The organism is Methylophaga frappieri (assembly GCF_000260965.1).
GTDB lineage: Bacteria > Pseudomonadota > Gammaproteobacteria > Nitrosococcales > Methylophagaceae > Methylophaga > Methylophaga frappieri.
Genome location: NC_017856.1, coordinates 1,900,514 through 2,129,071, shown reverse-complemented (window position 1 = coordinate 2,129,071; position 228,558 = coordinate 1,900,514). Strand labels below are relative to the sequence as shown.

Here is a 228,558-nt window from a genome sequence, read left to right as displayed (position 1 = left end):
GATCCACAACATAAAAGACAGAGCCATCCGCATTGACCGTTACATCATAAGGTGCGCGTCCCGTATCAACGGTATTGAGCACCTTATAGCTTTTTGCATCAATCACACTCACGGTATTATCTTCGATAGATGTCACGTAAATTTGTGACATTGCGGCATTAAAAGCGACGGCATAGGGACGTTTTCCCGTCTCGACAATCGCATTGACGCGAGGTCTATCCGCATCCAATACGGTTAAAGTGTTATCACCTTTATTCGCTACAAAGAGTTGGCGCCCATCGATATCAATTGCAATTCCTGTTGGACTATCGCCTACTGCTAAAATATCAGTGATTTTGGCCGTATCGGTATTCACGACCAATACCGCACCTCGAGTCCAATCACTGGCAAACAGCTGTGGTTTCTCGCTATCCAACACCATTTCAAATGGTTGTCCGCCAGTCACGACGGTTGCTACCGTTTCGAGGCTGACTCGGTCAATTACGCTAATTTCGCCTGCTTCGGGATGAGAAACATATAAGTAGTCTGTTTTTGGGTCGTGAACCAGTCCAAATGGCCCTTCAGGTAAGTCGACCTGTTTCGTCTGAGCCAGTGATTCGCTATCCAAAACGGTTAGTGCTGACGCCGCCTGACTAACAACGTAGACAGATCCAGACCAACTGGCCAGCGGCAGCGCCGCCAGACCAGTTACCGCCAGCAACTTTAGTAAGTTACTTTTCAACGGCATCTTTGATTCCTTGTAAACCTGCTTGGGCGTATTCAGTCATGGCTTTAACTGCAGCCGCATCGTTCAGGTTTTCTGGTGGAAAATTACCGGTATCTGCACGGTAAAAACGCCCACTCCAGCTAACCGTTGTTTCATTTTTTGCTGAAGATTCAGCTTGAATTGAAATTGTAAAAAAGCTTACCGGGATAGCATCGAAGTTTTCTTCAAGCAAACGATAACTGATCAGATATTCATCAGCATTACGGTCATCGAGACTTTCCGTAAATTTTTCACCGCTGGCCAAGGTAATAACCCGGGTAGTTTCATCCGTATTTTCAACAGCTTCGACATGTGGATGCCACTCACCAATTTGACCAAACTCACCAATTACTTCCCATACTTCGTCTGCAGATGCTGCAATCGTGATTGATTCATCAACTTTTTGCGGCGTAGGACCATGAGCGTAAGCCTGACCAGTCATCCACAAAGCAAAAAACAAGACCATTAATTTAATTTTATTCATGCGATACGTTTCCATCTTTGATTATTATGGTTGAAGATTAGAGTTGCCAACCGTTTCCACGGCGTCATTCACTATCCCAACCTGAGTAAATTTATAAACTTTTTCTGTTCCCGCAATTTTTACAATATTCTTATAAACCCAAAACTCAACCTCCCCGCCTTGATTTTCTCTTTTCTCTTTTGAAAAAGGTTTCCCCAGTTGTTCTTCAACGTAGGATTTATTTTGACCTGAGATTGCTTTGATAAAAACAAACTCATCAACAGGCAAAATAAGATCTTCTTCGGCCATTACTGAAAATGACAAAATTGATGCAAAAAACAATGCGGCTATCTTAGAAAACATAGGCAAACCTCGCGGTTAGATAAAGTAAAAGGGATTCATTAAAGCGATTTGACACGCCGGGTGATAGAGCATTATCCGACGCAAGACCAAGGATTTAACCACAAGATTAAATGTGAAAAATTCCTGTTTTTTCATTTTCATCCAAACATGCTTTAAATAATGCTGTTGTGACTAAATATGACTACCTATAATTAGGAAAATTCATTTTCATTACGCTGGGATTTTAAGTGGATATAGTTTCGCTTACTCGAAGCAGTAAAAAACGTGCTTGGTTAGACTTAAGCTTGATCACTCTTGCTTCGGCAGTGACATGGATATTGGCTGGGAGCTTTGATCTTGCTGAGCGCTGGATAAATTGGGCAGCGCTAGGTGAGCATTTCCAACTAGATGAAATTCTCTTTGTTCTTTTGGTCAGTTGTATTGGCTTGATGTGGTTTGGCAAACGACGATTTGCTGAAATCCAAAAAGTGCTTGATCAGAAAATGCAGATTCAACACTCTCTTGAGAAAAAACATCAGGAAGCCAGCGAACTGCTTCAACAAAATCGTGCGTTGATTAAACATATTACGCTGCTTCGTGAATCAGAGCGGAATCAACTTGCCGGAGAATTACATGATGTTTTCGGGCAATACCTTGCTGCAATTGATGTAAATGCTTCTGTTGGCTTGCAAAAAACGGCAAAGGAAAGCCCGCTATTCAAAACCCTTACAACGATTCAAGAAAGTGCCGACTACCTACGTAACGTCACGCGTTCAAAATTACGAAGCATTAAACCACCAGGTCTAGATAAAGTCGGTTTAACGGCGTCGATTGAGGACCTCATCAGTCAATGGCTATCCTCATTCCCTAATTTACAGCTAAAGCACGCTTTGGATTTAGATGACGAGTCGATTGATTACGACACTTCACTGACTTTATATCGTTGCTTACAGGAAGGCCTCGTAAATATCAGTCGCCATGCTAATGCCACATACATCGACCTAACAATGAACATGGATCAACAGGGTGGCACCCCGACTGTATGTATGCGGTTATCTGATAACGGCCAAGGGTTTGAAGCGAATAATTTAATTGGTAAAGGAATGGGGTTAATCGGCATTCGGGAACGTGTTAACGCTTTGGGTGGAGAGTTTGCCCTAAAATCCGAACCAAATAACGGCACCGAAATTATGATCGTTATTCCACTAAACGCACCCCTTTAAAAGTGAGGACAAAGTTATGCATGCGCAACAATCAATTTCAGTACTGCTGATTGATGATCACACCATCTTACGAGAAGGATACTCCCAATTATTAGAAGCGGCTGGCTTTACCATTGCGGGGCAAGCAGCTAATGCCGAAGAAGGTTATCAAGCTTTTATTACAAAAAAACCAACTGTTTGTATTGTTGATTTGACTATGCCTGGTTCAGGCGGACTGGAATGTATACGACGCATATGTGCAAGAGATAGCCAAGCAAATATTCTTGTCTGTAGTATGCACGAAGAAACCTCACTCGCAATGCGGGCTTTAGAGTTAGGCGCCCGTGGTTATATTACGAAATCCAGCTCAACCGAAGTGTTAATCGAGGCAGTTAAGCAAGTCGCAGCTAAACAACACTATCTTGGCGCTGGTGTCGCTCGCTCAATCGCCATTGAAAAACTCATAAATAGTGATAACAAGATAAATTCACTCTCACATCAAGAGTTTGCTGTATTTAGAATGACAGCTGAAGGTCAAAGCATCGAAGAGATGGCTGCCAATTTAACTTTAGCCCCAAAAACCATCTCAAATTACAAAACAAACATGATGCGTAAGCTGGGCACAACAAAGCTGGCAGATATTATTTTTCTGGCGCAAAAGATTGGTGTGATTCATCCCCCACATGAAGGATAATTTTCCCGAGCCATAATCCCTGCTTTAAATGTGACATACTCCCTAACCCTTCGAGGGTTGCCGGCTCTAACGCCTCCTTTACCGAAAGGCTGATGATTACCGACGTGCACAGTTTACGTATTTTCGTTAACTGGGACACACCGCCAGCAATGACTGGCATTCGTCTGAAATTAGGAGGAAGTATGAGAGAGAACACATTGAACCGGCTCGTCAAAGTCGGGTCAGCGCTTGTCGCTGGTTCCGTCATTGGCCTCGGCGGCACAACTGCCGCTGTTGCAAACGACAAGTTGGTAGAACTTCAAAAAGATGAAGCTAACTGGGTAATGCAGGGTAAAAACTATTCTGCTAACCACTACAGTAGTTCTAAACAAATCAACAAAAAGAATGTTACGGATCTGGCTCCGGCCTGGACGTTCTCAACTGGCCTGCTGAACGGCCACGAAGGTGCGCCATTGGTAGTTGGTGATATGCTGTACATCCACACACCATTCCCTAACAACACTTTCGCTATTAACCTGAACAATCCAGGTCAAATTGTTTGGGAACACAAACCTAAACAAGATCCAGCTGCTCGTGCAGTAGCTTGTTGTGACGTTGTTAACCGTGGTCTGGCTTACTGGCCTGGTGACAGCAAAACACCTGCTATGATCGTGAAAAGCCAATTGGATGGTCACGTTGTTGCACTGAACGCAGAAACTGGTGAAGTTCACTGGAAAGTTGAAAACGGTGATATCAGCGTTGGTCAAACTCAAACACAAGCACCATTTGTAGCTAAAGACCTGGTTATCCAAGGTTCTTCAGGTGCAGAGCTGGGTGTTCGTGGTTATGTAACTGCGTTTGACATTCACACAGGTGAAATGGCTTGGCGTTGGTATGCAACTGGTCCTGACAGCGAAATTGGTCTGGCCAATAACTTCAACAGCGAAAACCCACACTACGGTCAAAAAAACCTGGGTACACAAACTTGGGAAGATGATGCGTGGAAAATCGGTGGTGGTACTAACTGGGGTTGGTACGCTTATGATCCTGACTTAGAAATGTTCTACTATGGCTCTGGTAACCCAGCACCATGGAACGAAACTATGCGTCCTGGCGACAACAAATGGACCATGACTATCTGGGGTCGTGATGTAAACACTGGTTTGGCTAAATTCGGCTACCAGAAAACACCACATGATGAATGGGACTATGCTGGCGTTAACGTCATGATGCTGTCTGAGCAAGAAGACAAAGATGGCAAAATGCGTAAATTGCTGACTCACCCTGACCGTAACGGTATCGTCTATACATTGGATCGTGAAACTGGTGATCTGGTTTCTGCAGACAAAATGGATGACACTGCTAACTGGGTGAAAAAAGTGGATCTGGAAACTGGTTTACCAATCCGTGATCCAGAGTTCAGCACCAGAATGGGTCACCGTTCACGTGACATCTGTCCTTCAGCAATGGGCTTCCACAACCAAGGTATGGATTCATACGATCCAGAACGTGAACTGTTCTACCTGGGTATTAACCACCTGTGTATGGATTGGGAACCGTTCATGTTGCCATACCGTGCAGGTCAGTTCTTCGTGGGTGCCAACGTATGGTCTTACCCTGGTCCTAAAGGCGACCGTGCAAACGGTATCGGCTCAGGTCAGGTTAAAGCCTACAATGCAATCTCTGGCGATTTCGCTTGGGAAAAAATGGAGAAATTCTCTGTTTGGGGCGGCACCATGGCAACAGCTGGTGGTTTAGTATTCTACGGTACGCTTGACGGCTTCATTAAAGCTCGTGATGCGGACAACGGCGACCTGCTGTGGAAATTTAAACTGCCTTCTGGCGCAATCGGTCACCCTATGACTTACACTCATGATGGCATTCAATATGTTGCTATCAACTATGGTGTAGGTGGTTGGCCAGCTGTTGGTCTGGTATTTGACCTGAATGACCCATCTGCCGGTCTGGGTGCAGTAGGTGCCTTTAAAGAATTGGCACGTACAACCCAAATGGGTGGTGGCTTCATGGTCTTCTCTCTGGATGGCGAAAGCCCATACACTAAAGACTTGAGCGTTGGTGAATACGAAATGTAATCATCTGCTCAACTAAACATCCTTTTGGATGGTCTTATAGTTGTATTAAACCTGGCTGGCAGCATCTTGCTGCCAGCCACATCAGAGAGAGTAATATGATTATTAAAAAATTGTTTAACACACTGCTACCGACTTTACGTAAAAGTCCAGTTATGCTGCTCGCAACAGGTGCGTTGATGAGCGCGCCAGCATCTGCAGCAGACACCGATCTGCCAAATACATTGAAAGTGTGTGCAGCAAGTAACGAATTACCGTACTCAAATGCTCAAGAAGAAGGCTTTGAGAACGATATCGCCAAAATTCTCGGTCGCACCATGGATATGCCGGTTGAGTTTGTTTGGTCTGATAAGGCGGCAATCTTTCTGGTTACAGAACATTTACTGAAAAATGACTGTGATGTCGTCATGGGTGTTGATACTGATGATCCTCGTGTCGCAACAAGTGATCCGTATTACACCTCAGGTTATGTCTTTATTTATCGTGATGATAAAAATTTGGACATTACCAGCTGGGAAAGCCCAGATCTTCAAAAAGTGAACAAATTTGTCATGCTGCCAGGCAGCCCGTCAGAAGTGATGCTTCGGGAGATTGGCAAGTATGAAGGCAACTTTAACTACAGCAAATCATTATATGGATTTAAATCGCCACGTAATAAGTATATTCGCTTAGATCCAAGAAACCTCATCGGTGAACTGGAGACTAATAAAGGCGATATTGCTCATTTGTGGGCACCGGAAGTTGCACGTTATGTTGAAAGTGCCAATGTGCCGCTAACAATGGTGATGTCTGAAGAAATTGCTGATACGGGGGACGGTGAAGGTGTCCGTCAACATTACCCACAATCAGTCGCTGTTCGTACAGATGATGAACAATTGCTTCAGGCCATAAATCGAGCACTCAACGAGGCAGCACCGCAAATTACAGCAGTGCTTGAAAAAGAAGGTGTGCCGTTGTTATAGGCTCCTTCACTAAATGATTTGATAGGTAGTATAAAAATATGAAAAATAATTCGAAATTTTCTCTTAATAAGCTGGCCGCAGCACTGAGTATTGGTGTTGTAACAGCAGTCGGTGTCATTCCAACCCAAGCTGAAGCGCAGGTGACCTTTCGTAATGCAATTTCAGGAGAGGTAATCGACTTTTCCTTTGGTAAAAAAGGCGAAGAAACGGAAGCTGTAAAGCATTTTAAATCTACAGCTGAAAACCTGTACAACGGTGATGAAGAAGCTATCAAAATGGGTGAAGACCTGTTTGCAACAGCTTGTTCAGGCTGTCATGGTCACAACCTTGAAGGTAAGCTTGGCCCAGCCTTGGGTGATGATTATTGGACATACACTCAAGGTCGTACTGATAAAGGTATTTTTGAAATTATGTACGATGGTGCCCGTTCGATGATGGGGCCTCAGCGTAACAACCTGAGCATTGATGAAATGCTTCATGTTATGGCATTTATCCGGAGTTCTTACTGGGGCAAACCTGAAAATGCACTGTGGATTCCAGAAGAGCAACGTGCTGAATTTGAACCTGCTGAAATGCCAGAAGAGTTCAAGGAAGCCATGGAAGAATTTAATAAACGGAACAAATAGTTCACCGAATATTGATCACCGGCCTAAAGTAATCTCATTTGGGCTTATGGCCGGCCGGTAGTCATTATGTTGTAAAAAAACCTAAAGGAGAGAACCATGCAAAAATTGAAAACACTTGCATTAACTGGCGCAACAGCCATGCTGTTTAGCCTGGGTGCACCTGCTATCGCTTATGACGGCACTAACTGTAAAGGTGATGGCAACTGCTGGGAAGCTAAACCTGGCTACCCAGATAAAATCAAAGGCTCTAAATACGATCCAAAACACAGCAAAACAGAGCTTGAAAAACAAACGACTTCTATGGAAGCAATGGAAGAACGTAACGCAAAACGCGTTGAAAACTTCAAAAAAACGGGTAAGTGGTCTTACTAAGCCCAAAAATGAGGCCAGCAAAGCTGCTGGCCTCTCTTTCAACCCTCGGATACCACTTTTATGAACCGCACCACCCCTTCGCACGAAACACAACTTTCTGATTGGCAAAAACACGCTCAAGCTTTCAAAGAAACCATTCAAAGCACGGTCATAGGTCAGGATGATGTAATTCACTTACTGACTGTTGCCGTTTTTTGTCGTGGTCATGTGTTACTTGAGGGTGATGTTGGTGTCGGTAAAACCACGCTTCTCCGCAGCGCAGCAGAATGCATCGGTGGTGACTTTGAACGCATTGAAGGTACCATCGACTTAATGCCACACGATTTGGTCTATTACACTCACATCGACCAGAATGGCAAGCCTGCAGTTAGCCCAGGACCACTTTTAAAGCATGGTGATAAATTATCCATTTTCTTTTTCAATGAAATAAATCGTGCACGTCCCCAAATGCATTCTTTGCTACTTCGGGTGATGGCAGAGCGCAGTGTGAGCGCCTTTAATAAGCCTTACTACTTCCCGCATTTGCAGGTCTTTGCTGACCGTAATCGTATTGAAAAAGATGAAACTTTCGAATTACCCGCTGCAGCCCGGGACCGGTTCATGATGGAACTGTTGGTTCGCCGTCCCGAGTCAGAGCAACAACTTAAATCGCTGATGTTTGATACCCGCTATTATGATGCGGATAAACTGGTAGCGAACACGACACGCGCCGTTCTGCCCTATGAAGAGTTGAATGATTTTGCCGCTGTCATCCAATCATCCGTACAAACCAGTGATGCGCTTCAACATTATGGTTACCAGCTTTGTGAAGCGCTTCGTTCGCCCGCTAACTTTGGTATCAGTATTGCTGACACAGATACAAAAAATTTAATACAAGGCGGTATGGGTCCCCGGGGCATGATTTATCTGGCACAGGCTTCAAGAGCGCAAGCCTGGTTATCGGGACGTGACTATGTGATCCCTGAAGATTTTCATGTTGTGCTCACAGCGATTGCGAAGCATCGTATTTTCCTGAATCCGGTATACAAGCATCAGCAAGACACGCTGATTAATGAATTAATTACTGCCGTACTGAATGCCGTCGCCTGTCCATGAATGCTGTAACTATCGAGCAAACGCCGGTATTTACCTATAAGACCGACTTTCTGCTTAATGCGCTCATGGATGGCGCACATAAAAGTCGGCGCCAAGGCCCAGGTAGTGAGTTTTACCGAAAAGCCTCTTTTCTGTCTGAGCCGAATCCTTCTCGTGTTGATTTGGCGCGCAGTCTGGTCGACCCGTTTGAAACGCTTTACGTAAAAACATTTCGACAACGCAGTGAATTGGACGTCATCACGCTCGCTGATGGTTCAAACTCAATGCTTAATGGCAATAAGCCCACATTTACAGCCAATACTTTAGACTGCATCAGTAAGTCGATTGTCGCCGAAAGTGATAAACCACATCACTTCTTACTAACAGAAAAAGTGCATCAGTTAACCGATTATGAACCAGACTGGTCAGAACTGATAACTGAGCTATCTGAACAACCAACTGTCCAGTCGGCAACCGCATTTAATGAAGTTCAGGGCAGTCTACCCTGGCAGCGCAGTTTGATTTTTTTAGTCTCTGACTTTCATTGGCCGGCCGCCCAGCTTAAATCCGTATTAACTGCATTGTCTGCACACTATGTCGTTCCGGTTATCGTGTGGGCGAACGCTGAAACTGCGGACTACCCATTGTGGCGGTTTGTTGAGGTGCAAGATGCTGAATCAGCGGAGTTACATCTTCTCTTTAATACGCCGCGCCAGCAACGTTTAATACGGCAAACCTTTATTCAAAGAAAACAGTTCCTAAACACGTTGTTCAGTGCTTATGGGTTTCGGCCACTTTGGCTGGCTGAGCCCTTTTCCGTGCAGCAGTTTAATCGATATTTTCTCGGAGAATAAAATGCAGTGGCGTTGGATTAAGGCATTATTATGCGTGGCAATGTTATCGTTAACCCTGCCAGCACTGGGAGAAGTTCCTACCGGTATTGTGAAGCAATCATTAGGTCGTGACTTTGGGGTTTTGGCTGGTGATTTAATTCGTCATGAATATATTTTACAAGTCCCGGCAGATTACGATATTGCCGAGGCATCTCTGCCTGCGACAGGTGATTTGAGCTATTGGCTGACACTACAGGATGTGCAGGTTGAGTTACTTGATAGCAATTCGGCACGAGCACTATTTCAGGTTGTTCTAATTTATCAGACTTTTTATGCACCATTGGATGTGCGTGAGCTAACTATTCCTGCCCAGACTATTCGCGCGCATCACAGTAACGGCGAAGAAATTATTCTTAGCCTGCCAGACTGGAATTTCATGATGTCACCACTGAAAGAAATTGTGCCGCGCGGCGTGGGCGCAACAGACAGTGGCTCCGCCTTTATGAAACCCTCTCTGCCACCCGTTTTACAACCACTTGCTGACAAGCAGAATCGTGTCATTGCACTCGCCATTATTGCAACACTACTTGGTTTGGCCTGGGTCGTTCTCAATGGCTGGTTATGGCAGCGTAAACAGTCGCCGTTTCAACAGGCTGCAAAAAAAATCAACAAACTCGATAAAAATCAGCAAGATGAAAAGCGGCATCTCAAAGCCTTTGAAGCAATACATCATGCATTTAACGCCGTTGCCGGACAGGTTGTGTTTACCTACCATTTGCCCTTTTTCTTTGAGAATCATCCTGAGTTTATTACTTATCAGAATGAAATCACCACCTTTTTTGAGCAATCAGATGCGTTGATGTTTGGTCAAGCTAATGACCAACAACCTACGTTAAAGGAATTGCAACAACTTGCACGGCGTCTTAGCCGGGCAGAACCATTGGTTGTACACGCATGAATCTAAGTCTGGCATATCCTTGGGTTGCTGGGCTGTTGTTGTTAGCTGCACTGCCATTAATGCGCAGCTTTTTCCGTAAAGAAACGGTCAGCTGGGCCCCCCTGCTGCCCGCACATCAAAGTTCAATTCGAATGCGCCGGTTGCTTCAAACTCTGGGCGTCATTGCTATTATCAGTAGTGTTTTAGGGCTTGCCGGATTACATCAAACGGAACAAACCCTATTACGTACTGGAAATGGCGCACATATTGTCTTTGTACTTGACCGAAGCGGCAGTATGAACGAAACCTTTGGTGGCAATGTCCCCGACGAAACGACTCCAGCCAAACGTGAGATTGCGCACAACCTGTTATCCAAGTTTGTGGATAAACGGCCCCATGATCTGTTTGGCGTAGTTGGCTTCACAACGCAGCCTTTTTTTATCAGTCCATTGACAGAGCATAAGTCCTTTACCCAGGCTGCTATTGATAGTTTACAAAGCCCTGGGCTCGCTTTTACAAATGCGGCTAAGGGGCTGGGTATGGGACTACGTTTTTTTGAAGATCAACCTCATACCGGGTCACGGGTTATTGTGCTGGTTTCAGATGGAGCGGCAACGTTGGATCATCGTGCCCAACGTGTATTACGCGAATGGTTCGAGCGTTATCAGGCCAGCTTGTACTGGTTTTTCCTGCGTACTGAAAATGGCTTGGGTATTAATTCAACACCGGACTCTTCTCGAGATGATAATCCCCGCGTTATGCCAGAACGCTATCTGGACAAGTTTTTTAGCAGTCTGCCTGTGAAATATCGGGCCTATGAAATTGATACGGAAGCATCCTTACAGGCTGCTGTTGATGAATTGGACGAATTAGAAAACATGCCGTTAACTTATGAGGAACAAATTCCACGGCGTCCTCTCCATACCCCATTATTCATCCTGGCATTCCTATGTCTCGCCGGCCTGACTGTAGCCAAGTTTCTGGAGCATAAACCATGATACTGCGTCGAAGTACTCTTACCACTGTCTGCGGTTTCCTGCTATTACTCGCGCTTGGTGCCTTGCTGTGGCAATCCTTTGAGCTCTATCAAGCGCAACGTACCAATAAACAGATAAGGATGATCAATCAGGAAACGCTACCTGATCCGGCCAGGCTCAATATGCAGTCGGCCATGGTGCGCATTGCCTATGCCTACAAACAAGCTGAATTACTTTTGGTTGACGAAGCGGTAGAAACGTACAGTGGTACAGAACGTTTTGCTGATGAGAATGAAAAACGGCAAATTTACTACAATTTAGGCAATCTTTATCTGATTCAGGCTATCGAAATGGCCGAAAATCTCTCTGTTGATCGGGCGACTGCCATGGCCGACGTGGCTAAAGATTTCTTCCGTTCAGCCTTAGTCATCGATCCGGATTTTTGGCTGGCAAAATACAATTACGAAGCGGCACAACGTTTATCACGCGATTTACCGCTCGGTGAAGCCAGGGTACTGGAAGAAAGCCAAGAGAAAAGTGATGAGCTCTGGTCAGCAATGCCCGGATTTCCGATAGGTCTGCCATGAACGCTATGCTACGTTCTCGCTGGCTAATGTTAGCGGCTCTGATTTTGATGGGCCTGGCGATTGTGATGCCTGATTTGCCGTTTCCCGGCAAAAAATTTGATTATTTCATGTTGGTTGATATTACTCGCAGCATGAATGTGCGTGATTATCAGGGCGCTTCGGGGAACCCAATCAGTCGATTAGATAAAGTTAAAGCAGATATGCTGGAGACAATTCGCGGACTGCCATGTGGTTCTCGTGTTGGTATTGGCATTTTTACCGAGCGCACTCCAACCATGCTTTATACACCGGTGGAGATATGTAAAGACTTTACTGAGTTAAGAGAGACCATCAACCGAATTGACTGGCGGATGGCTTGGGTGGCAGACAGCAATATCATGCTGGCTTTGGAAAACAGTATTCAATTAGTTCGAACCCTGTCGCTTGAAGACAATACCTTATTGTTTTTTACCGATGGTCATGAAGCGCCACCGATTAATCCACGCTATCAGCCTGACTTGCGCGAACTACAGTTTGGCAATGAAGAACAACCCCGCACCCCGGTGAAAGGACTCATCATCGGAACAGGTGACACAGCACTGAGCCGGATTCCTAAGTATGATGAGGACGGTAATCAAATCGGTTTTTATACCGCACAAGATGTGCCACATAACACGACATTTGGCTTGCCGGAAGATCCTGAAAAAATTGAAGGTTATGTTCCTCGGAATGCGCCTTGGGGTAAAAATAAACAAACAGGCAGTGAACATCTCTCCAGTGTGCGTATTGAGTATCTTGAGGAATTGGCTGAAAAAGCCGGTATGCATTTTCACCACCTGCAAGATTCAGCCATGTTATTAGAAGCGATGACGCATTCAGATTTTGCCAGACCACAAGTGAGAAAAACGGATTTGAGCGCGATTCCTGCCGCATTGAGTCTGCTACTTCTTATCATGGCCTATATTCCAGCATTGCGAATGCCATCGTGGTTGCGGAAAATTCGCATGAAAAACCTCGCTTAGATTTAAGATCCTGATCTGATTTTTTATTTTGATCGGGTGAAACTCTTTCGTGGCATAACGGGTCAATTCTCCATAAGCATAACACCGAGGGTTATATGAACTATCGTTACCTTTTAGCAACGTTTTTTTCTACCAGTTTATTGCTTTCAGCTGGCGGCGCAGCTTGGTCTGCTGAAAAATCGATCGCAGACTTTGTGAATTTCGCCGAAATTCCTGATGAAGACTGTGAGAAAAAAGGGGGGTTGCGTATTGTTGTGCAAAACCTGCATGACAAGGAGGTTATCGACATGCACTTGGATCGTTTCTTTTCTGACGTAAGACAAGGGGGTCGATCCATGTTTGCTTTAGCACCACGCACTCAGCAACCATTGGGCTGCAGCAAAGTATTTGAAGCCAGACAGCATTGGGAATTAGTGAGCGCTGAAGCTGTCACTCGGGACCATGCCAATGCCCGATATGGAGAAATTTATGGCGTGGCAATTTCTGAATAAAGCACGTTATTTAATCGGTGTAGTAGTTTGCTCCACATCGGTCACGATGCTCAGCGCCTGCAGTGATGAGCCTGAAATCAGCGCTATTGAGGGCGAGGATTACGCGGCAGTTAAGCCTATCCCGCAATATCTGCAACAAGGTATGCCTGATTATGTCCCACCGGAAATGTTATCCGTTGGGGATCTGACCGCACCAGAAGACTGGTTATTATCGCTTTACCTTGAACAAAACCCGGATGCCAATCGACAAGCTAGCTTTTATACCAGTCGCTTTGAAAAAATTACACCTTACGTACACGATACTCCGCGAGTAATTGCTAACCGTACCGTACAAATCAGTAATCAGTTGAATGAACAAGGTATTGAAGCAGATGTTGATGAGCTACTCACTGATTTTGCCAATCACATTGATAGTACCTCTCACCAGTATGTTTATGGCGATTTGTGTGCACAGTATGTCACGTTGAGAAGGCAAAATTTGTCACATGCCGACGCCATTGTTCATTTGTTCGATAACAAGCCTGCGACCACACCATGAAAACCCTAGTTGAACAGTTATTTATCTGGGCGGTCACTTTAAGTGGCTATCCCGACCCGGATATGCGACCAAACATCACTGCTCTGCCAACTAAAACGATTATGGATGAGGTGTGTGGCGGTGTTCTTTGTAATGCGGTTGCTTACTACGATGCCGATACAGAAACCATTTTTTATAATGAGAATATGGATTTCAGTACCGATCATTATGATCGAAGTTTTCTGGTGCATGAAATGGTACATTTTCTTCAGCACAAGCAAGGTAAGTTGTCAGCAACAGGCATGTCTTGCCAAGAGAGAATTGCATTAGAACAAAAAGCCTACCAGATTCAATTGTTCTTTTTAAAAGAGCATAAACAGCAAACCTATGATACTGAAATGGCGCTGGCCATGTTGCCCAGCGCCTGCCAACAACCTGATTCGTAACTTAGTTATTTTTTCAATAAGTCACGAATCTCTGTTAATAACAGCTCTTCTTTAGATGGCTCAGGCGGTGCCTTAGGCGCCGCTTCTTCTTTGCGTTTCATTGAATTCATCACTTTCACCGCCACAAAAATGGCCAACGCAATAATCAGGAAATCAATGATGGTTTGAATAAACTGACCATAAGAAATTAATACGGCAGGCGTATCGCCAACCGCGTCTTTGAGTACTATCGCGAGATCTTTAAAATCAACCCCGCCCAGCATTAAGCCGATTGGCGGCATGATAATATCCGACACCAGTGATGAGACGATTTTGCCAAAAGCCGCACCAATGATAATACCGACCGCCATATCGACAACATTGCCACGTAAGGCGAATTTCTTGAATTCCTGCATCATACTCATTTGACTCTCCTGAAAAATGGGATACCGCGTTATTTTTATAACAAAAAAAGAGGCAAAAAGGTAAAAGACTTTTCAAGGTTCCACAGGACTGAGAATGCCCGTCAATGCCTCATTCAAGATCGCTTGTTCAACCTGGACACGTTGAAACGCCCGGGCTGGAATACGAATGACCAGATGAATTTCATCAGCTTCCGGTACTTGCAGGGTGACACGCGGCTCGACAGAGGGTACTTCGACACCACGATGACGACTAATCTGGTTCATGTAGTTGCGCACTTCTTCCAAGTAAGGCTGACAATGTCGCTGAGCCGCCTTTAAAAAGGCCTTTTGGGCTGCCTGCCAATCATCTTCGCGTTTGAACGGCACCGTAAATACATGTAGCGTGTAATCGTTGGTATAGCTTTCATTAATCACTGGCTCAGCAACAAAGATGGCATTTGGTAATACCACCAGTCGCCCAGTTCGCTGATGAATAAGCTGACCCGGCCCAACTTCGAGAATCGTCGTTGCCAGCAGGTTCTGATCGATAACATCACCGCGAAATTCCTTGACCTGAATTCTATCGCCGATAGTGAAGGATCCTGCCCCGGTTTTCAAAAGCGACCCCATGACACACAGGATCAACTCTTTCGTCGCCACCACAAACGCAACGGCAATCGCCACCACGGACAACGCCAAGGTGCGTAATTCCTGACCCCAAATAAATATCAAACCCAGCGCCATAAACAGAATCAGACCATTGCGTGACTGCACCAACCACCGGCGACGCAATTCATAAGATTCGATTTTTTGCCTTATAAACCGGGCAGCCAGTGCACGCAATATCAGTACAGCGGTGATCAAGATGACACTGCTGATAATCAGGCCAATCAACGAATCAGACACAACAATCTCACTTGGTAAATTTAACGACAAAGCATCGAGTGACTCAAACATCACCTATTCCATTTGCTCTATCTGCAGCTCAGGCATAGCGTGGTGCAAACATAATAACAGCCATTCCGAGCAAAGCCAGAAAGCCACCAAGGAGGTCCCACTGGTTTGGCTTAATCCCGTCAACTGCCCACAACCAGCATAATGCCGTGAATATATAAACACCGCCATAGGCAGCATAAGCACGACCACTCGCAACAGGATGCAGGGTGAGTAACCAGACAAAAACACTCAAGCTTATCGCTGCAGGAATTAACAGCCAGATTGATTTATCCTGCTTTAGCCAGAGATAAGGCAAATAGCAACCGAGGATTTCAGCTAATGCCGTGGCAAAAAATAAGCCAAACGTTTTTAACTCGAACATCAATATGGATCCGTTTTACTAAATGGCCAGCGTAACCTATCGCACAATATCATTGTACGATAAGCATGCCGTTATGATGGCGTTGTTATCTTATTTGGCAGAAAGTAGGAAATCCAGGCAACAATTGCAATAAATATCGCGGAGATCGCAAGACACATTTCTAGTCCATATGACTGAAATAACCAACCTGATAAGACAGTGCCAATGAGCCGGCCCATGGCATTTGCCATGTAATAAAAACCGACATCTAAAGAAACCCCCTGCGCATCAGCAAAACTGACAATCAGATAGCTGTGTAATGCGGAGTTAATGGCAAATAAGACACCAAAAATCATCAACCCGATAAGCAGAGATCCTACCGGATACCAATCCGCATACAACGCTATCGCGATAGCTGCAGGGATGAGAGAAAGAATCAACGCCCAAAAAAGCGCATGACTTGATGTAGAGTCGTTTGACGAAGTCTTACCCGTTATTTTTGGTGCCACACTTTGTACAAAACCATAACCAATCACCCATATCGCCAAGAATCCACCAACATACCAATGATTCCAGCCAAGTTGCGTCGATAAATATACGGGCAAGGCGACAACAAACCAAATATCACGAGCACTAAACAAAAAAAGTCGAGCCGCTGACAGAATATTCACAGAACGACTTTTAGAAAATATTTGTGAAAATTTAGGTTTATATTTGGCACGCCCCATTTCTTTATTTAATGCAACAAGACTAAAGAGCCAAACGGCAAATAAGCCCAAAGCCATAAACAATATCGCTGCTTTAAAACCGATGAGAGTCAATAAGGCGCCGCCCAAAAAAAAGCCAACGCCCTTGAGCGCATTTTTAGATCCCGTCAGTATTGCAACCCAGCGATACAACTTGTCCTGAGCATCATCTGGCACCAAAAGTTTGATCGCACTTTTGGCACTCATTTTATTTAAATCTTTGGCAATGCCCGATAAGGCCTGTGCAGCCATCACCCACATTACCGTCAGGTTTTCATTGGGGACTAACAACATTGATAGGGCTAAAATCTGTATAAAAAGCCCAATATTCATGGTTTTGTTAAGGCCATATTTTGCGCCAAGCCAGCCACCAACTAAATTCGTTACCACACCAAAAAACTCATAAAACAAAAACAGCATGGCAATTTCGAGCGGACTGTAACCCAGGGCATAAAAATGCAATACGACCAACATCCGTAATGCACCATCTGTCAGCGTAAATGCCCAATAATTTCCAGTAACAATCAAGTACTGGCGAATTTCAACCGATAACCGAGACAAGGCCGTCATCGCTGCTAAGCCTCTAAATCTGATAAGCCGACTAATTTCATCAACTCTACCGTCCGATTAGCGTAACCCCATTCATTGTCATACCAGGTATAAATTTTGACTTGGGTTTCATTGATTACCATTGTCGATAAGGCGTCAACGATACTGGAGCGCGAATCGCCTTTATAATCAATCGAAACCAGTGGCCGCGTCTCATAACCTAGAATGCCGTTGAGATTGGTTTCTGCTGCCTGTTTTAAATAACCATTTACCGCTGACACCGTGGTCTTTTTTTCGACTTCAAAAACACAATCCGTCAATGACGCATTGGTCAGTGGCACACGCACAGCATGGCCATTTAATCGTCCCGTCAGTTCAGGAAAAATCGCAGTAATAGCCTTGGCCGATCCCGTTGTGGTTGGTATCAAACTGCTTCCGCAAGCGCGGGCTCGTCTTAAGTCTTTATGTGGTGCGTCGATAATTGTCTGTGTATTCGTCACATCATGAATGGTCGTAATAGCACCATGCTTAATGCCTAAATTTTCATGAATTACCTTTACAACCGGTGCCAAAGAGTTGGTCGTGCAGGACGCTGCAGTCACAATACGGTGATGGGATTTCTCATATTTGTCATCATTTACGCCCATCACCACATTCAAGACACCGTCTTCTTTGACTGGCGCTGTGACAACGACACGTTTTACGCCTTGCTGTAAATAGGCCTGCAGCGTGGCTTTATTTTTCATTTTACCGCTGGCTTCTATCACCACATCACAAGCTGACCAGTCGGTCTCATTAATCGTGGTATTTCTTGTACAACGAAGACGCGTTTCATTAATAACGATGTACTCCCCTTCAGCTTTTGCCTCAAACTGCCAGCGCCCTTGAACAGAGTCAAAGTTCAACAAATGAGCCAAGGTTTCTGTATCTCCTGCCGGATCATTAATCTGCACAAACTCGACTTCTGGCCAAGTAAATGCTGCCCGTAACGCTAATCTTCCAATTCGGCCAAAGCCATTTATTCCAACTTTAATACGCATATTTACCTACTTGATATTGTTCATTTAAAAAATTTAGATGTTGAGGTAAGGTCAATGCCTTAGGGCGAGCAGATTGCACTAATGCTTTTACTTGATCCCAGTGATAACCACACTCAAGTAATAAAACGGCTGCAATTAACCCAGTTCGTCCAGAGCCGCCGCGGCAGTGGATGACGATAGTTTCACGTTGTTGGATATGTGAAATTAACGTTGACTTGACGCCCGACAATAACGCCAAAAACGCCTGATCTGGCTTTGCGTTATCTTTGACTGGTAACTGAAACCATTGCAGCCCATTTGTAACAACTTGTTGACCAAGTTCAGGGACCTGTAAACTGGCCATTTCTTCATCAGGTAACACCGTCACAACCACCGAGGCCCCTGCCTTTACGAACGTTTGCAGTGCATCACCCATTGACGCCTCTTGTGTGCCCGGACACGATGTAAACAAAAATCGGCCACCATTTGGTAAAGAAACAACGGTAAAGGGGTGTAGTTGTGCCATTCGAACCGTACTCATGTTACTCACAGCATTGCTGCTCAGGCCGATTCGCCTTTTCTGTAAGTCGTTGATTATGCTTATTGATAAAATCGCGGTTTTGCTCAGCCGTCATCGCCAGTATCGACTTTGTCCAATCCGGTAACGCTGGATTTATCCGATAAAAAACCCACTGTCCCTGCCGTCTATCAAGCAACAGGCCGCATTTTCTAAGTTGTGCCAAATGTCGAGAAACTTTCGGTTGCGTCTCATCCAAAGCGTTCATTAATTCGCAGACACATAATTCACCATGGAGTTGAACCAATATCAGACACCGCAAACGGGTGCCGTCTGCAAGGCATTTATAAAAAGTTAACGGGTTCATCATTCCTCTTGTTTTTACACTTTCTAAGCGATTGTTTTTTTATGCAATTATTTAATAATGAAGTGTTTATTTATCAATAAGCACCGGCTTTTAATATATGGTAAAACAGATATGTTTCATTTGCGTGACGGGCGAACTGTGAGTGACCATCTAACGCTATTTTCTAACCGAAAATAAAGATCACCGACAAGATATATGTTTTCCCATATATCTTAAACCGAGCAAAGCTTCTAGACAAACCTCAGCTCTTGTTTTGAGACCATGACCCAAGCTTTAGCGTAAGCTGCACAAGTTGCTTGCTTGCGCAGCAAACCGGTATATTCTTTTTGATTAGATAGTATTAAAGAGGAGAAGATCGCCTCTACGAAAGGCAGTTATGATCGGTGCCCAAAATGGCAACAAACAGGTGGGGGGGGGGAACTAACTTTAAACTAGATCACGCTTTATACAGTGATAAATAACACGAAAAACTATTTTTTTGATTTGAACAAAGCGAGGAAAGAGTGGTGGCTATGCCTAGATTCGAACTAGGGACCCCATCATTATGAGTGATGTGCTCTAACCAACTGAGCTACATAGCCACGAAGCCGAGTATTTTACGATGCTAAACAGCAAATATCAATCATTCTCTACTTGGTCATAGCCAATCACTGACCTTGATGCCAAAACCGATACTGTTAGTGTGCGCATTATAATCGATCAAACTCTCACCATAACCATTAAACCACTGCACATAACCCTGGAGTCTATCGGTTAATGGGAAGGTCCAGCCTAACTGTATAGCGCCATAATTTTCACCAAAATCGAGGTTATTACGCAGAATCATTTCAAAACTGTGGTCTTCAAGCTTGTAATAAGCGCCCAACTCGAAGTTACCCATATACTCATCAATATCCGGGTTATCATCATTGTCAGCACTTTCCGCAATCCGTAGCCAAGGCTTGAAGGATAAATACCAGTCACCGCGCTCAAAAATAAAGTCTGCGTAAGCGCGATTCCAGCTCCGGGACAATGCACCAGACTGACCATTGGACTGATGACTGATGCCGGTGCGAATCACGGAATTTTTCCAACCAAATAACTCAAAATCATTGCCGAATGAAAGCCAGGCTTCCGGCTCATGATTGGAGTCTCGAAACGGCGCTGAACCATCTTTATTGAATTGTTGCCAGAATGAACGATTGGTGTAGGCAACAAACAAATCCGCACGCTGATTAAATAAACCTCTGACTAACGGCATTTTCAAGCTGATTTGGAATTTGGTTTCCCAAGGCTGAAAGTTATAGTCTCTGTTGGGATCATCCTGTTCAAATGGTGTCTCATGTGTTGAGGATAGATTGTTGGCAAAAATAATGTAGTTTGGTTTGTGCGGCATTAATGCAAAAGGATTACGAGCCTGCGTTTTCTCCAATAACACGCGACGTGATACGGCAGAGCCATCTTCGGTAGCAATGGTATTTTCTTCCAGCGTTACTTCAATGTTTTGCGGTTCAGCAGCAACGTTGGCAACTTCATCTGCTGCTTTTTCATTAATCGGTTCAGCCAAATCTAGCTGGCGCTCAGCAGCACATAACTGCCTCACCTCACCGATGGTCATGGTGTCATCGACAATACCGATTTGCGTCAATATGCACTTATCCATTGCATTATCAGCGAACGCCGATAATGGCAGAGCCAACAAAGCTCCGAAAACACAACCTCTGGCAAACATAACCGCTTCCCTAAAAGACGATGTCAGTGTGCAGGCAAAAAACCTGCCACGCAAATGGCTTACACGTTAAATCTGAAATGCATCACATCACCATCTTTGATGACATAATCTTTGCCCTCAAGACGCCATTTACCGGCATCTTTAGCGCCTTGTTCTCCATTGAACTGCACAAAATCGTCGTAACCAATCACTTCGGCGCGAATAAAGCCCTTTTGAAAATCAGTGTGTATCACACCCGCACCCTCTGGCGCGGTGGCACCGATTTCGACTGTCCAGGCCCGAACCTCTTTGACACCGGCTGTAAAATAAGTGTGTAACCCCAGCAAGCTGTATCCACTCCGAATGACCCGATTCAAACCTGGTTCTTCCAGCCCCAACTCAGCCAAAAACTCGGCTTTGTCTGCGTCTGCCAAATCGGCAATCTCTGCTTCAATACTGGCACAAATAATTACGACAACCGCATTTTCCTGCTCAGCCAATGTCTTCACGGCATCTAACGCCGGATTATTTTCAAAGCCATCCTCTGCGACATTGGCAATATACATCGTTGGTTTGATGGTTAGCAGATGCAGTCCTGACATCAGACCCAGTTGGTCTGCATCAAGTTGCATTGCCCGCACAGGTTGGCCGCCATCAAGATGATCTCTAACCTGTTCCAGTAAGGTTAAACGCAGCTTTGCTGTTTTATCGCCACTTTTGGCTTCTTTCGCGGTTTTTAAAATCGCTTTTTCGACTGACTCAAGATCCGCCAACGCCAACTCTGTATTAATGACTTCAATATCATCTAAGGGAGAGACCTTACCCGCCACATGGACGACATTGTCATCATCAAAGCAACGTACGACATGAGCAATCGCATCGGTTTCACGGATGTTTGCCAAAAACTTGTTACCCAAGCCTTCGCCCTTAGAGGCACCTGCAACCAGACCGGCAATATCCACAAACTCCATCGTTGTTGGCAGGAGTTTCTGTGGATTCACAATCTCAGCCAACTTGGTTAGCCGTGGATCGGGTACCGGTACAATGCCGACATTAGGCTCAATCGTACAAAACGGATAATTTTGTGCTTCAATGCCTGCCTGTGTCAGCGCATTAAATAAGGTCGACTTGCCGACATTTGGCAGTCCAACAATGCCGCATTTGAATCCCATAATAATGTCCTACAGAGAGTGTAGCCAGTTCATGGCTTTATCAAGTTGATTATTGAACACATCCGGTAATGCCTGAATCGCGGCATCAATACCGTGCATAATCTGCTGACGATCGTCGGGAGAGGGTCTGCTCAACACATAGTCTGAGACTTGTCTGCTATTTCCTGGATGACCGATTCCAATCCGGCAACGTAAAAAATCTTTTTGCCCGCCAAGTTGAGCAATAATATCGCGCAAGCCATTGTGGCCACCATGTCCCCCCGATTTTTTTAGCCGAACTGTGCCTGTGGGCAGATCCAGTTCATCATGTAAAACAACGATACGTTCGGGCGGGATTTTATAAAAATTGGCCAGTGCGGCGACAGACTGTCCACTTCGATTCATGAAAGTCAGGGGTTTCAAAAGCCAGAATTTGGCTTGAGGCATGATCTGCTGAACCAGTTCACCCTGAAACCGGTTATCCGTTTTAAACGAAAGTCCGGCTTGCTCAGCAAACTGATCCAGCATCCAAAACCCGACATTATGTCGAGTGTGTTCATATTGGGAGCCGGGATTACCCAGACCGACAATGATCCAGTTGTCCATTTACGGCTCCCTAAAGACGTTGATTAATCTTCTGATTCGTCTTCGTCTTTCGCTTCATCCGCCGCAGTGTCGTCCGCATCTTCATCTTCTACGGCGACAACACGTGGCTCGTGAATACTGACAACAGCTTGGTCATATGATGAACGCTCACCGTCTTCCAGATGCTCATCCTGGCCGTGACTTAACGCCGTTAATGACACACCTGAAGGCAAGTCCAGTTCCGATAAATGGATATATTCGTCCATTTCCAGCTTAGCCACATCGACTTCGATGTATTCCGGTAAGTCTTTAGGCAAACAAGCGATTTCAACCTCAGTAATCAAGTGAGATACTTGACCACCAGCTTTCACGCCTGGCGCTTTATCTTCATTCACGAAGTGCAACTGAACCGTCATCGTCATTTCATGCTTCGCATCGACGCGCAGAAAATCAGCGTGAATAATTTTATTGTCATTTGCTGGATGACGTTGCAGATCTTTCAAAACGACCTGATTTTTCTTGCCATCAATAACCAAATTCAGGATATGAGCATAAAAAGCTTCTTCGGCCAAATGTCGAATAAACTGGTTATGATCCAAAGAAATAGACACCGGCTTTTTTTCGGTACCGTATACAACTGCCGGCACTTTACCCGCACGACGCAGGCGGCGGCTCGCACCTTTCCCCTCGTCAGTACGTGCTTCGGCATGGACTTCAAATAAATTTTCCATCACTTTACTCCAAGACTAAAAAACGGACCAAAGTCCGTTGATAAGCCACGTTAATGTGGCATTCGCCTCCCCCGCGACCAGGTTTGGCACGCTAACCCTTACGGGTTAATCCATATACAAAGAGCTCACAGACTCTTCGTTACTAATTCTATACATCGCCTCCGCCAGCATTTCAGCAATGCTTAACAAACGGATTTTGCTACAGTTCTGCGCATCGACATGAAGTGGAATCGTATCTGTCACCACTAACTCATCCAATAGCGACCGACTGATATTATTCACCGCCGGTCCCGATAATACCGGATGCGTGCAATAGGCAACGACACGGTTAGCACCATGTTCTTTTAATGCCGCCGCTGCCGCGCAGAGTGTCCCGGCGGTATCCACCATGTCATCCACCATGACACAGGTGCGATTTTCAACATCACCGATAATATTCATCACTTTGGCAACATTGGCGCGTGGACGGCGCTTATCGATAATCGCCAACTCAACATCCATATGTTTGGCTAGCGCCCGGGCACGCACCACCCCGCCGACATCTGGTGAAACCACAACCAGGTCATCGTATTTGTGTTTCCAAATATCGCCGAGCAAAACTGGAGACGCATACACATTATCCACCGGACAATCAAAAAAGCCCTGGATTTGATCGGCATGCAGATCTACCGTCAACACCCGATCAGCGCCGACGCCGGTCAGCATATTTGCAACTACTTTTGCAGTGATAGCGACACGTGCCGATCTCGGTCTTCGATCTTGGCGTGAATACCCGAAATAGGGAACAACCAATGTAATCCGTTTCGCCGATGCACGTCTGATGGCGTCTGTCATCACCATCAGCTCCATCAGATTATCATTTGTGGGCATACAGGTGGGCTGCACAATAAACACGTCTTTACCGCGCACATTGTCCAGAATCTCAACCATGATTTCACCGTCGCTGAACTTCTCAACGGTGGCTTTACCAAGGGTAATATTCAGAAAACTGGTGATGCTCTCAGCAAGCCTGCGATTCGCATTGCCCGTGAAGACCATCATATTGTCATCAGCGTTACGCTGCTGTAATTGGAGGATTCGGTTTTGCGTCACAAGTAGAGCTGCCGAGTTAAGTCAAAAACCAAAAGAGTATGGCTGGGGTACCAGGATTCGAACCTGGGAATGGCGGGATCAAAACCCGCTGCCTTACCACTTGGCTATACCCCAACAGTTAAACTCATCTCATACAATCTCGGTTACCTGAGATTGCCTGTCGCAGTGGTGACTGATTGCACCCTTTGGCAACAAAACCTTGCCATTTTTCTGGCAATTGCCGCCATGCCTGCCGCGCTTGTGCTTCGGTTTCAAACTCAGCAAAAACGCAGGCACCTGTACCGGTCATTTTCGCTGTGGCATATTGCGCCAACCAATCAAGTGCCTCGGCAACTTCCGGATAACGCCGGCGGACTACCGATTCGCAGACATTCCTGCCTTCCCCCTTAAGGAAGCGCGATATTTTGATAGGTTCGCAGTCGCGTGTCAATTCCGAATCGGAAAATATTTCCGCAGTAGATACCTGACAATTCGGTATAACAACGAAATACCATGCTTCTGGCGGGGTTATTGGCGTCAGAATTTCGCCAACCCCTTCTGCCCATGCCGCCTGACCATAAACAAAAACCGGTACATCTGCGCCTAACTTCAGCGCCAATTCCGCCAACGCCGAATCAGATAACTGACACTGCCATTGCCGATTCAGCGCGACCAAGGTGGTGGCAGCATTGCTACTGCCCCCTCCCAAACCACCGCCCATCGGCAACTGCTTGTTAAGCGCTATCTGCGCACCTAAACTTGTTTTAGTCGCGGCTTGTAACAGCTTGGCTGCCCGATATATAAGGTTATCTTCGTTAGCAACCCCTGATAGTTGTGGAGTAACGCTTATCTCTGGCGAGCTGGTCACAGTGACAGTGAGCTGATCCCCATAGTCCAGAAACTGAAATGCCGTTTGCAACAAATGATACCCATCTGCCCGCCGCCCGGTGATGTGCAAAAACAGATTAAGCTTGGCGGGAGCCGGCCAATGACAACACGTCATTCACTTTGCCAAGCAGACACGACCAGACGCACGCTTAATTGATCACGTTTGATAAAAATTTTATCGGGAACATCGGTGCCCTGAAACGGAACATAGCGCATAAAACTGACTTGCCAGCCTGCTTGTTCCAAAGCAACTAGACGACCATCACGATCCAGCTCTCGATAGGTAACTGCCGCTTCTGAGAAAGGCAAGCCTTTAACCCAATCGCGTAACGCGCTTATCGGCAACTGCCAGCCCAGCACTTCTTCTAGTAACTGCTCTGGCGTAGCCGCAACATAGCGTTCGCCCGATGAGTTGGTTAATAAAACCGCATTCTGGTCACCAGATAAATTAACCGCCCCCTGAGAAAACGGACCCGTCAAGCGTATTTCAAATTGGTCTGGGCTTTGATGCCAACTGACCCCGGCATTCCAGCCTTCTTTGCCCTGCTGAATGGCGGTACGACCACGCAGTGTCCAGTTGTCTAGTTGTTTCAATTGTGATTGACGTTCCAGCCAGAGTGTTTCAGCCGGCGCCTGAGGCTTGCTCTGCCAGAGTGTGCTACATCCTGATACCAACACCCATAATGTCAACAAAAGCAGCTTTTTTATCATTCAAAGCGTTCCATCGTTTCCGTGAGTATGTCATTGTCAGGATATTTTTCTAATGCCTGCTGCCAGATTTTTCTGGCCTCGCGGCGATTTCCCTGCACCCACACTACTTCTCCCAGGTGCGCACTAAACTCGGCATCATCCTGCACAGCCAAGGCCTGCCGCAAATAGGTTTCCGCCTTTTCCAGATCACCCAGCCGGTAATATACCCAACCAAGACTATCCAGATAGTAGGGGTCGCCAGGTTTAATCTGCAACGCTTTTTGAATCATCTCCAGTGCTTCCTGATGACGATCCGTTCTATCTGTCAGGGTATAGCCTAGGGCATTTAATGTTTGCGCATTATCCGGATCAATGGCCAAAATCCGGCGCAGATCCGTTTCCAGCAGTGTCAAATCATCCAGACTCTCAGCCAGCATGGCGCGACTGTACAGTAATTCAAAATCATCAGGAAACGCTGTCAAGGCTTCCGAATAAACGCGCATCGCCTCTTCGGAAAGGCCCTCATCGTGTAAAAAAGATGCCTCAAATATATAAAGCTCACGGGCCTGTTCAGGTCGCTCCTGACGCAACAAGCGCAGATGCTGACGGGCTTTTGCCATATCACCTTGATCGGCAAGTAAACCAATATAGCGGGCCTGCGCACTATCAAACCGCTGACTTTCTGCTGGGACCGAAGCAAACCAGACCAGTGCCGCATCATAATTGCCGCTCATTTCTTCAGCCAAGCCCATGAAATAACCAACCTGTTGCGCAGGATCGCCCTTACGTAAAACTTCCGTAAAATAGGTTCGGGCAGTATCGCCATCCTGTTCTTCCAGCGCTAGCAGACCCAAGGCAAACAACACATCTTGATTATCAGGATTTTCGAGATTTAATGCCTCAAAAACGGCTTTGGCCTCATCCGCATGTCCGTTTTCACCCAATAATTTTCCGTAAGCAAATCGCAGCTCAGCACTGGCGTCGGGTTTCTTGGCAACGTTGGCAATCAAATCAAGCGCCTGCTCAGGCTTGCCAGTACGTTGAAGAATTTCAGACTGTAATGTCAAAAATGGCTCGTGTTTCGGTTGCTCCTCGAGCAAGGCATCAAGCTCAGCATGCGCCAACGCCCATTCCCGGTAATGCGCAGCAAGCCGCGCATAAGCAAAACGGGTATCTGCTGATTGTTCCTGATAACTCTGAAGAGACCGCATCATTGGCAGCGCTGTCTCAGCATCTTCCATTTCACTTAGCTGTTTAGCAAAAGTTGCCAGATATGGGATGGTCTTTTCCGGCGCCAAGGCAATCGCCTTATCCATAGTCTCAATCGCTTCGCTATACTGCTGATTATCAATTAAAAACGGAATTTGCATGATCTGCACATCCGCATCGTTAGGATCGACTTCTTTCCAGCGTGACAACGCTCGATTAATACGCGCACGATCTCGGGTAAATGTAGCAACCCGGGCTGCCCGATCAGCCAACAAAGGTGAGTCAACAGAATTGGCGGCCTGTTCATACATATCGCTGGCAATGCCAATCGCCCCACGCTGACCTGCAATTTCTGCCGTCAGAATGTAATACACCAGCTCTGGTGTCAGAGGTTTATAGGTAACCGCTTCTTGATCGGGTGTTTCAGGCGCAGATTTCTCCGCAACCGGTTGTTTATTGGTTTCACTCTGGGTCGGTTTGGCAGCACAGGCAAACAACGCAAAAGGCAGGACCAGCCACACCATTTGACGCGATGCTCCGCGAAAACCGAACCAAAACTGTTCTAATAAATCCATATAAAAACGACCTGCGTGATTGAGTTTGATAGAATGGCTAATTTTGGTTTATCACACATAATGCACCCAATATTCCGGGCTGAGGCTGTAGAGTTTACCAGCATTTAATTGCGATACTTGCTTATGCATCTTATCTGTTTCGGCATCAACCATACCACAGCCCCCATCGCACTTCGCGAACAGTTCAGTTTTGACGATAAGGCGCTGCCTGCTGCATTAACATCGTTGCATCAGCAAGCCGATATTAATGAAGTTGTCATCATCTCTACCTGCAATCGAACTGAACTGTATTGTCATGTCGACGAGGACTATGACAATGGCATCAGCACATGGTTGCAACAATATCGCAGTGGCCTTTACGAAGCGGTTAAAGATAGTCACTATCAATATCATGATACCGATGCGGTTCAGCATTTATATCGAGTGGCTTCCGGCCTGGACTCGATGGTACTGGGTGAACCGCAAATTCTCGGTCAATTAAAAACCGCTTATACGCAGTCTTTAAATGCGCAAACCTTAGGCAAATCGCTGGGTAGACTGTTTCAACATGCTTTTACTGTCGCCAAACAAGTCCGAACAGATACCGCGATTGGCAGCAGTCCGGTTTCGGTAGCTTTTGCTGCAGTTAGTCTCTCCAAACAAATATTCAGCAACCTCAAGCAAGCCACAGCGCTATTAATCGGCGCCGGAGAAACTATTGAACTGGTGGCCCGCCACCTCCAAGACAATGGCATCAAACGCATGATTATTGCCAACCGATCAGTAGAACGGGCACACAACTTAGCCGCCGACGTAAATGGCTATGCGATAAGTTTAGGTGAAATGCCGGCACATCTTGCTGAAGCGGATATTGTCATTAGTTCTACCGCCAGCCAGTTACCGATTTTGGGCAAAGGCATGGTAGAGAGCGCATTGAAACAACGCAAACGCCGACCGATTTTCATGGTCGATATTGCTGTGCCACGCGATATTGAGCCTGAAGTCGGGCAGCTTGAAGATATTTACCTGTATTGCGTCGATGATTTGCACGATATTATCGAAGAAAATCTGCAGTCACGCCGTGATGCTGCGAGACAAGCAGAAGAAATTATTGATAGCCAAGTCAGTCACTTTGCTGGCTGGATGCGCAGTCAGGACGCTGTCCCTGTCATTCGAGCCATTCGCGATGAAGCACAGCAACATAGTGCCAGCGTTCTTGATAAAGCACTTAAACAAGTGCAGCAAGGTGTTCCTGCTGAACAAGCGATGGCGGAATTAGCACGAACGCTGACGAACAAATTACTTCATGAACCCAGCCGACAATTACGTTTATCCGCCTTTCAGAATGATGATGAAAATCTGCTGATCATGGCCGCACGCCAACTCTTTAATATCAAGGATTAAGCATTGAAAGAATCGATCCGCCACAAGCTTGAAGCCTTAACTGAACGACATGAAGAAATCAGTGGTCTGCTCGCCGATCCTGAGGTCATGGCTGACCAAAACAAATTTCGCTCCCTGTCCCAAGAGTATGCGCAACTGGAACCGGTGGTCACTAATTTTGCTACCTATCGTCAGGTTATTCAGGATATTGAAGAAGCTGGTGCCATGTTGTCGGAGGCAGACGCGGATCTGCGAGAAATGGCGCGTGAAGAAATTGCTGCCGCTGAAGAGCGCCAGGAAAAGCTGGAACTGGATCTACAAAAGCTACTGCTTCCGAAAGATCCCAACGATAATCGCAATATTTATCTTGAAATCCGCGCTGGCACCGGCGGCGATGAGGCGGCTATTTTCTCTGGCGACCTGTTCAGAATGTACAGTCGATACGCCGAGCGTCGCCGCTGGCAAGTCGAAATTCTCAATAAAGCCGAAGGCGAACACGGCGGATTCAAAGAAATTATCGTCCGCATTGCCGGTGAGGGCGCTTATTCCCGCCTGAAATTCGAATCCGGCGCCCACCGTGTGCAACGGGTGCCGGAGACCGAGTCACAAGGCCGTATTCATACTTCTGCCTGTACCGTGGCAATCTTGCCTGAAGTCGATGAAATCGATGAAATCGCGATTAACCCTGCTGATTTAAAAGTGGATACTTTTCGCTCCTCGGGAGCCGGTGGACAGCACGTTAATACCACTGATTCCGCCATTCGTATCACTCATCTGCCGACGGGTATTGTGGTCGAATGTCAGGAAGAACGCTCGCAACACAAGAACCGCGCCAAAGCCATGTCTGTTTTACAATCCCGGATCATGGCGGCTCAAGTTGAAAAACAACAATCAGAACAAGCCGAAACCCGTCGGCTTTTAGTTGGCAGCGGCGACCGAAGTGAACGTATTCGGACCTATAACTACCCTCAAGGCCGAATAACTGATCATCGCATCAACCTGACCCTGTACAAACTTAATGAGATTATGGCGGGTAGTCTGGAAGAGGTCATTGAGCCATTGATTAATGAATACCAAGCTGATCAACTGGCCCTGCTTGCTAAAGACGAGTAAAGATCACGTTGCCAACCAGTCTCGAACGGGCAAGAACGTTTCATAAAGTTGAGCTTCAGGGGTACCCGGCTCGGGTGCCCAATGATAACGCCACTTAACCAGTGGCGGCATCGACATTAATATGGATTCGGTGCGGCCGCCAGACTGAAGTCCAAATAAGGTGCCCCGATCATAGACAAGGTTAAACTCAACATAACGACCGCGTCGGTAACATTGAAAATCTCGCTCACGCTCGCCATAAGGTAGTGTCATTCGACGTTTTACGATCGGTTGGTAAGCTTTAATATAACTATCGCCAACGGCTTTGATGAAATCAAAACTTCGCACAAAGCCCCACTGATTCAAATCATCAAAAAAGATCCCGCCGATGCCGCGCGCCTCATCACGATGTTTCAGATAAAAATAGCTGTCACACCATTTTTTAAACTCTGAATACACCTCTTCTCCAAATGGCTGACAGGCCTGAGAGGCGGTCTGATGCCAGTGCCGCGCATCTTCTTCAAACCCATAATAAGGCGTTAAATCGTAACCACCGCCGAACCACCAAATGGGTGGCTCATTGTCTTTCTCTGCCAGAAAAAAACGCACATTGGCATGTGAAGTGGGCACATAGGGGTTTAATGGATGCATGACTAATGACACCCCCATTGCCGTAAAACGTCGTCCTGCGAGTTCCGGACGCGAGGCTGAGGCCGAAGCAGGCAAGGCATCGCCAAAAATTTCTGAAAAATTTACACCACCTTGCTCAAACACTTCCCCGCCCTGCATCACACGAGTTCGACCACCGCCACCAGCTGGGCGTTGCCAAGCGTCTTCTACAAACCGGCCTTGACCATCTGTTTTTTCTAACTCATTACAAATATTATCTTGTAATGACAGTAAGTATTCACGTACTAATTTTAAGTTCGGTTCTGTCATCGTAAAACGGCTCCCGTTTTCGCATCCCGAATCGTGCTAGGACGCAGCTGACCGCCACAGGGGCCAGCCAGAATATAGTCAAGTTTGGGCAGTTGCCAACGCACCTGATAACCGGTTTTTACTGGCTCACGTCCCGTTAAATTGGCACTGGTAGAGACCAGTGGTTTACCAAATGCCCGGCACAAACTCGCCGCCAAAGGATGATCCGTTACCCGCACGGCTAATGTGTCTCGCCCCCCGCTAAGTAGCGGATTGATGTCTGGTCTGGCAGGAACTAACCACGTATTTGGACCCGGCCAACTGGACATAACCTGCTGCAACATTGCTGCAGGCAGTGGCAAGATATAGTCCTGCAATTGATTAAAATCAGCACTGATCAGGATCAAACCTTTATCAAAAGGGCGTTGTTTAATTTGCAACAACTCGAGCAAGGCTATTTCATCGTCTGGATCACAGCCCAAGCCATAAACCGCCTCAGTGGGATAGGCAATAACGCCGCCGGCTTGCAGGGCCTTGACTGCTTGTCGAACTCGAAAACCGGTAAAAGACTTTTTTTGCATAATCGCGCCCTTTTATCTTTTTTTAAGACATTTCACGCCTATTTTTAATCATTTTCTCAATTATCGGCATGATAATAACCCGCATCGCTTCCGCCATCAGTGGCCCCGGCACCACCAGCGAGTTGGCAGAAGTTTGTCGTGCAGACGGTATCGCTGACAAGTACAAGCCCATCTCTAGCGGAGGGGTTTGAAAGCCAATCACACACAAACTTTCTTCTGCAGCCGGAATAGCCGGCACCGCAAAAGGATTGGCCGTATCAACCAAAGGTAACCTTTGAAAATTAATATGGGTTCGAGAAAATTGCGGCGTGATATAGCGAATATAATCCGGCATGCGTTTTTCAATAATGTCAGCAACATCCTGTTGTGAGTAGCCACGATTTAAACAATCACGCTGGATTTTTTGTACCCACTCCAAATTAATTACTGGCGCCACACCAATAAGTAAATCAGCAAACTGCGCGATATTCACTAAATCGGTTACCGCCGCACCATGAAGCCCTTCATAAAACAGTAAATCAGTTGCTGGTGGGACAGACTGCCATGAGGTGAATTGGCCTACCGGTGAGCCGAGTTGAGCTGCTTCTGCCGCATCATGGACATAATGTCGATACTGGCCTTGACCCGATGCGGCATAATTGGCAAACAAGCTTTCGAGTGACACCAAATCATTGGCCTGTGGACCAAAATGGGTCAATGTCCAACCGGCTTGTGCAGCATGTTCGACCGCCGCTTGCATCGATTGCCTGTCGTAGCGATGAAAACTGTCGCCTTGAATCATCACAGCATCGAGATGTAACTGAGCAAAAATATCGGCAAAGGTTTGCTTAACGGTTGACGTGCCCGCCCCCGAAGACCCGGTTACCGCAATGATCGGGTGGGCAACAGACATACGCGTACCTCCCAAGCAGACGAATTAATTATCCGGCTGCTCCCTTGCCACCGCGCGATAACCAATATCACGACGAAAATACGCATCCTGCCAATGAATCATGTCTAATGCGTCATAGGCATTATGCTGTGCTTCGGAAACAGACTTGCCCAGTGCTGTGACACACAAAACACGCCCTCCTGCCGTGACAACCGCCCCCCCCTGTTGCTGTGTACCAGCATGAAACACTTTGGCCGAGGTTGCAGCAGCTAAATCCAGACCGGTTATCACATCGCCTTTACGATAAGTATCCGGGTATCCACCAGCAGCCATCACCACTCCAATGGCAGCCCGCTCATCCCATTCAGCGGAAACCGTGTCCAGTTTCTTATCAAGCGCGGCTAAACACAACATAGCCAGATCAGATTTTAGGCGCATCATAATTGGCTGCGTCTCTGGATCACCAAACCGGCAATTGAACTCTACGACTTTCGGCGCACCCAGACTATCAATCATCAATCCAGCATATAAAAACCCGGTGTAAGGTCGGCCATCAGCAGCCATACCACGCACTGTTGGATATATGACTTCGTCCATAATGCGTTGAAAAACCGCATCAGTGACGACTGGAGCGGGAGAATAAGCCCCCATCCCGCCGGTATTTGGCCCTTTATCACCATCATCCCGGGGTTTGTGATCCTGTGAGGTGGCAAGAGGTAAAACATTGTTGCCATCCACCATAACAATAAAACTGGCCTCTTCCCCAGTCATGAAATCTTCAATCACAACACGGCTGCCGGCCTCACCAAATTTGTTCCCTGACAACATATCTTCAACAGCCGCGATTGCCTCTGCTTCCGTTTGCGCAACAATCACCCCTTTGCCAGCCGCTAAGCCATCCGCTTTCACAACAATTGGGGCGCCTTGCGTTTCAATATATTTTGTCGCGGAATGCACCTCTGTAAACACCTGATAGGATGCCGTTGGAATATGATGACGGGCCAAAAAATCTTTGGTAAAACTCTTTGAGGCTTCAAGCTGTGCTGCCGCTTGTGTTGGCCCAAAACAGCGCAAATTCGCATTTTGAAATGCATCAACAACACCGGCAACCAAGGGGAGCTCAGGCCCAACGACCGTCAGATCAATCGCTTCTTGTTGAGCAAAAGCCACTAAGTCTGAAATGCCATCAACGGCAATCGGCACATTTTGAATACCCGGCTCTGCGGCAGTGCCCGGATTACCCGGCGCCACAAATACAGTTTCGCATTGCGCCGACTGACTCAGCTTCCAGGCCAGCGCATGCTCACGACCACCATTACCAATTACCAATATTTTCATTGCCTGAACCACTTTCCGGAAAGCCGCTTATGATACCGCAGCGCTAGTCATAACCAAAGCCTGAATACAATTGCAATGAATGCAAAAAACACCGTTTTCAGCATAAATAAATCGGCGTGATCAGCATAGCCTCACAATCAAAAAACAATAAAATTACACTCGGCAAATTCCCATCGCGTCAGTGTTAGTGTATGATCCGCCCCTTGCTGCCCGGGTGGTGAAATTGGTAGACACAAGGGACTTAAAATCCCTCGCCTTTAAAAGCGTGCCGGTTCGAGTCCGGCCCCGGGCACCATCAAATGCAAAAAAGCCTCAACGCGGAAACGTGTTGGGGCTTTTTTTGTGTCTGGCTTTTCGTCACTCTGGTGTGTTCTTCAAGCAGGACTCGGCTAAAACTTCCCGACCACAGAAGTGCTATAGTTCTGATTACTATGAATTTCTCAACATCTGAAAAAGTCATACTCGCCTTTACCGCATTTTATACCACTGCTTTTGCGGTGTTTTTTATTGGTGAAGTCAATATTGAGTTCATTGCTTACGTCGTTGTCATCATCTTCATATTTGTGCTGCTATATGGCACGCTCGATAAAACGAAAATCCCCGCCCCGATTTTGGCTGGCATCTCGCTATGGGGGCTGCTGCATATGCTAGGCGGCAGTGTTCAAACAGCAGATGGTGTGCTTTACGCGTGGAAAATCTTCCCTTTCTTTGATGGTGGTGGCGAATTTTACATTCTTAAATTTGACCAAGTTGTCCACGCCTATCTGTATGCCATCATCGCCCTTTTATTCCTTCACTTACTGCGTAATTACTTCGGCAATAAACATAGTCAGCTGCTTATTGGCTTCATTGCGATCATGGCTGCGTTAGGTGTCAGTGCTGTCAATGAAATGCTCGAGTTTATTGCCGTTTTAACAGTGCCTGATAATGGCGTCGGCGGTTATCACAATACCTTGCTGGATATTGTTTTTAACTTTGCCGGGGCCTTGTTTGCTGTACTGGGATTTTACCTGTGGCATCACATTTTAGAGCGAGATGCTTAGCTTTTAGCCTCCTTATCAAACACCTGTCGCACATAAAAATACACATAGTCCAAAACCGAGCACGGCCAATCTCAGCGTAATGCCCACCTGAATAACAACACGCTTATCCAACCAAGCATTTGCCGTCACATAACAGGCGAAAGTTAAGCAATACAGACCGTATTTCGTCCTTGATTTTTGGCTTTATACAGTGCTTTATCCGCTTCTCCTAACAAAGCCTCAGGCGGGATATCGGCCTGCACATTATCGAACTTGAATGAAGCGACGCCGCAACTGATGGTAACGACGTCACTATTTTTATTTTCTTCATGCATGATCTTGGCATCAGCAACCTGCACTCTTAATTGCTCTGCAATACGAAACGCACTATGTTCATCTGTCGCCGGCAAAATAACGACAAACTCTTCGCCGCCATACCGGGCCAAAACATCGCCAGAACGTTTGATATTTTTACGCAAAATATCCACCACTCGTCTGATACAGTCATCGCCGGCAAGGTGTCCGTAATGATCGTTATAAATTTTAAAATAATCGATATCGATCATGAGAATAGATAAGTCATCCTGTTCACGCTTCGACCGAAAAAATTCTTCTTTATAACGTTCGTCAAATGCCCGCCGATTGTAGACCCCCGTCAATCCATCCCGCAGTGCAATCTCTTGCTGGACTTTGAGCCTGGATTCAATTCGAATCGCCCAATACAACAGGCTCTCGACAACTAAAAAACCCAAGATGGCTAACAAAATATTGAACTGATTACTCCGATGAAATTCGGCAAGCTCATCATCTGCAGGTGTCCAAACCAGAATCGTACCAATGGGGTTTCGTTCAGGATCAACAGACCCTAGATAATCAATTAACGGAAAACTGGTCATGGCATAAGCCTTGTTATTAACCAGAATCAGTTTGGTTGCCATATCACCCAATAACTGGGATGCATTGGTTTGATTAAGCATGTTATTAATTTGTTGCTCATTTGTTGACGCCTCCAACAAATGGTTTTTTATCACCAACTTGGTTTTGACATAGTCTTTTAAAAAGTCTGGCCACATGGTTTCTTCGGCGTGAGCCATGGTCATTAAGACTGCAAATTCGGCGTTCAAAACCGATTTCAAATCATCCAGCATCAGATTAAAGGAGGTGCCGGCCTCTAGCGCCCCGACATGATGTCTGTCAGCAAAGACATTTTCTCGATAAAAAACCGGAACCACACCGCGAATACCAGCATAAACACGGCCAGACTCGAAACCGCTTGAGGGGATTTGTTCAGTATTGGTTGCCACAACGCTATGACGAATTTCAGACAGATCATCACCAAACTTTTCCGGCTTGTGTACCCGCAGAAAAGAAATATCGATCGGTAGATGAAAATGCAGTTGACGTACCTTAAAGTCTTTTCTTAGCGCTTGCCAGCCCCGCTCAACAACCGCATACAGCTGGGAACGAATTTCAGCTGCAGTCTCACCGCCAGGTCCTCCGCCTTCTGCTTCAACAGCAACTTTACCTTGGTGGAATAGTGTTGTGACTTCTTGATCATTAGCAATGTAGGTTGCTGTCTGCAACATAAAGCTGCTGAGCTGATCCAGGGTAATCTGATAGGCATGCCGAAGTTGTTCACCTCGCTGCGAAAGCGTTTCATGCAGAGCATCTTTGGAGGCGGTGTAATTAGTCCAAACAAACAAACCATCAAAAATGAGGATCACTAACGTTACAAAAAGAAAGATATTTTTCTTGTCTTTTCTCATCTCTGCATCACAGATTAAAGGAGAAAATGAGCGTTACTCAGCACTCACTTTTAGAACTACCTTACCCTAATTTGCACGATTATAGCCATTGATAGCTTAGCGAAATCATCATCAGGAAAAGTTTGCTACCGGCAAGAGTTTTGCATCATCTTGTTTTTAGATATGATGATGCAAAAATTCACAGGAATGACCTGCTTGTAATCATGCGGCGCCCGTTTTTTTCATCACTTCTGTATGGCTTGTTAATACTGTCTTTGTTGCTTTCCGGCGCACAGGCACAGATTCAGTTCATGCCTGTAAGCACTGCCCATGAAACAATGTCAGATTGTGATGAAGATCATGCCATGCCGATGAACCCCCAACATGACCATGATTGCGGTGATCAGTGCGATTGTTACTTTGCACACACGAGTGTTGCGCTCTCACCGTTGCCTGTCACACCATTTAAACAGCCGACTTCTCAGTACCTGAGCGGGCAGCGCGATACGCTGCATCCTTCCCCTCCGAATAGCATAGACCGCCCCCCACGCAGCTAGATCTTCAATTCAACCTTTGCATTGCTCGAGTGGCAATGCCGATTTGTTTTATTGAGGATAGATTATGTTTTTATCTTTACGCATGCTGACAGGTCTACTGATCTGTTTGATGGCGACCACTGCCATCGCCAAAACCACGGAATATCATCTGGTCGTGGCTTATCAAACTGTGAACGTGACCGGTAAATCGGTACAAAAAATTGCCGTCAACGGTCAGATCCCGGGCCCGGTACTGAATTTTACCGAAGGGGATACGGCTATTATTCACGTTGAAAACAAGCTGGACCAACCCACATCTGTGCACTGGCATGGCTTATTATTGCCACCAGAGATGGATGGCGTACCGGGGCTGGGCGGTTTCAAAGCCATTCCGGCTGGCGAAACCTTTACCTACCAGTTTGATCTGCGCCAGAACGGGACATACTGGTATCACGCGCACAGCGGTACGCAAGAACAGGAAGGGCATTATGGTGCTTTGATAGTCCATCCCGCCCCGGATCCAAAAATTCAGGCTGACCGCGACTATGTGATTGTCCTGTCGGACTTTAGTGAGGAAACCGGACAACAGATTCTGGCTAATCTTAAAAAAAGTCCGCATTACTACAATTATACCCAGCGTACCGTTGGTGATTTTATGCGGGATGTCGACCAACATGGCTGGTCATCCGCATGGCAAACCATTAAAAACTGGGGCTCGATGCGGATGTCGCCAACCGATTTGGCAGATGTTGGCTATGATGCTTTTTTATTAAACGGCCATACCCATGAGCAAAATTGGACCGGCCTCTTCTCCCCTGGTGAACGCATTCGGTTACGATTTATTAATGCTTCGGCCATGTCATTCTACGATGTCCGAATCCCGGGATTAAAAATGACCGTCGTTCAGGCGGATGGCCGTTATGTCGAGCCAGTCACCGTCGATGAGTTTCGGTTTGGTGTTGCCGAGACTTACGATGTCATCGTCACGCCAACATCGGAAACGGCTTACACCATTGCTGCCGAATCGATTGATCGAACCGGTTTTGCCACGGGCACACTCGCGCCCCACCTAGGAATGCGTGGTGAAATGCCAGCACATCGGCCCCGCAGTCTGCTGACCATGGCCGATATGGGACACCATCATGGTAGTCACGGTCATCATGTGGTGTCTCATAATCAAGATGATCTCCCACCGAGTGGCTGGGCTGAAGCCGGCACCCCTATCGGCCATAAAGCACTGCAGTATGCGGATTTACGAGCGCTTGAACCGCAGGAGGATATTCGGCCGCCGAGTCGAGAAATTGAAATCGTGCTGGGCGGCAATATGCAACGTTACATCTGGACCCTGAACGATAAAAAGTTTACCGATGCCGATTTTGAACCCATTCAATTGCAATACGGTGAACGGGTGCGGCTGGTGTTTATTAATGAAACCATGATGGCACACCCCATGCACCTGCATGGCATGTTTGTGCAACTGGATAATGGTCAGCCAGCGGCCACAATGCCGGACAAACATACCGTCAATGTGCCACCCGGAGAGCGTTATGCCGTTTTGCTCACCGCAGATGAGCCAGGCGAATGGGCATTTCATTGTCATCTTTTGTATCACATGTCATCCGGCATGATGTCTCAAGTTATCGTTGCCGAATATGGTACTGACCTCATTTCACCGGCGAGCAATCATGGAGCGCACCATGATCATCATTAAACCTCTATCAATGTGTATTTTGGCGACGGTATTTAGCTTGTTTGGTCTAGCCGTCAACGCCGATGCACTGCATGACGATCATGGCGGCGCGCTTTATCATGCCTTGTGGTTGGAGCTTCAACGGGGTAATGACCAAAGTCACGTTGAATGGCAAGGCTGGTCAGGAGGCGATACGCATAAGCTCTGGCTACAAGGGGAGACAGAAAGTCATGATGGCAAACTGGAATCCAGTGAAATCTGGTTCATGTATAGTCGCCACGTCGCCGCCTTCTGGGATTTTCAAATCGGCTTACGCCATGATACGCAGCCAACTTCAACCAGCTACGCCACGCTGGGCTTCAACGGATTGGCACCATACTTGTTTGTCACCCAGAGCCATGTTTTTGTCAGTGAACAGGGGGATGTCAGCGCGCGTCTGGAACAAAAAAACCACCTGTTATTTACGCAGCGTTTTGGTATTGAACCCTATTACCAGCTTGATTTTAGCGCGCAGGATGTGCCTGAAAACGACTTGGGTAGCGGGTTAAATCAGGGTGAACTTGGTATTAAGTTGTTTTATGAAATTCACCGCAAACTCGTGCCTTATCTCGACCTGAACTACACACGTAAATTTGGCCAAACGGCTGATTACGCCAAACAACATGATGCTGAAACAGCCGATTGGACCGTCTCATTAGGTATTAGCCTGCTATTCTGAACGAGACCAGCACCAAGGCTTGCCGATGATGCAGCCTTGGTGCATTTCTACCCCGTATTTAATAACCGGCAAACTCCGTGTGGTAGTCATCAATCAAATCTGCCTGCATATCCTGAAAATCGATGTCGCTCATTCGCATTTGCGTTAGTACGAATTCGCGGGCAGTCGGCCACTCTGTATCCGTTTTGCCATACTTATACTGAGTGGCCACCGCCGAAGCCATTTTCATCAGCGCAAACACATTTTTTGCATCAATAGTGGGGCTTGCTTCTGTTAAATACTCTGGATCATGATGCCGCAAGATCAACTCGCAAAGCGTGGCCGGTAAATGCCAGGATTTGGCAATGAAATAGCCGACTACGGCATGATTGGTTCGATAATGCCCCTCTTCCACCTCGGTAAACTTATGCTGGCTGGCATGATTGGCTTCGAACAAGACCTGACGATAGTCCTGAAATTTAATTGACATAACGGGGATGCCGCAGTCGCGAAACAGGCATAAGGCATATAACAAATCAACATCAACTTGACGATTAAGTCGAAGATAATCCACCACCAATCGCGACATGGTGGCAACCTCCATGGTGTTATCCCAGAATTTTTCCAGTGATATGGAGGCTTTGCCTTTCACCGCATGCCTCAACGCAAAATAGTTCACCAATACCTGAATCCGTTTGGTGCCCAGCATCACCACCGCTTGCCGAATATCCGATAATTTTCGGGGTAGACCGAACATAACCGAATTGACCGTTTTTAAAACCAATGCCGACAAAGCGACATCACGGCTAATGACTTCCGCAATATCTGCTGAGTCTGCATCCGGTTTATCCAAGGCCTGATTGATTGCCAACAAAATATCCGGTTTCGGGGGAATATCGAACTGTAGCTTTGGATCCTCAGGTGGCAGGTTATTCTCAGACATAAGCTTCCGTGGGTCAGGTTAAATTATGGTAAACATAAACGGCTAAAGACCGTTCAGCAATAAATTGTCGTCTTGCCTCGCCTATACAATACCGTTTTTCGTTGAATCTCCCTATCAATCTTTAACAATTCAAGTCGATGAACTTATGGCCAAACCGCAGACTCCTAGAAGGTCAAGCCTAATCAAAAAGGAGAATTATCATGTTTTCCCGCCGTCAATTTGTTCGTGCCAGTGCCGCTGCCGCTGGCAGCTTGTTGGTATCGCCTTTTCTGTCATCCAATTATGCGGTGGCAGCGGATGCCAAGCTACCGCCATTACCGGGACCATTACTGCAAAGACCGATCCCTTCAACTGGTGAAATGATCCCCATCATTGGGTCAGGTACATCAGGTAGTTTTAATGTCCCTGTTGGTTCCGATGAATACGAAAATTTACGTCACGTTACCAAGGCATTTTTTGCAGCTGGCGCAACCATCTTTGACACCTCCCCCAATTATGGCAATGCCGATACAGTACTGGGAGAGATTCTTCATCAAGATGGCTGGCGCGAGCAGACCTTTCTGGCCACAAAAATTGCTGCAGATAATCGGCAAATGGCCGAACAACAATGGCGGGAATCACAACGTCGGTTGCACACCGATTCGGTCGAACTATTGCAAGTACATAACCTGCGTGACTGGAAAACACAGCTCAAATTCGCAAATGAATTAAAAGCGTCGGGAAAAACCAAATATGTTGGCGTCACGCATTATCTGGAAAGCGGTTTGTCAGAAATGACACACATCCTGAACACCGAGCCGCTCGATTTCATTCAAATTCATTATTCTGTCAATGCCCCTGAAGCGGCAGAAACCGTTCTACCGCTGGCTCAGGAAAAAGGGGTTGCCGTATTAATCAATCGGGCTTTTGATGATGGCCGGTTATTTGGCGTCGTTAAAAACCAACCATTACCAGATTGGGCTGCAGAGGTTGAGGTACAAACCTGGGCGCAATTATTTCTTAAGTTTGCACTCAGCCATCCTGCCGTCACAGCGGTGATTCCAGCGACCAGTAAATTAAAGCATCAAGTTGATAATCTGGGAGCGGGCACAGGTCCCATGCTAAATGCCGCACAACAGCAACAACTAATCACGCTGTTTCGTTAATGGGTGACGCATTTTGCAAACTAAACTGAGTCAGTTTTTTAACGTTGACGCGCAGGAGCTACCCGCCGTTCTAGTCGGTATTCTGATGTTTTTCCTGCTATTTACCGGCTATTTTTTATTACGTCCGGTACGTGAAACAATGGGTATTGCCGGTGGCGTTGATAACTTGCAATGGTTATTCACGGGGACGTTTTTAGCGACACTTGCTGCCTTACCCTGTTTTGGCTGGTTGGCTTCGCGAGTTCCCAGAAGACAAATTCTGCCTTGGTTGTATGGCTTTTTTGCGTTGAATCTGGTCGCTTTTGCAGTGCTGTTTCAAGGGCAGGAGAGCCCCGTCTGGGCAGCGCGAAGTTTTTATATCTGGCTATCCGTATTTAATTTAATGGCCATTTCGCTGGCCTGGAGCATTCTGGCCGATATATTTAACCCCGATGAAGCCAAACGACTGTTTGCGATGATTGCAGGTGGGGCCAGTCTTGGCGGTTTAACCGGGCCTGTTCTTGGCATTTTGCTGGTCACGCCACTTGGCCATAGCGGTCTCGTGTTAATCAGCGCCGGATTGTTGCTCGCCAGCGCTGCCTCAGCAATCTGGTTGCGACGCTGGCGAGATCGTCACCCGCTAGCCGAGATCTATCAAATCAATGCCGATCAGCAAGGCAAAAACCCGCTTGGCGGCAATCCGTTTTCAGGCGCTGGCCATGCGTTCAAATCGCCTTTTTTGCTGGGTATTATTGTGTTTGTCCTGCTACTGGCGAGTGTCAGTACCTTCCTGTATTTCGAGCAAGCCAGACTGGTTGCTGAGAGGTTTCCTGATCCCGTTCAGCAAACACAGGTGTTCGGTGTTATCGATACCGTTGTACAGACATTGGCCATTATCACTCAGCTGCTGATAACGGGGCATCTGGCACGCCGCTTTGGTGTGACGGTGCTGCTGGTTGCTGTGCCCATCATAGTCGCATTTGGTTTTTTGTGGCTGGCTTTCGCACCGGTATTTGCCATTTTGGCGGTGGTCATGGTGGCGCGCCGTTTTGGTGAATATGCGCTGGTCAGACCCGGCCGCGAAATGCTGTATACCGCTGTTCCTGATGCGGACAAGTATAAAGCCAAAAACTTCATTGATACGGTTGTCTACCGAGGTGGCGACGCGATCAGTGGCTGGGTAAAGCGGGGCATCGATTTGCTGGCGGAAAATCCCAGTGTTGCGATGTTGCTGGGCAGTGTGCTGGCGGCTGTCTGGGCATTCACCGGCTGGCTGCTTGGCCGGGCCTACCGAGTTCGATTACTGCAAAAGCCATCCGAAGAGAGTTAAGCGGTTTCGGCCAGTTTACCGATATCGAAGTGATCAAACTGCTGGCTTATGTCTGCCAGATTTTGCTGTACATAATCATAAAATGCTTGCGCCACCGGGCTGAGATGCTTTCCTTTTGGGTGCACCAAACACCAACTACGCCGTAAATTAAAATCCTTGATCGGAATTGGTCTGAGCAAACCGCTTTGCAGCTCCGCCACCACGCTTAGTTGGGGGACTACCGCAACGCCAAGACCGGCCATCACGCCCTGCTTTAAGGTTTCGATGGATCCCATTTCCATCATTGGTCGCGCCGTTAAATGCCGCTGTTGGCAATATTGTTCTAATGCCAACCGGCTACCTGACCCTGCTTCGCGCATTAATAGTGGCTGCTGGACAAACTGTCGCAAACTAATGGGCTTGCGGCTATCCAACGGGTAATCCGCCCCCATGACCGGGATTAAGGCATTATCCAAAAACGGTAAAATACTCAAGGGCTTATCTGTCGGCACCAGCCCCATGATGACCAGATCATCACGATTTCTCGTCAATCCCTCAATGGCACCGGCACGATTAACCACCCGTAGTGAGGCACGAACGCCCGGGTACAATTGTAAAAATCCTTTTAGGATGTGCGGGACAACATATTGTGCCGTATTAACCAAACACAAATTTAATTCGCCCGCTAGTTGACCGCGCAGCGCTTGTAATTCGCTTTGCAAATTACCGAGCTGCTCAAACAGACCTCGCACTGTTTCTGCCAGCTTTTCGCCAGCGGGGGTCGAATAGAGTTTACGCCCCACATATTCGAAAAGCGGGGCTTCAACCGCTTCTTCAAGCTTGCGGATTTGTGAACTAACCGCGGGCTGGGTCAGGCCAAGCGCCTCTGAGGCACGTCGATAGCCACGGTGATGATAAACCGCATGGAAAACCTGTAATTGCCGGAATGTCAGCCGGTTAAGTAATTGTTGTAAATTAAGTGACATCGACACTTCTCTCTTATTGATAATTTATAACTTATCATTAAACAAAATTTTATCAATTTTTAATTATATCGAGACTGATTTACGCTTTTGTCATTCGTTCAGGAGCTCGTCATGCTGAAAAAAGTCTTGATTGCCAATCGCGGTGAAATTGCAGTCCGTATCATTCGTGCCTGTGCCGAGATGGGCATTCGTTCGGTTGCGGTTTATACCGATGCAGATAAATACAGTCTGCATGTTAAACGTGCCGATGAAGCCCACTCGTTAGGGGATGATCCCGTCGCTGGTTACTTGGATCCGTTACGGATTGTTAATCTCGCACTGCAAACTGGCTGTGATGCGATTCACCCTGGCTATGGTTTTTTGTCTGAAAATGCCCGTTTCGCTGAATTGTGCGAACAATATGGCGTGACATTTATCGGACCAAAATCATCCGTTATTCAACAAATGGGCGATAAAACTGCAGCGCGCGATAGTATGCGTGCTGCCGGGGTTCCCATTACGCCTGGCTCTGATGGCAATCTTGCCAATCTGGATGAGGCCATCGCCTTGGCAACCGAAATCGGTTACCCCGTGATGATTAAAGCGACGTCTGGTGGTGGTGGCCGTGGTATTCGGCGATGTGATTCGGAAGCAGAATTGCGACAACAATTTCCCCGGGTCATTTCCGAAGCAACCAAAGCATTCGGCAGCGCCGATGTCTTTCTTGAAAAATGTATCGTGAACCCGCGTCACATCGAGGTCCAAATCTTGGCGGACTCACAGGGCAATGTGATTCACCTTTATGAGCGGGACTGTTCGATTCAGCGACGCAACCAAAAACTGATTGAAATTGCGCCCAGTCCACAATTAACGCCTGAACAACGCGACTACGTTGGCGAGTTAGCGGTCAAAGCAGCAAAGGCCGTCGGTTACGAAAATGCCGGCACGGTCGAGTTTTTACTGACCGGTAATCAGGTGTATTTCATGGAAATGAATACCCGCATTCAAGTCGAACATACCATTACCGAACAAATTACCGGCGTCGATATTGTTCGTGAACAGCTTCGTATTGCCAGTGGTCTATCCTTGAGTTATCGCCAGCAAGATATTCAATATCGTGGCTTTGCATTGCAGTTTCGTATCAATGCCGAAGATCCTAAGAATGACTTTTTACCGAGTTTCGGGCGTATTACTCACTACTATGCGCCTGGCGGGCCCGGTGTTCGGATTGATACGGCGATCTACACGGGGTATCAGATTCCCCCGCATTTTGATTCCATGTGCTTAAAACTCGTCGTCTGGGCACTCAATTGGGAAGATGCAGTTGATCGTGGCCAGCGCGCACTCGACGATATGCGTCTGCATGGGATTAAAACCACGGCCACCTATTACCAACAAATTCTAAATCACCCGGATTTTCGTCAGGGCCACTTTGATACCAGCTTCGTCGCCGGTCATCCGGAACTGTTGAATTATTCTGAAAAACGTCATCCCAGTGCGGTGGCACTTGCCATTGCCACCGCACTGGCTGCCCATGCTGGCTGGTGATTGCCCCCATAATCCAGAGAGAACTTGTCATGAAAAAAATTGAAGTCACCGATGTTATTTTGCGGGATGCGCATCAGTCTCTTATTGCCACCCGTATGCGAACTGAAGACATGCTGCCTATCTGCGACAAATTGGATAAGGTCGGCTACTGGTCCTTAGAAGTCTGGGGTGGTGCCACCTTTGATGCCTGTGTTCGCTTTTTAAAAGAAGATCCGTGGCAACGGTTACGTGATCTTCGTCAAGCGTTGCCTAATACCCGCCTGCAAATGCTATTGCGAGGTCAGAACCTGCTCGGTTATCGACATTATGCAGATGATGTTGTGCGCGCTTTTGTTGGCAAAGCCGCTGAAAATGGCATTGATGTATTCCGGGTATTTGATGCGCTCAATGATCTTCGAAACCTTGAAACCGCCATGTCAGCCGTCAAGGACAGCGGCAAACATGCACAAGGCACGCTGAGCTATACCACCAGCCCGGTTCATACACCAGAGCGGTTTGTTAGCCTGGCCAAATCTCTGCGCGAGATGGGCGCCGATTCGATTGCGATTAAAGATATGGCGGGTTTGCTGGCCCCATACCCAACCTATGATTTGGTCAAAGCGATTAAGGCAGAGGTCGACTTGCCACTGGTGATTCATAGCCATGCAACGTCAGGCCTGGCAGCACAGTGTCAGATAAAAGCCATTGAAGCGGGGGTCGACCGTATTGATACGGCTATATCTTCTTTTGCCAATGGCACCAGCCACCCGGCCACTGAAGCCCAAGTTGCGATGTTGCGTGGGACGCCGTGGGATACCGGTCTCGATTTGCACCTGTTAACTGAAATTGCCGACTATTTTCGCGACGTTCGCAAAAAATACCATCAATTTGAAAGCGAATTTACCCGTGAAGACGTTATGGTTCAGGTCAGTCAAGTGCCAGGCGGCATGATGTCCAATCTGGCCAATCAACTCAAAGAACAGAATGCCTTGGACCGTATCCGTGATGTTTTCGACGAAATTCCCCGGGTGCGTGAAGATCTGGGTTACCCGCCACTAGTGACACCGACATCGCAAATTGTGGGTACGCAGGCGGTTTACAACGTCTTGGCTGGCGAGCGATATAAGACCATTACCAATGAAGTGAAGCGTTATCTGTCTGGTGGTTACGGGCAACCGCCCGCCAAGGTCAATGCCGACTTACAAAAACGTGCTATTGGCAACGGTGAGGTGATGGATTGTCGTCCGGCAGATTTACTGGTGCCAGAATTAACCAAGTTACGAGCGGAAATTGGGGATCTGGCCAGTTGTGAAGAAGATGTACTGACCTATGCCATGTTTCCCGACTTAGGCCGTGAGTTTTTACAGCAACGCAAAGAGGGCACTTTGAAACCGGAGCCACTGCTGCCGGCAAGCGAAAACACGGTTCGTCAGAATGAGGCGGTGGCCACCGAGTTCAAAGTTGATGTGCATGGTGAAACCTACGAGATTGCCATTACCGGGGTTGGTGATGTCGGTGGCGGCAAGCGCAAAGTCTATTTGTCATTGGACGGCATGCCTGAGGAAGTGACGTTTGAAGCCTTGAATGAATATGTCAATCAAGGTGGGGGTGGTAGACAAAAAGCCACTGAGCCTGGGCATGTCAGCCCACCATTACCGGGCAATGTTGTCGATGTATTGGTTAACACTGGTGATAAGGTCACAAGTGGTCAGGCATTGATGGTGATTGAAGCCATGAAAATGGAAACCGAATTACTGGCCAAAATTGATGGCACTATCAGTGAAATCAATGTTGCCAAAGGCGATCGTGTCACCCCGGGTGAAGTGTTAATGACTATCACCAGCTAGCGCCGCCGGCCTTTTTGGATAAAGGCATAAGACTTGCAGACTTAATGCCTGTCAATCAGGCATATCAGAGAGCGCAGGTATGGTTAATTTATGGCAACACTACGATCCGGGTCATTTTCATGATGAATTAATGGTCGATGGACACCAGCCTAGAACTTTTAGTTATCGTTTGTTGGATCATTTGCGATCCATGAAAAATGAGGCGTTCAGACAGCGTGTGGCCGAGTCTGAAATCGAAATATTGGAACGTGGCATCACCTTTACCATTTACTCTGATGCCGGCAATATTGATCGCGCCTGGCCGTTCGATATTATTCCGCGGGTGTTGTCCAAACAGGAATGGGACTGCACCGAAAAGGGGCTCGTGCAACGTATTCGTGCTTTAAACCGGTTCATCGATGATATCTATAACGAGCAACACATCATTCGTGATGGCGTCATACCCGCGGAGACCGTTTTCAAATCCAAAGGTTACCGGCCAGAATGCCAAGGGATGAAGCCAGCTTATGGCGTGTGGGCTCATATTTGCGGATCCGATCTGGTTCGTGATGATACCGGAACACTTTATGTTCTTGAGGATAACCTGCGCGTCCCTTCCGGTGTGGCTTACATGTTGGAAAACCGTAAAACGACCAAACGGGTACTGCCGGAACTGTTTAAACGCCTGAATATCAGCCCGGTCAATGATTATCCCGCCCAACTCGCCAGTATGCTGCGCTCGCTGCGACCCGATTTAGCGAATCCGACCATGGCGTTATTAACGCCCGGCATTTTCAATTCAGCTTATTTCGAACATGCTGCGCTCGCCCAACAAGCGGGGCTGATTCTGCTTGAGGGCGCCGATCTGATCGTGGGTCAGGATGGCTTTGTTTATATGAAAACCATCCACGGCCTGGAGCGGGTTGATGTCATTTATCGACGAATTGATGACGACTTTATTGATCCACAGGTTTTTCGTGCGGATTCCACCTTGGGCATCCCCGGCATTATGCAGGCCTGGCGCGATGGCAAGGTGGCTATTGCCAACGCACCGGGCTGTGGCGTTGCTGATGATAAAGTGATTTATGCGTACGTGCCGGACATGATCCGCTACTACCTCAACGAGCCCCCGATCTTGCCAAATGTGCCTACCTGGCTGTGTAGTAACGCCAGCGATCTGGAACATGTATTAGCTAATCTGCCGGAACTGGTTGTCAAACCCGCCAACGAGTCTGGGGGGTATGGCATGCTGGTTGGCCCACACAGCAGTGCTGATAAAATTGCTGAGTTTCGGCAATTAATTGTCGATAATCCAACCAATTACATTGCCCAACCCACCTTGAAACTGTCTGTTTCACCGACTTTTTGTGGTGATAAAGTTGCGCCCCGCCACGTCGATTTAAGGCCTTTTATTCTTTCCGGTAAAAACCACTACGTCACCCCCGGTGGTCTGACCCGGGTGGCTCTAGTCGAAGGCTCACTGGTGGTCAATTCTTCTCAAGGTGGCGGCAGTAAAGATACCTGGATAATTGATGATAGCCCGATTTCAGGAGGGCATGACTGATGCTATCGCGAGCAGCAGAACGCGTTTACTGGTTAGCCCGATACTTGGAACGGGTAGAAAACACGACCCGACTTATTAACGTGCACACTGGGCTGATGATGGATTTACCGCGTGAAGCGGAAATAGGTTGGTTTACGCTGGTCAGTCTGTTTGATGGCGATGCTTTTTATCACGCCCGCCATCCCAAAATTAATGAAAATAACGTCATGCATTTTTTGCTGGCCGATACCGATAATCCCATGGCCTTAATCAATGCCTTGTCTGCACTTCGTGAAAATGCCCGTACCTCATTAGACTTATTACCTGAAGAAACCTGGGAACAGGTAAATGAACTGTATTTGCAGGTTAAAACTGAACTGCCGGCTTTATATAACCGGCGACGCCGTCAACACTTGCTGGTCGCCATCATGGAACGGTGTCAGACTATCTGGGGCATTATTGCCAATCATATGAGTCGGAATCATGCTTATTATTTTTTGCAAACAGCCAAACATCTGGAGCGTACTGATATGACCAGTCGCATACTGGAAATGGCCTCTTTGCTGCTAAAAGATAATCGTGGCGATGATGTCCGGGCATTTGATGGTCTGCTGTGGACCCATTTACTGCGCTCACTGAGTGCATTGCAAATGTTTACTCAACAATATGGTTCCAACCTTGTCGCTGCGCAGGTCTTGGACTTTTTAACGCATGATGCCCACTTCCCGCGTTCACTGGCGTTTTCCCTGTCCAGTGTTGGTCACTCCCTGTCGGCGTTACCCGAACCAGACACCTTACTGGCCAGACAGCAAGCTCTGTTGGCAATTGTCGATGAGCTGGATTGTCGTGATATTCCTGCCGAAACCATTCACCAACAAATGGATACCCTGCAGGTGCAATTAGCCGATCTGAACCGGCTTATTAATCAGCAGTGGTTTTATCCGGATGCCTTTTAGTGAAACGGTTTTTTTGTCAATGTGGGCAGGAAATATTCTTTGAAAACAGCCACTGTAATCGCTGTGGCAGTTTGCTGGGATTCGATCCTGAACAGCGACAACTGTTGTCATTGACACCGAAGTCAAACGACGTATTTTCGACACAACAAGGTGACTTTAAGCGATGCCAGCTTCACACGGCACCTGTTCATTGTAACTGGCTGATACCGCTCAATTCACGCAACCAGCAGTGTGCCAGTTGCCGATTAACTCAGCTGATTCCGAATCAAAATACGCTGATCAATCAACGTCGATGGCAGGTGTTGGAATCAGCCAAACGGCGCCTTTTATACGGTTTATTGTCACTAAAACTGCCTGTTTTTGACACCGAACCTCGACTGATATTTGAATTTCTCGAAGATCAGCAAACTAATCCAAATGTTGGACTTGAGCACGTGTTAAGTGGCCATGTGAATGGCCGGATTACCTTGAATGCTGCCGAGGCCGACGGCAGCTATCGGGAAGCAGCACGGGAAGCGATGAATGAACCATATCGGACCTTATTAGGCCATTTTCGGCACGAAGTTGGTCATTTTTACTGGTTACTGTTGATTCGCGACTCAGCAAAGAGCAGCGAATTTGAGACCTTGTTTGGCAACCCGCATCAGGAGTATTCCGCGGCATTAAATCATTACTATCAACATGGACCTGCCCAACACTGGCAGACCACGTTCATTTCCGCCTATGCCAGCGCGCATCCACTTGAAGACTGGGCCGAGACTTGGGCACATTACTTACTAATGCAGGAAACACTGGAAACGGCGCTAGCCTTTGACCTGATTAGTCAACCAGAGAAAAAAGCCGGAGACACCTTGTGGATGACAGAGTGGTATCAATTGGTCACCATTTTGAATGCCTTAAATCGTAGCACCGGCAACGCAGACGCGTATCCGTTTGTCATCTCACCTGTGGTGAAACAAAAATTACAGTTTATTGATAATTTGATTCACCCTACTGTTCGTTAAACCGAGGCATCTCACAAAACGCCTGCCGCAGTCGCTCCCCCCAAGCCTTCCTTAATTCGATAAGGTAAGGATGCTCTGCATGAAAACGATAGCGTTTACTTACATCAAAAGTGTCTTTTCGGTAAATCAACACCTCAATAGGCGGTCCGACACTGACATTACTCTGCATAGTAGAGTCCATGGAAATCAGCGCGCAGGTAGCAGCGTCAGCCAGTGATGTATGTGGTCTGATAAACCGATCTAGCACCGGCTTGCCATACTTACTTTCGCCAATCTGCAAATAGGGTGTTTCCTGAGATGTCGTGATGTGATTGCCTTGGGGATAAATCAGAAAAGCCTGATGTGGATTACCATGGATCTGCCCAGCCAAAATCAAAGTTGCCTCAGGAGCAAAGCCACTTGCTTCATTATCCGCATGACGACGAATACGACTGCTGAGAATTTCACCGACATAATCTGCCGCATCAGATAAATAACTCAAGGTGTTCAGATTTCTTGGCTGCGTCTCGCGAATATCACGTTTCAACTGTTCAGCAACATATTGTGTCGTGGCCAGATTACCAGCACTTAGCAACACCAGGGACCGGTTTGGATCGGTTTCAAAGGTAAACATCTTGCTGTAAGTGCTCACCTGATCAATTCCGGCATTGGTTCGCGAGTCAGAGGTGAGCACCAAGCCGTCGTCGAGCGAAATTGCCACACAATAAGTCATGTCATGTCCCGTGCATTAATTGCACAAAGATAGTCGTAATTCTGAATCAGGGCAATGGTCTTGCTTGGGCTTTGTCAGATCCCGCTCAGGTCTCGATGATTACTTCCCCAACCAGAGGCAAATGATCGGAAGCCTGACGGCTGATCTTTGAACGATGCGCACGCACAGAAAGCAAGCTTTGCTGTGGCATGACCCATAGCCGATCTAACGATAATAAGGGGAAAAATGAAGGAAATGTTGCGATATGATGCGAATATCTAAAAAAATGCTTTAACCAGTTTAACGGCCTTCCCCAAATCAGCCATTCATTTAAGTCCCCCATGAGCCAAATATAGTCACTGTGGCTCTGCTGTAACAAATTGACAATCTGTCGCACTTGCGAGCGCCGTTCCGATGGCCACAAACCAAGGTGAGTCGCCATCACCGTAATTATTTTGCTCGCGACCGCCAACTCCACCTCCAAAACAGCACGGGGCTCGTGTCCAGCGAAGGAAATATCGCGACGTTGACTGGCAATGACCGGCAGCCGGGTTAACACCGCATTGCCATAATGCCGGGTTTCCCGCATTAAGGTCGGCCCTGACACTGCTTGATATCCGGTTCTGGCAGCAAGGTAATCTAAAAAATCACCTTCCTCAATCAAGTGATGTTCCACCTCTTGTAACGCAATGACATCGGCATTCAGTTCATCAATGACTGTGGCAATTCGTGCCGGGTCAAATTGACCATCAGAGCCAATACCGGCATGAATGTTATAGCTGGCAATACGCAGCCGCATCAGCTTTGCGGCCGCTTTGCATCACGTCGTAAAAACAATTTTTGTAAACCCGCACTCAACACTATGACGGCCACGATAACCCCTAGCAATACACCGATTTGGCTGGCATCAGGCTGTTTCAGTGCGGCAATCAATGAATCGGTAAATACGGTGAACGCTAAAATCGCTGGCAGCATGCCGAGCACCGTTCCCCAACAAAAATCACGTAACCGAATATGAGATGCGCCGGCAACCAGATTGATAACGGTAAAAGGCGCCACCGGGACAATCCGAACCGTAATAATCGTCAATAAGCCGCGTTTGGCCAAACGTTTGCTGATTCGGTTAACCTGACTACCGGCCAGTCTTGCCAGTGCGCCTTTACCTAGCCGTTGACCGCACAGAAAACCCAGCACAGCCCCCATCACCGCGCCGATAAGTGCATAAATGCCGCCCTGAATAGCGCCAAAAGTCATCACTGTTGCAATGATCAATAACGTCACCGGTACGCCGAATAAGCTACTGATCGCAAACACTAACAACAGCAAAATCGGCGCAAATGGCAGAGATTTAATCGTCTGACCAGCACTTTCCAGATTTTCCTCACTGAACCATTCCGCCAGCGGAGTGAATTGCCATAACAGCGTGATCAAGCAAATAAACAGAATAATGCCAACCCCCGTTAACCACTGTTTTCGGAAAGCGGAACGCTGCTGGATTGGCAATAACAACTTGGCCATATCATCGGCTTGTAACGGCTTTTCGGGGTCAATGACGCTACTATCCGGTAACAATTCATCACTTAGCTCAGTGACCTGGCAATCCAAAGCACGTAAGGTATGAGCTGCATCTTGGTGCGCATCGATAAAGTGTCGTACTGAACCGTGTTGCTTGATGCCTTCAATGACATCCGCAATCGACATGCCCATATGTTCAGCAAGTAAATCATGTCGAATGTTAGCTATTTTTTGCGTTTGGCGCTGGTTAGTTGCCTGCAATCCAATATCACACTCACTGTCCAGCCCCATAGAGCGATTACTCAAATTACTGGAGCCCACTCGCAGCCAGTGGTCATCAATGATCATGGTTTTACTGTGCACGCTGATATAACGGTCACCAAGCGCATCACGATGCGGATAGCAGACCCGCAAACGCTGATGCTTATCGGCCTCACATAATCGACGCATGAGACGTGCTCTGAGCACATCCATGGTATTTTGCTCTAACCAGCCCCCCGTCATTTTAGGCAAGACAATAATAATCTCTGGCCCCGCTGGTTCGGCCAAACGTTTTGCCAATGCATCAGTTATAACTGATGAAGTAAAGTATTGATTTTCAATGTAAATCAATGATTCCGCACTCGCAATACTATCTAAATACAAGCGCTCAACTTCTCGAACTTCAGGATAACCACCATAAGCCGGCTGAGTTCGGGCAATCGCTAAATCGACCTGCTCAAAGTCAGGCGATACGCTGTTAGGCCATACATCTTCGCCACCTGGGATTGGTGTTAAGGTCTGCTCGGTAGCACGAAACCACCGCTCTCGTGCCAAATCTGATAACGCACAGGCTGCTTCACCATCCACTAACCACTGCACATCATGAAAAGGAGGATAGGCTTGCTTATCGGGATCTTGACGGCGACTATCTTCGGCCGCATGGTCGCGGCTATCCCAGCGATGTTTACCGAGATCAAAACCGCCACAAAAAGCTAATTGATCATCAATAACCACTATTTTTTGGTGTTGTGACGCGGTTTGCGGACACTCACCATCAAGCTCAAAATGTAGCCGATCTTGATGACGCCACAGCGGCCGGTAAGTGGGTAACCACTCACGCTCAAATGTATACATCATGGCCCAATCCCAATTTAGAATGTATACATCAAGGGATGGGGTTTGCTGCAGCGCATAGCACAAAATATGACCTAACTCATTGGGCAAATCATCTGGGAGATCTTGCCCGCGGCGTAACAGCATGCGGCTATCTATATCCCAACCAACGATAATAATTCGCCGCTTGGCATTGGTTATTGCCTGATGCAGAGCTGGAAAATAATTTTCCCCATCAATGAGTAAGCTGGCACGGTTAGCTGAGACATACTGCCAGCAATTTTTACCGGGAACCGGTATGCGCATTGGATTCGTCATCAAATATCCATAAATGACAATTAAATGATTAAGCGTAGCATACGCCTTGCATTTGTCTCTTAACCCAGATTTATTTCACCACCAGTCAGCGTCTCTCAGGTTATCTTAAAACCCGCTCTGGCCTAGGTTTGGGCACAAAAAAACCCGACTTTTGCCGGGTTTTTTTGAATTCTTGCCGTTAATATTAACGGTTGTTGATGTACATGGTTACTTCAAAGCCAAAACGCATATCTGAATATTCTGGTTTAGTCCACATAACACTTCTCCTTGAGTTGACTTATCAGCTAATCGCTGACTTGGTTCCTATGATAGTGAATTGCAAATTTATGTGAATCAGGGGTTTACCTGTTAACACTCAGGATTTTTCTGAGTCTACCTCTGTCAAGCTGGTGAATTCTTCTGCACTGGTTGGATGAATGGCGATAGTACGGTCAAAATCAGCTTTAGTTGCACCGGCCTGAATTGCGATCGCTAACCCCTGCATAATTTCACTGGCATCCGGTCCGGTCATTTGCGCCCCCAAAACCTGATCCGAGGCACTATCAACAACCAGCTTGATAAAGTTTTTGGCAGTCCGTTGGCTCAATCGTGAACGTAAACCGGTAAAAGTCTTTTTATACACCTTCACCGTCATACCCCGTGATTTGGCAATGGCTTCTGTTAACCCCGCCTGGGCAATGGGCGGATCTGAAAAGACGGCTGTGGGCACCTTGTCCGGATCAACTGGCTCAGCAGGCGGCGTAAATAAATGTCTGATCAAGGCTTCTGCCTGTGCAATCGCCATTGGTGTTAATTGCATGCCCCCGGTCACATCCCCCAACGCAAAAATATCAGCTTGATTGGTCCGACCCAAAGAATCTGTTTTGATAAACCCCTGATCATCCAGATCAAGTTGGCAGACATCTAACCCAAGCGCTTCCGTGTTCGCGTGGCGCCCAGCCGCAACCAATACTTGATCGGCGACAATCTGCTGGCCAGTTTCAGTAGTGACTTGCAAACTGCCATCGGCCAGTCGGGTAATGGCAGTGGCATCCTGACTGAGGCGTAAGTCGATCCCGTTAGCGCGCATTTGTCTGGCACAGACTTCCGTGCATTCAGCATCAAAGCCCATTAATAATCGCGGGCTTCGGGCAATGATGGTGATCTGTACACCGAATCGCTGCATCAAGCCGGCAAATTCTGTCGCGATATAACCACCGCCAATGATTGCCAAGCGCTGGGGTAATTGTTCCAGGCAAAACATATCATCCGAGGTCAGGGCATCATTAATTCCAGGAATGGGTGGCCTGAAAGCACTGGCGCCAGTCGCGATCAACAATTGTTTGGCGTGAATCTCTTGCCCATTGAGTTGTACCGTGTGAGATGCCGTCAATTTCGCTTTACCGAATAACACGGTTACGCCGGCCTTAGCCAAGGTGTTCTGATAGGCTTGCTGGATTTCCTCGACTGCAGCCGTGACGCTTTCACGCAAGGTTTGCCAATGAAATGTCGATGATGCCGTCTTCCAACCAAATTGTCCCGAATCGGCTAGCAGAGTTTGATATGCCGCACTGTAAAAAAGCAGTTTTTTGGGCACACAGCCATAATTGACACAGGTCCCGCCCAAAGCCTGCTGCTCTATAATCGCGACCTTGGCACCGGCCTGAGCAGCGAGCCGCGCAGCCCGCACTCCAGCCGAACCGGCTCCAATCACCAACAAATCATAATTAAGCTGCGTCACTCACCGGCACCAAAAAGTACATTTACAGATCCGAGATCTCGGGACGATGCTTGTTGGCGTACATCATCTGATCTGCTTTGTCGTAGAGGGTAGGCAAGTGGTAGTCGGTGGTTACCACCGTTTGCGCAATCCCATAACTGAAATGGAGTTGCAAGCTGCTATCAACAGTATTGTTGTGGCCTTGCACCGCATTTTTGAGTCGCTCGATGGCTTCTTTATGGCTCGTTGAACCTTGCGGATTGACCATCATCACAATAAATTCATCGCCGCCGATTCGAGCCATTAAATCCGAATCGCGAAAAGTTTGTTGCAATAACATCGCAAAGTCTTTTAATGCGTCGTCCCCGGCCTGATGTCCGCCCTGATCATTAATCCGCTTAAAGTTATTGATATCAATGTAAATCAGGGAGGCTGTCATGTTTTGTTTCAAACACAGGTCGAGCATATGTTGCGCACGATTTTCAAAACCACGCCGATTGAGAATACCAGTCAAATGATCCTCAGCCAGTTTCATATTAGCGGCAATTTCTTCCTCAACCATCGTTCCCAGTTCTTTCAGCAAGGCCACTTCCTGCTCATTGAAAAACCGCGGTTTATCATCAATGATGCAAAAACTGCCCAGCCTTTCTCCGGTTGGCGCTGTGATCGGTTGACCCGCATAGAAACGGATATAGGGCATCCCTGTGACTAAAGGATTTTCTCGATATATCGGATCTTTACTGGCATCAAGCACAACAAAAGCATCATCATGCTGAATGGTGGTATGGCAAAAAGCATATTCGCGAGGTGTTTCATTCACATCCAGGCCGACTTTGGATTTAAACCACTGCCGGTCACTGTCTACGAGCGAAACCAGACTGATTGGAACATTAAACAAGCGCTTGGCTAAACGGGTTAAGCGATCAAAACGCTGTTCCGATGGCGTATCCAGCAATTTAAGCGCATGTAGCCGTTCTAAACGCAGCTTTTCAACCAAATTCATGCGCTCGACTAACCAACTGTCGACTTCCGACGTCGCTAACGGACGACCAATATAATATCCCTGTGCTTTGTCACATCCCAGCTGCTGGAGAAACGCCAATGTTGGCTCATCCTCAATACCTTCCGCTATCACCAACATGTCCAGACTATGGGCCAGATCAATGATTGCTTTGGTGACCAACCGCGACTCCCGTGAATGATTGACGGTCATAATAAATGACTTATCAATTTTCACTTCAGAAAAGGGCATTCTTACCAGTTGCAGCATCGATGAGAAGCCTGTGCCAAAGTCATCAATTGATAACTGAAAACCACGCATCCGTAACCGGGTAAGCAAGTCTAATGAGGCGACCGCATCATCCATCGCGCCAGTTTCCGTCAATTCCAGCATAATTTGTTCTGGTGCCACACCATATTGCTGACATAACGCGTCCAAGGTGTTGAACAAGTCCAGATTTCTCAGTGACAACACGGAAATGTTGATTGAGCACAGTAAGGGACGCGCCGTGCTGGCAATGTTGGAGAAAGCTTTTTGCTGACAAAAACCACTGAACCAGATCAAAGCTTTTTTGAATACAAGCCGCGTCAGCAAGTCGATAAGATTATTTTTTTCAGCAACAGCAATAAACTGATCCGGTGACACAAAGCCCAATTCAGGGTGCTGCCAGCGGGCCAATGCCTCAAAACCTGTCAGCAACCCGCTTTGACATTCGACTTTGGGCTGGAATACGACGTACAACTGTTCGTTTTCTATCGCTTCCTGTAAAGCAGCGACCGTAATTTCTTTACTACCACGAGCATTATCAGACATGAGTTCATCCGACAGCTGTGGGGCGGCATTCACCACCTCGCGAAAATGTTGTGGACTGAATGGCTTGGGTAGTACGCCAATGATGTTAAGGCCATGTGCTGAGGCTGAGCGAGCCGCCGCCTGTAATACTTGCTGCCCCACGCCGCTGGTGATCATGATGTACGCACTCACCTGCCTTTTACTGAGCTCGGTCAGCACTTCAACCCCGTCCATTTCCGGCATCACCAGATCCAGCGCAATATGCGTCGGAGCCCAGTTATCAATTTCAGTAAAAAAATCGTGGGGCGAGCTGGTGACATGTACGCACATACCGGCAAACTCAGCGACATTCTTCAAGGTCTCGCCAGTGAGCGCATCATCATCAAGTACAAGAAGTCGTTTTTCTGTCATGCCCATCATGTTCCTTCACTGTCTGCCAGCAGTTGTGCAATCCTTTGCAACAGCGTCGCACGATCATAGGGCTTGCGCAATAAATGCTGTTGCAGGAGCGGGGCTGAAACCTCATCCAGCGCATTTTCAGTGAAACCAGAGGTGAATAATACCGGCAGATTCGGCCGACATTGCTGCACTTTTTGCGCCAAGAGCGTACCCGAAAAACTGTCCGGCATCAGCACATCAGTAAACAGGAGATCTATGGCTTGCGTCGATTGTAACCAGGTCAGGGCCTTTTCCGCGCTATTTGTTGACAACACCCGATAACCCGCCGCATGTAATTGCGACACGGCATATTGCCGGACCAGATCATCATCATCGACGACCAGAATCGTTTTGTCAGCGGTCGAAATCTTGTCGAGTAAAGCTTCATCAGTTATAGCCTGCTGATCCTCGTCATCTGATGCCTCATCGGAGGGTGGCAGATACAGCCGAAAGCACGTTCCCGTCGTTGCCTCTGACTGAACCCGGATATGCCCACCACTCTGCTTGATAAAGCCAAAAATCATGCTTAACCCAAGACCACTTCCCTTGCCTTTGGCCTTGGTGGTGAAAAAAGGTTCAAAAATTTTATCGATGATTTCTGCTGAAATGCCACCACCACTATCAAGCACGCTGATCACGACCCACTCCTGACCCCGTAATTCGGTATCGTCAGCCTGCTCATCTGCATTGCAATTTTGACTTTGGATAGTAATATGTCCGCCTTCAGGCATCGCATCACGACTATTGATAATCAGGTTCAACAAACAACTTTCCATCTGTACCGGATCCAGGCTGACTGGCCAGAGATCTGCTGTCAGATCCAGTTTCAGGCTAATATGCTGTCCGAGCGAACTCAGTAGCAGCTCGTGCATTTTTTCAATCAGCTCATTAATATCAACCTGGGTTGGCAATAGCGGCTGACGCCGGGCAAATGCCAGTAGATTTCCTGTCAACCGCGCTCCACGCTCCGCGGCATCACCTATCAGCTTGGTTAAAGCCAACAGGTTCGGTTGTTGTATTGATTCGGCTAATAATGCGTTGTTACCACTGATGACCGTCAGCAAGTTATTAAAATCATGTGCGATCCCACCGGTTAATTGCCCCACCGCTTCCATTCGCTGTGCCAGCTGCAATTGTTTCTGAAGATTTAATTCACCACTAATTTCCCGCTGTACAGAAACAATGTGAGATATGCGCCCAGCATCAATGGTGATAGGCACAATACTGAGCTCCATCTCAATCTCGTGACCCGACTTATGATAGTTGGTCAATTTTGTCCTGACTGGCTGCTTGGTTAATAACGCACGGCGAATCTTATCAAGCTCACCACGCTGTGTTTTTGGTCCTTGTAGAAACCGCGGCGACTTGCCGATAACCTCGTCACGGCGATATCCAGTTAATCGCTCAAAGGCATCGTTAACAAATACGATACGAGGTCCCGGCTCATCAATTGGCGCGGCGTCGGTAATAATGACAATATCATTTAACTGAGAGACAGCACTCCGCAACAGTTTCAGTTCTTCCTGAGCACTTCTTTGACGCGTAATGTCACGAAGATAAACGGTAAGGCCAGCTTCAGCAGGATAGACCCGGACATCCAACCAGCTATGCCGCTCGGCGTACCAGAATTCAAATGTCATCATCTTACGCGATAACAATCCACGCTCTAATTGAATCGAAAAAGCGCCATCGTCATCAAGACTGGTTTGATTGATATGGCATCGATTTAACAATGTAGACTGCGTTTTACCCAGCAAAGAACAGGCTTGTTGATTGGCGTAACTAAAACACATTGCTTTATCGAGGGTAAAAAAAGCATCGGTAATACTTGATAATGTTGACTGTAACTGCCGAGACAGCGTTTCACTGTGTTGCTGTAACTGCTTGCTTTCGCCAATATCAATGCCTGAACCATACCATTTAAAAATTTCACCCATTTCATCACGAGCTGGCATTGCCTTGGTTAAAAACCAATTATATTCACCATCATGACGACGAATACGAAACTCCATGGTATACGGCTCGCCAGTCTGAATGGACTGTTGCCAACGAAGTCGGGTTGGTTCTTGATCATCCGGGTGCAAAAAACTCAGCCAGTTAGGCAAAATTTCTGACTCATCTTCGCCAGTGTAATCAACGGTATAGCGGGAGACATAATCTAGACGGCCATCGGGCCAGGCACTCCAGATAAACATTTGCATACTGTCGGCGATAAACCGCAGTCGACGTTCTTCCTCTTGCGACCGTGCTTCTTGGAGTTGTGAGGCATGGATATCCTGAATCACACCAGTCACATGGCGATGTGCCTCCGCAGAAGCAACGATACGCAGCCATTTGATCCCCCCATTGGACCGATGCTGACGAACGGACTGTGCCATAGGCAGCGACTGCTGCTGGATGTGCTGACAAAGTTGTTTTGCATCGCTTTCCAGAAATAAACCAGCAAATGCAGACAGGCTGAGTTGTGATGTGGAGACCGACAAAATTTCTTTGGCAGCCGGGCTTAACGTCACCGTCTGATCTCGTAACTGCCAGCCGCCAACCCGGACTAAATCGGCAGTCAGCTGCAGCTGCTGTTGTGCTGCGCTATGTTGCTGCTGACGGTACAAATTCCGTAGACATAATATATAAAGAATGATGAGGACAAGGCAGGCTAATAGCCGGTTTAGTATCAGTATTGCGCTAAACGCATCGGCATTGAAATGAATGGTTAAAAATAAACCCAGCCAAATCAGCGCAAAGCTGCCCCAAAAGACGCCCATTAAAAATCGCTTTGATTGGCTCAACGCGGCAAGCAAAAGCACCGGACAATAAAGTAAACCATGGCCAAAGTCTGCCTGGGTCAGGCTGTCCGTCAATAATATCCCTACCAGCAAGGTCAGGCTCAACACCTGACTTGGCCAACGCTGTTGCAAATATCGGTTCATGCTTTGCATACAGAGTGCTCTTCCCTTACTAGCAGTCATCCATTAAGCAAAGAGCGTAACGCGTTGTCAGGTGAAATTCCAGAAACAATCATGCCGAGGCTAGCAACTAAACGGGATTCGGCACACATTGATCCGATTATTTTTTATCCCACAGCAGGATGCGCTTGGGAAACAAGCCAAATCACTGGGTTTTACGCTACGTTGAGCAGTTGTTTGAGTTGTTGCTGGTGCGCCCCGATTAAATCCGACAGCGTGTAGTCGTCCAATACTTTAAGAAATGCCTGCTGTGCCCGTGCCAGAACGCCTTTTAGGGTACAGGCTGAATCAATTGCACAGGCCGTTTTATTGCCGAAACACGGCAAAAGCTGAAGATTTTCAGTCTGTCTGACTAATTTGCCAATATTAATCGATTCCGTCGGTAAGCCCAGACGCAAGCCACCACCACGTCCTCGATGACTCACAACATAATTCAGTTGGACCAGCGTTTGGACTACTTTGGCCAAATGATTGGCAGAGATATCAAATCGCGCCGCCGCGTCTTGTATCGTTGCTTTTTCATCCTGTTTAACAGCGAGATAAATCAACAGTCTCAGGGAATAATCAGTATGGGTAGTCAACTGCATAATGCGACTCCAATGCAAGCTTTTTGTTGTTGGCAGCGTCAAGTGTCGCCGCCGACCAGCAGTGTTTAGCATGCCCCGTTGCATTTTGTGTCAGGATAAACATAACGACCCACTAGCCGCCGCTTTGTCACCCTCTTAAACAAGCTGATTAATTACCTTTTAAAAGACAGTGTGCCTTGAGCATCCTCGTTTAGGCAAATTTTTTCATTTGGCAGCGATGGCTGATTCTATCAACAATCAGCTTCCTGACAATTACGCATGTATTGCCCTTGAAACTGATGACTTCTAATTAAAGCGTTCTTAAAGCACACATTTTTTTCAGGTTTGATTCAGCTTGGTTTCGTAAGCTGAGCCTACCTTAATCAAAAGGCAAGGAGATAAAACATGAAAACCGTAAATAAAATCACTCTCGCAGGCTTGATTTCTCTCGGTCTGTTTTCCGTCGCACATGCCGATGATGACCATCGGGAAATGCAGCAAAAAATCGATCAGTTTGATCTGATTTCTACAGAGGAAGCCGTCAAGATTGCCCAAGATAATAAAGCGGGCGTGGTTGATGACATTGATTTGGAAGGCAATGGTCAGGGCTATCAATACGAAATTGAAATCGCTGATAGTCAAGGCGCCGAATGGGACATTTACATTGATGCCAAATCAGGTGAAATCATAAAAGTGAAACAAGATTACTAATCGTGGTTACCTTCATTGAACTTAAAAACGGTCTGCTACTGCAGGCCGTTTTTTTATATCTCAAAAAAAATAAACGCTAAGGCCTGCCAGGCATGACTACACGGATTTTCAACCCACCTAAAGAGGGGGAGTCGGAAAAATGTAGCTGGCCTTTATAGCTATCCACAATATCATGCACGATCGCCAATCCCAGCCCACTGCCAGGCATAGATTCATCGGCGCGAAAGCCGCGCTCAGTCAACCGTGGCTGATCTGACTCAGCACAGCCCGGTCCATCATCTTCAATGATAAATTCGCATTGATTTTTTTGGCGGGTCTCGACTGTAATCTGAATTTTTTTCTGGCACCACTTACTGGCGTTATCCAGTAAATTTCCTAGTAATTCCATCAAATCTTCACGATCGCCAGCAAAATTCACCTGTGGATCCACCCGCCAATCTATCTCTAACACTTTCTCCGCATGCATCCGTTGCATGGTACGGCATAAATCCGCCACGGTTTTCGGTAAATCAACTTGCTTTCCAGGCAAGGGGGCGCCCAGCAAGCGAGCACGTTTTAGTTCACGCTCAATAATTTGATACAAGTCTTGTGTCGTTTCCTGGAGGCGTTGCTGGAGCTGCGGATGCTCGCCAAGAGCTGGCTGCTCGGCAATCTGATTCAACAACGTAAGTCGACTTTTCAGCGCATGGGCAAGATTACCCAAGGCAACCCGAGAACGTTGCGTTTTTCGACTTAATGTTGTCAGCAGTTGATTTAAGGCGGCAATAACCGGCTCAATTTCTTCTGGTACCTCTCGGGTCAAAGTCTCTGCCTCGCCACGATTTAACTTGAGCAACTGCCGGCGCACCGATTTTAACGGTGACAATGCCTTGCCCACTAACCACCACTGCATTGCCAATAACAACAGTAACCCGGTTGCCGAGACCAGCGTAAATAACCATTGAAAACGCCGTAGTTCGGCTCGCATCGGACCAATATCTTCGGCAATGGCAATGGTTAGCGACTGATCACGCTTGATATAGCCACTTGTCATCACATAAAGCTGCTGTGACTGAGGTCCGGCTTGGCGAATTTGCGTTTGTCGACCACTTGCCATCAATGGCATCGCAAGTGACTCATCCCACAACGATCGGGATTGAATGCAATTTTCTGCTGTTCGGCAAATACGATAATAACGGCCGGAAAAGGCCCGGCGATACAAGCTACTTATCGCTTGTTCATCAAGCATCATGCTGCCATCGGGCAGAATGGTCAGATTGCCCAACAGGCTTTCTGACTCCATTTGCAACCGTTCGATTAATTGTTTTTCCGTTAATCGCTGAATGCCATAACTGACCAGCGCCCATTGCAACACCAGCAAGATGATTAAAGTCAGCGTCAGGCCGAGAGAGAGCCGATGTTTAAGTGAGGTCATTGATCACCAAACACATACCCCTGTCCACGACGTGTGGTGATGCAATGAGAACCGATTTTTTGCCGGAGTCGATTCACGTAAACTTCCATGACGTTGCTATCCTTATCGCTATCATAATCATAGACATGCTCTGTCAGACGGCTTTTGGAAATAACCTGGCCCGGATGCAGCATAAAATAACGCAGCAAACGAAATTCCGTGCCTGTCAGGCTAAGTGATTGTCCGTCAGCTAAGGTGACTTTTTGCGCGGCTTCATCCAAAACGAGCCCTGCCGCCGTTAACGCCCCAGTTGGTGAGCCCATACTTCGCTTTAAAACCGCATTTATACGAGCAAGTAATTCTTCAGTCTGAAACGGCTTGGCAACATAATCATCTGCGCCAGCGTTAAAGCCTTCGACTTTTTCTTCCCAGCTGCCCCGTGCCGTTAAAATAATGACGGGGACACGATGGTTTCGACTTCGCCAGTTTCGCAGCACGTCCAGTCCGGGTCGTTTGGGCAGGCCTAAATCCAGCACAATAATATCGTATGGTTCAATCTCTCCCAATGCTTCACCATCTACACCATCCACCGCCAAATCCACGGCAAAACCAGCACGCATCAATGCCTCCCGTAGTGACGGCCCAGCCAATGGATCATCCTCTATGATGAGTAGTCTCATGCTTAATCGTCCAACTCAAGGTCCATTAGCGCCCCGTCTGTAGCATTAAATTCCATCTCCCAGACTCGACCATTTGCATCGAGAAGCTCAATTTCATATTCGTACTGGCCATCATCCTCATCGAGTTGGATTTCGATGACTTTACCAGGCTTGACTACCTGCGCCTGCGCTATCACGGTTGAAAGCGGTAATATCTTGCCCGCTTTACGTAATGCACGCGCTTCGTCGTAGCTGATCTCTGCAGCCAAAACAGGGAGCGACACACTCAGAGTTACGACACTGAGCAGATAGTAGTACGTCAACTTTGTCATCAGCACATGCCTCCGGGCAGACCTTTTATTTAGCCTACCTTGTCCAGCTGAATTTGAGCTGAAAATTTAAAAAACCAGCGTACTCAACAATCAGTACGCCCTGCATCGTTAAGACAAAGCAAACGGGCAAGCAGCGAGGTTGCGAGTAACAAACGCGCTGCCAAGCCGGATAGCATTGCCCGAAATGTAAGCCGTTATTTTTTGCTAAATAGTTGTTGATGTTGACAATTTCCCAGTTCAAAAACCATTAAATATACGCTATGGTTATTCAAGTAAAGATGAAAAGGAGATGCAGACAATGGCTCATCATCACTTTGAATCACCTCAAACTGGCTTGCTAAAGTCAGCCCGAAAAAACAACTCACCTTCTATTCTCGCAGAAATCGCCGCGCACGCTGAAGTGCAATTTAATGGCGACAAGCCATGGGATATCCAGGTAAACGATGACCGTTTTTACCGCCGCGTTTTAACTCAAGGCTCTTTAGGCTTTGGTGAAAGCTACATGGATAAAATGTGGGATTGCCGAGCGCTGGACGTGCTATTCACCCGACTACTTTCAGCTGATGTCGAAAAAAAGCTGGGAGGCTGGGTAAAAGTCCGCTTAGTCAGCGAAATCATTCGCCAGAACCTGTTTAATCTACAAAGCCGCGCCAGAGCCTATCAGGTCGGTGAAAAACATTACGATGCCGGCAATGATATTTTTGAGGCCATGCTGGATCCCACCATGAGTTACTCCTGCGGTTATTGGGCAAACGCCGATAACCTTGCTGATGCGCAGCTGGCCAAATTGGATCTCGTTTGTCGAAAATTGGCGCTGCAACCTGGTGAAACGGTCTTTGAAATCGGTTGTGGCTGGGGCGGGTTTGCACGTTACGCAGCAGAAAACTATGGCGTGGAAGTGTATGGCGTCACCATCTCCAAAGAACAACAAAAATTGGCGCAACAACGCTGCATCGGTTTGCCTGTTACCATTGACTTAAAAGATTACCGAGAAGTAAATGGGCACTTCGATAAAATTGTTTCTATCGGCATGTTTGAACATGTTGGCCCCAAAAATTACTCAGACTATTTTGATACTGCCAGTCGATTGCTCAGCAAGGATGGCCTGTTTCTGCTGCATACAATCGGTTCATACGAGACTGTCTTTAAAGTGGATGCGTGGATTGATCGTTATATTTTTCCCAATGGCAAATTGCCTTCCGTGAAAGAACTGGGCAAAGTGCTCGATCATCGCTTTGTGCTTGAAGATTGGCATAATTTTGGCCCCGACTACGATGTCACCCTGCTGCATTGGTGGCAACAGTTTGATCAGGCTTGGCCAACACTAGCACCTCACTATGACGAGCGTTTCTACCGGATGTGGAAATACTACTTGCATGCATGTGCGGGGTTTTTTCGCAGTAAAAAGGGTCAGTTATGGCAGTTAGTGTTAAGTAAGCGCGGCCGCCCTGGAGTGTATCGTTCAGTCAGGTAATATCAAACAAGTCACGCCACCTTGTTATCTTTTACCCGCGCCCTTATATAAAAAATAAGTTGCATTGCCGTCAGCATAAGTAAAACTGAGGTTTTATGTATGTTAATGACAATCCGTTGTCTGGCAATGTACTTTTTACATGCATTTGACATGCACAACTGTATAGTGACGATAAATCGTGGACGACTAACCCCGATCGCATTTGGATCGGCATAATTAGCATAATAAGGAGAGCTCATGAGCAAAATTGATATTGGTATCGATAAACAGGACCGCACCAAGGTGGCAGAGGCACTGAAACATCTTCTTGCTGACTCTTACACGCTTTATTTGCAAACGCATAATTTCCACTGGAACGTCAGCGGACCCCAGTTTCGTGACTTGCATCTGATGTTTGAAGAACACTACACAGAACTGGCAACCGCAGTGGACGAAATTGCTGAACGCATCCGGACTTTAGACGTTGCCGCACCGGGAACATACAAGGCTTTTGCTGAACTCAGTTCAATCAAAGAAGTCGAGGGCGTCCCTGACGCGAAAGAAATGGTTAAAATTTTGAATGACAGCCATGAGCGCGTGGTAAAAACTTGTCGCCAAGCATTAAAGCTGGCCGAAGAGGCTGAAGACGAATCCACCGCAGCATTGGTTGGTGATCGCATGACGATTCACGAAAAAACAGCCTGGATGTTACGTATGATGCAAGAGTAAAGACCGTCGCATCTCAAAAAAAAGACCGCCACAGAGCGGTCTTTTTTTGTCTAGCAATTAAGGAATCGATCTGGAAGACAACACCATCATCTTATCCACTTGCATTTCCGCCATAGAATATTGAATCCCGCCAACGCCATGGCCGGAATGCTTCAGTCCGGCAAAGGGCATCCAGTCCACTCGAAACGCCGTGTGCTCATTAATCATCACCGCCGAAGCATCCAATCGACACGCGGCATACATCGCCTGATCAATGTCCTGACTATATACCGCTGCTTGAAAAGCAAAATCCGTATCATTCGCAGCCGCCACGGCATGGGCAATATCATCAACCGGAAACAGGCAAATCACCGGGCCGAAAATTTCTTGGTTCGTGACCACCGACGTCGCAGGGGGATCAAATAAAACGGTCGGTTCATAACAATGATTTGCTAATCGTTGTCCGCCACAAAGCAACGATGCTCCTTGCTCTACCGCATCATGGACCCAGCGATCCACCCGGTCTACCTCCTCAGCCCGAATGAGCGGACCGACCGTGGTATCAGCTGACAGCGGGTCGCCCACACGCTGCGCTTTAGCAGCATCAATCAGCTTATCGGCTAACGCTTTGGCTATCGATTTATGCACATAAACACGTTGCACCGAAACGCAAACCTGGCCCGCATGATAAAAGCCACCTTTCGCCAAACCGGGCACGATCTCATCAATATTGGCGGATTTATCAATAATGACTGGTGCAATTCCGCCATGTTCTAGAGCGCAGCGTGTGCCCGCTGCAAGTTTACTTCTTAAATACCAGCCGACTTTAGCACTGCCAATGAAGCTAAGAAAACCTACCCGTTTATCTGTTGCCAATTTTTCTGCGGTGGCGTGACTGTCTGTCAATAATGCCTGACACCATTCTGCCGGCAAGCCGGCTTGATAGAAAATCTCCACCAACCTGAAACACGACAACGGAGTAGCTTCGGCCGGTTTGACAATCACCGGGCAACCTGCCGCAATCGCCGGGCCCACCTGATGGGCAATCAGATTTAGTGGGTGGTTAAAAGCACTAATTGCCACTACCACGCCAATGGGTTCCTTTTGAAACAAGGTAAGACGATGCTGTGAAGCCGCATTAACGCCCATAGGAACAGGATGTGCGCCTTGGTGACGTAAGGTATCAATACACTGGCGGATACTGTCAATGCAGCGTGCGATTTCCACTTGAGAGTCCACCAGTGGCTTGCCCCCTTCTGCTGCCGCTCCTTCGGCCAGTGTGCTTGCCTGTTGCTGCATCAATTGCATGGCCTTTTCAAGAATAGTCAGCCTTTCCGGAACGGGCAGCCAAGCATCACGTTTTCGAAAGCACTGCCACGCGGTGGATAAGGCCTGTTCAACAACTTGCTGATCCGCTGTTTCAACAGTGGCTAAGACAGCATCAGAAAACGGATTGGTCACTTCAATAGATTGACCTGAGCCAACCTGAACGCCGGGAATGTTAAGGGCAAAATGAGGAAGCGTGCTCATGACAACTCCTTATAAAATACACAGTTTTTGTTTCAGGCCTTCATTGAGGATAGCGTGATTTAATGAGTAATCAACCGCCACATCAATCAGATGCACGCCTCCGGCAGTCAAGGCAGCCTTTAGCACTTCTTCAAACTCGTTGTAACTTGACGGTCGATGGCCATGAGCACCATAACTTTCAGCGTATTTTACAAAGTCCGGATTACTGAAATTCAGTCCGAAATCGGTAAATCCCATTCCCTGCTGCTTCCACTTAATCATACCGTAGGCATTGTCATTGAGAATGACCACAACCAAATCCAGATTTAACCGAACGGCTGTCTCCATTTCCTGAGAATTCATCATAAAGCCACCGTCGCCACAGACTGCCATCACATTGCGATCAGGGTATATAAGTTTGGCCATCATGGCACTGGGCAAACCGGCCCCCATGGTCGCCAAAGCATTGTCCAGCAACAAGGTATTGCAATCATAACTCGGGTAATTCCGGGCAAACCAGATTTTGAACAGGCCATTATCCAGAGCCAGAATGTCCTGTTCTCCCATGACATCCCGAATGGTCGTCACCGCTGATTGCGGCAAAATAGGGAAACGTTCATCGTCACTATAATTACCGAGCCGTTTTTTGACCTCTTGCTTGACTCTGTAAAAGTAGGAAAAGTCCCAGTGAGATTGGGGAGACAAAGCATCTGTTAGCCGATTGATTGACGTGGCAATATCGCCCACGACATCGAGTTGCGGAAAGTACACCGGATCCACTTCCGCAGCATGAAAATTAATATGTATAACCTGAGTGCCGTTTTCTTTCATAAAAAACGGCGGCTTTTCAACTTCATCGTGGCCCACATTAATAATCAAGTCAGCACGGTCTATGGCGCAGTGCAAATAGTCGGACTCAGAGAGTGCGGCAGTACCCAGATAACTGTCATGCCGTTCGTCGATGACCCCCTTACCAAGCTGCGTATTAAAAAATGGAATACCCGTTTTTTCGACAAATCGGGTCAATGCTTTGCTGGCGCGTTTGCGGTTGGCTCCCGCCCCAATCAATAGCAATGGCATGCTGGCATTTTCAATCTTTTCCAGTGCTTCCCGAATCGTCGTGTTATCGGCATCGGCACGACGGATATTTTCCACGACATAGACACGATCACTCGCTTCTTCTGCCGCGATGTCCTCTGGCAATTCGATATGAACCGCTCCTGGCCGTTCCTGGACTGCAACACGAAAAGCTTCCCGCACAATGGCGCCAATCGTACTGCCATGAACGACTTGCTTGGTATATTTGGTGATAGGCCGCAACATGTTGACGACATCAACAATCTGAAACAAGGCCTGTTTGCTGGCTTTAATCGGCTTTTGGCCCGTGATAATCAACATTGGCATGCCACCGAGTTGCGCATACGCTGCTGGCGTCACCAGATTTGTCGCGCCCGGCCCCAATGTCGACAGACAAACACCGGGTTTACCAGTAAGACGACCATAAGTTGCTGCCATAAAGCCAGCACCTTGTTCGTGGCGAGTTACAATAAGTTTGATTGAGGAGTGTTGCAGCGAGTCCAGCAGATCCAGGTTTTCTTCACCAGGGATGCCAAAGATATACTCCACCCCTTCATTTTCCAGCGCTTTAACCAGCAGATCCGATGTTTTCATATAAGGCAATCCTCCGGCGCAGGGCCATGGTGTCGGAAAAATTCAACGGCTTACTTATTTTTTAACACAGTTATCAGACCGAAAAAACTGTCTTGGCTTATCTAGAGAGAAAAAGTGTGGCATGTCAGCATGAATGACCGCCAAGCAAGTCCGTTTGCGCACAACTTAAATTTGTGGCGCTCAGAAAAAATTACCGTTCGGCGGGATTCACATGAGGTTGCCGACAAATGGCGGCATTAATGCTATTTTTAACTCTGTTTGGCCAAAAACCATCAAAAGACGATAGAAAAATTATGGTAAATCCGGCATGGACGACCTAGATATGGCATTGCTTACAAGCCTGCGCCGACTTTGCATGGTCTGTATTCATTTCGACGCTAATGATAGCCGGACGCTTCCGTCTGGCAGGCAAAGTTTGTCGTTTTTCCGAGAAGCCGCGCAAAACAATAGCGGACTGGTTAATCCGCTCGCTGATAACAGCGAAAAACGGGTGCTAAAGACCGGATGAGCCATTCTGTCTGGTTTAAGCGACTGGTTAAATTGCGACGGCTTAGTCACAGTAAAAAGTGGTTTACCGCCATGCTGACGGTGATTGCCCTAATCACCATGGCAGCAGCCAGTTATGTCAATCATATTGTCCAAGAACAGCAGCGCAGCCAAATTTACAATGAAACCCAGCAATGGCTAAGCCGTTATCACAGTCGGCTGGTCACCAGCCTGCAAAACCATATCCAGATCATTCGTGGCCTGCCTGGCCTGTTTATTGTTAACCCCGATCTGACTCAGGATGAATTTTCATTGGCGATGCAGCATCTGTTCCATGGTCAGAATCAATTACGCAATATTGCGGCTGCACCCGACATGGTGATTCGATATACCTATCCCTTGGCAGGTAACCGCGCCACATTAGGTCTAGATTATCGAAAAGTACCCGATCAGTTTGCGGCAGCGGAACTTGCCCGGACGACGGGGCGATTGGTCTTGGCAGGGCCGCTCGAGCTTAAGCAAGGTGGCGTGGGATTAATTACACGTATTCCAGTATTCAGGACCCAGAATGAAAAACGCGAATTCTGGGGATTGATTTCGGCGGTTATTGATAGCAACGCTTTTTTTGCTGCGGCTGGCCTTGACAACAATATGCCTATTGAACTGGCCATTCGAGGTAAAGATGGCCTGGGCGCTAACGGTGAGATGGTCTGGGGTGAACCGGCATTATTTGATGATCCCAGAATGCTCATGCGCATGGAATTGCCAGAGGGCTATTGGCAATTGGTCGCACAACCCCTCGGCGGCTGGCAAGCGGCACAGCAGAATGTCTGGCAAACTCGCATCCTGATTTTTGGTATTGCCATCGCTATTTTTATTTTGTTGGAAGCGTTTTTTCGACTGATTTTTTCTGCCTCACTCGCCAACCTCAAATTTCGTCATTTGATTGAAAACTCACCTATTCCTTACCTGCTGGTCAGCAGTAAAAAACAGGTTAGTTTCATCAACCCCGCCTTTACCGAAAGTTACGGATATCGGCTGGATAATTTCCCGCAATTGATGGCTTGGTGGCAACAAACCAGTCTGGATCCGGGTTACCAAAAACAACTGAATCTCTGGCTGGAAGGCAAGCTGGCCGTTTCTGAGCTATCCAAAACAACGACCGAAGTGACCATAACCTGCCCAGATGGTAGCGAGCGAGTTGCCCTGCTGAGTTTTTCAGCCTTACAAGATGCCTTCGAAAATGAATTATTGCTGGTTTTTTACGATATCACCGTGCGTAAAACTGCTGAACAACAATTGCGATTTGCCGCTCAAATGTTTACGCAAGCGCATGAAGGGATTGTGATCACAGAAACAGACGGCACCATCATTGATGTTAATCCCGCATTTACTTCAATAACCGGCTATCCGCGCGAAGAAGTCATTGGTCAGAATCCATCCCTGCTCAAATCAGGTCGACATGATGACGGTTTTTATGCCGCCATGTGGCAAGCCTTGGATAAAGACGGTTATTGGCGCGGCGAAGTCTGGAATAAGCGTCGTGATGGCGAGCTTTATGCTCAATTAATGACCATCTCAGCATTGGCAGGCAAAGATGCTCAAGAACGACATTATGTCGGCTTATTCTCAGATATCACGCAGACAAAACAACAACAGGAAACACTTGAACTGATGGCACATTATGATGTGCTAACCAAACTGCCTAATCGCGTATTATTCGCTGAACGCTTTCAGCAAGCCACTGAGCATAGCCGCAAAACCCAGACATGGTTAGGTGTTTGTTTCCTGGATTTGGATAATTTTAAACCGGTTAATGACACATACGGCCATAGTGTTGGTGACAAATTGCTCGTTGAAGTTGCCAAGCGTCTGACAGACTGTGTACGCGAAGGTGATACCTTGTCGCGTTTTGGTGGTGATGAGTTTGCCATCCTGTTTCAAGATGTTGAATCCTACGAACAATGTGAACTGTTCTTGCAGCGCATCCACGAGACCTTGGCACAACCTTTTAAAATTGGCGATCTGGAGCTTTCTCTCAGTGCATCAAGTGGTATCGCCATGTACCCGCAGGATGATGACAATCTGGATACGCTGCTGCGTTATTCAGATCAAGCGATGTATCAAGCAAAATTAACCGGGCGCAATACTTACCAACTCTTTAATCCACACGAAAATCAGCAAACCATTGAAAAACATGCTTTGCTGCAAGCGCTTCGGGTTGCACTGCAGGAAGATCAGCTTTGTTTGTATTTTCAGCCTGAGATAAATATGCGCAACGGCAAGGTCATGGGCGTTGAAGCATTAATTCGCTGGCAGCATCCTGAACAAGGGTTGCTACTGCCAGGGCAGTTTCTGCCGGTACTCGCCGATACGGAATTAGAAATTCAGGTCGGTAATTGGGTTATACAGCAGGCTATTCGGCAAATCGATGCTTTTCAAAACGTACTTAAACAACCGTTGTTTATTAGTGTCAATATTGCCGCCAGCCACCTTCAGTCTCGAGATTTTGTCAGCAATTTGCAAGCGGCGTTAGCTGCGTATCCACAAGTATTATCGCCATCCTTGCAGCTTGAGATTCTGGAAACAGGCGCTTTGGGGGATGTGCGTACGATCAGTCGCGTCATTCGAGACTGTCGCGAACAACTCGGTGTGCAAGTGGCCCTTGATGACTTTGGCACCGGTTACTCCTCACTCACCCATCTGCGCCATCTTTCGGCCAATACCATCAAAATCGATCAAAGCTTTGTTCGGGATTTACTGGATGATCCAAATGACTTCAATATCGTCGAAGGCGTGATAGGTCTGGCGCGCGCATTTGACCGTCAGGTTGTTGCCGAAGGGGTCGAGTCGGAAGCTATTGGTCAAATGTTGCTGTTGTTAAACTGCGATCTGGCGCAGGGTTATGCTATTGCCAAACCCATGCCGGCAGCCGATTTCATAGATTGGATTGCGCATTATCAACCGCTGCCTGGCTGGCAACAGTTAGCAGAGAAAAACTTATCACCTTGGCAAAAAAGCCTCTATTTACTGCGCTTAAGCGTCACCCGCTGGCTAGGACAGTTCTCAGCTGAGCACAAAGACAGTCCAATACCCTCGACAGCATTAAATCCACAAACATCGCATTGCGGCAGTTTGCTTCGACGTTGTAGTCAACAACAGGCAGCTAACATGACATGCTTGCAACAACTCGCCACCAGCCAGGATTATATGCACGAGATTGCCCGAGCACTGAACGCCTGCGAAGCCACGTCACCTGACCGATTGGAGTTACAACAACAGCTCGCACAACAGGCTGACATCTTTTATGCTTTGATTGACAGAGCGTTGGCAGATTAATATTGCGGCGTCAGGATAAGTCTCAGGAAAATCCTGACCGTTATCAGGTAAAGCGCTGATTTTCCTTTTTTTGCAATTCATTAACATAGCAATTAATCAGCATTTGGCTGATTGGCTAATTAAGGAGAATTGTTATGTGGACTAAACCAGAATATTCAGATATGCGTTTTGGCTTTGAAGTAACCATGTACATTAACAACCGTTAATTCACTGCCAAATTGAATTGAAAAAACCCGGCTTAGGTCGGGTTTTTTTATGGTAGAGCCCGTTCCCAGCGTCTTATTTAAATTGTTCAACCAGCGTCTTTAGCTTTAGGGAGATTGACGAACGCTGAACTCGTTTTGCAAGTGTTCACATACTTTAATCGCATCTTGCAGATTTCTTTTCGCAATACTGACCCGTTTGTCTTCTATCATGGCAATCGCTGCAATAATGCCGACGAAACTCGCTACCATTCCGGCCATCCCACCCGACAACCAAGCAATACTGATGGCCAGAATAATAAGCATCAGAATCTGAATTACCATCCATTGTGATGCCAGCTTTTCCTTCAAACAAGTCACTCTTTTTTGATGCCAGAGCGCGATTAATTCACTTAGCTCATCATCGCTTAGCACACTCAGTCTGGCGTAATAATGAATGCCAATAATTTCATCATTATAATTCCGCGAAGCCAGATCAATAGCTTCTGCCACCGCTTTCAACATGACATAAGTATCCGCATCTTTTTCAATCATTGGCTGGCACCCCGTTAACCCTATATCTGTTAATTAAGCTCGGATTGCGTAGCCACTTTGCCATGCACCAGTGTTAATTCAGCTTATCATTGCCCGCATCAAAAATCTGGCGATTATTTGGTTTTTTAGATTACCGAAAAATCGTTCACGCCGGCTCGCTTATGGCAGATTCTCTACACCAACGACGTTGGTATCAAGTAACGATAATTGCCAGAACCGATGCTGATTTAAGAGACTTTCTCGCCAAGCCAAGCCGGCATAATTTGGTCTTCTGCAACAGCGATTATCGACAGCTTGCGACCAGGCAGCCCTTAACAAGCCATGCAAAGCGCATCATGCCATCCATTATGAGCTCAACATCAAAGCGCGCTTAAGACTTGGCAGTTACCTGGCTTTTTACTTAGCCACGGATCAACCTTGCCTCCTTAGGTATTTTGTCCAGAAAATCAGCACAATCGCGAGCAGGTGGCTGTTCTGATACGGGGCGGTTGTTGTACCAGAGGCGACATTGGCCTGGCTGCGGCATCGCGTCAGCGGGAATATCTGCCTGCTGATAATAACGATCACTTTTCATTAGGGTATAGGTTGCACAGCTGGTACAACATATCGCCCCCAGCATGACCATGAATTGTTTGATTGCCATGCTGTCCAATTCCTCAGTTTGGTTTTAAAATTAACCTGTCTTGGTTCCACAGGAATCAAGTCGGGTCATGTATAGTGAGAATACCATGAGATCTGTACAACTTATCTTTAGTCTGTTTTTTTTATCGGGCTGTAGCTACCACCCGGACGGCATTGATCCGGTTTCAAATTTCTCTGTCGATGCGTATCTCGGCAAATGGTATGAGGTTGCCAGACTGGATCATGATTTTGAAGCAGGCCTGACTCAGGTTACCGCTGACTATTCCTATCGTGAGGATGGGGGCATTCGCGTCATTAACCGAGGCTTTAATCAGGCAGAAGAGCGTTGGGAGCAGGCAGAGGGTAAAGCCTATTTTGTTGATTCTCCAGATATTGGCCATTTAAAAGTCTCATTTTTTGGGCCATTTTACGGAGCCTATGTCATTTTTGATCTGGATTCAGATTATCAATACAGTTATGTTGCCGGCCCTAATCGTAACTATTTATGGTTACTGGCGCGCACGCCCGATGTCAGCGATGCCGTGAAACAAAACTTCTTAGAACAGGCAAATACCTTGGGGTTTACCACTTCGGAACTCATTTGGCTGGGCACACCACCGGATCAACCATAATCTAAGCTCAGTTTCAATTCTACCGGCGGTCTATTGAAATAAAGGTCAGCCAGTTCGCAAGCGTACCAAGCACCAGACCATCGACATTCAATGGTCCACCCAGCAAAGTATTCCAGATAATGGCGACGCTAATCCCCGCCATCGCGCCCGCTATAAATCGCCGTTGACTGACGTGATAGCCCAGTACCCCCATGCACAGTGGTACCAACACCGTCGGTGCCCAGAAATTGTAAGCATAAATCAAGATATCGATGACACTATCAATGGATAACGCAAACACCACCGATAGCAGCCCCACCAATAGGGTGACTGCTCTCGCGAGACGTAACTCTGCCTGATTAGATAATGGCTGTCTACGAAGAGGCCGAACAATATCATTACTAAATGCAATGGAAGCTGAGTTCAGAAAAGAATCTGCCGATGACATGATAATTGAAACGATCGCTGCTGCAACCACGCCTTGCAAAATCGGTGGCACTGTCTGCTGAATAACATAAGGCATCGCCAGATTCGCATTCAAATCTGCCTGCATTGCCAGTGCAACTAACCCGATCAAGCCGGTAATCGCAAAAAAAGGCACGGAAAACAGCCCACTTAACAACGAACCTCGCGAGACAGCTTGACTTGAACATCCAATGAGTAGCCTCTGTAGATAAGGCGGTACCAGCGTTTCGCCAAGCATAAAGGTCAGGAACAACGATAATAGTGCCAATAACGCTAATGGCTCACTCGGTAACTGTAAATGTGTCGTGGGCAATTGCGTCGTTAATGCCTGCCAGCCACCAACCGCTTGCAACCCAAAATATAAGGTTAATGGAATGCCGACCGCGAGCACCACAAATTGCATCACATCCGTCCAGATCACAGCACGCATTCCACCAATGGTCGAATAGGCAATCACAATACCGCAGCCAATAAGGATGCCCCAGACTTTATCGACACCCAGAAATAAATTAAAAATATAGCCCATCGAGCCAACTTGCGCGCCCAGAATTCCGGCGCACAACACAATGGAAAAAAACCCGGTGAACAGCCTTGCTCCTTGGCCGTAATGTGTCGCCATAATATCGCCGACAGAAATAGCTCCTGGATAATGCGTCATTTTTGGTGCGATATATCGAGCAACCAGTATTTCTTTCAGACTAAAGCCCCACAATGCCACGATATTACTGACGCCAACCAGAAATACTTTCTCGGCATTGCCCATTGAAAAGCCACCACCGATAAAGGATGCCGACAAGGTAGCGAAAATAACCAGCATGCCATAAGACCTGCCCGCCAAGGCAAAATCCTGCAACCCTTGCATCCGCTTACCAGCGGCCAGCCCGACCAACAGAACGGCCAGTAAATAAACCGCAATGACCAGTTTTTCCATGCGTGATATTCCCGAATGACGTGATTCGGTCAGCTTACGTGTTTCAATGAAGACTGAAAAGCCAAACGTATTAGACTACGTCCGGCGGAGGTTTCCAGTGTGGGAAGTGACTAAACTTTAATATTGATGAGTTGGCCTGCTTTTGTCGTCGCCACCGGCATCTGCTCAAGTAAGGCAATGATTGCAGCGCCATTGGCTTTGCTCTGTTCGTTGGCTAGTTTTAATATCGCTATCTGCTGTTCAGACACTTGCTGTACTGCCGAGAGCTGCGAAGCCAAACCAATTATTGCAGCACTTTCCATGTGTTTTCTCCTACATTAGTACTTTGTTGGCAACTTGTTCTACCACAAAGCCCAATTGTTGTCTGACGGCGTTACGGGTTAATGCTTGCTGTTCTGCAATTTCCGCCGCTGAAAATCCAGAAGACCAATGTAATTCAGCAATATTCCGGGCATCCCTGGTCAGTGCGTTAACAACTTCTGAGGTCATTTGATCCTCAATAAATGCAGGATCGGATTCCCCCTCATGCAGCATTGGCATGATAGGTTGACGCGATTTCTGCCCCCAACGTTCTAACAGGATACCGGCACGATTCAGGCGCTCACGACGCGCTTCTTGCTGCGCCGTCATTTTTAACTTGGTCGCCGTGCGATTCAGTTTTTTGCCCATTGCTGCTCCCCTCAGGAATCAGGTTAGTCGAAAAAATAGCGCCTCGGCTTACAAATGAATGGTATGACTACTTACTATTTAAAAAATCATCGACAACGTTTTTAATAAGCCGCCTAGCCTCTTCATTGCTGCCAATCAGCGTACCAGCCAAGACACATAATGTCATGCTCCGCCCTGGATGGCGCTTTACCCAGTCACTGACTCGGGGATCAACATGTTGTTGAAGACCCTGTTCCATCGCTGCCAGTTTTGTCTGCCAGTCGCTGGATGACGGGGTGCTGACAGTATCCCCCCGGTTAACCAGCTTCGCAATGAGTAACGTCATCAATGCCAGCAAAACAAAAATCAATGCCGTGAGTAACGCCGCAACGTCAGGCAGAAAATGAACGTTTAACCAATAATAGAGCGCCAAGCCGGCAAAGCCAACTGCCATCAGACTAAAGACAACGGCAATGGCAATGGCAATGCCATTTACTTTTAGCTTGGCTATCAAATCGGATCCCATACGCATTAAAAAATGTACCGCCTAGCGATCCAAAATCTTACCAATGACAAGACCAATTCCAAAGGCAATGGCGACACTTGACATGGGATTCGCCTCAACCTCGCCTTGTACCCGACTATACGACTGTTTAACTTGTTCCTGCGCTTTTTCAGCCGTTTCTTTCACTTTTGTCTGGCCTTGTTCTGCATAAGCCGAACTCATTTGTTTCAGAGTATTAGTCAGTCCAGCAAAATCTTCACGCAGCGCATTTAATTGTTTCTGAAGTTCTTCATTACTAGTTTGTGTTGCCATCGTGGTTCTCCTCTTATTCGAGAGTTAACTGTGTCATTTCCTGATATCAGCGTGACAAAGATGCGTGACAGTTCAATTACTCTGTTGATTCTTCCAGTTCATCGGCGGCATCTTCAATTGCATCACCAGACTCTTCCAACATTTCATCAACTTGTTCGCCAGCCTCTTCTGCTGGTCCTTGTTGCTCACAGGCACTGACCATTCCCATCGCCCCGACAATAAATGCCATCAGCATAAAACGGCTCAACATACGCATTAACGTGTTTGATTGGTGCATATTTGCTCCTTGATTATCTCAATGTTAAGAACGTGCTGGAACGCGTTGGTTCCAACCTGAATCACCGTTCACAAATCTACCAGTGTCCTTATCAACTGCCTTAACGCAGGTTAAAGACAGTTTTTTTTCAACAGCATACATTGGAACTCCTTTTTACAGCAAAGGAATGAATGTTATGTTTAGTTGGGCTATCACCTTTCTAATTATTGGTTTAATTGCCGGTGTATTAGGTCTTAGTGGTATTGCTGGTACGGCAACTAATATTGCTTGGATTTTATTTGTTGTTGGCTTGGTTCTGGCAATTATTTTCTTTGTTACCGGACGTAAGCCGCCCATTTAGTCACTCTGTCTGTAAAACCTCAAAGCACGATACAACGCGTATCGTGCTTTTTTTTGCTTAAAATAAATTGACTTAATTTGGTAACCATACGTAACCTTCACAAATCTTAAACCACAAACACCAACGGACCGAAAATGAATCCTGCCGAACCAGGCTGTATTGCCCACCAGTTTCAACGGTTTGTTGATCTTAGTGACGACGAAGTCGAATTATTAACCAGTCTCGAATTCGCTCCAAAAGAATACCCCGAAGATGCAGAGCTCATCGCGGCTGGCAGCACCGCTGAGAAACTGTATACCCTGAAGAGTGGCTGGGCGTGCGCAATACGTCCATTACCAGATGGTCAACAACAAATTCTGGATATTTTCCTGCCTGGACAAATCATCGGCTTACGCGAATTAAGCTTTGTTAAACATCAATCCGAAGTGCGCACTTTGACCGATGTCGTTGCCTGCCCTTTTCCAAGGCGCAAACTCACCGAAATATTTGACGCCGCACCACGATTGACGGATGTCTTCTTTCTGGTAATGGCCAGAGAACAATCGATGCTTATAGAACGCATCATCAATATTGGCCGGCGAAGTGCGGCTGAGAGCCTTGCGCACTTTTTAGTCGAGATTCATAGTCGGCTTGCCATTCGGCATCTTGGCTTTACCTTACCGATGACCCAATCGACAATCGCAGACACATTGAGCTTATCGTCGGTACACATCAGTCGCACTTTTAAGCAGTTACGTGAAATGAAATTGATTGACGGTCATAACGGTGATATTGAAATCATTGATCTGGAAGGGCTTATCGCTTTTTCCGGATTTGATCGGAGCTATCTTGAGTACCACAGCGAATGGGCTCGCTAGTCATAGCGCGACGCGATCATGCCATTAATGATGTTACTTGCATTCTCGCCTTTCGCTCCTCGATATGCAGCGACCAATAGGCTGGCCTCACTCAGTGTTGATTGAATTTCATCGGCAAACAAGCCTTTGAACTTTTCAACCCCCATGATGTACATTCCGGAGGCATGCTCAACCTGATGACTGATTTGTTTTTCGGTTTCTGACTGCCCCGCCACAATTCGCTGTCCCACCAGGCGGCTAAACACCGGAATCGCCATGACAAAAGCGACTAGCTTCGCCACCTCACGCGGATTCTTGCTCCGCCAATGCTGTGCATAAATGGCAATCTGTCGAAGTGCCGGCCAATCCATGTTGGCTAGTTTTGTTACCGGCCCATTGGGCTGACTACCGCTGAAAATCGCCTCAATATCACGACAAAAAGCGAAATAATCCGGCAATGCCACTTCAGCGAGCTGTGTAGCGATACTGGCAATATCTGCTTCCAGCAACTGCTTATCCGTCAATTTTTGATCTGAAAATACAATGTCTGACTGTAATTGACCGGTGTGATTATTACGCCAAAATCGCACAGCTTGAGCACCAGGGTGAAATTCAGCCAACACCGCAACCGAAGCAAACATCTGGCTTAGCGCTGACATGGCAGGTTCTGGACTTTGAAAATTAACGATCCCGCCTCTTGAGTGAGGCGGGACGGTTCAAGCTTACTCAACTCAGCGCATTAAGTGCTGCGTCATAATCAGGCTCGTCAGCAGTTTCCGCAACCTGCTGGGTATAAATTACCTTACCTTGCTCATCAATGACGACCACAGCGCGTGACAGTAACCCGGTCAACGGACCGGATGTAAAAGTTACACCGTAATCATCGCCAAAACTGCTACGAAATGCAGAACCAACGACAACGTCATTCAGTCCCTCTGCCCCACAGAAACGACTGAGTGCAAATGGTAAGTCTTTGGAGACACAGACAACAGTGGTATTATCCAGTGCTGCCGCCTTGCTGTTGAACTGGCGCACCGACATAGCACAGGTGCCGGTATCAACGGATGGAAAAATATTCAGAACAACTTTACCTGAAATATCTTGCCCGGTTAGCTCAGACAAATCATCTTTTACCAAATTAAAGCCTGGTGCCTGACTGCCTACTTCAGGTAACTCACCTACGGTTTCAATCGGGTTACCTTTTAATGTTACCGTGGCCATGTTTTCCTCCTTTGCTTAAAAACGAATACCACAGGCAGGTATTGCCTGGAATGTTGTACACAGAGAAACTTGGGGATGCGCCTTGGCATTTTAAAGTGGCCGAGACAAAAAAACCCTGATATCTGTTCGATACCAGGGTTTTAGTGAAAAATGCGTTAGGGTTAATCGATAACCGTGTCGGCCGCCGTAGTTTCTTCTTGCTCAGCAGTTGAGCCGGCAACGGTAATGGCTTCTTCTCGATGTTGCAGCTCCAAGGCGTCAAGCAACTGCCCCATTGATTCCGCCAGCCAGTAACAAGCAAACAATTGATTATAATAAGCCTCCGTATAATCCGCTCCGGCAATCAAAAGTTCATTTTCGCTATCCAGCAAATCCAGCAATGTCCGCTGACCAATACCGAACTGATCCTCATACGCCGTCCGCGTTTTTTCGGCGGCTTCCAAGCGTTGTTTTAACTTCGGCACGCGTTCCTGCGCGGTTTGCAGCGCATTCCAGGCTAAGCGAACATCCTGCTCGATCTGACGTTGCGCCCGAATCACTTGCTGTTTTTGTTGCTCGCTCAACGATTCAAACTGCGCAACCCGAGCTGAGTCCGCACCGCCGTTGTAGAGGTTTTGTTGCAAGCGGGTCATCGCTTGGAGCTCTTTCTGATGTCCCTCATTACGCAGCAAGTTATCACCATCTGCATTCAGGTTATTATCGGAACGATAACTCAAATCAAAATCAACTTTGGGATGAAAAGCAGATTTCGCGCCTTGAACTTGCGCTAAAGACGCCTCATGCGTGGCTAGTGCCGAACGCAAATAAGGGTGCTGGTTGATTGCAACCGAAATGGCTTCGTCGACAGTTGCAGGCGCACGGTCACAACAACCATCACCTGGGTCAGTAATATTTTCAGGCAGATTGCCTACAACACGTAAATATTGACTGCGAGCATCTTCAATATTGCCCTCTTCTGAGACAACGTTAGCCCGAGAAAGCGCAAGGCGAGCTTGAATTTGATCGACATCGGCACGTCGCCCCACGCCACTTTCAGCGCGTTTTTCAATCATGTCACCAATACGCTCATGGGCATCAAGGTTAGTCTGGGTGATCGCCATAAGCTCTTGACGACGTAAAATATTCAGGTAAGCATCCACTGCTTGCAAGCTTGTTGATTCTGAAATATCAGAAACCGCATAACCTGCTGATTCAGCTGATGATGTTGTTCGGTCAACTTCACTTTTCGTGTAGAAGCCATCATAAATCATTTGTTTGGCCGCAATACCCGCTTCACCCCGATTGAGCGAACGACCGCCTGGGGGGCGTGTCGCAGGGTTATTGGTATATTCGTGACCATAGCCCAGGTCCAAATCCACTTGCGGCAAATAACCTGCTTTGGCTTGGTCGATCGTCTTATCAACACTTAGTCGACGGTTAGCTTCAGCAAGAATTTCCGGATTAGTCTGCAAGGTTTGGGCAACTGCCTCAGGCAGTGTCTGGGCCATCGCAACCGATTGCCCAATGAACAAACCACTGCCAATTAAGGCAGTAGTCAGTGTCAGGGTTTTAAATATTTTGCTCATGACTCAACTCCATCAGCGCACGTCAATTTTGACGCGACGATTGCGGGGCTCTCTCACCCCATCAGCAGTTTCTATCAGCAGGTCGGTTTCACCGACACCTGAAGTTCGGATAATATTTGCTGGCACACCAATATCGATCAAATCCTGACGCACCTTGTTTGCCCGCTCCAGTGATAACGTCTGGTTATAGGCGTGGGATGCTGATGTATCCGTGTGTCCAACAACAATCGCTTCGGCAATTTGCCGTGAAATAATCTCGTTGTAAATGTTACGCGCTTCAATTTTGGATTCCGGTGTTAATTCATCCGTATCCAGAATGAAATACAAGGTTGCCTCGTAAGGTGCCGGTGGAATCGCCGCCACCGCAGGGGCCAATGAAGGCTCTGAAACCACCGGAACCGCACAGAAAGGTGATTCTGCACCACTTAACGTGACCGGCGCCTCGACCGCGTCTCGCAATTCCGATTCGGCTCTGTCCGGACCGATTGCATTGTGAATAGCGCCACAGCCTGTCAAGGCAAGCAAGGACACCACCAGTAGTAAAGAATAATTACGCATCATGATTTTTATCTTCTTAGCTCATCAACATTCACTGACAACTGCTCACATGGCACCGTCAAAATGTCGGTAGGGGTTTTTATTCTGACAGCTTGTGGATCCTGCATCGCCAGCTTGCCGCCAACCAGAGCCATGGTGCCTTTCTGTATACCCAGATCCGCCTTGCCGGCGTGAGAATCCGAGTCATACTGATAAGCATCAATGGAAAATCGTGAATCAGGACCAGCCCCGATGCGGGTATCGTCATGGAATAGTAAACCAACGGTACTATTTGCTGACGTGGAAAGCTGATCATAAAGAAAAAGCTCATCACCCAGACTTGCTTTAACAATATCGCCATTACGTAATACCGTGACATCACCACTCATGGTTTTAATGACGGCAACACTCTGCGCGGATGCCGGCGTGACAATAGCGAACAGCCCAACCAGCAAACTTTTTTTCAAAAAATCATGCATCGATGACTTTCCCTGATAACTCGATGAAAATTCCAAACCTTAATACTATACCGATCTTTTACGCTTGTTATTGTTATCAGGCAAGCAAACACCGCTTGCCAAGTAAAAATATCGCTTTTATTTTGCTACGATACTTCATTAGTGTGAACTGTGTCACGTTTCATCTGAAATGTCGATATTTAGATCTTGGCAGATGCCCCCACTTGCACTAATTAAAGAGACGGGCCAAAACAAACTTTTTCAATTTTATGATTTGAACAACCACTCTGTAATCACTTTGTGTTAAGTTTTGAACTACACCCTAGGAGGCAACATGAAGAACAAACTAACCGCAGCTTTTCTGGCCACGTTAATGATGATTGGTTTATCAGCCTGCAACACCGTGCAAGGCGTTGGTGAAGATATGGAAGCAGCAGGCAGTGCCATTAATAAAAAAGCAGAGGAAACCAAAGGTTATTAATCTGACCCCCATCAAAAGCAAACCAGCCGTCGGCATGGCGGCTGGTGCAGTCGGAAAAGGTAATCATGGTTAAACAACACAACGCTAGCGCTGAAACCAGTTTGGTTTTTGATATTGTCCGTCAGGGTGATTTCGGTCAACTTCAAATCTTGATCGACTCTGGTGTCGATCCTGACTCCCAGGATGCGGATGGCGCGAGTTTACTGATGCTCGCCAGTCAACTTGGACACACTGACATTGCGACATTACTGCTTGAAAAAGGCGCAGACCTCCATGCCACTGGTGAAGATGGCAAAACCCCACTCATGTATGCGGCCATGTTTAATCAAGTTGCGACCATCAACATTTTGTTACTCAGTGGCGCCGATGCCTACGCTAAATCTGCTGATGGATTGACCGCACTCGGTCTCGCACGGGCAATGGGTGCTGAAGCGGCCGCGAGTCGTCTCGCCCAACACGTCGAGTTATTTTAGTATATCCCTCCGCCACCCTCATGGCCCGATGCACTGCCGGGCTTATTGTCATGCGACGACATCAAATACAATAATCAAAATTTTTAATTTACGGACGACTTAATGCCTCAGTTTTTTGACGCCGACAAGCTCAAAGCAGAGTTCCATCACGACAATTCTGTTCTTGGTGCCTTGCGCACCGTAATTGCTGAGCTGCGCAAAGGAGGCGAGCAAGATGCAGCCACACGCATGGATGCACTGTTGGATCTGCTTGATAACGATACCGAATTAAGGCAATTGGTTGGCGAACGCTTTCACGAGTGGTTCGTTGAACAGAATCTTTATTCCGCTATTGTCAGTCTTGGTATTTTTTCTCGTCGAGGCTTTTTGAACGAGTTTATGACGCGGCTTTATGACAAAATGAATCCGCCTCCGCTGGACCTCACCAATGCGAAAGATGCATTAACGCTCCTGTTCTCTCAGCGTAGTGATAATGATTGGCTGGAAACGATTTCGTCCGTGCAATGGTTAAAACTCCATCTGCTGCTCTGCCAAGATTTGGATGTCGAAATAAAGCAGCGCTCAATAAATCATTTCAAGGAGCAATGCCTTTATGCCATTGAAATGTTGGCTATTTGGGTTGCAGCGGAAGAATTAGAACCTGAATTAATGCGTATTGATAAGCGGCTCGTTGATAACGACTCAGCCTTTATCGTGTTGCAACGGGAATTACAGCCTTTTGTACAAAATATGTATCAGCGATTTAATGATCCAGAAGTTGAACCTTATAATCCAGATCACATCTGGGTCATGTTGGACCAATGTCGCGAACTGGTCCAACGCTTGCGTCGTCGTGGTGCGGGTGCAGCAGGCTCTTCTATTTCCGTTGCACACCTACTGGAACGGTTAGAACAAACACTGGAACGTATAGAAGAGCTGCTCACCATTCTGACGGATCCAGATCCGCTGAGTGAACAAACACGTTGCCTGAGTCTGTGGCAAAAACTGGTGCTCGCCACCACCGAAAAAAACAGTCTCAAATCATTGGTCAGAAACAGTATTGGCATGTTGTCCCGAAGCATCACCCAAAATAAAAGTGATCACGGTGAACATTATGTCGCCCGGGATAAATCGGCTTTTTGGGCGTTATTTGGCTCGGCAGCCGGTGCCGGCGTACTTATCGCTTTGATGGCATTGAACAAAATTTATATCGAAGACCTGGGTTTTGATAAAGGCTTTTACACCTTGTTAGTAAGCCTTAACTACGGCGTTGGATTCATGATAGTGCATATGTTGCACTTTACAATCGCCTCCAAACAGCCCGCCATGACCGCTGCTAATTTTGCCGCAGAGGTAGAGCGTGGGGAAAATGGACGTGCCGTTCATAAAAAACTGGCCAGCCTGTTAATCGAGGTAAATCGCTCACAGTGGGCTGCCGTTTGGGGGAATGTGATTACCGCGATTATCATTGCCAGCCTGATTGCCAGCTTCAGCCTTTGGTATTGGCAAACACAGTTAATTCAACCAAGCACGGTTAACCACCTTCTTAATGACATCACGCCCATTGGCGGCATGGCCATTTTCTATGCCTCAATAGCCGGTGTCTGGTTATTTTGCTCTGGCATCATTGCCGGTTATTTTGATAACCGAGCCGATTATCTGGAACTTCGTACTCGGATTCGTTACCACCCATTATTACGTGACTGGATGAAAGAAAGTTGGCGCGAAAATTTGGGCGATTATGTGCATACGCACTATGGCTCATTAGCCGGTAATTTCTTTTTCGGTGTCTTACTCGGCATTACACCTTATATTGGCTATTTGCTGGATTTACCTTTAGATATTCGCCATGTGGCATTTTCTGCGGCCAACCTCGGCTACGCTACTTTTAGCAGCACGATGGGCATTTTTGAGTTTTTCGTCTATTTATTGTTTGTCCTGATCATTGGTTTTTTTAATCTTTGGGTCAGTTTTGCCTTAGCCTTAATCGTCGCACTGCGTGCCCGCGGGACACGTATCAGCCGCTTTTCGGCGCTTATGCGCAGCATCTGGGATCAAACCAAAGAAAATCCACTGCGGGTATTTTTTCCAGTTGGCGTCGCACAACAAGTCATCAAATCTGAACAAGACAATAGCGAACAAACGCCTTCAGGGAGCTAGACGTAGCCGCTGCCATTGACCATCCGGTTGCAAACGGTAACAAATCCGATCATGCAGCCGTGATGGACGACCTTGCCAGAACTCCCAATAATCAGGGACTAATCGGTATCCGCCCCAATGTGGTGGCCGTGGCGGATGCAGGCCAAACTCAGCGCCGTATTTAGCAGCTTGACTGACAATAACAGTTCGGCTTTCAATAACGGTACTTTGCGGCGAGGCCCATGCACCAATCCGGCTGCTTAATGGTCTTGAATGAAAATAAGCATCCGATTCGGTTTCCGAAATTTTTTCGACTTTACCTTCAATACGCACGACACGCTCAAGCTCGGGCCAAAAGAATTGCAGGGCCGCAAACGGATTGTTGGCCAGAGAAAGTCCTTTTCTGCTTTGATAATTGGTAAACCAGACGATACCGCGCGCATCACAGTCTTTAATCAACACGGGGCGACAAGCGGGACGTCCATCAGCATCAACGGTTGCCAAAGTCATCGCATTGGGTTCATTCACTTTTTGCGTAATCGCCTCGTTGAGCCATTGCTCAAACTGCTGCAAAGGCACCTCTGACGTTGCTTGCTCAGCCAGTTCACCACGTTGATAGTTATTACGTAAATCAGCCAATGGCTGCTTTTTTTTCATTTGGTTTTCTCAGCTCGGCAGGTTAGGTTACTTCGTCTAAGATCATGCCATAAACCAGATAACTTGATGTGAAAGAAGTGGCTCAGAGACGTTTACGGGCCAGCTACCCTAGATGATCCTTTATTTTCGTACAAAGACGGATCACGTCATTGGCTTCAGTTAATGTCAGCCCGGTTGCACACAATGCTTGCTCCGCAATTCGTTCACCCTGTTCTGCTAAAGTCTTACCCGCCGTGGTCAGAAACACGGATTTAATCCGATCATTGCCTGGCGGACTATTGCGAGTGATATAGCCGTTCATTTCCAGATTTTTCAGGATTGGGCTGAGCGTCCCTTTGGTTATGCCAATGGATTCTGCGATGGCTTTCTGTGTCGCCCCATCATGATGCCAAAGTGACATCATCACAACAAACTGAGGATAAGTCAGACGATGAGGCGCCAATAAACGCTGATAAGCGCGCGTTATCGTGCCACTTGTAGAGTAGAGTGCAAAGCATACCTGCTCGTTTAGTCTAGGCCCCATTTAACACACCTTTGGTTGTGCGCTTGACATCTGATACCTGCCGCCTTACTGTTTGGGTGCAAACAGTTCGTTTGCAAACTGTTAGAGAGAGATAGATTATCATGATTACTAAAAAAATATTATTGCTTACCGCGTTGACTGCTGTCATTCCCGTCAATCTTGCCGCACAGGAAATGATGGCTAATGATAACTACCTGCCATCACTGATTACCGAGACACCCTATGAAGGCAGGCAACTAGCCATGACCATCGTCAGGAAAACCATTGGTACAATCCAAACTGATGTTGCAGCCAAACATCGTGTCAGAGCCAAATATGCCGAGGATCCACAGTTATTAATGAATGCTGCCGAACTGGTAGCCATCGAGTTCAAAACCATCGCAATCGCCAATGATTATTGGCGTAAATAAAGGGATTGGCCGAGGCGTAACGCTTCGGCCAATTTTATCACCGCTGTATTTAAACTGAATCAATATGGCATGAATAGTTGAGCCTGATATTTATCAGCCTCGATTTGACAGGCAAAGGCTGAACCAAGAACGGATAGCAAAGCGAATCACGTTCCCTTATTTATAAGGACAGCTGCAGCAACATCCTTAAGCCCGTGATGAGCAAGACTACCGCAAAGACTTTTTTCAGTTTTGTTGCATCTAGTTTGTTAGCGAGTGTGGCGCCTACCGGTGCGAATAGCACGGTGAGTGGCACAATGCAGACAAAGCCGATTAGATTCACCAGTCCATAAGTGCCAACTGGAGCATCAGCGGGTGTGGTACCTAATATCAACATGGTTAACGCACCCGGTAAGGAAATAATTAAGCCAATCGCCGCTGCCGTACCCACCGCTTTATGCGCTGGATAGTTACATAATGTCAGCGTAGGTACTGTGAGCGTACCGCCACCAATACCGACCATCGAGCTAAAAAAACCAATACCAGAACCAATTGCCGCCTGCCCTGCTTTGCCGGGCAACTGATCGAACAACGCTGATTTACCGGTTCTAAACAACATATTTAATGCCGATAATGTCGCAATAACCCCAAACATCACGGTCAACGATGTGCCATCAACCCTTGTTACTAGCCAACTACCCACTAGAACACCGATAAGAATAAAGCCCGCCCACCGTCTTAATAGATCAAAATCGACGTTGCCTTTGCGGTTATGAGAACGAATTGAGCTAATGGAAGTCGGTACGATGGTTGCCAATGACGTCGCAGTCGCGATGACCATCGCTGATTCCGGCGAAACGCCAAAGCCTTGAAACAGGAAAAACAAGACTGGCACGATAACAATACCGCCGCCGACCCCTAATAAACCGGCTAATACACCGGCAAAGGCGCCTGTCGCAATCAATGCCAATAAGGTCGAGAGATGCGTGCTAATAAATTCAATGACATTCATTTTGTATGACTTTCGTGGTTAAACAACAAACAAAAACAGGCTATGAACACCGAAGCACCCATAGCCTGTTGAGAATCAAAAAGCACTAAGCCAGTTCTTTTCTAATGATTTCTGCCCCGGCAGTCAATGCATTGAGCTTCGCTCTGGCAATGTGACGCGGTAACGGTGCCATGCCGCAGTTGGTGCATGGGCATAACAAATCCACTTCAACAAACTGCAATGCTCTACGCAGCGTGTCTGCCACTTCTTCTGGCGTTTCGATAGTATTGCTCGCCACATCAATCGCGCCGACCATAACTTTTTTGCCACGGATCAGTTCAATCAAATCCATCGGCACATGCGAGTTATGGCATTCCAACGAGATCATATCGATGTTGGATTGTTGCAGTTTAGGGAAAATATTTTCATATTGACGCCATTCTGCACCCAAGGTTTTTTTCCAATCGGTATTGGCTTGAATACCGTAACCGTAGCAAATGTGCACAGCGGTTTCGCATTTCAGGCCTTCGATGGCTCTTTCCAGTGTGGCAATACCCCAGTCATTGACTTCATCGAAGAACACGTTAAATGCCGGCTCATCAAACTGGATAATATCTACGCCTGCCGCTTCTAACTCTTTTGCTTCCTGGTTCAGGATTTTGGCAAATTCCCAAGCCAGTTTTTCACGACTTTTGTAATGTGCATCATACAGCGTATCAATCATGGTCATCGGACCTGGCAACGCCCATTTGATGGGTTGATCCGTTTGAGTACGTAAAAACTTCGCGTCTTCAACAAACACCGGTTTTTGACGGCTCACGGCACTGACCACAGTTGGCACGCTCGCGTCATAACGATCACGGATTTTTACCGTTTCACGTTTGGCGAAATCAACCCCATCAAGATGTTCGATAAAGGTCGTGACAAAGTGCTGACGAGATTGCTCGCCGTCACCGACGATATCCAGTCCAGCCTGTTGCTGTTCTTGTAATGACAGGCGTAAGGCATCTTGCTTGCCACTCACCAGTTCGTCGCCGTCTAATTTCCACGGTGACCAAAGTTTTTCCGGCTCAGCAAGCCAAGAAGGTTTCGGCAAACTGCCGGCAGTGGAAGTGGGTAATAATTTTTTCATCATTTCTATTTCTATTTTGATCCATTAAGAAGCGTATTGTTCAGACCATTGGTCAAGAATCGCCTTGTAGGGTTTGATGAAGTTTTCTTCAGCAAATTTACCCTGCTTAATCGCTAACTGGCTGCGTTCTTCACGGTCATAAACGATCTGCGTTAATGAATGATCGGCATGCTTCAAATTCGGTTGATAGGCACTTCCAGCAACGGCATTGGCATTATAAATCTCGGGACGATAGATTTTTTGGAATGTCTCCATCGTACTGATGGTGCCAATCAGTTCCAGGTTGGTGTAATCGTTGAGTAAGTCACCAAAAAAGTAGAATGCCAAAGGCGCAACACTGTCTTCCGGCATAAAGTAACGGACCCTTAAGCCCATCTTTTTAAAATACTGCTCTGTCAATGACGATTCATTCGGCTCGTATTCAACGCCCAGAATCGGATGATGATTATCGGTGCGATGATAGGTTTTGTTATCGGATACACTCAGACAAATCACGGGTGGTTTTTTGAAGTTTTCTTTGTAAACGTCTGAGTTGATGAAATCTTTGAACAGTTTGCCGTGCAACTCACCGTAGTTATCTGGAATGCTGAAGCCTGCTTTACCTTTATTGTGTTCCAACAGCAATACGCTGAAGTCATAGTCACGTACGTAAGAAGAAAAGTTATTGCCGACAATGCCATCAATACGCTGGTTGGTTTGGTTATCCACAATAGTAGTTTTCAATATTTCAATCGACGGAAAATGTTGACCATTGCCCTCAATATCGACATCTACTGAAATAATTTCCAGCTCAACCGCATAGCGATCGGCCTTGGGATTATCCCACTGAGCCAATGCATTAAAGCGGCTATCCACCATGCGCAAAGCTTTGCGTAAATTTTCTTGACGGTGTTCACCCCTTGCCAGATTGGCGAAGTTTGTCGTGATCCGCGTGCTATCAGCGGGATGATAGTTTTCGTCGAAACTTATCCGCTTAATCGTGTATTGAAAACCGGTACTCATGGTCATTCCTGTATCTTGAGGTAAATCTAAAGTGCACTTTATACAGGGGTTTCCACATGAAAAAAATTGATTTTATCTCATATAATGATGATATTTATTCATGCATATAACCAAGCCGACCATTGAATAACAACATAAGCCCAGTTATGCATAAATACGATAAGCCATATCAAATCAATATGGCAGCGCATCGTGGGATTTATACTTTAGCTGGATCCAAGGGATATTTATAACTGCGTGCCAGGTCAATGAATGCCTTGAGGTATTCAATATTCTGGTCACTTTCACGCGTACCTAAATAGATTTGCTTGGCGATACCGGCTTCGCCTAAACGCACGACCGATAACGGTAATTTTGTGCAGTATTCTTCCGCCAGCCAGCGTGGCAGCGCAGCCACGCCACGACCCGACGCGACCATTTGCAGAATGATTTCGGTGGTTTCACTGGTTTTGTGCTGTTTGGGCAGGACTTCAGCCGGATTCAGAAAATGGGTGTAGATATCCAAGCGTTCTGTTGCAACCGGATACGTCAGTAACACTTCATCAGCTAACGCTTGTGCTTCAATATAGTCAAAGCGCGCTAATGCATGCTGGCGCGGCACGACCAATACCTGCTCATAATCAAACACCGGGGTAAAACTCAGCCCCGTTTTATAGATGGGATCGGGCGTGACCAATAAATCGATTTCATAATCTTCCAGCGCGCCAACCCCGCCAAACTGAAATTTCTGTTTTACATCGACATCGACATCCGGCCACGAATCTAAAAACGGCGCGACCACTTTCAAAAGCCACTGATAGCACGGGTGACATTCCATGCCAATTCGCAATGTTCCCCGCTCGCCTAGAGCGATCTGCTTGAGCTTATCCTCAGCATAATCCAGCAACGGCAAAACCCGATTGGCGATGTTCAGCAGATACCGGCCAGCCTGCGTCAATCTTAAACTGCGTCCCTCACGCAGCCACACTTCGGTACCGAGATTATCTTCCAGTTTTCGCATGGTGTGACTTAAAGCCGATTGCGTCACGCATAATTCTTTGGCCGCCGCTGTCAAAGAACCATGTACCTCAACTGCATGTACTACTTTAAGATGAATACGCTCAATCATAACAGTCATGAATAAAATTAATTGATTTGTGAAAATATACCATTTTTATTCATTTTAAAAGTACTTTAAACTGGTCTCATCCTTGAAATACCCTAAGAATGGATTTTTATATGTCTACTGCCACACCAAACCCAGCGCGCCCAGTCGTTGAACATGCCTGCCAGGTTTTAGCTGTCTCACCGTTAAGCAAAGACACCTATCAAATTGAATTGGAGACCCCAGCTGGCTCGACACTCGCCTATGATGCAGGCCAACATTTGCAGCTCGAACTTGATGTCAATGGTGATGGGCAATATCAGTCACTCTCTTATTCCATTGCCAACAGTGTTAACCCTGATCAACCACGTCGTTTACAGCTCATTATCCAAAATGGCAGCGACTTTGCCGGCAAGATTTTAAACCGCCTGTCTGATTTAAATGATAATAAAGCCAATCTCAAAGTCGCCTTGCCAATGGGCCGCGCCTATCTGCAAACAGACCTTGGCTTGCCGCATCTTTTAGTGGCTGCAGGCTCAGGCATCGCGAAAATTAAAGCCATCACAGAAGAAATTGTCCGGCAAAAACCCGATGCCGAAGTGCATATTTACTGGTCAAACCGGCAGGCCGATGAGTTTTACCTGCTCGATGCGTTTCAAGACTGGGCTGCCCAACATGACAACCTTCACTTTACGCCCATTCTGGAATCCGCCAATGCAGACTGGACTGGCCGCTCCGGCTTTATCTATCAAGTGATTCAAGAAGACTTTGACGCATTGGAAGATGTTCAGGCTTATCTGTGCGGCTCTCCACAAATGGTCTACGGCACCATCGATCAGCTTGAACTCAAAGGTTTAAAAGAGAAAAACTGCTATTCCGATGTGTTTGAGTATGCGCCGAGAGAACAGAAAGCCAGGGTTTGATCATTTCTGAGGGTGAATTTTGGCAATCTTGGCTCAAAAAGCGGAGTTTGCACCAAACAGGCTGATTTGTAACGCTCTGGCAATTAATCGCTATCATCGGCTTGTTTCATCAATGCCAGAATTGATAAAGACTAAAATGAAATTAAACAAGCATTCCTCGGTGATATAAAAAAGCCTCAGCGCTAAAATAACGCTAAGGCTTTGATTTATATGGTGGGCCCACCAGGACTCGAACCTGGGACCAAGGGATTATGAGTCCCCTGCTCTAACCAACTGAGCTATAGGCCCTAAAGGGATTAACTATCTGAGTCGAGGAAGCTTCTCAGTTGATCCGAACGGGACGGATGACGCAGTTTACGCAGCGCCTTGGCTTCGATCTGACGAATCCGCTCGCGGGTAACGTCGAATTGTTTGCCGACTTCTTCCAGCGTGTGGTCGGTATTCATATCAATGCCAAATCGCATACGCAGCACTTTGGCTTCGCGCTCGGTCAAGCCATTCAACACGCCTTGGGTTGCTTCACGCAGGCCTTCGATAATGGCTGAGTCGGCGGGCGACATCACATTGACGTCTTCCACAAAATCGCCCAGATGAGAGTCTTCATCGTCGCCGATTGGCGTTTCCATCGAAATAGGTTCTTTGGAAATCTTCAATACTTTGCGGACTTTGTCTTCCGGCATTTCTACACGTTCAGCAAGCTCATCAGGCGTTGGCTCGCGGCCCATTTCCTGTAGCATCTGACGTGCCACACGATTCAGTTTATTGATCGTTTCGATCATGTGCACCGGAATCCGGATCGTTCGGGCCTGATCGGCAATCGAACGAGTAATCGCCTGACGAATCCACCATGTTGCATAGGTCGAGAATTTGTAACCGCGTTGGTATTCAAATTTGTCGACGGCTTTCATCAGGCCGATATTGCCTTCCTGAATCAAGTCCAAAAATTGCAGGCCACGATTGGTGTATTTTTTGGCAATCGAAATTACCAAACGCAGGTTAGCTTCGACCATTTCTTTTTTGGCACGCCGCGCTTTAGCCTCAGCAATCGACATTTGTCGAGCGATTTCCTTGATTTCGGAAATGCTCAGACCACGCTCACCGGCGATGTCAGCAAGTTGCTTTTGTGCATCGAGAATGTCGTCGTGGTGTTTTTTTATCGTCGATGAATAATGTTTTTTGGCGCGAATAAATTTATCTGCCCACTCCAGATTACTTTCGTTACCTTGGAATGAGTCGATAAAGTCACGACGATTCATGCGCGCATCTTCAACAACGATATCCATAATGATTTTTTCTTGTTTACGGATAGCGTCGATAGTGTCAGTCATCAAACTGTTTAGCGTGACCAACGTTTTTGGCGTCAGGCGAAACTCCATAAACAGGTTACTGGCCTGTTCACGAGCGGCGATCAGTTCGTCATCTTCAGCACTGAGTACATCCAGATAAGCTTCTTTCAGCGCGGTAAAACGTTCACGCGCTTCATCGGGATCGATAACGCCAGAATCATCATCGTCATCGCTGACGTTGCTGACATCATCATCGTCATCATCGTCGCCATCACTGTCGTCGTTATCGTTGCTGTCTGCTTCGTCTTCGTCATCATCTTGGCTGGCAAGCTCTTCTTCCGGTTGCACAAAACCACGAATCAGGTCGTTGAGTCGCAACTCGCCGGCTTCAACCGCATCAAACAAGGTCAGAAACGCTGCAATGCATGGCGGATAGGTAGACAGCATAACCAGACTTTCACGCAGGCCAGCTTCAATACGCTTGGCAATAACAATTTCGCCTTCACGGGTCAGTAGTTCAACACTGCCCATTTCCCGCATATACATCCGCACCGGATCGGTGGTTCGGCCAAACTCGCCATCAGAACTCGCTAGAACTGCGGCGGCTTCGTCATCAGAAACTTCATCATTACTGGCGACCGCCTCTGCGAGTCGCTCCATTTCGTCGGTATCCATACCATCTTCATGCACCATGATGCCAAGATCACTGAACATGCTGACAATATCTTCGACCTGATCCGCATCCACCAAATCTTCAGGAAGGTGATCGTTAATCTCACCATAAGTAAGATAACCGCGCTCTTTCCCTAAAGTAATAAGCTCTTTAACGCGTGATTGTTGATCTTTCATTCGGCCCCTTTGACAACGGATGCGACACTGACGGTAACACTATATTATATCGAATAGACACTTGATTTGCATCAAGTTTGATGACTGAACACTCACATGAGTGATCTCAGCTCTTCTTTTTCGCTACTGGTCAACCCCGCCGGCGACTTATATTTTTCGGTCAGATATTTTTGCCTTTCGTATCTGGCTTGTTGTTGCAGCTTTTGGATGCACCCCACCAGCTCTGGCCTTAACTTATCTGTTTCATCAAAATCCAACGGCATTTTTGCCAACTTTTCCAAGTGAGGAAAGAGTTCATGTCCCCGCCAGCGTTCCAGCAGCATGCCGCTATTCGTTAATTGGGGATTGTTGCGAAGCATTTCAAGCAGTTGCCTCAATACGACCACCCCTTTATTGGATAAATTAGCCAAACTCTCGGTTTCGGTCAGGGCAAGGTGTAAAGTCGGGTATTGCAATAAAATACTGATCGCCAGCCGTTCCGGTGTTTTTTGCGATACCGTTGGTGTTTTCTTTTTTGCAGGTCGGTTCGATTCCGCACTTTTCCCTAAATGTTTGTTTAAAACGTGGCGGCTGGTTTGTGCCTGCTCGGCGAGTTGTTGCGCCAGCATATCGCGATAAACACCCGCCGTGATTCGCCCAAGATAAGGTTTAGCTAATTCAATTAGACGCGCCCGCGCATCCATCGAATCGCCCCCAACACGTTGCTTTAAGTGATCCAGAAAAAACGCTGAAAAACTCTGAGCATCGTTTAGCATCGTCTCAAATTGCGCTTTACCCTCACGCCGAATCAAGCTATCCGGATCATCGCCTGCTGGCAGAAACATAAACTTCAATTCAAAATTACCGCCAAGCACAGGCAAGGCATTTTCTGCTGCACGCCAGGCTGCATCCAGACCCGCCTGATCACCATCAAAGCAAAAAACCACTTCGGGGGCACTACGAATCAATTGCCGTAAATGATCCGGTGTCGTTGCCGTGCCAAGGGTCGCCACGGCATTGGTCACCCCATACTGCGCCAAGGCAATGACATCCATATAGCCTTCAACGATCAGAATACGATCCAGACGTCGGTTAGCTTTTCGCGCCTGATATAAGCCATAAAGCTCATGACCTTTACGAAAGATTGGCGTTTCTGGCGAGTTAAGATATTTGGGCAGTGCGTCAGCTTCAATTACCCGTCCACCAAAGCCAATCACCCGGCCCCGTCGATCCCGGATCGGAAACATTAATCGGTTGCGAAACCGATCATACAAACGCCCTTTATCATTTTTAACGAGCATGCCGGCTTGCTCTAGCAATCGGCTGGTTTCATTGTTGCTGGCTAAGGTACGAAAGAGATTATCCCAGCCGTCAGGCGCCATACCGATATCAAATTGATGCACAATCTCGGTGCTCAGGCCGCGCTGTTCAAGGTAATCAAGAAAAACCTGTCGTTGCGGGTGATGCTGTAGCTGATGAAGGTAATATTGATTGGCCTTTTCCAGCAAATCATAAAGATTTTGCTGGACTGGGCGCAGAGCGTTTTGCTGTGCCGCAGGTACTTGCATGCCAACACTTTCGGCGAGCTCTTGAATGGCTTCAGGAAAGCTTAGCTGGTCATACTCCATTAAAAAACTGATTGCGGTACCGTGTGCCCCACAGCCAAAACAATGATAAAACTGCTTCTCGGGACTCACCGTAAAAGAAGGTGTTTTTTCATTATGGAATGGGCAGCAGGCTTGCAGGTTTTTGCCGGCTTTTTTCAATGGCACCCGCGCATCGATGACATCGACAATGTCAACGCGTGCTAAGAGCGCATCAATAAATTGGGGAGGGATTTTTCCGGCCATATCGGCATTATGACCGAAGCAAATTATGACGCAACCATGCCCAGCCTGACAGGCTCAGGTTGCGGCAAATCAAGCGCTCAAAGCAGCCTTGACTTGACTACTGACCGCGCCCATATCGGCACGGCCCTGAATCTTGGGACGCAACACATTCATGACGGCGCCCATGTCTTTGACGCTGCTGGCACCACTTTCTGCAATCGCTGAGGCAATGGCTGCCTCCAGCTCTGCTTCGGTCATCGCTGCTGGCAGAAATTCTTCAATAATTGCCAATTCATCGCGCTCAATTGCTGCCAAATCTTCGCGTCCTGCCTGCTCATATTGGCTCAAGGCATCTTTGCGCTGTTTGGTCATTTTGGTGAGGATCACCAAAATATCGTCATCAGACAAATCCTGACGATTATCCACTTCAGACTGTTTAATCGCCGCCGTTATCTGGCGTAATGCACCAAGACGATGTTTGTCTTTCGCGCGCATTGCATCTTTAACATTGTCCTGAATTCGGACTTTAAGCGGACTGGCTTCAGCAGGCATGATTGATAGCGACTTTCTTAGTAGAGACGAACTCGGCTGGCATTTTCACGAGCCAGTTTTTTCTGATGACGCTTAACTGCTGCGGCTGCCGCACGTTTGCGCACGGTAGTTGGTTTTTCGTAAGCTTCACGCGCACGCGCTTCAGCCACTGTGCCCGCTTTTTCACATGCGCGCTTAAAGCGGCGCAGCGCGACATCAAAAGGTTCGTTCTCTTTTACACGTACTGACGGCATTCAAATTTCCCTAACGGTTATTGATGAAAAGCTGCTAATTGTACGAAATATCCTACAGAAAGCAAATAGTTAAATCCGTTTGATTATAAACTCAGGCATAATGTGGCGGTTATTCCGTGTTATGAAGTCATTTTATGCGTGTTTTGGGAATCGAATCTTCCTGCGATGAAACCGGCATTGCCCTTTACGATACCGAGAAAGGGTTGTTGTCACACCGATTATTCAGCCAAATTGAGATGCATGCTGAATATGGTGGTGTTGTACCTGAACTGGCATCACGGGACCATATTCGAAAAGCATTACCATTGATGCAGCAAGTGCTGGATGATGCCGGATTAACGCAAAATGATATTGACGCCGTTGCCTATACCGCCGGCCCGGGTTTAGTTGGCGCCTTGCTGGTCGGCGCGGCCATTGGTCGTAGTTTGGCATGGGCATTATCGATTCCGGCGTTACCAATTAACCATATGGAAGGGCATTTGTTGTCACCCTTGCTAGAAGATTCGCCACCTGACTTTCCTTTTGTTTCATTATTAGTCTCCGGTGGCCACACCTTATTGGTTGATGTTCGGGCGGTAGGCAACTATCACTTGCTGGGCGAGTCGATCGATGACGCCGTCGGAGAGGCATTTGATAAAACCGCCAAAATGCTGGGGTTGGGGTATCCGGGTGGCCCGGCATTGGCCAAGCTGGCAGAGCAAGGCGTCAGTGGCAGCTATGACTTTCCGCGGCCTATGGTGAATCGACCAGGGCTGGATTTTAGTTTTAGCGGCTTAAAAACCGCGGCGCTGAATGCCTGGCATAACAGCGATCAATCTGTGCAAAGTAAAGCCAATATTGCGCTTGCATTTGAAACAGCTGCCGTAGAAACCTTGGTCATCAAATGTCGACGCGCATTAAAACAGACTGGTTATCGCCGCTTGGTCGTTGCCGGCGGCGTTAGTGCCAACCAATCATTACGACAAGCGTTAAATGCATTACCTGGCAAGCAGGTTTTCTATCCTGCTATGCGCTTTTGCAGTGATAACGGTGCCATGATTGCCTTTGCTGGTGCGATGCGCCAACAGGCAATGAAACCAGATATGCCGGCGATTTTCACTGTTCGGGCGCGCTGGCCGCTAGATGAATTAACACCACCATCAGCCTGATTTTTTTTCTTCGCCATGCAATAAACGTCGAATATTGCCATGGTGGCGTACCAACAATAACAGCGCCATCAGTAAAATAATGCCGCGAGAGGCGGGATCAGCAATCAGCCAAAGACTGTATATCGGGGTCATCATCGCTGCGCTAATGGCCGACAAGGATGAAATCCGGCTCAGCATAAACACCGCTAACCAAGTTGCAACGGCCGCTAAAGCTAACCATGGCGAGAGCGCCAGAAAAGCGCCCAAAGCTGTTGCGACCCCTTTGCCACCACGAAACTGAAAAAAACCGGATATAAGTGCCCCAGAAAAGCCGCCAACGCCGTTAAGCTGACATAAAACATATCCAGTCCCAGCCAACGGGCAATTAAGACCGGAATCACGCCCTTCAGTATATCGATTAGCAAGACAACCGCAGCCAGCTTTTTTGCTGCCCATACGTAATACATTTGTTGCGCCAGGGTTTCCCGAACCTTGTGTGCGCGGATCAGGCAACCCCGTCAATCGACACAGCATCACCGCACTCGACAAAGAACCAATCAGGTAGGCGCCAATGAATACCAGCAATATCAGGAAGGAAATTTCGGGCATGATAAGATGCAACTTTAGGTCTAAATCCGTCATTATAGGCGCAAGCAATCTTCTGGCTCCAGTAGCGCATCATCATGGATAAAATTTATTTAAATGATTTAAAAATTGACACCATCATCGGCGTGTACGATTGGGAACGGCATACTCGTCAAACACTGCGGTTTGATTTTATTTTTGATTGGGACATTCGCCCAGCGGCTCAACAAGATGATCTACAGCACACACTGGATTATGGTCTGGTTGCCGAAAAAGTTGTCGCGTTTGTTGAAAATAGTGAGTTTCAACTTATCGAAACCTTGGCAGAGCAAGTGGCACAGTTGTTACTGAATCATTTTCCGATAACACGTTTACAGCTTACCTTGACCAAGCCAGTCCGGCTTCATGGGCAAAACCAGGCCAAAATCGAGATTGTGCGAAGCCGCTAATGCACCATAACAAATACCTCATTGGTCTGGGATGTAACCTCGACCCCGAGCAGAATATGGCACGCATGGTTCATGCTTTATTGCCGTATGTGAATACGCTGGTATTGAGTCGGGTTTTGGCGACACCACCGGTTGGCATGAATAGTTATCGACAGTTTTTAAATTGCGTTGCCTACATTGAAACAACATTATCTGCCGACGAATTTAAAACGCTGAGCAATGAAATTGAAGCGACCATGGGCAGAGATCGCGCCGATCCCGATAGCAAACGTAAAGACCGGCCTGCCGATATAGACATTCTTTGTCAGGCTGATCGGCAGGAGATTATTCAAAAACCGGTTAGCGCCATTACCGAGGAATACTTTCTTTACCCAGTTATCAGTGAGCTACAGGCATTTCTGGATAATAAACCGTTACCCGTGATGCCGGCAGGGGTGAGCATTCAGGACCAACACTTATTTTTTGGACAAACGCCGACCACCATCGACCGGGATACTGACACCAGTCAAAAACGGGTTTTGCAATAAACTGCGCACCGCCAGATAAACAGGTTCGGCGCCACCTTCGCAGGCAAGCGGGGTCTCGGATAACATTTCCTGTCTGGCTGCTGGCGTATGAGACACATTAAACAAGACGGGGCCGGGCGCAACGGCATTGACTTTGATTTTGGGCGCTAATTTTTTTGCCATTGCCAGCATCATGTTATGCAAACCCGCTTTGGTCGTGCCGTAACTATCAAACCGCGGGGTTGGGTTTTCGGCATTAATATCAGTGATATGCACAATATCCGCCGGGCTATCCTGTTCGCCGCGTAATTGCTCGGCAAGCGCCTGATTGATGAGAAAGGGCGCCAGCATATGAACATGAAAAAAAGCTGCATATTGACTTGCCGCAGCGGTCAGATCTGACTCTGTTGGCGTGAAAGTGGACGCATTGTGAATGATGCCACGATAGTTTGGATACCGGGTTTTAAGCAGCTGAACAAAACTCAAAATCGCCGATTGACTATCAAAATCCGCCTGAATCAAATCAACACCCGCATCGCGTAATGATTGCACCCCATCCGTTTCTGTGCGGTAATGCGCTAACACCTTGTAACCATCAGCATGGAGACGCTGGGCAATATGTAATCCTACACGCCGACTCGCGCCCGTAACTAAAATCGGATCCATCGATACACCTCATTAATGACTCAAACGCACAAATTACCCTTACCAGACATTGCTGCGCAACAGCTCAGCATGACACTACAACAGCACATCCAGTCGGCGATTCATCAGCACAATGGCTGGTTACGTTTTGATCTGTTCATGCAGCATTGTTTGTATTATCCCGGACTTGGCTATTACCAAAACACCCTGCCTAAACTCGGCGCGGCGGGGGACTTTGTCACCGCGGCGGAAATCAGTCCGTTATATGCAGCCACTTTCGCTAACCATATTGCTGAAGTGCTCATTCAAACAACCGGCGACTGTCTGGAGTTTGGCGCCGGAAGTGGTCAGTTTGCTGTTGATCTCTTAAAACAACTGCAACAACGCCAACACCTGCCAAAACGGTATTTTATTCTGGAAACCAGTGCAACGCTGCAACAGCGACAACGACAGCTGATCCACCAGCAGATACCGGCGCTTATCGATCGCGTTCATTGGCTGGCGCAATTGCCTGATAATTTCACTGGTGCAATTATCGCGAATGAAGTTTGTGATGCCATGCCTGTGCGCAGCTTTCAAATCGGGGCAGGGCAGATCGTCGAACGCGGTATCGGCCTGATTGGTCAAGGTGAGCTAGCGTGGCAAACTCAGCCAGTGCAAGACGCGGCAATATTGGCGAGCCTGCAAGCGGTAAGCAATGAAATCCCCAATTTTGGTTTTATCACCGAAGTCAATCAAACGGCGCTGGCCTGGGTAAATACCCTAGCTGAGCGATTAGCGCATGGCGCCATTTTTATTGCTGATTATGGCTACCCATTCCAGGATTACTTTCATGTCAGTCGCGCTGAAGGGGGCATTCACTGTCATTATCGTCATCAGGTTCATGACGATGTCTTTTTCTGGCCTGGCTTACAGGACATCACAGCACACCTTAATTTTTCTGAGCTAGCCGAGGCGGCATATGTGGCCGGCTTGACCGTCTCCGCATTTCAAACGCAACGCGATTTTTTAATATCCGGCGAGATTTTGACTCTGATTCAATCCGAGCAACCGACCTTGGCTCAGGTAGCCGCGCTCAAGCAACTATTATTGCCAAACATGATGGGGGAGCGTTTCAAAGTGCTGACACTGACCCGCGAGATTGCCTTACCGCGCCTCCAACAAGGCGATCAACGGCAGCGCTTAGCCTCATCTTACGAGCAATAAAAAAGGCGCCGAAGCGCCTTTTTTATCTACGCGAAAACGTTATTCGCCGGCTTTCAAATCTTCACGTAATGCTTCGATTTCTGCTGACATCTCAAACAAAATTTCTTTAATGTTCGTCATATCTTCGCGCAGAATTTGATTATCACGGGTGTTGCGATCAATTTGCTCTTTCAGCGCCGGCGTCACCGTACCTGTTTGAGAGTCACCACGACGTTGCTGCATGGTCGCCAGCACGGTCGGGATATCAATAACCACCCAGTCGTTACGCTCTTCCCCTGTTTCTGGATCAGTGTAATAAGCCTGGCCATTATCTAAGGCAAGACGGGTAGCAGGATTAGCGTCAACGCGGCGACTACCTGGACGCAGTGGATTCACCCGACGATCAATTTCCTGACCGGTAAATTGATCTTTATCACGATATTCCGCCTGCAACAGGCCAAAAATGATGTTCAACCGACCACGCGAATCAATAAAAACCCGACCTGAGTTGGTGTTTCGTTCGCGCGCCAACGCCCCCTGATGGACCCCCAAAGTAACGAAGGTGACATCTTCACCGGTAGTCGCCATCCCCAACCCCCGTGCGATAGTCGAAGACAAGGTTTGGACTTCTCCCGGAGAAAACAGCGGAATTTGCGTTTCTTTCAACAAAACACGTTGCGTGACATACATCGAATTCAACACATCACGCATTTCTTCCTGCGAAATGGCATAAGGATGTTGATTGGCTTCGCCCGGTGCATCTCGCTCCACCACTTTGACGTATTGCAGGCCGGTTTCCCAAAGGATTTTGCCTTCATCGGTAACAACCACTTCCAGATCGTCAGCCTGGTTAGATGAGCCACCGCAAGCAGAAAGCCCGACCAGCATTGTCATACCCAGCGCAATGACGCCGCTGTATTTTACAAAACCACGCATAAACATTTCCTCTTTTATATTCAGTAGGTTATCGCTAAATCAGACCGTATTCTGGCTATCTTCCGCCTTTAACTCCCGACGCAACAGCGCTTGCACTGATTGCCGCGGATCGTACCCTGCAAACAACACTTTGCATACCTGATCAACGATTGGCATCTCAATATTTAACTGCTGGGCCAACATTTGCACCTCTCGTGCCGCATCCATACCTTCCACCGTACGGCCCACCTTATGCACGGCTTCTGCGACTGATGCGCCTTGGCCAATGTGTAAACCAAGCTGACGATTACGACTCTGATCATCGGTACACGTCAGGATCAAATCGCCCATACCAGCCAGCCCAAACATGGTTTGTACATCGGCACCTAACGCGGTCGCCAAACGAAGCGTTTCTGCCATACCGCGGGTCAATAACGCAGCACGCGCATTCGCGCCATATTGCAAGCCGTCACTGATACCAGCAGCAATAGCCAGAACATTTTTGACCGCACCGCCAATCTGCACCCCAATCACATCCGGTGAATAGTAGGCGCGTAATTGAGGCCCATGCAGCAAAGTTGCCAAATCACTGGCAAATGCCACATTCGATGACGCCACGGTCAGCGCTGTCGGCAATCCTGCTGCCACCTCCGCCGCAAATGACGGTCCAGAAATAATGGCCAAAGGCCGCGTACTTCCCAGCTTTGATTGAACAGCCTGCTGCAAAAACGCACCCGACTCCGGCAACAAGCCTTTGGTTGCCCAGCTTACCGGCTTTTCGTTATCCGAAAGCCAGGGTTGCAGACTATCCAGCACACCGGCAAAAGCTTTACTTGGCACGGCAATCAAAATATGTGCGGCCTGCTGAACCGCCGCTTGCAAATCTGTTTTGATCTCCAGCGCAGATGGCAACGTCACACCAGGTAAATAGCGTGTATTACAACGCTGTTTTTGCATCACCTCGGCCATTTCGGCATCACGTGTCCACAGCCAAGTCTGGTGTTCGTTACGCGCCAAGGCAATGGCCAGCGCCGTTCCCCAGGCGCCACCACCTATTACCAACGTCGGTAAAAGCCGTTGTGCAGACATTGGGTTTTCGCTCTTTCGTGCTTAGTGGGTTTGTTCCGGATTGCCTGCGGACTGTTCACGCATTTGTGCCATTGAGTCGAGCTTACGTTTATAAACCGCATCAAAGTTCACCGGTGCCAGAACCAACTGTGGGAAACCGCCTTTAGTGACCATATCCGCAACGACTTCACGGGCAAAGGGGAAAACAGTATTCGGGCAATAGCTGCCGATCAGTGGCCCCATTTCATCATCCGAGTAACCAGCCAGCGTAAAAATACCGGCTTGTTTAACTTCGGCAATAAAAGCAACTTTGTCATTGACGCGCGCCGTGACCGTCACCACCAGAACGATTTCATGGTTTTCTTCATCAATTTTTTCGTGTTCGGTGCCCAATTGCAGATCTAGCGTAGGCTTCCACTCTTCACGGAAAATTGCCGGTGAATTCGGTGTTTCGAAGGAAATATCTTTGGTATAGATTTTTTGAATAATAAATCGTGCTTGTTGTTCTTGTGCTGCTGCGTTGTCTTCCGCCATGCGTCTGTCCTTTCTCGATAAGTTTTTTTAGTAAAATCAGGCCAGCATTTTATCGAGCTCATTTGCTCGATCCAGTGCAACTAAGTCGGTGTAACCACCGATTGCCTGATCGTTTATGAAAATTTGTGGCACCGTGCGTTGCTGACTTTTTTGCATCATTTCCTGACGCTTTTCCGGTGATTCGTCAATGCGAATTTCGTTGTAAGCAATCCCTTTACGATCTAATAGCTGCTTGGCCATCACGCAATAAGGGCACTGTGCGGTTGAGTAGATAGTGACTTGTGACATATTGAATTTACCTCTAGTCAAACAAGGGCAACTTGGCTTCACGCCAAGCATACAAACCACCGGTCATTACCGAAACATCAGTATAACCTTGCTTTTTAAGCTGCCGGGCTGCCTGTCTGGCACGCTGGCCGCTATCACAGACCACCACTAACGGTTGTTGTGGTTTCTTCAGTTTCTTTTCGGCTTCAGCCAATGCATCAGGTGGCAGGTTAACCGCATCCGCGATATGCGATTTTTCAAACGCCTCTTTACTTCGAATATCAACAAAGCACCCTTTTTGCTGATTAACAAGGGTGACCGCTTCGTTGACGCTCAGCGACTTCGCCCCGCTTAACTGGCGTGTCAGCGTGTCGGAAAAAATCAAAAACAACAACACGACAAAAAGACTGGATAAAATCCAGTGATTAACGATAAATTCGCCTAAATTTTCCATTATCCTGCGTCCATCATTTGGAATGTAGCACTCATCACATCAGGGCAAAATGGCGATTCTACAAGGCCATGAAAACAACCGCTGGTTTCACCGGCGTGCTGAGCTCAACCAGGTTAACCTCTTAGCATTGACCACGTTTACCTAAGCTTTCACCTCGACCTGAGAAAGTCTGAATACGACTGATTTCTCCATGCCCTGACTGTAAATCATTGCAAAACGCCATATAATACACGGCATCGACTTGAAAATGCAGGCTTTAACCTGCCAGCTTGGGCGCATCGCCCTAGCCATCTGATATAGCAAGGATAAAATCATGACTCAGACACCTCGTCCCCTGGCATTGATCATTTTGGATGGCTGGGGGCATAGTGAAGATCCCGCACACAATGCGATTCTGGCGGCAAAGACACCGGTTTGGGACAAATTATGGCAAACCTGTCCCCGCACCCTGATCCATGCTTCCGGTACTGGCGTTGGCTTACCTGGCGAGCAGATGGGTAATTCCGAAGTCGGTCACATGAATATCGGTGCCGGCCGCATTATCTATCAGGATTTCACCCGTATCGGCAAAGCGATTCTCGATGGCGATTTTTTCACCAACCCCATCCTTTCTGCTGCGGTGGATAAAGCCGTCCAAGCGGATAAAGCTGTTCATATCATGGGTTTGCTATCTGATGGTGGCGTGCATAGCCACGTTGAGCATATTCAAGCGATGGTCAAACTCGCTGCACAGCGGGGTGCGAGACAAATTTACGTGCATGCTTTTCTGGATGGTCGTGATACGCCACCACGCAGTGCCCATGCTGCGCTAGCCGCAATGGCTGGCACCTTTACCGAGTGTGGTGCCGGTCGAATCGCCACGATGATTGGCCGATTCTATGCCATGGATCGCGATCAACGCTGGAACCGAGTTGAGCAAGCCTACAACTTGATTACCGAAGGCGAGGGCAGTTTTCATGCTGAGACGCCCGAGGCCGGTTTGGATAATGCCTATGCGCGCGATGAAAATGATGAGTTTGTAAAAGCTACGGTGATTGGTGAACCGGTCAAAGTCGAAGATGGCGACAGTGTTTTATTCATGAATTTCCGTTCTGATCGGGCAAGAGAACTGACTGAATGCTTTATTGATGAAACGTTTTCCGCCTTCGCTAAACCGCGACAAATTGCGTTGGCTGAATATGTGACCCTGACGCAGTACAAAAAAGACTTTGCTGCACCTATCGCCTTTCCGCCGGAAAGCTTTGCTAATTTACTCGGTGATTACCTGGCCAATCATGGCAAACAGCAATTACGTATTGCCGAAACAGAAAAATACGCGCATGTGACTTTCTTTTTTAATGGTGGTCGCGATCAACCGTACGAAGGTGAGACCCGGATTCTTGTGCCATCGCCAAAAGTCGAGACCTATGATCAGCAACCCGAGATGAGCGCGCCGGAAGTTGCCGAAAAACTGGTTGATGCAATTCACAGCAACACCTTTGACGTCATTATTTGTAATTTTGCGAATGCCGATATGGTCGGTCATACCGGTAACTTCGATGCGGCGGTGGCGGCTATTGAAGCCGTGGATACCTGCCTTGGCAAGGTTTGGGATGCCTTGCAAGCCGTTGGCGGCGAAATGATGATCACCGCCGATCACGGTAACGCCGAAAAAATGCATGATATTGGTAAAGATCAAGCACACACGGCTCATACCAGTAATTTAGTACCATTTGTTTTTGCCGGCCGCCCAGCCAAATGCAGTGAAACCGGCAATCTCTCTGACATTGCGCCAACCATGCTGAGCTTGATTGATCTGCCCATTCCAGCGGAAATGAGCAAACATATCTTAGTTGAACCGACCGAATAAGCACCCGATGCGATGCATACTGCTCAGCCTTATCAGCTTGCTTATCGCGTCGACGGTGCAGGCCGAAAGCCCCAAAAAGGAACTGGAATCGGTTCGCAGCGAAATGGATTCGCTGAATGCCGATCTGCAGGCGGATAAGCAATCGCGGGCCAGTCTGGCAACGCAACTGGCGGAACAAAACAAAAAAATCGATCAACTTGATCGAGATATCCACCAAACCCAAGATGCTATCGCAAAGCAAAATCAGCATATCGCTGGTCTTGAGCAAAAGATGGGCAAACAAACCGAAGCCCAGCAAGCGCAACTCGATGCACTTTATCAGCAATTACGTGCTGCCTATCGTCATGCGCAGCCCAGCTATCTGAAAATCCTGCTTAATCAACATGATCCGGCGCTGATTAGTCGGCATCACCAGTATTATCGGTATTTTCATCAAGCCAGACAGACACAGCTCAGCCAAATCGAGCATCAATTAGCGTCGTTAAGTCAGGAACAAAAAACCGTATTTGCGGCACAAAAAGACCTGTTCGCTCTGCAAGAAAATCAAGCACAACAACAGGCGCTGTTAGAAGCGCAGCGCGAACAGCGCCAGCAAACGCTCGCAAAACTGGATAACCAAATCAGTGATAAATCTTCACGGTTAAACGCGCTACAGCAACAAGAAAAAGCCTTACAAAGCTTATTGGAAAAACTGCGTAAACAGCCACCACCGGCCCCGAAAAAAGCGCCCGAGAAACCAATTCCGTCTTTTTCTGGTCAGAGTGGCAGTCTACTTTGGCCGGCAGATGGCAAATTACTGGCGCGCTATGGTGCGTCCAGAAATATTGGTAAACTCCGGTGGAAGGGCATTATGATTTCGGCAGAGAGCGGTTCTCAGGTTCAGGCCAGTGCTGCCGGGCGCATTGTCTTTGCAGATTGGATGCAAGGTTATGGTCTGCTGATTATTGTCGACCACGGCCAGCAATTTATGACTTTGTATGGTCATAATGACAGCTTACTTAAATCTACCGGCGAAACGGTGAACGCAGGTGAGCCCATTGCATTGAGTGGACAACAACGTGAACGGCAAATGACCGGCGTTTATTTTGAAGTTCGACAAAAAGGTCAGCCAACTGACCCTTTAAAATGGCTGCAAAAACAGCGCTAAGCGATTTTTTAAGGAATAAATATGAAATTGATGAAACGTGATCTGACGCTGCTAACGGCAGGTGCGGTGTTCGGGGTAAGTTTGTTATTTGGCCAGATGGTGTTTGCTGAACGTCCACCGACACAACCCGATCTACCGATTGAAGATTTGCGCGCGTTTTCTGAAATTTTTGGCCGAATTAAAAGTAGCTATGTCGAGCCGGTAGAGGACAAAGTATTAATCGAAAATGCGATTCGCGGCATGTTATCCGGCCTCGACCCACATTCCAGTTATCTGGATTTAGAGGGCTTCAAAGAGCTGCGAGAAGGCACCACTGGTGAGTTTGGCGGCCTCGGTATCGAAGTGTCGATGGAAGATGGTTTTGTCAAAGTTGTCGCACCAATTGATGACACCCCGGCAGCCAAAGCTGGCGTTCAAGCCGGTGACCTGATTATTCGTCTCGATGACACGCCCGTCAAAGGTATGACCTTGAATGATGCGGTGGATATTATGCGTGGCGAGCCGGGTAGCAATATTGTCTTGACCATCATGCGTGAAGGCGAAGATAAACCGCTCATTATTGAAATCGAACGCGCCATTATCAAAGTGAAAAGTGTTCGCTATGAAACGCTTGAACCAGGCTTTGGTTATCTGCGTATTTCAACCTTCCAGTCACCGACCGGGCAAAGTGTCCGTGAAGCCATCAGCGCCCTAAAATCCGAAAACGATGACGAGTTGGCGGGACTGGTTCTGGACTTGCGAAATAATCCAGGCGGGGTGCTTGATGCTGCCGTTGATGTCTCAGACGCCTTTATCGATAAAGGGCTGATTGTTTACACCGAAGGCCGTATCGGTGATTCAGATCAGAAATTCCATGCCAAACCAGGCGACATGCTTAATGGCGCACCCGTTATTGTCTTAGTCAATGGTGGCTCTGCTTCTGCATCAGAAATCGTTGCTGGCGCCTTGCAGGATCATAAACGTGGCGTGGTCATGGGCAATAAAACCTTTGGTAAAGGCTCGGTGCAAACTGTGATGCCATTAACCAACGATACGGCGGTCAAAATGACCACAGCGCGTTACTACACACCCGATGGCCGTTCGATTCAGGCGGATGGTATTGAGCCAGACATCAAAATTGAAGGCATTCAAGTCTCCGCAGCGGAAGAAAGTCCTTTCGTCCCCTTACGTGAGGCCGACCTGAGCCACCATTTGGAAAATGGCCAGAAGTCGGAAGAAGAGCAAATCGCGCCTGATGCATTAAATGAGGAAACCATCGACGACGATGCGGAAAACATTGAGAAACAACCGCTAGCGGTACGTGATTATCAACTTTCTCAAGCGCTGAATTTGCTGAAAGGGATGACGATCCTGCAACAGCGTCGTTAATACCGACATGAAATCTGCTTTAGTGCCACTTGCACAAGGCTGCGAAGAACTGGAAGCCGTGACCATTATCGATATTCTGCGTCGTGCAGACATATCGGTGGTCACGGCTAGTCTGGATGATAATCTTCATATCACTGCCAGCCGTGGTGTACGACTGGTTGCTGACCAATCTCTCGCTGACACACCGGTGAATGACTTCGATATGATTGTTTTACCCGGTGGTCAGCCCGGCACGCGTCATCTTTTAGCCGACACCCGACTTAAACAATCACTCCTCGATTATGGCAGGCAAGATCGCTGGCTGGCCGCCATTTGTGCTGCGCCCAGTGTATTAGCAACACATGGTTTGCTGGATAACTACCAGGCAACCGCGTTTCCCGGTACGCTGACAGCAGACGCCTTCCCATTGGTCCAAATCAGTTCAGATGCCGTTGTCATTGATCGAAAACGGATTACCTCCAGAGGCCCCGGAACGGCTATCGCATTTGCTTTAACATTGGTTGAAGTATTAACTGACTCAAACCGCAGACAACAGGTTGCTGCCGGTTTAAGCGCCTGACCACAGGAATCGCCATGCAGCAGCTTGATGAATCACAACTCTCGATCCTGCTGATCGAACCCTCAACAACACAGCTAAAAATCATCATGCGTGAGCTGCAAGCGGCTGGTGTGAAAAAAATTGATGGCGTCAGTGATGCTGAAGCAGCCTTGGATCAAATCCGTCGTTATCCACCGGATCTCGTCATTAGTGCCATGTATTTACCCGACAGCACTGCGGTTGAATTACTCCAGCAAATTCGTGCCGAAAACGCCGCTTGTCTGTTTATGCTGATCTCCAGCGAGACCGATCCCGAAGCACTCGAACCCTTGCGTCAGGCTGGTGTCGTCGCGATTTTGCCAAAACCATTTCAATCCGAAGATCTACGCCGCGCTTTACATACCACGGTGGATCACGTTGATCCGCAAGAATTACAGCTTGAAAACTATGATCCGGCCAACCTGCGCGTCTTGTTAGTGGACGACAGCACCACCTCACGAAATCACATTGGCCGAATTCTCGATAGTCTCGGTATTGGCCATATCGTCAAGGTTGAAAATGGACTAGAAGCGATTACTCACTTACAGAAACAACCCTTTGATTTAGTAGTCAGCGATTTAAACATGCCGGAAATGGATGGTCAGGCGCTGACGCAATTTGTTCGTAAGCAACTGGGTGATACTTTTCTGCCGATTTTGATTGTCACCAGTGAGCAAGATGAGACGCGCCTGAGTCAGGTTCAGCAATCTGGCATCTCTGCTTTGATGGATAAGCCTTTTGAGCCAGAGATTATTCGCCAGACACTGTGTCGGTTATTAGACGGCACGGATTAGTTTAGTCGGTATTTCCATAAGCCTTTACAGCATTAACGATTAACCATCCTGTTTCAGATAATCAAATGGTTTTCCTGCGTTGGGCAGGTAGATATTCTCCATGACAATTCATGAGATAGTTTCATAGATCATGGAATAAATATCATTATTTTTTATCGACAGTGACCATTACAATGCCTTCAAGATTGGTTTGGAGGCATACTAATGATCACAACACACACCCTCGGCTTTCCCCGTATTGGTAAAAAACGTGAACTGAAATTCGCTCAAGAGGCGTATTGGCGCGGCGAAAGTATGGTTGCGGATCTGGAGAGTATCGCCGCCACGATTCGCCAACAAAACTGGCAGTCACAGAAAAAACTCGATTTTCAAACTGTTGGCGATTTCTCGTTTTATGATCATGTGCTCGATACCAGCCTGTTGGTCGGTAACTTACCGAAACGGACGCAGAGTGACCTGCCTGAACTGGATCAATATTTTCAAGCCGCACGCGGCCAAACCAGCAAAGCCGTTGAACAAACGCCGGTAGCGGCAGCAGAAATGACCAAATGGTTTGATACCAACTATCACTACCTCGTGCCAGAATTTGCTGCTGATACGGACTTTGAGTTACATGCTAATCGCTATCTGTCTTATGTGCGAGAAGCCAAACAACAGGGCGTCAACGCCAAACCGGTATTACTTGGCCCGGTCAGCTATATTTGGTTGGGTAAAAGTAAAGACGACAGCAACAAGGTCGATCTGCTGCCCAAACTCTTACCCGTCTATTCAGCGCTGCTAGCACAACTTGCCGAAGAAGGCATCGAATGGGTGCAAATCGACGAACCCATTCTAGTCACCGAACTCGAAGACGACTGGCAACAGGCATTGAACCAAGCCTATCTCGCCTTAAACAAAGCCCCCGTTAAATTACTACTCACCACCTATTTCGGCAGCCTGAAAACAAACCTGCGACTGGCCTGTGAATTACCCACCGCCGGTTTGCATATCGATACCCTCAATGCCGCTGAAGAGGTTGTTGATGTGATTAGTCACTTACCTGAAAACAAAGTCTTATCAATGGGTGTGATTAATGGCCGCAATGTCTGGAAAACGGATTTGAACGATCTGGTTGCCGGGTTGGCGCCAATACATAATCGTCTTGGCGATCGTTTATGGCTGGCACCGTCGTGTTCGTTACTGCATGTGCCGGTCGATTTGAATAGCGAAACCGACCTGGATGCCGAAGTGAAAGACTGGCTGTCATTTGCTGAACAAAAGCTGGAAGAACTGACGATTGTGGCAACCGCACTGAATGAAGGACGTGATGCCGTTGCAGCAGAACTGGCTGCCAACGCCAAGTCGATTGCGGCACGTCAAACCTCCAGCCGCGTTCACCGCAACGATGTGCAACAACGCCTACAGTCTGTCACCGATGACATAGCAAATCGTCAGCAGCCTTATGCGGAGCGGACCAAGTTACAACAAGCCAAATTCAATCTGCCGATGTATCCAACGACGACGATTGGCTCCTTTCCACAAACCACCGAGATCCGCCAGGCGCGTCAAATGTTTCGCAAAGGCGAGCTGGATTTTCCCGCGTATCAGGGAAAAATGCAGGCGCAAATCCAACGGGCGATTGCAGAGCAGGAACAAGTCGGTCTGGATGTATTGGTGCACGGCGAAGCCGAGCGCAACGACATGGTGGAATATTTTGGTGAACAGCTGGAAGGCTACATTTTTAGCCGCTTTGGCTGGGTGCAATCCTACGGCTCACGCTGTGTGAAACCGCCGATTATTTTTGGTGACATCGCCCGCCCGAAAGCGATGACCGTGGATTGGATTAAATACGCCCAATCACTGACTGATAAACCGGTAAAAGGCATGCTAACCGGCCCTGTCACCATGCTGAACTGGTCGTTTGTGCGTGATGATCAACCGCGCTCAGCAACCTGTTTACAACTGGCGCTGGCGATTCGTGATGAAGTGCAGGATCTGGAAAAAGCCGGCGTCAATATTATTCAAATCGATGAAGCCGCTTTACGTGAAGGTCTGCCACTGCGTCGCGCCGAATGGCAAGATTACCTGAACTGGGCCGTGCGTTGTTTCCGCATTACCGCCAATGGCGTGGAAAATGAAACCCAAATCCACACCCACATGTGCTACTCGGAATTCAATGACATCATTGAATCCATTGCCGCAATGGATGCCGACGTTATCACCATTGAAACCTCGCGCTCTGATATGGAACTGCTGGATGTATTCAATGCCTTCTCATACCCGAACGAAATTGGCCCCGGCGTGTATGACATTCACTCGCCAAATATTCCCAAGGTGGAATACATAAAAAGCCTGATGGAAAAAGCCGCGCAGCGTATTCCGGCTGAGCGTTTATGGGTGAACCCGGACTGTGGTCTGAAAACCCGGCAATGGGCCGAAGTGAAACCGGCACTACAAACAATGGTAGAAGCCGCAAAACAACTGCGTCAACAACACGTAGCGTAAGGTTTTCGAAAGATAAGCCGCAAAGCAAGGAGGCTTAGTGGTTGTTTTACCTAATTAATTAATCAAGCGAGTGGGGGCAACACTTTTTATCGGTTGAATCAAAGGGGGCAGACTCTGACTCCTTTGATTCTTTCATTGCGTAACGCCTGAGCTCAGGGGCGTTTGAGGCAACGACCCTTTTTGCGGAAGCAAAAATGGGCGGCGGGTCAAACGTCCCCTGCAGCGATTTGTTGGGCGGCAACTTCACTTGCCTATCATGTGTTCAATGGCCTGCATTGCGGGGCCGGCAAGTTCCTTCGCGCCTCGGCTCAGCGTGACCGCTTTATTGATGCGTTCTATAACAACAAAGAATCGCTCCCAAAATTTTCTTGGAGCGGATTTATCTCCAGCTGGGGGAATATGCTCCTGATTGAGCAGCAACGAACCAATAGCCCTTTCCAGCTCGTGCTCCAAGCCATCAATGCCGCGAATTCTAAAAACCAAAAGTGCGTGGCGCACAGCTTCAAGATTTCTCAGGAACAGTGCTTTTAGCCCAGACGGAAGATCGGATTTGAGCACGCTTGAAACAAATTCCTCGAGTTCAACCTGTAGCTCCTCGATGTCCTTCTCAGAAATTGAGGTGCTACCGCTGTTGCGCGAAAGTCGATCCGCAGCAAACTGCAACCCGTAAAGGGTCGGCTCATCAAGTTGCTTCTGCCAATGTTCCCATCCTGCATCCAAGTTCACCTGCGACAGGAAAACCTCGAGTTTCTTGAATGGTTTTAGGTACAGCGCGTGATCCACGTCGTCGAGGCGTTCAATGGCCGTTTTTGTATCTGACACGAGACCAATCAGGTTCGCCAGCATTTCGAGCAGCAAACCGGTGTCACCTGGCTCTACCTTAAAGACTTTTCCCCAAGCATTCCGCGCCCTCTCTTTCGCGGGTTGTTTTTGTGCAGTACGCAAAAGGTCATGAAGGCGACCCGCTGGATTGTTCTTAACTTCCAAAGCTACTCCTATGCCTCAATTGCCGCCCAACTTGTTATTAACGGGAATAAAATTCCCTGTAATCCTTAAATAATCACCAAACACGGCATTTTCATCGGCGCAGTTTAATCATGCGAAACAGGCCTCACTTTGTGAAATCTATCACATTTTCATCTTTGAACAAGTTAAGCGCTCAATGAAACCGGTTTGTATGAAAAATAAAATTGGTAAGTCATTACTCACTTTTTAGTTATAGTCAGCATACAAGCTAATCAGGATCTGGTTCGCGAATACGTATAAATCTGGCAAAGCGTGGTAAACCCGTTTTGGTATAGCCTTGATAACGATAGGTGATGATGGTGCCAATGGGTGGGGGAGAGGCGCGATCTTGATCCGATAAGCCGCTGCCAATAGCAAAGATTTGGCCTTGCTCATTCTTGACGCGTAAGGCACCGAGTTGGTTGATGTATTTGCCTTTGCCGGGCAGGTGGCCAATTACCACGGCTTCGGCATCTTCATAGGGTTTTAATTTGAGCACAGCTCTTGTCCGTCCACCCCGATGCTTCGCCGTGGCGAGGTGCAACATGAGCCCTTCTGCGCCCGTTGCCAGTTTGTCTTTTAACAAACTTTGCAGGGCCGCCTGACTCTGAACCCGAACTTGTTGAACGGGTTTAATATGTGCCGAATTCAGCTGCGTGATGAGTTGTGTGTAGTGTTGATAGCGTAGTTCAAACGGCAATGTGCTGTCCGGCATATCGAATACCCGATAACTCACCTGCTGCCATTCGGCATCATCCGGTATTTGGGTTCTGACAATGCCGCTTAACCGGGCAAAGTCTTGATGGGTTGTCCATAACTCGCCATCCAGCCAAACATCGGGCAGGGGATCGGTAAACCAGTCTGGGGCGTTAATGACGTTGCCGTTTCGGGTTAAGAGTTGGGTTCCCGTCCAAATCGCTCTGACACCATCATACTTTTCACTAATCAGATAGGCAGAAACTGGCGCTGCCGTCTCTGGCTGATAGACGCTGGCCAGCTGCACGGGCGGCGTTGCCTGAGCATGGACTGCGACCGTGCAAAGACAGAGCAGGGTGAGCATGTAAACGAGCGAAATAGACCGTTGTCTGGTCTGCATGGTCGCCTCCTTGCGATTGTGTTGAATTGGCTTCCTGCCAAAATATCGTGGTTGAGTCGTTACTGTAATGCAGCGGCGATCGATTTGGCGAGCGCGGCTGATAATGACCCATTTCGATTGCGTTCTGGGCATAAAGCGCTGCGAAAACCAAGGTAGTCGGGTTGCAGAGCACGTAGCGTGGCAATATCACCGAGGCGCAACGCACCGGCTAAGCCACATAACCGATCGGCGCTTTTAATTTTTTGGACAAATTCTGTCAGTGCCTCGGTTGACCACAAATCCAACAAGGACTGACCGTTTTTATCTGCGGTATCTATCATCACTCCCCGAAAACCGGTATTAACAATCTGGGTGATGACATCATTGTCATACTGACGATCCGCAAACATGACGGCAATAACGGGGGTATTTTGTTGGCTGATAAACGGCGTTAATGCCTGCAAACAGTCCGCTTGTTCGTCGCCACCAAATAAGCCGACTTTAACGAAATCCACACCGGTTTTTGCCATCTGATGAATGGCGGATTCAATCATTGGCGCCTGCATTGGCAGATCACCGATTGTGGCGCTGGTCAGACAACGGTTGGCGTTCCAACGCACAATGTCGCTCACCACATCCAGCGGAAGGGCGCCAAGCGCGCCCTTAGCCGGCTGCTTCATATCCAGCATATCGGGCAGGCAAGCGTTTAGGGATTGCGCCTCTGCTAATGATTGCACGCTGGCCAGCCATTGGGTATTAGTCGACATGGATACCTGCTTGTTTGACTTTGTCCATCAGCCAGCCCCAGGCTTGCCACTCGCGTTCACCAGCGGTTTTTTCCATGCCAATCGTTAGATAGGCTAATTCATCACGAATTTTTTGTTCGGGTAACATCGACAACCGGCTGACCAGAATCGCGGCTTCAATAACGGCACTTTGCGCACGGTTATAGCCGCGAAAAAAGCCATGTTGCTGCTCAAAAATCACTTCGCCATGAAAGCAGGCTCGTGGGTCATCATCGTCAATTGTTTTGATGCGGATCTCGCTGTGACTCAAAGCATCTGTTAAATACAGGCCATCGACTTTTTCACAGCGTGAGGCTGGCCACTCTCGATGGCCGGTTAAGGCGCCAGCGAACACGCGGACATCGTCCGTGTAGTTGATGCTACAGGTACGTTGACGTTGTAAATTGTCATAGGTCGTCGATGGTTTAAAGGGCTTTATTTGAAAGTGACCATTTACTTCACTAATACCCATCGGGGCATGATGTGCTGAGCCATCTGCATTTTGGGTGGTGACGATTACCTCATGAATCTTTGCGGTCAGCCGTGCCACAGGGACGCTCCTTTTTTCTTTTTTGGGGGTTCTGCGGTGCCGCAGGCGGTACGCGGCTTTTTGACTTTAGGGGCTTGCTCATCACGTACCACTTTTTTCATTTTTTCCCGGGGCGTGTCCTCAGCCTCTTCTGCGGGAGTGGCGCGCGATTTTTTGGGTTGTTTCATCGTCGTACCCGCTTCTTTTTGCTCGGTCAGATCTTCTTCGGCCTGATCGACGGCACAGCCCCACTGCAAATCCTCATCCTGGGTATAGCGTTTACCCAATTGCCAGGCGACTTCTGCTCGGGCTAATTCAACGCCGAGATAAAAGGCGTGCCCGGGATCATTGTCTACTTTCAGGTGAGGATAGAACTCAAAAGGGTCGATATCTTGCACGATCCCGTCGCGATTGAACATGAAAATGCCATCTCTAGCGACCATAATACGATAATTGGAATCACGAATCGTTTCCGCTAATTGGTGGATTTCTTCAGCGGTATCGGTGAAAGGGTGTCGTTCATGTGACACCATCAGATCACCAGTGAAATCTCTGGGCAGACTGTTATCCTGCTTGGCGGCATACATCATTCTGCGGGCCACATCGGCTTCCCGAATCGCCCGGCGAGCATGTGAACTCACCTCGGTGGCGAGTACGCAGTTGACGTTTAGCTCGGAGATCATGCCAAACAACATAGCATTGATGCCGCTAGTATCCGCATCGGTTAATTCTGTCAGGTTGCCGACCCCCATCATCATGGGCGCATCGGGGTATTTACGGCGTAATTCATGATAACGAACAATAGATTCAGTAAAACCAAAATGAATGGGGTCGAGAATCGGATCCGCAATCCAGGGTTTACCAATTTTATCCATGGCTTCCATGGCTCGTTCCAGCGAAGCCAAAGAACCTGGTTCTGCCGGTACCAAGATCGGTATCGCATCGGTTTCCTTAGCTAAGTCGATCGTTTTCTCGGTCAGGCTTAGCAAATAATCGGCACCGGCTTTTGCCGCACGCTGCAAGTCATCAAGCGAAAGTGAGTCCACACTTACTTTAAACCCTTCTGCATGCAGTGCTGCAATCGCTTCTTCCATCAATGGAAATTTTTCTTGAGGCAAGCAACCAATATCAATGACATCCGCACCGTTGCTGGCATAGTAACGGGCACGATCCAGCAGGGTTTCGATGGTGCGCTCCGGTGCATCAACGATCTCTGCGAAGATCTTCACTTCGTAGCGACTTAAATCTGGCTTTTTGCGTGCTTTACCAAACTGCATAGGCAGATCCTTAATTTCTTCTGGGCCGCGGGTCACTTTGATGCCTAAGTCCTGACTCAATGCGTCCAAATCACCGCGACAACGTCCCGGCACGATGATTTCATCAAAGCCTTCATAATCTTCAGGTTTCAGTCGCCGGCCAATCATTTTATCGGTCATCAACGCGGCAACGGATAACCCCATTTGATGAACGCGATATTCAAATGGCAATGGCGTCATATCTTGCAACACTTTATGCACACTGGGCTCAGCCAGTTTGCCGGTGAGAAAGAGGATTTTTTTAGGCATGATCGTCTTGCCAGGTGGCCAGACGTTGTTCCAAAACGTGCTTTAAAGCCGATGCAGATTCGACCACGGTAGTCGCCTCAAACGATCGTAAATTTTCGGTATGTTGTAAATCAATTTTTCTTGGCCATAATCGGACTTCACGGTCAGGGGCCGGCGTATCAACCTGCTGCTCGGTATCACATGCCAGCACAATCGCCGGGATTCGACATTTGCCCGCTTGCGCAAAGACATTGGTCACCAAGGTGTCAGATAAACCCAGTACCATTTTCGCGACAGTATTTGATGTCGCTGGTGCGACCACTAAGGTATGGTAATCGCCGCGATAGAATAGACCAACTGGCGGCGCACTGGCGGCACGGTCATGATAATAGCGGCTGTTTGGGTTGATGGATTTTGGGTTATGGCCATACATGCGTATTACCTCTTCCCCCGCGCGACTGTAGAAGATATCCACCTCTTCCAGATCGCGGATTATCTCCAGACATTCTTCAAGGTAGTGACCGGAGCCGGTAATGGCCCAGGCCAGCCGGGGCCGCTCAGGGCGTGCTTGCATTCTGGCATCTCACTTTCATTTAAATTAAGAATTTTGCCAGACTGCTGCCATAGAGTAAAAAATATCGTGGGTTGCAGCATATGAATACGTTAAGATGCACTTAATAACTAAAAAACAAATGGACTAATGGGGATCATAAAAAATGTCAGATACCGTACCCAAAATTGTTGTTGTCGGAGGTGGAGCAGGTGGTCTTGAGTTAGCGACCAAACTTGGCAAGAAACTCGGCAAAAAAAAGAAAGCTCAAGTCACGCTGGTTGATAGTTCGCACACGCACATCTGGAAACCTTTACTGCATGAGGTTGCGGCGGGAACGCTTGATTCACATGAAGACGAAATCGAATATCTGAGCCAGGCTAACTGTAGCGGCTTTCGCTTTCGCTTAGGGCGAATGGACGGCTTAGATCGCCAAAATAAAAAGATTTCTCTTGCACCAACCTTTAATGAAGATGGCGTCGAAATCATCCCGCGGCGCGAATTTGATTACGATTATCTGGTCATTTCTGTTGGCAGTATCAGCCATGATTTTGGTATCAAAGGTGTTCGGGATCATTGCCAGTTCCTGGATACCACCAAGCAGGCGGAGTCTTTCCAAAAACAATTACTGCAATCCTACCTGCGCGCCCACACGCAAGGCCGTCCACTGGATGCTGGCCAATTGAATATCGCTATTGTTGGGGCCGGCGCAACAGGTGTAGAACTGTGCGCGCAGTTGCATGAGGTGTCACATTTGCTTACAGCCTACGGACTGGATGAGGTTAATCCCCAAGACGTCAAAATTTCGTTAATTGAAGCCGCCGACCGTATTTTGCCAGGACTGCCTGAAAATATTTCTTCAGCAGCACTGAGTGAGCTCAAAGCGTTGGGGGTCAGTGTCTTGACGGGTGAGCGCGTCATTGAAGTTACCGATACGGCAATCAAAACTCAAAGTGGAAAAGATATTCCCTCCGCGATTAAAGTCTGGGCTGCGGGCATTAAAGCACCGGAATTTTTAAAAGATATCGATGGGCTTGAAACAAACTGGATGAATCAATTGGTCGTTCGGCAAACCTTGCAAACCTCGTTTGATGATGACGTTTATGCCATCGGTGACTGCGCAGCTTGTAAATGGGTAGGGCAGGATCAAAATGTGCCACCTCGTGCACAGGCAGCACACCAAATGGCCTCGCTGGTTTATAAATCGATTCGTAATCGATTATCAGGCAAAACCATACCGGAATATCACTATCACGATTATGGTTCATTGGTTTCACTTGGCCGCTATGGCACCGTTGGTAACCTGATGGGTAATCTCAGCCGTGGCAGTATGATGATTGAAGGACTCATGGCGCGAATGATGTATTTGTCGTTATACAAAATGCACCAGACTGCACTGTTTGGGCCTTTCCGAGTGGTGATGTTGTCGCTATCACATTTATTCCGGCGCAGCGTTCACCCTAAAATCAAACTGCATTAAGTTTCACAAAGCGTTATGCATCAAAAAAGGCCCATTTTGGGCCTTTTTTGATGGAAGGGCGGTAAGACCCTAAAAAGAGATTTAACCGCCGTTAAAATGCCATTAAATGTCCAAATTGGACGCTTGTAGTGCATTCATTTCGATAAATTCACGACGCGGCTCAACATGATCGCCCATCAGGGTATTGAATGTCTCATCCGCGGCAATCGCATCAATGATTTTAACTTGCAGTAAACGACGCTTGCTTTTATCCATCGTCGTTTCCCACAACTGATCCGGGTTCATTTCACCCAGCCCTTTGTATCGCTGGACATGCTGGCCACGACGCGCTTCTGATAGCAACCACCGAACGACTTGGGCAAAATCACGGACTTGCTCCTCACGCTCGCCTCGAACAATACGTGCACCAGAACCAATTAAGCCATTGATTTTATTAGAAAATGACAGGATTTTCTGATACTCGGTACTGGCAAAAAACTCGCCTGGGATATGGTAATCCGTGCTGATGCCATGTCGACTGAAGCTAACATTGAGATGTGCCTCTGGCTCATTATCATGTTTGGCAACCGACATGGCATAACCTGTTCCTGCTGGCATGCCATGATTCAGATAGCCACTCATGGTAGTCATCCAGTCATCCAGCGCTGCCTGCTGGTCAAAGCCAGGTATCTCTGGTTGATATAGCAACTGATCCAAAAAGGGAGGGTAATAATGATTAGACAGGCGTCGAATAATCGACATGATCGTTTGATATTCTTCGACTAAAGCCCCGAGTGCGGCGCCTTCAATGGCCGTTGTTGTCTCCTCAGTCGGATATAACGCCGCATTCTGCAGTGCCACTTCAGTTAAGTACCGCTCCATTTCAGCATCATCTTTTACGTATCGCTCTTGCTTGCCTTTTTTAATCTTATAGAGCGGTGGCTGCGCAATGTAGACATGACCACGCTCGATCAACTCCGGCATTTGCCGATAGAAGAAGGTGAGTAATAACGTTCTGATATGGGAGCCGTCAACGTCCGCATCGGTCATGATAATAATGTGATGATAACGCAGCTTTTCAGGATCATATTCATCACGACCAATCCCGCAACCTAATGCCGTAATTAAGGTACCGACTTCAGCTGAGCTAATCATTTTGTCGAAACGGGCACGTTCAACGTTGAGGATTTTCCCTTTTAACGGCAGGATGGCTTGGGTGCGACGATCGCGACCTTGCTTAGCACTGCCACCCGCAGAGTCACCCTCCACCAGGAATAGTTCTGATTGGGCTGGATCGCGCTCCTGACAATCTGCCAGCTTACCGGGTAGGCCAGCAATATCTAATACGCCCTTACGACGGGTTAATTCACGCGCTTTCCGAGCCGCATCCCGCGCTCGGGCAGCTTCTACCATTTTGTTGGCAATCAACTTGGCATCGGTTGGATTTTCCAGCAAGAAATCATTGAAGTATTCATTCACCAAAGATTCAACAATGGCGCGCACTTCTGAAGAGACCAATTTATCTTTGGTTTGTGATGAAAACTTGGGATCAGGCACTTTAACCGATAAAACCGCGGTAAGTCCTTCACGCGCATCATCACCACTGGTTTCAACCTTGGATTTTTTCGCTAAACCCTCGGCCTCAATATATTGATTAAGCGTCCGTGTCAGTGCCGCACGAAAACCGGCGAGATGTGTACCACCATCACGTTGAGGAATGTTGTTCGTGAAACAATAAATATTTTCTTGGTACGAATCGTTCCACTGCATAGAAAGCTCGACCGTCACATCATCACGATCACCGCTAATATCTATGACGCTTTCGTGAATAGGATTTTTATTTTTATTTAAATGCTGAACAAAAGCATTGATACCGCCTTCGTAATGGAACACCTCACTGCGCTCATCGCGCTCATCGGTTAAAACGATCCGAACACCAGAATTCAGAAAGGCGAGTTCACGAATGCGTTTGGCAAGGACCTTATAATCGAACTGAACATTAGCAAAGGTTTCTTCACTCGGCCAAAATTGAATTTTAGTCCCCGTATGACTGGTTGCTTCAAAAGCCTGAAGTGGGGCATCCGGCACACCGTGCGTATATTTTTGACGATGTACTTTTTCATGACGATGAATTTCCATGGTCAATTTTTTTGATAAGGCATTGACGACGGAAACACCGACACCGTGCAATCCCCCGGAAACCTTATAGGAATTATCATCAAACTTACCGCCGGCATGCAGCACCGTCATAATTACTTCTGCTGCAGAAATGCCTTCTTCTTCGTGAATATCAACTGGGATACCACGACCATTATCTTCGACCGAAACAGAGTCATCGGCATGAATACGCACATTAATTTCAGAGCAATGTCCTGCCAACGACTCGTCGATTGCGTTATCGAGGACCTCAAAAACCATATGATGTAAACCGGTACCATCGTCGGTATCACCGATATACATACCGGGACGTTTGCGTACAGCATCAAGGCCTTTTAAGACTTTAATATTACTGGAGTCGTAATTGTTGTTATTGTCCGTGGTCATGGGGATCCGGCTGCTCCTGTCCTAAATAGGGTTATCCCTTTATTTTACACCGGATTAGCAGTCAAGGACAGTCTGTTACTTGGCTAAACAAATTGACCGTGTTTCACGTGAAACACTTGGTGCTGTCCCTCTTTGGGCAAGTATTCAGGAAGTGCTAGATTAGTGCTTGAGATGTAGCTTTGTACAGACAAGCTTGATAGATAATTAAGTACTTTTTCTTGATGCCAATGATCTAGCTCGGAACACAAATCATCAATAAGCAGTACGCTTTGATGATTGCCTTTGGAGATCAACCAGTGAATTTGAGCCAGACTAATGGCTAAAAAATACAGTTTTTGTTGACCACGCGATAGTTGTTCGCTTGGTTCTGATTGATTGATTTTGAACGACCAATCTGCTGCGTGCACACCAGCACGGGTGTAATTTAATATTCGATCACGCTCAATGGTTTCATTCAAAACCTGCGCAAATTCTTTTTCTTTAGGCCAACCAGGTTGATAACGCAGACTGACTACCGCATCATCAAATCCATCACTAATTGTCTTGAAAACCTGTTCAAATATCACTAAAAGTTGTTCAAGATAGCGCAATCGTAAATCATGAATTTTCATGCCGTGATTGACTAAGGCCACATGCCAAAGGCTAATTTCGCTATCTGTTTTATTCTGGCGAATAGCCGCATTACGATGTTGTAATGCTTTTTTATAAGACTGCCAATGAAACAAAAAGCTCGGTTCCACGTGAAACAATCCCCAGTCAACTTGCTTACGACGGAACTTTGGTCCCTGCTCGAAAAAGGCATGACAATTAGCGGGAATAAACTGTAAGGGCAGGTGACTGGCCAGCTCAGATAACTTTTTTAATGGCGCGTTATTCAATCGAATTTGCAGTCCGTGACGGCTATCAAGCTGCAACCCAGCCGGAATATCATCGTTAAGCTTTGCAATAACGCGGCAGTAATCTTGATCCGTTTCAATGAGTTGTTTTAGGTTAGCCGTTCGAAATGAGCGACCCATACCGAGTAAATAAACCGCCTCAAGCAAGCTGGTTTTGCCGGCGCCATTATCACCGACAAAAAGGTTTACTTGCGCTGCGGGCGTGAGCGTTGCTGTGTGAATGTTTCGGAATTGATCCAGCCTTATTTGCTTAATCACATTTCATGCTTTTTCTGAATCGTTCCAAAGTTAATCGCTGTAAATGCATCCGCACCTGATTAAGGCTCAATGGGTAAGACTGACTAACTGACTAGAAGTTTAAGTCTTGCTCACGCTTTAAAGCTCAATCATCTCAAAATCTTCTTTGCCCACACCGCATTCCGGACATTCCCAGTCATCTGGAATATCTTCCCAAGCAGTCCCCGGCGCGATACCTTCTTCAGGCAAGCCTTCAGCTTCATCATAGATAAAGCCACAAACGATACATTGCCACTGTCGCATGGTTCACCTCTCTTAACACGTTATCTTATTTTTATGCTTCAATTTTAAAAGCTGTGATAACGTATGTCTAACAAATGATTTTCGTGTTAATAACAGGAATTTTCGATTATGCGTTTACCAACTTTACGCCAATTGCAATATCTCTCTGCTGTTGTCGAAGAAAAACATTTTGGTAAGGCCGCGGAAAAATGCTTTGTCACACAATCGACGCTCAGCGCCGGCATTCAGGATCTGGAAGATCTTCTGGAAACAGCCCTCTTAGAGCGAACTAATCGAAAAGTATTAACCACTCCCATGGGGGAGGAGATTGCCCGACGAGCCAGACAAATTTTATCGCAGACTGATGATTTGGTTGATCTGGCCCATTCTGCGAATAATCCGTTGGCAGGCCGCATTCGCATTGGTGTGATCCCCACCATTAGCCCGTTTTTATTGCCCAGAGTATTACCTACCGTACGCAAACAACTCCCGCAACTTGAGGTATTGCTGGTTGAAGATCAATCTGAACGATTACTGGAGCAAATCGAGGCCGGCACGATTGATGTCGCCGTATTGGCATTTCCCTTCAACACCCGCAATCTCAGCACCCAAATCTTCACGGCGGAACGTTTCTGGGTTGCGCTGCCTAAAAATCATGCCTTGAGCCAGCAGAAGCAAATCGCGCCCGATATGCTACCCGTCGGGGAATTACTACTGCTCGCCGATGGCCATTGTATGCGTGAGCATGCGTTAAGTGCCTGTCAGCTTCCCGTGACCAGTCAACGAAAAAGCTTTCAGGCGACCAGCCTGTATACATTGATAGAAATGGTCGCCAGTGGCTTAGGTATTACGCTAATTCCAGAAATGGCGGTGCACTCAGATATGGTCAAACACGCCGACATTGATTTGCGTCCGCTATCAGGTGATGACATGGCCAAACGGGACATTGGGCTTGTTTGGCGACCAAGCTTTCGTCGTACCTTGGCACTGACACAATTGGCACAAAGTTTTGTGAGTGCCTTGAATGATTCAGTCAAGTGAGTTGTGACGAGCAAATTCGTCACGTAACGCAATATAGGCTTGCTGTAATGCCGCCGAGGTAAATGGCGCTTGAAAACCGGCATGCCATAGCCCATCAGGGCCTATGAGAAAGAAACTGGTTGTACCAAGGTATTGATGACGCTCTACAAAAAACGAGGTTAGTGGGGATTCTCCTGTCGTGTCGAATAGCCAATATCGATTGCTTCCAGCACCAATTGGTAAAGGTAACGCTGGTTTTTGGGTAGTCGTTCTGTCGATAACAGCAAATTGCAACTGGGTACCATGATGCCGATCTGCAAGATTTTGTAATACCTGCCAAATCGCCTGGCAATTGGGCTGGCAAGACCCATCATAGAGATATATAAAGGTCCAGCGCGTTAAAAACCGGGTGTTTGTGAATAGTGCCTGATGTTGGTCTCTCAGCAAAACCTGCGGTAAAGGAAGTGGGGGTGTTAATCGAAATGACTTCATTGACCGATCAGTTGATTCGGCAAGTCGGGTGGGTTGCTGACGTTGCTGACCATCAAAAAAAATTAGCAGTAATACCGCCACAAGCCCAAGATAAATCAGCAAAAAACGCTTAGAATGCATATTTTTAATCAAACCCTGCAAAGCATCCGGCTCCTCTAAATAACTAACTCGGCGGCTGGCCCGTGAGATACTAAGACATGAAAGAAAAATTGTTTCAGTCAACGCTCATCGTTAGCGCCATGACTTTTTTATCACGAATTCTGGGCTTTGTCCGTGACATTGTTATCGCCCGATTTTTTGGTGCCGGTGTCGGTGCGGATGTATTTTTTGTCGCCTTCAAGATCCCCAATTTCCTGAGACGCTTGTTTGCTGAAGGTGCGTTTTCTCAGGCGTTTATCCCGGTGATGGCCGAATTCAAAGAACGGGGAGAACAAGACCTGCGCAGTTTGATAGCAGCAACCAGCGGCACCTTGTTTGGTATTTTATTTTTTATCACATTGATTGGCGTTTTCGCTGCGCCCGTCATCATCACTATTTTTGCGCCTGGCTTTGTTGATGAACCAGATAAAATGGCGCTGGCAGCAAAGCTTTTGGCAATTACCTTTCCTTATTTGCTATTTGTCTCACTCACTGCGTTATGCGGTGCCATTTTAAACAGTTTCGGCAAATTTGCGGTGCCTGCGTTTACGCCTGTATTTCTGAACCTATCATTGATAGGTGCGGCGATTTGGCTGGCGCCACTGATGGAAACTCCGGTCACAGCACTTGCCTGGGGCGTCTTTATTGGTGGGATCGTGCAGCTCTTGTTTCAGCTGCCATTTCTGCAACGCATTGGCAGTTTACCCAAGCCGCGTTGGGGTTGGCGAGATGAGGGCGTACAAAAAATTCTGAAACTGATGCTGCCGGCAATGTTTGGTGTCTCCGTCGCGCAAATCAATTTATTACTGGACACATTACTGGCCTCGTTTTTAGTCACTGGCAGTATTTCCTGGCTCTATTATTCGGACCGGTTGGTTGAATTTCCGTTGGGCGTGTTTGGTATTGCACTGGCAACGGTGATATTGCCAAATTTATCGAAAAAACATGCCAGCGCCTCTGGTATCGCTTTTTCAAATACTCTGGATTGGGGCTTACGCTGGGTTTTTTTAATCGGCACACCTGCTATGCTTGGGCTGTTCCTACTCGCTGAACCGTTGCTGCTGGCCTTATTTCAATATGGTGCTTTTAGTACCGAAGATGCCCATCAGGCAGCCCGCAGCCTGATGGCATACAGCATTGGCTTACTGCCTTTTATTTTTATTAAAGTCTTAGCGCCTGGCTACTTCGCCAGACAAGACACCAAAACCCCAGTTCGTATTGGCATTATCGCCATGGTGGCGAACATGGGGCTAAATATCGTGTTGATGCTCTATCTCGCTCATGTCGGACTGGCTTTAGCGACTGCACTGTCCGCGATGTTGAATGCATTTCTGCTCTATCACGGCCTGAGAAAAGCCGCGATTTATCAACCCAACCCAGGCTGGCTGGGTTTTTACCTACGCCTGATTGCCGCAAACGGGCTATTGGTGCTGTTTTTAATCACACTGAATCCCGACATCAGTAGCTGGCAACAAGCCACTGCCTGGCAACGAAGTCAGTGGCTTGCGATGCTCATTGGCGGTGGGGCATTCAGTTATTTTCTGATCCTGTTTGCACTGGGAATTCGTCTTTCCAGCCTGCTAAAACCCAAGACCTGATGCCAAATCGCCTTAAAAACGCCGACCAATGCCCACCCCCCAAACCAGGGGATCAATTTCCGCATTAATTTTAGCGCGACCAACGCTGGTGTTTTTAAAGTACGCGGTGGTATCAATATCCAGATATTTCACATCCAGATTCACAAACCAATCCGCTCCTAACGCCACATCCATACCGGCCTGAACGGCTAAACCCCATGAGCTATCGAGCGATACCTCATCACCAGACTGCGCCAGTGGTGAGGCATTCGGCACTTTACTATCAAAAAAGTAAGTGTAGTTAATTCCAGCACCGACATAAGGGCGTATGGCAGCGTCAGGTCGAAAGTGATATTGAAACGTCAATGTGGGTGGTAACACTTTGCTGTCAATAACGTCTCCAAGCGCCTGCCAGTTTTTTTCACCGGTAACCGTATGCTCTGAAAAGCCCAGGATTAACTCTAGCCCCCAATGCCGAGTCAACATATAGGTAATATCGAGTTCGGGTACCGTATCGTTATCCACTTTGACCCCAGCGAGATGCGTATCCGCATCATTAATGTGCAGGGTACCGCTGTGATCTTGGGGTTGAACCGTTATTACACGCCCGCGAATCAGCCAATCACCGGCCTCATAGGCAAATGCAGGCAAACTAGCTGAGGCGAAGGATAATCCTATTAACAATGACGAAAAATGACGAAAAAACATGAAACCGCTCCGTATGATGTTGTGGTGTTTTCATCATACAAAGGGTGAATAAAGTCGCTTTGATCCAGATCAACGATGATGCGTTTTAGCCTGCTTTAGTTTGCAACGCCTCTGGTTGTAACAAAGTCAAAGATTTTCCCTGCACCGCGATCAGATCTGCTTGTTGTAAACGGGTAAAAATACGGCTAACCGTTTCTAATGCCAGACCTAAATGGTTGGCAATGTCACCCCGCGACATCGGCAACTGAAAGTTATACGCAGAAAAACCACGCTCACTGAAACGCGTTGACAGCGCTATTAAAAACGTCACCAACTTTTCCTCAGCTGATTTTTGGCCTAGCGACAACAACAAGTCTTTGTCGTCAGATAAGGCTCTGCTCAACCGCGTCAGTAATTGATGTTGTAACGCGGGAATCGATTTGCTGACCATTTGGAGCTTATCAAAAGGTAACGCGCAAACACTGCTCAGTTCCAAAGCTCGAGCTGTGGAAGGGTAGGTATTTAGATGGAGTGCATCCAGCCCAATAAATTCTCCAGGGAAATAAAACCCCGTCACTTGCTCTCTGCCATCTTTAGCTGACACCGTTGTTTTGAATGCGCCGCTGCGCACTACGTAAAGTGATGTCAGATCACAGCCACTTTCAAACAGGCGTTGTCCTCGGCGAAAACTGTCGCGCCGGCGAATGATTTGATCCAGTGCAACCAAATCCTCGCGATGCAGCCCCAATGGCAAGCAAAGCCGATACAACGCGCAAGACTGACAAGCCAAGGTTTGTGCCTGTTCGGCCTTGGCAACATCCTTTATCAGCGGTAGTAAACTGTCTGCTTGACCCATGTTATTTCCTAGCGTGGCCGTTTACGACATGATAACGCTTTAAACACTAGCCTCAAACGGTTATTATTTGCTTTGATTCGGAAATTTTCAGGAAAAATCATGACCGCTCGCAGCGCAATAATTGCGCGTAACACGCTCGAAACCCAAATTGAGGTTTCTCTCAACTTGGATGGGTCAGGCCAATTCAAAGCCGTGACCGGTGTCCCCTTCCTAGAACACATGATGGAGCAAATTGCTCGACATGGGCTGTTTGATTTGGATATCAAAGCTAATGGTGACCTGCATATTGATGCGCACCATACGGTTGAAGATACGGGCATTACTATCGGGCAGGCCCTTAAAAAAGCATTAGGCGATAAAAAAGGCATTATTCGCTACGGTCATGCCTATGTGCCGCTTGATGAAGCCTTATCCCGCGTTGTGCTTGATTTATCAGGACGACCAGGACTGGAATTTGATGTCACTTTTACCCGTGACAAAATTGGCGAATTCGATGTCGAATTGTTCTACGAGTTCTTTCAGGGGCTCGTCAACCATGCGGGCATTACGCTGCACATTGATAATCTGAAAGGACGCAATGCCCACCACATTGCTGAGACCATTTTCAAAGCATTTGGTCGTGCTTTAAGGATGGCTGTTAGCATTGATGAGCGTGCTGCCGGTCAGTTACCTTCAACCAAAGGCGCATTGTAAGCTGACGCCCTGAGGCTGGCTGGCGTATAACATTATGTCCCGGATTGCAGTTATTGATTATGGCATGGGCAATCTCCGCTCTGTCTCTAAAGCACTGGAAAACGTGGCCCCTGACGCACAGGTTGTGGTGTCAGCAGAAGCAGCGGAAATTCAAGCTGCCAGCCATATTGTGTTTCCTGGTGTTGGTGCCATTCGTGATTGCATGAGTGAATTGCAGTCTCGTGATTTATTGGGCCTGCTTAAACAAGCTGCCAGCGAAAAACCGTTTTTAGGGATTTGCCTCGGTATGCAAGCCATGCTCAGTTTTAGTGAGGAAAATAATGGCGTGACCGGGCTGGGGTTATTTTCTGGTCAGGTTCGCTATTTTAAGCAGGCCGCCGCCGCGGGCTTGAAAGTGCCACATATGGGCTGGAATCAGGTTTATCAGCGACAAGCGCATCCACTCTGGCAAGGTATTGCCGACACCAGTCGTTTCTATTTTGTCCACAGCTACTATGCCGATCCCGACAAAACCGTCGAAATTGCCGGTGAAAGTAGCTATGCGCATTCTTTTACCGCCGCCCTAGCTCGAGATAATATTTTTGCCGTACAGTTTCACCCGGAAAAGAGTCAACATGCTGGTTTACAGCTATTGAAAAATTTTGTGCAATGGGACGGTCAAGTTTAACCGTCATGTTATGGAGAGAGCGTTATGTTGTTAATCCCTGCCATTGATCTGAAAGAAGGTCACTGCGTTCGTTTGCGTCAGGGACGCATGGAAGATAACACGGTATTTTCTGATGACCCGTTAGCCGTTGCTCGACAGTGGGTCGAGGCCGGTGCTAAACGATTGCATATTGTCGATTTAGATGGGGCATTTGCAGGAAAACCGGTTAACGCTGAAGTCATTCATAAAATTTGCCAGTCGTTTCCGGATTTGGATGTGCAGGTTGGTGGCGGCATCCGTGATGAGGAAACCATTGAAACCTATCTGCATGCCGGCGTTCGGTTTGTCATTGTTGGCACAAAAGCAATCAATGCGCCGCATTTTGTTGGTGATATCTGTGCTGAGTTTCCCGGCCACATCATTGTCGGTCTCGATGCTAAAGACGGAAAGGTTGCCATCGATGGCTGGTCGAAATTATCAAACCATGACGTGATTGATATTGCTCAACAGTTTGAACAAGATGGTGTTGAAGCCATCGTTTATACCGATATTAGCCGCGATGGCATGATGCAAGGCTTTAATCTGGAGTCAACGCGGCAATTGGCCAGCGCAATCAGTATTCCGGTAATTGCTTCAGGTGGCGTCAGCAGTTATGACGACATTCGATCGCTCTGTCAGTGTGAAGCGGATGGCGTAATGGGGGCAATTGTTGGTCGGGCTATTTACGAAGGCAGTATTGATTTGGCTAAAGGTCAACAGTTGGCTGATGAACTGAATCCACCGCTGCAATTCTGATGGCGCTAGCAAAACGCATTATTCCTTGTTTAGATGTCGACGCTGGCCGGGTTGTTAAAGGGGTACAGTTTGTTGATATTCGTGATGCGGGCGACCCAGTTGAGGTTGCCAAACGCTATGATCAACAAGGTGCTGACGAACTCACTTTTCTGGATATAACGGCTACTCACGATAATCGCGACACAATGCATCATGTTGTCGAAGCTGTCGCCAGCCAGGTGTTTATTCCGCTCACCGTCGGTGGCGGCATCCGGACGGTTGCCGATATCCGAAAAATGCTCAATGCCGGCGCTGACAAAGTCGGCATCAATTCCGCGGCAGTAAAACGGCCAGAATTTGTGCGCGAAGCCGCCGAAAAATTTGGTTCACAATGTATTGTGGTCGCCATTGATGCAAAACGCGTGTCTGCCGAAAACGAACCGCCTCGCTGGGAAATCTTTACTCACGGCGGGCGTCAAGCCACTGGTCTGGATGCGGTTGAATGGGCGAAAAAAATGGTTGCATTCGGTGCCGGAGAAATTCTACTGACCAGCATGGACAAAGATGGCACTCGCTCTGGCTTTGATCTTGAATTGACCCGTGCGGTCAGTGAAGCCGTTATTGTGCCAGTGATCGCTTCTGGTGGCGTTGGCGGTCTTCAGGATCTGGCTGATGGTATTCTCGAAGGCCATGCCGATGCCGTCTTAGCCGCCAGTATTTTTCATTTTGGCCAGCATACTGTTGGCGAAGCGAAAAAGAAAATGGCTGAGCAGGGGATTGAGGTACGCTTATGAGTGACTGGATAGACCAAGTAAAATGGAACAGCGATGGGCTGGTTCCTGTGGTTACGCAAGAGTTTGAAAGTAAGCAAGTGCTCACTCTCGCCTGGATGAACCGTCAGGCATTGAAGCTGACCGCCGAGACCGGTCATGCCGTCTACTGGTCCCGCTCCAGACAACAAATTTGGCACAAAGGCGAGCAGTCGGGACATCAACAGCGGATTAAATCGATTCGGATCGACTGTGATCATGACGCGGTATTACTGGAAGTTGAACAACTTGGCGGTATCGCTTGTCATACCGGTCGAGAACATTGTTTCTTTCTGCGTCTTGAAGATGAGCAATGGCAGCCCACCGAACCGGTGCTTAAAGATCCCGGGGAGATTTACGCATGAGTGCTATTTTGGACGAGCTTTATCACGTTTTGCAGCAGCGCAAACAGGCCGATGCAAGCCAGTCGTACGTTGCCAGCCTTTATAAAGATGGTACCGATAAAATTCTCAAAAAACTGGGCGAAGAAGCGACGGAAACCGTGATTGCCGGTAAAGGCGGCGATCGACAGCAAATTATCTACGAAACCGCCGATCTCTGGTTTCATTCCATGGTTTTACTGGCGCATAATGATATTGAACTGGACTGCGTGCTGGACGAACTTGCAAGACGATTTGGTTTGTCTGGTCTGGAAGAAAAAGCGAACCGGGATCCATCATGACTGATTGCCTTTTTTGTAAAATTATTGCCGGCGAGATCCCGTCAAGTAAAGTCTATGAAGATGATCTGATTTTCGTATTCAAGGATATTAATCCCAAAGCAGAGATTCATTTGCTGATCATCCCTAAAGAACACATTGATCGTCTGGATAATGTCAGTGAATCACAGGCACCTGTTTTGACAGCGATGCTGCAAAAATTGCCTGAACTAGCTGAATCTCAAGGTTTAACGGATGGCTTTCGGACCATCATCAATACCGGACCTGCCGGCGGCCAGGAAGTCTACCATCTGCACATGCATCTGCTTGGCGGAAAACAACTGCCCGGCTTTCATTAGGAGCACATTATGGGTTTGGGTGGCATTAGTATCTGGCAATTATTGATCGTTTTGGTGATCGTGATTCTGTTATTCGGTACCAAGAAGCTGCGATCGATGGGCGGTGATTTGGGCAGCGCTATCCGCAGCTTTAAGAATGCGGTTAAAGACGGCGAACATGACGAAAATGATTCGAAAAGCCAGCTCTCTCAAACCACTGATCCCAGCGCTGAAAACGCCTCATCAGAAAAATCAAAACAACACGACAAAAGTTAAAACCTTATGTTTGATATCGGTTTTTGGGAGCTAATTCTAATCGCCGTCGTCGCTTTGCTTGTTGTTGGTCCGGAACGACTGCCTAAACTGGCACGCGTAACCGGACTTTGGCTGGGACGAGCCAGCGCCCAGTTTCACGCTATCAAAGCTGAAATTGCTGCTGAACTGCGCGCCGAAGAGTTAAGTCAGACCATGAAAAAGGATGCCGACACCACTGCCAAGCCAGCTCCATCCTCCTATGACACGCGTGCAACCACTAAAACAGACCAAACTAGTGAGCCGCCGCATGGATAATGATCTACAGCAGCCGCTTATCACCCACTTGACTGAATTGCGGGATAGATTATTAAAAGCCGTACTGGCCATTTTGCTACTGGCGGTGGCTTTATTTCCCTTTGCAAACGACTTATACCTGCTGGTATCGGAACCCTTATTGAAGCACCTGCCGGCAGCCAGCAGTATGATCGCAACCGAAGTTGCCTCTCCTTTTTTGACTCCGTTTAAGTTGACCTTGACCACCGCTATTTTATTGGCCATGCCGGTTTTGCTTTTTCAGATTTGGGCTTTTGTCGCACCAGGCTTGTACCAACACGAAAAACGGCTGCTTTTTCCATTAATGTTTACCAGTACCGCCTTGTTTTTTCTTGGTATTTTATTCGCCTACTTTGCTGTTTTTCCCTTGATGTTTGGCTTTTTAACTCAGGCAGCGCCGGCGGGTGTCGCTGTGATGACAGACATTAGCCACTATCTGGATTTTGTTTTAAAACTGTTTTTTGCTTTTGGTCTGGCTTTTCAGGTGCCCGTATTAACGATTTTGCTGATCAAGTCCGGCATTAGCAGCCGACAAAGTCTCAGACAAAAGCGTCCTTACGTCATTGTCGGTGCCTTTGTGATTGGTATGCTACTGACACCGCCTGATGTCATTTCCCAAACATTACTGGCCGTGCCGGTCTGGCTTTTATTTGAACTGGGCATCATGGCAAGCCGGTTTCTGCCGCAAAAGCCGAATCAGACACCAGTTTCGTCGTAACGCATCCGCGTACCATGCGTTAATGACAATTCAATTTCTTCTGCAGACAAGGCTTTCGGAAAATAAGCACCGGAAATTTTTGCCCCATGGATGCTGGCGCCTTCGAGACTTCGGCATCGCCTGAAGTCGATTCCGCGCAAATCTGCTTGACGAAAATAGGCATCAGATAAATCCAGCTTATCGACAACCAGTCCTTGCAGATTCATATGGCGGAAGTCACAACCTGTCAGGTCTGCAACCTCACCTGCCGCAACACGCTGATTAAAGGTGTCGACTTGCCCATCTCGCAATAATCGATACAACGGATCATGAGAAATTACCGGACTTGCCATTGTTCAAACCGTCAAGTCGATGGTGCCGCCGGGATTATTCAGATCAAAGCCTGTCGGTGCGGGCTGCTCCGTTGCGTTTACCACTGTCGTTAAATCTGTGGTCGTCGCCGGCTGAGCTTGCGCGGTGACCGTTTGCGTCGTCTCCACCGACTGTAATGGCGCTGAGACGCGACCAACTTGCCGGGTTTCCGCGTCTGGAGGACTGGTCAGAGTAGGCTGACCGGTAAATGCAGCGATGCCTGGTACTTCCATAGCCAAATCCTTGATTTATCTGTTTTAAGTCACTGTTAAAACTATGACAAGCCCTTTATTCAACGTCAAGTTGTTCGTTTTATAGCGCGCCAGATAATTGCCAATTATCCATCATTATTTTTGTGTTATTGTTAAATCGCTCACAAACCCTGAGGAATACAGCCTATGCGGTTTTTATTTCCTGCTTTCCAGCGGTTAATATCGCGGCTTTGTTTGCTTGCTTTTTTATTGATTCTGTCTGGCTGTCACGATGAACCGTCATCACCACTTCGGGTTGGCAGTATTCCGTGGGCAGGATACGAACCCCTGTTTCTGGCCAAATCGCTAGGATTTTACCCTGCCGATCAAGTCGTGCTAAAAGAACTGAATGCATCCACAGAAACCTTACGCGCCATCAAACAAGGACAATTGGATGTTGCGGCCTTGACACTCGATGAAGCGTTACGACTTGCCGAGCAACTTCCCGACCTCCGTATTTTGCTGGTTATGGATATTTCTCATGGTGCTGACAAAGTCATCAGTCATCCCGACATTGCAACCTTAAGCCAATTAAAAGGAAAACGCATCGCTGTTGAAGAGAGTACCGTCGGTGCCTACATGTTATTTCAAACCTTGGCGCAAGCCGGCTTGGAACTCAACGATATCATCCCAGTTGCAGCGACCATCAACCAACATCTCAGCCTTATGCGTTCCGGTCAGGCTGACGCGGTCATCACCTTTGATCCGGTCGCTTTTAAATTGCAAAAAGCCGGTTATCAAGTATTACTCGACAGTCGTCAAATTAAAAACCGCATTCTGGATGTATTAGTGACCACGCAACAGCAACTGGAACAAAAACCAGACCAAATTGCCAGTCTGCTAGAGGGATATTGGCAGGCTCATGCGAAACTCAAGGCGGCACCTGAAGAAGCGTACATCTTAATTGCCCCTAGACTGAAAATTGAACCTAATGAGCTTGGCCGACTCTACGCAGATTTAATTTTGCCTGATCAAGTCGAAAATCAGCGTCTGATGAATCAGCAACTCAGCAAGATTATCAATAATATGGGTCAATTTATGATGGATGAGGGATTGCTGAAAGCGCTGCCTGATACCGACGCATTACTGGCACAACAGCCCTGATATGGATCAACAACAAACCTATCGACTCACTGTCTGGATACCGCTTATCGTGGTCAGTCTGTTTTTGCTGTTATCTGGCATACAGGCTTATACCCATTATCACGATCGGCAACGCCTATTATTGACCGCTGCCGAGATCAACCTCTATGAAACGGCATTGCAAATGGCGCACAACCTGGAATACGCGCTGGCAAACAATGACGCCGAACAGGCGCAAAGCAGTATTTCCCGGTTTATTCTTCGACGAGACGCGGAGTTGGCGATCTTCGTTGATGCAAACGGCATGATTCGATATGCCACCCAACTTGCCTGGCAAAACACACCCGTTAGCGATCAGCTTCATCCCAGCCAGATTAAGTTAATCCAAGACGCCGCGAATCATCAGAAAATCCAGCAAAGCTCCGTCGATGGCATTCTTCAAGTCGTCATACCCATCAGCTTGAGTGAACAAATCTCGTTCGATCCGAAAACCCGTTTTCCCGTGATTTTGCTACAAAAGAATATTCACACCCGATTGACACAAACGGGCGTTCAGGCATTGCAGCAGAACCTGTGGCTGGTCGCGTTATTTTTACTCAGCATGCTGCTGTTAATCGCGATTATCAAAGGCATCGTGTTAAAACCGCTGTTTGCCTTGAAACAACTGGCTGAAAAACTGCGACAACAACAGTTTAATCTTCACAACCCGTTACAAGGCAATACCGAGCAAGCACAAATTGCCCAAACGCTGGTTGATGCCGGTCAGCAGTTAAAAATTGCGCTGGATACCGCTCAGGAACGAGAAAACCGGTTAAACCTGACCCTGCAATCTATTGGCGATGGCGTCATTGTGACCGATGCTGACGGCATGATAACGCGTATTAACCCCATTGCCTGCCAATTAACGGGCTGGTCAGAAACGGAGGCAATAGGCCAGCCTTTATTATCGGTCTTTGACATTTATAACGCATCAACATTAGAGCCCGTGGTTAACCCGGTTTCTAGGGTATTAGCCACCGGCAAGATTGTGGAATTGGCAAACCATACTGTGCTGCACGCCCGTGATGGTCAGCGTTACCATATCTCAGACAGCGCGGCACCAATCCGTGCAGATAACACACCCGAATCTGCCATTTTGGGGGTCATTCTGGTATTCCAGAATGTCAGCCAACAATATCAATTGCGTCAGGACTTACGCCATTCGGTTGATTTTTTAAGCACTATTCTGCGCGTTTCTCCCAGTGTGACGTATGTTTTGGATGTCCGTCCTGGGCCGGTTTTTACACTGTCTTATGTAACCGAGTCGGTTACCGCGATGACGGGCAAACCTGCTGAGTTCTGGCTGTCGCATCCACAAGCCTGGATAAGCCGTATTCATCCGGAAGATGTACCCAAAGTGCAGCTCACTTTACATAAAGTACTGCAATCAGATACGCCCTTGACCAACCAGTTTCGATTTCAACATGTCGATGGTCACTATATTCACGTTCAGGATCATTTGTTCGCCACGCCGGAAACCAGTGATGATGGTCATCAGCAAATTGTCGGTGTGGTTTTAGATGTCAGCCATCAGCAAAAGGCAGAACAAAAAATCAGTTTTTTGGCGCATCATGATGTTCTTACTAAACTGCCTAACCGCGCTTTGCTCAGTGATCGAATTATGCAGGCAATGTCGGTTTGCGAGCGCTACCATCAGTGCCTGGCCTTATTATATCTCGACTTGGATCGCTTTAAATTCATTAATGACAGTCTGGGCCATGCGGTAGGTGACCAACTGCTTATTGCTGTTGCTGATCGCCTGAAAAAGTTAATGCGCGATCAGGATACTGTCTGTCGAACTGGCGGAGACGAGTTTATTATTTTGTTACCCGATACCGATGCTGATGGCGCTGCTCACGTTGCAGATAAATTGATTGATAAACTGACAGCGCATTTTGATATTGAAAACAACCAGTTATTTATTACTGTTTCTGTTGGTATCAGTATATACCCGGAAAATGGTCGTGATGCTGACACGCTGAATAAACATGCCGATACAGCCATGTATCGCGCCAAGCAGGCGGGTCGCAATCAATATCAGTTTTTCACACAGGAAATGCATGCCCAGATTGCGCACAAAATGGAACTCGAACATGCCTTACGGTTTGCATTAAGCCAAAACCAGCTTAATTTGGTGTTCCAACCGCAAATTGAGGTTAAAACAGGCCGTATCATGGGCGCTGAAGCACTGCTTCGCTGGCAGCACCCGCAATTAGGTCAAATTTCGCCACAAACCTTTATTCCTATTGCTGAAGAAACCGGACTCATCAACACGATTGGTAACTGGACACTGCATCAGGCCATCAGCCAATGTCGTCAATGGCTGGATAGTGGCCATCAAGAGGTGCAAGTTGCTGTTAACTTATCGGCAGTCCAATTTAACAATCCAACCCTGGTTAGCACCATAGAGACCATATTGGCTGAATATCACTTACCAGCCCAGTATCTCGAATTAGAAATAACCGAGTCGGTAGCCATGATCAATATCGAGTTAACCATCAAACAACTGGAATCTCTGGCAGCCCTGGGGATACGATTATCATTAGATGACTTTGGAACGGGTTATTCGTCGCTTAACTACCTGAAGAAATTTCCTATTGATACCTTGAAAATCGATCAAGGTTTTGTGTTTGATATGTTGGAGGATGAGGATGATGCGGCGATTGTTGATGCGGTTATCACTCTGGCCAGATCACTTGGCTTAAACACCTTGGCAGAGGGCGTTGAAACCCAAGCTCATGCCGATGCCCTGCAAATAAAAGGCTGCGACTTTATGCAAGGTTATTATTTTAGTAAGCCAATTGAAGCAGCGGCCTTTACCGTATTATTAGACCAATCTGAAATTAACTGACTATCGCAAAGGAGCGAACCATGTCTCATCCTGATATTGATCAACTTGAAGTATTACTGTTATTTGGCAACGACTCACTGCGCCAAGGCATAAAAATTCATCACGATGCACGGCCCGGCCTTATCACCGCCGCGCGTAAACTACACCAAGCCGGTTTAATCACGGCAGAAGATGGCGGTTACCTGACTGATCTCGGTTTTGAAGCAGCAGAGCATTTGAGCCATATTCAGGGGATTATTGCTGCGCCGAATTAACCCGTTGATACACTTCAAAACAATACGGATAGGCATTCCGTTCATCTGCCGGGTGGCACTGTTGTGACTGGCGTTGCCAGTTTTCCCAGTTAATCGCTGGAAACCAGGTATCTCCCTCTAATGTCGCTTTTACTCGCGTCAAATAAAGCTTGTCGGCTAGCGATAAACATTGCGCATACAATGACGCACCACCCATCAGCATGATTTCTTCCCCCCCCTCACACATCGCTAAAGCGGCATCAACGGATGTTGCTAATTCACAGCCCGTTGCCGGCTGATAATCTGATTGATGACTTATCACGATATTGCGCCGACCCGGCAGGGCACGACCAATAGATTCATGAGTATGACGGCCCATTATCAATGGCTTACCCATCGTGGTTTTTCTAAAAAACTGTAAATCCGCTGACAAGTGCCAGGGTAAATCATTATCCCGGCCAATCAGACCGGACTCATCCATCGCCACAATAATTGACAACATTATCAACCTCTCAACTTTGTTGCCAAGCATACGTGATCACATCGGAAACCGGAACGTCATTACCTGCCAGTCCAACGAAATCAAACCGTTTTAGCGGTGTCTCGACAAGCGAATAACTCTGGGTAAAACCCCAAGGACAGCTCAACGCATATCCTGTGGATAACTTAACCTGTGGATAACCAGTAGACTTATCCACAACCTATTTCAGGCGCAACTTAGCAGTTATTCACAAAGTTATTCTTGATTAACATTTTAATTCTGCTACTAATTTTTAAATAATCCAGATAATCACAGCCATAAAACACTAACATCACAAAAAAGATCTTTTTTCTAAAATTTATTATTGTATGAGCTGCATTCTGGAAGTTGCCGTAAATTCACCATTGAGACAATGTTTCGATTATGAAGCCCCGGGAAATGTGCAAACTTGGCAACCCGGGTGTCGGGTGGTTGTGCCATTTGGCAAAAAACAACGTATTGGTATTGTCGTTCATGTCAAATCAGACCAGGAAAAGACGCGGCCACTGAAAAAAATACTGGATCGTTGTGACAAACAGCCCATTTTTGATAGCCAGCTGTTTCAACTGATTCTCTGGATCAGTCAGTACTATCATCATCCTATTGGCGAATGTTTTTTTGCCGCCTTACCGAAAAAAGTGCGTCTTGGCGACACTATTTTGGCAACGCAGGAAACGATTTGGAAATTGACCAAATCTATAGATGAAATTAGTGATATAAAAGGTATTAAACAAAAGCAAGCACTTACTCTATTACAGCGTAACCCAGGCGGGTTAAGTGAGAGAGAACTAAGACACCAATTGGGAAGTATCCAGCCGAGCCTGAAGCGAATGGCTGAGAAAAAGTGGATCACTTCGACCACTTCAGCTCTGATGCCTTTCAGCTCAGCACCCAGCACCGAACTCAATACACTGAATCAGCAACAACAGGCCGTGTATTCCGCCATTACAGAAAAAGAACCATCATTTCAGCCGTGGTTAATTGATGGCATTACGGGTAGTGGCAAAACAGAAATTTATCTTCACCTCGCCGCATCACAATTAGCAAAAGGGCATCAGGTATTAATTCTGATTCCAGAAATCGGGCTGAGTAGTCAACTGGTCGACCGGTTTACAACCTGTTTGGCTGGACATATTGTTGTCAGTCATTCCGGGATGACTGATCGGCAGCGTCATCAAAGCTGGTGTCTGGCAAAATCAGGTCAGGCAGATGTCATTATCGGCACGCGATCTGCGGCTTTTATGCCGCTACATAAGCCGGGATTAATTATTATTGATGAAGAACATGATGGCGCTTACAAACAACAAGATGGTTTGCGTTATCACGCTAGAAATATTCTGTTAGTCAGGGCAAGAGATCTGGATATCCCTATCGTGATGGGCAGTGCCACGCCTTCTCTGGAAAGCCTTTATCAAGTTAAACAAAACAAATATCGCCATCTGAAACTGAATAAACGGGCTGGTCAAGCGATCCTACCGGAGGTGATTCTGGCTGATAGCAACATGCCAACTGCTTCACCATTGACTCCAACTTTAGTCAATGCGCTGAAAGAAACCTTATCCCAAAAACAACAGGCGCTTATTTTCATTAATCGTCGTGGTTATGCTCCCGTTTTAATGTGTCATAACTGTCAGTGGCAAGCATACTGTCCTGACTGTGATGCCAAAATGGTCGTACATCAGCAGCGACAACAGCTCTATTGCCACCATTGTGGCCGAATTCAGCGTTTACCCAAAACATGCCCTGCTTGTGAATCCGATGAATTAAAAACCTACGGCACTGGAACAGAAAAAATCGAATCCACGATTCAAGAACTCTTTCCCCAAACGACGGTGATAAGGGTTGATCGGGATACCACACGTGGTAGCCAAGCTTTTCAGCAAAAACTGGAACCGATTCGTACCGGACAGTCCGCAGTGTTAGTCGGGACACAGATGCTGGCCAAAGGTCATGATTTTCATCAAATCACGCTGGTTGGCATCGTTGATGCTGATCAGGGATTATTTAGTGCTGATTTTCGGGCGATGGAATATTTATGTCAGTCGGTTGTTCAGGTCATGGGCCGAGCTGGGCGTGGCCAAAAGGCAGGGAAAGTCATCATCCAAACCAGTCAACCAGGACACCCGGTTTGGTCTGATCTGCTGCGCTTACCTTATGCAGAACTTGCTCAATCCTTGTTGCAAGAACGGATTGAAATGGCGCTTCCACCAAGTTGTTTTTGGAGTATTTTCAGAGCAGAATCGGTGCAATCAGAATTGGCTTTGCAATTACTGGGTTGGGCCGCTGAGGCGAAGTATGCGGAGGATGTTCAAGTGATGGGGCCGGTACCGGCAATCATGGAAAAACGCGCGGGCCGCTATCGTGCGCAGTTAATTTTCAGTAGTCATTCCAGAAAAGTTTTACATCAGGCCATTGAGCACGCCATTTTGCGTATTAGTGAACACACGTTATCGCGAAAGGTACGGTGGTCTGTTGATGTCGATCCAATCGATTTGTTGTAAGCCAAAGACTCAGGGTTTGAGAGATGTGAAGCCGGTCTGGATCAGTTAGAATGCCGGTTTTAAAACCAGATAAATGTGGAATTCAAGCCGTTGAAAGCCCAACTCATCGAATTAATCCAGCAAGCCGTCGCGTCATTACAAGCAGAAATGTTACTGCCTGAAGAGAGCACAAAGAAAGTTCAGGTAGAACGCAGTAAAGATAGCGCGCACGGCGACTTTGCCAGTAATGTTGCTATGGTTTTGGCTAAACAGGCCAAAATGAACCCCAGGCAATTAGCCGAAAAAATCATGGCCGCCTTACCGTCCTCAGCCATTTTGGCGAAAACGGAAATAGCCGGTCCCGGTTTTATCAATTTGTTTTTGACCGACACCGCCCGCTACCAGATCGTCAAAGATATTCTCAAAGAAACGGAAAATTTTGGACAAAGTCAGATTGGTGCTGGAAAGCGGGTACAGGTCGAGTTTGTTTCAGCTAATCCAACCGGGCCATTGCATGTTGGTCATGGCCGTGGCGCCGCTTACGGTAGTGTTGTCGCCAGTTTGTTAGCAGCCGCTGGATTTGAGGTGCACCGCGAATATTATGTCAATGATGCCGGTCGACAGATGGATATTCTGGCTACCAGTGTTTGGTTACGTTATCTCGCTTTGCTTGGCGAAGCGTTTGTGTTCCCGAGTAATGGTTATCGCGGCGATTATATCGTAGATATTGCAAAAACCTTGCAACAGCAGCAGGGTGAGTCATTGAAACAGGCTGCACAGGTGGTTTTTGCTGATGTGCCGGATGATGAACCGGTGGGGGGAGATAAAGAAGCCCATATAGACGGACTTGTTAATCAAGCAAAACGGTTGCTGGGCGAGCAATATCGCATCGTATTTGACTGTGGCTTAGAGGCGATTCTTGCTGACATTCGTGATGACTTGGCGGCGTTTGGCGCGACTTACGATACGTGGTTTTCAGAGCGATCACTGGTGGAGGATGGATTGGTCGAAGAGACCATCAATACCTTGAAAGCAAAAGGCTTACTTTATCAACAAGAGGGCGCCTGGTGGTTCAAATCAACGGATTTCGGTGATGAAAAAGATCGAGTCGTCATCCGGGATAATGGTCAGGCGACCTATTTTGCTTCGGATATGGCCTATCATCTCCATAAGTATCAACGTGGTTTTGATCGCATTATTGATATCTGGGGTGCCGATCATCATGGCTATATTGCTCGGGTGAAAGCAGCTGTTGAAGCGCTGGGTCAAGACGTGTCAGCTTTAAACGTCTTGTTGGTTCAGTTCGCCGTGCTTTACCGCGGCGAAGAGAAAGTCGGCATGTCGACACGAAGTGGTGAGTTTGTCACGTTGCGAGAATTACGCGAAGAGGTGGGTAATGATGCTGCTCGTTTCTTTTACGTGATGCGCAGTGCTGATCAACATATGGATTTTGATCTGGAACTGGCAAAGTCACAAAGTAATGATAATCCGGTTTATTACCTACAATACGCACATGCCCGGGTGTGCAGTGTTTTCCGTCAACTCGCGGAAAAACAATTGGCTTGGGATCAAACGGCAGGGTGTGATGCTCTCGATTTATTAACCACGGAAAATGAACAGACACTGTTGACCATGTTGTCTCGTTATCCGGAAATGCTGGAACTGGCAGCTATCAATCACACACCACATGTTCTGGCGCATTATCTCTTAGATCTTGCCAGAGATTTTCATACTTATTACAACGCGCATCAATTCATTAATGATGATTATGCGTTGACGCAAGCCAGATTATCTTTGGTGGCTGCAGTGCGACAGGTTATTGCGAATGGGTTAGGATTGTTTGGGGTATCTGCCCCACAAAGTATGTGAGGTTTGAGTTGGCAGCTAAAAGAAATTCTCGACACCAACAACGCGGTAGTGTGCCCTGGGGACCAATGCTTCTCAGTTTTACGGTGGGTGCCTTTGTCATGTTTTTACTGCATATCAAAGATAATGCGCCGACAGAGACAGTTGCTTCGGAAAATCAGGCTGAAACAAATTCGTCGGGTGGGATCGAGCCGACATTTGATTTTTATACCTTGTTACCAGAATCCGAAGAGGTTGTGACCCGACCTCAGCAACCTCAGCAGGCTATTGTGACCATGCCACCACAGTCTGAAGCATCGGTAACGGAAACGGCTGTCGAGGCAGAATCATCTTCCCAACCTGTGCCGGCCTCTGAAAGTTATATGATTCAAGTTGGCTCTTTTAAAAAACTGTCTGATGCAGATGGCTTTAAAGCGAAACTGGCTTTTTTAGGGATTGAGTCCAGAGTGCAGACCGTGACGATTGATGATAAGGATACTTGGCATCGTGTTCAGGTCGGCCCAATCAACGGCCGCGATCGGGCTGATGAAGTCCAAAAACAGTTACGAAATAATAATATCGATTCTTTGTTGTTGCGGGCGCGTCACGGTTAATTCATGGCATCGCAACACCAGTCTGTCAAAGTTAATTTAGAGAATACCGGGGACATTAATTATGACTGATACGGACGCAGGAAAACACTGGCAGGAGATTGCCAGTCCTTTTTGCGGGATCGCCTCAGATGATCTGACGGTTCGGGTACAGGATCTGTCGGTCACGGTAGAAGAAAATGCCGATGCCGTCACCAGGCCTGGTTTTGAGACGCCGTTGGCGGAGATGAAACCAATGCTTCATGGTCAGGAAACGACGCTGGAAAAAGCGGTTTCCTACATTGCCAAACAGTTGCGAGCAGCAAATCAACCCGTTATCGGCGGTTTGGGGACGGATTTGAATGGTGCTCGCGCGGCTTTATCTCTTGCAGACAGAAGTGGTGCGGTGGTTGATAGTCAGTTCTCTACCGCGGCATTTCGAAATATTCTGGTATTGCAAGATACAGGTTACATGACCACGACGCTGACAGAAGTTCGAAATCGGGCAGATGTGATTGTGGTGGTGGGTGGCGATATTGAAACAGCCTTTCCGCGATTTTATGAGCGTATTGTTTGGCCAGAAGAGTCGATGTTTGATGTGGATATCAATCAACGTCGGATTATCTATCTCGGTAAAGCGCCTTCTGGTGAGGCATCAACTTCGCCGTCAGGACAAAAAGCGCAGGTCATGACCTGTGATGATCATGATTTGCCAGAGGTGTTGTCGGTTTTACGGGCATTAATTAATAACCGACCAGTACAGGCAACGTCGGTTGGGGGAATTTCTGTCAGTGACTTGCAGCAGCTAACCGATGAGCTCAAACAAGCCAGTTACTCTGTCTTTACGTGGTCTGGCAGTTTGTTGAACTTTGATCATGCTGAAACCAGTATTCAGACGCTATGTGAGGCAATCAAAGAGTTAAATAAAGAGACGCGAAGTAGTGGCCTGCCATTAGGTGGCAAGGAAGGCGATACCACGGTTAATGCGGTTGCGTCATGGCAAACCGGTTATCCAATGCGGACGTCATTTCAGCGTGGTTATCCTGAGTATGATCCATTTTTGTTTGATACCCAGCGGATGGTGATTAATAACGAAGTCGATTTTTTTATGTGGATCAACGCTTTTAATACTGAAGGCTTGCCACCGTCGACCGTATTACCAGATGTCGTTATCGGTCGCAGCGGTATGCAATTTAACAAGATGCCTGAGGTCTTTATTCCGGTGGGCGTGCCCGGTATCGATCATGAAGGACGTATTTTTCGTTGTGATAGTGTGGTGTCGATGCCACTGAGAAAATTACGCCAGAGTGATCTACCTAGTGTTTCTGAGGTTCTCAAAGCTGTCGAACAGGCAATGCAGGAGTAAGCATGTTAATCAAACTTACTGGAGGTCGGGTTTACGACCCGGCACATAATGAGGAAAACGTCGTTCGAGATATTTACATTCGGGACGGACGAATCGTTGAAAAACCGGCAGATGGGCGTGTCGATCAGGAAATTGATGTTCGCGATAAAGTCATTATGTCCGGTGCCATTGATATGCATACCCATATCGGTGGCGGTAAGGTCAATATTGCCCGGACCATGTTGCCGGAAGATCATGCAGAAGAGGTATTTGCCAGAACAGAACTTTTACGCAGTGGCTGTGGACATGCGGCGCCAAGCACGTTAACCACCGGATATCGTTACGCAGAGATGGGCTATACCGCCGGGTTTGAGCCCGCGGTGCTGCCAATCAATGCCCGTCAGGCGCATATGGAAATGCACGATACGCCGATTCTGGATAAAGGCGGTTATGTGATGCTGGGCAGTGATGACTTTCTGTTGCGAATGATGGCGGCCAAAGCGGATCAAGAGGCTATCAATAATTATGTCGCCTGGACCATTACTCATGCACAGGCGGTGGGTTTAAAAGTTGTTAATCCTGGCGGGATTAATGCATTTAAATTTAATCAACGTAAACTCGATTTAGATGAGAAAAATGTCTTTTATGGCGTCACTCCACGCGATATTTTGCATCGTTTATCGACGGCTGTTAAAGAGCTAGGTGTACCGCACCCATTGCATGTGCACGGCTGTAACCTGGGTGTACCAGGAAATATGGAAACAACACTCGATACGATTCAAGGTGCTGAAGGCTTGCCTATGCACCTTACGCATATTCAGTTTCATAGTTACGGCACAGAAGGGGATTTTAAGTTTTCCTCTGGGGCGGCAGAAATCGCGGAAGCCATCAATAAGCATAAAAACATCACGGTTGATGTCGGCCAGATTCTTTTTGGTCAAACAGTGACCGCATCTGGTGACAATATGCGCCAGTTTGATGCACATGCTCATGCCCATCCTAACAAGTGGGTGGCGATGGATATTGAGTGTGATGCGGGCTGTGGCGTCGTCCCGTTTAAATATAAAGACCAGAGCTACGTGAATGCTTTGCAGTGGATGATTGGTCTGGAAACCTTTTTGTTAATCGATGACCCTTGGCGCGTATTTCTGACAACCGATCACCCTAATGGTGCGCCATTTACCAGTTATCCACACTTGATTAGGTTGTTGATGGATAAGACTTTTCGTAATGATATTTTGTCAACACTGCACCCCGAAGCACAAAAAGCAACGAATCTGGCTACCATAGAACGTGAGTATTCATTATATGAAATCGCGATTATGACCCGGGCAGGTGCTGCGAAGTTAGTGGGCTTAGCTGATCGCGGTCATTTGGGAGTGGGGGCGGCAGCAGATATTACGATTTATCAAGATCAGCCGGATCGGGAAAAAATGTTTTCCAAACCAGACTATGTTTTCAAAGATGGTCAAATGGTCGTTCGCCAGGGCGAAATTCAGAAAATTGTCTGGGGTACAACCCATGTGGTTAAGCCTGAATATGACGCAAGTGTCGAAAAATCATTGAAAAAATACTTTGATCGATACCACACCATGAAGCTCGATAATTTCAAAATCAGTAATGATGAAATGGTCGATGATGGCCGTGGCTCGCTCACCATTCAGCCGTTGCATGAAGGAGGCCGGTTGTGATTATTAACGGTGTTGCGATTGATAAAACGTTTGCCGAAGCTTTTCCGATGAAAGGCACCCGAATCATCATTACGGCCCAAAATACCGAATGGGCCATGAATTCTGCTGTGGCCTTTACGGGGTTTGCAACGTCAGTCATTGCCTGTGGTTGTGAGGCGGCGATTGAACGGACGTTGACGCCGTCAGAAACGCCAGATGGACGTCCCGGCGTTGCCTGCCTGATTTTTGCGATGGGCGGCAAGGGCTTAGCAAAACAAGTTGAAACCCGAGCCGGTCAATGCGTTTTGACCGCACCAACCACTGCTTTATTTGCGGGTATTGCAGGTGAGGAGGGTAAAGAAATTGCCCTCGGTAAAAACCTGCGTTTTTTTGGCGATGGTTTTCAGATTTCCAAAATGATTGACGGCCAGCGCTATTGGCGGATTCCAGTGATGGATGGGGAGTTTTTGACCCAAGAGAATACCGGCGTTGTCTCTGCTGTAGGTGGGGGAAATTTTTTGATATTAGCCGAATCTCAACCTCAAGCTTTGGCGGCATGTGAAGCGGCTATTAAAGCGATGAAGCAGATTCCGAACGTGATTATGCCGTTTCCCGGTGGTGTTGTTCGCAGCGGATCCAAGGTTGGATCTAAATACAAAGCGCTAAATGCTTCAACCAATGATGCTTTTTGTCCGACCTTAAAAGGCCAAACGAAAACCGAATGCTCACCTGAAGTTGAGTCGGTGATGGAAATCGTCATAGACGGTTTGACCAAGGAAGATATAGATAAAGCCATTCGGGTTGGCGTGCAAGCGGCCTGTGATTTGGGGGCTGAAAATGGTATCCGGCGTATCAGTGCGGGTAACTATGGCGGTAAATTAGGGCCATTTCACTTTCATTTGCAGGAGATCATGGCATGAGCGCATTGAAATTGACCTTGAAGGTTAGTCTTGCACAGCGCGTTGACTGTTCGCCATTGACGCCGGATAAGCTCGCTGGAAAAACGCGACAAGAGATTGCCGAACTGCCTTTATTTTCAGGCCGCCGTCAGCTTCGTGTTGCCGACCTGTTTGATGTGGATGGCGATGAAACCGACACCATTCAAATTGAAAACAGCAGTGACAAGCTGGATCATGTTGGTCATGCGATGGCATCAGGAGAAATTCAGGTTAGTGGCAATGTCGGGGCTTATTTAGGGCAGTTTATGTCTGGTGGACATATTATGGTCAAAGGTAATAGTGACCTCTATACCGGCTGTGAGATGAAAGGTGGCCAAATCAAAATTGAGGGTAATACCGGTGATTTTGTTGGTGCAGCGCGTTCTGGTTATAAAAATGGTATGACTGGCGGCACGATTATTATTACCGGCAATAGCGGCGATCGCACCGGTGATCACATGCGCCGAGGCTATATTTTGATTGAGGGCAATGCGGGGGATTATTGTGGGTCCAGAATGGTGTCCGGTACCATTGCCGTCATAGGTCAGACAGGCGCACATCTTGGTTATGGCATGAAGCGCGGTACACTCTTGCTAAATCAGGCCCCGAAACAAGGAATAGGGGCTAACTTTAATGACTGTGGTGCCCATACGTTAGCGTTTCTGCCACTGATGTTTGCCAGCTTTAAGAAATTGGATAGTGCCTTTGCCAATCTTTCTCCTTTTTCGAGAGTGCATCGGTATGCAGGCGATATTGGTGGTATCGGGATGGGTGAGATTCTAGTTAAAATCAGTTGAATTGGATCTCGGGTATGGTAAGGCTTGAACATGTCTACTATCGGTAAAACTTTAAACCAGTTTATTATCGAGTCACAACGAGCTTTTCCGGATGCCAGTGGTGATTTATCTGGCTTACTGAATGATATTGGTGTTGCTTGCAAGCAGATCGCTCACCTTGTCACGAGAAGTGGTATTAGCGGTCTTGGTGGCTATGCCGAAACCCATAATGTGCAGGGTGAACCTCAAAAACAGCTCGATATTCTCAGTCACGATATTTTTGTTCAGCAGTTAGGCTGGACAGGCCATTTGGCTGCCATGATCTCGGAAGAGATCGAAGATGTTATTTCCATTCCTACACGCTATCCAAGAGGCCAGTATCTCTTGGCTTTTGATCCTCTCGATGGATCATCCAATCTTGATGTCAACGTTTCCGTTGGCAGTATCTTTTCGATACTACGGTGTCCGGATAGCACTACTCAACCCGGTATGAAAGCCTTCTTGCAACCCGGAACGGCGCAAGTTTGTGCTGGATTTACCGTCTATGGGCCGGCAACGGTACTGGTATTGACTTTGGGTAATGGAGTTCATGGTTTTACTCTAGATAGAGATGTCGGGGAATTTATTTTAACGCATCCCAACTTACGCATTCCGCAACAAACAGCAGAGTTCGCTATCAATATGTCTAACCAACGCCACTGGGATTCACCGGTTGAAAAATATATTGGCGAGTGTCTGGCTGGTGCGGATGGTGTTCGAGAGAAAAACTTTAATCTCCGCTGGGTGGCGTCAATGGTCGCGGAGGTTTATCGCATATTGATGCGGGGCGGTGTCTTTCTTTATCCGATAGATGAACGTATCCGTCAGCAAGGGGGGCGGTTGCGCCTGCTCTATGAAGCGAACCCGATGAGTTTTATTGTCGAACAGGCGGGTGGCTTAAGTAGTACAGGAGAGCAGCGTATCCTCGAGTTAATGCCAACCGAGTTGCATCAACGCGTTCCGGTTATTTTAGGATCCTCGGCAGAGGTAGCACGACTGATCCGCTATCATCAGAAACCGGAATGACAGATAGATGTGATTTGGTGCTGAAAGGATAAGGGAGGTCAATGATGGAGTTTTTAGGCGGACTGAGTGTTATCTGGGTCCTGTTTTTACTGATTTTGGGACTATTGTGGTTCCTGTTGCCATTTGCCGTATTTGGTACCAAAGATCGGCTTCGAGACTTAATAGAAGAAAACCGACGTACGAACCAGGAGTTGGCTGCTATCCGAAAACAACTGGCGGAGTTACAGCAACAGATGTCGAACAATGCTGAATGACGGATGTTAGCCTAGGGTCAGTTTATATAAACGCGATGATGTGTGAAACATTCACCTAAAGGAGCTCAGATATGCCGAGTATTTTTGTTGTGCTATTTATTGTTTCCCTATTGCCAATGACCTTGGCCATCATTGGTGGTTATTTGCGTTTTCGGCAGTTTGACCAATTTGATAATCATCATCCACGTCAACAGCAGACCAAACTGTCAGGCTTGGCAGCCCGAATTTATGCGGCACAACAGAATGCCTGGGAGTCCCTTATTTTTTATGCGGTGGCGTGTTTGCTGGCCTTCATTTCCAGTATTGATTTAGATACGTTGAGTTATGCGGCACTATTGTTTCTTGCTTGCCGGATTTTGCATCCGGTTTTTTATGCTTTAAATCAGGCATCATTTCGATCACTGGTTTTTATGGTTGGCTGGCTGGCCAATGTGTATATCGCTGTCAGATCACTGCTGGTGGTCAGTTTATAACTGCCAGTCGGGCTTAAAGCCGAACTAGTCGGTTGCTTTGCGTCGACCACGTTCGGTTAGTGATAACACATACACTAATAAGCAGGGCAAAAAGGTCAGCGTCACAATCATTGAGACAAAAATACCCACTAACACGACGATACCAATCCCCCGATAAAGCTCAGCACCTGCACCCGGAATGAAGACCAATGGGGCTAAACCAAATACCGTAGTCATGGTTGACATCAGAATTGGCCGTAATCGCGTGGCGACCGCTTTCACCACAGCCTGTTGAACGGTGTCACTGGCATTTTCCAGGTAACGGCGCGCCTGCTCAACGATCAGAATCGGGTTATTCACTACCGTTCCCAGCAAAATGACAAATCCCAGCATGGTAATCATGTCGAAAGGCTGTATTAATGGCGGCAAACCAATCATGGCAAGTAAAGGCCCGGACTGATTGACGGCAACCAGACCAACAATACCGGCAGCAATCCCTAATGGTACGGTTGCCAGAATGATAAGCGGATAGCCCCAATGAGAGAAAATGGCCACCAGTAATAAATAAATCAGCGCGACGGCAACCACCAGATTTTCTGATAACGATTCCCGGGTCGCATCCAGCTGATCTGACGCACCTGAAATACTGAGAGAGACGCCTTTGGCGACTTCTCCTTGAGACTGCATGGCAGGGATCATTTCATTGCGAACCCGTTGTACGGCGGTTTCCAATGCCACGTCACGTGGTGGGATAATCAACAGCGTGACGGTGCGGCGGCCATCAACTCGGCGCAGGGTATCACTGTCCACGGTTTCGTTGAGATCTGCCAGCGCATTTAACGGCAGAATGCTGGCATTGGGTGTTAATACCGGTAATTCTGCCAGGTTTGGCAATGATTGCGATTGTCCGGCATGGCTATAAAGAAAAATATCGATCTTGTCATCATCAAGAAAAAACTCATCGACAAACGCCCCGTCACTCAAGGCGGAGACTGCAAAGCCAAATTCGTCAGCGGTAAAGCCAACTTCAGATAACCGGTGCCACCGAGGCACAATTTCGATCAAAGGTTGATCCAAAGACAATGAGCTGGGGGAGGAGTTAATTTGTGGGTTATCGAACAGGTTCTCAGCACGTTGATAGGCATATTCGGCCGTACGGTAGAGATCACCCATATCAGGGCCGGCAATATCCAGGTTCACTGCCCGCGTGCCTCCCTGATTACTGGAGATGATGGAGCCACGACCTGAGAACGCGCGCATACCCGGGTAGCTTTTGAATAGCTCGGTCAGAGTTTCCATCATGGCATTGATATCATCACCACGCTTGGGTTCGCTCAGTAGCCAAAGGCCATTAGGTGACGTTCTAAGGTAGTAATAAGCCAGTGCTGGCAGGCGGATTTCACCCCGATCAAAATCGACCGGATCGGCTTGCCGGGCTTGTTCAAGAATGACATTGACTTCGCTGGCAATACGCTGCATTTCAGACAAATTGGTGCCCGGCGGTGCCATCATTGAAGAAAACGCTTTTGGCTCTTCACCTTCTGGCAAATACTCTGCTGGTGGCATCAAAATCCACGCCGCAACAATGGTAATCGTGAACATAATGGTCATGGTCAAAATACGCCGAATATTGCCGGCGGTCAGCCAGTTAATGGTTTTTAATATCAAACCATGACGATGCAGGTCATCAAGACTTTTGCTGGCTCCTGTGCCCAGACCAAATCGGGCACAGGCAGAAGGCACAACCCCAACAGCAAATAACATGGATGCCATAATGGCAATCGAGATAGCAATGGCAATATCCGAGTAAAGCTGGCCGGCCTCTTCCTGAACCAGCAATACCGGTAAAAAGACGATAACGGTCGTCATGCTTGATGCGAGAACGGCGGTCCACACCTCGCGGACACCGGTAATTGCCGCTTCAATTCTGTCCAGACCGCGGCGACGAGCCTGCTCAATACTTTCCAAAACGACAATCGTGTTATCGACAGTCATGCCTATCGCAAACGCAATCCCGGCCAGTGAGATAACATTAATCGTGCGGTCAAACAGTAACAGTCCTAAAAACGCGGCGATAACGCACACTGGCATCCCCATCAGACCAATAACCGTACCGCGAAAAGAACGCAAAAAGGCAAACAGAATCAAGCAAGCCAACAAGCCCCCCAACAGCAGGTTTTGGGAGACATTTTGAATGGCCGCTTCGACATAACGCACATCATCGCCAAGCAGGAAAATATCCAGTCCATTTGGTTTGAGCACGGTTTCTCGAAGTTCATCAACCACACTGAGCATGCCGTACTTGATATCAATGACGTTGGATCCCGGTTCACGTTTAACGGCCATGTGAAGCGCTGCTTCATTATTGATAATGGCTTCTTCCCGGATTTCAAAGTGATCCAGCTGAACTTCGGCAACATCTTTCAATAAGATGTCGGTATTGTTGCGCCGCGCCAAAATCAGATTTTCTAATTCCTGCTGGCTGTTAAACCGACCCACCGTTCGTAACAGGTATCGCCGCTGACCTTCATCAATGTCGCCGGCCGAGGCATCACTATTGCGTGCACGGATAGCATTACGGACATCGGATAAGGTAATACCACGTTGAGCCAGTTTGGCAGCATCAACAAACACCTGCATTTGGCGTTCGGCACCCCCCCGGATTTGCACTTGTGATACGCCGTTGACCCGTTCCATGGCAGTGCGAATATTGTCATCAACAAAATCCGTGATCATATGTAAATCGAGATTTAGCGGATTTCCGGGCAAAGGGGTAACGGTAAAATGCATAAACGCATTTTCAGAGAATGAACTGTTGCTGACTCGGGGCTGATCAACATTTTCCGGATAACCAGAAACCTGACTCAGAGCGTTGGTCACCTCGATCAGGGTTTCATTGATATTGACGCCAAAAGGAAAATGCATTTCGATTTCGGCTTGGCTGGTTTCAGCAAAAGACTCCATCCGAGTGAGATTCGGAATATTGCCAAGATAACGTTCCTGCTCAATCAGAATTTCTTTTTCGATATCTTGAGGGGTTGCACCTGCCCAGTTAGTTTGGACGCTGATAATACGGGTATCCAGATCCGGTATCATCTGCACGGGAATCAGCCGAACAGCCGCGAGACCCAGCACGCACACAATCAGAACAATGACGGTCAGTAATTTCCCATTGCGAATTGGTGCCTCAAGCATGATAGAGATCCTTAATTGCCTTCAACGATGCTGACCGTGTTGCCTTGCTTAAGGACTTCATTACCACGCAATACCACGCGATCATCCTGTGCCAGACCCTCGCTGACAATGACACTTTGAGGGGTTTCTTGCTGAATAACGACCGATTGACGACTAACGGTATTATCTGCATTGACAACAAACACGCTGCGACCGCCATCGGGATGTCTTAACACCGCATCACGAGGCAGCGATAATCCTGGCTGCTGGTTGCTTTTCAGCGTAATGGCAGCCGTAGCCGACGTGCCTGGCAGCAAGGTAACCTGCGGATCGTCCACTACTGCTCGGACCAGAAATGAGCGCGCCTGCGGGTTACTGACTGGAACAATGGCGATCACTTTGCCAGTGAGGGACTGATTTGGTAGCGCGTCCGGGTAGATGGTGATCTGACTGTCTTTATTCAAATAGGTGAAGCGTTCCTGCGGCACATTGATATCCAGACGAACCTGTTCCAGCGAGACCAGCTCAAGCACTTGATCACCACGATTAATCCACTCACCCGCTTCGGTCATTTTGGCGCTGATAACACCATCAAAAGGGGCGGTTAATTGATGTCGTCGACGCTCTTCGTCAACCCGGCTGGCATTGGCTTTGGCGGCAGCCAAGGCCGCTTCGGTCACAGCTAGATTGGCCTTGCGATTTGCCAGTTCCGTGGCGGAAATATAATTATCGCCTCGCAGACGTTCAGCTTCTTCAACCAGGCGTTTTGCCTCGGTGACAGCGGCTTGGGCTTCTTGGCTTGTGGCTCGTGCCTGAGTTAATTGAAGCTGTGTCAGGACACTATCCAGTTCTATCAGTAAATCACCTTGTTTGACCGCATCACCTGCATCGACGCGAACAGATTTAACCAAACCATCCATTCGTGGCGATAACATGGCTTGTCGCTCAGCGCTGAACGAGCCGGAAAGTTGTATACGTTCGCCAGTATCTGTCAGGACCGGTTTAACAATGGTAACCGGCAAATCTTCAGCGTATGCAACGGACAAACCGAGCACAAACAGCAGCCCGAAATGGCAAAACCAGGTGGAAAACCGGCGGAAACGTTTAAATATATCCATGAGCGTCCAGTATTTAAGCAAGTCCCTTTTACTGAGCAGGGGGGACAAAAGAAGTTCCTGCACTGACTTATCTGAATCCTTATAGTTTACCGTTTAACCGACTGGATTTATGTCAAAATGTGTAAAAACTAGATTTTAGGAGTTGTTATGACCGTACGGTCTATGCTCAAAAATTGGGCGGCGCATTACTTCTCAGATGAAGAAGCGGTCATTTTGTTACTGGTGTTGTTGCTTGGTTTTGCAATTGTTATCTGGCTTGGTGGCATGCTGGCTCCCTTTTTTACCGCGCTGATATTAGCGTTTATGCTGCAGGGGCTGATCAATATGCTGGTGCGCCGACATGTACCGGAATGGTTGGCCATGGTCTTGGTTTATCTGGGGTTTGTTGGTGCCTTGTTGGCGATGGCTTTTTTGCTGTTGCCACTGCTGTGGGAGCAGTTAGTCAATCTGGTGCAGGAAGCGCCGAGGATGCTATCAAGTGGTCAAGCCTGGCTGGACGGACTCCAGACGCAATATCCTAATCTTATCAGTCCGGATCAACTACAAGTCTGGATTAGTGCGGCAGGTCGTGAGTTATCTCAGTTTGGTCAGCGCGTATTGACGATATCACTGTCTTCCTTGGGTAATATTATCGGCATTATTGTCTATCTGGTGCTGGTGCCGATTCTGGTGTTTTTTTTATTGAAAGATCGTCGTCAGTTGACGCAGTTTGCCGTGAATTTGTTACCGGAAAAGCGGGGGTTGATGAGTCGGGTCTGGCAAGAAATGGATGATCAGATCGCGAACTATATTCGTGGTAAAGCCATTGAGATCATTATTGTCGGTGGCGCTGCCTATGTCATGTTTTCCGCGTTTGCATTGCCCTATGCAGCATTGTTGGCGGTGATTGTCGGCTTTTCGGTGTTGATCCCGTTTATCGGTGCTGCCGTGGCAACCCTGCCGGTTGCTGCGGTAGCGGGATTTCATTTTGGTATGACGGAGCAGTTTTTATACGTATTGTTGGCTTACGGGGTGTTGCAAGCATTGGATGGAAACGTGCTGGTGCCCGTACTGTTTTCTGAAGCCGTCAATCTACATCCGGTCTCCATTATTTTGGCGGTTCTGTTTTTTGGTGGTATTTGGGGCGTTTGGGGCGTATTTTTTGCCATTCCATTGGCGACCCTGATTAAAGCCATGGTTTTTGCTTGGCCCCGGGGCTTGAAACATCAGCAGGTTGTGGCGGATAAAAATGTTATCGACTCAAAGTAACGGCTTACTGACCAGATAAATGAACAGCGCCTGTTCGGCACAATGCGCGGCCTGAGTCACCAATAACGGTAACTGTGCCGGGATAGAATTGAACCTAATTCACCTTGTTAAGGTTAACAAGGCCAATAAATTGTCATGTGGTCCGAAAGAGCGATACGCATCGTCACACAGTATTGCTGTGATTAACTGGTTGGGGAACCAATTAGTCTGAATGATGTCGAAGGTGCTGATGTTAGTGATGGCCCAATAACGTATCAAGGGCGCAAGTCCATTTTGCCGTATTCTGACATCGTTTTGAATGTTCTCTCCTCCGACACGAGCCGCCGATTTAGCGGCTCATGTTGTTTTCTTGGAAATTATCCCCATTTCATTTTTAATCGCCATCCTGTGCGATTCGATAAAAGAAGTGCTTTTGTCGCGGACAATGGAGGAGCAATATCATGAATGTATTTAACTATCTGGCGGCCGCCGCATTAAGTTTTGGTGTGGCAGATATATCTCGGGCGCAACAATCCACACAGCAGCTAAAATCACCAGTAGAAACGTTTGAACAGGTTGTCAGTCAATTTAATGCTGACAATGACCGACTGAAAGCTATTTTAGCGAATGATCCATTAACGGCATCAGATGTTGCCGAAATTTCCGTGTTGACCCAGGCATTAGAGATTGCATTGAACAAAATAAATCAACAGTTTGTTGATCCTAAGAATATTGCCCTTCCGGTGATTAGCACGCTGCCTGAAGAGAGGGTGACGAACAAAAAAGGCTAACAGGCTTGTCCTGCTTGCTTTATTTCAGTTTTAAGTAGTGAGAAAAAACGACCATTATGAATACTCAGCCGACCTATTTTTAACGGCTTTCAAGCTTTGTTTAAAAATAATAGGTGGTATGATTCAGAGTCAGGTTAAGTTGATTCAGGAGCAACTATGCGTACATCGAAAGCCATAATTTCCGCGATTATTATTGCTGCTATTGCAATCTTTGTGGTTGCTGCGGTTTCTACCTTTATTTCTGGTTCCAGCGATCACTATGATCGGCCGGGAGTAACATCAGAAACTGATCCACAAAATGCGCCTGAGCCAATCGGATCTGAGCAGACCGAGGCGTTGGCAATGACGGACGACACCAGCGCTATTAAGGAGCAAGAGCAGGCGGCACTCGAAGAAACCATGGTTGAAGAGGTTGTGGATGAGACTTCTGACATTGTCGACTTAGCGACGGAAGAGGCATCAGAGGCATCAGCGGCTATTGCAGAGAAAACCAGTGAGGTTATTGCTCAGGCCGAAGATGCTGCTGCTACAGGTCGTGAAGAAGCCGAGACTTTGTTAGAACAAGCTTCTCAAGCTGCTGAACAGGTGGTTAACGTAAAGCCATCTGATGCCGAACCTAAAACACATACCATCGCTGCCCAAGGCTTGATTTATGCGCCACTGGTAGTTCAAATTGCGCCTGGAGATAAAGTTACGTGGACAAATATGAGTACGCATGACACCCAATCAATAGAAGGGTTAATCCCGGAAGGCGCTGAAATGTGGCATTCACCAATGAGTGAAAATTTTCAGCGTACATTCACGGAAGAAGGAATTTACATTTATAAATGTACACCTCATTTTGGTGCGGGGATGGGTGGTGCCATTATTGTTGGCCAGCCAGTGAATCTTGAACAAATTCAAAATGCAGAAGTGAATGGCGCTGCTAAACGATTAGTCAAGAAAGCCTTACAAGTTGCCGAGTCAATGTAAAGCAACCCACGCCCAAGCCCGCTAACTAGGTGGGCTTGGGCGAAAAATTTAAAAAAATACAGATTCTGCTAACACTCGAACAAAAATTACTGTATCCTTTCACGCGTCCTGACGGTACCTAAAGGTTTTATCAGGTCGCGGAGCGGTAGTTCAGTTGGTTAGAATGCTGGCCTGTCACGCCGGAGGTCGCGGGTTCGAGTCCCGTCCGCTCCGCCATTTTTCTCTTTTAAGTTTAAGCATTAAGGCCGTATTGCCGAGGCCAATCAGAAAATGCTTCCAGCCCCAGTAGTTCAATGCGTGGTGATGCCAACGCCGTTTGTTGATCCAGTTCGGTGTTATAACCCCACGTTGCCAGCCATAACTGTATCTGCTCCAGCTCTGGTGTGGTGATGATATTACACAACGTCGGCAGCCGATCTTCGACGAATAGAATCTGGCCGGTGTAGTGGTTTTGCAGCATTCTTAAGACACTGGCTTTGCTGAGCTGGCGATCCATGCCATAAATTTGATCTTCCGGCACGGTGATTTCATTTGCCGACAAAATCGCGGAAACAAACCGCTCCTGTTTGGTGGTGATGATGACCAATTGCGAAGTCGGAATTTGCTGCATGATCTGTTTGATAGTTGGGTATAGCGGATTTTTCTCTACCCAGCCGCTAAAATCACATGCAATCCAGTCATCGCGAACCTCAGCAAATTGATTTTTTAACAGACTGGGTGAGAGCTGATATTGCTGCATCACACGGTCCATGTTGTTGCTGAATGAATTAATCAGCGTTTGCACGGCAACGCCATCCACCAGCGCGCGCAAAATAAGGATACTCTCAAAGCCGGTTTCCATGACTGGCCGCACTTGGCGAAACGCGGCTAATAAGGGTTTGCTCAGTGTCGCTGGCAGTTCCGGCCACAATTGATGCGCGACCTGCCAACCACTTAACGCCGTTTCCACCGCACTGTCACAAATGACGCCATCAAAATCGAGGGCTATCAGGGGTAAGGAATCTGAATTCATCATGGTTATCAACCTAGCGTTGATACACGAGCTTACCCTGAAACAGGGTATAGCACGGTTGATAATGAAACAACCAGCCAGCGAAAGGACTGTTTTTGCCCGCGCTGACAAACTGATTCGGCTGACATTCGTAGTGCGCATCGGTATCGATGACACAGATATCAGCGGTGGCGCCGACTTTAAGTTGTCCTGCCTCAATGCCTAAAATTGCCGCTGGTTGACAAGTCAGTGACGCCAAAGCCGTACGCAAGTCTAATTCGTCATCTTCGACCAGTTTTAAGGTTAGTGGCAGTAGTGTTTCGAGCCCGGAAATACCGGGTTGCGTTTCAGCAAAGGGGCCAAGTTTGGCATCGGCATCAAGCGGCTGATGATGAGAGCAGATGGCCTGAATAACGCCACTTCTCACGCCTTGCTGAAGTTGTTCGCGATCGCGAATGCTTCTTAATGGTGGCATCACGTGACTGAAGCTATCGTAATTGCCTAAATCATGTTCACACAAGTGCAGATGATGTGCGCTGACATCTGCGGTGATATTGAGCCCTTTTTCCTGCGCATCACGAATCATTGAGAGTGCTCTACCACTGGATATGTTATGAAAGTGAGCGCGCACTCCGGTTTGTTCGATAAGCAATAAGTCACGCATAACAGCAATCGTTTCTGCGCTTTCGGGAATTCCGTTTAAACCAAGCCGAGCACTGACGGTGCCTTCGTGAATACAGCCTTGTCGTTGCAACCAGCCGTCAGCAGCAGTGATAAATACCGTTAAATCCAGGGTCGCGGCATATTCCAGTGCCCGACGCCAAACAACCGTATTTTTTACGGCATTCAAACCATTACTAACGCCAACACAACCAGCTTGTTTGAGTGCGGCCATTTCTGCCAAAAGCTCGCCATCAAGCTGTTGTGTCAGCGCGCCCATCGTGAGCACCATAACGCGTCCGGCTTTTTTAGCACGGTCTTCTATGAGTTCGACCACAGCGGGGGTATCAATAACTGGATCGGTATCTGGCGGCACAACCAAGGTTGTAATTCCGCCGGCTGAAGCAGCACGAGATTCACTGTCGATGGTTGCTGTGTGTTCCTGGCCCGGCTCACGAAGTCTGGCGCTGAGATCTACCAATCCAGGACAGACAATTCGGCCACGCGCATCCAGAGTTACATCTGCTGTAAAACCATCTAACGTATCGGTAATGGCAACAATCTTGCCATCGGCAATATAGATGGCATGATCTGCTTCAAGCTGGCTTGCCGGATCAATTACCCGGCCGCCTTGAATCACGCACTTCATGATTGTGCCTCTTGTAAATCTGACTGACTGCCCAGTGCCATTGACATCACCGCCATACGGATGGCGATACCATGCGTCACCTGTTCTAAAATAACGGATTGCGGTCCATCGGCAACAGCAGAGGCGATCTCAACCCCGCGATTAATAGGGCCGGGGTGCATGACGATGGCATCAGGTTTGGCATGACGGAGTTTTTCTGCTGTCAGGCCAAAGCAGCGATAGTATTCACGGGCGCTGGGCAACAAGGCGCCTTGCATCCGCTCTAATTGCAGTCGGAGCATAATGACGACATCTACTCCTTCCAGTCCGGATGCCAAATCATGAAAGACATGAACCCCCATGGTCTGACAGTCTCGTGGTAGCAGCGTTTGTGGACCAATAACACGAATTTCGCCAACGCCAAGTGTGGCCAAAGCCTGGATTTGTGATCGGGCCACCCGGGAATGCAAAATATCGCCAACGATGGCAACGCGCAGATCGGCAAACTGGCCTTTGTGACGGCGAATGGTAAACATATCCAGCATGGCTTGTGTGGGATGAGCATGACAACCATCACCGGCATTAATGACACTGACATGCGGCGCAACATGCTGAGCAATAAATTCAGCCGCGCCACTTTGATTATGTCTAACCACAAACATATCCGTATGCATGGCTTCCAGATTATGCAGGGTATCCAGCAGACTTTCGCCTTTTGCGGTTGCGGAAGTAGAAATATTGAAATTCATCACATCAGCCGATAACCGTTTCGCCGCTAATTCAAAGGTAGAGCGAGTTCGAGTGCTGTTTTCGAAAAACAGATTGATGATGGTTTTGCCACGTAACAGCGGGACTTTCTTGACCTGACGATTGCCCAAACCAGAAAATTGCTCAGCACGGTCCATGATTTCCGTGAGCAAGGGACGTTTTAGCCCTTCAATCGTCAAGAAGTGGCGCAGCCGACCGTGCTCCGTCAGCTGATTATTTGCCATGTTTGACCTCGGTTTCGCGCACGATCAGTGATAGCGAATTATTTTCATGGCGAAGTTTTAGGTGCTGGCCTTTTGCAACCGTGACCTCAGCGCCGACAATATCAGGATGAATCGGCAATTCCCGGCCGTTACGGGCGATGAGCACCGCGAGTGTGACAGAAGCCGGCCGACCATAATCAAATAATTCATTGAGAGCTGCCCGTGTGGTTCGTCCGCTATAAAAAACATCATCAACCAGCACTAAATGCCGGTTATCAACCTCAAAGGGCAGTTCGGAAGGGGAGACCTGCGGATGCATGCCTATGCGGGTGAAATCATCCCGATAATAAGCAATGTTTAGTGTTCCTAGCGGCGCATCGAAAAAGTCGTCACCGAGCCGCTTTAATAGAGCTTTGGCGATCCATACACCGCCAGTGTGAATACCGACCAGCAAGGGTCTTTTGTCGGAAAATTGTTCGCGGATAGCATTTGCCATGGTATCCAGCAACGCATTGATATCAGCAGGTGAAGTTGGCATTGTCATTGTTGGTCCAGCCATGATTGAAGAATAATTTGTGCTGACAGTTTATCCACATCACTGCGTTGCCTTGAAGCAAACTTGGTGTGTAGCCCCATTTGATCCAGCGCCTCAAATGTACTGAGGCGTTCATCCTGCCATACCACAGGGATTTTAAAACGATTATGCAGACGGTTGCCAAATTTCCGTGCCGCGTGGGTCATCTGTTGTTCAGTCCCATCCATATTCAGCGGCAGCCCGACGACGATTTGTCCGGGGCGCCACTGATTGATCAGTGTTTCTATTTGTTCCCAGTTCGGTATCCCGTCTCTTGCCTTTAATGCGGTCAAGCCATTAGCTGTGCCGGTGATCTGCTGACCAATCGCGACCCCAATGTGTTTCATGCCGAAGTCAAAACCCATAATCGTCTGAGGCGCGGTCATGCATGCCCCGATTGATGACTCAAAAGGTGGATGTCAATGCCGAGCAGCCGGGCACTTTGCGCCCAGCGATCGCTGGGCGCCGTGTTGAACAAAATTTCGGGGGTGGCAGGGACGGTCAGCCAGCTGTTTTCAGCCAGTTCTGATTCCAGCTGTCCGGTATCCCAACCGGCATAACCAAGGGAAACCAAGGCATTTTCAGGACCTTTTGATGTGCCAATATCGGCTAGGATATCGCTCGATGAAGTCAGATAGAGTTGCTCAGCAACATTGAGCGTATTTTTCCAGTATTGCCCTCCGTTATGGAGCACCAGGCCTTGCTCTTTTTTTAATGGTCCACCATAGAGTACGGGACCATGATGAATCTGCTCACTTTGATTATCGATTTTCAGGTGTTGCAGTAACTCTGCCAGTTTGATTTTGGAGGGGCGATTGATGATCAGGCCCATGGCGCCATAGGCATCGTGTTCGCATAAATAGACTACCGCTTGATGGAAAGTCTGATCATGCAAACCAGGCATGGCGATCAGCAAGTGATTTTTCAGATAGGTCGGCTGCATCAGAAAAAGCTGAAACCGACCTGGAATAAACGTTCAACTTCTTTGATGTAACGTTTGTTGGTTAAAAATAAAATAATATGGTCCTCCGCCTCAATCTTGGTGTCATGATGCGTAATGATGACTTGTTCTTGCCGAACAATGGCGCCAATCGTCGTTCCCGGCGGCAAGTCAATTTCGTCGATGCGTCTGCCAACCACCATTGAGGAACTGCGATCGCCATGGGCAATGGCTTCCAGCGCTTCAGCCGCGCCACGCCGCAAAGAGTGCACGGCAACAATGTCGCCACGTCGAATATGAGCAAGCAAGCTGCCGATAGTCGCTTGCTGCGGAGAGAGCGCAATATCAATAGAGACACTTTCAACCAGATCAACATAGGCGGCACGGTTGATTAAGGATAAGACTTTACGCGCGCCCAGTCGTTTAGCCAGCATCGCAGATAAAATATTGGCTTCATCATCATTGGTCAGTGCACAAAATAAATCGACTTTATCGATCTCTTCTTCCAAAAGCAGTTCTTCGTTAGCAACATCGCCGAGTAAAACAATACTTTGTGATAATTCTTCTGATAAATAATCAGCTCGTTTTGGGTTGGCCTCAATGACTTTGACTTGATAATGATGTTGCAGCGCCCGGCCCAAGCGAATGCCTATGTTACCGCCGCCAGCCAGCATAATGCGCTTGTAGGGTTTGTCGAGTTTGCGCAATTCTGCCATCACCGCCCGAATATCTTTGGCCGCGGCGATAAAAAAGACCTCGTCATTGGCTTCAATAACGGTTTCGGCTTTAGGGTGAATTGCTTTGCCCTCGCGAAAAATAGCCGCCACCCGGGTTTCGACTTTGGGAATATGCTGACGTAACTCACGAAGCGGATGGCCAACCAGCGGACCGCCATATAAGGCTTTCACCGCGACTAGTTGCACCAGCCCATTGGCAAAGTCGAGCACCTGTAAGGCATTAGGATGATTGATGAGTCGCTGAATATAATCGGTGACCAGTTGCTCAGGACTGATAACCACATTGATGGCGATGGCGTCCTCTGCATTATCGAACAGCTCTGAGCGGGCCAGATATTCGGGCGCCCGAATACGGGCGATTTTTGTCGGTATGTTAAACAGGTTATGACAGATTTGGCAGGCAACCATATTGGTTTCATCGCTATTAGTGACTGCAAGTACCAAATCCGCATCTGCAGCGCCAGCTTCTTCCAGTATAGCGGGATGGGAAGCTGAGCCTTCCAGGGTCTTTATGCCGTACTTTTCCTGTAGTTTGGCCAGACTACTGACATCCATGTCTACCATGGTGATCTCGTCATCTTCTTTGGCCAGCGTTGCTGCGACTGAAGCACCAACCTGACCGGCACCCAAAATCAGGATTTTCATGCCATTACCCTAAAGTTGTTTGGTATCAATACCAAGTGACCGCAGTTTCCGATAAAGATGCGTGCGTTCCATCCCCGCCAGTTTTGCCGCTTTACCAACATTGCCATTGGTTTCTTGCAACTTTTGCAACAGATAAATACGTTCAAATTGCTCTCTGGCTTCGCGCAACGGCAGGTCCAGGTTAATTCCTTCAATGTCATCCGCAGCCGGTTCTGGATCAGCCTGGAGCGCGGCTTCAATATCTTCGACGTCAATATCGTCTTCATCGCCAAGCAGCAACATACGCTGAATAACGTTTTTCAATTCGGTGACATTGCCGGGCCAATTGTAATTACGTAATCGGTTTTGTGCCGCAACAGTAAAGCGACGATAGGGCATACCCGACTGTGCGGTTTGCTGATCAACGAAAAAATGGACCAGTTCTGGAATGTCCTCCACATGTTCTCGCAACGGTGGCAGCATCAAGGTAATGGTATTCAGCTGATAATAGAGCCCTTCTAGAAAATCACCCCGTTGAATCGCCTTTTCCAGAGACTGCTGCGTCGCGCAAATCAGCTGAGTTTGCTGAAGGCGACCGCTTTCCAGCATATGCCGTAACAAGGTTTGCGCTTCGTCGCTGAGCAGCGCGATATCATTAATATACACACAGTTTTGCTGTGCCAGACTGACCAGCTTTTCACTGTCCAGAGGAAAGCTTTCCGGGCTAAACTCAATGAACTTACCGTTCGCGTAATTCCCCATTTGATGCAGGTAATGGGCAAAGCAATGTTTGCCGGTACCGCCCTCGCCAAATAAGAGGATCGGCATATCGTGACCAGCTATTTTTTCTACTTGTTCACGAAGCTGTACCATTTTGGCGCTTTTGCCCACTGGATCAACCGCTTGTTCCATCTGTTGGGCGACTTGCTTGGCGCGATTTTCCAAAGCCATTTCAACGCCGCGCAGCAGTTTGGCCATGGAAAGCGGCTTTTCAATAAAGTCACAGGCGCCGAAACGGGTTGCCTCTACGGCGGTTTCGATAGTGCCATGACCGGACATCATGATCACACTGATCTGACTATTTTGCTGCTTGAATTCTTTAAGCAGGCTGATGCCATCAATATCCGGCATCCAGATATCCAATAAAATTAATTGCGGCTGATGATTGATAAAGGCTTCGCGTGCTTCTTCGCCATTACTGGCGACAGTCACCCGATAGGCTTCATCTTCCAGAATGTCACGGATAAGATGACGAATATCCGGCTCATCATCGACCACCAGAATCAAGGGTTTTTCAGTACTCACGATTACGCATCCTCCAATGGCAAGCGGATAATGATACCGGCACCTTCATCGCCAAGGTTTTCTGCCCAGACATCGCCGCCATGTTCTTCAATGATTTTTTTGACAATAGCAAGTCCCAGCCCCGTGCCTCTGGTTTTGGTGGTTGCATAGGGTTCAAACAGTTTGTTGATCATCTCTTCTGGAAATCCGGGACCTTGATCGTTGACAGTAATTTCCAGCCAGCGACGGTGTTGGTAACGTACCGCATGATAACTGATGACAATATCGACAGCCATGCCCGCTTCTTCGCTGGCCTCAATGGCATTTTTAAGCAAATTATGTAGGACTTGGCGAAAGCGATTGCGATCAACCTGTACTTGCAAGTTTTCCGGGCTATTAAGCAGGGTAAACTGATGTGCAGGATTGCTTTGGTATAAGGTGAGAACATCTCTCAGTAAATCGCCGACAGCAAGCCATTCAAGTTGAAGCGTTGGGCTGCGAGCATAATCGGAAAACTCATTGACCATTTCCTTCATCGCTTCAACCTGCTGCACAATGGTTTCGGTCAATTTGTTGAGTGTATCGGCCTGATCGGCTGGCACCAATGAGACATACTTGTGTTGCAAACGCTCGGCGGAGAGCTGAATTGGAGTCAGCGGATTTTTTATTTCATGTGCCAGACGGCGGGCGACTTCGCCCCAGGCGGCATGCCGCTGCGCCTGAATCAAGGCCGTAATATCATCAAATATCACTACCCAGCCACTTTCTCCGGGTAAGGGAGTGCCATGCAACATTAAAGTTTGCCGACCTTTACTCTGATTGAATTCCAGTTGCTGCTCCCAGCCCCTCGCTTCCAGAGTATGATTTTTGATAAGTAGAATAAACGTCTGCAAATTATCATTTAGCCGGCCCAAGGTATCGAGAGAGCTTTCCAGTCGTTGTTGTAAATTCACACCAAGAATGCTGCTGCTGGCCATGTTTGCTGTGCGCAAGTAAAGATCTTTGTCGATAGTGATAACGCCGCTGGATAAGCTGCCCAATACCGTTGTCAGGTAACTGGTCTGCTGTTCAAGCAGGCGATGGCTGCGTTGAGAGGCATTGCGAGCTTGCGTCAGGCGTTGGGTCATCTGGTTAAAGGATCGAACCAAAAAGCCGATTTCATCATGGCCAGAAGCGGTCAACTGTGTATTGTAATTACCGGAGGCAACAGCGCGAGTCCCTTCAGCCAGCGCCTGCAGCGGTGCCACAATACGTTGGGATATCCACACCGCAAACCAGATCGACGCTAGCACGGTCAGGAAAACAATCAGGCTCAAGGTGAGGGTAAAAATGGTGACCAGTGGCTGACGTAAATAGCTTAGTTCTTTGTAATCGGTGTAGGCATCTTGAACATTTTTTCCTAACACGCTGAGCTGATCATTGACGGGAAATAACACATGCAGTAACCGCTCTTCATCCAATGGTGACTGTGCCGGAATGCGAACCGCGGCGCGGAGTTGCAGATCATCATCCTTGGGATCTAGGCCAATATAGTCTTCGCCTTGTTTGATTTGACGAATGATCGCGTCATCAGGGCGGTCAGGAACAATGATTGCCGGGTTATCGATACTGGAAACGACAATTCGGCCATCCGTTCGCCAAATACTCAATTCCAGCGCACCACTGAGTCGATTAAGCTCACGCAGATTATTGCCAAGGCTGCTGTCGGGCAGTTCTGATAAGACACCGGCCATCATACGAGTTTGTCTGAGTAGAGTGCGCATTCGGATACCAAATGCATTGCGGCTTAACTCCAGCGAGTCGTTGAGTGCCTGCTCGACCTGCACATCAAACCAGCTGTTAATGCCACGCTGTAAAAAGTGCACAGAAAAACCATAGACGATGCTGGTTGAGCCGATAATCAGTAACACAAACAGACTGACCAGCCGCAGTGTTAGTCTTGAGCCGGCAGCTTTACGCCGAAAATCGCGGTAAAGTCGATACAGGCCGCGCGTCAAAAGAACAGCAAGCAGAATCAGGCAGATCACGCCAATCCCGAAAATGAGCAAAAATAGATCATTAAGTCGAGACTTGTCCTGCGTGGCTGCGCTTAATAAATAAGCCAGCACCAACAACAACACGGCGAGAGAAAAATACGGCGCCGTGCCGGTACTTAAGCGGCGTATCAGTCGGATGGCCATATGGCTTCGTACCAAGGGCTGGTGAGATCCCATTTGCTGGAAATCATCGCACCGGGCCGCATCGGTGATGGCAGTGCCATCAAATCAATCCCTGTCCGTAACCTCAGCACCAGATTATGATCACGTTGCAATCTTGTGATATCGGGCGGCAAGGTCAGGTTGGTGATGCCGCCCATGGTGTCAAGTGCACTGCCAAGCGTTGGATGGTTACGGTGGGTTGGCGAGTCCGGTGTGTACAACAGATATTGCTCGGACAAGTCATGGTAGCGGAGTTCATAACGTAGCTTGGTTGACCAGAGAACGGTATTCCAGATCCACCAGTCAGGAATCAGCGCGGTGCGATCAATTAACTGGATTTCCTGAAAAAACGTAATCGGGACACCATTATTGAGTGCCTCTTCAACTCGTGGTGTTAATGGGTAGGCGAGTTGGGCATTGACGATGTAGCCGTTACCGATACGATAAATTTGCGCCTGTTCAACCTGAAATCGCGTGTCGGCTTGGCCGTAAAGCGGCAAAATCAGCCACAGGCCAAGCATGGCAACGCGTTTAACTACGCTGTAAGCAGGCATAAAAGAATCCATCAAAGGCGTCATCTCCGGGCAAGCGTTGATAGCCAAACGGGGTTTCACGGCCGGGGGGCTGATCCGCTTTGATCAGTGATGCATCAGGATGTCGTGCTAAAAACGCCTCGATCTGATGGGCATTTTCCGCCGTGAAGATTGAGCAAGTAGTGTAAACCATCCGGCCGCCACGTTTGAGCAAAGGCCATAGCTTATCCAGCAGGTACGCCTGTTGTGCAGCCAATGATGGGATATCAGCAGGTTTTCTCAAAAATTTTATATCAGGATGGCGTCGGATAACCCCGCTACCGGTGCAGGGCGCATCAATGAGAATACGATCAAATGCATTGCCATGCCACCAAGCTTCCGGGCTTGCGGCATCGGCAGTAAGGGTTTTGGCCGTTAATCCTAATCGTTTTAGCGAGTCATCAACCCGTTGTAATCGGGTTGATTCAATGTCCAGCGCTAATAAGTCAATTTCCGGCTGGTGTTCCAGCATGTGCGCGGTTTTACCGCCCGGTGCGGCACAGGCATCGAGTACAACATGACCGACGTGCAGATCCAGCAATTCGATCACCTGTTGAGCCGCACCATCTTGCACGGATACCCAGCCAGCATCAAAGTTGGGCAGCAACCTCACATCACAGGGTTGCGATAGCCTGATTCCTGCCGCGCAATTAGCTAGAGGCTCCGCTTGCCGATTATCCTGATGCAATAAGTCCAAATACTGCTGACGTGAGCAGCGCTGCAGGTTGACCCTGAGAAACATGGGAGCGTGTTGATTGTTAGCCTCAAGAATAGACTGCCAGTCTTCTGGCCAATCATGACGGACTTGCGTGACCAGCCAGTCAGGATGCTCATGTAGGCCGGTCGGTGTTTGTGTTAAGGCCTGATCAAAGGTATCGCGGTGACGCTGGTATTCCCGCAAACAGGCATTAATCAGTCCTTTAGCCCAGGGTTTGGTCAAGGCCTTTGTGGCATTGACGGTCTCGGAGATACTGGCATGGACGGGTTTACGCATTTCTCTGAGCTGATAAAGTCCAATCAGTAACAGTTGATGAAGGTCTTGGTCTTTGGCTTTGAGTGGCTTTTGCAGTAGCTTTTCAGCCAAGCCACTCAGTGAATAGTAATGACGCAAAGTGCCGTAAATGAGCTGCTGGCAAAGTGCCTGTTGTGTTGCTGCTAGGCTGGATGCCGTTTCTGGTAAAACGGCATTGAGAGATCGGTGGTGCTTGATCACAGCGGTTAGAGCCAATGCAGCGGCAGCACGAGGGTCAGAATGTTTTTTAACCAAACTGATCGCCTTCGTTAAGAGTTTGTGCATTCAGCAGATCGCTGATGCGCATACGGCGTTTGCCGGCGCGCTGAATTTCCGTGATTTGCAAGCAGCCTTCGCCGGTCGCCACGATCAAAGCATCACGCTCAATGCGAATAAGGGTGCCAGGCAAGGCAGAACTGGTTTCAGCAAGTGGCGTCGCCCGCCAGATGCGTAATAATGATTCACGCCACAGGGTTTGCGCGACGGGCCAAGGATTGAAGGCTCTAATTTGTCGGTCAATCTGTTCAGCGGATTGATGCCAATCAATGATGGCCTCAGATTTGTGTAACTTTTCTGCATAGCAGCTGAATTCATCAGCTTGCTCAGTTGCTGCCTGTTGGCAGTCATCGAGGGTTGCCAAGGTTTGCATGAGTAATGTGGCCCCTGCTTCAGCAAGTCGGTCATGCAACGTTTGTGCGGTCTCTTCATTGTCGATGGCTAGCGTGACTTGACTTAATACCGGCCCTGTATCCAGGCCGGCGGCCATTTGCATAATACACACACCAGTCTGAGTATCACCAGCGAGAATGGCACGTTGAATCGGGGCTGCACCTCGCCAGCGTGGCAATAGCGAAGCATGAATATTCAAACATCCGGCAGTCGGTGTATCCAATACGGTTTGGGGCAAAATCAGACCATAAGCGACAACGATCATTACCTCGGCCTGATAATCGGCGAGTTTTTGCTGTGCTTCAGTATTGCGCAGCGTTACCGGTTGTTCGACGGTAAGGTTATGTTGTTGCGCCAAGGTTTTTACCGGACTGGCAGTTAACTTTCTGCCTCTGCCTGCAGGCCGATCTGGCTGGGTATAAACGGCAACGATTTCGTGTTCGGATGTGATCAGGGCAGATAGGGTTGTGGCGGCAAATTCTGGGGTGCCGGCAAATAGGATGCGCATAACGAGTTCTTATAGTTTCTGTTTGGTGTGTTTTTCAATTTTCTTGCGAATACGCTCTCGTTTGAGATTACTGAGGTAATCAACGAACAGTTTGCCATCCAAATGATCAATTTCATGTTGAATACAGGTTGCCAGCAGTCCTTCAGCATCCTGTTCATACGGGTTACCGTCAAGATCCAGTGCCTGAAACCGAATCGTATCGGCGCGAGTGACGGTTTCATAAGCTTCAGGTACGGACAGGCAGCCTTCCTGAAAGTCGCGTTGACCGTTTTTTTCGAGAATTTCCGGATTGATGAGAATCATGGGCGCAGATTTATCTTCAGAAATATCGATTACGATGACACGTAGCGGAATATCAACTTGAATCGCTGCCAGACCAATGCCTGGCGCATCATACATGGTTTCGAGCATATCCTCGGCCAGTTGCCGGACGTCATTGTTTACGCTCTCAACGGGCTGCGCCTTGTTTCGCAGGCGCGGGTCGGGATAATGCAAGATGTTTAAAATGGTCATAAATTTCAATTACCTTTAATGCATTAACGCTTTGTATCTGTTTTTGCTATCCAGTGTATTGTAAAACGGACTGGAATCCTTGAAAAATCTTTATATTATAAGGTCATGCTGGTGGCTGTGAATTTGGAAACATCCTACTGGCTGGTGTATAAGCTTTATTGTACTGGGCTGCACTTGTTTCATCGGGTGGTTTATTCCACACTATTATTTCAGGTTGCTAGTTGAATTTCAGGGATTGGGACAACCATCCTGTACTCATGAGGATATATCGATGATACGTCGTTTTTGCCTGACGATTCTGGTTGCTTTTTTAAGTCTCCCATTATGGGCTAATCAAGTCGCTTTGAATCCAGACCACCCAGATAGATATGTCGTGAAAAAAGGCGATACGCTCTGGGATATTTCGGGCATGTTTCTTCAATATCCATGGCATTGGCCGGAGATATGGCAGGTCAATCCCCAAGTTGAAAACCCACATTTGATTTATCCCGGTGACGAATTAACCCTGGTTTACCGAGATGGTCGGCCAGTACTTCAGCTTAATCGTGGCAAACAGACATTCAAGCTATCCCCGGAAGCCAGAGAGTTAATACTGGAAAAGCCGATACCGACCATTTCCATGTCGGATATTGGCCCTTTTTTGAGTAAACCCAAAGTGGTCGGGGCCGAGGTGTTAGATCAGGCACCTTATATTGTGGCCAGTGCCGATGAGCGACTGATATCCGGTACGGGCGATCAGGTCTATGCACGGGGTGTTACCAGTGATGTGGGAGATAATTACAGTGTTTTTCGGGGCGGTAAAAAGTATCTGGATCCGGATTCGGGAGAATTGCTTGGCTATGAGGCTATTTATACCGGTGATGCGACAATTAGACAAACCGGTGATCCGGCAACCGTCGACCTGACTTATACCAACCGGGAAGTCCAAGTGGGCGATCGGTTACTGGAAAGTGAGATCGATGACTTTGAAATGAATTTCTTTCCACGATCCCCTGAGATGAGGGTAAATGGTCGGATTATTTCGGTTTTTGATGGTGTTTCTCAGGTTGGACAATATCAAATTGTGGTGCTTAATCTGGGACTAAGAGATGGCCTGGAGCCGGGCCACGTTGTGTCGCTTTTCAAAGCGGGAGAAACCGTACGGGATCAAGTCACGTCTGATCGGTTTGATAAAGTTACCTTGCCCGACGAGCATGCGGGTGAAGCGTTGATTTTTCGACTGTTTGACAAGGTCAGTTACGCAATTGTGATGAAAGCCACCACAGCAATTAATTTGTATGACAAGGTGAAATCGGCGGAGTAATATTCTGACTCTTGATGATTTTCCCGTCACGCAGCAGCGGCTAGCTGCGTTATTGGCTTTGATACGTACTAAAGGCGTTGGCCCTGCTACCTTCGCCAAACTGCTTGATCAAATGCCAGACCCTATGGCGATTTTTGGTCAGCCAACGCAATTGGTTGGTATTAATACAGAGCTTCGTGATGCATTGCTTCACCCCGATTGGCAACAAGTGGTCGAGGATTTGCAATGGCTTGATAAACCAGATCGGCATATTGTTACCCTTGATGATGACCGCTATCCGACGTTGCTGCGAGAAATAGCGGATCCGCCGCCTTTGTTGTTTGTTCAGGGTGAGGTTTCCTGTTTGCAGGATTGGCAGTTGGCCATTGTTGGCAGTCGTCACCCCAGCGCAGGTGGTCGCGACAATGCGTTTGAGTTTGCGCGTTATTTGGCTGGTGGCGGCCTACATATATGCAGTGGCTTGGCTGATGGCATTGATGCTGCAGCGCACCAAGGCGCGTTAGCCGCAGCAGGCAAAACCATTGCGGTAGTTGGTACGGGGCTGGATCGCGTTTATCCAGCAAAAAACCGGGATCTTGCGCATCAAATCGCAGCCCAGGGCGCCATTATTTCTGAGTTTCCTCCCGGAACACCGCCGCGCGCAGAAAACTTTCCGCGTCGTAATCGTCTCATCAGTGGTCTGTCATTAGGCACATTGATAGTTGAGGCAGCTGTCAGAAGTGGATCGCTTATTACAGCCAGAATGGCGATGGAACAAGGTCGAGAGGTTTTTGCGATACCGGGGTCCATTCACAATCCCCTTGCAAGAGGCTGTCACCAGTTGATTCGGGAGGGGGCAAAGTTGGTTGAGACCGCAACCGATATTTTGGATGAACTTGGTGCGATCGCAGAATTTGCGCAACAGTCCCCCGTTGAGACGCGATCGGCGGACATGGCGAATGCGGTCGAAACTGACGATGAATATCAGATGCTATTTGAACATTTGGGCTTTGACCCCATCTCCATTGATATGCTGGTGGCACGCAGTGGATTGACGGCTGAGGCGGTTTCATCCATGCTGTTACTACTGGAGCTCCAAGGTCGTGTCAGTTCGTTGCCGGGAGGCAAATATCAACGTACTGGCGCTTGAATGGCCCTACATAGAGAAGCCAATGAAAGAAAATGTCATTGATGTGTTGTTGTATCTTTTTGAGAATTACATTGACACAGAAAACAGTCACCAACCTGACAAAGACACCCTGGAATTAGAGCTAGAGCGTGTCGGATTTCATGAACTGGAAATTAATAAAGCCCTTAACTGGCTTGACACCATGACGGTCGTCGCGCCTCAGGTTGATACGTCTGCCGTTTCTATTCGTGTTTTTAATGACAACGAGATTGAAAAGCTTGACGTACAATGCCGAGGTTATCTGTTATTTTTGGAACAGGTCGGTGTTTTGGATGTCGAAACGCGTGAAGTCGTCATTGAACGGGTGCTGGCGCTGGAGAGTGAAGAGGTAGATCTGGAACAACTAAAGTGGGTTGTTCTAATGGTGCTTTTTTATCAACCGGGTCGAGAAGTCGCGTACGCTTGGATGGAAGATCTGGTATTTGAGGATATGGAAGCGGTCGTGCATTGAGATCGCCGGTAAAACTTCCGCATAAAGGCCCGTTTTTACGGGCCTTGTCATTTTAAGTGGAAAGGAACTGATACGGGAATCTATGGGAAATAAACTGGTTATTGTCGAGTCGCCTGCCAAGGCCAAGACCATCAAAAAATACCTGGGCAACAATGTCGAGGTCCTGGCTTCCTATGGCCATGTTCGTGACTTGCTTCCAAAAGAAGGGGCGGTCGATCCAGAAAATGATTTCGCCATGAAATACCAGGTGATTGACCGGAATAGCAAGCATGTTGATGCCATTGCCAAAGCGTTGAAAAAAGCCGATTCTCTCTACTTGGCGACGGATCCTGATCGTGAAGGAGAGGCCATTTCCTGGCACTTGTATGAGCTGCTCAAGAAGAAAGGGGCACTCAAAGACAAAACCACACACCGAGTTGTTTTTCATGAAATAACCAAGCAAGCGGTCAACGATGCCGTTGCCAATCCGCGCGAGCTATCGATGGATTTGGTTAATGCGCAGCAGGCCAGAAGGGCGTTAGATTATTTAGTTGGATTTACCTTGTCCCCCCTGTTGTGGAAGAAAGTCCGACGCGGCTTATCAGCAGGTCGGGTGCAAAGTCCGGCACTGCGCATGATTGTTGAGCGAGAGCTGGAAATTGAAGCTTTCAAGGCACAAGAATATTGGACGATTGAAGCCGATGCTCAGACGAGTGGTTCCGCATTTCAAGCCAAGCTGACGCATTATCAAGGTGAGAAATTATCGCAATTCAGCATTGATAATACCGAGCAGGCAGAGTCCGTTGTCAGTAAGTTAAATCAAGCAGCTGATGGCAAGCTACTGGTTACTAATGTTGAGAAAAAACAGCGTAAACGTAACCCGGCAGCGCCCTTTACCACCTCCACATTACAACAGGAAGCGTCCCGTAAACTCGGCTTTGGCGCACAGCGAACGATGAGTGTTGCACAGCAGCTATATGAGGGTGTCGACACTGGTGAGGGCGCGGTAGGTCTAATAACCTACATGCGTACAGACTCAGTCACATTGGCGGCCGAAGCGGTCTCAGAAGTGCGTGAACTGATAAGTGAACGCTATGGTGCCAAAGCCGTCCCGGCAAAGCCTCAAGAATACAAAACCAAATCAAAAAATGCGCAAGAGGCGCACGAAGCCATTCGGCCGACTTCCGCTTTACGAACACCTGAAGAAATGAAAGCGTATTTGTCGGTGGATCAGTTGAAGCTCTATACCTTGGTTTGGCAACGTACGGTCGCCAGTCAAATGATTCATGCGACGCTTAATACTGTTGCGGTGGACTTGGGGTGTGGGCAGGGTAATACTTTCCGTGCCAACGGCTCGACGGTTGTTAATCCTGGCTTTATGCAAGTTTACCTGGAAGGTCAGGACGACAAAAAAGCGGATAAAGACGAGAATCTGCTGCCAGCAATGGAGAAAGGTGAGGTAGTCAGCCTAGACAAAATTCGCCCAGAACAGCATTTCACTGAGCCACCACCCCGCTACAGTGAAGCGAGTCTTGTTCGGAGTTTAGAAGAGCATGATATTGGTCGCCCCTCAACCTATGCCAGTATTATCTCGACCTTATTACAGCGTGAGTATGTCGAACTCATCAACAAGCGGTTTCACCCGACTGATGTCGGACGGGTTGTGGGTAAGTTTCTGGTCGATCACTTTACCCGCTACGTGGATTACAGTTTTACCGCCAAACTTGAAGATGAACTTGACGCCGTCTCTCGCGGCGAAGAAGAGTGGATCCCGCTGCTGCGTAGCTTTTGGGGGCCGTTCAAAAGTCAGGTTGAAACCAAGGATAAATCAGTCCAACGCAGTGACGTCACGCAGGAGCTGCTGGACGAAAACTGTCCAAAGTGTGGTAAGCAGCTATCCAGTCGTCTGGGTCGGAGTGGCCGCTTTATCGGCTGTACCGGTTATCCGGATTGTGATTACACCCGAAACATGGATGGAGAAGAAACGACAGCCAGCGAGCCCGAGAAGGTCGAAGGTCGTCAATGTCCGAAATGTGATTCGGATTTAATCTTCCGAACCGGCCGCTATGGCAAATTTATTGGTTGCAGCAGTTATCCAAAATGTAAGCATATTGAGTCTCTGGAGCAGCCGACTAACACCGGGGTTGATTGCCCGCAATGTAAGAAAGGCGAAATCCTGACGCGTAAATCCCGGCGCGGCAAAGTGTTTTACTCTTGTTCGGAATACCCAAAATGTGACTATGCGCTATGGAACGAGCCGCTGAATGAGGCGTGTCCAAACTGTGAATGGCCCATCCTGACCTTAAAGACAACAAAGAGCAAAGGGACTGAAAAGGTCTGCCCACAAAAAGACTGTGGTTTTAGTGAAAAGGTAGAGTCTGTCTAGGGCCTGTTCATCTCTGAGATCCACCACTGCTGGCGATTATTTTTATGGCCGGCAAGGCGGCATCGCGTGGCGTAGTTATTCTATACAAGCGAAGGAGCTAATCCGTTTTCCGATCGGCGTGGCCTAAATCCTGTGCGGGAGCGATAATATCGCGCACGCGTTGTTTCAGCTCGGTAATATCAGGAAAACGACCTTCCGTTTTGCGGTCCCAAGCGATTTGCTCTGTTGCCGTTACCGTAAATACGCCACCAGTGGCCGGGATCAGGGTTAATGATTCAATTTCGCCATCAAAGGTGGTCAATAATTCCTGCGCCATCCAGGCTGCACGAAGTAACCAGCGGCATTGCATGCAGTATGTGATTTGGATGGTTGCCATTAATCAGCCTGTAAAGCTGAAAAAACAGTCTCGGCCTGCTGCATGGCAGTGTCAGTATCATTGGCCAGAACGGTAAAGTGGCCCATTTTTCGACCTGGACGTGCTGCCTTTTTGCCATATAAATGAAGTTTGCTGTTGGGTTGTTCCAATACAGCTGACCAGTGGGGCTGGCTATCACCCCAGACATCACCGAGAAGATTAATCATCACCACAGGCGACTGTAGACTGACGTCACCAGCCGGCAAACCACACAGCATACGAACTTGTTGCTCAAACTGTGATGTTGGACAGGCATCTAATGTGTAATGGCCAGAATTATGTGGTCTGGGTGCAATTTCATTGGCAATGACGTCGCCTTGTTGAGAGATAAAAAACTCGACAGCCAGGGTGCCAACATAACCGAGTCCTTCGGCTATCTGACTGGCTTTCTCGATGGCCGATTGCTGTAAAGCGTCCGGAGCATGACTTGGTACCATTGTGCTATGCAAAATACCATTCACATGGACATTTTCTGCAACCGGAAAAGGCGTGATGGTACCAACGTCACTTCGCGCCAGCACGACGGAAATTTCACAGGCGAGATCAATCCGCTGTTCGAGAACACATTCTTTTTGACCCAGTTGTTCAAATGCTTCATAGGCAGCAGGAAGATCTGAACACACAATCTGGCCTTTTCCATCGTAGCCAAACGTTGCCACTTTTAAGATGGCCGGAAACTGAATATGTTCTGATGCTTTTTCGAGGTCGCTTTTTTGATAAATACTCACAAAAGGAACCGTGGCAATATTCTGGCTGCGAATAAAATTCTTCTCGGTGTTTCGGTTTTGGGTTTTTGCTAATGCTTGTGAGGCAGGATGCACCACCGTACGCTGTTCCAGAAACGCGAGTGTCGTTGCCGGAATATTCTCAAATTCGGTTGAAATCGCATCACATTGCGATGCCAGATCACTCAATGCAGACTCGTCGTCATAGGCCGCACAAATATGGCTATTGGCAATGATGCCGGCCGGACTGTCCTGATCGGGATCGAGCACAATGACATGGTAGCCCATGGTTTGAGCTGCCATCGTAAACATGCGGCCAAGCTGACCACCACCAAGCATACCGAGTGTTGCACCGGGGAATATCATCTTTCAGCGTTACCTTGTTGGTCTGGGAGCGTCATGGCAAGCACAGCACGTTGCTGTTGCTCACGAAATTCGTTTAACTTTTCAGTCAGATCAGGCCGAGTTGTTGCCAAAATTGAAATAGCAAATAAGGCGGCATTGGCCGCACCGGCCTCGCCGATAGCAAAAGTAGCAACCGGAATACCTTTAGGCATTTGCACAATAGATAATAATGAATCCTGGCCTTTTAAATAGCGTGAAGGGACGGGTACGCCCAAGACCGGCAAAATGGTGTTTGCAGCCAACATGCCTGGCAAGTGTGCCGCACCGCCCGCCCCGGCAATAATGCATTGCAAACCGCGTTGCTGTGCCGTTTTGGCATATTCGGTTAACAAATCTGGTGTGCGGTGAGCGGAAACGACTTGGGTTTCATAGGGGATGCCAAATGTGTCCAGTTGTTCGACTGCTTTCTGCATAACAGGCCAGTCGCTATTACTGCCCATTACTACCCCGACAATTGCTTTACTCATATCGCCTATTTTCTGACTGAGGAAAAGCAGTGCATTTTAGCTAGTTTATTGAAAATAGGAAAATTTAAGCATCCTAATCGATGTCAATGTGATGATTTCTGAGTTGGCTATTCAGAGCGTCAATGCCAAAAAAATTAATGGAATTGCTTTCTTCGCTAACTGTGCCGGCTCTTGAGTCGCTTAATTACATGGACGGTTCTGGCATTATCCGCTGTTTGGTGGTTTCTAATTCAGCTTTAGGTATGCGCGAATTGCCGGACGTGTAAAATAGCTGTCGCTTTGCAGTCATCAGCGTTATTGGTTTGTCTGACTTTTTTCAGATTGGCCTCACGTTTATGACCGACAGAACAGATAATTAAGGGGACACCGTGTCACAACTTGAAAATGATCGTTACTTGCGCGCACTTCGCCGTCAGCCAGTAGATAGAACACCAATTTGGATTATGCGCCAAGCCGGACGTTATTTGCCTGAATACCGTGAAGTTCGTAAGCAAGCAGGGGATTTTATGACCTTGTGCCGCACCCCTGAACTGGCTTGTGAGGTGACTTTACAACCCTTGCGTCGGTTTGACTTGGATGCGTCGATCATTTTTTCCGATATTTTGACCATTCCCGATGCCATGGGATTGGGACTGTATTTTGTTACCGGGGAAGGCCCCAAGTTTGAACGAACTATTGGTAGTGCTGCAGATGTCGCGCAACTGCCCATTCCTGATATGCATGACACGCTCGGTTACGTTATGGATGCTATTCGGCTTACGCGTCGGGAAATCAACAATAAGGTGCCATTGATAGGTTTTAGTGGCAGTCCATGGACCTTAGCCTGTTACATGGTAGAAGGCGGTGCCAGTAAGGATTTTGCCAAAGTCAAAGCCATGGCGTTTGATGCACCAGAATTAATGTATGCCTTGCTGGCTAAGTTGGCGACGGCCGTCACTGATTATTTGAACGCGCAAATCGACGCAGGTGCGCAAGCATTAATGTTATTTGATACGTGGGGAGGAGCGCTGAGTGGTGAGGCTTATCGAGCCTTTTCCTTGCGCTATATGCAACAGATTATTGACGGCGTGAAGCAAAGACCAGCAAATGCTGATGTGCCAATTACCTTGTTTACTAAGGGCGGAGGCCAATGGTTATCGCACATGGCCGATACAGGCGCCGATGCACTGGGGTTGGATTGGACAACCGATATAGCGTTGGCGCGGCAGTTGGTTGGCGATCGCGTTGCATTACAAGGCAATATGGATCCGTGTTTACTTTATGCCTCACCAAAGCGGATTGAACAGGAAGTCCAACAGATCTTATCTGGCTTTGGTCATGGCAATGGCCATGTATTTAATCTGGGGCATGGTATTCATCCCACTATCGACCCCGAACATGTATCGGCACTGGTTGAAGCAGTGCATCAATATTCGGCGCTTTATCACCAAAATTAACAACGGCAAGCCATCCTTTGCCAGGGTACAGATGGAGGGTGACTATTAACAAAAGGCGTAGATCGTGAAAAATAAAAAAGGCCGGTAAAAATACCGGCCTTTTTTGTGTTGTCTTGCGTTTGAGGCTTATTTGCCAGAGTTAGTGAACTCTGGATAAGCTTCCATACCGCATTCAACAAGGTCGACACCTTCGTACTCTTCTTCTTCAGAGACGCGGATGCCCATTACCATTTTCAATACGCCCCAGACGATGAGGCTGGTAACAAAGACCCAGACGAAAATGGTCACTGCACCGATGATTTGCGCGGAGAAGCTGGCATCACTGTTTGTCAGAGGCACAGCAAGCAGACCCCACAAGCCAACAACACCGTGTACTGAAATCGCACCAACCGGATCATCGATTTTAACTTTATCCATGAACACGATTGAGAAAACGACAATCAGGCCACCAATGGCGCCAATGATGGTTGCCATCAATGGGGTTGGTGTATCAGGCCCCGCTGTAATAGCGACCAAACCAGCCAATGCACCATTCAGGATCATGGTCAAATCCGCTTTGCCAAACATCAGCTTAGCAACAATCAGCGCAGCCAGTACACCACCTGCAGCAGCAGCGTTAGTGTTCATGAACACAACCGCAACGGCATTAGCACTTTCGACTGAAGCCGTCGCCAGCACTGAACCACCGTTAAAGCCGAACCAACCCAACCACAGGATGAATGTGCCGAGTGTTGCCAGTGGCAAATTACCACCTGGAATCGGACGAACTTCACCATTCGGTCCATATTTGCCTTTACGTGCGCCCAGCAGCATGACACCAGCTAATGCAGCCGCTGCACCCGCCATGTGAACAATGCCAGAACCGGCAAAGTCAAGGAAGCCCAAGTCACCCAGGTTGTACATGCCAAAGACATCAGCACCACCCCAAGTCCACGAACCTTCCATTGGGTAAATGAACGCGGTCATGACAATAGCGAAAGCCGCAAAGGCCCACAGTTTCATACGCTCTGCTACCGCACCAGAAACAATAGACATGGCAGTAGCCACGAATACAACCTGGAAGAAGAAGTCAGCAGAAGGGGCATAAGTCGCTGGCTCATCAGCACCGGCAACGCCGTCACCAACAATACCGGCCAAGAACATACCGCCATCGTACATGATGTCATAACCAACAACGAGATAAGCGGTGCATGCAATCGCAAACAGCATCACGTTTTTGGTTAAGATTTCAGTCGTATTTTTTGCACGTACCAGGCCCGCTTCCAGCATCGCGAAGCCGGCGGCCATCCACATAACAAAGGCACCACTAATCAGGAAATAAAAGGTGTCCAGTGCATATTGGAGTTGGAAGATTTCATTTTCCATATTATCTACTCCTCAGTCTTACAGCGCATCAGGGCCGGTTTCGCCAGTGCGAATCCGAACCACTTGCTCAAGTGGGTAAACGAAGATTTTGCCATCACCGATTTTGCCGGTATTGGCGCCTTTGATAACCGCCTCGATGACTTGTTCAACAATGCCATCATCGACCGCGATTTCCAGTTTCAATTTTGGCAGGAAATCAACAACATACTCCGCACCCCGATAGAGTTCGGTGTGACCTTTTTGACGTCCAAAGCCTTTCACCTCTGAAACGGTCAAGCCTTGCACGCCGATTTCAGAAAGTGATTCGCGGACATCATCAAGCTTGAACGGCTTGATAATTGCTACTACTTGTTTCATAAGTGGATTCCTTCTTTAGAAAGAGGGCCTGTGCTGATGCAATCAGGCCCGCATTAGAAACGTTAGAAAGATCTAGAAACGGAAAACAGGAAGGTTTCTTCAGCCAGATCACCAAAAATATCTTCGGCATCGCTGTCTGCATCTTGGTAAGACAGGTCAAAAGTAAAGCCGGCCAGATCTTTTGAGACACCAACCCAGTAATGAGTGTATGAATCTTCAGGACCGAATGTGTTTTCATCAGCATCGTAAACACCGACACCGCCGTACAAATTCAGACCGAATGGCAGCTCATAACCTGCATCGGCGTAGTAGTAGTAACCATCTTCATCAGAACCCAAGGTGTCACCTGAGTAAGCAATACCGACAGAGAAGATGCTATAGCTTAATGAACCATAGACTTCGTTGAAGTTATAATCTTCGCCTGGGAACATGTAACGTAATGCACCGATGTCATAACCAACGCCTGAATCGCCAAATTCACCGGCAAAACCAAGATAAGCATCAAATTCTGCACTGGCATCATCACCATAATCGACATTCGAACCCCAAACACCAGCATAAAAACCGCTGCTGTGTGCATAGTCAAAGCTGCCTGAAATTGCAGGGTCGCCATCAGTTTGTGAAATACCACGCCAGATGTATTCGCTTGACAGGGCAACAGAGGCACTGGTTGAGTGGTTGCCATCTTCGCTTTCCCAAGCATTAGCAGTCGTCGCAATAGTCATCGTTGAGGCTGCGAGGCATAAAGCTGAAAGGGTTTTCAATTTCATTTTTTAACTCCTGAACAAAGAACATTATGTTTTGTTTAGTCTTAGAATGTGTCTGCGTTGGTGATTTACAACACGCTGTATTCAGACTGCAACACCTAACGCAGATAGTGTGCCAACTCTTTAAATATGTTTTATTTCAATAACTTATCTGGGTTGCTTGGCTTTTGTTTAACTTGTTTTGTTTTGTTTTGGTGCGTGGCAAGTGCTCTGTTGGATCATTTTGGTGCGTGCAGCTTGTGACGTACGTCAAAGAAAATTGATATGATGCGTTTAACCCCAAATCAGAGCATGTTTATGAATCCACTACAGATAAATCCCGTTGCGATTGACCTTGGTTTTATACAGGTTCACTGGTACGGATTAATGTATCTTTTTGGCTTTGCCGCTGCTTGGATATTGGCACGTCAGCGTGCTGATAGACTCGGTCTGAGTAAGAACCAGGTTGAAGACTTGTTATTTTATGGTGCCCTTGGGGTGATCGTTGGTGGACGTTTAGGCTATGCCTTGTTTTATGACTTGGCCGCCAACCTTGATAACCCTTTAAACATTTTTAAAATCTGGCAAGGTGGTATGTCGTTTCATGGCGGCCTGCTTGGGGTGTTAGTGACGGTTTGGCTGTATGGACGTAAACATAACCGAACTTTTTTCCAGCTGACCGACTTTATTGCACCATTGGTGCCTTTAGGTCTGTTTTTTGGCCGCATCGGTAATTTCATCAATGGCGAATTGTGGGGGCGTGTTTCGGATATGCCTTGGGCCATGGTTTTTGCAAGTGGCGGGCCGTTACCTCGGCACCCATCGCAATTGTACGAAGCAATTTTAGAAGGGCTTGTGCTGTTTGCGCTGCTTTGGTGGTTTTCTGCTCAAGCGAGACCTCGGGCGGCTGTTTCCGGTCTGTTTTTGTTAGGTTATGGCAGTTTCCGGTTTTTCGTGGAGTTTTTCAGGGTGCCAGACCCTCAATATGGCTATCTGGCGTTTGACTGGCTAACTATGGGGCAGATTCTGTGTATTCCCATGATTTTGGGCGGTATCGTGATGATGATATGGGCTTATCGGTTTAGTCCAACAAAATCAACAGCCAAGTCCCGGCCGCAATAATTAATGTCAGCAGGACCGCTAGGGAGCCATAGTCTTTGGCTCTACCAGAAAGTTTGTGGACGTCAGTGCTGACCCGATCAACGACGCATTCAATAGCAGAATTGAGCGCTTCGACAATCAATACCGCCAGCAGCACGCTGATCATGGCAAATCGTTCGATTGGGCTGACATTCAGAAAAAAACTAACACCGACTAAAAGAATCAGGCCGATAAACTCCTGACGAAAAGCCGACTCATGTCGAATTCCAGCGTAAAGCCCCTGCATGGAATAGATAAAGGCGAAAAATAAACGTTTTACTCCGGTATTTTTTTCCATACGAGCAAAAGACTCCAACTGTGGCGAGAAATGATAGGTGAGATGACAAGGCATCGTTAAAGTATTGAATTCTAGGCAAAGATTGTGACTTGCATGTTAAAATGCCCATCCATTTTTAAAACCTCGACAGTTTGGTGAACTATGGTATTTCAGGATCAATATGATGTGATTGTGGTCGGTGGCGGTCATGCTGGCACTGAGGCGGCATTAGCGGCTGCGCGGCAAGGCGTCAAAACCTTATTGCTGACCCAAAATATCGAGACACTGGGCCAGATGAGTTGCAACCCGGCGATTGGTGGGATCGGCAAAGGGCATCTGGTTAAAGAGATTGATGCCTTAGGTGGTGCAATGGCACTTGCCGCGGATAAAGGGGGGATTCAATTTCGAACATTGAATGCCAGTAAAGGCCCGGCTGTCAGAGCAACACGCGCTCAGGCAGATCGCATTCGTTACAAAGCCGCGATTCGCCATGTCCTTGAAAATCAACCTAATCTGTATTTATTCCAGCAGGCAGTGGATGATTTGATTGTGGAAAATCATCGTGTTGCCGGTGTGGTAACACAGTCGGGGTTACAGTTTGCTGCCAAGACAGTGGTATTGACGGTCGGGACTTTTTTAGGCGGCGTTATTCATATTGGTTTACAACGCCATCAGGGAGGCCGTGCTGGGGATCCTGCGTCAATCAAGTTGGCGGAACGCTTGCGGGCTTTGCCATTTCGCGTTGATCGCCTTAAAACCGGCACGCCCCCTCGAATTGCAACACAGAGTATCGATTTTAGTGGTCTGACGGAGCAGCCCGGCGATACGCCGACCCCTGTTTTTTCTTTTCTAGGTCGCCGGCAGGATCATCCCGAGCAAATATCTTGCTATATCACGCACACCAATGAAAAAACGCATGATGTCATCCGCAATAACCTGGATCGATCGCCGATGTATAGCGGTGAGATTGAAGGCATTGGTCCGCGATATTGTCCTTCTATCGAGGATAAAGTCGTGCGGTTTGCAGATCGATCAGCACACCAGATTTTTCTTGAGCCGGAAGGTCTGGACTGTAATGAGGTCTATCCAAACGGTATCTCTACCAGCCTGCCATTTGATGTGCAGTACGACATCGTGCGATCAATGAAGGGCTTGGAAAATGCGCATATTACCCGACCCGGTTATGCCATTGAGTATGATTTTTTTGACCCGCGAGATTTGAATCCATGGCTGGAAACCAAACATATGCCGGGGTTATTCTTTGCCGGCCAGATTAATGGCACTACCGGCTACGAAGAAGCGGGTGCCCAAGGGTTAATTGCCGGGCTTAATGCCGGATTGCAAGCCCGAGGCAAAGACCATTGGTATCCACGTCGTGATGAAGCTTATATCGGCGTGTTGATCGACGATTTGATTACCTCTGGTACCAAAGAGCCTTACCGGATGTTTACGAGTCGTGCAGAATATCGCCTGATGTTACGTGAAGATAATGCGGATAAACGGTTGACCCCAATTGGGCGAGAACTGGGCATCGTCGATGAGGTGCGCTGGGCGGCTTATTCAGAAAAACAGCAAGCGGTGGATGCCGAGTTTACCCGTTTGAAAATGTCACGACTGGCGCCTGAAAAAGTAGATCAGCAACACGTTGCCCGGGTTTTAGGTGAACCGTTAAGTAAAAACACGACGGCGTTGGAATTGCTGCGGCGACCGAAAGTGGATTACGCAACGATTCTGGATTTGCTTGGTGAAACCAAGTCGGTGTCTGATGATGTCGCTGAACAAGTCGTTATCAACACCAAATACGCGGGCTATATCGATCGGCAAAAAGACGAAATAGAGCGGTTACAACGTCACGAAAATACACTACTACCCGCAGATATTGATTACAGCAACGTCCGGGGTCTCTCCAATGAAGTGCGTGAAAAGCTGCAACACGCAAAACCGCAAAGTCTGGGGCAAGCGGCCCGACTATCTGGCGTGACGCCAGCCGCCATTTCTCTGTTATTGGTGCATCTCAAGCGCACTGGCTTGAGCCGGGCCAGTTGATGGCGGATAGACTTAAGGCGCGGCTGGAACAAGGCTGCGCCATGCTGGACCTGAACTTATCTGACGCCCAGCTCCAACAACTATTAGCGTATTTAAGTTTGCTCGCCAAGTGGAACAAGGTTTACAACCTGACCGCGGTGCGCGACATCGACAATATGCTGGATCGCCACCTGATAGATAGTCTGGCTGTGATTCCTGCCTTGGATGGCAGCAGTTTACTGGATGTGGGTACGGGCGGTGGCTTGCCAGGTATACCGGCCGCAATCTGTTGGCCTGAGATGGCCGTAACCCTGCTGGATAGTAATGCCAAAAAAACCCGTTTCCTGCAACAGGTTAAAGCCGAATTACCCTTAAATAACGTTACCGTTATCCATGGTCGCGTCGAGCAGGTCGACTTACCGCAATTTGAGATTGTGACCGCACGCGCCTTTGCCAGTATTACCGATATTATTGATTTAGCAGGCCGACATTGCGATGATGCCGGCAGACTGATATTAATGAAAGGTGTCTATCCGGCAGCTGAGCTGGCGGTACCAACTCCCGGTTTTTCAGTCAAGGCGGTGACCGCCATCAACGTGCCCTTTACCGATGGACAAAGGCATTTGGTAACTCTGACTAAGGATTAAGCTGACAGCATGGGCAATATCTATGCAGTGACCAATCAAAAAGGTGGCGTGGGTAAAACTACCTCAACGGTTAACCTGGCGGCAGCATTGGCCGATTATCGCAAAAAGGTCTTATTGATCGATCTTGACCCGCAAGGTAATGCCACGACGGGTTGTGGAATAGACAAAGAAAATCTCAGCAATAGCAGCTACGAAGTGGTGATGACCGAGAGTAAGGCGGTGGATGCGATTGTACGTCCCGATGAGCTGAGTTTTGATGTCATGCCGGCAAATACCGATTTGACCGCCGCTGAAGTGCAATTGCTGGACGTCAAATTACGTGAACACCGTTTGCGGCTCGCCCTCGAGTCCACGCGAGAAAAATATGATTTTATCCTGATAGATTGTCCGCCGTCGCTAAGCATGTTGACAGTGAATGCCTTAGTGGCATCGCGCGGTGTGTTGATACCGATTCAATGTGAGTATTACGCGCTCGAGGGGCTGTCATCATTACTGAAAACCATTGAACGTATAAAACAACGCGCCAATCCCAACCTTGAAGTGACGGGCCTGATACGCACCATGTTTGATGCCCGCAATAATCTGGCTAATCAAGTCTCAAGACAACTCATTAATCATTTTCAGGGTAAGGTCTTCCATTCGATTATTCCTCGAAACGTTCGTTTGGCAGAAGCCCCCAGTCATGGCTTGCCTGTGTTAAATTATGATCGGGCCTCACGCGGCGCCATCGCTTATATGGCGTTGGCCAGTGAGCTGATGCGGCGCGATAAAAAAGCAACAGAAGCAGCAGGCGGATAATTCACATGGCAGCAAAAAAAAGAGGATTGGGGCGCGGCTTGGATGCGCTGCTGGCGGATGTAGAGCAAGCGGAATCTGACATCAGTAATGATAGCTTGCAACATTTCACGCTGGAGCAGATTCAGCCGGGCAAGTATCAACCGCGCATGGATATGTCACAGGAGTCCTTGGAAGAACTAGCAGATTCAATTCGCGCGCAAGGCTTGGTTCAGCCAATTGTTGTGCGCCCTGTTGGAGATAATCGTTATGAAATTATTGCGGGTGAGCGTCGCTGGCGGGCTTCTAAACTAGCTGGACTAACCAGTGTTCCCGTATTGGTGAAAGATGTTTCGGATCGGAGCGCAATTGCGATGGCGCTGATTGAAAACATCCAGCGTGAGAATCTGAATCCGATGGAAGAGGCCAATGCGCTATTTCGACTCCGGGAGGAGTTTGAAATGACGCACCAGCAAGCCGCAGAAGCGGTTGGTAAGTCTCGAGCAACCGTGACAAATCTTTTGCGCCTCCGAAATTTACACGATTCGGTTAAACGACTGGTGGAAAACTGTGATCTGGAAATGGGCCATGCGAGAGCGCTGCTAGCACTGGAAGGCGAAGTGCAATCAGATGTCGCACAACAGGTGGTTGAAAAAGGCTTGTCTGTCCGCGAAACAGAGCAACTGGTTCGCCGCATTTTGAAGCCTGCCAAAATACCGGAAAAAACCAATCATGGTGCGCAGGCCGATGTGGAAGCACTGAATAATCAGTTAGTTGAAAAGCTGGGTGAGCAAGCCAGTCTCAAGCATCTCAGCAGTGGTAAAGGCCGGGTTGTTATTCAATACAAAACCGTCACAGAATTGAAAAAATTACTGTCCAGAATTAAGTGAATGACAGAATGCGTTGACCCCATCGCCGGCATCTATCTATAATGTCGCGATTTGCTTCAGGCAAAAGTGTAATCCGCGAGCAATGCAAGAAACACTTGTCAGAGTCAGGCCACTTAATACGGTATTGAAATGGCAGTGCTTAGTGCTCGGGCTTTTTACGGTTATTTTGTTTTTCTGGCAGGGGTTGCCGGCTGCGCTAAGTGGTTTATATGGGGCCACCATCGCAGTTTTCAATACTCTGTTAATGAAATGGCATTTGTATCGGGCAGCTTCGGTTGCCAGAGCGGATGCCGGTAAGAATTTAAGTAAAGCATATAGGTGTGTCATGGAGCGATGGTTTTTCACCATCGTGCTATTTGCCTTTGGCTTCTCGGTTTTGGCGCTGTCGCCATTGCCGTTGCTGGTGGGCTTTGTTGTGACACAGCTGATGCTGTTTTTGGGATATACCAAACAGGCTTGAAACCAGACATGGCAAGTGAACAAATCACCACATCAGAATATATCAAGCACCACCTTCAGAATTTGACCTTTGGTCAAAAACAAGTTGAAACCGAGCCGGGCGTCTGGCAGCCAAGTGGCGAATGGGGTTTCGCGATGTCCTCCGGCGAAGCAGCCAATATGGGGTTTTGGTCAATTAACGTTGACACCATGTTGATGTCGATTTTGCTGGGCGTGGCAATGATGTGGTTCTTCCGACGTGTTGCGGTCAATATCTCTGCCGGTATTCCCGGCGCGGTTCAAAATTTTGCAGAAATGATCATCGAATTCATCGATGATACCGTGAGAGGTTCTTTCTCCGGTGGTAAAAATAATCTTGTTGCGCCCCTGGCCTTAACGATATTCGTCTGGGTCTTTTTGATGAACCTAATGGACCTTATTCCGGTTGATTTAATCCCGATGGCCGTTATGTATGGTTCTGCGATGGCATTTGGTGTCGACCCACATGACGTTTTCTTCAAAATCGTGCCAACCACGGATCCCAATGCCACATTGGGTATGGCGCTGTTTGTATTCCTGTTGATGTTGTACTACAGCTTTAAAATTAAAGGTGTAGGCGGCTTTATCGGCGAGCTGACATTGCAGCCATTTGGCAAGTTTGCGTTGCCGATTAACTTTGTACTTGAAACCGTTACGCTTATTGCTAAGCCATTCTCTTTGGCGTTGCGGTTGTTCGGTAACATGTATGCCGGTGAAATGGTCTTTATTCTGATCGCGACCATGTATGGTGCCGGTATGATCATGGGTTCTTTCGCTGGTTTATTACAGCTTGGCTGGGCGATATTCCACATTTTGATTATTACCTTGCAGGCATTCATTTTCATGGTGCTCACTATCGTTTATCTAGATATGGCGCATCAGGAACATCATTGATTTGTTTGAGTTTTACTTTCTTTTTTTAGTTAATACTTACGTTGTAGGAGAGAAAAAATGGACATGGGTTTAGTTTACATTGCAGGTGCACTGATGATTGGTCTGGGCGCGCTGGGTGCGGCTATCGGTGTCGGCCTGTTGGGTGGTCGTTTCCTGGAAGCTGCTGCTCGCCAACCTGAGTTAGTACCAATGTTGCGTACACAATTCTTCCTGGTTGCAGGTCTGGTTGACGCGGTACCAATGATCGCGGTCGGTCTGGCGATGTATGTTCTATTCGCAGTGGCTGGTTAAGACGAATTTCAACCCCATTAGCGATAAACAAGAGGTACAGGCATGAATCTCAATGCAACCTTGATAGGTCAGCTCATTGCATTTGCGATCTTTGTCGCGTTTTGCATGAAATACGTTTGGCCGCCAATCATGCAAGCGTTGGAAGAGCGCAAAAAGAAAATTGCTGACGGTCTGGCTGCGGCTGAACGTGGTCGTCATGATGAAGAGCTGGCGATAAGACGTGCCCAGCAAGTCATTCATGAAGCGAAAGATCAGGCCAGTGAAATCGTTTCACAAGCGCAACGCCGTGGTAATGAAATCGTCGATGAAGCTAAAAACAACGCCCGTACAGAAGGTGAGCGTCTGTTGAACTCTGCGCGTGCAGAGATTGATCAGGAAGCAAACCGCGTTCGGGATGAGTTGCGTTCACAAGTCGCCGGTGTCGCCTTGGCGGGTGCGGGCAAAATCCTCAGTCGTGAGATTGATGATAAAGCGCACACCGACCTGATCGATGAGCTGGTCAGCCAAATCTAGAGGAATCACAGAGCATGGCAGAAGCAATAACCATCGCGCGCCCCTATGCTGTCGCGGCTTTTTCGCTGGCACAGGAAAAAAATGACTTGCAGGCTTGGACAGACTTGCTGGCAATCGTTTCGCAGTGTGCAGAAACAGCAGAAGTTCAGGCTGTCCTGACAAGCCCTGCCGTAAGCGATGTTCAAGCGGTCGATTTGCTGGCTGATGTGGCTGGTGGTGTTTCAGGCGATGCCAAGCATTTTTTATTGTTGCTGGCAGAGAATAACCGGCTGTTGTTATTGCCGGAAATTGCCGAACTATTTGGACAACTGCGCGCCGAAGCTGAGCAAATGATGCAGGCAGATGTCGTCACGGCGAAGCCACTGACAGACGCACAAAAAACCAGTATTGCAGCCGCGCTGAAAAAACGTCTTGGCAAAGAGGTCACGATAACCGAATCGGTGGATGACACATTGCTGGGTGGTGCGATTATTCGGGCAGGCGATCTGGTCATTGATGGATCTGCCTTAGGTAAATTGAACAGACTGGCCAACGCGATTCGCTAACCGGCCCGTTAAAGAGGAAACAAAGATGCAACTGAATTCAGCAGAAATCAGTGACCTGATCAAAAAGCGTATCGAAAGCTTTGATGGGGCTACTGAAGCGCGAACCGAAGGCACCGTTGTTGGTGTAACGGATGGTATCGTGCGTGTTCACGGTCTTGCCGATGTCATGTCCGGGGAAATGCTTGAGTTTCCGGGTAACACATTTGGTATGGCGCTTAACCTGGAGCGTGACTCCGTCGGTGCGGTAGTCCTGGGTAATTACCAGCACATCACCGAAGGCGATAAAGTTAAATGTACAGGTCGTATTCTTGAAGTCCCGACCGGTGAAGCCATGCTGGGGCGTGTTGTCGATTCATTGGGTAAACCAATCGATGGCAAAGGCGACATTAAAGCAGAGTCATCCTCGCCAATTGAGAAAGTCGCGCCGGGCGTTATTGCTCGCCAATCGGTTGATCAACCGATTCAAACCGGTCTGAAATCAATCGATGCGATGATTCCGGTGGGTCGTGGTCAGCGTGAGCTGATTATCGGTGACCGTCAAACCGGTAAAACCGCGATCGCTGTAGATACCATCATCAACCAAAAAGGGACCGGTGTTAAATGTATCTATGTGGCGATTGGCCAAAAAGCCTCTTCTATCGCCAACGTAGTGCGTAAACTGGAAGAACATGGCGCGCTGGAGCACACCATTATCGTTGCCGCTTCGGCATCAGATTCTGCGGCCCTCCAATTTATCGCGCCTTATGCGGGTTGCTCAATGGGTGAGTATTTCCGTGATAAAGGTGAAGACGCGCTGATTATTTATGATGATTTGACCAAGCAAGCTTGGGCATATCGTCAGGTTTCTTTGTTGCTGCGTCGTCCACCGGGCCGTGAAGCTTACCCAGGTGACGTTTTCTACTTGCACTCACGTTTGTTGGAGCGTGCGGCACGCGTCAATGCTGATTATGTTGAGCAAGTGACTAACGGCGCAGTAAAAGGTAAAACCGGTTCATTGACGGCGCTACCAATTATCGAAACCCAAGCGGGTGACGTATCGGCATTCGTACCAACCAACGTTATCTCGATTACAGACGGTCAGATTTTCTTGGAGACGGACCTGTTCAACTCCGGTATCCGTCCTGCGATTAACGCGGGTCTGTCGGTATCACGTGTCGGTGGTGCAGCACAAACCAAGATCATTAAAAAGCTGGGTGGCGGTATCCGTCTTGACTTGGCGCAATACCGTGAATTGGCTGCGTTTGCGCAATTCGCCTCAGATCTGGATGAAGCGACACGTGCCCAAATCAGCCGTGGTCAGCGTGTGACCGAGCTGATGAAACAGAAACAGTATCAACCACTGTCTGTTGCTGAAATGGCTATCTCATTGTTCTCAGCAAACGAAGGCTTCCTGGATGATGTTGATGTCGATAAAGTCGGCTCATTTGAAGCAGCGTTACTGGCGAATATGCGTTCAGAGCAAGCTGAGTTGATGGATACCATCAATAACACCGGTAACTTTGATGACGATGTCGCTGGCAAAATGCGCAGTGCTATTGAGAAGTTTAAAGCTAACGGCAGCTGGTAATCGGAGCATTATAAATGGCTAGCGGTAAAGAGATACGCACACAGATAGCAAGCATCAAAAGCACGCAGAAAATCACCTCTGCGATGGAGATGGTGGCTGCCAGTAAAATGCGTAAAGCTCAGGAACGCATGGCAGCGACGCGTCCTTATGCGGATAAAATTTACAATGTGATTCAGCATTTGGCTTTTGCCCATCCCGAATACAAACATCCGTATCTGCAAGATCGGGAAGAGAGTAAACGGGTGGGTTACATCGTCGTGTCTTCGGACCGGGGCTTGTGTGGTGGTCTGAACAATAATTTGTTCAAAGAAGTGTTGACTGAAATCCGCCAAAAAGCGGACCAAGGCATCGAAATTGATGTTTGTACCATCGGTCAAAAGGCATCTTCATTCTTTACTCGTCTGCCAGTCAATCTGGTTGGTCAGGCGGTGCAGTTGGGTGATGCGCCACGAGCACATGAGCTTATTGGTACAGTCAAGGTGATGCTGGACAAATACGAGTCTGGCGAAATTGATGCGCTGTATCTGGTTTACAACCAGTTCATCAACACGATGACCCAGGAAGACAAGATTGTCCGCCTGCTGCCTGCGAAACCTGAAAAGCCAGACGAAAATCTGGCGCACCACTGGGATTACATTTACGAACCAGATGCCAAAGAAGTATTGGATGATCTGCTGGTTCGTTACATTGAGTCGCTGGTTTATCAAGGTGTCGTTGAAAACATCGCTTGTGAACAAGCATCGCGCATGATCGCGATGAAAAATGCGACCGACAATGCCGGCAATCTTATTGATGATTTGCAACTGGTCTATAACAAGGCCCGCCAAGCTGCGATTACGCAGGAAATCTCTGAGATTGTCGCGGGTGCTGCTGCGGTATAACTGGAATAACAGGGGCTGAGAGCAGCCCGAACCTATTTGAAAGAGGAAGCGAGATGAGCTCTGGAAAGATTGTACAAATTATCGGTGCGGTCGTTGACGTGGAATTTCCCCGCGACAGTCTGCCAAAAGTTTATGACGCGCTACTGGTTGATGAAGTTGGTCTGACACTTGAAGTTCAACAACAACTTGGTGACGGCGTGGTCCGTGCGATTGCCATGGGTACCACCGATGGTTTGAAACGTGGTCTCGCGGTCAACAACACCGGCAAAGCGATCAGCGTGCCAGTGGGTAAACAGACATTGGGCCGTATCATGGACGTTCTAGGTAACCCTATCGACGAAAAAGGCGATATTGGTGAAGAAGAACGTTGGGGCATCCACCGTAAAGCACCGACCTTTGATGAACTGGCAGCCAGTAACGAACTGCTGGAAACCGGTATTAAAGTTATCGACCTGGTTTGCCCGTTTGCGAAGGGGGGTAAAGTTGGTCTGTTCGGTGGTGCCGGTGTTGGTAAAACCGTTAACATGATGGAGCTGATCCGTAACATCGCGATCGAGCACAGTGGTTACTCTGTATTCGCCGGTGTTGGTGAGCGTACCCGTGAAGGTAACGACTTCTATCATGAAATGACAGATTCAAACGTTATCGACAAAGTATCTCTGGTCTACGGTCAGATGAATGAGCCACCAGGTAACCGTCTGCGTGTTGCGTTGACCGGTCTGACCATGGCGGAATTCTTCCGTGATGAAGGCCGTGACGTTCTGTTCTTCGTTGATAACATCTACCGTTACACACTGGCCGGTACCGAAGTATCTGCCCTGTTGGGTCGTATGCCTTCTGCGGTAGGTTATCAGCCAACTCTGGCTGAAGAAATGGGTGTACTGCAAGAACGTATTACCTCAACTAAAGTCGGTTCTATCACTTCTATCCAAGCGGTATACGTACCTGCGGATGACTTGACTGACCCATCTCCAGCCACCACCTTTGCTCACTTGGACGCGACCGTTGTACTGTCACGTTCTATTGCTGAGCTGGGTATCTATCCTGCGATTGACCCGCTGGATTCGACTTCACGTCAGCTGGATCCACTGGTTGTTGGTAACGATCACTATGAGGTTGCTCGCGGCGTTCAGGGTACCTTGCAACGTTATAAAGAATTGAAAGACATCATCGCGATTCTGGGTATGGACGAACTGTCTGAAGAAGATAAACAGACCGTATCCCGTGCTCGTAAGATCCAGCGTTTTCTGTCTCAGCCGTTCTTCGTTGCCGAAGTCTTTACCGGTGCACCTGGTAAGTATGTTTCTTTGAAAGATACGCTGGCCGGCTTCCGTGGCATTCTGGATGGCGAGTATGATGCGCTGCCTGAACAAGCGTTCTATATGGTTGGTACCATCGAAGAAGCCGTTGAGAAAGCCAAGAAATATTAATTTTCGGAGGTAACGGATGGCTATGACTATCCATGTTGACATCGTAAGTGCCGAACAAGCCATTTATTCTGGCTCTGTCGAAGCCGTGATTGCCTCTGCTCAAGAAGGTGAGATTGGTATTTATCCACGCCATACGCCGTTAATGACACGTTTAAAGCCGGGCGAAGTCCGACTCTTAAAAGACGGTAGTGAAGAGCATTTTTATGTTTCTGGTGGCATGTTGGAAGTGCAACCGCATACCGTAACAATTTTGGCGGATACCGCTTTACGCGCCAATGATGTTGATGAAGCAGCAGCATTGGAAGCCAAGGCGGCAGCAGAAAAAGCGCTGCACGATAAAACCGATAAAGTTGATTATGCCGAAGCCGCTGCACAGCTAGCAGAAGCGATGGCACAGTTACGAAGCATTGAACGGATGCGTAAAGGTAAAGGTCGTTAAGAAACCTTGCCATTGTAATCCGGGGCCGTCTGATGACGGCCTTTTTTTTGCCTGAAAATTCGTGGTGATGCTAGCCGTGTCCGCAAACAGCACATCAGGTATCATGGCGTTAATTATCTCCAACAAATCAGAGTGTTTATGTCCCTGTCTATCGTTATTCTTGCCGCTGGCAAAGGCACGCGCATGAAATCCAGCCAACCTAAAGTCATGCATCAATTAGGTGGCAAAGCCTTATTGCAACATGTCATTGATACAGCAAAGCAATTGAATCCCCAACCACTTGTCGTTGTCTGTGGCAATGGCGCTGAAACGGTTGTCCCCTATGTTGAAGCTCAAGGTATAACGACCGTGATGCAACAGGAACAAAAAGGGACGGGACATGCGGTTGATCAGGCCAAAGCGTTATTTGCTGAATCACAGCAAACCTTGGTGTTGTATGGGGATGTGCCACTGATAGAGCTCAATACGCTGGATGAACTGATTAACACCGGTGGCGATAATACCCTGAAAATTCTCACCGCTTTATTAGAAAACCCAACGGGTTATGGTCGGATTGTCCGTGATGATGCGGACAATATTGTGCAGATTGTCGAAGAAAAAGATGCCGATGAAGCAACGCGCCAGATTAATGAAGTCAATACCGGCATCCTATGTATTCCTTCGGCATGGTTGGCTGAAGCGTTAAGCCAGTTAGATAACAACAATGCCCAAGGCGAATATTATCTGACCGATTTGATTGCCAAAGCGGCTGCACAAGGCATGCACATCGAATCCGTGATCTGTGAAGACGAGATGGAAGTCGCCGGTGTCAATAATCGCGTCCAGCTCGCCGAACTGGAAAGTTATTATCAACAAAATCGTGCTACGGATTTGATGATGGCTGGGGTGACGTTTCGTGACCCGGCACGAGTTGATATCCGTGGCGAGATTACTGCCGGACAGGACATAACCGTTGATATCAACGTCATCTTTGAAGGTACGAATACAATCGCCGATAACGTCAGCATTGGTGCCAATAGCATCATTATCAACAGCATTATCCATGAAGGTGCGGAGATTCTGCCGAACAGCATTATTGAAAATGCTGAGGTCGGTGCAAACTGTTCAGTCGGTCCTTATGCCCGTCTGCGTCCGGGTTCTGTACTCGCTGCCAAAGCCAAGATCGGTAACTTCGTTGAAGTGAAAAATGCCAATATCGGTCTGGGTTCCAAGGTGAATCATCTGAGCTATATCGGTGATACCGATATGGGTGCGGATGTGAATATTGGTGCCGGTACCATTACTTGTAACTATGATGGGGCGAATAAGCACCGCACTGTGATTGGGGATCGGGTGTTTGTGGGGTCGGATACGCAGTTGGTTGCGCCTGTTACTGTTGAGGATGGGGCGACGATTGGGGCGGGTTCGACGATTCGTAAAACGGCGCCTTCTGATGCTTTGACTTTGACTGTTTCTAAGCAGAAGACGGTTGAGGGGTGGAAGAGGCCGGTTAAGAAGAAGTGATGGATTGAAAGATCAAATTAACGGCGGAGTTTATCATGGAGCAATAAGCTATTTAACGATAGCCCTTGTTTGTTATTTTGTCTTCTTTGATATAAATATGATGAGTCAATTTTTTGGACAATTTTTAATAGCTTTTACTTCTGCTCTTGCAGGTGCCTTTACTGGTACAAGAGCTGCCATGCTTTGGCAAGCAAAGCGTGAAGACACTGCCAGAAATGAAGAAAATATTAGAGTAATCTTCACGTCATTGATGTTGTGTCAGCAGTACCATGATATGTGTGAAAAGCTATTGAAGCATTTTGGAGATCATCCAAGTGCAGAGAGGTGGATAAAAATAAACCTCATAGGCTTGAAGATGACACAAGAGAGCACTCATGATATTGGTTCTTTATATTCTGCTTTAGGGGCTAAAAATGGCTATCTGATCGAAGCTATACTTCATGCTGAGTGGGTTGCCAGATCAGCATTTAATGTCTCTCAAGAGCGTGATACAGAGTATCAAGCTGTGCAACAATCATTGATAGAGCATGGTGTTGGGAGATATGTTTCTGAAGTGCAGATGACTCAGCACATTGGGGACGGCTGGGTTACAAAACTTAAATCACTAACCAGTGAGCTTTATACAGCAACTAATGAAGGAATCAGACAAAATAAGATTGCCATAGAAAAACTTCGAAAGGCAAAAAACCTCCTCTACCCAGAAGACTAGATTGATAGCTTGCTCGGAGTTTAAAGAGCTATGGGGTCATGACTAGCTTAATAATAAGCTAATCAAATCAGAAAAGATGCTATTGAGCTAAACAGTTCTACCTAAATATTTGGGGTCAGTATAAAAATACAAAACTCTGTTGTTGACCTACACTCACACGCTGCCGCGGGGCGTTCATTTATTTTGCATGCCCAAAATAAACGAACCAAACAAAAGGGCACCCGATATTGCCTTCTCCCAAAAATTAAGCTTGTTTGATGGCGTGGTCGACAACTCGCTAGCGCTCAAACACTCGACCACTTCTTCCATCAAACAAACTCAATTTTTGGCGGCAATAAAACGGGACAAAAAGCCCACTCTCCCCGTTTGTGCTGGCGAGGAATGACAGCATTCAGATCTGATGGTGGCTAGGCTTGATTCGTGCATCTATGCCAATCACCCTTTAGGCGTTTCTGGCCTCCAAACACTCGATCACTCCACTCATAAAACAAGGCGGATTTTGGCGACAATAGACGGGATTGATGGACTTTTTCGTAGCCTGTACTGACCTTTTCCGGAGGGATGAGTATTTTCAGCAAATTCCTGACTAACAGGCTGAGATTTGCACACGCCTTTGTGGCGTCACAGTCGTATGATTTTGATCAGGACAGCAACAATGCTGTTTTATAAATTTTTTTGCATAAGGACACAATGATGAAGCTGATTTTTATTGCCAGTATGTTGCTGGCATTGAATGGTACGGCATTGGCGCAAGATCAAATTGAACGGATGACAGCAGATAAGATGCAGTCATTTCGCGCTGATGAGGTGAATTGGCAGCCAGAGGCAATTTTACCGGCTGGTGCAGAGAGTGTTGTGCTGGTTGGCGACCCGACCAAAGCCGGGGTATTTATTGCCTGGTTGAAATTTCCGGCGGATTACCCGATCCCGGCCCATACTCATCCGTTTACCGAAGTAATTACCGTCCTGAAAGGCAAGCTAGGCAATGGTATGGGCGAAACGTTTGATAAAACAAACGGTGAGGTGTTGAACGTTGGTGACAGCTTTGTGTTGCCTGCCGGTCATTCGCATTATGTCTGGACAAGCGATGAAGAAACCATTGTTGAACTGATTGCCACCGGCCCGTGGGATATTACGTATATCGATCCCGAGGATGATCCTAGAAATAATCCATAGAACCATAAGAGTCAGAAATAATTGATCCTATAACGTCACCGGTTCAGCAACTTAATTGAGCGTTTTACAGGCATTGTTGCGAGTATATCTTCTTTTTTTAACTTCAGATGTTGTCGCGGGGCGGGGCGTTCATTTAATTTGGCTTATGCATCCATGCCACTCACCTTTAGGGCGTCTCCGACGTCCAAATTTGTAAGCGTAGCGAGGGTTGGCCAATCCCCGGATAAACTGAGTAACGCAAGCGGTCAGGGAAATGGGCACACATTTCCCTGACTCGCCATTAAGGCGAAATAAGCTTTTAATTAATCACTTAAATAAATATCAGGTATGAGCGTAGATTTGCCAGAGTTTATAACAAACTGGTGCCAATAAAGCCTACTGTCAAAGCGGTCACCACAAAAGACAGCAATGCTAAAACACCATCTCGAGCTATTAACGCCAAACCAAATGCCAGCAGAGCAATGCCGGCGGCATTGGCACTGAACGGAATCACTTCCATAAACGGTAACAATAAAGCAATCATGATGGCGGCGCTGGCAATCGCATATTTGGCTTTGCCGCTCACTAATATAAGTAGTCTTGGTTGAATCAATTTATCGATGAAGCGGGCCGGTTTTCTCAACCAATCTATGGCTTTACTGAGTTTGTCGCTGTCTATCGCACGTTCCTGTAACCAGTTGGGTAACCAGAAATGTTGTTGTCCAAGCAGCAATTGAATCGCCATCAATAAAACAAAAAACGCCATGATGGTTGGTACGCCAGGGATGTCACCGATAACGGGTGCCAATATGACCAGTCCAGCCAGCAACAATAATGGCCCAAATGAACGATGGCCAATCATCTCCATGATGGTGGCAATAGAGACTTTTCCATTACGGTTTTTCTCTGCTGCTTCAGCGAGACAATCAAGCAATTGTTCGAGATTGGTCACTGCCTCATGTTGCCCCATAAAAGTTACCTGCTATCGTTAAGCCGTTATTTTGTTATAAATCTGATGACCCTTGCGGGTGATGAATTTGAAGGGGTCTACTTTACCTGCTCGCCGTGACAGTTTAAATAAACGTTTAATCTAAAAACCATTAACATTCGGGAGTTTACGGAGGTTCCATCTGAGCCGGTATGATGGCTATTGTTCAGATCTCAGTTAAGACATAACGCCAAATAATTTAGTAAAGAGCTAGACAGGGCCATTAATAATCCGATATTCTATCGTTCATTAGATTAATGGATTGATAAGTGCAAAACCAATACGTTCTTTCTCAATACACTGAAGCCGCGGCGTTATTTCATGCGTTATCGGATGCTGGCCGTTTGCGGACACTGGCGATTTTGGCAGAGCAGTCTTCCTCAGTCAGTCATCTGGCAGAGGTGACAGGAGAACGGATCGGAACGGTCTCGGCGCGTTTAAAAGTGTTACTGCAAGCCAATTTGGTGACACGTCGTCGGGAAGGGCAGTCTGCAATTTATTCGATTGCCGATCAGCATGTTTTGGAACTGATTCACAACGCTTTAGAGCATGTGAACGAGTAGGGATAAACCTCATTAGGAGAATAGATTATGGCAACGTGTAACGAACATCATGGCTCACACACGCATCAACATGGTCCAGATTGTGGCCATACGGCAATTAAACACGGTGATCATGTCGATTATTTACATGATGGGCATTTGCATCACCCGCATCAGGATCATGTCGATGAACACCGGCTTGAAGTCACGGCTGAAAATCCGGATGGTTGTGACCATGGTCATGATTGCAGCGGTCATGCCGAGGGCCATGTTCATGGACCTGATTGCGGTCATGAGGCAGTGCCGCATGGTGATCACGTAGATTATCTCGTGGCTGGTCACTTGCATCACCCGCATGGCGATCATTGTGATGACCACGGTGCGGTTAAGGTGGTGTCAGGCTAATTTGTCAGGACAAAAGACACCGGGCGTTATCAAATACTTCGCGATAACGCCCGGTTTTTTGGTTTTTTATGTTGGGTTTGCTAAAAATCAGGCTTCGGCTAAGGTCATGGCCTGTAGGTAATTGGCAAGGCCGGTTTTCTCAATCAGACCAAGCTGTTGCTCCAACCAGTGCGTATGGTCAAGTTCGGTGTCTTGCAGCTGTTGCAGCAGCATTTGCCGGGTTTCGTAGTCCCCTTCCGCTTCACACAGGGCGATTCCTTGGCGCAGGTTGTTGACGACGGCGTATTCCAAATCCAGATCGTTTTGCAGCATTTCCGGTACCGTTTTACCTACACGTAACGGTTCACGATGTGTTAAATCCGGGGTGCCTTCCAGAAATAGCAGACGTTTGATCATTTGATCGGCGTGATCGGTTTCATCCTGCATTTCGTGTGCGATGCGGTTGTAAAGACGGGTCAGCCCCCAATCTTCGTACATGCGCGAATGAATAAAGTACTGATCCATGGCGGTCAGCTCACCCGCCAACAGTTTGTTGAGTAAATCAATCACTTTTTGGCTGCCTTTCATGGCGGCTCCTGTAATGTTAAGTCGATAAGAATATTGTGGCGGCTTGGCTGTAAGTTGTCGAGGTCGGTTAAATGACACCAAAAGCCAGCATGGCATCGGCCACGCGTCTGAAACCGGCAATATTAGCACCGACAACGTAGTTGCCGGGCACGCCAAATTCTTCGGCAGTTTGGCAGCACTGGCGGTGAATATTGTTCATGATCTCATATAGCCGTTCTTCACTGTATTCAAATCCGGAGTGGCGCGTGGCATTGTGTTGCATTTCAAGTGCAGAAGAAGCCACACCGCCTGCATTGGCTGCTTTACCGGGCCCATAGGCAATCTGATTATCCAGAAAGACGGCAACGGCTTCCGGCGTGCAGGGCATATTGGCGCCTTCGCAAACGGCAATACAGCCTTGCTGAATAAGCTTGTTGGCATCCTTTTCGTGGAGTTCATTTTGCGTTGCACAAGGAAAAGCAACGTCACAGGGAATATCCCAAATATTACCGTTTTTAATGTATTCCGCATGGGGGTGATGATCACGGTAAGCGGTTAGCCTGTCACGATCCTGCTCTTTAATCTGAATCAGGGTTTTGATATCCAGGCCGTTTTCATCAATGATGACACCATCAGAGTCCGAGCAGGCAATGACGCGGGCGCCAATCGAATGCAGTTTTTCGATGGCATACAGGGCGACATTACCTGAGCCGGAAACCACACAGGTTTTATTACATAACTCGGTCTCTTTCATGGCGAGCATGGCTTCGGCGAAGTAAACGACGCCATAACCGGTGGCTTTTTTGCGAATAACGGTGCCACCCCAGCCGGGGCTTTTGCCAGTTATTACGCCGGACTCATATCGGTTGGTAATGCGTTTGTACTGGCCAAACAGATAACCAATTTCACGGGTACCAACGCCAATATCGCCAGCAGGGACGTCGGTTGAATCCCCAATATGCCGGTACAGCTCGGTCATAAAGCTTTGGCAAAAGCGCATGACTTCCGCATCAGATTTACCCTTAGGATCAAAGTCCGCTCCCCCTTTACCGCTGCCAATCGGTAAGCCCGTCAACGCATTTTTAAAGGTTTGTTCAAACGCCAGAAATTTCATGGTGCCAATGGTAACGGCAGGGTGAAAGCGCAGGCCACCTTTGTACGGCCCAATCGCGCTATTAAAGTTAATACGAAAGCCGCGATTGATTTGTATTTGTCCGGCATCATCCTGCCACGGCACACGGAAAATGATTTGACGTTCAGGCTCGCACAGATGCTCGATAATATTGTGACGTTGGTATTCTGGGTGCCGCGCTAATACGGGGGTGAGTGTTTCCAGAACTTCATGTAATGCCTGATGAAATTCGGGTTCGCCGGGGTTACGCGCAACAATGCGGTCGTAAAGTGTAGTGATTGCAGAAGCGTCTTTGCTCATGGTGGGCCTTCTAATGGTCATAAAATATGATTTTCGATCGCCAATGACAGACATGGCGTGGAATACAAAGAACCGGCCGAAGCCGGTTCACAGGCAAGGCATTGTAAAGTTAGCGTAACAGCAAGCGCAGTGTGCGGTCACCCCGAACCAGCCGGATGATGAGATCAGACTGATTTTGCACCAAAGGTTTCAGTGCTTCGAGATTTTTGATTGGCCGTTGATTAACGGCGATAATAATATCGTTGGCGCGCAACCCCGCTTGCCAGGCAGGGCTATCCGGTTCGACCCGATAAATCAGTACGCCCTCAATCCGTCCATAGTATGGGGATGTTTGGTCAATATCTTCAAACGTCACGCCACCCAGCTTGGGATGGACATTTTGACTGGCGGTGCTTTGTACCTGCGTTTCCGTGATTTTGGTTTTCAAGGTTTTTGCTTTGCCATCACGGACAATATCGAGCACAACAGTTTGACCGACCATCAACAAGCCGATGGTGTTTCGCATGTTGGCGGCATTTTTCAGTGACACATTATTCACAGCCGTCACGACATCACCGACTTTGAGGCCGGCTTTTTCTGCGGCTGAATCAGGAAGCACACGGGTGACAACCGCGCCGGTCTGCGTGTCAGTATTAAATGCATCGGCCAAATCAGGCGTAATATCCTGCATTTGCACACCCAGATAGGCGCGTCTGACTTCACCATATTTCAACAAGTGGTCAGTCACTTGTTTGACGAGGTTACTGGGAATGGCGAAACCGATACCAATATTGCCCGCATTTTGCGGTGAGAAAATGGCGGTATTAATGCCAACCAATTCACCACGCAAGTTGACCAGTGCGCCGCCCGAGTTACCGGGGTTAATGGAGGCATCCGTTTGAATAAAGTTTTCATAGCCTTCCAGACCGAGTCCGCTACGGCCAAGGGCGCTGACAATACCGGAAGTAACGGTTTGTCCTAGACCAAACGGGTTGCCAATCGCGACGACAAAATCACCCACCGCTAACTTGTCTGAGTCTGCCAAGGACAGGGCTCGCAGATTTTCAGCAGGAATTTTTATCAGTGCCACATCCGTTGCTGGATCGGTACCAACAACTTCCGCCTGCATCGTGCGACCATCAAATAACGAAACCGTAATTTCATCAGCGCGTTGGATGACATGATTGTTGGTCAACACGAGACCGGCTTTGGCATCAAAAATCACGCCGGAGCCCAGACTTTGTGCCTGTCTGGTGCGGGGCCGATCTGGCAGGTTAAAAAAACGTCTAAAGAACGGATCGTTCATCAACGGGTTATCGCGAACGGCCACTTCAGCACGCGTGGCAATGTTGACAACAGCGGGTTTGCTGCTGTCGAGCATGGGTGCCAGCGTCGGCATTTTTTGGTCTGAACCCAACCACGGAAAAGGCAGGGCTGCAAAGGCTAATTGGCCGATGAGGCTGAGACCTGCCAGCCACAATATCGCAGATTTAACGTGTGTCATGATGTGCTCCGTCAGAATGCGTTATCCATCGCCTCACGGGGATTAAACTCAAAGGTATCTGCCATTTTTCGATACAACACTTTCTGCGTATCGGTTGCCGCCGGCGGGGTTTGAATTTGTAAAACCACAAACTGATCGCCCGCCGTTTTACCTGGTAAACCACGTCCTTTCAGGCGCATTTTCTGGCCACTGCGTGCGCCAGCAGGAATCGTCAGACTGATTTTTCCGGCCAGCGTTGGCACGGTGACTTTGGTACCGAGTGCTGCTTCCCATGGACTTAAAGGTAAATCCAGATAGAGATCTTTACCGTCGATTCGGAAAAATGCGTGGCTGGCAATCTGTACTTCTAAATATAAATCACCGGCTTTGCCGCCCATGCCAGCCTTACCTTGGCCGCTAAGACGAATTTTTTGACCCGGACTGACGCCGGCCGGAATTTTGACATTAACCGTTCCATTCTGGGTCGCCCCTGTGGGGCGACGGATGGTTTTGCTGGCGCCTTTAAATGCCTCTTCGAGACTAATGGTAATCTTGGCGTTAACGTCTTCACCCTGTGCAAAAAAACGGTCACCACGGCCCCGGCCGCCGCCCCCCATTCCGGAAAACATATTTTCAAAGAAGCTGCTGAAGTTACCCTGACCAAAGCCACCTGCACTCTCATCCCAGCCAGGTGGTGGATTGAAGGATTGACCATGGCGGTATTGGCCGCCAAATTGATCGTACTGGGCACGCTTTTCGGCATCCCGAAGCACCTCATAGGCTTCACCCACTTCTTTAAAACGATCCTCCGCATCAGCTTCTTTACTGACATCAGGATGATATTTACGCGCAAGGCGGCGGTACGCCTTCTTTATTTCGTCGGCGCTGGCCTGACGATCTACGCCAAGAATTTTGTAATAGTCTTTATATTCCATGCCCGTCGTACTTATTAATTTAAATCAGGTAAATGGGGAGTGAGCCAACGGTTTTCAAGCAATTTCAGGATTTTTCTGATGTCTCAGCGGGAGCATTGTGAAATCATATTTCCACTATTTCACGTTTTTGTCAGGAAGGTTGTCAATGATGACATCATTTAAAAAAATACCATTATATGTGGCATTGGCTTGTGCCGGTTTGCCACTCAGTGTCGCTGCAGAGGATGCCGATGAGACCGCCACACTCGATGAGTTGGTGGTTACGGGTACCCGCAGTGCTTCACCGTTGCTGGAGTTGTCTGGTAATACCGGTCGTGTTTCTGAAGCAGAAATCGATTTGGTCCGACCTGATCATGTCACCCAGATCATTAACCGTGTCAGTGGGGTCAATGTGCAACGCGGTAATGGTCAAGAGCATTTAACCTCAATTCGTTCGCCAGTGTTGTCGGGTGGCGCGGGTGCCGGTTCCTTCTTGTTTTTGGAGGATGGCATTCCTTTGCGGGCAGCGGGTTTTGCCAACGTAAATGGGTTGTTTGAAGCTAATTATGAATTGGCTGGCGGGCTGGAAGTGGTGCGTGGCCCAGGTAGTGCTTTTTATGGTTCAAACGCCGTACATGGCTTGGTGAATGTATTAACGCGGGCGCCATCTTTGGATTTGGAGCGCGAAATCGATATTTCTGTCGGGCCACACGATTTATACAAATTGAAAGGGACGATTAGTGATACGGTGGGGCGTCACGGCTACCGGCTTAGTGCCATTGGTACCACTGATGGTGGCTATGTTAGCGAGTCTGGTTATGATCAACAAAAAATCAGCTTTCGCCACGATTATTATGGAGAAAGAGATTCTTTCAAAACCATTTTTAGTCATACAAATCTGAATCAGGAAACAGCCGGTTATATCGTTGGTTTTAAAGCCTATGAGGATGAGTCCCTGTCTCGGACAAACCCTAACCCGGAAGCTTATCGTGATGCGAAATCGACACGGCTTTCGACAGAGTGGGAACGTCAACTGACCGATAGTTCAACGTTTCGATTGACACCCTATGTTCGTCATACCGAAATGGAATTTTTGATGCACTTCCTGCCGGGGCAGCCGGTTGAGAAAAACAAACATAGCAGCATTGGCTTGTTAAGTGCCTACACCAAAGATTTAGAGGGTGGCCACAAAGTTATTTTTGGTACCGACCTTGAATATACAGAGGGCAGTTTGTCTGAAGTTCAGTTTAACCCGCGTCCATTTCCAGGACCGTTTATTCCGGGCGTGCATTATGACTATGATGTCGATGCGACGGTCATCGCACCCTATGTGCACTCAGAGTGGCAGATACTTGATAAAACCCGTCTGACAGCGGGGCTGCGCTATGAATATACTCGTTATGACTACACCAACAATACCGGTTCTCGTACATTGGCTGGCAGCAGTCGTTACCTGCGCCCAGACAGTGATGTTGATACCTTCAGCAACTTGAGCCCAAAACTGGGGCTGGTTCAAGAGTTAAGTGAAGACACCAGTGCCTTCATTAACTACGCACGCGGTAACCGGGCGCCACAAACGACTGACTTATATCGGGCGCAAATTCGACCAACTGAAAATGGCGGTACCGCTGATTCAGAAGAAATCGATAGCATTGAAATAGGAGTACGCAAATTGGGTGAAGGGCTGCAATATGAAATCGCCGCTTATCACATGAAAAAGCGTGATTACTTCTTTACAGATAGCGCGGATACCAATGTCCCTGATGGTAAAACCGAGCATACCGGTTTGGAACTGGGCATGTTCTACCCGTTTAACGATCAGTTTGATATCGCGGCTAACGTAACTTTTGCCAAACATGAATACGACTTTGATAAAGCTGATGCCAACATTGAAGATGGCAGCTATCTGGTAACAGCGCCGAAACGGATGGCAAACATTCGGTTAGGCTGGAATCCCACCCAGCAGACTCGGGCAGAGCTGGAGTGGCTGCACATGAGCGAATACTATCTCAATGATGCCAACACTTTTAAATATGAAGGCCATGATGTGTTCAACCTGTATTTGTCACATGAGGTGAATAGCAGTCTGACCTTATATGGTCGTGTGCAAAATCTCTTTAATACAGAGTATGCAGAGCGGGCTGATTACAACGCTAACATTCCGGATTACCGCTATTTTGTTGGTGAAAAGCGTTACCTGCATGTTGGTGCCAGCTATCGCTTTTAATTGATAAGCAACACAATAAGACGGCCGCTTCTCAGCGGCCGTTTTTGTTTGTACAGCTATAATTACACTTACAATGGATATGATATATCATAATGTATTGTTTTACTTAATTTTAGGAATTTTCCAAACATGTTAAATAGCTTAAAAAAGCAGAATTTTTTGCTTTTCATTGTTATGGCATCTTTTAGTGGGGCTGTTTCAGCAGAAGAAGCGCCAGTAATTCAAGAAAGTGATTACACATTAGACATGCTAACGATAACCGGCACGCGTGAACGGGCTTATCGCTCAACCGTCGCACCCTCCACTAATAAAAGTGATACCTCAATTAAGGAAACGCCGTTTTCCATTCAAACGGTTACCCGAGAATTAATGGAAGATCGTGGCGTAATTACCCTGGGTGAAGCGTTGCGTTCAGTGCCAGGTGTGACGCCGCAAGTTGGCTGGGGCGGTAGCAATGATCGTTTTCGACTACGTGGCTTTCCGACAAATGCGAACTTGAAAAATGGTTTTCGACGCAGTGCATTTGTACCGGTTGATGAGTTAATCAATATTGAACAAATCGAAGTGCTTAAAGGACCAGCATCAGCATTATATGGCCGTTTCGAGCCGGGCGGTGTGGTAAATCTGGTGACCAAAAAGCCGTTAGATATTGCGCAAACAGAAATCGATTTTACCGCTGGCAGTGAAGATTTTTACCGTGCCACGTTTGATACTACCGGGCCGTTATCCGATAACGTCAGCTATCGGGTGACCGGGGCGTTCCAAGACAGTGGCAGCTTCCGTGACAATCTGGATACGGAATCGCAATTTATTTCGCCGGTGCTAGAATGGCGAATCTCCCCTAAAACCACCTTAAATGCCGAAATGGAACTCGGTCACCGGCAAGGCGGATTTGATCGCGGATTTGGTAGTGATCCGATTTTTCTGACGGTGCCGATTGAAAACAGCTATGCCGAACCTGACGCGAATATTGAAACCAAAAGCGTGCTCGGTTCCGTAGTGGTCGATCATGAATTTGATAATGGCTGGAAACTGCATACCGGCATTCAAGGTTCATGGGCTAGATCCGATGGGCTTTGGTATGCCTATGGATTTGGTGCGCCAGTCGATTACACCGATCCGAGTAATCCAATGGTCAATCGTAGTAAACGACGTAATGTCGATAAACAGGTCGATGCTACCGTGATGGCCGAACTGAGCAATACGTTTAACACCGGTCAGGTCGAGCATCGGGTGCTGATTGGTTCAGATTACAATCACGATTACTGGGATTTTGATGGGTACGCGGATGTCAGTCCGTTTGGTTTCCCAGTGAATATTCCAATTAGCTTATATAACCCACAATATGGTGCCGTATCAGGGCCGTTGACGCATTTTGATTCATCCAAATATTCCAGTCACACGATCGGCGTTTACCTGCAGAATGAAATTAAATTTTCTGAGCAATGGCGTTTGTTATTAGGCTTGCGCTATGACCGCAGCAAGAACAAAGGCTACGCTGAATATTTACCGATTGATGACGCTTTACGCCGTTACGATGATGCGTTTTCACCGCGTGTAGGGGTAACTTGGACGCCTGTAGAAGAAATCTCAGTTTATGCCAGTTGGGCAGAGTCATTCTTAACCGAACCGTTTAGTGGCATGTTACGCAGTGGCACCTTGCCTGCACCATCAAAGGGTGAGCAACTGGAAACCGGCGTGAAATTGAGCTTATTGGATGGCCGTTTAGAACCAACCGTATCGTGGTTTGATATTCGTCGTGAGAATGGGGTTGTTTCGGATCCGCTTGATTGGAATTATTCGATTCAGGTGGGTGAAAAGCGGAGTCGCGGCTGGGAAATTGACATACCTTACGCCATCACCCCGCAATGGCGTTTACTGGCGAACTATACCCAGTTAAAAGCCTATGTCAGTGAAGACAGTGATAGCGGTCTAGAAGGCAACTTGCTGGAAAATGCGCCGCGCCGCAGCGCCAGTATCTGGTCAACCTATGACTTTCTGGGGCAACTGGATGGCTTGAGTGTCGGATTGGGCGCGAACTATGTGGGCGCGCGTCAGGCCAACTCTGCCAATGACTTTAAGCTACCTTCCTATACCCGTTGGGATGCCAATGTGGCTTATCGGTTCGGTGTGGCAGATAAATATAAAGTGCAGTTAACCCTGCATAACCTGACGGATCGTCGTTACTACGATTCAGGTGGTTCATTCGTGCCGACTTTCCCGGGCGCACCAAGAACCCTATTTGCGACATTTGGCATGCGTTTCTAATGAGTTTAACCACGCATCAACTGGAAGTAGGCTATCAACGGACTCGACTTATCGGGCCCGTTGATTTAGCCGTTCAACCCGGTGAATTTGTCTGCTTAATTGGAGCAAACGGCTCAGGAAAGTCGACATTAATTCGAACGTTGGCAGGCATGCAAGTCAGTGTCAGCGGCAGTGTGAATTTGGGTGATGTGGCCATCAGTCAACTCAGTAGTCAGGAACGCGCAAAACGATTAGCCGTAGTGTTAACAGAACGGGTGACGCCGCCATTATTACGCGGTGAAGAGCTGGTAAGTTTCGGTCGTTATCCCTACATCGGCTGGTCGGGCAAACTGGGTGAGGCCGATCATCAAATTATTGCTGACGCCATGGACAAAGCGGATGCAAGCTATCTGGCCCAGCGTTTAGTGTCGGAACTCTCTGACGGAGAACGTCAAAAACTGATGATTGCCAGAGCACTGGCGCAACAACCTGACGTGTTAATTCTGGATGAAGCGACGGCGTTTCTCGATTTACCAAGACGAATCGAAATCATACAGCTGTTACAGGATTTGGCGCATCAACACCAGTTAGCAGTGTTGCTGTCCACCCATGATCTGGACTTGGCACTGCGTTATGCCGATACGTTTTGGCTGATTGATGGCCAGCGACAATTACATATTGGCGGGCCGGAAGATTTAGCCATGAGCGGGACGTTGTCTCTGACCTTCGAAAGTGATGGCTTACAGTTTGATTTGGAAAATGCGGAACTTCGTGTCGGCAGTGAAGGCCACTTTCCCGTCAAACTCACGGGCAGCGGCATTCATTTTGTCTGGGCTAAAAAAGCCTTGTTACGGGCTGGTTGTCGACTAAGTGACAGCGCGCAAGTACGAATCCATAGCGATGCCGGTCAATATCAGCTATCTATTGCTGATGCCCAGCATCAAGCGTTCGACAGCATGGCACAAATGGTCAAAGTCATTAAACGCTTACAAACAGAACCATTGGCCACGCAAGAGACACCAGCCTAATGCGTGCGTTAGTAGGCTTACTTTGGCTGGTTACGTTAACAGCATGTTCACAAATTGATCCGCCAGAACGCGAGTCCTGGCCTGAGCAGACGATCGGGCCTCAATCTCCCACTGCCAATCTCGATAATGCCTGTGTGGCGGATTTTGATCCCAATGTAGATTATTTTCCGAATAAAACGGAATTTGCTTACTCCACCCAACTTTCTGTGGAATACCATCAACATTACAAACGGGTCAGGTTCAAACCCAATGCCAATACCGGTGAGCAAATAGAATTTTTGCTGGTGCAATGTGGCACGCCGCTACCAAAACAAGCCAAGCATGTACCGGTGATTCAAGTGCCGATTCAGCGTTTGATTGCTGGCAACGCCTCGGTATTAGGCGCTTTAGCTGAATTAGACATCGTTGATCGACTTTACGGCACGCATAACACCCGTGGCGTCACGGTGCCTGCGGTGCAACAACGCATTAAACAAGGTTTGGTGCATGACATGTGGGGTTATGGGCATGCCTCGATTGAGCAAGCGATGTCGGTTGAAGCCGATGTCTATTTGAGTTTTTATTCCGCTTATCCGGCCGGCAATATGCATCCTCGATTGTGGGAGCTGGGCGTTACCGCTGTACCGCAAGCCGATCATCATGAAACTCATCCACTCGGTAGAGCAGAATGGATAAAGCTGCTGGCGTTGATGACCAATCGCGAAAACAACGCTGAAGCCATTTTTAATCAACGCGTTGAACGTTATCATGCCTTGCAGGCGTTAGTCGCTGATGTCAGCAACCGACCTAAGGTGATGGCCGGCTATTTATCAAGCCGTGCCAGTTTTGAGACGTTTGCCCAGCAAAATCAAAAAGCCCAATTAATTCGTGATGCAGGGGGCGAGTTTATTTTTGCGCATCAAGGAGCAGGGAGCCTCATTTTTCTGCCATTTGAATCCGTGTATGCCGGTGCCCATCAAGCCGATGTGTGGTTAGGCACGATGACCGGACAAAAAGATAAAAACGCGTTAATTAGCGCGAATCCCTTACATGGCTGGTTTCAGTCAGTGGAAAACGATCAGGTTTATGCGTGGGATCGGGATTACACCGGTGCCTGGGCGTCACCTTTTCAAGACCAAAGCATGACACATCCAGAGCGTCAGTTAGCCGAAGTGATTGCGGTATTACATCCCGAGCGTTTAACGCTGGCTGAACCAGAATGGCAATTCCTACGACAGTTACCCTAGATATGACGATAAAGACGATTTCAACAAGCTCCGTTTTTTCGCCGGCGTTGAGCCGAAAAGCTTTACTGGCTGCGATCAGTTTGTTAACGCTGGCCTTATTTTTTGCTGAACTCACCGTAGGCAGTGTGGCGATTCCGCTTGCTGCCGTCTGGGAAGCGGTATTAACGGGAACCACTGAGGTTAATGCGGCCTGGGCCAATATTATTCTCGAATTTCGATTACCAAGAGCATTAAATGCCTTATTTTCAGGTGCGGCGTTGGGGGTGGCTGGCTTGATGCTACAAACCTTGTTTCGTAATCCACTGGCCGATCCGTATGTGTTAGGCATTGTTCATGGCGCGCGATTGGCTTGTGCTTTGTTAGTGACGTTGACCGGTGTGGTCGGCAACGCGTTTTTATTACGTTACGGTTTGATTGGTGATATTGGCTTAGCCGTCGCGTCGATTTTGGGTTCTTGTGCCATTCTGGGGTTATTGGCATTACTGTCGCGTCGCGTCGGGGTGGTAACACTGCTGATTATGGGCTTGATGATTGGTTATTTTTCGGTCGGATTAATCAGCATGCTGATGCACTTTATTGATGAAAATCAGGCCCAGGCTTTCAAAATTTGGAATGATGCCAGTTTCGCTGGGGCGACCGATCAACAATTACAGATCCTGATTCCCTGTGTGATCGTTGGGCTGATCGCCAGTATCGCGCTGATTAAACCGTTAAACAGTTTATTGTTGGGGGAAAATTATGCGGCATCAATGGGCGTGGCGGTGGGGCGTGTCAAAGCCATAACCTTGATGGTGATTGGTTTGTTATGTGGTGTGGTGACGGCTTTTTGTGGTCCGGTCGCTTTTCTGGGCCTGGTGGCGGCGCAACTGGCGCGGGCATTTATGCGTAGTGCCGATCATCGGATTTTATTACCCGCAGCCGGACTGATTGGCGCCACGTTGGGATTAGCGGCTGATTGGGTGGTGCACATGCCCTGGAGTCGACATGTATTCCATTTAAATGCGGTTATCGGTTTAGTGGGTGCGCCTATCGCGTTATATATGCTGTATCGAACGAAAGCGTTACATCATTCCAGTTAGTAGCGGTTCTATCTAATCTCATCACTCCAGCATAGGCTGGAATCTAACGGGTATAAAAAGCGAAAGATGCCAGAACCAATCTGGCATCTTTGCTGATCATTGAATCAATGCAAACTTAGCCACGTGCCGCTTTAGTGGCTTCCAGTCGGCGTAAAAACTCCCGCATAATATCGTCGTACAATGCCATGCCGAGATAATCGTCTTCGACACCGGCGTCGATGCTCGGATTATCATTGACCTCGATGATAACAATGCGGTTGCCGCTCTGCTTAATATCAATACCATAAAGTCCGTCGCCAACTAATTTGGCCGCCTTGGTGGCGATTTTAAGGACTTTTTCCGGTACTTCTGACACCGGTATGGCCGTGGATTTGCCTGAGGCGGTGCCTTTTTTACTATTATGATTATAGATCTGCCAGTGACCTTTACTCATAAAGTACTGACAGGCGTAGATGGGCTGGTTATTAAACACGCCAATACGCCAGTCATAGTCAGTAAACATAAATTCCTGCAACAGGATAATGGCCGATTGCTGGAAAAAGGCAGCGGCATTGGTTTGCAATTCATCGGCATTGTTGACCTTGATGACCCCTTTGGAAAACGCGCCATCCGGAATTTTCATAACTAACGGAAACGAAGCTGTCTCACACAGTTTTTGTAGCCCGGTCGTATCATTGCGGTAAAGCAGATGCGACTCAGGCATGGGCAACTGATGTTTTTCCAGCAATTCTTTAAGGTAAATCTTGTTGGTGCAGCGAATAATGGAGGTTGGGTCATCGACAACCACCAAGCCTTCACTCTCGGCCCGACGGGCGAATTTATAGGTATGGTTGTCGATAGCCGTCGTTTCACGAATGAACAAGGCATCATATTCAGCCAAACGAATGTAATCTCGCGGCGTAATCAGCTCGACATCAATGCCAATACGTTTACCACTGCTGATAAACCGCTTTAGTGCAGTAGCGTCGCTTGGCGGCATCGTCTCATGCGGGTTATGCAAAATGGCCATGTCATAGCGGTATTGCCGGCGGCGTGAGGGCTTTCGCCACAGTTTATGACTGAATGCATCCAGCGCATTGGCGAATAAATCTTGATCGTGTTCATTAAGCTGGGTCAACGCGCCAGCCCGAATCTGACTGATTAACCAATGGCCTTTATGGGTAAACGCGATTTCCAGAATTGGGCAGGGATATTGCTCGTAAATTTGTCTCGCCAGCTTTTGCAGTGCCTTGAATTCACATTGACCAAAAAAGACGGTGAGTTTGAACTGTGTTTCTGACTGCTTGCCACAGGCCGCAATCACTTTATCCAGCTGGTTGCTGAGCTCACCCAGATCAAAGGCGTAGAGACTTTTACGCGATAAATCATTGATAGTACGCAGACTTGGCATCACACGATGATCACGGGCTTCAGCGACCATTGAGCAGTAATAGCCTGGACTGAGGTAATCGAGGCTGCCGCACAAATTGATGATTTGCGCGCGACCACCAGAAATCACACTCGGGTTTTGCAAGTAATCATCAACGGCGACGACTTGAGCGCTTGGAAAGTAAGGTGCCCAGTCACCAAGATTTTCTACAATTATCAAATGGTTACTCATAAAGTCAGCAGCACGCTCCAGAAAGTGATTAATGCCAATTTGTGCATGATAAAACCAATCGTCCGTTACGCAACAAAAAAATTTTGCAAAGCAGCAGATTGTCTGGTCAAAATCCGACAAAACGCCTATTCTTCGCCAACTTTTTCAGGAGCGTTGATGTCATGTATGCAGATGCTGTTTTGAGCGTGTTTTCCCAACGTTATGCTGAGGCACGTAATACGTTTTTTCGGCTGTCGAGACCAGTTCAGTTGTGGAACGGTTTAACAGTATTGCGCATCCTTTGCGTGGTCCAAAAAATGAAAAACTGTATTGCGATATTGCTTGGGCGGGTAACCCCAAAGCTAAGCATGTACTCGTTTTGGTTTCTGGTCTGCATGGCGTGGAAGGCGGGGTGGGCTCAGCGATTCAGTCTGACTTTATGGGTCGTCACCGACGCTTGCCTGCAGAGGTGTGTGTGATATTGGTCCACGCGATTAATCCCTGGGGATTTGCTTGGGCATCCCGAAGTGACAATGATGGCATCGATATTAATCGAAATTTTGTCGATTTCGCGGCGCCGCTGCCGGATTCAGTTGAAGCGCTTCAGGTTTGGGCAAAACTGAGTCAGCAGGATACCGCAGATATTGGTGGTCAGAGAGCGCTTTTCGACACTTTAAGCCAAGGTCAATATCAGCAGCGTGATGCACTATACTTCGGAGGCGATAAGCCGAGTTGGTCACGAGAAGTCATCGAGCAGCTGGCATTGCAAATTAAGCCAGAAAAACGCGACAGCGTCGTTGTCATCGATATTCATAGTGGCCTCGGCCCCTATGGATATGGTGAATTAATTTGTGATCATCCCCCCGGTAGTAAAGCCACACAAACGGCTCGAAATTTGTTTGGCGCAACGGTGACCGAGCCAGCACTTGGCACATCCAGTTCTGGAATGAAATATGGATTGCATGATTATTTTTGGCATGGTCAGGGAGAGCAGGTCTGTTTCCTGACGCTGGAATACGGCACTTTTGGTAATAGTGAGATGTTACAGGTGTTGTATGCTGACCATCAGTTACAACAAAAAGGGAAGGTGGATTGGTCTGATCAAGCAACCCTGGATATTAAACATGCCTTGCAGGATTATTTTTGCCCGAATGAGACGCAATGGCAGGAATTGGTTTTATTTCGTGGCCGTCAGGTCATTGAAATGGCGCTTGAGGGATTAACGGGCCAGTAGCATGTGCGTAACTGAAAAATCGCTACATATCCGGACCGCAACCTTAGAGGATGTGCCTGCGCTGGTGAATCTGGAGCGGGTGTGTTTTACCTCAGATCGGCTGTCGCCACGCAGTTTTCGCTGGATGATAAATAAAGCCAACGCATTATTATTGCTGGCGGAAAGAAACGATCAGTTAGCTGGTTATGCGTTGATTTTATATGTCAGAGGCACCTCTTTAGGACGTATTTATTCTCTCGCCGTATCGCCTGATTTTCGACAACAAGGGGTTGCTAACCAGCTGATGGTGGCAATAGAAAAAGCGGCGTTGGCAGCAGGCAGAAGTTTTATCCGTCTTGAAGTCAGACCGGACAATGCGGGTGCAATCCGCTTGTATCAAAAATTAGGTTATAAGCACTTTGATGTGGTCAGTGATTTTTATGAAGACCACACTGATGCCATGCGAATGATGAAAGTCTTGCAACCAGAGCCTGATGCCTTGCAAAACCAGGTGGTGCATTACTCTCAAAGTACCGACTTCACCTGTGGCCCTGCCAGTTTGATGATGGCAATGAAAACTTTAGCTGCTGATTGGCCGACCTTGGATCAAACGCTTGAACTGCAAATTTGGCGAGAGGCGACCACCATCTTTATGACATCAGGCCATGGTGGCTGTAGTGCTCAAGGCTTGGCATTGGCCGCGAACCGCAGAGGGTTTGCGACCACACTCATTACCAATAGTGATGACGTGCCGTTTATCAATGGAGTGCGCAGTGATGAGAAAAAACAGGTTATGGCGTGTGTCCATAAAGACTTTATGCAGCAAATTGCGGCATCCAGCATCACCCTCACTTACCAAGGTCTGGATGTCAACGAGCTACGTAATTACCTGAACGACGGTGCGTTAGTGGTGGCCTTGATAAGCTCTTATCGTTTAAATCAAAGCAAATCCCCCCACTGGGTGTTACTGGCCTCCATATCGGACACGTTTGTGTACTTTCATGACCCTGATATTGATTGGGATGATGATAAAACCCTGACGGATAGCTTATATGTGCCTGTGACACACAAAGAATTTAACCGTTTATTGGGTTACGGTCGGCCGCGCTACCAGGCAGCCGTCATATTGAAAGCGCCAAACGCTTGACCTAGTTTTGTTGTAATAGCACGGCCCAGCCTTTGTCCTGCATACAGGCCAGCAAGCCTCGGGTGACGATGCTCAGGTTGGCCTCAGGGGCATGCCCCTCTCCCAATGACGCATTGCAGTCGGCGCTATCGGCAAGCAGTTTTTCTGGACCAGCGCCAACACGCCACCATGAATTAACCGTCAATTTCTCCAACGGATCAACCGGTTTTCCAGCTTCGGGAGCAAGTGCCTTATCAGCAACAGCAATCGTTTTACTTTCACCTCGACTCAAAGGAATCAAGGGCTTATCTGGGCCGACCACTAACCAGCCTTTGTCTTGCAGGCATTTATCTTGTTCAGTCGCTGAGTCAGCGACTTTTTCACAACGCTGCTTTTCTTGCTGAAAGTCGGTTGCCGATGCACCGCGCTTATAGCTGAATTCGCCCCCGCAACCTGACGTCATGGCCATCGCGCCAAGTAAAAATATCCCAATAAGTGATTGTTTTGTATTGATTTCCATGAGTTTGCCTCTGCCAGATATATAGAGTCGGTTAGCAATAGCCTAACGGAAACTGACCAAAACACGACTACGCAATTTGACGTATTTCAGCACGGCACACACCTGACTAGTATGAATCCCGAACCTCATGGTTGATGCGCACCGGAGCGAATTCAACAGCAACTGTTATCAGTAAGTTTTCGGGAGAAAAAGAATGAAAAAAATGAACAAAGTCGCCTATCTGGTCGCGCTGGCTTCGACAACCACGCTTGCTCCGATGGCAACATCACAGGCCGCGGGCACGATTACCTTTGGTGAAGATCAATACATCAGCGTTGGCTTTGGTCTGCGTGGCAGCTATAGCAATATTGAAGACGCGGCAAGTGATGGTGGCAACACCAACGATTTTGAACTGGATAGTGCGCGTTTGTATGTTTCGGGCTCGTTAAATAAATACATCAAAGGGATGTTCAATTCGGAAAAATCCGGTGGCAATGACTCTTTTCAAATTATTGATGCGGCCGGGATATTTCAGTTCACACCAGACATGGCGCTATGGGCGGGTCGATTCTTGTCACCAAGCAGTCGCGCCAACATGGCCGGACCTTACTACACCTCCGGTGACGGCTACTGGGCAAATATTACCGCACGCTATGGCTGGAATGGCGGCACTATCGGTCGCGATGATGGTGTCGCGCTGGTAGCAACGGCATTCGATCAGCGGCTGGCTTACTCATTTGGACTGTTCGAAGCGGACAAAATTTTTGAATTCAGTGGACTCGGTAATGAAGCTGGCCGGGGCGGTAATGCGACCAATCCAAACCAGGATGATGACCTGATGTATGCCGGCCGTCTGCAATATAGCTTTTGGGATAAAGAGCCGGGTTATTACGGCACCGGTAATTATCTTGGCACCAAAGACATATTCACTATTGGTGTGGCAGGTCGTCATAAAGGGGATGGTGCGGCTTCTACAACGGCCGTTGGTGATTATTCCCAGTGGACGGTGGATTTACTGGTAGAGAAAAAACTAGCCGCAGGTGCGGTATCTCTTGAGGCCGCCTACTTCGATTACGACACCGATGATGTGTTTTTGTCTGAGCAGGGCGAAGCTTACTACGTCAGTACGGGCTATATCTTCAACCAAAAAGTGGGTTGGGGCCAGTTCATGCCATTTGTTCGCTACCAGAGCTTTGACTCTGATGCGGGCGAAACAGAGCGTACAGATTTTGGGGTGAACTACTTCATTGATGGTTACAACGCCTCCGTCACTGCGGTTTATCGCGACCTGGAAAGAGAAGGATTGGCAGATCAGGATCAATTCGTCGTTTCAATGCAACTGCAGTTCTAGCTGCCGCTTGAAGATAAGTTGATTTCCCTAGCAGGAGGTAAAGATGAAAACGTTGGTAAAGCTTGATTTAGATAAAAAACCCTGGGAACAAGATGGCCAGATTCATAACCGCTGGCATCCTGACTTACCCATGATTGCCATGGTCAAACCAGGCGATGAATTCAGAGTGGAGTGTATGGACTGGACCGGTGGGCAGATCGGTAATAATGACAGTGCCAATGACATCCGCGATGTTGATTTACAGCAAGTCCATTATTTAAGTGGCCCGATTGGCGTAGAAGGGGCCGAGCCGGGTGACTTAATGGTGGTTGATATTCTGGATGTTGGCACATTTGAAGATTCTCAGTGGGGCTTTAATGCCTTGTTTTCCAGAGAAAATGGCGGTGGTTTTTTAACCGATCATTTTCCAGAAGCCAGAAAGTCAATCTGGGATTTCAGCGGTATCTATGCCAGCTCAAGACATGTGCCAAATGTGAAATTTGCCGGGATTATGCACCCTGGTCTGATTGGCTGCTTGCCATCACGGGAGATGTTGGATGAGTGGAACAAACGCGAAGCGGATTTGATCGCAACTGATCCTGAACGCGTCCCCGCCTTGGCCTTACCGCCAAATGCGCAATCTGCCGTCATGGGTCGACTGAAAGGGGATGAAGCCTCAAAAGCCGCTCAGGAAGGCGCGCGGACGGTCCCACCCAGAGAGCATGGTGGTAACTGTGATATCAAAGATCTGACCAAAGGCTCAAAAATCTATTTTCCGGTTTATGTCAAAGATGGCGGTTTATCGATGGGGGATCTGCATTTCTCCCAAGGTGATGGCGAAATCACTTTTTGTGGTGCCATTGAAATGGCCGGTTATCTGGATATCAAAGTCAGCTTGATCAAAGGCGGGGTGAAGAAGTACGGCATTAAAAATCCGTTATTCAAAAACAGCCCGCTGACACCAACCTATAACGACTTTTTGATGTTTGAAGGGATTTCAGTCGATGAGCAAGGCAAACAGCACTACCTGGATGTGCATGTGGCTTACCGGCAAGCTTGCCTGAATGCCATCGAGTACCTGAAGAAATTTGGTTACACCGGTGAGCAAGCCCTATCGATTCTTGGGACCGCACCCGTGCAGGGACACATTAGCGGGGTAGTCGATATTCCTAATGCCTGCGCTACGTTGTGGATTCCGACAGATATTTTTGATTTTGACATTAATCCGTCAGTGGATGGGCCGCTGCAACTGGTCACGCCAGGCAGTGATTTAAGTAAAGCGTCTTAGCTAAACGGGGAGGGGTGACATGCCTATTTATGATTATCGTTGTGCTACCTGTGGGGAGTTTTCGGCGCTACGCAAGTTGGCACAAGCCAATGAAGACATGATTTGTCCGGAATGTCATGGCAAAGCCAGCCGGATTATTACGGCGCCTTATCTGGCTTTGATGGATAGACCAACACGGGTCGCCAAAGAGCGAAATGAAAAATCAGCGCATGAACCGAAAACCCTGCGACGTTCCAGTTGTGGCTGTTCGGGTACCCACACCTGTTCTGCCAATTCAGCCAAATCTGCTGGTGCAAAAAATGGATTGCAGATGCAAACCAAGAAGACCGCCAGGCCCTGGATGCTTGGACACTAATTTTTAACAAACCAACCTGTAGGGAACAACGTAGTTCACCTTCAATTTCTGATAGGAGATACACGATGAGTTACTTTAGCCGACGAAAATTTTTAGGCAAAACTGGTGCCCTGTTCAGTGCAATGGTGGCTGCCGGATTGATTACCAGTAGCGCGATGGCAGCAGATTACCCTACTGCCGAAGTGAATACCACGGGATTGGCCGTCACTGACGATACCGTCAAAGTCGGTATTTTGCATTCTTTAACTGGCACGATGGCAATCAGTGAAACCGGTGCACAGGAAGCAGAAAAACTGGCGATTAAACAAATCAACGAAAGTGGTGGCATTCTTGGCCGGCAAATTGAAATCATTCAAGAGGATGGCGCGAGTGACTGGCCAACTTTTGCTGAAAAATCGAGAAAGCTGTTAGTGAATGATGATGTTGCTGCTGTGTTCGGATGCTGGACATCGGCATCACGAAAAGCGGCGCTGCCAGTGTTTGAAAAGGAAAATGGTCTGCTCTATTACCCGACTTTTTATGAAGGTCTTGAGCAATCCAAAAATGTTATCTACACCGGCCAGGAAGCGACACAACAAATTCTGGCAGGTTTGGACTGGGTGGCTGAAGAAAAGGATGCCAAAACGTTTTATTTAATTGGCTCTGATTATATCTGGCCACGAACCTCAATGAAGATTGCCCGTACTCATATTGAAAAAGTGTTGGGCGGCAAAGTAGTGGGTGAAGAGTACAAACCATTGGGTGACACCCAGTTTGGTTCGGTAATCAATAAGATTCGTCTGAAAAAACCCGATGTTATTTTTGCGGCAGTAGTCGGTGGCAGTAATGTTGCCTGGTTTAAACAGCTGAATGCCGCTGGTATTACGTCAGACAAACAAACCTTGCTGACGTTATCGGTAACCGAAGACGAAGTATTGGGTATCGGTGGTGAAAACCTGGAAGGCTTTTACTCAGTTATGAAGTATTTCCAGAGTCTGGATAACCCAAACAATGCTGAATTCGTTGCTGCCTTCAAGGAAATGCATGGCGATGACAGTGTCATTGGTGACGTGACTCAAGCGGCTTATCTTGGTCCATGGTTGTGGAAAGCCGCTGTCGAAAAGGCCGGTAGCTTTGATGTCGATAAGGTAGTGGCCGTCTCTGAAGCCGGTGACATCGAACTCGATACGGCGCCAGAAGGCTACGTCAAGTTACATCCTAACCACCATTTGTGGAGTAAAACCCGCATTGGTAAATGGAACAAAGACGGTCAGGCAACCGTGGTCTATGAGTCTGACCTGATTGAACCAAATCCTTTCCCTGAAGGCTACCAATAAGCCTTAACGACTGACTTGGAACAGAGCAGGCTGGCCTCTCGCCAGCCTGCTACCTGAGCCAGATTCACAATCACTAATAACCATTCGGTTCAATGGAAAATGTTTCGGAGTATCCATTATGGGTGAGTATTCAATACAAGAATTGACGTCAATTTTTGCGATGCAGGGCTTTGCCGGGATTAGTCTGTTCAGCGTGTTACTTCTGATGGCACTTGGCTTGGCAATCATCTTTGGGCAAATGGGCGTCATTAATATGGCCCATGGTGAATTTATGGCAATGGGGGCATATACAACCTATTTGCTTTCGGTGATGACCCAAAGCTATTTTCCTGATCTGATGGGATATTACTTTTTCATCGCGATTATCGCGTCCTTTTTTGTCGCCGGACTATTTGGTTATCTCACCGAATTTGTCTTGATAAGGCATCTTTATAAACGGCCACTGGATACCTTGCTTGCGACCTGGGGCTTGAGCCTCATCATGCAACAGTCTTTCCGGTCGATTTTTGGTGCGCGTGAAGTTAGCCCCACATTACCCGACTGGCTAATGGGATCGTGGATGCCAACAGATTCTATTTTCATCCCAATTAATGGCATGTTTGTTCTTGGCCTGACAACTATCGTCACCATTGGGGTGTTTCTCTTGATGTATCGCTCAACCTGGGGGTTGAACGTGCGTGCGACAACGCAAAACCGTGTCATGAGTGGCGCCGTGGGTATCAATACCAAACAGGTTGACAGGCTGACCTTTGCCCTTGGCTGCGGTATTGCGGGGGTTGCTGGCGCCGCATTTACCACTATTGCATCGACTGGCCCGACATCCGGTTCTTTGTACATCGTTGATACCTTTATGGTGGTTGTTTTTGGTGGCGCAGCCAGCTTGTTTGGCACCATTGCCTCAGCCTTTACTATCGCCCAGGCACAATCAATTCTGGAATTCTTCATCAGTGGTTCCATGGCCAAAGTCTTTACCTTGCTGGCCCTCGTCATCATTTTGATGATGCGCCCTGAAGGCTTGTTCTCAATCAAAGTTCGTAAATAATCAGCAGGAGATAAAAGATGAATTTTGTCTATGAACGACTGTTAGGTGGTAAGCGTGGTGCCCTGGCAATAGGTATTCTCGCTGTACTGATTCTGGTGATTTTGCCACTGGCGCTGGATCTGTTTCGGTTAAATCTGGTTGGTAAGTATCTGACCTATGCTTTTGCCGCAATCAGCTTGGTCTTGCTCTGGGGGTATGGTGGTATTTTGAGCTTGGGTCAAGGTATTTTCTTTGGTCTTGGTGGTTATGCCATGGCCATGTTTTTAAAACTGGAAGCATCAGACCCGGAAAGCACCAAGATCCAGACAACGCCAGGTATTCCGGACTTTATGGATTGGAATCAGCTCTATGAATTACCTTGGTTCTGGGTTCCGTTTGAAAGCTTTACTTTTACCTTGATTGCGATTCTCGTGGTACCGGCAGTATTTGCTTTTATCATTGGTTATTCGATGTTCAAGCGCCGGGTGGGGGGGGTCTATTTTGCCATCATTACCCAGGTCATTGCCGTTATCCTGACAGTACTGATTGTCGGTCAACAGGGCTATACCGGCGGTATTAACGGTATCACCGACCTGCGAACCTTGAATGGCTGGGATATTCGAACGGATTCAGCGAAATATCTGCTGTACTTCTTGAACGCCATTTTGCTGTTGGGCGCTATTATGCTCGGCAAGTTCATCCTGACCAGCAAGTTCGGTCAGCTGTTGCTTGCCATGAAAGATAAAGAAGATCGCGTTCGGTTCTCCGGATATGACGTGTCTAACTTTAAGATCTTTATCTTTTGTATCTCTGCGGTGATTGCCGCGATTGGTGGCGCCATGTTTACCTTGCAGGTCGGTTTCATGTCACCCTCGTTTGTCGGTATCGTCCCGTCAATAGAAATGGTTATCTTTGCCGCAGTAGGTGGCCGCATGTCATTGATCGGCGTGGTTTACGGCACGCTGCTGGTGAATGCGGGTAAAACAACCTTTTCCGAAACTTTCCCCGAATTATGGTTATTCCTGATGGGCGGCCTGTTTATTGCGGTAGTCATGTTCTTCCCGAACGGTCTGGCAGGGATTTGGAATAAATATGCCCCGAAAGTCCCTTTTTTACGGGCATTTTTTACTAACTCAGAGCAAGTCGAAACGGAAAAAACTCAACCAAAACAGGTTGCGTCTGAACCCACTACAGAGGGAGCCAAATAATGACGACCACAACAGATTTCCTGTTAGCGATTGAAGATCTGACGGTGTCCTTTGATGGCTTTAGAGCTGTCGACAGCTTGACGATGTATATTGATAAAAACGAGCTTCGTGTTGTCATTGGTCCCAATGGCGCGGGTAAAACGACGTTGCTGGATTTGATCTGCGGTAAAACCAAGTGCAGCTCTGGCTCCATTAGTTTTAAAAACAAAGAAATGACTAAAATGGCCGAGCATGAAATCGTGCGTTCGGGCATTGGACGTAAGTTTCAGACACCGTCCATTTACGAAAATCTGACGGTTTACCAAAACCTGGAAGTTTCCTACCCGGAAGGGCGAGGGGTGTTTGGTAGTTTGTTTTTCAAGACGACCGATGCCGTCACGCAACGCGTTCATGATGTGGCAAGAGAAATTCAATTGGAGCGTTTTCTTGATACGGAAGCCGCCATTCTCAGTCATGGACAAAAACAATGGCTCGAAATCGGCATGTTGCTCATGCAAGACCCGGAGCTATTGATGCTCGATGAGCCAGTTGCCGGCATGAGCGCCAAGGAACGGGACGAAACTGCTGAGTTACTAAATCGAATTTGCGAAAACCGCTCGGTTATTGTCATCGAACATGACATGGAATTTGTTAAGAAAATCGCCCGTAAAGTCACTGTGCTTCACCAAGGAAAAATTTTGGCGGAAGGGTCAATGGACAAAGTTCAGGCGGATGAAAAAGTTATTGAAGTCTATCTTGGACATTAATTTGAAGCGGAGAGTCTCGCCATGTTTGAAGTAGAAAATTTGCAGGTCAGTTACGGTCAAAGTCAGGTGATACATGACATCAGCTTCAAAGCCGACAAAAACGAAACGTTGGCGATTATGGGCCGAAATGGTATGGGTAAAACCACCTTGTTTAAATCGTTGATGGGCATTTTACCCAGTCAGGCCAGTAAAGTGCGTGTTGCTGATACCGAGGTTGCGGCACTTGAAAGTCATAAACGTGTTGCCAGTGGTATTGCTTACGTCCCGCAAGGTCGCATGATTTTTCCAACGCTGACGGTGCAGGAAAATATTGAAACCGGGTTGCAGGTATCAAAAATGAAGTCGATTCCCGATGAAATTTTTGCTTTGTTTCCCGTGTTGCATGATATGCGCCATCGCAAAGGTGGCAATCTGTCTGGTGGTCAGCAGCAGCAATTAGCTATTGCCCGCGCCTTGGTAACCAATCCGAAGGTGTTGTTGTTGGATGAGCCCACAGAGGGTATCCAGCCATCTATCATTAAAGATATCGCTAAGGTATTGAATGAAATACGTAAAATGCGGGAAATTACCATCATTGTCTCCGAGCAGGTGCTCAGTTTTACCATGGAGATTGCTGATCGGATCATTGTGATTGAAAAAGGCAAGTTTATTCATGAAGATCGACGTGAGAATGTCGATGCTGCCATGATTAAAAAATTCCTGACCGTTTAGGTGAAAGAGTCTTGGTGGTTTGCTATGTTGCGGTCTATACGAGATCAAGGAGTTGCTCAATTTAATCATGCGCACCGAGCCTGCTTTATTACCAACGAAAGCTAATCATACTGTTACCAACCAGGCGATGGCTGGCTGGGATGCCAGCCTAAGCCTAAATTTTGCAAAGCGTGCAGATCAGACGATATTGGCACGCCGTCAACATCGTGGTCCTCTGGTGGTGCAAAAAATGCTCTATCCTGAAGGCTCAGATCTCGCGCACGGGGTTATTGTTCATCCGCCTGGTGGGGTTGCGGGTGGCGATAAACTGCAATTATCAACCCAAATGCAACCACATACGGCAGCTTTGCTTACCACGCCGGGTGCGACGAAATGGTATAAATCTGCCGGTCGTCAGGCAAGTCAACACATTAATTTTTCATTGAAGACCGCCAGTTTGTTGGAATGGTTACCGCAAGAAAATATTGTCTTTGATGCAGCTGAGGTGAGATTAGAAACACAAGTTCAGTTATGTGAATCTGCTGTTTTTGCCGGCTGGGAAGTGGTTTGTTTAGGACGCCAGGCCAGTGGTGAATATTGGCATCAGGGGCGTTTTCAGCAACGATTACAAATTAAACGCGACAAACGGCTAATCTGGAATGAGTCAGCAGTTATTCGGCCAAGTAGCCGTGTTCGTATGGCATTAGCCGGGTTGGACAGTCGGCCAGTCTTTGGCAGCTTTGTGGTTGCCGCAGGTGAAGTCCCATCTGACGTCTTACAGGCTTGTCGTGATATTGTGCCCAAGCGTTCAGCCGATTATGGCGTCTCGGCATTGCCAGAAGTGTTTACAGCGAGATATATGGGCGTTTGTGCTCAGGATGCAAAACACTATTTTGATGGTTTGTGGCAGGTATTACGTCCTTGGTATGCTGCTCGACCAGCGATTCGCCCTCGTATCTGGGCTACTTGAAAATGAAGGCTGATTCACAATGGAACTGACGCCAAGAGAAAAAGATAAATTATTAATTTTTACTGCGGCACTAGTGGCTGAGCGGCGCAAAAATCGCGGCCTGAAATTAAATTATCCAGAAGCCGTTGCTTATATATCAGCGGCGATTATGGAAGGGGCGCGGGATGGGCAGACGGTTGCCGAGCTGATGGATTATGGCGCAACCTTGTTGTCGCGGGAGGATGTCATGGCAGGGATTGCTGACATGTTGCCTGAAATTCAGGTTGAGGCCACTTTCCCTGATGGCACCAAGCTGGTCACGGTTCACAACCCGATAGTATGAGGTAGCAACATGATACCCGGAGAAATGCGCGTAAAAACAGGCAAACTACCGATGAATGTGGGGCGACAGTGCGTCACTATCGATGTTGCCAATAGTGGCGATCGACCGGTTCAAGTTGGCTCACATTATCATTTTTATGAGGTGAATACGGCCTTACAGTTTGATCGTCAGCAAGCCTATGGATTTCGATTAAATATTGCCCCGGGAACGGCAGTGCGTTTTGAGCCCGGCCAGACGCGGACGGTGGAGTTAGTTGCTTTAGCTGGATTACGACATGTCTATGGTTTTGCTGGCAAGGTAATGGGGGCTTTGTCATGAGTCTGGAAATTGATCGGCAGGCCTATGCCGAAATGTTTGGTCCAACGGTTGGTGACAAAATTCGATTGGCCGATACCGATCTTTGGATAGAAGTTGAGCAGGATATGACCACGCATGGTGAGGAGGTCAAGTTCGGTGGGGGTAAAGTCATTCGCGATGGCATGGGACAGTCACAATTGCCTGCTGCAGAAGTCGCCGATACCGTTATAACCAATGCGTTAATCATCGATGCGATAACTGGCATCATCAAGGCCGATGTCGCTATTAAAGATGGCCATATCTGGGCGATTGGTAAAGCAGGTAATCCGGATATTCAGCCGGATGTCACGATTCCAATCGGGGCTGGGACCGAAATTATTGCCGGTGAAGGCATGATTTTGACCGCAGGCGGCATCGATAGTCATATTCACTGGATTTGCCCACAACAAATTGAAGAAGCGCTGATGTCTGGTGTCACCACCATGCTGGGTGGCGGAACCGGGCCGGCTACCGGCACTTATGCAACGACTTGTACGCCAGGTCCTTGGCATATTCATCGCATGCTCGAAGCCGCTGAAGCCTTTCCGATGAATTTGGGGTTTTTTGGTAAGGGTAATGTATCTC

General features: G+C 47.7%; 236 protein-coding genes and 5 tRNA genes (2 of these 241 only partly in view). 125 read left to right on the top strand and 116 right to left on the bottom strand.

Annotation, left to right across the window (positions count from 1 at the left end; translation table 11 throughout):
- The 3 genes in view from Q7C_RS10230 to Q7C_RS10220 are tightly spaced (at most 24 nt apart) and all read right to left on the bottom strand, a layout consistent with a single transcriptional unit that may run on beyond the window.
- On the bottom strand, positions 1–727 hold the 5' portion of the coding sequence (locus tag Q7C_RS10230) for a YncE family protein (protein ID WP_014704686.1). Its footprint begins 227 nt before the window's first position; 727 of the gene's 954 nt are visible here — the first part of the coding sequence; the start codon lies at positions 725–727; its stop codon lies beyond the left edge, outside the window.
- On the bottom strand, positions 711–1,229 hold the full coding sequence (locus Q7C_RS10225; RefSeq protein ID WP_014704685.1) for an SRPBCC family protein: 519 nt from the start codon (positions 1,227–1,229) through the stop codon (positions 711–713). The genes Q7C_RS10230 and Q7C_RS10225 overlap by 17 nt, the downstream gene beginning before the upstream one ends.
- 24 nt (positions 1,230–1,253) lie before the next feature.
- Entirely contained in the window at positions 1,254–1,571 is a 318-nt protein-coding gene (locus Q7C_RS10220; RefSeq protein ID WP_014704684.1) for a hypothetical protein, read from the bottom strand.
- Between the two features lie 227 nt (positions 1,572–1,798).
- Between Q7C_RS10220 and Q7C_RS10215 the strand changes: the two genes are divergently transcribed.
- From Q7C_RS10215 to Q7C_RS10145, 15 genes are all read left to right on the top strand, one after another.
- A complete protein-coding gene (locus Q7C_RS10215) occupies positions 1,799–2,773 on the top strand; it encodes a sensor histidine kinase (protein ID WP_151194757.1) in 975 nt (324 codons plus the stop codon).
- 16 nt (positions 2,774–2,789) lie between these two features.
- On the top strand, positions 2,790–3,446 hold the full coding sequence (locus tag Q7C_RS10210) for a response regulator transcription factor (RefSeq protein WP_014704681.1): 657 nt from the start codon (positions 2,790–2,792) through the stop codon (positions 3,444–3,446).
- A 182-nt stretch (positions 3,447–3,628) separates the two neighbouring features.
- Positions 3,629–5,518, top strand: a complete 1,890-nt coding sequence (locus Q7C_RS10205; RefSeq protein WP_014704680.1) for a methanol/ethanol family PQQ-dependent dehydrogenase — start codon at positions 3,629–3,631, stop codon at positions 5,516–5,518.
- Positions 5,519–5,613: 95 nt separating this feature from the next.
- Positions 5,614–6,477, top strand: coding sequence for a methanol oxidation system protein MoxJ (moxJ, locus tag Q7C_RS10200; RefSeq protein ID WP_014704679.1), 864 nt, complete (start codon positions 5,614–5,616; stop codon positions 6,475–6,477).
- 38 nt (positions 6,478–6,515) lie between these two features.
- Positions 6,516–7,103 carry a cytochrome c(L), periplasmic gene (gene moxG, locus Q7C_RS10195; protein WP_014704678.1) on the top strand — a complete coding sequence of 196 codons (588 nt, stop codon included), beginning with the start codon at positions 6,516–6,518 and terminating at the stop codon, positions 7,101–7,103.
- 96 nt (positions 7,104–7,199) lie between these two features.
- Positions 7,200–7,475: a methanol dehydrogenase [cytochrome c] subunit gene (locus Q7C_RS10190; RefSeq protein ID WP_014704677.1), complete on the top strand. Its 276-nt coding sequence runs from the start codon at positions 7,200–7,202 to the stop codon at positions 7,473–7,475.
- 60 nt (positions 7,476–7,535) lie between these two features.
- Entirely contained in the window at positions 7,536–8,570 is a 1,035-nt protein-coding gene (locus Q7C_RS10185) for an AAA family ATPase (protein WP_014704676.1), read from the top strand.
- Entirely contained in the window at positions 8,567–9,403 is an 837-nt protein-coding gene (locus Q7C_RS10180) for a DUF58 domain-containing protein (protein ID WP_014704675.1), read from the top strand. The genes Q7C_RS10185 and Q7C_RS10180 overlap by 4 nt, the downstream gene beginning before the upstream one ends.
- A gap of 1 nt (position 9,404) precedes the next feature.
- Positions 9,405–10,340, top strand: a complete 936-nt coding sequence (locus Q7C_RS10175; RefSeq protein ID WP_014704674.1) for a hypothetical protein — start codon at positions 9,405–9,407, stop codon at positions 10,338–10,340.
- Positions 10,337–11,317, top strand: coding sequence for a vWA domain-containing protein (locus tag Q7C_RS10170; protein WP_014704673.1), 981 nt, complete (start codon positions 10,337–10,339; stop codon positions 11,315–11,317). Before Q7C_RS10175 ends, Q7C_RS10170 begins: the two co-directional genes overlap by 4 nt.
- On the top strand, positions 11,314–11,883 hold the full coding sequence (locus tag Q7C_RS10165; RefSeq protein ID WP_014704672.1) for a hypothetical protein: 570 nt from the start codon (positions 11,314–11,316) through the stop codon (positions 11,881–11,883). The genes Q7C_RS10170 and Q7C_RS10165 overlap by 4 nt, the downstream gene beginning before the upstream one ends.
- Entirely contained in the window at positions 11,880–12,884 is a 1,005-nt protein-coding gene (locus tag Q7C_RS10160; protein WP_238532310.1) for a vWA domain-containing protein, read from the top strand. The genes Q7C_RS10165 and Q7C_RS10160 overlap by 4 nt, the downstream gene beginning before the upstream one ends.
- Positions 12,885–12,979: 95 nt before the next feature.
- Positions 12,980–13,375, top strand: a complete 396-nt coding sequence (locus Q7C_RS10155; protein WP_014704670.1) for a hypothetical protein — start codon at positions 12,980–12,982, stop codon at positions 13,373–13,375.
- Entirely contained in the window at positions 13,353–13,913 is a 561-nt protein-coding gene (locus Q7C_RS10150) for a hypothetical protein (RefSeq protein WP_014704669.1), read from the top strand. The genes Q7C_RS10155 and Q7C_RS10150 overlap by 23 nt, the downstream gene beginning before the upstream one ends.
- Entirely contained in the window at positions 13,910–14,338 is a 429-nt protein-coding gene (locus Q7C_RS10145) for a hypothetical protein (RefSeq protein WP_014704668.1), read from the top strand. The genes Q7C_RS10150 and Q7C_RS10145 overlap by 4 nt, the downstream gene beginning before the upstream one ends.
- Positions 14,339–14,343: 5 nt before the next feature.
- Here the strand turns inward: Q7C_RS10145 and mscL are convergent, their stop codons facing one another.
- From mscL to Q7C_RS10060, 17 genes are all read right to left on the bottom strand, one after another.
- Positions 14,344–14,742, bottom strand: a complete 399-nt coding sequence (gene mscL, locus Q7C_RS10140; RefSeq protein WP_014704667.1) for a large-conductance mechanosensitive channel protein MscL — start codon at positions 14,740–14,742, stop codon at positions 14,344–14,346.
- A gap of 72 nt (positions 14,743–14,814) precedes the next feature.
- A complete protein-coding gene (locus Q7C_RS10135) occupies positions 14,815–15,678 on the bottom strand; it encodes a mechanosensitive ion channel domain-containing protein (RefSeq protein ID WP_014704666.1) in 864 nt (287 codons plus the stop codon).
- 28 nt (positions 15,679–15,706) lie between these two features.
- Positions 15,707–16,039, bottom strand: coding sequence for a YnfA family protein (locus Q7C_RS10130; protein ID WP_014704665.1), 333 nt, complete (start codon positions 16,037–16,039; stop codon positions 15,707–15,709).
- Positions 16,040–16,110: 71 nt separating this feature from the next.
- Positions 16,111–17,334 (bottom strand): organoarsenical effux MFS transporter ArsJ, encoded by a 1,224-nt coding sequence (arsJ, locus tag Q7C_RS10125; RefSeq protein ID WP_014704664.1) that lies wholly within the window; start codon positions 17,332–17,334, stop codon positions 16,111–16,113.
- Positions 17,335–17,339: 5 nt separating this feature from the next.
- The gene (locus tag Q7C_RS10120; protein WP_014704663.1) at positions 17,340–18,353 is read right to left on the bottom strand and encodes an ArsJ-associated glyceraldehyde-3-phosphate dehydrogenase; all 1,014 of its coding nucleotides are present in this window, start codon (positions 18,351–18,353) and stop codon (positions 17,340–17,342) included.
- Positions 18,343–18,873: a phosphatase domain-containing protein gene (locus Q7C_RS10115; RefSeq protein ID WP_238532309.1), complete on the bottom strand. Its 531-nt coding sequence runs from the start codon at positions 18,871–18,873 to the stop codon at positions 18,343–18,345. The genes Q7C_RS10120 and Q7C_RS10115 overlap by 11 nt, the downstream gene beginning before the upstream one ends.
- A 1-nt stretch (position 18,874) precedes the next feature.
- Complete coding sequence (locus Q7C_RS10110; protein WP_014704661.1) at positions 18,875–19,216, bottom strand: metalloregulator ArsR/SmtB family transcription factor; 342 nt, start codon at positions 19,214–19,216, stop codon at positions 18,875–18,877.
- Between the two features lie 504 nt (positions 19,217–19,720).
- Positions 19,721–19,797, bottom strand: a tRNA-Met gene (locus Q7C_RS10105).
- Between the two features lie 56 nt (positions 19,798–19,853).
- Positions 19,854–20,858: a phospholipase A gene (locus tag Q7C_RS10100; RefSeq protein ID WP_238532308.1), complete on the bottom strand. Its 1,005-nt coding sequence runs from the start codon at positions 20,856–20,858 to the stop codon at positions 19,854–19,856.
- Positions 20,859–20,986: 128 nt separating this feature from the next.
- Complete coding sequence (gene ychF, locus Q7C_RS10095) at positions 20,987–22,078, bottom strand: redox-regulated ATPase YchF (RefSeq protein WP_014704659.1); 1,092 nt, start codon at positions 22,076–22,078, stop codon at positions 20,987–20,989.
- A 9-nt stretch (positions 22,079–22,087) separates the two neighbouring features.
- On the bottom strand, positions 22,088–22,663 hold the full coding sequence (pth, locus tag Q7C_RS10090; RefSeq protein ID WP_014704658.1) for an aminoacyl-tRNA hydrolase: 576 nt from the start codon (positions 22,661–22,663) through the stop codon (positions 22,088–22,090).
- 23 nt (positions 22,664–22,686) lie between these two features.
- Positions 22,687–23,373, bottom strand: coding sequence for a 50S ribosomal protein L25/general stress protein Ctc (locus Q7C_RS10085; protein ID WP_014704657.1), 687 nt, complete (start codon positions 23,371–23,373; stop codon positions 22,687–22,689).
- Positions 23,374–23,478: 105 nt separating this feature from the next.
- The gene (locus tag Q7C_RS10080; protein ID WP_187287384.1) at positions 23,479–24,414 is read right to left on the bottom strand and encodes a ribose-phosphate diphosphokinase; all 936 of its coding nucleotides are present in this window, start codon (positions 24,412–24,414) and stop codon (positions 23,479–23,481) included.
- A gap of 90 nt (positions 24,415–24,504) precedes the next feature.
- Positions 24,505–24,579, bottom strand: a tRNA-Gln gene (locus Q7C_RS10075).
- Positions 24,580–24,589: 10 nt separating this feature from the next.
- Entirely contained in the window at positions 24,590–25,447 is an 858-nt protein-coding gene (gene ispE, locus Q7C_RS10070) for a 4-(cytidine 5'-diphospho)-2-C-methyl-D-erythritol kinase (RefSeq protein ID WP_014704655.1), read from the bottom strand.
- Positions 25,444–26,043 carry a lipoprotein insertase outer membrane protein LolB gene (lolB, locus tag Q7C_RS10065; RefSeq protein ID WP_014704654.1) on the bottom strand — a complete coding sequence of 200 codons (600 nt, stop codon included), beginning with the start codon at positions 26,041–26,043 and terminating at the stop codon, positions 25,444–25,446. Before lolB ends, ispE begins: the two co-directional genes overlap by 4 nt.
- Positions 26,040–27,806: a tetratricopeptide repeat protein gene (locus tag Q7C_RS10060; RefSeq protein ID WP_014704653.1), complete on the bottom strand. Its 1,767-nt coding sequence runs from the start codon at positions 27,804–27,806 to the stop codon at positions 26,040–26,042. Before Q7C_RS10060 ends, lolB begins: the two co-directional genes overlap by 4 nt.
- A gap of 123 nt (positions 27,807–27,929) precedes the next feature.
- Between Q7C_RS10060 and hemA the strand changes: the two genes are divergently transcribed.
- A complete protein-coding gene (gene hemA, locus Q7C_RS10055) occupies positions 27,930–29,189 on the top strand; it encodes a glutamyl-tRNA reductase (protein WP_014704652.1) in 1,260 nt (419 codons plus the stop codon).
- A 3-nt stretch (positions 29,190–29,192) separates the two neighbouring features.
- Positions 29,193–30,281 (top strand): peptide chain release factor 1, encoded by a 1,089-nt coding sequence (prfA, locus tag Q7C_RS10050; protein ID WP_014704651.1) that lies wholly within the window; start codon positions 29,193–29,195, stop codon positions 30,279–30,281.
- A 3-nt stretch (positions 30,282–30,284) separates the two neighbouring features.
- Here the strand turns inward: prfA and hemF are convergent, their stop codons facing one another.
- The 4 genes from hemF to purD are packed head-to-tail and all read right to left on the bottom strand — an operon-like array spanning position 30,285 to position 33,968.
- On the bottom strand, positions 30,285–31,199 hold the full coding sequence (gene hemF, locus Q7C_RS10045; RefSeq protein ID WP_014704650.1) for an oxygen-dependent coproporphyrinogen oxidase: 915 nt from the start codon (positions 31,197–31,199) through the stop codon (positions 30,285–30,287).
- Complete coding sequence (gene tsaC / locus Q7C_RS10040) at positions 31,196–31,759, bottom strand: L-threonylcarbamoyladenylate synthase type 1 TsaC (RefSeq protein WP_014704649.1); 564 nt, start codon at positions 31,757–31,759, stop codon at positions 31,196–31,198. The genes hemF and tsaC overlap by 4 nt, the downstream gene beginning before the upstream one ends.
- Positions 31,760–31,781: 22 nt before the next feature.
- Entirely contained in the window at positions 31,782–32,651 is an 870-nt protein-coding gene (locus Q7C_RS10035; protein WP_014704648.1) for a phosphoribulokinase, read from the bottom strand.
- Positions 32,652–32,675: 24 nt separating this feature from the next.
- The gene (purD, locus tag Q7C_RS10030) at positions 32,676–33,968 is read right to left on the bottom strand and encodes a phosphoribosylamine--glycine ligase (RefSeq protein ID WP_014704647.1); all 1,293 of its coding nucleotides are present in this window, start codon (positions 33,966–33,968) and stop codon (positions 32,676–32,678) included.
- Positions 33,969–34,176: 208 nt separating this feature from the next.
- Between purD and Q7C_RS10025 the strand changes: the two genes are divergently transcribed.
- Positions 34,177–34,263, top strand: a tRNA-Leu gene (locus tag Q7C_RS10025).
- Positions 34,264–34,267: 4 nt separating this feature from the next.
- Complete coding sequence (locus tag Q7C_RS10020) at positions 34,268–35,011, top strand: DUF2238 domain-containing protein (RefSeq protein ID WP_238532307.1); 744 nt, start codon at positions 34,268–34,270, stop codon at positions 35,009–35,011.
- Between the two features lie 143 nt (positions 35,012–35,154).
- Here Q7C_RS10020 and Q7C_RS13365 read toward each other — a convergent pair whose 3' ends face one another.
- Positions 35,155–36,756 (bottom strand): sensor domain-containing diguanylate cyclase, encoded by a 1,602-nt coding sequence (locus Q7C_RS13365; RefSeq protein WP_014704644.1) that lies wholly within the window; start codon positions 36,754–36,756, stop codon positions 35,155–35,157.
- 600 nt (positions 36,757–37,356) lie between these two features.
- Here Q7C_RS13365 and Q7C_RS10005 point away from each other — a divergent pair.
- Together Q7C_RS10005 and Q7C_RS10000 are read left to right on the top strand one after the other, a co-directional pair.
- Positions 37,357–38,982 carry a copper resistance system multicopper oxidase gene (locus Q7C_RS10005; protein ID WP_014704643.1) on the top strand — a complete coding sequence of 542 codons (1,626 nt, stop codon included), beginning with the start codon at positions 37,357–37,359 and terminating at the stop codon, positions 38,980–38,982.
- On the top strand, positions 38,969–39,679 hold the full coding sequence (locus Q7C_RS10000; protein ID WP_014704642.1) for a copper resistance protein B: 711 nt from the start codon (positions 38,969–38,971) through the stop codon (positions 39,677–39,679). Before Q7C_RS10005 ends, Q7C_RS10000 begins: the two co-directional genes overlap by 14 nt.
- A gap of 58 nt (positions 39,680–39,737) precedes the next feature.
- On the opposite strand, the gene Q7C_RS09995 is transcribed toward Q7C_RS10000, so the two are convergent.
- Positions 39,738–40,601: an HDOD domain-containing protein gene (locus tag Q7C_RS09995; RefSeq protein ID WP_014704641.1), complete on the bottom strand. Its 864-nt coding sequence runs from the start codon at positions 40,599–40,601 to the stop codon at positions 39,738–39,740.
- Between the two features lie 200 nt (positions 40,602–40,801).
- Between Q7C_RS09995 and Q7C_RS09990 the strand changes: the two genes are divergently transcribed.
- Both Q7C_RS09990 and Q7C_RS09985 read left to right on the top strand, forming a co-directional pair.
- Entirely contained in the window at positions 40,802–41,746 is a 945-nt protein-coding gene (locus Q7C_RS09990; protein ID WP_014704640.1) for an aldo/keto reductase, read from the top strand.
- A gap of 13 nt (positions 41,747–41,759) precedes the next feature.
- Positions 41,760–43,055 carry an NTP/NDP exchange transporter gene (locus Q7C_RS09985; protein ID WP_014704639.1) on the top strand — a complete coding sequence of 432 codons (1,296 nt, stop codon included), beginning with the start codon at positions 41,760–41,762 and terminating at the stop codon, positions 43,053–43,055.
- On the opposite strand, the gene Q7C_RS09980 is transcribed toward Q7C_RS09985, so the two are convergent.
- A complete protein-coding gene (locus Q7C_RS09980; RefSeq protein ID WP_014704638.1) occupies positions 43,052–44,020 on the bottom strand; it encodes a LysR family transcriptional regulator in 969 nt (322 codons plus the stop codon). The two genes, Q7C_RS09985 and Q7C_RS09980, sit on opposite strands and share 4 nt — an antisense overlap.
- Positions 44,021–44,131: 111 nt before the next feature.
- On the opposite strand from Q7C_RS09980, the gene Q7C_RS09975 reads away from it, so the two are divergent.
- The 5 genes from Q7C_RS09975 (at position 44,132) to Q7C_RS09955 (ending at position 50,855) form a co-directional block, all read left to right on the top strand.
- A complete protein-coding gene (locus tag Q7C_RS09975; RefSeq protein WP_014704637.1) occupies positions 44,132–45,547 on the top strand; it encodes an acetyl-CoA carboxylase biotin carboxylase subunit in 1,416 nt (471 codons plus the stop codon).
- Positions 45,548–45,576: 29 nt separating this feature from the next.
- Complete coding sequence (gene oadA, locus Q7C_RS09970) at positions 45,577–47,373, top strand: sodium-extruding oxaloacetate decarboxylase subunit alpha (protein ID WP_014704636.1); 1,797 nt, start codon at positions 45,577–45,579, stop codon at positions 47,371–47,373.
- A 79-nt stretch (positions 47,374–47,452) separates the two neighbouring features.
- Positions 47,453–48,916 (top strand): circularly permuted type 2 ATP-grasp protein, encoded by a 1,464-nt coding sequence (locus Q7C_RS09965; RefSeq protein ID WP_014704635.1) that lies wholly within the window; start codon positions 47,453–47,455, stop codon positions 48,914–48,916.
- Positions 48,916–49,851 carry an alpha-E domain-containing protein gene (locus Q7C_RS09960; RefSeq protein WP_014704634.1) on the top strand — a complete coding sequence of 312 codons (936 nt, stop codon included), beginning with the start codon at positions 48,916–48,918 and terminating at the stop codon, positions 49,849–49,851. The genes Q7C_RS09965 and Q7C_RS09960 overlap by 1 nt, the downstream gene beginning before the upstream one ends.
- A complete protein-coding gene (locus Q7C_RS09955; RefSeq protein WP_014704633.1) occupies positions 49,851–50,855 on the top strand; it encodes a zinc-binding metallopeptidase family protein in 1,005 nt (334 codons plus the stop codon). Before Q7C_RS09960 ends, Q7C_RS09955 begins: the two co-directional genes overlap by 1 nt.
- Here Q7C_RS09955 and Q7C_RS09950 read toward each other — a convergent pair.
- From Q7C_RS09950 to Q7C_RS09920, 8 genes are all read right to left on the bottom strand, one after another.
- Positions 50,842–51,567, bottom strand: a complete 726-nt coding sequence (locus Q7C_RS09950; RefSeq protein WP_014704632.1) for a proteasome-type protease — start codon at positions 51,565–51,567, stop codon at positions 50,842–50,844. The genes Q7C_RS09955 and Q7C_RS09950 overlap by 14 nt on opposite strands.
- Positions 51,568–51,652: 85 nt before the next feature.
- On the bottom strand, positions 51,653–52,345 hold the full coding sequence (locus Q7C_RS09945; protein WP_014704631.1) for an endonuclease/exonuclease/phosphatase family protein: 693 nt from the start codon (positions 52,343–52,345) through the stop codon (positions 51,653–51,655).
- The gene (locus Q7C_RS09940; protein ID WP_014704630.1) at positions 52,345–54,474 is read right to left on the bottom strand and encodes a VTT domain-containing protein; all 2,130 of its coding nucleotides are present in this window, start codon (positions 54,472–54,474) and stop codon (positions 52,345–52,347) included. The genes Q7C_RS09945 and Q7C_RS09940 overlap by 1 nt, the downstream gene beginning before the upstream one ends.
- A gap of 184 nt (positions 54,475–54,658) precedes the next feature.
- A complete protein-coding gene (gene pqqA, locus Q7C_RS14085; protein ID WP_083839481.1) occupies positions 54,659–54,730 on the bottom strand; it encodes a pyrroloquinoline quinone precursor peptide PqqA in 72 nt (23 codons plus the stop codon).
- Between the two features lie 99 nt (positions 54,731–54,829).
- Complete coding sequence (gene gorA / locus Q7C_RS09935) at positions 54,830–56,194, bottom strand: glutathione-disulfide reductase (protein ID WP_014704629.1); 1,365 nt, start codon at positions 56,192–56,194, stop codon at positions 54,830–54,832.
- A gap of 22 nt (positions 56,195–56,216) precedes the next feature.
- On the bottom strand, positions 56,217–58,376 hold the full coding sequence (locus tag Q7C_RS13360; RefSeq protein ID WP_151194755.1) for an EAL domain-containing protein: 2,160 nt from the start codon (positions 58,374–58,376) through the stop codon (positions 56,217–56,219).
- A gap of 5 nt (positions 58,377–58,381) precedes the next feature.
- Positions 58,382–61,339, bottom strand: coding sequence for a hybrid sensor histidine kinase/response regulator (locus tag Q7C_RS09925; protein ID WP_014704627.1), 2,958 nt, complete (start codon positions 61,337–61,339; stop codon positions 58,382–58,384).
- A 182-nt stretch (positions 61,340–61,521) separates the two neighbouring features.
- Complete coding sequence (locus Q7C_RS09920) at positions 61,522–61,953, bottom strand: Rrf2 family transcriptional regulator (RefSeq protein ID WP_014704626.1); 432 nt, start codon at positions 61,951–61,953, stop codon at positions 61,522–61,524.
- 384 nt (positions 61,954–62,337) lie between these two features.
- Here Q7C_RS09920 and Q7C_RS09915 point away from each other — a divergent pair, with 384 nt between their 5' ends.
- Entirely contained in the window at positions 62,338–62,643 is a 306-nt protein-coding gene (locus tag Q7C_RS09915) for a PepSY domain-containing protein (protein WP_014704623.1), read from the top strand.
- A 76-nt stretch (positions 62,644–62,719) separates the two neighbouring features.
- Here Q7C_RS09915 and Q7C_RS09910 read toward each other — a convergent pair whose 3' ends face one another.
- Genes Q7C_RS09910 through Q7C_RS09900 form a run of 3 tightly spaced genes read right to left on the bottom strand, consistent with a single transcriptional unit; the run spans position 62,720 to position 65,027 of the window.
- Positions 62,720–64,057: an ATP-binding protein gene (locus Q7C_RS09910; protein ID WP_014704622.1), complete on the bottom strand. Its 1,338-nt coding sequence runs from the start codon at positions 64,055–64,057 to the stop codon at positions 62,720–62,722.
- Entirely contained in the window at positions 64,054–64,716 is a 663-nt protein-coding gene (locus Q7C_RS09905) for a response regulator transcription factor (protein ID WP_041366696.1), read from the bottom strand. The genes Q7C_RS09910 and Q7C_RS09905 overlap by 4 nt, the downstream gene beginning before the upstream one ends.
- A gap of 2 nt (positions 64,717–64,718) precedes the next feature.
- Positions 64,719–65,027 carry a PepSY domain-containing protein gene (locus Q7C_RS09900; RefSeq protein ID WP_083839459.1) on the bottom strand — a complete coding sequence of 103 codons (309 nt, stop codon included), beginning with the start codon at positions 65,025–65,027 and terminating at the stop codon, positions 64,719–64,721.
- Between the two features lie 298 nt (positions 65,028–65,325).
- Here Q7C_RS09900 and cfa point away from each other — a divergent pair, with 298 nt between their 5' ends.
- Positions 65,326–66,501, top strand: a complete 1,176-nt coding sequence (gene cfa / locus Q7C_RS09895; protein WP_014704618.1) for a cyclopropane fatty acyl phospholipid synthase — start codon at positions 65,326–65,328, stop codon at positions 66,499–66,501.
- A 237-nt stretch (positions 66,502–66,738) separates the two neighbouring features.
- Positions 66,739–67,209: a Dps family protein gene (locus Q7C_RS09890; RefSeq protein ID WP_014704617.1), complete on the top strand. Its 471-nt coding sequence runs from the start codon at positions 66,739–66,741 to the stop codon at positions 67,207–67,209.
- A gap of 57 nt (positions 67,210–67,266) precedes the next feature.
- On the opposite strand, the gene Q7C_RS09885 is transcribed toward Q7C_RS09890, so the two are convergent.
- Positions 67,267–68,718: an aldehyde dehydrogenase family protein gene (locus Q7C_RS09885; protein WP_014704616.1), complete on the bottom strand. Its 1,452-nt coding sequence runs from the start codon at positions 68,716–68,718 to the stop codon at positions 67,267–67,269.
- Positions 68,719–68,727: 9 nt separating this feature from the next.
- Entirely contained in the window at positions 68,728–70,368 is a 1,641-nt protein-coding gene (locus Q7C_RS09880) for an acetolactate synthase large subunit (protein WP_014704615.1), read from the bottom strand.
- Between the two features lie 307 nt (positions 70,369–70,675).
- On the opposite strand from Q7C_RS09880, the gene Q7C_RS09875 reads away from it, so the two are divergent.
- The 3 genes from Q7C_RS09875 (at position 70,676) to pqqA (Q7C_RS14080) (ending at position 74,399) form a co-directional block, all read left to right on the top strand.
- On the top strand, positions 70,676–70,876 hold the full coding sequence (locus Q7C_RS09875) for a hypothetical protein (protein ID WP_041366695.1): 201 nt from the start codon (positions 70,676–70,678) through the stop codon (positions 70,874–70,876).
- Positions 70,873–74,193 (top strand): EAL domain-containing protein, encoded by a 3,321-nt coding sequence (locus Q7C_RS09870; protein ID WP_014704612.1) that lies wholly within the window; start codon positions 70,873–70,875, stop codon positions 74,191–74,193. Before Q7C_RS09875 ends, Q7C_RS09870 begins: the two co-directional genes overlap by 4 nt.
- Positions 74,194–74,327: 134 nt before the next feature.
- Entirely contained in the window at positions 74,328–74,399 is a 72-nt protein-coding gene (pqqA, locus tag Q7C_RS14080) for a pyrroloquinoline quinone precursor peptide PqqA (RefSeq protein WP_083839481.1), read from the top strand.
- Positions 74,400–74,504: 105 nt separating this feature from the next.
- Here pqqA (Q7C_RS14080) and Q7C_RS09865 read toward each other — a convergent pair whose 3' ends face one another.
- Both Q7C_RS09865 and Q7C_RS09860 read right to left on the bottom strand, forming a co-directional pair.
- The gene (locus tag Q7C_RS09865) at positions 74,505–74,930 is read right to left on the bottom strand and encodes a hypothetical protein (protein WP_014704610.1); all 426 of its coding nucleotides are present in this window, start codon (positions 74,928–74,930) and stop codon (positions 74,505–74,507) included.
- 400 nt (positions 74,931–75,330) lie between these two features.
- Complete coding sequence (locus Q7C_RS09860; RefSeq protein WP_014704608.1) at positions 75,331–75,573, bottom strand: hypothetical protein; 243 nt, start codon at positions 75,571–75,573, stop codon at positions 75,331–75,333.
- 85 nt (positions 75,574–75,658) lie between these two features.
- Between Q7C_RS09860 and Q7C_RS09855 the strand changes: the two genes are divergently transcribed.
- Positions 75,659–76,183 carry a lipocalin family protein gene (locus tag Q7C_RS09855; protein WP_041367107.1) on the top strand — a complete coding sequence of 175 codons (525 nt, stop codon included), beginning with the start codon at positions 75,659–75,661 and terminating at the stop codon, positions 76,181–76,183.
- A gap of 19 nt (positions 76,184–76,202) precedes the next feature.
- Here Q7C_RS09855 and Q7C_RS09850 read toward each other — a convergent pair whose 3' ends face one another.
- The 6 genes from Q7C_RS09850 to Q7C_RS09825 form a co-directional block, all read right to left on the bottom strand.
- Positions 76,203–77,558, bottom strand: coding sequence for a sodium:solute symporter family protein (locus Q7C_RS09850; protein WP_014704606.1), 1,356 nt, complete (start codon positions 77,556–77,558; stop codon positions 76,203–76,205).
- Between the two features lie 110 nt (positions 77,559–77,668).
- Positions 77,669–77,860: a hypothetical protein gene (locus Q7C_RS09845; protein ID WP_014704605.1), complete on the bottom strand. Its 192-nt coding sequence runs from the start codon at positions 77,858–77,860 to the stop codon at positions 77,669–77,671.
- A gap of 10 nt (positions 77,861–77,870) precedes the next feature.
- The gene (locus Q7C_RS09840) at positions 77,871–78,227 is read right to left on the bottom strand and encodes a hypothetical protein (RefSeq protein ID WP_014704604.1); all 357 of its coding nucleotides are present in this window, start codon (positions 78,225–78,227) and stop codon (positions 77,871–77,873) included.
- A gap of 67 nt (positions 78,228–78,294) precedes the next feature.
- Complete coding sequence (locus Q7C_RS09835; protein ID WP_014704603.1) at positions 78,295–78,738, bottom strand: phage holin family protein; 444 nt, start codon at positions 78,736–78,738, stop codon at positions 78,295–78,297.
- Between the two features lie 15 nt (positions 78,739–78,753).
- A complete protein-coding gene (locus tag Q7C_RS09830) occupies positions 78,754–79,023 on the bottom strand; it encodes an ElaB/YgaM/YqjD family protein (RefSeq protein WP_014704602.1) in 270 nt (89 codons plus the stop codon).
- Between the two features lie 76 nt (positions 79,024–79,099).
- Positions 79,100–79,300: a hypothetical protein gene (locus Q7C_RS09825; RefSeq protein ID WP_014704601.1), complete on the bottom strand. Its 201-nt coding sequence runs from the start codon at positions 79,298–79,300 to the stop codon at positions 79,100–79,102.
- A 175-nt stretch (positions 79,301–79,475) separates the two neighbouring features.
- Between Q7C_RS09825 and Q7C_RS13535 the strand changes: the two genes are divergently transcribed.
- Both Q7C_RS13535 and Q7C_RS09815 read left to right on the top strand, forming a co-directional pair.
- On the top strand, positions 79,476–79,640 hold the full coding sequence (locus Q7C_RS13535; protein ID WP_014704600.1) for a DUF1328 domain-containing protein: 165 nt from the start codon (positions 79,476–79,478) through the stop codon (positions 79,638–79,640).
- Between the two features lie 134 nt (positions 79,641–79,774).
- The gene (locus Q7C_RS09815) at positions 79,775–80,497 is read left to right on the top strand and encodes a Crp/Fnr family transcriptional regulator (RefSeq protein ID WP_014704599.1); all 723 of its coding nucleotides are present in this window, start codon (positions 79,775–79,777) and stop codon (positions 80,495–80,497) included.
- Here the strand turns inward: Q7C_RS09815 and Q7C_RS09810 are convergent.
- From Q7C_RS09810 to Q7C_RS09790, 5 genes are all read right to left on the bottom strand, one after another.
- Positions 80,494–81,135, bottom strand: a complete 642-nt coding sequence (locus Q7C_RS09810) for a hypothetical protein (protein ID WP_014704598.1) — start codon at positions 81,133–81,135, stop codon at positions 80,494–80,496. The two genes, Q7C_RS09815 and Q7C_RS09810, sit on opposite strands and share 4 nt — an antisense overlap.
- 67 nt (positions 81,136–81,202) lie before the next feature.
- Positions 81,203–81,697: a thiol peroxidase gene (gene tpx, locus Q7C_RS09805; RefSeq protein WP_014704597.1), complete on the bottom strand. Its 495-nt coding sequence runs from the start codon at positions 81,695–81,697 to the stop codon at positions 81,203–81,205.
- Positions 81,698–81,858: 161 nt separating this feature from the next.
- Entirely contained in the window at positions 81,859–83,262 is a 1,404-nt protein-coding gene (locus Q7C_RS09800) for a TolC family outer membrane protein (RefSeq protein WP_014704596.1), read from the bottom strand.
- A 12-nt stretch (positions 83,263–83,274) separates the two neighbouring features.
- Entirely contained in the window at positions 83,275–83,823 is a 549-nt protein-coding gene (locus Q7C_RS09795; RefSeq protein WP_014704595.1) for an OmpA family protein, read from the bottom strand.
- A gap of 5 nt (positions 83,824–83,828) precedes the next feature.
- Positions 83,829–84,278, bottom strand: a complete 450-nt coding sequence (locus Q7C_RS09790) for a FecR family protein (RefSeq protein ID WP_014704594.1) — start codon at positions 84,276–84,278, stop codon at positions 83,829–83,831.
- A gap of 313 nt (positions 84,279–84,591) precedes the next feature.
- Between Q7C_RS09790 and Q7C_RS09785 the strand changes: the two genes are divergently transcribed.
- The 3 genes from Q7C_RS09785 (at position 84,592) to Q7C_RS09775 (ending at position 87,350) form a co-directional block, all read left to right on the top strand.
- Complete coding sequence (locus tag Q7C_RS09785; RefSeq protein WP_014704593.1) at positions 84,592–84,738, top strand: entericidin A/B family lipoprotein; 147 nt, start codon at positions 84,592–84,594, stop codon at positions 84,736–84,738.
- Positions 84,739–84,803: 65 nt separating this feature from the next.
- Positions 84,804–85,211, top strand: a complete 408-nt coding sequence (locus tag Q7C_RS09780) for an ankyrin repeat domain-containing protein (protein WP_014704592.1) — start codon at positions 84,804–84,806, stop codon at positions 85,209–85,211.
- A gap of 102 nt (positions 85,212–85,313) precedes the next feature.
- Positions 85,314–87,350, top strand: a complete 2,037-nt coding sequence (locus Q7C_RS09775) for a site-specific recombinase (RefSeq protein WP_014704591.1) — start codon at positions 85,314–85,316, stop codon at positions 87,348–87,350.
- Here Q7C_RS09775 and pdxH read toward each other — a convergent pair.
- Complete coding sequence (pdxH, locus tag Q7C_RS09770) at positions 87,339–87,986, bottom strand: pyridoxamine 5'-phosphate oxidase (RefSeq protein ID WP_014704590.1); 648 nt, start codon at positions 87,984–87,986, stop codon at positions 87,339–87,341. The genes Q7C_RS09775 and pdxH overlap by 12 nt on opposite strands.
- A 103-nt stretch (positions 87,987–88,089) precedes the next feature.
- Positions 88,090–88,509, bottom strand: coding sequence for a MarR family winged helix-turn-helix transcriptional regulator (locus Q7C_RS09765; protein WP_014704589.1), 420 nt, complete (start codon positions 88,507–88,509; stop codon positions 88,090–88,092).
- A gap of 101 nt (positions 88,510–88,610) precedes the next feature.
- Between Q7C_RS09765 and Q7C_RS09760 the strand changes: the two genes are divergently transcribed.
- Positions 88,611–88,919, top strand: coding sequence for a hexameric tyrosine-coordinated heme protein (locus Q7C_RS09760; protein WP_014704588.1), 309 nt, complete (start codon positions 88,611–88,613; stop codon positions 88,917–88,919).
- 160 nt (positions 88,920–89,079) lie between these two features.
- On the opposite strand, the gene Q7C_RS09755 is transcribed toward Q7C_RS09760, so the two are convergent.
- The 4 genes from Q7C_RS09755 to Q7C_RS09740 form a co-directional block, all read right to left on the bottom strand.
- A complete protein-coding gene (locus Q7C_RS09755; RefSeq protein ID WP_014704587.1) occupies positions 89,080–89,910 on the bottom strand; it encodes a sulfite exporter TauE/SafE family protein in 831 nt (276 codons plus the stop codon).
- An 85-nt stretch (positions 89,911–89,995) separates the two neighbouring features.
- The gene (locus Q7C_RS09750; RefSeq protein ID WP_014704586.1) at positions 89,996–91,024 is read right to left on the bottom strand and encodes a methionine synthase; all 1,029 of its coding nucleotides are present in this window, start codon (positions 91,022–91,024) and stop codon (positions 89,996–89,998) included.
- Between the two features lie 21 nt (positions 91,025–91,045).
- Positions 91,046–92,023 (bottom strand): DUF1852 domain-containing protein, encoded by a 978-nt coding sequence (locus Q7C_RS09745; protein WP_014704585.1) that lies wholly within the window; start codon positions 92,021–92,023, stop codon positions 91,046–91,048.
- Between the two features lie 199 nt (positions 92,024–92,222).
- On the bottom strand, positions 92,223–93,140 hold the full coding sequence (locus Q7C_RS09740) for a LysR family transcriptional regulator (RefSeq protein ID WP_238532306.1): 918 nt from the start codon (positions 93,138–93,140) through the stop codon (positions 92,223–92,225).
- A gap of 101 nt (positions 93,141–93,241) precedes the next feature.
- On the opposite strand from Q7C_RS09740, the gene Q7C_RS09735 reads away from it, so the two are divergent.
- Complete coding sequence (locus Q7C_RS09735; protein WP_014704583.1) at positions 93,242–94,030, top strand: NAD(P)H-flavin reductase; 789 nt, start codon at positions 93,242–93,244, stop codon at positions 94,028–94,030.
- Between the two features lie 211 nt (positions 94,031–94,241).
- On the opposite strand, the gene Q7C_RS09730 is transcribed toward Q7C_RS09735, so the two are convergent.
- The 5 genes from Q7C_RS09730 to rpsU form a co-directional block, all read right to left on the bottom strand.
- Positions 94,242–94,318, bottom strand: a tRNA-Ile gene (locus tag Q7C_RS09730).
- Between the two features lie 8 nt (positions 94,319–94,326).
- The gene (rpoD, locus tag Q7C_RS09725) at positions 94,327–96,165 is read right to left on the bottom strand and encodes an RNA polymerase sigma factor RpoD (RefSeq protein WP_014704581.1); all 1,839 of its coding nucleotides are present in this window, start codon (positions 96,163–96,165) and stop codon (positions 94,327–94,329) included.
- Positions 96,166–96,257: 92 nt separating this feature from the next.
- Complete coding sequence (gene dnaG / locus Q7C_RS09720; protein ID WP_014704580.1) at positions 96,258–97,994, bottom strand: DNA primase; 1,737 nt, start codon at positions 97,992–97,994, stop codon at positions 96,258–96,260.
- Between the two features lie 69 nt (positions 97,995–98,063).
- The gene (locus Q7C_RS09715) at positions 98,064–98,525 is read right to left on the bottom strand and encodes a GatB/YqeY domain-containing protein (RefSeq protein ID WP_014704579.1); all 462 of its coding nucleotides are present in this window, start codon (positions 98,523–98,525) and stop codon (positions 98,064–98,066) included.
- Between the two features lie 17 nt (positions 98,526–98,542).
- Entirely contained in the window at positions 98,543–98,758 is a 216-nt protein-coding gene (gene rpsU, locus Q7C_RS09710) for a 30S ribosomal protein S21 (RefSeq protein ID WP_014704578.1), read from the bottom strand.
- A gap of 134 nt (positions 98,759–98,892) precedes the next feature.
- Here rpsU and tsaD point away from each other — a divergent pair, with 134 nt between their 5' ends.
- Positions 98,893–99,906 (top strand): tRNA (adenosine(37)-N6)-threonylcarbamoyltransferase complex transferase subunit TsaD, encoded by a 1,014-nt coding sequence (gene tsaD, locus Q7C_RS09705; protein WP_014704577.1) that lies wholly within the window; start codon positions 98,893–98,895, stop codon positions 99,904–99,906.
- Here tsaD and plsY read toward each other — a convergent pair.
- Positions 99,898–100,494, bottom strand: a complete 597-nt coding sequence (gene plsY, locus Q7C_RS09700; RefSeq protein WP_238532305.1) for a glycerol-3-phosphate 1-O-acyltransferase PlsY — start codon at positions 100,492–100,494, stop codon at positions 99,898–99,900. The genes tsaD and plsY overlap by 9 nt on opposite strands.
- Before the next feature lie 74 nt (positions 100,495–100,568).
- Here plsY and folB point away from each other — a divergent pair, with 74 nt between their 5' ends.
- Together folB and folK are read left to right on the top strand one after the other, a co-directional pair.
- Positions 100,569–100,919: a dihydroneopterin aldolase gene (folB, locus tag Q7C_RS09695; RefSeq protein ID WP_014704575.1), complete on the top strand. Its 351-nt coding sequence runs from the start codon at positions 100,569–100,571 to the stop codon at positions 100,917–100,919.
- Entirely contained in the window at positions 100,919–101,446 is a 528-nt protein-coding gene (folK, locus tag Q7C_RS13355) for a 2-amino-4-hydroxy-6-hydroxymethyldihydropteridine diphosphokinase (protein ID WP_050954406.1), read from the top strand. The genes folB and folK overlap by 1 nt, the downstream gene beginning before the upstream one ends.
- Here folK and Q7C_RS09685 read toward each other — a convergent pair.
- Positions 101,375–102,091, bottom strand: coding sequence for an SDR family oxidoreductase (locus tag Q7C_RS09685; protein ID WP_014704574.1), 717 nt, complete (start codon positions 102,089–102,091; stop codon positions 101,375–101,377). The two genes, folK and Q7C_RS09685, sit on opposite strands and share 72 nt — an antisense overlap.
- A 15-nt stretch (positions 102,092–102,106) precedes the next feature.
- On the opposite strand from Q7C_RS09685, the gene Q7C_RS09680 reads away from it, so the two are divergent.
- Positions 102,107–103,276 carry a class I SAM-dependent methyltransferase gene (locus Q7C_RS09680; protein WP_014704573.1) on the top strand — a complete coding sequence of 390 codons (1,170 nt, stop codon included), beginning with the start codon at positions 102,107–102,109 and terminating at the stop codon, positions 103,274–103,276.
- Between the two features lie 39 nt (positions 103,277–103,315).
- On the opposite strand, the gene Q7C_RS09675 is transcribed toward Q7C_RS09680, so the two are convergent.
- The 5 genes from Q7C_RS09675 to Q7C_RS09655 are packed head-to-tail and all read right to left on the bottom strand — an operon-like array spanning position 103,316 to position 106,493.
- A complete protein-coding gene (locus Q7C_RS09675) occupies positions 103,316–104,191 on the bottom strand; it encodes a hypothetical protein (protein WP_014704572.1) in 876 nt (291 codons plus the stop codon).
- Between the two features lie 39 nt (positions 104,192–104,230).
- A complete protein-coding gene (locus Q7C_RS09670) occupies positions 104,231–105,259 on the bottom strand; it encodes an NAD(P)H-dependent glycerol-3-phosphate dehydrogenase (RefSeq protein WP_014704571.1) in 1,029 nt (342 codons plus the stop codon).
- A 21-nt stretch (positions 105,260–105,280) separates the two neighbouring features.
- Positions 105,281–105,772, bottom strand: coding sequence for a protein-export chaperone SecB (gene secB, locus Q7C_RS09665; protein WP_014704570.1), 492 nt, complete (start codon positions 105,770–105,772; stop codon positions 105,281–105,283).
- A 36-nt stretch (positions 105,773–105,808) separates the two neighbouring features.
- Entirely contained in the window at positions 105,809–106,060 is a 252-nt protein-coding gene (gene grxC, locus Q7C_RS09660) for a glutaredoxin 3 (RefSeq protein WP_014704569.1), read from the bottom strand.
- A 13-nt stretch (positions 106,061–106,073) separates the two neighbouring features.
- Positions 106,074–106,493 (bottom strand): rhodanese-like domain-containing protein, encoded by a 420-nt coding sequence (locus Q7C_RS09655; protein ID WP_014704568.1) that lies wholly within the window; start codon positions 106,491–106,493, stop codon positions 106,074–106,076.
- 313 nt (positions 106,494–106,806) lie between these two features.
- On the opposite strand from Q7C_RS09655, the gene gpmI reads away from it, so the two are divergent.
- From gpmI to metE, 6 genes are all read left to right on the top strand, one after another.
- A complete protein-coding gene (gene gpmI, locus Q7C_RS09650; RefSeq protein WP_014704567.1) occupies positions 106,807–108,342 on the top strand; it encodes a 2,3-bisphosphoglycerate-independent phosphoglycerate mutase in 1,536 nt (511 codons plus the stop codon).
- Positions 108,343–108,349: 7 nt separating this feature from the next.
- The gene (locus Q7C_RS09645; RefSeq protein ID WP_238532304.1) at positions 108,350–109,489 is read left to right on the top strand and encodes a murein hydrolase activator EnvC family protein; all 1,140 of its coding nucleotides are present in this window, start codon (positions 108,350–108,352) and stop codon (positions 109,487–109,489) included.
- Between the two features lie 21 nt (positions 109,490–109,510).
- Positions 109,511–110,857, top strand: a complete 1,347-nt coding sequence (locus Q7C_RS09640; protein WP_014704565.1) for a S41 family peptidase — start codon at positions 109,511–109,513, stop codon at positions 110,855–110,857.
- 7 nt (positions 110,858–110,864) lie between these two features.
- A complete protein-coding gene (locus Q7C_RS09635) occupies positions 110,865–111,416 on the top strand; it encodes a DJ-1 family glyoxalase III (protein WP_014704564.1) in 552 nt (183 codons plus the stop codon).
- Positions 111,417–111,430: 14 nt separating this feature from the next.
- Complete coding sequence (locus Q7C_RS09630; RefSeq protein WP_014704563.1) at positions 111,431–112,228, top strand: response regulator transcription factor; 798 nt, start codon at positions 111,431–111,433, stop codon at positions 112,226–112,228.
- 204 nt (positions 112,229–112,432) lie between these two features.
- A complete protein-coding gene (gene metE, locus Q7C_RS09625; protein ID WP_014704562.1) occupies positions 112,433–114,712 on the top strand; it encodes a 5-methyltetrahydropteroyltriglutamate--homocysteine S-methyltransferase in 2,280 nt (759 codons plus the stop codon).
- Between the two features lie 243 nt (positions 114,713–114,955).
- Here metE and Q7C_RS09620 read toward each other — a convergent pair whose 3' ends face one another.
- The 6 genes from Q7C_RS09620 to Q7C_RS09595 form a co-directional block, all read right to left on the bottom strand.
- Positions 114,956–115,699: a hypothetical protein gene (locus Q7C_RS09620; RefSeq protein ID WP_014704561.1), complete on the bottom strand. Its 744-nt coding sequence runs from the start codon at positions 115,697–115,699 to the stop codon at positions 114,956–114,958.
- Between the two features lie 247 nt (positions 115,700–115,946).
- Positions 115,947–116,813 (bottom strand): DNA ligase, encoded by an 867-nt coding sequence (locus Q7C_RS09615; protein ID WP_041366694.1) that lies wholly within the window; start codon positions 116,811–116,813, stop codon positions 115,947–115,949.
- A gap of 59 nt (positions 116,814–116,872) precedes the next feature.
- Positions 116,873–117,559: a (5-formylfuran-3-yl)methyl phosphate synthase gene (locus Q7C_RS09610; RefSeq protein ID WP_014704559.1), complete on the bottom strand. Its 687-nt coding sequence runs from the start codon at positions 117,557–117,559 to the stop codon at positions 116,873–116,875.
- A complete protein-coding gene (locus Q7C_RS09605; protein ID WP_014704558.1) occupies positions 117,549–118,127 on the bottom strand; it encodes a DUF447 domain-containing protein in 579 nt (192 codons plus the stop codon). The genes Q7C_RS09610 and Q7C_RS09605 overlap by 11 nt, the downstream gene beginning before the upstream one ends.
- Entirely contained in the window at positions 118,115–119,671 is a 1,557-nt protein-coding gene (locus Q7C_RS09600; protein WP_014704557.1) for a DUF6513 domain-containing protein, read from the bottom strand. The genes Q7C_RS09605 and Q7C_RS09600 overlap by 13 nt, the downstream gene beginning before the upstream one ends.
- On the bottom strand, positions 119,664–120,224 hold the full coding sequence (locus Q7C_RS09595) for a flavoprotein (protein ID WP_014704556.1): 561 nt from the start codon (positions 120,222–120,224) through the stop codon (positions 119,664–119,666). Before Q7C_RS09595 ends, Q7C_RS09600 begins: the two co-directional genes overlap by 8 nt.
- A gap of 142 nt (positions 120,225–120,366) precedes the next feature.
- Here Q7C_RS09595 and Q7C_RS09590 point away from each other — a divergent pair, with 142 nt between their 5' ends.
- Positions 120,367–121,680: an NAD(P)/FAD-dependent oxidoreductase gene (locus Q7C_RS09590; protein WP_014704555.1), complete on the top strand. Its 1,314-nt coding sequence runs from the start codon at positions 120,367–120,369 to the stop codon at positions 121,678–121,680.
- Positions 121,681–121,782: 102 nt separating this feature from the next.
- Here the strand turns inward: Q7C_RS09590 and gyrB are convergent, their stop codons facing one another.
- From gyrB to Q7C_RS09575, 3 genes are all read right to left on the bottom strand, one after another.
- A complete protein-coding gene (gene gyrB / locus Q7C_RS09585; protein WP_014704554.1) occupies positions 121,783–124,203 on the bottom strand; it encodes a DNA topoisomerase (ATP-hydrolyzing) subunit B in 2,421 nt (806 codons plus the stop codon).
- A gap of 83 nt (positions 124,204–124,286) precedes the next feature.
- Positions 124,287–125,357 (bottom strand): DNA replication/repair protein RecF, encoded by a 1,071-nt coding sequence (recF, locus tag Q7C_RS09580; protein WP_014704553.1) that lies wholly within the window; start codon positions 125,355–125,357, stop codon positions 124,287–124,289.
- Positions 125,358–125,474: 117 nt separating this feature from the next.
- A complete protein-coding gene (locus Q7C_RS09575) occupies positions 125,475–125,639 on the bottom strand; it encodes a rubredoxin (protein WP_014704552.1) in 165 nt (54 codons plus the stop codon).
- A 108-nt stretch (positions 125,640–125,747) separates the two neighbouring features.
- Between Q7C_RS09575 and Q7C_RS09570 the strand changes: the two genes are divergently transcribed.
- Positions 125,748–126,659 (top strand): hydrogen peroxide-inducible genes activator, encoded by a 912-nt coding sequence (locus Q7C_RS09570; protein ID WP_014704551.1) that lies wholly within the window; start codon positions 125,748–125,750, stop codon positions 126,657–126,659.
- Here Q7C_RS09570 and Q7C_RS09565 read toward each other — a convergent pair.
- Positions 126,648–127,250, bottom strand: coding sequence for a conjugal transfer protein TraF (locus Q7C_RS09565; RefSeq protein ID WP_151194754.1), 603 nt, complete (start codon positions 127,248–127,250; stop codon positions 126,648–126,650). The genes Q7C_RS09570 and Q7C_RS09565 overlap by 12 nt on opposite strands.
- Before the next feature lie 77 nt (positions 127,251–127,327).
- Between Q7C_RS09565 and murJ the strand changes: the two genes are divergently transcribed.
- Positions 127,328–128,866 carry a murein biosynthesis integral membrane protein MurJ gene (gene murJ / locus Q7C_RS09560; RefSeq protein WP_014704548.1) on the top strand — a complete coding sequence of 513 codons (1,539 nt, stop codon included), beginning with the start codon at positions 127,328–127,330 and terminating at the stop codon, positions 128,864–128,866.
- Between the two features lie 12 nt (positions 128,867–128,878).
- Here the strand turns inward: murJ and Q7C_RS09555 are convergent, their stop codons facing one another.
- Together Q7C_RS09555 and fnr are read right to left on the bottom strand one after the other, a co-directional pair.
- Entirely contained in the window at positions 128,879–129,553 is a 675-nt protein-coding gene (locus Q7C_RS09555; protein ID WP_014704547.1) for an OmpW/AlkL family protein, read from the bottom strand.
- An 85-nt stretch (positions 129,554–129,638) separates the two neighbouring features.
- Entirely contained in the window at positions 129,639–130,388 is a 750-nt protein-coding gene (fnr, locus tag Q7C_RS09550; RefSeq protein ID WP_014704546.1) for a fumarate/nitrate reduction transcriptional regulator Fnr, read from the bottom strand.
- Between the two features lie 99 nt (positions 130,389–130,487).
- Here fnr and hisB point away from each other — a divergent pair, with 99 nt between their 5' ends.
- The 10 genes from hisB to tatC are packed head-to-tail and all read left to right on the top strand — an operon-like array spanning position 130,488 to position 135,612.
- Positions 130,488–131,081 (top strand): imidazoleglycerol-phosphate dehydratase HisB, encoded by a 594-nt coding sequence (hisB, locus tag Q7C_RS09545; protein ID WP_014704544.1) that lies wholly within the window; start codon positions 130,488–130,490, stop codon positions 131,079–131,081.
- Between the two features lie 34 nt (positions 131,082–131,115).
- Entirely contained in the window at positions 131,116–131,748 is a 633-nt protein-coding gene (hisH, locus tag Q7C_RS09540; RefSeq protein ID WP_014704543.1) for an imidazole glycerol phosphate synthase subunit HisH, read from the top strand.
- Positions 131,749–131,772: 24 nt separating this feature from the next.
- The gene (gene hisA, locus Q7C_RS09535; RefSeq protein WP_014704542.1) at positions 131,773–132,522 is read left to right on the top strand and encodes a 1-(5-phosphoribosyl)-5-[(5-phosphoribosylamino)methylideneamino]imidazole-4-carboxamide isomerase; all 750 of its coding nucleotides are present in this window, start codon (positions 131,773–131,775) and stop codon (positions 132,520–132,522) included.
- Positions 132,522–133,295, top strand: a complete 774-nt coding sequence (gene hisF, locus Q7C_RS09530; RefSeq protein WP_014704541.1) for an imidazole glycerol phosphate synthase subunit HisF — start codon at positions 132,522–132,524, stop codon at positions 133,293–133,295. Before hisA ends, hisF begins: the two co-directional genes overlap by 1 nt.
- On the top strand, positions 133,292–133,675 hold the full coding sequence (gene hisI / locus Q7C_RS09525; RefSeq protein ID WP_014704540.1) for a phosphoribosyl-AMP cyclohydrolase: 384 nt from the start codon (positions 133,292–133,294) through the stop codon (positions 133,673–133,675). The genes hisF and hisI overlap by 4 nt, the downstream gene beginning before the upstream one ends.
- Positions 133,672–133,992 carry a phosphoribosyl-ATP diphosphatase gene (locus tag Q7C_RS09520; protein ID WP_014704539.1) on the top strand — a complete coding sequence of 107 codons (321 nt, stop codon included), beginning with the start codon at positions 133,672–133,674 and terminating at the stop codon, positions 133,990–133,992. Before hisI ends, Q7C_RS09520 begins: the two co-directional genes overlap by 4 nt.
- Positions 133,989–134,327: a histidine triad nucleotide-binding protein gene (locus Q7C_RS09515; protein WP_014704538.1), complete on the top strand. Its 339-nt coding sequence runs from the start codon at positions 133,989–133,991 to the stop codon at positions 134,325–134,327. The genes Q7C_RS09520 and Q7C_RS09515 overlap by 4 nt, the downstream gene beginning before the upstream one ends.
- Before the next feature lie 9 nt (positions 134,328–134,336).
- A complete protein-coding gene (tatA, locus tag Q7C_RS13995; protein ID WP_014704537.1) occupies positions 134,337–134,582 on the top strand; it encodes a Sec-independent protein translocase subunit TatA in 246 nt (81 codons plus the stop codon).
- A gap of 6 nt (positions 134,583–134,588) precedes the next feature.
- Entirely contained in the window at positions 134,589–134,876 is a 288-nt protein-coding gene (tatB, locus tag Q7C_RS09505) for a Sec-independent protein translocase protein TatB (protein ID WP_014704536.1), read from the top strand.
- On the top strand, positions 134,869–135,612 hold the full coding sequence (gene tatC, locus Q7C_RS09500) for a twin-arginine translocase subunit TatC (RefSeq protein ID WP_014704535.1): 744 nt from the start codon (positions 134,869–134,871) through the stop codon (positions 135,610–135,612). The genes tatB and tatC overlap by 8 nt, the downstream gene beginning before the upstream one ends.
- On the opposite strand, the gene Q7C_RS09495 is transcribed toward tatC, so the two are convergent.
- Together Q7C_RS09495 and Q7C_RS09490 are read right to left on the bottom strand one after the other, a co-directional pair.
- Positions 135,591–135,944, bottom strand: a complete 354-nt coding sequence (locus tag Q7C_RS09495; protein WP_014704534.1) for a pentapeptide repeat-containing protein — start codon at positions 135,942–135,944, stop codon at positions 135,591–135,593. The two genes, tatC and Q7C_RS09495, sit on opposite strands and share 22 nt — an antisense overlap.
- 3 nt (positions 135,945–135,947) lie before the next feature.
- Positions 135,948–136,196 carry a hypothetical protein gene (locus Q7C_RS09490; protein ID WP_014704533.1) on the bottom strand — a complete coding sequence of 83 codons (249 nt, stop codon included), beginning with the start codon at positions 136,194–136,196 and terminating at the stop codon, positions 135,948–135,950.
- A 165-nt stretch (positions 136,197–136,361) separates the two neighbouring features.
- On the opposite strand from Q7C_RS09490, the gene Q7C_RS09485 reads away from it, so the two are divergent.
- Genes Q7C_RS09485 through Q7C_RS09475 form a run of 3 tightly spaced genes read left to right on the top strand, consistent with a single transcriptional unit; the run spans position 136,362 to position 140,441 of the window.
- The gene (locus Q7C_RS09485; protein WP_014704532.1) at positions 136,362–137,318 is read left to right on the top strand and encodes an ABC transporter substrate-binding protein; all 957 of its coding nucleotides are present in this window, start codon (positions 136,362–136,364) and stop codon (positions 137,316–137,318) included.
- 1 nt (position 137,319) lies between these two features.
- Entirely contained in the window at positions 137,320–140,187 is a 2,868-nt protein-coding gene (locus Q7C_RS13350) for a sensor domain-containing protein (RefSeq protein WP_014704531.1), read from the top strand.
- A 20-nt stretch (positions 140,188–140,207) separates the two neighbouring features.
- Complete coding sequence (locus Q7C_RS09475) at positions 140,208–140,441, top strand: TIGR02647 family protein (protein WP_014704530.1); 234 nt, start codon at positions 140,208–140,210, stop codon at positions 140,439–140,441.
- Here Q7C_RS09475 and folA read toward each other — a convergent pair.
- Together folA and Q7C_RS13620 are read right to left on the bottom strand one after the other, a co-directional pair.
- Positions 140,422–140,922, bottom strand: a complete 501-nt coding sequence (gene folA, locus Q7C_RS09470; RefSeq protein ID WP_014704529.1) for a type 3 dihydrofolate reductase — start codon at positions 140,920–140,922, stop codon at positions 140,422–140,424. The genes Q7C_RS09475 and folA overlap by 20 nt on opposite strands.
- 10 nt (positions 140,923–140,932) lie before the next feature.
- Positions 140,933–141,118, bottom strand: coding sequence for a hypothetical protein (locus Q7C_RS13620; RefSeq protein ID WP_151194753.1), 186 nt, complete (start codon positions 141,116–141,118; stop codon positions 140,933–140,935).
- Between the two features lie 151 nt (positions 141,119–141,269).
- On the opposite strand from Q7C_RS13620, the gene Q7C_RS09465 reads away from it, so the two are divergent.
- The 10 genes from Q7C_RS09465 (at position 141,270) to Q7C_RS09420 (ending at position 152,376) form a co-directional block, all read left to right on the top strand.
- Complete coding sequence (locus Q7C_RS09465) at positions 141,270–143,441, top strand: primosomal protein N' (RefSeq protein ID WP_041366692.1); 2,172 nt, start codon at positions 141,270–141,272, stop codon at positions 143,439–143,441.
- A gap of 90 nt (positions 143,442–143,531) precedes the next feature.
- Complete coding sequence (argS, locus tag Q7C_RS09460; protein ID WP_014704526.1) at positions 143,532–145,289, top strand: arginine--tRNA ligase; 1,758 nt, start codon at positions 143,532–143,534, stop codon at positions 145,287–145,289.
- An 8-nt stretch (positions 145,290–145,297) separates the two neighbouring features.
- The gene (locus Q7C_RS09455) at positions 145,298–145,879 is read left to right on the top strand and encodes an SPOR domain-containing protein (protein WP_238532303.1); all 582 of its coding nucleotides are present in this window, start codon (positions 145,298–145,300) and stop codon (positions 145,877–145,879) included.
- Positions 145,880–145,940: 61 nt separating this feature from the next.
- Positions 145,941–147,221 (top strand): formylmethanofuran dehydrogenase subunit B, encoded by a 1,281-nt coding sequence (locus tag Q7C_RS09450; RefSeq protein ID WP_014704524.1) that lies wholly within the window; start codon positions 145,941–145,943, stop codon positions 147,219–147,221.
- A 2-nt stretch (positions 147,222–147,223) separates the two neighbouring features.
- The gene (locus Q7C_RS09445) at positions 147,224–148,891 is read left to right on the top strand and encodes a formylmethanofuran dehydrogenase subunit A (protein ID WP_014704523.1); all 1,668 of its coding nucleotides are present in this window, start codon (positions 147,224–147,226) and stop codon (positions 148,889–148,891) included.
- On the top strand, positions 148,888–149,790 hold the full coding sequence (gene fhcD / locus Q7C_RS09440; protein WP_014704522.1) for a formylmethanofuran--tetrahydromethanopterin N-formyltransferase: 903 nt from the start codon (positions 148,888–148,890) through the stop codon (positions 149,788–149,790). Before Q7C_RS09445 ends, fhcD begins: the two co-directional genes overlap by 4 nt.
- Complete coding sequence (locus Q7C_RS09435) at positions 149,787–150,605, top strand: formylmethanofuran dehydrogenase subunit C (protein WP_014704521.1); 819 nt, start codon at positions 149,787–149,789, stop codon at positions 150,603–150,605. The genes fhcD and Q7C_RS09435 overlap by 4 nt, the downstream gene beginning before the upstream one ends.
- A gap of 30 nt (positions 150,606–150,635) precedes the next feature.
- Positions 150,636–151,649, top strand: a complete 1,014-nt coding sequence (locus tag Q7C_RS09430; RefSeq protein ID WP_014704520.1) for a class 1 fructose-bisphosphatase — start codon at positions 150,636–150,638, stop codon at positions 151,647–151,649.
- Positions 151,650–151,690: 41 nt separating this feature from the next.
- On the top strand, positions 151,691–151,903 hold the full coding sequence (locus Q7C_RS09425) for a hypothetical protein (protein WP_014704519.1): 213 nt from the start codon (positions 151,691–151,693) through the stop codon (positions 151,901–151,903).
- 71 nt (positions 151,904–151,974) lie between these two features.
- A complete protein-coding gene (locus tag Q7C_RS09420) occupies positions 151,975–152,376 on the top strand; it encodes an MAPEG family protein (RefSeq protein WP_014704518.1) in 402 nt (133 codons plus the stop codon).
- A 24-nt stretch (positions 152,377–152,400) separates the two neighbouring features.
- Here the strand turns inward: Q7C_RS09420 and Q7C_RS09415 are convergent, their stop codons facing one another.
- Both Q7C_RS09415 and Q7C_RS09410 read right to left on the bottom strand, forming a co-directional pair.
- Entirely contained in the window at positions 152,401–155,550 is a 3,150-nt protein-coding gene (locus Q7C_RS09415; RefSeq protein WP_014704517.1) for an efflux RND transporter permease subunit, read from the bottom strand.
- An 11-nt stretch (positions 155,551–155,561) separates the two neighbouring features.
- The gene (locus tag Q7C_RS09410; RefSeq protein WP_014704516.1) at positions 155,562–156,647 is read right to left on the bottom strand and encodes an efflux RND transporter periplasmic adaptor subunit; all 1,086 of its coding nucleotides are present in this window, start codon (positions 156,645–156,647) and stop codon (positions 155,562–155,564) included.
- A gap of 147 nt (positions 156,648–156,794) precedes the next feature.
- Between Q7C_RS09410 and Q7C_RS09405 the strand changes: the two genes are divergently transcribed.
- From Q7C_RS09405 to Q7C_RS09390, 4 genes are all read left to right on the top strand, one after another.
- A complete protein-coding gene (locus Q7C_RS09405; protein ID WP_014704514.1) occupies positions 156,795–157,895 on the top strand; it encodes an AI-2E family transporter in 1,101 nt (366 codons plus the stop codon).
- 440 nt (positions 157,896–158,335) lie between these two features.
- Positions 158,336–158,665 carry a DUF6746 family protein gene (locus Q7C_RS09400; protein WP_014704513.1) on the top strand — a complete coding sequence of 110 codons (330 nt, stop codon included), beginning with the start codon at positions 158,336–158,338 and terminating at the stop codon, positions 158,663–158,665.
- A 156-nt stretch (positions 158,666–158,821) separates the two neighbouring features.
- Positions 158,822–159,637, top strand: a complete 816-nt coding sequence (locus Q7C_RS09395) for a plastocyanin/azurin family copper-binding protein (protein WP_014704512.1) — start codon at positions 158,822–158,824, stop codon at positions 159,635–159,637.
- 139 nt (positions 159,638–159,776) lie between these two features.
- Positions 159,777–159,853 (top strand) — tRNA-Asp (locus Q7C_RS09390).
- Positions 159,854–159,869: 16 nt separating this feature from the next.
- Here Q7C_RS09390 and Q7C_RS09385 read toward each other — a convergent pair.
- The 13 genes from Q7C_RS09385 to def are packed head-to-tail and all read right to left on the bottom strand — an operon-like array spanning position 159,870 to position 172,518.
- Entirely contained in the window at positions 159,870–160,652 is a 783-nt protein-coding gene (locus Q7C_RS09385) for an HAD family hydrolase (RefSeq protein ID WP_014704511.1), read from the bottom strand.
- Positions 160,653–160,662: 10 nt separating this feature from the next.
- Complete coding sequence (locus Q7C_RS09380; RefSeq protein ID WP_014704510.1) at positions 160,663–161,937, bottom strand: dihydroorotase; 1,275 nt, start codon at positions 161,935–161,937, stop codon at positions 160,663–160,665.
- Complete coding sequence (locus Q7C_RS09375; protein WP_041366691.1) at positions 161,934–162,908, bottom strand: aspartate carbamoyltransferase catalytic subunit; 975 nt, start codon at positions 162,906–162,908, stop codon at positions 161,934–161,936. The genes Q7C_RS09380 and Q7C_RS09375 overlap by 4 nt, the downstream gene beginning before the upstream one ends.
- Positions 162,898–163,431, bottom strand: a complete 534-nt coding sequence (gene pyrR / locus Q7C_RS09370; protein ID WP_014704508.1) for a bifunctional pyr operon transcriptional regulator/uracil phosphoribosyltransferase PyrR — start codon at positions 163,429–163,431, stop codon at positions 162,898–162,900. Before pyrR ends, Q7C_RS09375 begins: the two co-directional genes overlap by 11 nt.
- The gene (gene ruvX / locus Q7C_RS09365) at positions 163,428–163,847 is read right to left on the bottom strand and encodes a Holliday junction resolvase RuvX (protein ID WP_014704507.1); all 420 of its coding nucleotides are present in this window, start codon (positions 163,845–163,847) and stop codon (positions 163,428–163,430) included. Before ruvX ends, pyrR begins: the two co-directional genes overlap by 4 nt.
- Positions 163,844–164,404: a YqgE/AlgH family protein gene (locus tag Q7C_RS09360; protein WP_014704506.1), complete on the bottom strand. Its 561-nt coding sequence runs from the start codon at positions 164,402–164,404 to the stop codon at positions 163,844–163,846. The genes ruvX and Q7C_RS09360 overlap by 4 nt, the downstream gene beginning before the upstream one ends.
- Entirely contained in the window at positions 164,404–165,783 is a 1,380-nt protein-coding gene (gene trkA / locus Q7C_RS09355; RefSeq protein ID WP_014704505.1) for a Trk system potassium transporter TrkA, read from the bottom strand. Before trkA ends, Q7C_RS09360 begins: the two co-directional genes overlap by 1 nt.
- A 9-nt stretch (positions 165,784–165,792) precedes the next feature.
- Positions 165,793–167,067 carry a sigma-54-dependent transcriptional regulator gene (locus Q7C_RS09350; protein WP_014704504.1) on the bottom strand — a complete coding sequence of 425 codons (1,275 nt, stop codon included), beginning with the start codon at positions 167,065–167,067 and terminating at the stop codon, positions 165,793–165,795.
- Positions 167,068–167,069: 2 nt separating this feature from the next.
- The gene (locus tag Q7C_RS09345; RefSeq protein WP_014704503.1) at positions 167,070–169,226 is read right to left on the bottom strand and encodes a sensor histidine kinase; all 2,157 of its coding nucleotides are present in this window, start codon (positions 169,224–169,226) and stop codon (positions 167,070–167,072) included.
- Complete coding sequence (locus Q7C_RS09340) at positions 169,211–169,798, bottom strand: DUF4390 domain-containing protein (RefSeq protein ID WP_238532302.1); 588 nt, start codon at positions 169,796–169,798, stop codon at positions 169,211–169,213. The genes Q7C_RS09345 and Q7C_RS09340 overlap by 16 nt, the downstream gene beginning before the upstream one ends.
- Positions 169,776–171,083 carry a 16S rRNA (cytosine(967)-C(5))-methyltransferase RsmB gene (gene rsmB, locus Q7C_RS09335; RefSeq protein ID WP_014704501.1) on the bottom strand — a complete coding sequence of 436 codons (1,308 nt, stop codon included), beginning with the start codon at positions 171,081–171,083 and terminating at the stop codon, positions 169,776–169,778. The genes Q7C_RS09340 and rsmB overlap by 23 nt, the downstream gene beginning before the upstream one ends.
- Positions 171,076–172,005, bottom strand: a complete 930-nt coding sequence (gene fmt, locus Q7C_RS09330; RefSeq protein WP_014704500.1) for a methionyl-tRNA formyltransferase — start codon at positions 172,003–172,005, stop codon at positions 171,076–171,078. Before fmt ends, rsmB begins: the two co-directional genes overlap by 8 nt.
- 9 nt (positions 172,006–172,014) lie before the next feature.
- A complete protein-coding gene (def, locus tag Q7C_RS09325; protein WP_014704499.1) occupies positions 172,015–172,518 on the bottom strand; it encodes a peptide deformylase in 504 nt (167 codons plus the stop codon).
- A 271-nt stretch (positions 172,519–172,789) separates the two neighbouring features.
- On the opposite strand from def, the gene Q7C_RS09320 reads away from it, so the two are divergent.
- The 4 genes from Q7C_RS09320 (at position 172,790) to topA (ending at position 177,805) form a co-directional block, all read left to right on the top strand.
- Positions 172,790–173,821 carry a LysM peptidoglycan-binding domain-containing protein gene (locus Q7C_RS09320; RefSeq protein WP_014704498.1) on the top strand — a complete coding sequence of 344 codons (1,032 nt, stop codon included), beginning with the start codon at positions 172,790–172,792 and terminating at the stop codon, positions 173,819–173,821.
- A 52-nt stretch (positions 173,822–173,873) separates the two neighbouring features.
- The gene (dprA, locus tag Q7C_RS09315) at positions 173,874–174,950 is read left to right on the top strand and encodes a DNA-processing protein DprA (RefSeq protein ID WP_014704497.1); all 1,077 of its coding nucleotides are present in this window, start codon (positions 173,874–173,876) and stop codon (positions 174,948–174,950) included.
- A gap of 22 nt (positions 174,951–174,972) precedes the next feature.
- Positions 174,973–175,440: a Smg family protein gene (locus tag Q7C_RS09310; RefSeq protein ID WP_014704496.1), complete on the top strand. Its 468-nt coding sequence runs from the start codon at positions 174,973–174,975 to the stop codon at positions 175,438–175,440.
- Positions 175,441–175,522: 82 nt separating this feature from the next.
- Positions 175,523–177,805 carry a type I DNA topoisomerase gene (gene topA, locus Q7C_RS09305; protein WP_014704495.1) on the top strand — a complete coding sequence of 761 codons (2,283 nt, stop codon included), beginning with the start codon at positions 175,523–175,525 and terminating at the stop codon, positions 177,803–177,805.
- A gap of 97 nt (positions 177,806–177,902) precedes the next feature.
- Here topA and Q7C_RS09300 read toward each other — a convergent pair whose 3' ends face one another.
- Genes Q7C_RS09300 through purE form a run of 3 tightly spaced genes read right to left on the bottom strand, consistent with a single transcriptional unit; the run spans position 177,903 to position 179,817 of the window.
- A complete protein-coding gene (locus Q7C_RS09300; protein WP_041366690.1) occupies positions 177,903–178,181 on the bottom strand; it encodes an Rdx family protein in 279 nt (92 codons plus the stop codon).
- Entirely contained in the window at positions 178,181–179,311 is a 1,131-nt protein-coding gene (locus Q7C_RS09295) for a 5-(carboxyamino)imidazole ribonucleotide synthase (protein WP_014704493.1), read from the bottom strand. The genes Q7C_RS09300 and Q7C_RS09295 overlap by 1 nt, the downstream gene beginning before the upstream one ends.
- A complete protein-coding gene (gene purE / locus Q7C_RS09290; RefSeq protein WP_014704492.1) occupies positions 179,308–179,817 on the bottom strand; it encodes a 5-(carboxyamino)imidazole ribonucleotide mutase in 510 nt (169 codons plus the stop codon). Before purE ends, Q7C_RS09295 begins: the two co-directional genes overlap by 4 nt.
- Before the next feature lie 368 nt (positions 179,818–180,185).
- Here purE and hemE point away from each other — a divergent pair, with 368 nt between their 5' ends.
- The gene (gene hemE / locus Q7C_RS09285) at positions 180,186–181,253 is read left to right on the top strand and encodes a uroporphyrinogen decarboxylase (RefSeq protein ID WP_014704490.1); all 1,068 of its coding nucleotides are present in this window, start codon (positions 180,186–180,188) and stop codon (positions 181,251–181,253) included.
- Positions 181,254–181,379: 126 nt separating this feature from the next.
- On the opposite strand, the gene Q7C_RS09280 is transcribed toward hemE, so the two are convergent.
- From Q7C_RS09280 to Q7C_RS09270, 3 genes are all read right to left on the bottom strand, one after another.
- Positions 181,380–182,618: an ammonium transporter gene (locus tag Q7C_RS09280; protein WP_014704489.1), complete on the bottom strand. Its 1,239-nt coding sequence runs from the start codon at positions 182,616–182,618 to the stop codon at positions 181,380–181,382.
- A gap of 18 nt (positions 182,619–182,636) precedes the next feature.
- Entirely contained in the window at positions 182,637–182,975 is a 339-nt protein-coding gene (locus Q7C_RS09275) for a P-II family nitrogen regulator (RefSeq protein WP_014704488.1), read from the bottom strand.
- Between the two features lie 62 nt (positions 182,976–183,037).
- Positions 183,038–183,745, bottom strand: a complete 708-nt coding sequence (locus tag Q7C_RS09270) for a TorF family putative porin (RefSeq protein WP_014704487.1) — start codon at positions 183,743–183,745, stop codon at positions 183,038–183,040.
- Positions 183,746–184,006: 261 nt separating this feature from the next.
- Here Q7C_RS09270 and lgt point away from each other — a divergent pair, with 261 nt between their 5' ends.
- On the top strand, positions 184,007–184,843 hold the full coding sequence (gene lgt, locus Q7C_RS09265; RefSeq protein WP_014704485.1) for a prolipoprotein diacylglyceryl transferase: 837 nt from the start codon (positions 184,007–184,009) through the stop codon (positions 184,841–184,843).
- Here lgt and Q7C_RS09260 read toward each other — a convergent pair.
- A complete protein-coding gene (locus tag Q7C_RS09260) occupies positions 184,803–185,159 on the bottom strand; it encodes a diacylglycerol kinase (RefSeq protein WP_014704484.1) in 357 nt (118 codons plus the stop codon). The genes lgt and Q7C_RS09260 overlap by 41 nt on opposite strands.
- Before the next feature lie 141 nt (positions 185,160–185,300).
- Between Q7C_RS09260 and mnmG the strand changes: the two genes are divergently transcribed.
- From mnmG to Q7C_RS09175, 16 genes are all read left to right on the top strand, one after another.
- Positions 185,301–187,184 (top strand): tRNA uridine-5-carboxymethylaminomethyl(34) synthesis enzyme MnmG, encoded by a 1,884-nt coding sequence (gene mnmG / locus Q7C_RS09255; protein WP_014704483.1) that lies wholly within the window; start codon positions 185,301–185,303, stop codon positions 187,182–187,184.
- Entirely contained in the window at positions 187,184–187,810 is a 627-nt protein-coding gene (gene rsmG / locus Q7C_RS09250; RefSeq protein ID WP_014704482.1) for a 16S rRNA (guanine(527)-N(7))-methyltransferase RsmG, read from the top strand. The genes mnmG and rsmG overlap by 1 nt, the downstream gene beginning before the upstream one ends.
- A 9-nt stretch (positions 187,811–187,819) precedes the next feature.
- Positions 187,820–188,608, top strand: coding sequence for a ParA family protein (locus Q7C_RS09245; protein ID WP_014704481.1), 789 nt, complete (start codon positions 187,820–187,822; stop codon positions 188,606–188,608).
- Positions 188,609–188,613: 5 nt separating this feature from the next.
- On the top strand, positions 188,614–189,474 hold the full coding sequence (locus tag Q7C_RS09240; RefSeq protein ID WP_014704480.1) for a ParB/RepB/Spo0J family partition protein: 861 nt from the start codon (positions 188,614–188,616) through the stop codon (positions 189,472–189,474).
- Positions 189,475–189,556: 82 nt separating this feature from the next.
- Positions 189,557–189,934, top strand: a complete 378-nt coding sequence (locus Q7C_RS09235) for an ATP synthase subunit I (RefSeq protein ID WP_014704479.1) — start codon at positions 189,557–189,559, stop codon at positions 189,932–189,934.
- Positions 189,935–189,942: 8 nt separating this feature from the next.
- Entirely contained in the window at positions 189,943–190,845 is a 903-nt protein-coding gene (atpB, locus tag Q7C_RS09230) for a F0F1 ATP synthase subunit A (protein ID WP_014704478.1), read from the top strand.
- A gap of 57 nt (positions 190,846–190,902) precedes the next feature.
- Positions 190,903–191,136, top strand: coding sequence for a F0F1 ATP synthase subunit C (gene atpE / locus Q7C_RS09225; RefSeq protein WP_007144166.1), 234 nt, complete (start codon positions 190,903–190,905; stop codon positions 191,134–191,136).
- Between the two features lie 42 nt (positions 191,137–191,178).
- Positions 191,179–191,649: a F0F1 ATP synthase subunit B gene (locus Q7C_RS09220; protein ID WP_014704477.1), complete on the top strand. Its 471-nt coding sequence runs from the start codon at positions 191,179–191,181 to the stop codon at positions 191,647–191,649.
- A 14-nt stretch (positions 191,650–191,663) separates the two neighbouring features.
- On the top strand, positions 191,664–192,194 hold the full coding sequence (locus Q7C_RS09215; protein WP_014704476.1) for a F0F1 ATP synthase subunit delta: 531 nt from the start codon (positions 191,664–191,666) through the stop codon (positions 192,192–192,194).
- Between the two features lie 25 nt (positions 192,195–192,219).
- The gene (gene atpA, locus Q7C_RS09210) at positions 192,220–193,761 is read left to right on the top strand and encodes a F0F1 ATP synthase subunit alpha (protein WP_014704475.1); all 1,542 of its coding nucleotides are present in this window, start codon (positions 192,220–192,222) and stop codon (positions 193,759–193,761) included.
- A gap of 14 nt (positions 193,762–193,775) precedes the next feature.
- The gene (gene atpG, locus Q7C_RS09205) at positions 193,776–194,642 is read left to right on the top strand and encodes a F0F1 ATP synthase subunit gamma (protein ID WP_014704474.1); all 867 of its coding nucleotides are present in this window, start codon (positions 193,776–193,778) and stop codon (positions 194,640–194,642) included.
- Between the two features lie 53 nt (positions 194,643–194,695).
- Entirely contained in the window at positions 194,696–196,072 is a 1,377-nt protein-coding gene (gene atpD / locus Q7C_RS09200; protein WP_014704473.1) for a F0F1 ATP synthase subunit beta, read from the top strand.
- Between the two features lie 16 nt (positions 196,073–196,088).
- On the top strand, positions 196,089–196,511 hold the full coding sequence (locus Q7C_RS09195; RefSeq protein WP_014704472.1) for a F0F1 ATP synthase subunit epsilon: 423 nt from the start codon (positions 196,089–196,091) through the stop codon (positions 196,509–196,511).
- A gap of 138 nt (positions 196,512–196,649) precedes the next feature.
- Positions 196,650–198,014: a bifunctional UDP-N-acetylglucosamine diphosphorylase/glucosamine-1-phosphate N-acetyltransferase GlmU gene (gene glmU, locus Q7C_RS09190; RefSeq protein ID WP_014704470.1), complete on the top strand. Its 1,365-nt coding sequence runs from the start codon at positions 196,650–196,652 to the stop codon at positions 198,012–198,014.
- Between the two features lie 4 nt (positions 198,015–198,018).
- Positions 198,019–198,723: a hypothetical protein gene (locus tag Q7C_RS09185; RefSeq protein ID WP_041366689.1), complete on the top strand. Its 705-nt coding sequence runs from the start codon at positions 198,019–198,021 to the stop codon at positions 198,721–198,723.
- Between the two features lie 690 nt (positions 198,724–199,413).
- Positions 199,414–199,899 (top strand): cupin domain-containing protein, encoded by a 486-nt coding sequence (locus Q7C_RS09175; RefSeq protein WP_202946504.1) that lies wholly within the window; start codon positions 199,414–199,416, stop codon positions 199,897–199,899.
- 349 nt (positions 199,900–200,248) lie between these two features.
- On the opposite strand, the gene Q7C_RS09170 is transcribed toward Q7C_RS09175, so the two are convergent.
- A complete protein-coding gene (locus Q7C_RS09170) occupies positions 200,249–200,848 on the bottom strand; it encodes an exopolysaccharide biosynthesis protein (RefSeq protein WP_014704466.1) in 600 nt (199 codons plus the stop codon).
- Between the two features lie 287 nt (positions 200,849–201,135).
- Between Q7C_RS09170 and Q7C_RS13790 the strand changes: the two genes are divergently transcribed.
- Both Q7C_RS13790 and Q7C_RS13785 read left to right on the top strand, forming a co-directional pair.
- Positions 201,136–201,429 carry an ArsR/SmtB family transcription factor gene (locus tag Q7C_RS13790; protein ID WP_014704465.1) on the top strand — a complete coding sequence of 98 codons (294 nt, stop codon included), beginning with the start codon at positions 201,136–201,138 and terminating at the stop codon, positions 201,427–201,429.
- Between the two features lie 27 nt (positions 201,430–201,456).
- Positions 201,457–201,813, top strand: a complete 357-nt coding sequence (locus tag Q7C_RS13785) for a hypothetical protein (RefSeq protein WP_014704464.1) — start codon at positions 201,457–201,459, stop codon at positions 201,811–201,813.
- 87 nt (positions 201,814–201,900) lie between these two features.
- Here the strand turns inward: Q7C_RS13785 and bfr are convergent, their stop codons facing one another.
- From bfr to Q7C_RS09140, 4 genes are all read right to left on the bottom strand, one after another.
- A complete protein-coding gene (bfr, locus tag Q7C_RS09155; RefSeq protein WP_014704463.1) occupies positions 201,901–202,380 on the bottom strand; it encodes a bacterioferritin in 480 nt (159 codons plus the stop codon).
- Positions 202,381–202,447: 67 nt separating this feature from the next.
- A complete protein-coding gene (gene gdhA / locus Q7C_RS09150) occupies positions 202,448–203,791 on the bottom strand; it encodes an NADP-specific glutamate dehydrogenase (protein ID WP_014704462.1) in 1,344 nt (447 codons plus the stop codon).
- 109 nt (positions 203,792–203,900) lie between these two features.
- Entirely contained in the window at positions 203,901–205,274 is a 1,374-nt protein-coding gene (locus Q7C_RS09145; protein ID WP_014704461.1) for a DegQ family serine endoprotease, read from the bottom strand.
- Positions 205,275–205,285: 11 nt separating this feature from the next.
- Positions 205,286–206,188: a DnaJ C-terminal domain-containing protein gene (locus Q7C_RS09140; protein WP_014704460.1), complete on the bottom strand. Its 903-nt coding sequence runs from the start codon at positions 206,186–206,188 to the stop codon at positions 205,286–205,288.
- 145 nt (positions 206,189–206,333) lie between these two features.
- On the opposite strand from Q7C_RS09140, the gene Q7C_RS09135 reads away from it, so the two are divergent.
- The 5 genes from Q7C_RS09135 to Q7C_RS09115 all read left to right on the top strand — a co-directional run bounded on the left by Q7C_RS09135 (position 206,334) and on the right by Q7C_RS09115 (position 213,974).
- On the top strand, positions 206,334–208,394 hold the full coding sequence (locus tag Q7C_RS09135) for a TonB-dependent receptor (protein ID WP_014704459.1): 2,061 nt from the start codon (positions 206,334–206,336) through the stop codon (positions 208,392–208,394).
- Positions 208,395–208,523: 129 nt separating this feature from the next.
- On the top strand, positions 208,524–210,662 hold the full coding sequence (locus Q7C_RS09130; RefSeq protein WP_014704458.1) for a TonB-dependent siderophore receptor: 2,139 nt from the start codon (positions 208,524–208,526) through the stop codon (positions 210,660–210,662).
- Entirely contained in the window at positions 210,662–211,669 is a 1,008-nt protein-coding gene (locus Q7C_RS09125; RefSeq protein WP_014704457.1) for an ABC transporter ATP-binding protein, read from the top strand. The genes Q7C_RS09130 and Q7C_RS09125 overlap by 1 nt, the downstream gene beginning before the upstream one ends.
- Positions 211,669–212,895 (top strand): ABC transporter substrate-binding protein, encoded by a 1,227-nt coding sequence (locus Q7C_RS09120; protein WP_014704456.1) that lies wholly within the window; start codon positions 211,669–211,671, stop codon positions 212,893–212,895. The genes Q7C_RS09125 and Q7C_RS09120 overlap by 1 nt, the downstream gene beginning before the upstream one ends.
- A complete protein-coding gene (locus Q7C_RS09115; RefSeq protein WP_202946503.1) occupies positions 212,868–213,974 on the top strand; it encodes a FecCD family ABC transporter permease in 1,107 nt (368 codons plus the stop codon). Before Q7C_RS09120 ends, Q7C_RS09115 begins: the two co-directional genes overlap by 28 nt.
- 115 nt (positions 213,975–214,089) lie before the next feature.
- On the opposite strand, the gene Q7C_RS09110 is transcribed toward Q7C_RS09115, so the two are convergent.
- A complete protein-coding gene (locus Q7C_RS09110; RefSeq protein WP_014704454.1) occupies positions 214,090–215,574 on the bottom strand; it encodes a RimK family protein in 1,485 nt (494 codons plus the stop codon).
- A 250-nt stretch (positions 215,575–215,824) separates the two neighbouring features.
- Between Q7C_RS09110 and Q7C_RS09105 the strand changes: the two genes are divergently transcribed.
- Both Q7C_RS09105 and Q7C_RS09100 read left to right on the top strand, forming a co-directional pair.
- The gene (locus Q7C_RS09105; protein ID WP_014704452.1) at positions 215,825–216,787 is read left to right on the top strand and encodes a DUF2817 domain-containing protein; all 963 of its coding nucleotides are present in this window, start codon (positions 215,825–215,827) and stop codon (positions 216,785–216,787) included.
- 1 nt (position 216,788) lies between these two features.
- Positions 216,789–217,913, top strand: a complete 1,125-nt coding sequence (locus tag Q7C_RS09100) for a GNAT family N-acetyltransferase/peptidase C39 family protein (protein ID WP_014704451.1) — start codon at positions 216,789–216,791, stop codon at positions 217,911–217,913.
- 1 nt (position 217,914) lies between these two features.
- Here Q7C_RS09100 and Q7C_RS13345 read toward each other — a convergent pair whose 3' ends face one another.
- The gene (locus Q7C_RS13345; protein ID WP_014704450.1) at positions 217,915–218,412 is read right to left on the bottom strand and encodes a hypothetical protein; all 498 of its coding nucleotides are present in this window, start codon (positions 218,410–218,412) and stop codon (positions 217,915–217,917) included.
- A 193-nt stretch (positions 218,413–218,605) separates the two neighbouring features.
- Here Q7C_RS13345 and Q7C_RS09090 point away from each other — a divergent pair, with 193 nt between their 5' ends.
- The 12 genes from Q7C_RS09090 to ureC form a co-directional block, all read left to right on the top strand.
- Positions 218,606–219,742, top strand: a complete 1,137-nt coding sequence (locus tag Q7C_RS09090) for a porin family protein (RefSeq protein WP_014704449.1) — start codon at positions 218,606–218,608, stop codon at positions 219,740–219,742.
- 43 nt (positions 219,743–219,785) lie between these two features.
- Positions 219,786–221,009 carry a formamidase gene (fmdA, locus tag Q7C_RS09085; RefSeq protein WP_014704448.1) on the top strand — a complete coding sequence of 408 codons (1,224 nt, stop codon included), beginning with the start codon at positions 219,786–219,788 and terminating at the stop codon, positions 221,007–221,009.
- A 19-nt stretch (positions 221,010–221,028) separates the two neighbouring features.
- Complete coding sequence (locus Q7C_RS09080; protein WP_014704447.1) at positions 221,029–221,364, top strand: FmdB family zinc ribbon protein; 336 nt, start codon at positions 221,029–221,031, stop codon at positions 221,362–221,364.
- A 65-nt stretch (positions 221,365–221,429) separates the two neighbouring features.
- Positions 221,430–222,680, top strand: a complete 1,251-nt coding sequence (gene urtA, locus Q7C_RS09075; RefSeq protein WP_014704446.1) for an urea ABC transporter substrate-binding protein — start codon at positions 221,430–221,432, stop codon at positions 222,678–222,680.
- Between the two features lie 118 nt (positions 222,681–222,798).
- Entirely contained in the window at positions 222,799–223,722 is a 924-nt protein-coding gene (urtB, locus tag Q7C_RS09070; protein WP_014704445.1) for an urea ABC transporter permease subunit UrtB, read from the top strand.
- A 17-nt stretch (positions 223,723–223,739) separates the two neighbouring features.
- Complete coding sequence (gene urtC / locus Q7C_RS09065; RefSeq protein WP_014704444.1) at positions 223,740–224,909, top strand: urea ABC transporter permease subunit UrtC; 1,170 nt, start codon at positions 223,740–223,742, stop codon at positions 224,907–224,909.
- Positions 224,909–225,655, top strand: a complete 747-nt coding sequence (urtD, locus tag Q7C_RS09060) for an urea ABC transporter ATP-binding protein UrtD (protein ID WP_014704443.1) — start codon at positions 224,909–224,911, stop codon at positions 225,653–225,655. The genes urtC and urtD overlap by 1 nt, the downstream gene beginning before the upstream one ends.
- Positions 225,656–225,676: 21 nt before the next feature.
- Positions 225,677–226,366 carry an urea ABC transporter ATP-binding subunit UrtE gene (gene urtE / locus Q7C_RS09055; RefSeq protein WP_014704442.1) on the top strand — a complete coding sequence of 230 codons (690 nt, stop codon included), beginning with the start codon at positions 225,677–225,679 and terminating at the stop codon, positions 226,364–226,366.
- A 67-nt stretch (positions 226,367–226,433) separates the two neighbouring features.
- Positions 226,434–227,315 carry an urease accessory protein UreD gene (locus Q7C_RS09050; RefSeq protein ID WP_014704441.1) on the top strand — a complete coding sequence of 294 codons (882 nt, stop codon included), beginning with the start codon at positions 226,434–226,436 and terminating at the stop codon, positions 227,313–227,315.
- A gap of 19 nt (positions 227,316–227,334) precedes the next feature.
- Entirely contained in the window at positions 227,335–227,637 is a 303-nt protein-coding gene (gene ureA, locus Q7C_RS09045) for an urease subunit gamma (RefSeq protein ID WP_014704440.1), read from the top strand.
- Between the two features lie 9 nt (positions 227,638–227,646).
- Complete coding sequence (locus Q7C_RS09040) at positions 227,647–227,955, top strand: urease subunit beta (protein ID WP_014704439.1); 309 nt, start codon at positions 227,647–227,649, stop codon at positions 227,953–227,955.
- Positions 227,952–228,558, top strand: the start of a protein-coding gene (ureC, locus tag Q7C_RS09035) for an urease subunit alpha (protein ID WP_014704438.1). The gene runs 1,112 nt beyond the window's last position; 607 of the gene's 1,719 nt are visible here — the first part of the coding sequence; the start codon lies at positions 227,952–227,954; its stop codon lies off the right edge, out of view. Before Q7C_RS09040 ends, ureC begins: the two co-directional genes overlap by 4 nt.

Excerpts from the sequence above, each read along its gene's own strand:
- Q7C_RS10225 (WP_014704685.1), bottom strand. The coding sequence starts at position 1,229 with ATGAATAAAATTAAATTAATGGTCTTGTTTTTTGCTTTGTGGATGACT.
- Q7C_RS10220 (WP_014704684.1), bottom strand. The coding sequence starts at position 1,571 with ATGTTTTCTAAGATAGCCGCATTGTTTTTTGCATCAATTTTGTCATTT.
- Q7C_RS10210 (WP_014704681.1), top strand. The coding sequence starts at position 2,790 with ATGCATGCGCAACAATCAATTTCAGTACTGCTGATTGATGATCACACC.
- Q7C_RS10205 (WP_014704680.1), top strand. The coding sequence starts at position 3,629 with ATGAGAGAGAACACATTGAACCGGCTCGTCAAAGTCGGGTCAGCGCTT.
- moxJ (WP_014704679.1), top strand. The coding sequence starts at position 5,614 with ATGATTATTAAAAAATTGTTTAACACACTGCTACCGACTTTACGTAAA.
- moxG (WP_014704678.1), top strand. The coding sequence starts at position 6,516 with ATGAAAAATAATTCGAAATTTTCTCTTAATAAGCTGGCCGCAGCACTG.
- Q7C_RS10190 (WP_014704677.1), top strand. The coding sequence starts at position 7,200 with ATGCAAAAATTGAAAACACTTGCATTAACTGGCGCAACAGCCATGCTG.
- Q7C_RS10185 (WP_014704676.1), top strand. The coding sequence starts at position 7,536 with ATGAACCGCACCACCCCTTCGCACGAAACACAACTTTCTGATTGGCAA.
- Q7C_RS10180 (WP_014704675.1), top strand. The coding sequence starts at position 8,567 with ATGAATGCTGTAACTATCGAGCAAACGCCGGTATTTACCTATAAGACC.
- Q7C_RS10175 (WP_014704674.1), top strand. The coding sequence starts at position 9,405 with ATGCAGTGGCGTTGGATTAAGGCATTATTATGCGTGGCAATGTTATCG.
- Q7C_RS10170 (WP_014704673.1), top strand. The coding sequence starts at position 10,337 with ATGAATCTAAGTCTGGCATATCCTTGGGTTGCTGGGCTGTTGTTGTTA.
- Q7C_RS10165 (WP_014704672.1), top strand. The coding sequence starts at position 11,314 with ATGATACTGCGTCGAAGTACTCTTACCACTGTCTGCGGTTTCCTGCTA.
- Q7C_RS10160 (WP_238532310.1), top strand. The coding sequence starts at position 11,880 with ATGAACGCTATGCTACGTTCTCGCTGGCTAATGTTAGCGGCTCTGATT.
- Q7C_RS10155 (WP_014704670.1), top strand. The coding sequence starts at position 12,980 with ATGAACTATCGTTACCTTTTAGCAACGTTTTTTTCTACCAGTTTATTG.
- Q7C_RS10150 (WP_014704669.1), top strand. The coding sequence starts at position 13,353 with ATGGCGTGGCAATTTCTGAATAAAGCACGTTATTTAATCGGTGTAGTA.
- Q7C_RS10145 (WP_014704668.1), top strand. The coding sequence starts at position 13,910 with ATGAAAACCCTAGTTGAACAGTTATTTATCTGGGCGGTCACTTTAAGT.
- mscL (WP_014704667.1), bottom strand. The coding sequence starts at position 14,742 with ATGAGTATGATGCAGGAATTCAAGAAATTCGCCTTACGTGGCAATGTT.
- Q7C_RS10135 (WP_014704666.1), bottom strand. The coding sequence starts at position 15,678 with ATGTTTGAGTCACTCGATGCTTTGTCGTTAAATTTACCAAGTGAGATT.
- Q7C_RS10130 (WP_014704665.1), bottom strand. The coding sequence starts at position 16,039 with ATGTTCGAGTTAAAAACGTTTGGCTTATTTTTTGCCACGGCATTAGCT.
- arsJ (WP_014704664.1), bottom strand. The coding sequence starts at position 17,334 with ATGACGGCCTTGTCTCGGTTATCGGTTGAAATTCGCCAGTACTTGATT.
- Q7C_RS10120 (WP_014704663.1), bottom strand. The coding sequence starts at position 18,353 with ATGCGTATTAAAGTTGGAATAAATGGCTTTGGCCGAATTGGAAGATTA.
- Q7C_RS10115 (WP_238532309.1), bottom strand. The coding sequence starts at position 18,873 with ATGAGTACGGTTCGAATGGCACAACTACACCCCTTTACCGTTGTTTCT.
- Q7C_RS10110 (WP_014704661.1), bottom strand. The coding sequence starts at position 19,216 with ATGAACCCGTTAACTTTTTATAAATGCCTTGCAGACGGCACCCGTTTG.
- Q7C_RS10100 (WP_238532308.1), bottom strand. The coding sequence starts at position 20,858 with ATGGATAAGTGCATATTGACGCAAATCGGTATTGTCGATGACACCATG.
- ychF (WP_014704659.1), bottom strand. The coding sequence starts at position 22,078 with ATGGGATTCAAATGCGGCATTGTTGGACTGCCAAATGTCGGCAAGTCG.
- pth (WP_014704658.1), bottom strand. The coding sequence starts at position 22,663 with ATGGACAACTGGATCATTGTCGGTCTGGGTAATCCCGGCTCCCAATAT.
- Q7C_RS10085 (WP_014704657.1), bottom strand. The coding sequence starts at position 23,373 with ATGGAAAATTTATTTGAAGTCCATGCCGAAGCACGTACTGACGAGGGG.
- Q7C_RS10080 (WP_187287384.1), bottom strand. The coding sequence starts at position 24,414 with ATGATGGTCTTCACGGGCAATGCGAATCGCAGGCTTGCTGAGAGCATC.
- ispE (WP_014704655.1), bottom strand. The coding sequence starts at position 25,447 with ATGACGTGTTGTCATTGGCCGGCTCCCGCCAAGCTTAATCTGTTTTTG.
- lolB (WP_014704654.1), bottom strand. The coding sequence starts at position 26,043 with ATGATAAAAAAGCTGCTTTTGTTGACATTATGGGTGTTGGTATCAGGA.
- Q7C_RS10060 (WP_014704653.1), bottom strand. The coding sequence starts at position 27,806 with ATGGATTTATTAGAACAGTTTTGGTTCGGTTTTCGCGGAGCATCGCGT.
- hemA (WP_014704652.1), top strand. The coding sequence starts at position 27,930 with ATGCATCTTATCTGTTTCGGCATCAACCATACCACAGCCCCCATCGCA.
- hemF (WP_014704650.1), bottom strand. The coding sequence starts at position 31,199 with ATGACAGAACCGAACTTAAAATTAGTACGTGAATACTTACTGTCATTA.
- tsaC (WP_014704649.1), bottom strand. The coding sequence starts at position 31,759 with ATGCAAAAAAAGTCTTTTACCGGTTTTCGAGTTCGACAAGCAGTCAAG.
- Q7C_RS10035 (WP_014704648.1), bottom strand. The coding sequence starts at position 32,651 with ATGTCTGTTGCCCACCCGATCATTGCGGTAACCGGGTCTTCGGGGGCG.
- purD (WP_014704647.1), bottom strand. The coding sequence starts at position 33,968 with ATGAAAATATTGGTAATTGGTAATGGTGGTCGTGAGCATGCGCTGGCC.
- Q7C_RS10020 (WP_238532307.1), top strand. The coding sequence starts at position 34,268 with ATGCAAAAAAGCCTCAACGCGGAAACGTGTTGGGGCTTTTTTTGTGTC.
- Q7C_RS13365 (WP_014704644.1), bottom strand. The coding sequence starts at position 36,756 with ATGAGAAAAGACAAGAAAAATATCTTTCTTTTTGTAACGTTAGTGATC.
- Q7C_RS10005 (WP_014704643.1), top strand. The coding sequence starts at position 37,357 with ATGTTTTTATCTTTACGCATGCTGACAGGTCTACTGATCTGTTTGATG.
- Q7C_RS10000 (WP_014704642.1), top strand. The coding sequence starts at position 38,969 with ATGATCATCATTAAACCTCTATCAATGTGTATTTTGGCGACGGTATTT.
- Q7C_RS09995 (WP_014704641.1), bottom strand. The coding sequence starts at position 40,601 with ATGTCTGAGAATAACCTGCCACCTGAGGATCCAAAGCTACAGTTCGAT.
- Q7C_RS09990 (WP_014704640.1), top strand. The coding sequence starts at position 40,802 with ATGTTTTCCCGCCGTCAATTTGTTCGTGCCAGTGCCGCTGCCGCTGGC.
- Q7C_RS09980 (WP_014704638.1), bottom strand. The coding sequence starts at position 44,020 with ATGTCACTTAATTTACAACAATTACTTAACCGGCTGACATTCCGGCAA.
- Q7C_RS09975 (WP_014704637.1), top strand. The coding sequence starts at position 44,132 with ATGCTGAAAAAAGTCTTGATTGCCAATCGCGGTGAAATTGCAGTCCGT.
- oadA (WP_014704636.1), top strand. The coding sequence starts at position 45,577 with ATGAAAAAAATTGAAGTCACCGATGTTATTTTGCGGGATGCGCATCAG.
- Q7C_RS09965 (WP_014704635.1), top strand. The coding sequence starts at position 47,453 with ATGGTTAATTTATGGCAACACTACGATCCGGGTCATTTTCATGATGAA.
- Q7C_RS09960 (WP_014704634.1), top strand. The coding sequence starts at position 48,916 with ATGCTATCGCGAGCAGCAGAACGCGTTTACTGGTTAGCCCGATACTTG.
- Q7C_RS09950 (WP_014704632.1), bottom strand. The coding sequence starts at position 51,567 with ATGACTTATTGTGTGGCAATTTCGCTCGACGACGGCTTGGTGCTCACC.
- Q7C_RS09945 (WP_014704631.1), bottom strand. The coding sequence starts at position 52,345 with ATGCGGCTGCGTATTGCCAGCTATAACATTCATGCCGGTATTGGCTCT.
- Q7C_RS09940 (WP_014704630.1), bottom strand. The coding sequence starts at position 54,474 with ATGACGAATCCAATGCGCATACCGGTTCCCGGTAAAAATTGCTGGCAG.
- Q7C_RS13360 (WP_151194755.1), bottom strand. The coding sequence starts at position 58,376 with ATGACAGAAAAACGACTTCTTGTACTTGATGATGATGCGCTCACTGGC.
- Q7C_RS09925 (WP_014704627.1), bottom strand. The coding sequence starts at position 61,339 with ATGCAAAGCATGAACCGATATTTGCAACAGCGTTGGCCAAGTCAGGTG.
- Q7C_RS09920 (WP_014704626.1), bottom strand. The coding sequence starts at position 61,953 with ATGCAGTTGACTACCCATACTGATTATTCCCTGAGACTGTTGATTTAT.
- Q7C_RS09915 (WP_014704623.1), top strand. The coding sequence starts at position 62,338 with ATGAAAACCGTAAATAAAATCACTCTCGCAGGCTTGATTTCTCTCGGT.
- Q7C_RS09910 (WP_014704622.1), bottom strand. The coding sequence starts at position 64,057 with ATGACCTCACTTAAACATCGGCTCTCTCTCGGCCTGACGCTGACTTTA.
- Q7C_RS09905 (WP_041366696.1), bottom strand. The coding sequence starts at position 64,716 with ATGAGACTACTCATCATAGAGGATGATCCATTGGCTGGGCCGTCACTA.
- Q7C_RS09900 (WP_083839459.1), bottom strand. The coding sequence starts at position 65,027 with ATGACAAAGTTGACGTACTACTATCTGCTCAGTGTCGTAACTCTGAGT.
- cfa (WP_014704618.1), top strand. The coding sequence starts at position 65,326 with ATGGCTCATCATCACTTTGAATCACCTCAAACTGGCTTGCTAAAGTCA.
- Q7C_RS09890 (WP_014704617.1), top strand. The coding sequence starts at position 66,739 with ATGAGCAAAATTGATATTGGTATCGATAAACAGGACCGCACCAAGGTG.
- Q7C_RS09885 (WP_014704616.1), bottom strand. The coding sequence starts at position 68,718 with ATGAGCACGCTTCCTCATTTTGCCCTTAACATTCCCGGCGTTCAGGTT.
- Q7C_RS09880 (WP_014704615.1), bottom strand. The coding sequence starts at position 70,368 with ATGAAAACATCGGATCTGCTGGTTAAAGCGCTGGAAAATGAAGGGGTG.
- Q7C_RS09875 (WP_041366695.1), top strand. The coding sequence starts at position 70,676 with ATGGACGACCTAGATATGGCATTGCTTACAAGCCTGCGCCGACTTTGC.
- Q7C_RS09870 (WP_014704612.1), top strand. The coding sequence starts at position 70,873 with ATGAGCCATTCTGTCTGGTTTAAGCGACTGGTTAAATTGCGACGGCTT.
- Q7C_RS09865 (WP_014704610.1), bottom strand. The coding sequence starts at position 74,930 with ATGATTGAAAAAGATGCGGATACTTATGTCATGTTGAAAGCGGTGGCA.
- Q7C_RS09860 (WP_014704608.1), bottom strand. The coding sequence starts at position 75,573 with ATGGCAATCAAACAATTCATGGTCATGCTGGGGGCGATATGTTGTACC.
- Q7C_RS09855 (WP_041367107.1), top strand. The coding sequence starts at position 75,659 with ATGAGATCTGTACAACTTATCTTTAGTCTGTTTTTTTTATCGGGCTGT.
- Q7C_RS09850 (WP_014704606.1), bottom strand. The coding sequence starts at position 77,558 with ATGGAAAAACTGGTCATTGCGGTTTATTTACTGGCCGTTCTGTTGGTC.
- Q7C_RS09845 (WP_014704605.1), bottom strand. The coding sequence starts at position 77,860 with ATGGAAAGTGCTGCAATAATTGGTTTGGCTTCGCAGCTCTCGGCAGTA.
- Q7C_RS09840 (WP_014704604.1), bottom strand. The coding sequence starts at position 78,227 with ATGGGCAAAAAACTGAATCGCACGGCGACCAAGTTAAAAATGACGGCG.
- Q7C_RS09835 (WP_014704603.1), bottom strand. The coding sequence starts at position 78,738 with ATGCGTATGGGATCCGATTTGATAGCCAAGCTAAAAGTAAATGGCATT.
- Q7C_RS09830 (WP_014704602.1), bottom strand. The coding sequence starts at position 79,023 with ATGGCAACACAAACTAGTAATGAAGAACTTCAGAAACAATTAAATGCG.
- Q7C_RS09825 (WP_014704601.1), bottom strand. The coding sequence starts at position 79,300 with ATGCACCAATCAAACACGTTAATGCGTATGTTGAGCCGTTTTATGCTG.
- Q7C_RS13535 (WP_014704600.1), top strand. The coding sequence starts at position 79,476 with ATGTTTAGTTGGGCTATCACCTTTCTAATTATTGGTTTAATTGCCGGT.
- Q7C_RS09815 (WP_014704599.1), top strand. The coding sequence starts at position 79,775 with ATGAATCCTGCCGAACCAGGCTGTATTGCCCACCAGTTTCAACGGTTT.
- Q7C_RS09810 (WP_014704598.1), bottom strand. The coding sequence starts at position 81,135 with ATGTCAGCGCTAAGCCAGATGTTTGCTTCGGTTGCGGTGTTGGCTGAA.
- tpx (WP_014704597.1), bottom strand. The coding sequence starts at position 81,697 with ATGGCCACGGTAACATTAAAAGGTAACCCGATTGAAACCGTAGGTGAG.
- Q7C_RS09800 (WP_014704596.1), bottom strand. The coding sequence starts at position 83,262 with ATGAGCAAAATATTTAAAACCCTGACACTGACTACTGCCTTAATTGGC.
- Q7C_RS09795 (WP_014704595.1), bottom strand. The coding sequence starts at position 83,823 with ATGATGCGTAATTATTCTTTACTACTGGTGGTGTCCTTGCTTGCCTTG.
- Q7C_RS09790 (WP_014704594.1), bottom strand. The coding sequence starts at position 84,278 with ATGCATGATTTTTTGAAAAAAAGTTTGCTGGTTGGGCTGTTCGCTATT.
- Q7C_RS09785 (WP_014704593.1), top strand. The coding sequence starts at position 84,592 with ATGAAGAACAAACTAACCGCAGCTTTTCTGGCCACGTTAATGATGATT.
- Q7C_RS09780 (WP_014704592.1), top strand. The coding sequence starts at position 84,804 with ATGGTTAAACAACACAACGCTAGCGCTGAAACCAGTTTGGTTTTTGAT.
- Q7C_RS09775 (WP_014704591.1), top strand. The coding sequence starts at position 85,314 with ATGCCTCAGTTTTTTGACGCCGACAAGCTCAAAGCAGAGTTCCATCAC.
- pdxH (WP_014704590.1), bottom strand. The coding sequence starts at position 87,986 with ATGAAAAAAAAGCAGCCATTGGCTGATTTACGTAATAACTATCAACGT.
- Q7C_RS09765 (WP_014704589.1), bottom strand. The coding sequence starts at position 88,509 with ATGGGGCCTAGACTAAACGAGCAGGTATGCTTTGCACTCTACTCTACA.
- Q7C_RS09760 (WP_014704588.1), top strand. The coding sequence starts at position 88,611 with ATGATTACTAAAAAAATATTATTGCTTACCGCGTTGACTGCTGTCATT.
- Q7C_RS09755 (WP_014704587.1), bottom strand. The coding sequence starts at position 89,910 with ATGAATGTCATTGAATTTATTAGCACGCATCTCTCGACCTTATTGGCA.
- Q7C_RS09750 (WP_014704586.1), bottom strand. The coding sequence starts at position 91,024 with ATGATGAAAAAATTATTACCCACTTCCACTGCCGGCAGTTTGCCGAAA.
- Q7C_RS09745 (WP_014704585.1), bottom strand. The coding sequence starts at position 92,023 with ATGAGTACCGGTTTTCAATACACGATTAAGCGGATAAGTTTCGACGAA.
- Q7C_RS09740 (WP_238532306.1), bottom strand. The coding sequence starts at position 93,140 with ATGACTGTTATGATTGAGCGTATTCATCTTAAAGTAGTACATGCAGTT.
- Q7C_RS09735 (WP_014704583.1), top strand. The coding sequence starts at position 93,242 with ATGTCTACTGCCACACCAAACCCAGCGCGCCCAGTCGTTGAACATGCC.
- rpoD (WP_014704581.1), bottom strand. The coding sequence starts at position 96,165 with ATGAAAGATCAACAATCACGCGTTAAAGAGCTTATTACTTTAGGGAAA.
- dnaG (WP_014704580.1), bottom strand. The coding sequence starts at position 97,994 with ATGGCCGGAAAAATCCCTCCCCAATTTATTGATGCGCTCTTAGCACGC.
- Q7C_RS09715 (WP_014704579.1), bottom strand. The coding sequence starts at position 98,525 with ATGCCTGCTGAAGCCAGTCCGCTTAAAGTCCGAATTCAGGACAATGTT.
- rpsU (WP_014704578.1), bottom strand. The coding sequence starts at position 98,758 with ATGCCGTCAGTACGTGTAAAAGAGAACGAACCTTTTGATGTCGCGCTG.
- tsaD (WP_014704577.1), top strand. The coding sequence starts at position 98,893 with ATGCGTGTTTTGGGAATCGAATCTTCCTGCGATGAAACCGGCATTGCC.
- plsY (WP_238532305.1), bottom strand. The coding sequence starts at position 100,494 with ATGCCCGAAATTTCCTTCCTGATATTGCTGGTATTCATTGGCGCCTAC.
- folB (WP_014704575.1), top strand. The coding sequence starts at position 100,569 with ATGGATAAAATTTATTTAAATGATTTAAAAATTGACACCATCATCGGC.
- folK (WP_050954406.1), top strand. The coding sequence starts at position 100,919 with ATGCACCATAACAAATACCTCATTGGTCTGGGATGTAACCTCGACCCC.
- Q7C_RS09685 (WP_014704574.1), bottom strand. The coding sequence starts at position 102,091 with ATGGATCCGATTTTAGTTACGGGCGCGAGTCGGCGTGTAGGATTACAT.
- Q7C_RS09680 (WP_014704573.1), top strand. The coding sequence starts at position 102,107 with ATGACTCAAACGCACAAATTACCCTTACCAGACATTGCTGCGCAACAG.
- Q7C_RS09675 (WP_014704572.1), bottom strand. The coding sequence starts at position 104,191 with ATGCGTGGTTTTGTAAAATACAGCGGCGTCATTGCGCTGGGTATGACA.
- Q7C_RS09670 (WP_014704571.1), bottom strand. The coding sequence starts at position 105,259 with ATGTCTGCACAACGGCTTTTACCGACGTTGGTAATAGGTGGTGGCGCC.
- secB (WP_014704570.1), bottom strand. The coding sequence starts at position 105,772 with ATGGCGGAAGACAACGCAGCAGCACAAGAACAACAAGCACGATTTATT.
- grxC (WP_014704569.1), bottom strand. The coding sequence starts at position 106,060 with ATGTCACAAGTCACTATCTACTCAACCGCACAGTGCCCTTATTGCGTG.
- Q7C_RS09655 (WP_014704568.1), bottom strand. The coding sequence starts at position 106,493 with ATGGAAAATTTAGGCGAATTTATCGTTAATCACTGGATTTTATCCAGT.
- gpmI (WP_014704567.1), top strand. The coding sequence starts at position 106,807 with ATGACTCAGACACCTCGTCCCCTGGCATTGATCATTTTGGATGGCTGG.
- Q7C_RS09645 (WP_238532304.1), top strand. The coding sequence starts at position 108,350 with ATGCGATGCATACTGCTCAGCCTTATCAGCTTGCTTATCGCGTCGACG.
- Q7C_RS09640 (WP_014704565.1), top strand. The coding sequence starts at position 109,511 with ATGAAATTGATGAAACGTGATCTGACGCTGCTAACGGCAGGTGCGGTG.
- Q7C_RS09635 (WP_014704564.1), top strand. The coding sequence starts at position 110,865 with ATGAAATCTGCTTTAGTGCCACTTGCACAAGGCTGCGAAGAACTGGAA.
- Q7C_RS09630 (WP_014704563.1), top strand. The coding sequence starts at position 111,431 with ATGCAGCAGCTTGATGAATCACAACTCTCGATCCTGCTGATCGAACCC.
- metE (WP_014704562.1), top strand. The coding sequence starts at position 112,433 with ATGATCACAACACACACCCTCGGCTTTCCCCGTATTGGTAAAAAACGT.
- Q7C_RS09615 (WP_041366694.1), bottom strand. The coding sequence starts at position 116,813 with ATGCAGACCAGACAACGGTCTATTTCGCTCGTTTACATGCTCACCCTG.
- Q7C_RS09610 (WP_014704559.1), bottom strand. The coding sequence starts at position 117,559 with ATGTCGACTAATACCCAATGGCTGGCCAGCGTGCAATCATTAGCAGAG.
- Q7C_RS09600 (WP_014704557.1), bottom strand. The coding sequence starts at position 119,671 with ATGCCTAAAAAAATCCTCTTTCTCACCGGCAAACTGGCTGAGCCCAGT.
- Q7C_RS09595 (WP_014704556.1), bottom strand. The coding sequence starts at position 120,224 with ATGCAAGCACGCCCTGAGCGGCCCCGGCTGGCCTGGGCCATTACCGGC.
- Q7C_RS09590 (WP_014704555.1), top strand. The coding sequence starts at position 120,367 with ATGTCAGATACCGTACCCAAAATTGTTGTTGTCGGAGGTGGAGCAGGT.
- gyrB (WP_014704554.1), bottom strand. The coding sequence starts at position 124,203 with ATGACCACGGACAATAACAACAATTACGACTCCAGTAATATTAAAGTC.
- Q7C_RS09575 (WP_014704552.1), bottom strand. The coding sequence starts at position 125,639 with ATGCGACAGTGGCAATGTATCGTTTGTGGCTTTATCTATGATGAAGCT.
- Q7C_RS09570 (WP_014704551.1), top strand. The coding sequence starts at position 125,748 with ATGCGTTTACCAACTTTACGCCAATTGCAATATCTCTCTGCTGTTGTC.
- Q7C_RS09565 (WP_151194754.1), bottom strand. The coding sequence starts at position 127,250 with ATGCATTCTAAGCGTTTTTTGCTGATTTATCTTGGGCTTGTGGCGGTA.
- murJ (WP_014704548.1), top strand. The coding sequence starts at position 127,328 with ATGAAAGAAAAATTGTTTCAGTCAACGCTCATCGTTAGCGCCATGACT.
- Q7C_RS09555 (WP_014704547.1), bottom strand. The coding sequence starts at position 129,553 with ATGTTTTTTCGTCATTTTTCGTCATTGTTAATAGGATTATCCTTCGCC.
- fnr (WP_014704546.1), bottom strand. The coding sequence starts at position 130,388 with ATGGGTCAAGCAGACAGTTTACTACCGCTGATAAAGGATGTTGCCAAG.
- hisB (WP_014704544.1), top strand. The coding sequence starts at position 130,488 with ATGACCGCTCGCAGCGCAATAATTGCGCGTAACACGCTCGAAACCCAA.
- hisH (WP_014704543.1), top strand. The coding sequence starts at position 131,116 with ATGTCCCGGATTGCAGTTATTGATTATGGCATGGGCAATCTCCGCTCT.
- hisA (WP_014704542.1), top strand. The coding sequence starts at position 131,773 with ATGTTGTTAATCCCTGCCATTGATCTGAAAGAAGGTCACTGCGTTCGT.
- hisF (WP_014704541.1), top strand. The coding sequence starts at position 132,522 with ATGGCGCTAGCAAAACGCATTATTCCTTGTTTAGATGTCGACGCTGGC.
- hisI (WP_014704540.1), top strand. The coding sequence starts at position 133,292 with ATGAGTGACTGGATAGACCAAGTAAAATGGAACAGCGATGGGCTGGTT.
- Q7C_RS09520 (WP_014704539.1), top strand. The coding sequence starts at position 133,672 with ATGAGTGCTATTTTGGACGAGCTTTATCACGTTTTGCAGCAGCGCAAA.
- Q7C_RS09515 (WP_014704538.1), top strand. The coding sequence starts at position 133,989 with ATGACTGATTGCCTTTTTTGTAAAATTATTGCCGGCGAGATCCCGTCA.
- tatA (WP_014704537.1), top strand. The coding sequence starts at position 134,337 with ATGGGTTTGGGTGGCATTAGTATCTGGCAATTATTGATCGTTTTGGTG.
- tatB (WP_014704536.1), top strand. The coding sequence starts at position 134,589 with ATGTTTGATATCGGTTTTTGGGAGCTAATTCTAATCGCCGTCGTCGCT.
- tatC (WP_014704535.1), top strand. The coding sequence starts at position 134,869 with ATGGATAATGATCTACAGCAGCCGCTTATCACCCACTTGACTGAATTG.
- Q7C_RS09495 (WP_014704534.1), bottom strand. The coding sequence starts at position 135,944 with ATGGCAAGTCCGGTAATTTCTCATGATCCGTTGTATCGATTATTGCGA.
- Q7C_RS09490 (WP_014704533.1), bottom strand. The coding sequence starts at position 136,196 with ATGGAAGTACCAGGCATCGCTGCATTTACCGGTCAGCCTACTCTGACC.
- Q7C_RS09485 (WP_014704532.1), top strand. The coding sequence starts at position 136,362 with ATGCGGTTTTTATTTCCTGCTTTCCAGCGGTTAATATCGCGGCTTTGT.
- Q7C_RS13350 (WP_014704531.1), top strand. The coding sequence starts at position 137,320 with ATGGATCAACAACAAACCTATCGACTCACTGTCTGGATACCGCTTATC.
- Q7C_RS09475 (WP_014704530.1), top strand. The coding sequence starts at position 140,208 with ATGTCTCATCCTGATATTGATCAACTTGAAGTATTACTGTTATTTGGC.
- folA (WP_014704529.1), bottom strand. The coding sequence starts at position 140,922 with ATGTTGTCAATTATTGTGGCGATGGATGAGTCCGGTCTGATTGGCCGG.
- Q7C_RS09465 (WP_041366692.1), top strand. The coding sequence starts at position 141,270 with ATGAGCTGCATTCTGGAAGTTGCCGTAAATTCACCATTGAGACAATGT.
- Q7C_RS09450 (WP_014704524.1), top strand. The coding sequence starts at position 145,941 with ATGACTGATACGGACGCAGGAAAACACTGGCAGGAGATTGCCAGTCCT.
- Q7C_RS09445 (WP_014704523.1), top strand. The coding sequence starts at position 147,224 with ATGTTAATCAAACTTACTGGAGGTCGGGTTTACGACCCGGCACATAAT.
- Q7C_RS09435 (WP_014704521.1), top strand. The coding sequence starts at position 149,787 with ATGAGCGCATTGAAATTGACCTTGAAGGTTAGTCTTGCACAGCGCGTT.
- Q7C_RS09430 (WP_014704520.1), top strand. The coding sequence starts at position 150,636 with ATGTCTACTATCGGTAAAACTTTAAACCAGTTTATTATCGAGTCACAA.
- Q7C_RS09425 (WP_014704519.1), top strand. The coding sequence starts at position 151,691 with ATGATGGAGTTTTTAGGCGGACTGAGTGTTATCTGGGTCCTGTTTTTA.
- Q7C_RS09420 (WP_014704518.1), top strand. The coding sequence starts at position 151,975 with ATGCCGAGTATTTTTGTTGTGCTATTTATTGTTTCCCTATTGCCAATG.
- Q7C_RS09415 (WP_014704517.1), bottom strand. The coding sequence starts at position 155,550 with ATGCTTGAGGCACCAATTCGCAATGGGAAATTACTGACCGTCATTGTT.
- Q7C_RS09410 (WP_014704516.1), bottom strand. The coding sequence starts at position 156,647 with ATGGATATATTTAAACGTTTCCGCCGGTTTTCCACCTGGTTTTGCCAT.
- Q7C_RS09405 (WP_014704514.1), top strand. The coding sequence starts at position 156,795 with ATGACCGTACGGTCTATGCTCAAAAATTGGGCGGCGCATTACTTCTCA.
- Q7C_RS09400 (WP_014704513.1), top strand. The coding sequence starts at position 158,336 with ATGAATGTATTTAACTATCTGGCGGCCGCCGCATTAAGTTTTGGTGTG.
- Q7C_RS09395 (WP_014704512.1), top strand. The coding sequence starts at position 158,822 with ATGCGTACATCGAAAGCCATAATTTCCGCGATTATTATTGCTGCTATT.
- Q7C_RS09385 (WP_014704511.1), bottom strand. The coding sequence starts at position 160,652 with ATGATGAATTCAGATTCCTTACCCCTGATAGCCCTCGATTTTGATGGC.
- Q7C_RS09380 (WP_014704510.1), bottom strand. The coding sequence starts at position 161,937 with ATGAAGTGCGTGATTCAAGGCGGCCGGGTAATTGATCCGGCAAGCCAG.
- Q7C_RS09375 (WP_041366691.1), bottom strand. The coding sequence starts at position 162,908 with ATGGCAAATAATCAGCTGACGGAGCACGGTCGGCTGCGCCACTTCTTG.
- pyrR (WP_014704508.1), bottom strand. The coding sequence starts at position 163,431 with ATGACAATGCCAACTTCACCTGCTGATATCAATGCGTTGCTGGATACC.
- ruvX (WP_014704507.1), bottom strand. The coding sequence starts at position 163,847 with ATGACCGCGCCTCAGACGATTATGGGTTTTGACTTCGGCATGAAACAC.
- Q7C_RS09360 (WP_014704506.1), bottom strand. The coding sequence starts at position 164,404 with ATGCAGCCGACCTATCTGAAAAATCACTTGCTGATCGCCATGCCTGGT.
- trkA (WP_014704505.1), bottom strand. The coding sequence starts at position 165,783 with ATGAAAATCCTGATTTTGGGTGCCGGTCAGGTTGGTGCTTCAGTCGCA.
- Q7C_RS09345 (WP_014704503.1), bottom strand. The coding sequence starts at position 169,226 with ATGGCCATCCGACTGATACGCCGCTTAAGTACCGGCACGGCGCCGTAT.
- Q7C_RS09340 (WP_238532302.1), bottom strand. The coding sequence starts at position 169,798 with ATGCCTGCTTACAGCGTAGTTAAACGCGTTGCCATGCTTGGCCTGTGG.
- fmt (WP_014704500.1), bottom strand. The coding sequence starts at position 172,005 with ATGCGCATCCTATTTGCCGGCACCCCAGAATTTGCCGCCACAACCCTA.
- def (WP_014704499.1), bottom strand. The coding sequence starts at position 172,518 with ATGACCATTTTAAACATCTTGCATTATCCCGACCCGCGCCTGCGAAAC.
- Q7C_RS09320 (WP_014704498.1), top strand. The coding sequence starts at position 172,790 with ATGATACGTCGTTTTTGCCTGACGATTCTGGTTGCTTTTTTAAGTCTC.
- Q7C_RS09310 (WP_014704496.1), top strand. The coding sequence starts at position 174,973 with ATGAAAGAAAATGTCATTGATGTGTTGTTGTATCTTTTTGAGAATTAC.
- topA (WP_014704495.1), top strand. The coding sequence starts at position 175,523 with ATGGGAAATAAACTGGTTATTGTCGAGTCGCCTGCCAAGGCCAAGACC.
- Q7C_RS09300 (WP_041366690.1), bottom strand. The coding sequence starts at position 178,181 with ATGGCAACCATCCAAATCACATACTGCATGCAATGCCGCTGGTTACTT.
- Q7C_RS09295 (WP_014704493.1), bottom strand. The coding sequence starts at position 179,311 with ATGATATTCCCCGGTGCAACACTCGGTATGCTTGGTGGTGGTCAGCTT.
- purE (WP_014704492.1), bottom strand. The coding sequence starts at position 179,817 with ATGAGTAAAGCAATTGTCGGGGTAGTAATGGGCAGTAATAGCGACTGG.
- Q7C_RS09280 (WP_014704489.1), bottom strand. The coding sequence starts at position 182,618 with ATGGAAAATGAAATCTTCCAACTCCAATATGCACTGGACACCTTTTAT.
- Q7C_RS09275 (WP_014704488.1), bottom strand. The coding sequence starts at position 182,975 with ATGAAACAAGTAGTAGCAATTATCAAGCCGTTCAAGCTTGATGATGTC.
- Q7C_RS09270 (WP_014704487.1), bottom strand. The coding sequence starts at position 183,745 with ATGAAATTGAAAACCCTTTCAGCTTTATGCCTCGCAGCCTCAACGATG.
- lgt (WP_014704485.1), top strand. The coding sequence starts at position 184,007 with ATGATGCGTTTAACCCCAAATCAGAGCATGTTTATGAATCCACTACAG.
- Q7C_RS09260 (WP_014704484.1), bottom strand. The coding sequence starts at position 185,159 with ATGGAAAAAAATACCGGAGTAAAACGTTTATTTTTCGCCTTTATCTAT.
- mnmG (WP_014704483.1), top strand. The coding sequence starts at position 185,301 with ATGGTATTTCAGGATCAATATGATGTGATTGTGGTCGGTGGCGGTCAT.
- rsmG (WP_014704482.1), top strand. The coding sequence starts at position 187,184 with ATGGCGGATAGACTTAAGGCGCGGCTGGAACAAGGCTGCGCCATGCTG.
- Q7C_RS09245 (WP_014704481.1), top strand. The coding sequence starts at position 187,820 with ATGGGCAATATCTATGCAGTGACCAATCAAAAAGGTGGCGTGGGTAAA.
- Q7C_RS09240 (WP_014704480.1), top strand. The coding sequence starts at position 188,614 with ATGGCAGCAAAAAAAAGAGGATTGGGGCGCGGCTTGGATGCGCTGCTG.
- Q7C_RS09235 (WP_014704479.1), top strand. The coding sequence starts at position 189,557 with ATGCAAGAAACACTTGTCAGAGTCAGGCCACTTAATACGGTATTGAAA.
- atpB (WP_014704478.1), top strand. The coding sequence starts at position 189,943 with ATGGCAAGTGAACAAATCACCACATCAGAATATATCAAGCACCACCTT.
- atpE (WP_007144166.1), top strand. The coding sequence starts at position 190,903 with ATGGACATGGGTTTAGTTTACATTGCAGGTGCACTGATGATTGGTCTG.
- Q7C_RS09220 (WP_014704477.1), top strand. The coding sequence starts at position 191,179 with ATGAATCTCAATGCAACCTTGATAGGTCAGCTCATTGCATTTGCGATC.
- Q7C_RS09215 (WP_014704476.1), top strand. The coding sequence starts at position 191,664 with ATGGCAGAAGCAATAACCATCGCGCGCCCCTATGCTGTCGCGGCTTTT.
- atpA (WP_014704475.1), top strand. The coding sequence starts at position 192,220 with ATGCAACTGAATTCAGCAGAAATCAGTGACCTGATCAAAAAGCGTATC.
- atpG (WP_014704474.1), top strand. The coding sequence starts at position 193,776 with ATGGCTAGCGGTAAAGAGATACGCACACAGATAGCAAGCATCAAAAGC.
- atpD (WP_014704473.1), top strand. The coding sequence starts at position 194,696 with ATGAGCTCTGGAAAGATTGTACAAATTATCGGTGCGGTCGTTGACGTG.
- Q7C_RS09195 (WP_014704472.1), top strand. The coding sequence starts at position 196,089 with ATGGCTATGACTATCCATGTTGACATCGTAAGTGCCGAACAAGCCATT.
- glmU (WP_014704470.1), top strand. The coding sequence starts at position 196,650 with ATGTCCCTGTCTATCGTTATTCTTGCCGCTGGCAAAGGCACGCGCATG.
- Q7C_RS09175 (WP_202946504.1), top strand. The coding sequence starts at position 199,414 with ATGATGAAGCTGATTTTTATTGCCAGTATGTTGCTGGCATTGAATGGT.
- Q7C_RS09170 (WP_014704466.1), bottom strand. The coding sequence starts at position 200,848 with ATGGGGCAACATGAGGCAGTGACCAATCTCGAACAATTGCTTGATTGT.
- Q7C_RS13785 (WP_014704464.1), top strand. The coding sequence starts at position 201,457 with ATGGCAACGTGTAACGAACATCATGGCTCACACACGCATCAACATGGT.
- bfr (WP_014704463.1), bottom strand. The coding sequence starts at position 202,380 with ATGAAAGGCAGCCAAAAAGTGATTGATTTACTCAACAAACTGTTGGCG.
- gdhA (WP_014704462.1), bottom strand. The coding sequence starts at position 203,791 with ATGAGCAAAGACGCTTCTGCAATCACTACACTTTACGACCGCATTGTT.
- Q7C_RS09145 (WP_014704461.1), bottom strand. The coding sequence starts at position 205,274 with ATGACACACGTTAAATCTGCGATATTGTGGCTGGCAGGTCTCAGCCTC.
- Q7C_RS09140 (WP_014704460.1), bottom strand. The coding sequence starts at position 206,188 with ATGGAATATAAAGACTATTACAAAATTCTTGGCGTAGATCGTCAGGCC.
- Q7C_RS09135 (WP_014704459.1), top strand. The coding sequence starts at position 206,334 with ATGATGACATCATTTAAAAAAATACCATTATATGTGGCATTGGCTTGT.
- Q7C_RS09130 (WP_014704458.1), top strand. The coding sequence starts at position 208,524 with ATGTTAAATAGCTTAAAAAAGCAGAATTTTTTGCTTTTCATTGTTATG.
- Q7C_RS09125 (WP_014704457.1), top strand. The coding sequence starts at position 210,662 with ATGAGTTTAACCACGCATCAACTGGAAGTAGGCTATCAACGGACTCGA.
- Q7C_RS09120 (WP_014704456.1), top strand. The coding sequence starts at position 211,669 with ATGCGTGCGTTAGTAGGCTTACTTTGGCTGGTTACGTTAACAGCATGT.
- Q7C_RS09115 (WP_202946503.1), top strand. The coding sequence starts at position 212,868 with ATGGCAATTCCTACGACAGTTACCCTAGATATGACGATAAAGACGATT.
- Q7C_RS09110 (WP_014704454.1), bottom strand. The coding sequence starts at position 215,574 with ATGAGTAACCATTTGATAATTGTAGAAAATCTTGGTGACTGGGCACCT.
- Q7C_RS09100 (WP_014704451.1), top strand. The coding sequence starts at position 216,789 with ATGTGCGTAACTGAAAAATCGCTACATATCCGGACCGCAACCTTAGAG.
- Q7C_RS13345 (WP_014704450.1), bottom strand. The coding sequence starts at position 218,412 with ATGGAAATCAATACAAAACAATCACTTATTGGGATATTTTTACTTGGC.
- Q7C_RS09090 (WP_014704449.1), top strand. The coding sequence starts at position 218,606 with ATGAAAAAAATGAACAAAGTCGCCTATCTGGTCGCGCTGGCTTCGACA.
- fmdA (WP_014704448.1), top strand. The coding sequence starts at position 219,786 with ATGAAAACGTTGGTAAAGCTTGATTTAGATAAAAAACCCTGGGAACAA.
- Q7C_RS09080 (WP_014704447.1), top strand. The coding sequence starts at position 221,029 with ATGCCTATTTATGATTATCGTTGTGCTACCTGTGGGGAGTTTTCGGCG.
- urtA (WP_014704446.1), top strand. The coding sequence starts at position 221,430 with ATGAGTTACTTTAGCCGACGAAAATTTTTAGGCAAAACTGGTGCCCTG.
- urtB (WP_014704445.1), top strand. The coding sequence starts at position 222,799 with ATGGGTGAGTATTCAATACAAGAATTGACGTCAATTTTTGCGATGCAG.
- urtC (WP_014704444.1), top strand. The coding sequence starts at position 223,740 with ATGAATTTTGTCTATGAACGACTGTTAGGTGGTAAGCGTGGTGCCCTG.
- urtD (WP_014704443.1), top strand. The coding sequence starts at position 224,909 with ATGACGACCACAACAGATTTCCTGTTAGCGATTGAAGATCTGACGGTG.
- urtE (WP_014704442.1), top strand. The coding sequence starts at position 225,677 with ATGTTTGAAGTAGAAAATTTGCAGGTCAGTTACGGTCAAAGTCAGGTG.
- Q7C_RS09050 (WP_014704441.1), top strand. The coding sequence starts at position 226,434 with ATGCGCACCGAGCCTGCTTTATTACCAACGAAAGCTAATCATACTGTT.
- ureA (WP_014704440.1), top strand. The coding sequence starts at position 227,335 with ATGGAACTGACGCCAAGAGAAAAAGATAAATTATTAATTTTTACTGCG.
- Q7C_RS09040 (WP_014704439.1), top strand. The coding sequence starts at position 227,647 with ATGATACCCGGAGAAATGCGCGTAAAAACAGGCAAACTACCGATGAAT.